At 59.0% G+C, this 230,686-nt stretch carries 188 protein-coding genes, 2 tRNA genes, 3 rRNA genes and 5 pseudogenes (2 of these 198 cut by a window edge); 99 read left to right on the top strand and 99 right to left on the bottom strand.

The annotated features are described in order from the left end of the window. Positions 1 to 90 carry the end of a SpvB/TcaC N-terminal domain-containing protein gene (locus ACYZTY_RS02255; RefSeq protein ID WP_461957135.1) on the top strand. Its footprint begins 4,428 nt before the window's first position, so only the last 90 of its 4,518 coding nucleotides appear in the window; the start codon falls outside the window, past its left edge; its stop codon occupies positions 88 to 90. Next, positions 87 to 2,873 (top strand): RHS repeat-associated core domain-containing protein, encoded by a 2,787-nt coding sequence (locus tag ACYZTY_RS02250; protein ID WP_461957134.1) that lies wholly within the window; start codon positions 87 to 89, stop codon positions 2,871 to 2,873. Before ACYZTY_RS02255 ends, ACYZTY_RS02250 begins: the two co-directional genes overlap by 4 nt. A 12-nt stretch (positions 2,874 to 2,885) precedes the next feature. On the opposite strand, the gene ACYZTY_RS02245 is transcribed toward ACYZTY_RS02250, so the two are convergent. The 8 genes from ACYZTY_RS02245 to ACYZTY_RS02210 form a co-directional block, all read right to left on the bottom strand. Then, a complete protein-coding gene (locus tag ACYZTY_RS02245; RefSeq protein WP_461957133.1) occupies positions 2,886 to 3,254 on the bottom strand; it encodes a glyoxalase superfamily protein in 369 nt (122 codons plus the stop codon). Between the two features lie 158 nt (positions 3,255 to 3,412). After that, a complete protein-coding gene (locus tag ACYZTY_RS02240; protein ID WP_461957132.1) occupies positions 3,413 to 4,888 on the bottom strand; it encodes an N-acyl-D-amino-acid deacylase family protein in 1,476 nt (491 codons plus the stop codon). Between the two features lies 1 nt (position 4,889). Continuing rightward, the gene (locus tag ACYZTY_RS02235) at positions 4,890 to 5,750 is read right to left on the bottom strand and encodes a MurR/RpiR family transcriptional regulator (protein ID WP_461957131.1); all 861 of its coding nucleotides are present in this window, start codon (positions 5,748 to 5,750) and stop codon (positions 4,890 to 4,892) included. Between the two features lie 15 nt (positions 5,751 to 5,765). Next, a complete protein-coding gene (locus tag ACYZTY_RS02230) occupies positions 5,766 to 7,115 on the bottom strand; it encodes a GntT/GntP/DsdX family permease (protein ID WP_461957130.1) in 1,350 nt (449 codons plus the stop codon). A 183-nt stretch (positions 7,116 to 7,298) separates the two neighbouring features. Beyond that, positions 7,299 to 8,744 carry a SulP family inorganic anion transporter gene (locus ACYZTY_RS02225; protein WP_461957129.1) on the bottom strand — a complete coding sequence of 482 codons (1,446 nt, stop codon included), beginning with the start codon at positions 8,742 to 8,744 and terminating at the stop codon, positions 7,299 to 7,301. A gap of 203 nt (positions 8,745 to 8,947) precedes the next feature. Next, a complete protein-coding gene (locus ACYZTY_RS02220; RefSeq protein ID WP_461957128.1) occupies positions 8,948 to 9,841 on the bottom strand; it encodes an NAD-dependent epimerase/dehydratase family protein in 894 nt (297 codons plus the stop codon). A gap of 103 nt (positions 9,842 to 9,944) precedes the next feature. Beyond that, complete coding sequence (locus tag ACYZTY_RS02215; RefSeq protein ID WP_461957127.1) at positions 9,945 to 10,856, bottom strand: LysR substrate-binding domain-containing protein; 912 nt, start codon at positions 10,854 to 10,856, stop codon at positions 9,945 to 9,947. 136 nt (positions 10,857 to 10,992) lie between these two features. Further along, positions 10,993 to 11,583: an NADPH:quinone oxidoreductase MdaB gene (locus tag ACYZTY_RS02210; RefSeq protein ID WP_131060844.1), complete on the bottom strand. Its 591-nt coding sequence runs from the start codon at positions 11,581 to 11,583 to the stop codon at positions 10,993 to 10,995. 160 nt (positions 11,584 to 11,743) lie between these two features. On the opposite strand from ACYZTY_RS02210, the gene ACYZTY_RS02205 reads away from it, so the two are divergent. Continuing rightward, positions 11,744 to 12,058 carry a putative quinol monooxygenase gene (locus ACYZTY_RS02205; RefSeq protein WP_461957126.1) on the top strand — a complete coding sequence of 105 codons (315 nt, stop codon included), beginning with the start codon at positions 11,744 to 11,746 and terminating at the stop codon, positions 12,056 to 12,058. Here the strand turns inward: ACYZTY_RS02205 and ACYZTY_RS02200 are convergent. Then, entirely contained in the window at positions 12,048 to 12,812 is a 765-nt protein-coding gene (locus ACYZTY_RS02200) for a sulfite exporter TauE/SafE family protein (RefSeq protein WP_461957125.1), read from the bottom strand. The genes ACYZTY_RS02205 and ACYZTY_RS02200 overlap by 11 nt on opposite strands. A gap of 226 nt (positions 12,813 to 13,038) precedes the next feature. Between ACYZTY_RS02200 and ACYZTY_RS02195 the strand changes: the two genes are divergently transcribed. The 3 genes from ACYZTY_RS02195 (at position 13,039) to ACYZTY_RS02185 (ending at position 15,167) form a co-directional block, all read left to right on the top strand. Continuing rightward, complete coding sequence (locus tag ACYZTY_RS02195) at positions 13,039 to 13,929, top strand: LysR family transcriptional regulator (protein WP_461957124.1); 891 nt, start codon at positions 13,039 to 13,041, stop codon at positions 13,927 to 13,929. Positions 13,930 to 13,984: 55 nt separating this feature from the next. Continuing rightward, on the top strand, positions 13,985 to 14,560 hold the full coding sequence (locus ACYZTY_RS02190) for an NAD(P)H-dependent oxidoreductase (protein WP_461957123.1): 576 nt from the start codon (positions 13,985 to 13,987) through the stop codon (positions 14,558 to 14,560). Positions 14,561 to 14,756: 196 nt separating this feature from the next. Beyond that, a complete protein-coding gene (locus ACYZTY_RS02185; RefSeq protein WP_461957122.1) occupies positions 14,757 to 15,167 on the top strand; it encodes a MerR family transcriptional regulator in 411 nt (136 codons plus the stop codon). 66 nt (positions 15,168 to 15,233) lie between these two features. Here the strand turns inward: ACYZTY_RS02185 and ACYZTY_RS02180 are convergent, their stop codons facing one another. The 11 genes from ACYZTY_RS02180 to ACYZTY_RS02130 form a co-directional block, all read right to left on the bottom strand. Further along, positions 15,234 to 17,849 carry an efflux RND transporter permease subunit gene (locus ACYZTY_RS02180; protein ID WP_461957121.1) on the bottom strand — a complete coding sequence of 872 codons (2,616 nt, stop codon included), beginning with the start codon at positions 17,847 to 17,849 and terminating at the stop codon, positions 15,234 to 15,236. Between the two features lie 33 nt (positions 17,850 to 17,882). Further along, complete coding sequence (locus ACYZTY_RS02175) at positions 17,883 to 18,719, bottom strand: outer membrane lipoprotein-sorting protein (protein ID WP_461957120.1); 837 nt, start codon at positions 18,717 to 18,719, stop codon at positions 17,883 to 17,885. Positions 18,720 to 18,788: 69 nt separating this feature from the next. Further along, on the bottom strand, positions 18,789 to 20,087 hold the full coding sequence (locus ACYZTY_RS02170; protein WP_461957119.1) for a DUF1302 domain-containing protein: 1,299 nt from the start codon (positions 20,085 to 20,087) through the stop codon (positions 18,789 to 18,791). Positions 20,088 to 20,089: 2 nt separating this feature from the next. Next, positions 20,090 to 20,854 (bottom strand): SDR family NAD(P)-dependent oxidoreductase, encoded by a 765-nt coding sequence (locus tag ACYZTY_RS02165; RefSeq protein ID WP_461957118.1) that lies wholly within the window; start codon positions 20,852 to 20,854, stop codon positions 20,090 to 20,092. After that, a complete protein-coding gene (locus tag ACYZTY_RS02160) occupies positions 20,851 to 21,588 on the bottom strand; it encodes a 3-oxoacyl-ACP reductase family protein (RefSeq protein WP_461957117.1) in 738 nt (245 codons plus the stop codon). Before ACYZTY_RS02160 ends, ACYZTY_RS02165 begins: the two co-directional genes overlap by 4 nt. Before the next feature lie 9 nt (positions 21,589 to 21,597). After that, on the bottom strand, positions 21,598 to 24,468 hold the full coding sequence (locus tag ACYZTY_RS02155; RefSeq protein WP_461959236.1) for an aminotransferase class III-fold pyridoxal phosphate-dependent enzyme: 2,871 nt from the start codon (positions 24,466 to 24,468) through the stop codon (positions 21,598 to 21,600). Positions 24,469 to 24,514: 46 nt separating this feature from the next. After that, positions 24,515 to 25,732 carry a beta-ketoacyl synthase N-terminal-like domain-containing protein gene (locus tag ACYZTY_RS02150; protein ID WP_461957116.1) on the bottom strand — a complete coding sequence of 406 codons (1,218 nt, stop codon included), beginning with the start codon at positions 25,730 to 25,732 and terminating at the stop codon, positions 24,515 to 24,517. Further along, positions 25,729 to 27,024 carry a beta-ketoacyl-[acyl-carrier-protein] synthase family protein gene (locus ACYZTY_RS02145; RefSeq protein ID WP_461957115.1) on the bottom strand — a complete coding sequence of 432 codons (1,296 nt, stop codon included), beginning with the start codon at positions 27,022 to 27,024 and terminating at the stop codon, positions 25,729 to 25,731. Before ACYZTY_RS02145 ends, ACYZTY_RS02150 begins: the two co-directional genes overlap by 4 nt. After that, on the bottom strand, positions 27,021 to 28,079 hold the full coding sequence (locus ACYZTY_RS02140; RefSeq protein WP_461957114.1) for a beta-ketoacyl synthase: 1,059 nt from the start codon (positions 28,077 to 28,079) through the stop codon (positions 27,021 to 27,023). Before ACYZTY_RS02140 ends, ACYZTY_RS02145 begins: the two co-directional genes overlap by 4 nt. A gap of 1 nt (position 28,080) precedes the next feature. Next, positions 28,081 to 29,355, bottom strand: coding sequence for a beta-ketoacyl-[acyl-carrier-protein] synthase family protein (locus ACYZTY_RS02135; protein WP_461957113.1), 1,275 nt, complete (start codon positions 29,353 to 29,355; stop codon positions 28,081 to 28,083). A gap of 8 nt (positions 29,356 to 29,363) precedes the next feature. Beyond that, on the bottom strand, positions 29,364 to 29,933 hold the full coding sequence (locus ACYZTY_RS02130; protein ID WP_461957112.1) for an acyl carrier protein: 570 nt from the start codon (positions 29,931 to 29,933) through the stop codon (positions 29,364 to 29,366). Between the two features lie 530 nt (positions 29,934 to 30,463). Here ACYZTY_RS02130 and ACYZTY_RS02125 point away from each other — a divergent pair. Beyond that, on the top strand, positions 30,464 to 30,808 hold the full coding sequence (locus tag ACYZTY_RS02125; RefSeq protein WP_007946320.1) for a cupin domain-containing protein: 345 nt from the start codon (positions 30,464 to 30,466) through the stop codon (positions 30,806 to 30,808). Positions 30,809 to 30,855: 47 nt separating this feature from the next. Here ACYZTY_RS02125 and mmsB read toward each other — a convergent pair whose 3' ends face one another. Then, on the bottom strand, positions 30,856 to 31,743 hold the full coding sequence (mmsB, locus tag ACYZTY_RS02120) for a 3-hydroxyisobutyrate dehydrogenase (protein ID WP_461957111.1): 888 nt from the start codon (positions 31,741 to 31,743) through the stop codon (positions 30,856 to 30,858). A gap of 10 nt (positions 31,744 to 31,753) precedes the next feature. Next, the gene (locus ACYZTY_RS02115) at positions 31,754 to 33,280 is read right to left on the bottom strand and encodes a CoA-acylating methylmalonate-semialdehyde dehydrogenase (protein WP_461957110.1); all 1,527 of its coding nucleotides are present in this window, start codon (positions 33,278 to 33,280) and stop codon (positions 31,754 to 31,756) included. A 149-nt stretch (positions 33,281 to 33,429) separates the two neighbouring features. Between ACYZTY_RS02115 and ACYZTY_RS02110 the strand changes: the two genes are divergently transcribed. Continuing rightward, positions 33,430 to 34,377 (top strand): LysR family transcriptional regulator, encoded by a 948-nt coding sequence (locus ACYZTY_RS02110; protein WP_461957109.1) that lies wholly within the window; start codon positions 33,430 to 33,432, stop codon positions 34,375 to 34,377. A 254-nt stretch (positions 34,378 to 34,631) separates the two neighbouring features. On the opposite strand, the gene ACYZTY_RS02105 is transcribed toward ACYZTY_RS02110, so the two are convergent. The 7 genes from ACYZTY_RS02105 to ACYZTY_RS02075 form a co-directional block, all read right to left on the bottom strand. Beyond that, positions 34,632 to 34,793, bottom strand: coding sequence for a hypothetical protein (locus ACYZTY_RS02105; RefSeq protein WP_461957108.1), 162 nt, complete (start codon positions 34,791 to 34,793; stop codon positions 34,632 to 34,634). 166 nt (positions 34,794 to 34,959) lie between these two features. Next, positions 34,960 to 35,982 carry a hypothetical protein gene (locus ACYZTY_RS02100; protein ID WP_461957107.1) on the bottom strand — a complete coding sequence of 341 codons (1,023 nt, stop codon included), beginning with the start codon at positions 35,980 to 35,982 and terminating at the stop codon, positions 34,960 to 34,962. Between the two features lie 60 nt (positions 35,983 to 36,042). Continuing rightward, positions 36,043 to 36,465 carry a hypothetical protein gene (locus tag ACYZTY_RS02095; protein WP_461957106.1) on the bottom strand — a complete coding sequence of 141 codons (423 nt, stop codon included), beginning with the start codon at positions 36,463 to 36,465 and terminating at the stop codon, positions 36,043 to 36,045. A gap of 260 nt (positions 36,466 to 36,725) precedes the next feature. Further along, complete coding sequence (locus ACYZTY_RS02090; protein WP_461957105.1) at positions 36,726 to 37,010, bottom strand: hypothetical protein; 285 nt, start codon at positions 37,008 to 37,010, stop codon at positions 36,726 to 36,728. A gap of 50 nt (positions 37,011 to 37,060) precedes the next feature. Continuing rightward, positions 37,061 to 37,840, bottom strand: coding sequence for a Rha family transcriptional regulator (locus ACYZTY_RS02085; RefSeq protein WP_461957104.1), 780 nt, complete (start codon positions 37,838 to 37,840; stop codon positions 37,061 to 37,063). Between the two features lie 1,144 nt (positions 37,841 to 38,984). Then, positions 38,985 to 39,272 (bottom strand): hypothetical protein, encoded by a 288-nt coding sequence (locus tag ACYZTY_RS02080; protein WP_461957103.1) that lies wholly within the window; start codon positions 39,270 to 39,272, stop codon positions 38,985 to 38,987. Between the two features lie 57 nt (positions 39,273 to 39,329). Beyond that, complete coding sequence (locus ACYZTY_RS02075; protein WP_461957102.1) at positions 39,330 to 40,829, bottom strand: tyrosine-type recombinase/integrase; 1,500 nt, start codon at positions 40,827 to 40,829, stop codon at positions 39,330 to 39,332. Between the two features lie 47 nt (positions 40,830 to 40,876). Between ACYZTY_RS02075 and ACYZTY_RS02070 the strand changes: the two are divergent. After that, positions 40,877 to 41,011, top strand: a pseudogene (locus ACYZTY_RS02070) (LysR family transcriptional regulator); the annotation flags it as partial. On the opposite strand, the gene ACYZTY_RS02065 reads toward ACYZTY_RS02070, so the two are convergent. From ACYZTY_RS02065 to aptA, 13 genes are all read right to left on the bottom strand, one after another. After that, positions 41,008 to 41,511: an OmpA family protein gene (locus tag ACYZTY_RS02065; RefSeq protein WP_461957101.1), complete on the bottom strand. Its 504-nt coding sequence runs from the start codon at positions 41,509 to 41,511 to the stop codon at positions 41,008 to 41,010. The pseudogene ACYZTY_RS02070 and the gene ACYZTY_RS02065 sit on opposite strands and share 4 nt — an antisense overlap. Positions 41,512 to 41,516: 5 nt before the next feature. Further along, positions 41,517 to 42,785 carry a diguanylate cyclase domain-containing protein gene (locus ACYZTY_RS02060; RefSeq protein ID WP_461957100.1) on the bottom strand — a complete coding sequence of 423 codons (1,269 nt, stop codon included), beginning with the start codon at positions 42,783 to 42,785 and terminating at the stop codon, positions 41,517 to 41,519. Beyond that, a complete protein-coding gene (locus ACYZTY_RS02055; RefSeq protein WP_461957099.1) occupies positions 42,782 to 43,357 on the bottom strand; it encodes a YfiR family protein in 576 nt (191 codons plus the stop codon). The genes ACYZTY_RS02060 and ACYZTY_RS02055 overlap by 4 nt, the downstream gene beginning before the upstream one ends. A 117-nt stretch (positions 43,358 to 43,474) precedes the next feature. Beyond that, positions 43,475 to 45,583, bottom strand: a complete 2,109-nt coding sequence (recD, locus tag ACYZTY_RS02050) for an exodeoxyribonuclease V subunit alpha (protein WP_461957098.1) — start codon at positions 45,581 to 45,583, stop codon at positions 43,475 to 43,477. Continuing rightward, positions 45,580 to 49,269 carry an exodeoxyribonuclease V subunit beta gene (recB, locus tag ACYZTY_RS02045; protein ID WP_461957097.1) on the bottom strand — a complete coding sequence of 1,230 codons (3,690 nt, stop codon included), beginning with the start codon at positions 49,267 to 49,269 and terminating at the stop codon, positions 45,580 to 45,582. The genes recD and recB overlap by 4 nt, the downstream gene beginning before the upstream one ends. Next, entirely contained in the window at positions 49,266 to 52,718 is a 3,453-nt protein-coding gene (gene recC / locus ACYZTY_RS02040; RefSeq protein ID WP_461957096.1) for an exodeoxyribonuclease V subunit gamma, read from the bottom strand. The genes recB and recC overlap by 4 nt, the downstream gene beginning before the upstream one ends. A gap of 154 nt (positions 52,719 to 52,872) precedes the next feature. Further along, positions 52,873 to 52,988: ribosomal RNA gene (gene rrf, locus ACYZTY_RS02035) — 5S ribosomal RNA — on the bottom strand. Between the two features lie 154 nt (positions 52,989 to 53,142). Then, positions 53,143 to 56,034: ribosomal RNA gene (locus ACYZTY_RS02030) — 23S ribosomal RNA — on the bottom strand. Between the two features lie 239 nt (positions 56,035 to 56,273). Then, positions 56,274 to 56,349: transfer RNA gene (locus ACYZTY_RS02025), tRNA-Ala, on the bottom strand. A 9-nt stretch (positions 56,350 to 56,358) separates the two neighbouring features. After that, positions 56,359 to 56,435, bottom strand: a tRNA-Ile gene (locus tag ACYZTY_RS02020). Between the two features lie 123 nt (positions 56,436 to 56,558). Next, positions 56,559 to 58,097 (bottom strand): 16S ribosomal RNA (locus ACYZTY_RS02015). The 16S, 23S and 5S rRNA genes sit together here with 2 tRNA genes alongside, the layout of an rRNA operon. Before the next feature lie 627 nt (positions 58,098 to 58,724). Then, positions 58,725 to 60,218 carry a CoA-acylating methylmalonate-semialdehyde dehydrogenase gene (locus tag ACYZTY_RS02010; protein WP_461957095.1) on the bottom strand — a complete coding sequence of 498 codons (1,494 nt, stop codon included), beginning with the start codon at positions 60,216 to 60,218 and terminating at the stop codon, positions 58,725 to 58,727. 66 nt (positions 60,219 to 60,284) lie between these two features. Further along, complete coding sequence (aptA, locus tag ACYZTY_RS02005) at positions 60,285 to 61,634, bottom strand: omega-aminotransferase AptA (RefSeq protein WP_461957094.1); 1,350 nt, start codon at positions 61,632 to 61,634, stop codon at positions 60,285 to 60,287. A 124-nt stretch (positions 61,635 to 61,758) separates the two neighbouring features. Here aptA and ACYZTY_RS02000 point away from each other — a divergent pair, with 124 nt between their 5' ends. The 6 genes from ACYZTY_RS02000 (at position 61,759) to ACYZTY_RS01975 (ending at position 68,298) form a co-directional block, all read left to right on the top strand. Next, a complete protein-coding gene (locus ACYZTY_RS02000; RefSeq protein WP_008006295.1) occupies positions 61,759 to 62,679 on the top strand; it encodes a LysR family transcriptional regulator in 921 nt (306 codons plus the stop codon). A 239-nt stretch (positions 62,680 to 62,918) separates the two neighbouring features. Further along, positions 62,919 to 63,569: a TetR/AcrR family transcriptional regulator gene (locus tag ACYZTY_RS01995; protein ID WP_461957093.1), complete on the top strand. Its 651-nt coding sequence runs from the start codon at positions 62,919 to 62,921 to the stop codon at positions 63,567 to 63,569. A gap of 7 nt (positions 63,570 to 63,576) precedes the next feature. Then, positions 63,577 to 64,158 (top strand): IMPACT family protein, encoded by a 582-nt coding sequence (locus tag ACYZTY_RS01990; RefSeq protein ID WP_461957092.1) that lies wholly within the window; start codon positions 63,577 to 63,579, stop codon positions 64,156 to 64,158. Between the two features lie 530 nt (positions 64,159 to 64,688). After that, positions 64,689 to 66,254, top strand: coding sequence for an ABC transporter ATP-binding protein (locus tag ACYZTY_RS01985; RefSeq protein ID WP_461957091.1), 1,566 nt, complete (start codon positions 64,689 to 64,691; stop codon positions 66,252 to 66,254). Between the two features lie 11 nt (positions 66,255 to 66,265). Next, positions 66,266 to 67,372: an ABC transporter permease gene (locus tag ACYZTY_RS01980; RefSeq protein ID WP_461957090.1), complete on the top strand. Its 1,107-nt coding sequence runs from the start codon at positions 66,266 to 66,268 to the stop codon at positions 67,370 to 67,372. Further along, the gene (locus tag ACYZTY_RS01975) at positions 67,372 to 68,298 is read left to right on the top strand and encodes an ABC transporter permease (RefSeq protein WP_461957089.1); all 927 of its coding nucleotides are present in this window, start codon (positions 67,372 to 67,374) and stop codon (positions 68,296 to 68,298) included. The genes ACYZTY_RS01980 and ACYZTY_RS01975 overlap by 1 nt, the downstream gene beginning before the upstream one ends. A 39-nt stretch (positions 68,299 to 68,337) precedes the next feature. Here the strand turns inward: ACYZTY_RS01975 and ACYZTY_RS01970 are convergent, their stop codons facing one another. Further along, positions 68,338 to 68,778, bottom strand: coding sequence for a hypothetical protein (locus ACYZTY_RS01970; protein WP_461957088.1), 441 nt, complete (start codon positions 68,776 to 68,778; stop codon positions 68,338 to 68,340). Positions 68,779 to 68,861: 83 nt separating this feature from the next. Between ACYZTY_RS01970 and ACYZTY_RS01965 the strand changes: the two genes are divergently transcribed. The 3 genes from ACYZTY_RS01965 (at position 68,862) to ACYZTY_RS01955 (ending at position 71,554) form a co-directional block, all read left to right on the top strand. Next, positions 68,862 to 69,212 carry a MerR family transcriptional regulator gene (locus ACYZTY_RS01965; protein WP_438659797.1) on the top strand — a complete coding sequence of 117 codons (351 nt, stop codon included), beginning with the start codon at positions 68,862 to 68,864 and terminating at the stop codon, positions 69,210 to 69,212. A 25-nt stretch (positions 69,213 to 69,237) separates the two neighbouring features. Next, complete coding sequence (locus ACYZTY_RS01960; protein ID WP_461957087.1) at positions 69,238 to 69,924, top strand: SDR family oxidoreductase; 687 nt, start codon at positions 69,238 to 69,240, stop codon at positions 69,922 to 69,924. A gap of 271 nt (positions 69,925 to 70,195) precedes the next feature. Beyond that, positions 70,196 to 71,554 (top strand): 8-oxoguanine deaminase, encoded by a 1,359-nt coding sequence (locus ACYZTY_RS01955; RefSeq protein ID WP_461957086.1) that lies wholly within the window; start codon positions 70,196 to 70,198, stop codon positions 71,552 to 71,554. Positions 71,555 to 71,683: 129 nt separating this feature from the next. On the opposite strand, the gene ACYZTY_RS01950 is transcribed toward ACYZTY_RS01955, so the two are convergent. Further along, a complete protein-coding gene (locus ACYZTY_RS01950) occupies positions 71,684 to 72,772 on the bottom strand; it encodes a calcium:cation antiporter (RefSeq protein WP_461957085.1) in 1,089 nt (362 codons plus the stop codon). A gap of 299 nt (positions 72,773 to 73,071) precedes the next feature. Here ACYZTY_RS01950 and ACYZTY_RS01945 point away from each other — a divergent pair, with 299 nt between their 5' ends. The 3 genes from ACYZTY_RS01945 (at position 73,072) to ACYZTY_RS01935 (ending at position 76,299) form a co-directional block, all read left to right on the top strand. Next, positions 73,072 to 74,154, top strand: coding sequence for a BMP family ABC transporter substrate-binding protein (locus ACYZTY_RS01945; protein WP_461957084.1), 1,083 nt, complete (start codon positions 73,072 to 73,074; stop codon positions 74,152 to 74,154). A gap of 143 nt (positions 74,155 to 74,297) precedes the next feature. Next, a complete protein-coding gene (locus tag ACYZTY_RS01940; protein ID WP_461957083.1) occupies positions 74,298 to 75,263 on the top strand; it encodes an isopenicillin N synthase family dioxygenase in 966 nt (321 codons plus the stop codon). A gap of 82 nt (positions 75,264 to 75,345) precedes the next feature. Further along, on the top strand, positions 75,346 to 76,299 hold the full coding sequence (locus ACYZTY_RS01935) for an adenosine deaminase (RefSeq protein WP_461957082.1): 954 nt from the start codon (positions 75,346 to 75,348) through the stop codon (positions 76,297 to 76,299). Positions 76,300 to 76,537: 238 nt separating this feature from the next. On the opposite strand, the gene ACYZTY_RS01930 is transcribed toward ACYZTY_RS01935, so the two are convergent. Beyond that, complete coding sequence (locus tag ACYZTY_RS01930) at positions 76,538 to 77,272, bottom strand: ArsR/SmtB family transcription factor (protein WP_461957081.1); 735 nt, start codon at positions 77,270 to 77,272, stop codon at positions 76,538 to 76,540. Positions 77,273 to 77,589: 317 nt separating this feature from the next. Continuing rightward, positions 77,590 to 78,519, bottom strand: coding sequence for a LysR family transcriptional regulator (locus tag ACYZTY_RS01925; RefSeq protein ID WP_461957080.1), 930 nt, complete (start codon positions 78,517 to 78,519; stop codon positions 77,590 to 77,592). Between the two features lie 117 nt (positions 78,520 to 78,636). Here ACYZTY_RS01925 and ACYZTY_RS01920 point away from each other — a divergent pair, with 117 nt between their 5' ends. The 3 genes from ACYZTY_RS01920 to ACYZTY_RS01910 all read left to right on the top strand — a co-directional run bounded on the left by ACYZTY_RS01920 (position 78,637) and on the right by ACYZTY_RS01910 (position 80,298). Next, positions 78,637 to 78,930, top strand: coding sequence for a putative quinol monooxygenase (locus ACYZTY_RS01920; RefSeq protein WP_461957079.1), 294 nt, complete (start codon positions 78,637 to 78,639; stop codon positions 78,928 to 78,930). 32 nt (positions 78,931 to 78,962) lie between these two features. Continuing rightward, positions 78,963 to 79,976 (top strand): zinc-binding alcohol dehydrogenase family protein, encoded by a 1,014-nt coding sequence (locus ACYZTY_RS01915; RefSeq protein WP_461957078.1) that lies wholly within the window; start codon positions 78,963 to 78,965, stop codon positions 79,974 to 79,976. A gap of 151 nt (positions 79,977 to 80,127) precedes the next feature. Next, entirely contained in the window at positions 80,128 to 80,298 is a 171-nt protein-coding gene (locus tag ACYZTY_RS01910; protein ID WP_438659711.1) for a hypothetical protein, read from the top strand. A gap of 8 nt (positions 80,299 to 80,306) precedes the next feature. On the opposite strand, the gene ACYZTY_RS01905 is transcribed toward ACYZTY_RS01910, so the two are convergent. Together ACYZTY_RS01905 and ACYZTY_RS01900 are read right to left on the bottom strand one after the other, a co-directional pair. Then, on the bottom strand, positions 80,307 to 81,503 hold the full coding sequence (locus ACYZTY_RS01905; protein ID WP_461957077.1) for a multidrug effflux MFS transporter: 1,197 nt from the start codon (positions 81,501 to 81,503) through the stop codon (positions 80,307 to 80,309). A 215-nt stretch (positions 81,504 to 81,718) separates the two neighbouring features. Further along, on the bottom strand, positions 81,719 to 81,916 hold the full coding sequence (locus tag ACYZTY_RS01900; RefSeq protein ID WP_461957076.1) for a cation transporter: 198 nt from the start codon (positions 81,914 to 81,916) through the stop codon (positions 81,719 to 81,721). 148 nt (positions 81,917 to 82,064) lie between these two features. On the opposite strand from ACYZTY_RS01900, the gene ACYZTY_RS01895 reads away from it, so the two are divergent. The 3 genes from ACYZTY_RS01895 (at position 82,065) to cueR (ending at position 85,448) form a co-directional block, all read left to right on the top strand. Then, positions 82,065 to 82,448, top strand: a complete 384-nt coding sequence (locus ACYZTY_RS01895) for a hypothetical protein (RefSeq protein ID WP_131058927.1) — start codon at positions 82,065 to 82,067, stop codon at positions 82,446 to 82,448. A 196-nt stretch (positions 82,449 to 82,644) separates the two neighbouring features. Continuing rightward, on the top strand, positions 82,645 to 85,038 hold the full coding sequence (locus ACYZTY_RS01890; protein WP_461957075.1) for a heavy metal translocating P-type ATPase: 2,394 nt from the start codon (positions 82,645 to 82,647) through the stop codon (positions 85,036 to 85,038). Beyond that, the gene (gene cueR, locus ACYZTY_RS01885; RefSeq protein WP_461957074.1) at positions 85,035 to 85,448 is read left to right on the top strand and encodes a Cu(I)-responsive transcriptional regulator; all 414 of its coding nucleotides are present in this window, start codon (positions 85,035 to 85,037) and stop codon (positions 85,446 to 85,448) included. The genes ACYZTY_RS01890 and cueR overlap by 4 nt, the downstream gene beginning before the upstream one ends. On the opposite strand, the gene ACYZTY_RS01880 is transcribed toward cueR, so the two are convergent. Both ACYZTY_RS01880 and ACYZTY_RS01875 read right to left on the bottom strand, forming a co-directional pair. Beyond that, the gene (locus ACYZTY_RS01880; protein ID WP_461957073.1) at positions 85,402 to 86,619 is read right to left on the bottom strand and encodes an MFS transporter; all 1,218 of its coding nucleotides are present in this window, start codon (positions 86,617 to 86,619) and stop codon (positions 85,402 to 85,404) included. The two genes, cueR and ACYZTY_RS01880, sit on opposite strands and share 47 nt — an antisense overlap. 200 nt (positions 86,620 to 86,819) lie before the next feature. Then, the gene (locus tag ACYZTY_RS01875; protein WP_461957072.1) at positions 86,820 to 87,713 is read right to left on the bottom strand and encodes a PA4780 family RIO1-like protein kinase; all 894 of its coding nucleotides are present in this window, start codon (positions 87,711 to 87,713) and stop codon (positions 86,820 to 86,822) included. A gap of 447 nt (positions 87,714 to 88,160) precedes the next feature. Here ACYZTY_RS01875 and ACYZTY_RS01870 point away from each other — a divergent pair. Both ACYZTY_RS01870 and ACYZTY_RS01865 read left to right on the top strand, forming a co-directional pair. Beyond that, a pseudogene (locus ACYZTY_RS01870) lies at positions 88,161 to 89,201 on the top strand (cache domain-containing protein); the annotation flags it as partial. A gap of 48 nt (positions 89,202 to 89,249) precedes the next feature. Further along, positions 89,250 to 90,107: a methyl-accepting chemotaxis protein gene (locus ACYZTY_RS01865; RefSeq protein WP_461959235.1), complete on the top strand. Its 858-nt coding sequence runs from the start codon at positions 89,250 to 89,252 to the stop codon at positions 90,105 to 90,107. 142 nt (positions 90,108 to 90,249) lie between these two features. Here the strand turns inward: ACYZTY_RS01865 and ACYZTY_RS01860 are convergent, their stop codons facing one another. Beyond that, positions 90,250 to 91,041: an AraC family transcriptional regulator gene (locus ACYZTY_RS01860; protein ID WP_461957071.1), complete on the bottom strand. Its 792-nt coding sequence runs from the start codon at positions 91,039 to 91,041 to the stop codon at positions 90,250 to 90,252. Between the two features lie 84 nt (positions 91,042 to 91,125). On the opposite strand from ACYZTY_RS01860, the gene ACYZTY_RS01855 reads away from it, so the two are divergent. Continuing rightward, entirely contained in the window at positions 91,126 to 92,154 is a 1,029-nt protein-coding gene (locus tag ACYZTY_RS01855; RefSeq protein WP_461957070.1) for a bile acid:sodium symporter family protein, read from the top strand. Here the strand turns inward: ACYZTY_RS01855 and ACYZTY_RS01850 are convergent. Continuing rightward, on the bottom strand, positions 92,141 to 93,418 hold the full coding sequence (locus ACYZTY_RS01850; protein WP_461957069.1) for an acetyl-CoA C-acetyltransferase: 1,278 nt from the start codon (positions 93,416 to 93,418) through the stop codon (positions 92,141 to 92,143). The two genes, ACYZTY_RS01855 and ACYZTY_RS01850, sit on opposite strands and share 14 nt — an antisense overlap. Positions 93,419 to 93,662: 244 nt before the next feature. Here ACYZTY_RS01850 and ACYZTY_RS01845 point away from each other — a divergent pair, with 244 nt between their 5' ends. Beyond that, the gene (locus ACYZTY_RS01845; protein ID WP_461957068.1) at positions 93,663 to 95,015 is read left to right on the top strand and encodes a 3-oxoacyl-ACP reductase; all 1,353 of its coding nucleotides are present in this window, start codon (positions 93,663 to 93,665) and stop codon (positions 95,013 to 95,015) included. A gap of 2 nt (positions 95,016 to 95,017) precedes the next feature. Next, on the top strand, positions 95,018 to 95,872 hold the full coding sequence (locus ACYZTY_RS01840) for a MaoC family dehydratase (protein ID WP_461957067.1): 855 nt from the start codon (positions 95,018 to 95,020) through the stop codon (positions 95,870 to 95,872). Positions 95,873 to 96,091: 219 nt separating this feature from the next. Here ACYZTY_RS01840 and ACYZTY_RS01835 read toward each other — a convergent pair whose 3' ends face one another. The 4 genes from ACYZTY_RS01835 to ACYZTY_RS01820 are packed head-to-tail and all read right to left on the bottom strand — an operon-like array spanning position 96,092 to position 98,385. Continuing rightward, entirely contained in the window at positions 96,092 to 96,649 is a 558-nt protein-coding gene (locus tag ACYZTY_RS01835; protein WP_461957066.1) for a DUF4136 domain-containing protein, read from the bottom strand. Positions 96,650 to 96,703: 54 nt separating this feature from the next. After that, on the bottom strand, positions 96,704 to 97,321 hold the full coding sequence (locus tag ACYZTY_RS01830; protein WP_461957065.1) for a DUF4136 domain-containing protein: 618 nt from the start codon (positions 97,319 to 97,321) through the stop codon (positions 96,704 to 96,706). 12 nt (positions 97,322 to 97,333) lie between these two features. Further along, entirely contained in the window at positions 97,334 to 98,083 is a 750-nt protein-coding gene (locus ACYZTY_RS01825) for a methyltransferase domain-containing protein (RefSeq protein WP_461957064.1), read from the bottom strand. Further along, positions 98,083 to 98,385: a MazG-like family protein gene (locus ACYZTY_RS01820; protein ID WP_109627796.1), complete on the bottom strand. Its 303-nt coding sequence runs from the start codon at positions 98,383 to 98,385 to the stop codon at positions 98,083 to 98,085. Before ACYZTY_RS01820 ends, ACYZTY_RS01825 begins: the two co-directional genes overlap by 1 nt. A 258-nt stretch (positions 98,386 to 98,643) precedes the next feature. Here ACYZTY_RS01820 and ACYZTY_RS01815 point away from each other — a divergent pair, with 258 nt between their 5' ends. Together ACYZTY_RS01815 and ACYZTY_RS01810 are read left to right on the top strand one after the other, a co-directional pair. After that, positions 98,644 to 98,937 (top strand): hypothetical protein, encoded by a 294-nt coding sequence (locus ACYZTY_RS01815; RefSeq protein WP_109627794.1) that lies wholly within the window; start codon positions 98,644 to 98,646, stop codon positions 98,935 to 98,937. A gap of 179 nt (positions 98,938 to 99,116) precedes the next feature. After that, positions 99,117 to 100,466, top strand: a complete 1,350-nt coding sequence (locus ACYZTY_RS01810; protein ID WP_461957063.1) for an MATE family efflux transporter — start codon at positions 99,117 to 99,119, stop codon at positions 100,464 to 100,466. 38 nt (positions 100,467 to 100,504) lie between these two features. Here ACYZTY_RS01810 and ACYZTY_RS01805 read toward each other — a convergent pair whose 3' ends face one another. The 7 genes from ACYZTY_RS01805 to ACYZTY_RS01775 form a co-directional block, all read right to left on the bottom strand. Beyond that, entirely contained in the window at positions 100,505 to 101,302 is a 798-nt protein-coding gene (locus ACYZTY_RS01805) for a DUF4123 domain-containing protein (protein WP_461957062.1), read from the bottom strand. Then, the gene (locus tag ACYZTY_RS01800) at positions 101,299 to 102,621 is read right to left on the bottom strand and encodes a contractile injection system protein, VgrG/Pvc8 family (protein WP_461957061.1); all 1,323 of its coding nucleotides are present in this window, start codon (positions 102,619 to 102,621) and stop codon (positions 101,299 to 101,301) included. The genes ACYZTY_RS01805 and ACYZTY_RS01800 overlap by 4 nt, the downstream gene beginning before the upstream one ends. Before the next feature lie 233 nt (positions 102,622 to 102,854). Then, positions 102,855 to 104,768: an arginine decarboxylase gene (speA, locus tag ACYZTY_RS01795; protein ID WP_461957060.1), complete on the bottom strand. Its 1,914-nt coding sequence runs from the start codon at positions 104,766 to 104,768 to the stop codon at positions 102,855 to 102,857. Positions 104,769 to 104,991: 223 nt separating this feature from the next. Beyond that, positions 104,992 to 105,363, bottom strand: coding sequence for a translation initiation factor Sui1 (locus ACYZTY_RS01790; protein WP_131058909.1), 372 nt, complete (start codon positions 105,361 to 105,363; stop codon positions 104,992 to 104,994). Between the two features lie 292 nt (positions 105,364 to 105,655). Then, positions 105,656 to 106,213: an NUDIX hydrolase gene (locus tag ACYZTY_RS01785; RefSeq protein ID WP_461957059.1), complete on the bottom strand. Its 558-nt coding sequence runs from the start codon at positions 106,211 to 106,213 to the stop codon at positions 105,656 to 105,658. A 3-nt stretch (positions 106,214 to 106,216) separates the two neighbouring features. After that, positions 106,217 to 107,284, bottom strand: a complete 1,068-nt coding sequence (locus ACYZTY_RS01780; RefSeq protein WP_461957058.1) for a DUF2333 family protein — start codon at positions 107,282 to 107,284, stop codon at positions 106,217 to 106,219. Positions 107,285 to 107,785: 501 nt separating this feature from the next. Beyond that, positions 107,786 to 108,844 carry an IS110 family RNA-guided transposase gene (locus tag ACYZTY_RS01775; RefSeq protein WP_461959234.1) on the bottom strand — a complete coding sequence of 353 codons (1,059 nt, stop codon included), beginning with the start codon at positions 108,842 to 108,844 and terminating at the stop codon, positions 107,786 to 107,788. Between the two features lie 287 nt (positions 108,845 to 109,131). On the opposite strand from ACYZTY_RS01775, the gene gcbA reads away from it, so the two are divergent. The 13 genes from gcbA to ACYZTY_RS01710 all read left to right on the top strand — a co-directional run bounded on the left by gcbA (position 109,132) and on the right by ACYZTY_RS01710 (position 127,153). Beyond that, positions 109,132 to 110,802: a diguanylate cyclase GcbA gene (gene gcbA / locus ACYZTY_RS01770; RefSeq protein WP_461957057.1), complete on the top strand. Its 1,671-nt coding sequence runs from the start codon at positions 109,132 to 109,134 to the stop codon at positions 110,800 to 110,802. Between the two features lie 52 nt (positions 110,803 to 110,854). Next, positions 110,855 to 112,801 carry a methyl-accepting chemotaxis protein gene (locus ACYZTY_RS01765; protein WP_461957056.1) on the top strand — a complete coding sequence of 649 codons (1,947 nt, stop codon included), beginning with the start codon at positions 110,855 to 110,857 and terminating at the stop codon, positions 112,799 to 112,801. Between the two features lie 171 nt (positions 112,802 to 112,972). Further along, positions 112,973 to 114,724, top strand: a complete 1,752-nt coding sequence (locus tag ACYZTY_RS01760; protein WP_461957055.1) for a protein-disulfide reductase DsbD — start codon at positions 112,973 to 112,975, stop codon at positions 114,722 to 114,724. A gap of 131 nt (positions 114,725 to 114,855) precedes the next feature. Further along, positions 114,856 to 115,308 carry a type II 3-dehydroquinate dehydratase gene (gene aroQ / locus ACYZTY_RS01755; RefSeq protein ID WP_020797556.1) on the top strand — a complete coding sequence of 151 codons (453 nt, stop codon included), beginning with the start codon at positions 114,856 to 114,858 and terminating at the stop codon, positions 115,306 to 115,308. A 48-nt stretch (positions 115,309 to 115,356) separates the two neighbouring features. Further along, complete coding sequence (accB, locus tag ACYZTY_RS01750) at positions 115,357 to 115,818, top strand: acetyl-CoA carboxylase biotin carboxyl carrier protein (protein ID WP_054044024.1); 462 nt, start codon at positions 115,357 to 115,359, stop codon at positions 115,816 to 115,818. A 17-nt stretch (positions 115,819 to 115,835) separates the two neighbouring features. Beyond that, positions 115,836 to 117,194 (top strand): acetyl-CoA carboxylase biotin carboxylase subunit, encoded by a 1,359-nt coding sequence (accC, locus tag ACYZTY_RS01745; protein ID WP_008153754.1) that lies wholly within the window; start codon positions 115,836 to 115,838, stop codon positions 117,192 to 117,194. A 278-nt stretch (positions 117,195 to 117,472) separates the two neighbouring features. Further along, a complete protein-coding gene (prmA, locus tag ACYZTY_RS01740) occupies positions 117,473 to 118,351 on the top strand; it encodes a 50S ribosomal protein L11 methyltransferase (protein WP_461957054.1) in 879 nt (292 codons plus the stop codon). Between the two features lie 30 nt (positions 118,352 to 118,381). Then, positions 118,382 to 119,599 (top strand): DUF3426 domain-containing protein, encoded by a 1,218-nt coding sequence (locus ACYZTY_RS01735; RefSeq protein ID WP_461957053.1) that lies wholly within the window; start codon positions 118,382 to 118,384, stop codon positions 119,597 to 119,599. Positions 119,600 to 119,784: 185 nt separating this feature from the next. Then, positions 119,785 to 120,795, top strand: coding sequence for a tRNA dihydrouridine synthase DusB (gene dusB / locus ACYZTY_RS01730; protein WP_008153758.1), 1,011 nt, complete (start codon positions 119,785 to 119,787; stop codon positions 120,793 to 120,795). Then, the gene (fis, locus tag ACYZTY_RS01725) at positions 120,792 to 121,112 is read left to right on the top strand and encodes a DNA-binding transcriptional regulator Fis (RefSeq protein WP_007945216.1); all 321 of its coding nucleotides are present in this window, start codon (positions 120,792 to 120,794) and stop codon (positions 121,110 to 121,112) included. The genes dusB and fis overlap by 4 nt, the downstream gene beginning before the upstream one ends. A gap of 81 nt (positions 121,113 to 121,193) precedes the next feature. Beyond that, positions 121,194 to 122,801, top strand: a complete 1,608-nt coding sequence (gene purH, locus ACYZTY_RS01720; protein ID WP_461957052.1) for a bifunctional phosphoribosylaminoimidazolecarboxamide formyltransferase/IMP cyclohydrolase — start codon at positions 121,194 to 121,196, stop codon at positions 122,799 to 122,801. A gap of 185 nt (positions 122,802 to 122,986) precedes the next feature. Then, positions 122,987 to 124,282: a phosphoribosylamine--glycine ligase gene (purD, locus tag ACYZTY_RS01715; protein ID WP_083375139.1), complete on the top strand. Its 1,296-nt coding sequence runs from the start codon at positions 122,987 to 122,989 to the stop codon at positions 124,280 to 124,282. A gap of 99 nt (positions 124,283 to 124,381) precedes the next feature. Beyond that, positions 124,382 to 127,153: a hybrid sensor histidine kinase/response regulator gene (locus tag ACYZTY_RS01710; protein ID WP_461957051.1), complete on the top strand. Its 2,772-nt coding sequence runs from the start codon at positions 124,382 to 124,384 to the stop codon at positions 127,151 to 127,153. 23 nt (positions 127,154 to 127,176) lie between these two features. On the opposite strand, the gene ACYZTY_RS01705 is transcribed toward ACYZTY_RS01710, so the two are convergent. From ACYZTY_RS01705 to ACYZTY_RS01695, 3 genes are read right to left on the bottom strand one after another with little or no spacing between them, the layout of a single operon-like run. After that, positions 127,177 to 127,818, bottom strand: coding sequence for a hypothetical protein (locus tag ACYZTY_RS01705; RefSeq protein ID WP_461957050.1), 642 nt, complete (start codon positions 127,816 to 127,818; stop codon positions 127,177 to 127,179). Then, entirely contained in the window at positions 127,815 to 128,546 is a 732-nt protein-coding gene (locus ACYZTY_RS01700) for a hypothetical protein (protein WP_461957049.1), read from the bottom strand. The genes ACYZTY_RS01705 and ACYZTY_RS01700 overlap by 4 nt, the downstream gene beginning before the upstream one ends. Positions 128,547 to 128,605: 59 nt before the next feature. Then, complete coding sequence (locus ACYZTY_RS01695) at positions 128,606 to 129,460, bottom strand: hypothetical protein (protein ID WP_461957048.1); 855 nt, start codon at positions 129,458 to 129,460, stop codon at positions 128,606 to 128,608. 189 nt (positions 129,461 to 129,649) lie between these two features. Here ACYZTY_RS01695 and ACYZTY_RS01690 point away from each other — a divergent pair, with 189 nt between their 5' ends. Continuing rightward, the gene (locus tag ACYZTY_RS01690) at positions 129,650 to 130,246 is read left to right on the top strand and encodes a MarC family protein (RefSeq protein ID WP_007937197.1); all 597 of its coding nucleotides are present in this window, start codon (positions 129,650 to 129,652) and stop codon (positions 130,244 to 130,246) included. 20 nt (positions 130,247 to 130,266) lie between these two features. Here the strand turns inward: ACYZTY_RS01690 and ACYZTY_RS01685 are convergent, their stop codons facing one another. From ACYZTY_RS01685 to cobG, 5 genes are all read right to left on the bottom strand, one after another. Beyond that, a complete protein-coding gene (locus ACYZTY_RS01685) occupies positions 130,267 to 137,361 on the bottom strand; it encodes a TcdA/TcdB pore-forming domain-containing protein (RefSeq protein WP_461957047.1) in 7,095 nt (2,364 codons plus the stop codon). Positions 137,362 to 137,681: 320 nt separating this feature from the next. Further along, complete coding sequence (gene cobJ, locus ACYZTY_RS01680) at positions 137,682 to 139,385, bottom strand: precorrin-3B C(17)-methyltransferase (protein ID WP_461957046.1); 1,704 nt, start codon at positions 139,383 to 139,385, stop codon at positions 137,682 to 137,684. Continuing rightward, positions 139,385 to 140,116 carry a precorrin-2 C(20)-methyltransferase gene (locus ACYZTY_RS01675; RefSeq protein WP_461959233.1) on the bottom strand — a complete coding sequence of 244 codons (732 nt, stop codon included), beginning with the start codon at positions 140,114 to 140,116 and terminating at the stop codon, positions 139,385 to 139,387. Before ACYZTY_RS01675 ends, cobJ begins: the two co-directional genes overlap by 1 nt. Further along, positions 140,116 to 140,742: a precorrin-8X methylmutase gene (locus ACYZTY_RS01670; protein ID WP_461957045.1), complete on the bottom strand. Its 627-nt coding sequence runs from the start codon at positions 140,740 to 140,742 to the stop codon at positions 140,116 to 140,118. The genes ACYZTY_RS01675 and ACYZTY_RS01670 overlap by 1 nt, the downstream gene beginning before the upstream one ends. Then, on the bottom strand, positions 140,735 to 142,042 hold the full coding sequence (gene cobG, locus ACYZTY_RS01665; protein WP_461957044.1) for a precorrin-3B synthase: 1,308 nt from the start codon (positions 142,040 to 142,042) through the stop codon (positions 140,735 to 140,737). Before cobG ends, ACYZTY_RS01670 begins: the two co-directional genes overlap by 8 nt. 141 nt (positions 142,043 to 142,183) lie before the next feature. Here cobG and cbiE point away from each other — a divergent pair, with 141 nt between their 5' ends. The 13 genes from cbiE to ACYZTY_RS01600 all read left to right on the top strand — a co-directional run bounded on the left by cbiE (position 142,184) and on the right by ACYZTY_RS01600 (position 154,133). Further along, positions 142,184 to 143,395, top strand: coding sequence for a precorrin-6y C5,15-methyltransferase (decarboxylating) subunit CbiE (gene cbiE / locus ACYZTY_RS01660; protein ID WP_461957043.1), 1,212 nt, complete (start codon positions 142,184 to 142,186; stop codon positions 143,393 to 143,395). Then, positions 143,388 to 144,485: a cobalt-precorrin-5B (C(1))-methyltransferase gene (locus tag ACYZTY_RS01655; protein WP_461957042.1), complete on the top strand. Its 1,098-nt coding sequence runs from the start codon at positions 143,388 to 143,390 to the stop codon at positions 144,483 to 144,485. Before cbiE ends, ACYZTY_RS01655 begins: the two co-directional genes overlap by 8 nt. Next, positions 144,482 to 145,207 (top strand): cobalt-precorrin-6A reductase, encoded by a 726-nt coding sequence (locus ACYZTY_RS01650; protein ID WP_461957041.1) that lies wholly within the window; start codon positions 144,482 to 144,484, stop codon positions 145,205 to 145,207. The genes ACYZTY_RS01655 and ACYZTY_RS01650 overlap by 4 nt, the downstream gene beginning before the upstream one ends. Before the next feature lie 56 nt (positions 145,208 to 145,263). Further along, positions 145,264 to 145,599, top strand: a complete 336-nt coding sequence (locus ACYZTY_RS01645; protein WP_461957040.1) for a type II toxin-antitoxin system RelE/ParE family toxin — start codon at positions 145,264 to 145,266, stop codon at positions 145,597 to 145,599. A 4-nt stretch (positions 145,600 to 145,603) separates the two neighbouring features. Then, positions 145,604 to 145,927: a helix-turn-helix domain-containing transcriptional regulator gene (locus ACYZTY_RS01640; protein ID WP_131058881.1), complete on the top strand. Its 324-nt coding sequence runs from the start codon at positions 145,604 to 145,606 to the stop codon at positions 145,925 to 145,927. Between the two features lie 118 nt (positions 145,928 to 146,045). Next, positions 146,046 to 146,444 carry a DUF2946 domain-containing protein gene (locus ACYZTY_RS01635; RefSeq protein WP_461957039.1) on the top strand — a complete coding sequence of 133 codons (399 nt, stop codon included), beginning with the start codon at positions 146,046 to 146,048 and terminating at the stop codon, positions 146,442 to 146,444. 48 nt (positions 146,445 to 146,492) lie between these two features. Continuing rightward, positions 146,493 to 146,972, top strand: a complete 480-nt coding sequence (locus ACYZTY_RS01630; protein ID WP_461957038.1) for a copper chaperone PCu(A)C — start codon at positions 146,493 to 146,495, stop codon at positions 146,970 to 146,972. A gap of 20 nt (positions 146,973 to 146,992) precedes the next feature. Next, a complete protein-coding gene (locus tag ACYZTY_RS01625) occupies positions 146,993 to 147,442 on the top strand; it encodes a DUF2946 domain-containing protein (RefSeq protein WP_461957037.1) in 450 nt (149 codons plus the stop codon). A gap of 84 nt (positions 147,443 to 147,526) precedes the next feature. Beyond that, positions 147,527 to 149,644, top strand: a complete 2,118-nt coding sequence (locus ACYZTY_RS01620) for a TonB-dependent copper receptor (RefSeq protein WP_461957036.1) — start codon at positions 147,527 to 147,529, stop codon at positions 149,642 to 149,644. A 156-nt stretch (positions 149,645 to 149,800) separates the two neighbouring features. Continuing rightward, positions 149,801 to 151,180 carry a PepSY-associated TM helix domain-containing protein gene (locus ACYZTY_RS01615; RefSeq protein ID WP_461957035.1) on the top strand — a complete coding sequence of 460 codons (1,380 nt, stop codon included), beginning with the start codon at positions 149,801 to 149,803 and terminating at the stop codon, positions 151,178 to 151,180. A 213-nt stretch (positions 151,181 to 151,393) separates the two neighbouring features. Further along, positions 151,394 to 152,182 (top strand): ABC transporter ATP-binding protein, encoded by a 789-nt coding sequence (locus tag ACYZTY_RS01610; RefSeq protein WP_461957034.1) that lies wholly within the window; start codon positions 151,394 to 151,396, stop codon positions 152,180 to 152,182. Then, positions 152,179 to 153,126 carry an ABC transporter substrate-binding protein gene (locus ACYZTY_RS01605; RefSeq protein ID WP_461957033.1) on the top strand — a complete coding sequence of 316 codons (948 nt, stop codon included), beginning with the start codon at positions 152,179 to 152,181 and terminating at the stop codon, positions 153,124 to 153,126. Before ACYZTY_RS01610 ends, ACYZTY_RS01605 begins: the two co-directional genes overlap by 4 nt. Next, positions 153,123 to 154,133, top strand: coding sequence for a FecCD family ABC transporter permease (locus tag ACYZTY_RS01600; RefSeq protein WP_461957032.1), 1,011 nt, complete (start codon positions 153,123 to 153,125; stop codon positions 154,131 to 154,133). The genes ACYZTY_RS01605 and ACYZTY_RS01600 overlap by 4 nt, the downstream gene beginning before the upstream one ends. 57 nt (positions 154,134 to 154,190) lie before the next feature. On the opposite strand, the gene ACYZTY_RS01595 is transcribed toward ACYZTY_RS01600, so the two are convergent. Further along, positions 154,191 to 158,810 carry a hypothetical protein gene (locus ACYZTY_RS01595; RefSeq protein WP_461957031.1) on the bottom strand — a complete coding sequence of 1,540 codons (4,620 nt, stop codon included), beginning with the start codon at positions 158,808 to 158,810 and terminating at the stop codon, positions 154,191 to 154,193. Between the two features lie 230 nt (positions 158,811 to 159,040). Between ACYZTY_RS01595 and urtA the strand changes: the two genes are divergently transcribed. From urtA to ureC, 11 genes are all read left to right on the top strand, one after another. Further along, positions 159,041 to 160,306, top strand: coding sequence for an urea ABC transporter substrate-binding protein (gene urtA, locus ACYZTY_RS01590; RefSeq protein WP_461957030.1), 1,266 nt, complete (start codon positions 159,041 to 159,043; stop codon positions 160,304 to 160,306). A 165-nt stretch (positions 160,307 to 160,471) separates the two neighbouring features. Then, a complete protein-coding gene (gene urtB / locus ACYZTY_RS01585; RefSeq protein ID WP_461957029.1) occupies positions 160,472 to 161,974 on the top strand; it encodes an urea ABC transporter permease subunit UrtB in 1,503 nt (500 codons plus the stop codon). After that, positions 161,974 to 163,053 carry an urea ABC transporter permease subunit UrtC gene (urtC, locus tag ACYZTY_RS01580; RefSeq protein ID WP_461957028.1) on the top strand — a complete coding sequence of 360 codons (1,080 nt, stop codon included), beginning with the start codon at positions 161,974 to 161,976 and terminating at the stop codon, positions 163,051 to 163,053. The genes urtB and urtC overlap by 1 nt, the downstream gene beginning before the upstream one ends. Further along, positions 163,050 to 163,919 carry an urea ABC transporter ATP-binding protein UrtD gene (gene urtD, locus ACYZTY_RS01575; RefSeq protein WP_461957027.1) on the top strand — a complete coding sequence of 290 codons (870 nt, stop codon included), beginning with the start codon at positions 163,050 to 163,052 and terminating at the stop codon, positions 163,917 to 163,919. Before urtC ends, urtD begins: the two co-directional genes overlap by 4 nt. A gap of 106 nt (positions 163,920 to 164,025) precedes the next feature. Further along, a complete protein-coding gene (gene urtE, locus ACYZTY_RS01570) occupies positions 164,026 to 164,724 on the top strand; it encodes an urea ABC transporter ATP-binding subunit UrtE (RefSeq protein ID WP_461957026.1) in 699 nt (232 codons plus the stop codon). Between the two features lie 30 nt (positions 164,725 to 164,754). Beyond that, the gene (locus tag ACYZTY_RS01565) at positions 164,755 to 165,594 is read left to right on the top strand and encodes an urease accessory protein UreD (protein WP_461957025.1); all 840 of its coding nucleotides are present in this window, start codon (positions 164,755 to 164,757) and stop codon (positions 165,592 to 165,594) included. A 139-nt stretch (positions 165,595 to 165,733) separates the two neighbouring features. Continuing rightward, a complete protein-coding gene (ureA, locus tag ACYZTY_RS01560; RefSeq protein ID WP_033055605.1) occupies positions 165,734 to 166,036 on the top strand; it encodes an urease subunit gamma in 303 nt (100 codons plus the stop codon). Between the two features lie 9 nt (positions 166,037 to 166,045). Next, positions 166,046 to 166,579, top strand: a complete 534-nt coding sequence (locus tag ACYZTY_RS01555) for a GNAT family N-acetyltransferase (protein WP_461957024.1) — start codon at positions 166,046 to 166,048, stop codon at positions 166,577 to 166,579. Positions 166,580 to 166,585: 6 nt separating this feature from the next. Continuing rightward, positions 166,586 to 167,119, top strand: a complete 534-nt coding sequence (locus ACYZTY_RS01550) for a GNAT family N-acetyltransferase (protein ID WP_461957023.1) — start codon at positions 166,586 to 166,588, stop codon at positions 167,117 to 167,119. Continuing rightward, positions 167,119 to 167,424 (top strand): urease subunit beta, encoded by a 306-nt coding sequence (locus tag ACYZTY_RS01545; protein WP_461957022.1) that lies wholly within the window; start codon positions 167,119 to 167,121, stop codon positions 167,422 to 167,424. Before ACYZTY_RS01550 ends, ACYZTY_RS01545 begins: the two co-directional genes overlap by 1 nt. 150 nt (positions 167,425 to 167,574) lie before the next feature. Further along, positions 167,575 to 169,275 (top strand): urease subunit alpha, encoded by a 1,701-nt coding sequence (gene ureC, locus ACYZTY_RS01540; RefSeq protein ID WP_461957021.1) that lies wholly within the window; start codon positions 167,575 to 167,577, stop codon positions 169,273 to 169,275. Positions 169,276 to 169,323: 48 nt separating this feature from the next. On the opposite strand, the gene ACYZTY_RS01535 is transcribed toward ureC, so the two are convergent. Continuing rightward, positions 169,324 to 174,612, bottom strand: coding sequence for an NEL-type E3 ubiquitin ligase domain-containing protein (locus ACYZTY_RS01535; protein WP_461957020.1), 5,289 nt, complete (start codon positions 174,610 to 174,612; stop codon positions 169,324 to 169,326). Positions 174,613 to 174,849: 237 nt separating this feature from the next. Here ACYZTY_RS01535 and ACYZTY_RS01530 point away from each other — a divergent pair, with 237 nt between their 5' ends. Continuing rightward, positions 174,850 to 175,977: a sensor histidine kinase gene (locus ACYZTY_RS01530; protein ID WP_461957019.1), complete on the top strand. Its 1,128-nt coding sequence runs from the start codon at positions 174,850 to 174,852 to the stop codon at positions 175,975 to 175,977. 157 nt (positions 175,978 to 176,134) lie between these two features. Here the strand turns inward: ACYZTY_RS01530 and ACYZTY_RS01525 are convergent, their stop codons facing one another. Together ACYZTY_RS01525 and ACYZTY_RS01520 are read right to left on the bottom strand one after the other, a co-directional pair. Continuing rightward, on the bottom strand, positions 176,135 to 176,440 hold the full coding sequence (locus ACYZTY_RS01525; protein WP_461957018.1) for a chaperone modulator CbpM: 306 nt from the start codon (positions 176,438 to 176,440) through the stop codon (positions 176,135 to 176,137). A 23-nt stretch (positions 176,441 to 176,463) separates the two neighbouring features. Continuing rightward, positions 176,464 to 177,414, bottom strand: coding sequence for a DnaJ C-terminal domain-containing protein (locus tag ACYZTY_RS01520; protein WP_461957017.1), 951 nt, complete (start codon positions 177,412 to 177,414; stop codon positions 176,464 to 176,466). Positions 177,415 to 177,711: 297 nt separating this feature from the next. On the opposite strand from ACYZTY_RS01520, the gene ACYZTY_RS01515 reads away from it, so the two are divergent. Then, positions 177,712 to 178,986 carry an Hsp70 family protein gene (locus ACYZTY_RS01515; RefSeq protein WP_033055595.1) on the top strand — a complete coding sequence of 425 codons (1,275 nt, stop codon included), beginning with the start codon at positions 177,712 to 177,714 and terminating at the stop codon, positions 178,984 to 178,986. Positions 178,987 to 179,129: 143 nt separating this feature from the next. On the opposite strand, the gene ACYZTY_RS01510 is transcribed toward ACYZTY_RS01515, so the two are convergent. The 4 genes from ACYZTY_RS01510 to ACYZTY_RS01495 form a co-directional block, all read right to left on the bottom strand. Next, a complete protein-coding gene (locus ACYZTY_RS01510) occupies positions 179,130 to 180,143 on the bottom strand; it encodes an AI-2E family transporter (RefSeq protein ID WP_282376737.1) in 1,014 nt (337 codons plus the stop codon). A gap of 261 nt (positions 180,144 to 180,404) precedes the next feature. Beyond that, complete coding sequence (locus ACYZTY_RS01505) at positions 180,405 to 180,710, bottom strand: PsiF family protein (protein WP_461957016.1); 306 nt, start codon at positions 180,708 to 180,710, stop codon at positions 180,405 to 180,407. Positions 180,711 to 180,808: 98 nt separating this feature from the next. Next, positions 180,809 to 185,221, bottom strand: coding sequence for a dermonecrotic toxin domain-containing protein (locus ACYZTY_RS01500; RefSeq protein WP_461957015.1), 4,413 nt, complete (start codon positions 185,219 to 185,221; stop codon positions 180,809 to 180,811). 152 nt (positions 185,222 to 185,373) lie between these two features. Continuing rightward, positions 185,374 to 186,156, bottom strand: coding sequence for an AraC family transcriptional regulator (locus ACYZTY_RS01495; protein ID WP_461957014.1), 783 nt, complete (start codon positions 186,154 to 186,156; stop codon positions 185,374 to 185,376). A 98-nt stretch (positions 186,157 to 186,254) separates the two neighbouring features. Between ACYZTY_RS01495 and ACYZTY_RS01490 the strand changes: the two genes are divergently transcribed. After that, the gene (locus ACYZTY_RS01490) at positions 186,255 to 187,142 is read left to right on the top strand and encodes a DMT family transporter (protein WP_461957013.1); all 888 of its coding nucleotides are present in this window, start codon (positions 186,255 to 186,257) and stop codon (positions 187,140 to 187,142) included. 126 nt (positions 187,143 to 187,268) lie between these two features. On the opposite strand, the gene ACYZTY_RS01485 is transcribed toward ACYZTY_RS01490, so the two are convergent. The 3 genes from ACYZTY_RS01485 to ACYZTY_RS01475 all read right to left on the bottom strand — a co-directional run bounded on the left by ACYZTY_RS01485 (position 187,269) and on the right by ACYZTY_RS01475 (position 189,212). Further along, positions 187,269 to 188,159 carry an alpha/beta fold hydrolase gene (locus tag ACYZTY_RS01485; protein ID WP_461957012.1) on the bottom strand — a complete coding sequence of 297 codons (891 nt, stop codon included), beginning with the start codon at positions 188,157 to 188,159 and terminating at the stop codon, positions 187,269 to 187,271. 108 nt (positions 188,160 to 188,267) lie between these two features. Next, complete coding sequence (locus ACYZTY_RS01480) at positions 188,268 to 188,573, bottom strand: DMT family transporter (RefSeq protein WP_007947555.1); 306 nt, start codon at positions 188,571 to 188,573, stop codon at positions 188,268 to 188,270. Then, complete coding sequence (locus ACYZTY_RS01475) at positions 188,574 to 189,212, bottom strand: FMN-dependent NADH-azoreductase (protein ID WP_461957011.1); 639 nt, start codon at positions 189,210 to 189,212, stop codon at positions 188,574 to 188,576. It lies immediately after the preceding gene. 124 nt (positions 189,213 to 189,336) lie between these two features. On the opposite strand from ACYZTY_RS01475, the gene ACYZTY_RS01470 reads away from it, so the two are divergent. Together ACYZTY_RS01470 and ACYZTY_RS01465 are read left to right on the top strand one after the other, a co-directional pair. Then, positions 189,337 to 190,239: a LysR substrate-binding domain-containing protein gene (locus tag ACYZTY_RS01470; RefSeq protein ID WP_461957010.1), complete on the top strand. Its 903-nt coding sequence runs from the start codon at positions 189,337 to 189,339 to the stop codon at positions 190,237 to 190,239. Positions 190,240 to 190,256: 17 nt separating this feature from the next. After that, positions 190,257 to 190,643 (top strand): annotated as a pseudogene (locus ACYZTY_RS01465) (ferritin-like domain-containing protein); the annotation flags it as partial. A gap of 103 nt (positions 190,644 to 190,746) precedes the next feature. Here the strand turns inward: ACYZTY_RS01465 and ACYZTY_RS01460 are convergent. After that, on the bottom strand, positions 190,747 to 192,822 hold the full coding sequence (locus ACYZTY_RS01460) for an AsmA family protein (protein WP_461957009.1): 2,076 nt from the start codon (positions 192,820 to 192,822) through the stop codon (positions 190,747 to 190,749). Positions 192,823 to 193,208: 386 nt separating this feature from the next. Here ACYZTY_RS01460 and ACYZTY_RS01455 point away from each other — a divergent pair, with 386 nt between their 5' ends. From ACYZTY_RS01455 to ACYZTY_RS01425, 7 genes are all read left to right on the top strand, one after another. Then, entirely contained in the window at positions 193,209 to 193,679 is a 471-nt protein-coding gene (locus tag ACYZTY_RS01455) for a hypothetical protein (protein ID WP_461957008.1), read from the top strand. A 174-nt stretch (positions 193,680 to 193,853) separates the two neighbouring features. After that, a complete protein-coding gene (locus ACYZTY_RS01450; RefSeq protein ID WP_010464134.1) occupies positions 193,854 to 194,486 on the top strand; it encodes a TetR family transcriptional regulator in 633 nt (210 codons plus the stop codon). A 267-nt stretch (positions 194,487 to 194,753) separates the two neighbouring features. After that, a complete protein-coding gene (gene ureE / locus ACYZTY_RS01445; protein ID WP_461957007.1) occupies positions 194,754 to 195,254 on the top strand; it encodes an urease accessory protein UreE in 501 nt (166 codons plus the stop codon). Next, positions 195,251 to 195,925: an urease accessory protein UreF gene (locus tag ACYZTY_RS01440; RefSeq protein ID WP_461957006.1), complete on the top strand. Its 675-nt coding sequence runs from the start codon at positions 195,251 to 195,253 to the stop codon at positions 195,923 to 195,925. The genes ureE and ACYZTY_RS01440 overlap by 4 nt, the downstream gene beginning before the upstream one ends. 23 nt (positions 195,926 to 195,948) lie before the next feature. Further along, a complete protein-coding gene (gene ureG / locus ACYZTY_RS01435) occupies positions 195,949 to 196,563 on the top strand; it encodes an urease accessory protein UreG (protein ID WP_046054909.1) in 615 nt (204 codons plus the stop codon). 29 nt (positions 196,564 to 196,592) lie between these two features. Next, on the top strand, positions 196,593 to 197,165 hold the full coding sequence (locus tag ACYZTY_RS01430; protein ID WP_461957005.1) for a HupE/UreJ family protein: 573 nt from the start codon (positions 196,593 to 196,595) through the stop codon (positions 197,163 to 197,165). A gap of 183 nt (positions 197,166 to 197,348) precedes the next feature. Further along, positions 197,349 to 198,476, top strand: a complete 1,128-nt coding sequence (locus ACYZTY_RS01425) for an AGE family epimerase/isomerase (protein ID WP_461957004.1) — start codon at positions 197,349 to 197,351, stop codon at positions 198,474 to 198,476. A gap of 136 nt (positions 198,477 to 198,612) precedes the next feature. Here ACYZTY_RS01425 and ACYZTY_RS01420 read toward each other — a convergent pair whose 3' ends face one another. From ACYZTY_RS01420 to amaB, 8 genes are all read right to left on the bottom strand, one after another. Further along, positions 198,613 to 199,380, bottom strand: a complete 768-nt coding sequence (locus ACYZTY_RS01420; protein ID WP_090176198.1) for an SDR family oxidoreductase — start codon at positions 199,378 to 199,380, stop codon at positions 198,613 to 198,615. Positions 199,381 to 200,221: 841 nt separating this feature from the next. Next, positions 200,222 to 200,938, bottom strand: coding sequence for an ABC transporter ATP-binding protein (locus ACYZTY_RS01415; RefSeq protein ID WP_131058841.1), 717 nt, complete (start codon positions 200,936 to 200,938; stop codon positions 200,222 to 200,224). Further along, positions 200,935 to 201,810, bottom strand: coding sequence for an ABC transporter ATP-binding protein (locus tag ACYZTY_RS01410; protein WP_461957003.1), 876 nt, complete (start codon positions 201,808 to 201,810; stop codon positions 200,935 to 200,937). The genes ACYZTY_RS01415 and ACYZTY_RS01410 overlap by 4 nt, the downstream gene beginning before the upstream one ends. After that, positions 201,807 to 203,090 (bottom strand): high-affinity branched-chain amino acid ABC transporter permease LivM, encoded by a 1,284-nt coding sequence (livM, locus tag ACYZTY_RS01405; protein WP_461957002.1) that lies wholly within the window; start codon positions 203,088 to 203,090, stop codon positions 201,807 to 201,809. The genes ACYZTY_RS01410 and livM overlap by 4 nt, the downstream gene beginning before the upstream one ends. A 3-nt stretch (positions 203,091 to 203,093) precedes the next feature. Then, on the bottom strand, positions 203,094 to 204,008 hold the full coding sequence (locus ACYZTY_RS01400) for an ABC transporter permease subunit (protein WP_010464150.1): 915 nt from the start codon (positions 204,006 to 204,008) through the stop codon (positions 203,094 to 203,096). Between the two features lie 171 nt (positions 204,009 to 204,179). Next, positions 204,180 to 205,313: an ABC transporter substrate-binding protein gene (locus tag ACYZTY_RS01395; protein WP_461957001.1), complete on the bottom strand. Its 1,134-nt coding sequence runs from the start codon at positions 205,311 to 205,313 to the stop codon at positions 204,180 to 204,182. A 365-nt stretch (positions 205,314 to 205,678) separates the two neighbouring features. Beyond that, positions 205,679 to 206,962, bottom strand: coding sequence for an L-pipecolate oxidase (gene amaA / locus ACYZTY_RS01390; RefSeq protein ID WP_461957000.1), 1,284 nt, complete (start codon positions 206,960 to 206,962; stop codon positions 205,679 to 205,681). 155 nt (positions 206,963 to 207,117) lie between these two features. Continuing rightward, positions 207,118 to 208,608, bottom strand: coding sequence for an L-piperidine-6-carboxylate dehydrogenase (gene amaB / locus ACYZTY_RS01385; RefSeq protein WP_461956999.1), 1,491 nt, complete (start codon positions 208,606 to 208,608; stop codon positions 207,118 to 207,120). A gap of 175 nt (positions 208,609 to 208,783) precedes the next feature. Between amaB and ACYZTY_RS01380 the strand changes: the two genes are divergently transcribed. Continuing rightward, complete coding sequence (locus tag ACYZTY_RS01380) at positions 208,784 to 209,695, top strand: LysR family transcriptional regulator (RefSeq protein WP_461956998.1); 912 nt, start codon at positions 208,784 to 208,786, stop codon at positions 209,693 to 209,695. A gap of 135 nt (positions 209,696 to 209,830) precedes the next feature. On the opposite strand, the gene ACYZTY_RS01375 is transcribed toward ACYZTY_RS01380, so the two are convergent. Beyond that, entirely contained in the window at positions 209,831 to 210,640 is an 810-nt protein-coding gene (locus ACYZTY_RS01375; protein WP_461956997.1) for a helix-turn-helix domain-containing protein, read from the bottom strand. A 175-nt stretch (positions 210,641 to 210,815) separates the two neighbouring features. Here ACYZTY_RS01375 and ACYZTY_RS01370 point away from each other — a divergent pair, with 175 nt between their 5' ends. From ACYZTY_RS01370 to ACYZTY_RS01330, 9 genes and pseudogenes are all read left to right on the top strand, one after another. Beyond that, entirely contained in the window at positions 210,816 to 212,276 is a 1,461-nt protein-coding gene (locus ACYZTY_RS01370; protein ID WP_461956996.1) for an alanine/glycine:cation symporter family protein, read from the top strand. A gap of 131 nt (positions 212,277 to 212,407) precedes the next feature. Beyond that, positions 212,408 to 212,677 carry a hypothetical protein gene (locus tag ACYZTY_RS01365; protein ID WP_461956995.1) on the top strand — a complete coding sequence of 90 codons (270 nt, stop codon included), beginning with the start codon at positions 212,408 to 212,410 and terminating at the stop codon, positions 212,675 to 212,677. Further along, the gene (locus ACYZTY_RS01360) at positions 212,670 to 212,855 is read left to right on the top strand and encodes a hypothetical protein (protein WP_461956994.1); all 186 of its coding nucleotides are present in this window, start codon (positions 212,670 to 212,672) and stop codon (positions 212,853 to 212,855) included. Before ACYZTY_RS01365 ends, ACYZTY_RS01360 begins: the two co-directional genes overlap by 8 nt. A 123-nt stretch (positions 212,856 to 212,978) precedes the next feature. Next, on the top strand, positions 212,979 to 214,214 hold the full coding sequence (gene pncB / locus ACYZTY_RS01355; RefSeq protein ID WP_461956993.1) for a nicotinate phosphoribosyltransferase: 1,236 nt from the start codon (positions 212,979 to 212,981) through the stop codon (positions 214,212 to 214,214). Between the two features lie 4 nt (positions 214,215 to 214,218). Beyond that, positions 214,219 to 214,743: pseudogene (gene nadE, locus ACYZTY_RS01350) on the top strand (NAD(+) synthase); the annotation flags it as partial. A 121-nt stretch (positions 214,744 to 214,864) separates the two neighbouring features. Next, on the top strand, positions 214,865 to 216,127 hold the full coding sequence (locus tag ACYZTY_RS01345; protein WP_461956992.1) for a tyrosine-type recombinase/integrase: 1,263 nt from the start codon (positions 214,865 to 214,867) through the stop codon (positions 216,125 to 216,127). A gap of 378 nt (positions 216,128 to 216,505) precedes the next feature. Continuing rightward, entirely contained in the window at positions 216,506 to 218,947 is a 2,442-nt protein-coding gene (locus ACYZTY_RS01340; protein ID WP_461956991.1) for a tyrosine-type recombinase/integrase, read from the top strand. Positions 218,948 to 219,054: 107 nt separating this feature from the next. Continuing rightward, entirely contained in the window at positions 219,055 to 221,067 is a 2,013-nt protein-coding gene (locus tag ACYZTY_RS01335; RefSeq protein WP_461956990.1) for a site-specific integrase, read from the top strand. Between the two features lie 2 nt (positions 221,068 to 221,069). Continuing rightward, positions 221,070 to 221,579 (top strand): hypothetical protein, encoded by a 510-nt coding sequence (locus ACYZTY_RS01330; RefSeq protein WP_461956989.1) that lies wholly within the window; start codon positions 221,070 to 221,072, stop codon positions 221,577 to 221,579. Between the two features lie 433 nt (positions 221,580 to 222,012). Here ACYZTY_RS01330 and ACYZTY_RS01325 read toward each other — a convergent pair whose 3' ends face one another. Next, positions 222,013 to 222,423: a hypothetical protein gene (locus tag ACYZTY_RS01325; protein WP_461956988.1), complete on the bottom strand. Its 411-nt coding sequence runs from the start codon at positions 222,421 to 222,423 to the stop codon at positions 222,013 to 222,015. Positions 222,424 to 222,678: 255 nt separating this feature from the next. Between ACYZTY_RS01325 and ACYZTY_RS01320 the strand changes: the two genes are divergently transcribed. The 4 genes from ACYZTY_RS01320 to ACYZTY_RS01305 all read left to right on the top strand — a co-directional run bounded on the left by ACYZTY_RS01320 (position 222,679) and on the right by ACYZTY_RS01305 (position 226,141). Beyond that, positions 222,679 to 223,041, top strand: a complete 363-nt coding sequence (locus tag ACYZTY_RS01320; RefSeq protein WP_461956987.1) for an MbcA/ParS/Xre antitoxin family protein — start codon at positions 222,679 to 222,681, stop codon at positions 223,039 to 223,041. Positions 223,042 to 223,914: 873 nt separating this feature from the next. After that, positions 223,915 to 224,211 carry a DUF7693 family protein gene (locus tag ACYZTY_RS01315; RefSeq protein ID WP_461956986.1) on the top strand — a complete coding sequence of 99 codons (297 nt, stop codon included), beginning with the start codon at positions 223,915 to 223,917 and terminating at the stop codon, positions 224,209 to 224,211. A gap of 45 nt (positions 224,212 to 224,256) precedes the next feature. Next, the gene (locus tag ACYZTY_RS01310; RefSeq protein WP_461956985.1) at positions 224,257 to 224,946 is read left to right on the top strand and encodes a hypothetical protein; all 690 of its coding nucleotides are present in this window, start codon (positions 224,257 to 224,259) and stop codon (positions 224,944 to 224,946) included. Positions 224,947 to 225,538: 592 nt separating this feature from the next. Continuing rightward, on the top strand, positions 225,539 to 226,141 hold the full coding sequence (locus ACYZTY_RS01305) for a DUF262 domain-containing protein (RefSeq protein ID WP_461956984.1): 603 nt from the start codon (positions 225,539 to 225,541) through the stop codon (positions 226,139 to 226,141). 40 nt (positions 226,142 to 226,181) lie between these two features. On the opposite strand, the pseudogene ACYZTY_RS01300 reads toward ACYZTY_RS01305, so the two are convergent. The 4 genes and pseudogenes from ACYZTY_RS01300 to ACYZTY_RS01285 all read right to left on the bottom strand — a co-directional run. Then, positions 226,182 to 226,415, bottom strand: a pseudogene (locus tag ACYZTY_RS01300) (hypothetical protein); the annotation flags it as partial. 53 nt (positions 226,416 to 226,468) lie between these two features. Further along, on the bottom strand, positions 226,469 to 226,687 hold the full coding sequence (locus ACYZTY_RS01295; protein WP_461956983.1) for a hypothetical protein: 219 nt from the start codon (positions 226,685 to 226,687) through the stop codon (positions 226,469 to 226,471). A 140-nt stretch (positions 226,688 to 226,827) separates the two neighbouring features. After that, complete coding sequence (locus tag ACYZTY_RS01290) at positions 226,828 to 227,427, bottom strand: hypothetical protein (RefSeq protein WP_461956982.1); 600 nt, start codon at positions 227,425 to 227,427, stop codon at positions 226,828 to 226,830. Positions 227,428 to 227,510: 83 nt separating this feature from the next. Beyond that, positions 227,511 to 228,263 (bottom strand): hypothetical protein, encoded by a 753-nt coding sequence (locus ACYZTY_RS01285; protein WP_461956981.1) that lies wholly within the window; start codon positions 228,261 to 228,263, stop codon positions 227,511 to 227,513. Positions 228,264 to 228,471: 208 nt separating this feature from the next. Here ACYZTY_RS01285 and ACYZTY_RS01280 point away from each other — a divergent pair, with 208 nt between their 5' ends. Continuing rightward, the gene (locus ACYZTY_RS01280; RefSeq protein ID WP_461956980.1) at positions 228,472 to 229,170 is read left to right on the top strand and encodes a helix-turn-helix domain-containing protein; all 699 of its coding nucleotides are present in this window, start codon (positions 228,472 to 228,474) and stop codon (positions 229,168 to 229,170) included. A gap of 381 nt (positions 229,171 to 229,551) precedes the next feature. Here ACYZTY_RS01280 and ACYZTY_RS01275 read toward each other — a convergent pair whose 3' ends face one another. Continuing rightward, positions 229,552 to 229,902: a copper-binding protein gene (locus ACYZTY_RS01275; protein WP_461956979.1), complete on the bottom strand. Its 351-nt coding sequence runs from the start codon at positions 229,900 to 229,902 to the stop codon at positions 229,552 to 229,554. Beyond that, positions 229,899 to 230,686, bottom strand: partial view of an efflux RND transporter permease subunit gene (locus tag ACYZTY_RS01270; RefSeq protein WP_461956978.1) — the 3' end only. Its footprint extends 2,371 nt past the window's final position; the window shows 788 of its 3,159 coding nt (coding positions 2,372–3,159); the start codon falls outside the window, past its right edge; the stop codon is at positions 229,899 to 229,901. The genes ACYZTY_RS01275 and ACYZTY_RS01270 overlap by 4 nt, the downstream gene beginning before the upstream one ends.

Raw genomic sequence — 230,686 nt, 5'->3', positions numbered from 1 at the left:
CGTCATCACACCTTGCACCCCTGGTATTCCATTACCGAAGACGAGAACGACACCCAGCCCGAACTGCCGACTCAAGGAGGTGCGCAATGAGCGTCAATGTCCATCGCCACACCCCGACCCTGAACGTCGTCGACGGCCGTGGACTTGCGCTTCGTGAAGTCCGCTACTTGTGCAATGAATCCATCACGACGCCAGAAGCCCGTATCACGCGTAACCGGCATGACATCAGCGGACAGGTCGTTGAGCATTACTCACCCGCTACCCGAGTTGGCTTGAACACCGCGGACTCAAGGCAAGTCAGCAGCCTGTCGGGGGGCCTGCTCCTGATCGACAGCATCGATGCCGGCTGGCGCCTGACGCTTTTTGGCGAGGCCGGCCAGGCCCTGGACACCTGGGACTCGCGCGGTAGCCATTGGCAAACCGACTATGACAACCAGCTGCGACCACTGGCGATCCACGAAGAATCCACACAACAATCCCGCCAGGTCATCGAGCGCTTCACCTACGCAGCCAGCTCAAATGACGATGTGAAAACCAACCGGTGTGGACGCTTGATTCGCCATGACGATCCGGCAGGCTGCGTGATTTTTTCCGAGTATGACCTGACTGGAAAACCGCTCAGCCAAACGCGCCATCTGATGAAAGATCAGCACGCCGCCCACTGGCCGGAAGATCTCGACGAGCGCACGGGTTTGCTCGAAAGCGGTACCGGCCATACCACCACCTGGCGCTACGCTGCGACCGGCGAAGTCATCGAGCAAAAAGACGCCAAAGGGCACACACAACGCTTCTGGTTGGATGTCGCCGGCCAGTTGCAGAAAATCACCCTGCAACTCCGTGGTGCTGCCCAACAGAGGCAGGTTCTCGATCAAGTCAGCTATAACGCGCAGGGTCAGATCGAGTCGCAGGTGCTGGGCGGCAAGATCACCAACGCGGCGATGTATGCGCCTGAAAACGGCCGCATGATCCAGCGAAGCCTTTCGCGTACAACCACCCACGTGCTTCAGAAACTGCTTTATGCCTACGACGCTGTCGGCAACGTAATGAGTGTCGAAGATCACAGCAAACCCGAGCAGCACAATGCCAATCAGCGCGTAAGGCCGGGCAGCACCTATGGCTACGACAGCCTGTATCAATTGGTCAAGGCGACGGGCCGGGAAGAGCAGGCAGCGAGCATCCGCGCGGCGCTTCCTGCCTGGCTATCCAGCCCGCCGGACCGCAGCCGACGGCTCAATTTCACCCAGCATTACACCTACGATGAACGCGCCAACCTGACCAAACTGCAGCATCAGCGCGATGGCAATAACTACACCCGCGAGATGCGCATCGCCCCCGACAGCCATCGTGGGCTGTCATGGAAAACAGGTGATCCGCCACCCGACTTTGCAACCGGCTTCGATGCCAACGGCAATCTGCAAGCCCTGCACACCGGGCAATCGCTGCTGTGGAACGCGCGCAACCAATTGCAAAGCGTGACCCTGGTTGAGCGCGCAGAGCAGCAAGCGGATACAGAAAGTTACCTCTACGACGGCAGCGGCCAGCGCATTCGCAAACGGCAAACCCAAAAGGCCCACGCCCTCGCCCACTGCCGCGACGTCCTGTATCTGCCCGGCCTGGAAATCCGGGAAAGCACGTCGGAAAATCTCGAGGTCATCACAGTTCAAGCGGGAACCTGCAACGTTCGGTGCCTGCACTGGAGCCTGGGAACACCTTCAGGCATCACCAATGACGCGTTGCGCTTCAGTTTCGACGATCACTTGGGCTCCAACACAATGGAGCTGGATGGCGAAGGCAACCTGATCAGCGAGGAAGGTTACTACCCCTTTGGCGGCACGGCGTGGAGAGAAGCGCGCAACGTGCTGGAAGCGAAATACAGAACCCTTCGTTACTCGGGCAAGGAGCGTGATGCCAGCGGTTTGTATTACTACGGCCAGCGGTATTACGCGCCCTGGTTGCAACGATGGATCAGCCCGGACCCGGCGGGCACGGCTGACGGGTTGAACCTGTATTGCATGGTGGGGAACAACCCGGTGCGATTTGCCGATTCGCAGGGACTGGTGCGCGATGATCTGGTCAACGTTCCCATCGTGCTCGATTACTACGACCGGTTTTCCCAGAAAACCGTTTCGATGACAGACGCCCCACGGCTGTTTGCAGAAGCAAAGGACGGGAAACTCGGCGCGCTGAAAGCTCAATTCCCCAATCGGACGAGTCCTCTGACCCCCAAGGAAATCGCCGGGGTCGAAGCTACCCATCCAGCATTCAACGCCTATACAAAAAAGAAACTGAATGAGTACACCGCACACGCAGCGGTCACTACGGCGGACGGAAGCTTTTCGTCCTGGGAGCATTTCAACTTCCCTGAGCAACTGGGAGACAGGCCTTATCCCGGGGTCACCCTTTATCGAAACCTTCTGCCCTCATCAAACGGGGACTTGGGGATCTTTGAAGTCACCCAACCAGAGGTATACATGGCTCAAGTTGAACGCGATTACGCCAATCAGAAAGACGTATCCCTGCACCCGGCACTGGCCAGGGACATCCGCGACCATTCAGGTAACTCCGGACATTTGTTCCCCCTCCAGTCCGGCACCCCTGGGCGTCATGCGGAAGTGCGGAGCAGGAACGCGTTGCTCAATCACTCGTTGAATGCAAGCGTCCCGCCGGAAAACATCTTTGTGATGACTCAACGGCTGAAGGGCGTTTCCGATTCCCGGCAAGCAACCGATTTCCCCACCTGCATGAACTGCAATGCCTTGATCCCGAGGGACATCAACATCCCCACCGGCCGATTGGAGCCCATTGACTACGCCGCGCATGTGCAATCGATGCGGTCATCCAGAACCCATTACCTGCGCGCCGCCAATCCGTAAACCGGTGTTGCTTTACATGCAGATCGCGTTGGTAAACACCAACCGGTTACCGAACGGATCACTGATGGTCATGTCCTGGCTTCCCCAGGGCATGGCCTGTATCTGTGGGTGGGAAAACGGATATTCCTTGGCCAGCAGTTGCTGCTGGAACGCCTCAAGTTCATCGGTCTCAATCCGCAAGGCCGAACCCGGCGTGCTGTCACCATGGTGTTCGGACAGGTGCAGCACGCATTCGCCCCGGGAGACTTGCAGGTACAGCGGGAAATTCGGTTCGAAGCGATGTTGCCAGTCGACGGTGAACCCCAGGAAGTCGACGTAGAACTCCAATGCCTTGGTCTCGTCGAAAATCCGCAGGATCGGGGTAGTTTTGCCGAAGCTCATTGGGTTGCTCCCTGACTGAAAAGACACCCATTGTAGTTGGGCTGGACGTCAGCGCTTCGGCTTGGCGATGGCTTTCTTTAATTGCAATGTGCTACTACGCGAAGCAGTTCAAAAAGATTTGTCGACTGGCTGATCGCTTTCGCCGGCAAGCCTGGCTCCTACAGGGGAATGTGTGTGCTCTGAAAACCCGCGCGCAGATCCCCTTCCCGCGCCAGAAACCGCCCTTCCCGTTTGCCGTTCGCCTGGCCTTCGCTGTAACTCAATACCCCATTGATCCACACTCCCTCAATCCCCTCCGCCGCTCGTTGCGGGTCATTGAAGTCCGCCACGTCGCGAATGGTCAGCGGATCGAACAGCACCAGATCCGCCCAATGTCCTTCACGAATTTCGCCCCGCTCCTTCAAGCCAAAGCGCGCTGCCGACAACCCCGTCATTTTGTGTACGGCGGTGTACAGCGGAAACAGCCCGACGTCGCGACTGAAATGCCCGAGCACCCGTGGGAAGGCACCCCACAGGCGCGGATGCGGGAACGGGTCTTCCGGCAATCCGTCAGACCCCACCATCGACAACGGATGGGCGAGGATTCTTCGTACATCGGCCTCGTCCATTCCGTAGTACACCGCGCCGGCCGGCTGCAGTCGGCGGGCGGCCTCGAGTAATGGCACGTTCCATTCGGCGGCGATGTCCATCAGGTCGCGACCGCCCAGCTCCGGGTGCGGCGTGGACCAGGTGATGGTGATGCGATGGGCGTCGGTGACCTGCTTGAGGTCCAGCGTCGAAGAACTCGCCGCGTAGGGATAACAATCGCAGCCCACCGGATGAGTTTTCGCAGCCTCCTCAAGCGAGGCCAGCAGTTGCGGACTACGCCCCCAGTTGCCAGCCCCTGCACATTTGAGGTGGGAAATGATCACCGGTGATTTCGCATGCCGGCCGATCTGGAAGGCCTCGTCCATGGCCTCCAGCACCGGTTCGAATTCGCTGCGCAAATGGGTGGTGTACACCGCGCCGAATGCCGTTAGCTCTTCGGTCAGTTGCATCACTTCATCGGTGGACGCCGAGAACGCGCTGGCGTAGGCCAGACCGGTGGATAAGCCCAAGGCGCCGGCCTCGAGACTTTCGCGCAGTTGCTCGCGCATCGCGCTGATTTCATCCGCCGTGGCGGTGCGAAACAGGTCGTCGAGGTGGTTGCTGCGCAACGCGGTGTGGCCCACCAGTGCGGCAACGTTCAGCGTGGTGTTCGCGGCTTCGACCGCTGCGCGGTAATCGCTGAATGTCGGATAAACAAAGGCTGCCGAGGTGCCGAGCAGGTTCATCGGGTCCGGCGGATCGCCGCGCAAACTCACCGGCGAGGCGCTGATCCCGCAGTTGCCAACGATCACCGTGGTCACGCCCTGGCTGAGCTTGGGCAGCATCTGCGGCTGGCGGATCACCACCGTGTCGTCGTGGGTGTGCACGTCGATAAAACCAGGCGCCAACACGCGGCCGGCAGCGTCTATTTCTTCGCGGGCAGTGGCATCGTGCAAGTCGCCGATGCGCTCGATGCGGCCGTTCAAAATCGCCACATCGGCGGGATAACCCGGGCTGTTGCTGCCGTCGATGACCAGGGCGTTGCGAATCAGCGTGTCGTACATCATGTCAGTCTCCCAGCGGCAAGTGATCGTCGCCACCGCGGTAATCGTCGAGGGCGAGTTTGATCCGCCGCAGACGTTCTTGATTGTCTTCAGGATTGGCCAGCGCCAGCTCGGTGGCAAGCACGTCGATGGCCAGCAGCATGCCGTAGCGCGCCGCCGTGGGTTTGTAGATGAACGAGGTCTCGACGCCTTGCAGCGGCAGCAGCACATCCGCCAATTGCGCCAGCGGCGAATCGGCCTTGGTGATGGCGATAATCCGTGCACCGTAATTGCGGGCCAGTTCGACGGCTTCGATGAGTTCGGGGGTGATGCCGGTCAGCGAGCAGGCAATCACGGCGCGTTCGGCATCGAGGCTGGCGGCGGTGACGCGCATCATCACCGGGTCGTGGCATGCCGCAATCGGGTAGCCGAAGCGCACCAGCCGCACTTGCAGTTCATCGCTGCACAAGGTCGAGCAACCGCCCATGCCGAATGCATGAATCATCCGCGCCTTGCCCAGCAGTTTCACCGCATCGGTGAAACGCGACTCGTCGAACGCCGAGAGGTGCTGACGCAAGGTCGACTCGATATCGCCGACGATCTGCCCGTAAAACGCCGACTGGTCAGGCGTGCCCGCCGGGTCAAGGAAACGGCTGCCGACACCGCTGGCCTGGGCCAGTTGCAGGCGCAGATCGCGCAAGTCGCGACAACCCACCGTGCGGGCAAACCGCGACAGCGTGGCGGTGCTGACTTCCGCTCGCTGCGCCAGCTCATCGAGGCTGGCGGCGGAGGCAAAGCCTACGTCGTCGAGCATCAGCCGCGCGATGCGTCCTTCACCGGCGCTGAAGGAATCCTGGCGGGCGCGGATCTGATAGAGGATGTCCATGGCAGGCGGCTCCGGTTAAATCAGGTAGGAAAGACCCACGGTCAGCGCGAAAGCCACCACCGAAATAATGGTCTCGAGCACGGTCCAGGTCTTGAAGGTCTGGGCAACGGTCATGTTGAAGTATTCCTTGATCAACCAGAAGCCGCCGTCGTTGACGTGGGAAAAGATAACCGACCCCGCGCCCGTCGCCAGCACCAGCAGCTCCGGATGCGGATAACCCAGACCAATGGCCACCGGGGCGACGATGCCCGACGCGGTGGTCATCGCCACCGTCGCCGAACCCGTGGCGATGCGCATCAACGCGGCGAACAGCCAGCCCATGAGCAGCGGCGACAGGTGAAATTCGTGGGCCAGACTGACGATCTGATCGGTGACCCCGGCGTCCACCAGGATCCGGTTCAAACCACCGCCGGCGCCGACCAGCAAGGTGATGCTGGCGGTTGGTGCCAGGCATTCGTTGGTGAACTTGAGGATCGATTCGCGGTTGAAGCCCTGGGCAATACCGAGGGTCCAGAAACTCAGCAAGGTCGCCAACAGCAAGGCGATCACCGAGTTGCCGATGAACAACAAGAACTGGTTGAAACCGCTGCCCGGCGTGGAGATCAGGTTGGCCCAGCCGCCGATCAGCATCAGCACCACCGGCAACAGAATGGTCGCCATGGTGATGCCGAACCCCGGCAGGCTGTCACGCGGTTCGCGGTCGAGGAACTGCCGCTCCAGCGGGTTTTCCGCCGGCAGTTGAATGCGCGGCACGATGAACTTGGCGTACAAGGGACCTGAGATGATCGCGGTCGGAATGCCGATCAGAATTGCATAAAGCAAGGTCTGCCCCACCGACGCCTGATACACCTGCACCGCCAGCATCGCCGCCGGGTGCGGCGGCACCAGGGCATGCACCACCGAGAGCCCGGCCACCATCGGCAAGCCGACCATCAGGATCGACACGCCAACGCGGCGCGCCACGGTAAAGGCGATCGGCACCAGCAATACAAAACCGACCTCGAAGAACAGCGGCAGCCCGACCAGAAACGCGATGCACACCATGGCCCAGTGCGCGTTCTTCTCGCCGAACCGGTCGATCAAGGTCCGCGCCACCTGCTCGGCACCGCCAGACTCGGCCATCATCTTGCCGAGCATCGTGCCCAGCGCCACCACCAGCGCGATGTGCCCCAGGGTTTTGCCGACCCCCGCCTCGTACGCGCCGACCACACCGGACGGCGGCATGCCGGCGAGCAGCGCCAGGCCGATGGACACCAGGGTGATCACGATGAAGGGATTGAGTCGGTAACGGGCGATCAGAACGATCAGCGCAATGATGGCGATGGCGGCATATACCAGCAGCCAATAGCCGAAGGACAGGGACATGCGGTACTCCTCGAAAGGGTCACGTCGAAAGTTTTGTGAAACTCTTAAAACATTTCGAGAGGTGAAACTCAAACGAGGTGAAAGTAATTTTCGTAGAGGGATAAGGAATGTCGCACAGGGGTATGCGAGGTCGGTGGATATGAAAATCAGGCAGGCGGATTTACATCGCGCCTGCGTTAATCATCAGTCGTGATTCACACATGCACGCTTGAGCAATTTCTTGCAACGCTCGGACAAGTGCAGCACGCGCAAATGCTTGCCGGCCTTGGCGTAGCGCTCACGCAGCGTCTTGAGCGCGGCGATGGCCGAATAGTCGACGAAGCTCAAATGGCGGCAGTCGATGGTCACGACAGGCGGGTCGCTGGCAGGATCGAACTGATTGAGAAAAGGCGTGGTCGAGGCAAAGAACAGCGTGCCATGCAGGTGATAGAGCTTGCTGCCATCGGCCTCGATATGAGCGTCGGCGTACAGCTCGCGGGCCTGCTGCCAGGCGAAGTTGAGCGCCGCAATGATGATCCCGCACAGCACGGCGGTGGCCAGATCGGTGAACACCGTGATGACCGTGACCGCAACGATCACTAATACATCGTTCAGCGGCACCTTGTTCACCACCCGTAACGAAGCCCAAGCGAACGTCTGCTGCGACACCACGAACATCACGCCGACCAGTGCGGCCAACGGGATGCGCTCGATCAGCGGCGACAAAAACAGGATGAACAGCAGAATCAGCACCCCGGCCACCACACCGGACAACCGCCCACGACCACCGGAACTGAGGTTGATAACCGTCTGGCCGATCATCGCGCAGCCACCCATGCCACCAAACACGCCGGAGACCATGTTGGCCGCGCCCAACGCCACACACTCGCGATCCGGGAAGCCACGGCTCTCGGTGATCTCGTCGGTGAGGTTCAGGGTCAGCAGGGTTTCCAGCAGTCCAACGAGCGCCATCAATATCGCGTAGGGGGCAATGATGTGCAGGGTGTCCAGACTCCACGGAATGTCTGGCAGCGCAAACGTCGGCAAGCCGCCGGCGATGTGCGCCATGTCGCCCAAGGTGCGCGTCGGCAGACCGAGCAGGAAAACCGCCAGCCCGACACTCAGGATCGCCACTAGCGCCGGCGGCACGGCACGCGTCAGGCGCGGTAGCAGATAAACGATCGCCATCGTCAGCACCACCAACCCGGTCATCATGTACAACAGCGTGCCGCTGAGCCAGGTTTCGCCATCCTTGAAGTGTTCGAGTTGGGCCAGCGCAATGATGATCGCCAGGCCGTTGACGAAGCCGAGCATCACCGGGTGCGGCACCATCCGCACCAGTTTGCCCAGCCTCAGCAACCCGAACGCCAGCATGATCAAACCACCGAGCAGCACGGTCGCGAGCAGATACTGAACACCGTGCTGCACCACCAGCGCGACGATCACCACCGCCATCGAACCGGCCGCACCGGACACCATGCCCGGTCGCCCGCCGAACAGCGCGGTCAGTGTGCAAATGATGAAAGCGCCGTAAAGCCCCATCAGCGGATTGAGGTGAGCCACCAGCGCGAAGGCAATGCATTCGGGAAGCAGGGCGAAAGACGTGGTGAGTCCGGCCAGGACATCGGCGCGCAGACGTTTTGGTTTCATGGAGGATCGGACACAACAGGGGAGAGGGAGCGGATGTTACGGAATTGAGGGCAGCCCGGCCAGTTGTTGGGACTTCGCAAATGCATTCGCGGGCAAGCCTCGCTCCTACAGATTTTGCGTCGCTCGCTAATCCCGTGAACGACTCAAAAAACTGTAGGAGCGAGGCTTGCCCGCGAAGAACGATGACGCGGTTTAAGGCGAACTCAAACCATCTCGTCACGAATCCATTCAACCACCGACGTCCGCTTCGGCGCCCAGCCCAGCAACTCACGCGCATGCTTGCCGCGAACCCGGCTGTTGGAGCCCAGGCCATAGTTGGCCATTTCATAACCCCATTCGGCTTCTGCGTCCTTCAACGGCCAGTCTTGCGCCTGGCCGAGTTTCAGGGCTTCAGCCATGGCAGTGGTCATGTCGATGAACGACGCCTCACCGCTTTCGACGAAGTAGAACGTGCCCGGTACGTTTTTGGTCAGCGCCAGCAGATACAGGGACACCACGTCTTCGATGTGTACGTTGGACCAGATGTTCTGCCCCGTACCGACATGGCGCACCACGCCGCTTTTACGCGCCTGTTTCAGCAAGCGCGGCAGCTGCACGCTGTCGCGATTGACGCCCAGGCTGTGGCCGTAAATCAGGGTGTTGCAGATGACGGCTGAGTTCACGCCGTCCTTCGCCGCTGCGAGGATCAGGTTGTCGATGGCCACGCGGGCAGCCTTGTCGACGGTCGGCTCCGGCAGGTTGTCTTCAAAGTAGATAACGTCGCTGGATTTGCCGCCCGACGCATCGCCGACGATGCTCGAACCGCTGGTGTGCAGGAAGACTTTGTTGGCGCCGCGCAAGGCATTGAGCAAAGCTTCCACCGCGCCGCGATGGTCGCTGCTGGCGGCGTTGATCACGGCATCGGCAGCGTGGGCCTGTTCGGCCAATAGTGCGCTGTCGTCAAGAGTGCCGATCACCGGAGTGATGCCCAGTGCACTCAGTTCAGTGGCTTGATCGGCGTTGCGCACCAGGCCGGTAACCTGGTGGCCCGCACGGACGAGACCGGTGGCGATGGAGCCGCCGATGAAACCAGCGGCGCCGGTAATGAATACGTTCATGGAGAAACTCCCTGCGTGAATAAGTGATGCATTGAGTATCGAGGACCGTCCCGTGGCGAAACAGACCCGCAGACCCAAATCACTCTTGCGCAGGAGTCACGAATCAGCCTTTGAAGTCCGCATTCGCATAAGCCGCCAATTTGCCTTGGATAAAGTCCAGGAAGCACTGAATCCGTAGGGCAAGTTGCGAGTTGCGGTAGTACACCGCGTTGATCGGCTGGCGATAACCGCTATTGAATTCCGCCAGCAGTACCTTCAATCGCCCGGCACGAATGTCGTCGATCGTCATGAAGTGCGACAGACAGGCAATGCCCTGGCCTTCCAGCGCCAGATGCCGGATCGTCTCGCCGCTGGAAGCGCTGATCGACGCCTGAATCGGCCAACGATCACCGTGAACGTAACGCAGCGGCCATTGGTTGAGGCCTTCGTTCTGGGTAAAACCCAGCAACGCATGCCCGGTCAGGTCCGCAACCGCCGTCGGCGTGCCGTGTTGCTCAAGGTACGCCGGGCTGGCGACGATGTGCAGCGGGCTGCAACCCAGCGAGCGTGCGTGCAGGGTCGAGTCGGCCAGTGTGCCGATGCGGATGGCGATGTCGGTGCTTTGTTCGAGCAGGTCGATGATCAGGTCGTTGCTGTTGAGTTCGAGCTGGATGTCCGGGTAGAGGCGGCGGAACTCGTCGATGTACGGCACGATGGCATGCAGCATGAACGGCGAGGCGGCGTTGATCCGCAGGCGCCCGGACGGGGTTTGCTGACGTGAGGTCAGGCGTTCTTCGAGCTCGTCCATCTGATCGAGAATCAGCTTGGCGTGTTCGAAGAAGTACTTGCCCTCCTCCGTCAGGTCCATGCGCCGCGTGGTGCGGTTGATCAGCGTGGTATCGAGCTTGGCCTCCAGCCGAGACAGCGTGCGGCTGACCGCCGAAGGCGTCTGCCCGACCTGTTCGGCCGCAGCGGAGATCGACCCGCACTCAATCACGCAGACGAAAATCTGCAACTCATCGGATCTGGCTTTCACAGGCGTCCCTTATCGATAATTCAGCGCCGGCCTCTGTAGGAGCCAGGCTTGCCGGCGAAGGCGTCCACTAAAACGCCTTCGCCGGCAAGTCTTGGCTCCTACAGGTTCTGGCTTCAGGTATCGATAGTAACCGAGCTCACGCCTTGAGGCCGAACACCTCGGTCAGGTGCTGTTCATAACGCGCCACATCACCCTCGATATTCGGACGCTTCATCACATCGACCGCCAGGAAAGTTGGCAAACCGGTCATGCCGAGGAATTCATTGGCCTTGTGAAACGGGAAATACACCGCGTCCACGCCCTTGCCTTCGAAGAAGTCGGTCGGGTCGTCGAAGGCTTGCTGCGGCGCGTTCCAGGTCAACGACAACATGTATTGCTTGCCGTGCACCAATCCACCGCTGCCGTACTTTTGCGAGGCGTCGGAACGGGTGCGGCCATCACTGGCGTAGAGGCTGCCGTGACCTTCGGTGAACACTTCGTCGATGTACTTCTTCACGGTCCACGGCGCCCCCATCCACCAGCCGGGCATCTGATAGATGATCACGTCGGCCCAGAGGAATTTGGCGACTTCTTCAGCAACGTCGTAACCCTCGTCGATAAAAGTGGCTTTCACATCCACGCCGCCACGATCCAGCACGCTCAGCGCGGCTTCATGCAGGGTGGTGTTGTAGCGGCCATCGGAGTGGGCGAACTTTTTGCCGCCATTGAGCAACAGGACTTTTTTCATGGGAGATCTCGGAAAGTTGGAATTCGATGGCGGCAGAGTAACGACCTGCCTCGCGCGGAATAAGCGTTGAATTCGCAAAATTCATTTGACCAATACGCACGAATCGACACGCGATTGTTGCAATAGACTTGCGCCGATTCTGAACTTGAGGAGATTTCTGATGAGTGAAATGCAAGGCTTCATCCTGCACGCCAAGACCCGCCCGGAAAAATCTGACGCCTTCGAAGCGTTTTTCAGCGGCTATGTAGAAGCGAGTCGCGCCGAGCCCGGCTGCATCGAGTACCACATGCTGCGGGACAAACAGGACCCGACGCTGTTTATCTTCTACGAGATCTGGCAGTCCCAGGAACATCTCGACGTGCACTCGAACCTGCCGCACATGCAGCAGTTCCGTGACATGCGTATGGAATACCTGGAGCAGGATTTTGATATCCGCGCCATCGAGATGCTGAGCCCGTCTTCCGCTACCCGCTGATCAGCAAGTGGCCGCCAAGCACGCCGAGTCCGATGAAGAACACGCGCTTGAACAGCACGGCGCTGATCCGCTGACGAAGCCATTGCCCCAGCAGCATGCCAAGCACTGCCGGGATCAACGCCAGTAACGACGCACTTAACTCACCACCGCCGAGGGCGCCGCGCCACAACAGGCCGGCGGCCAGGGCGAGGGTCGAGACGGTGAATGACAGGCCCAGCGCCTGTACCAGTTCATCTTTGCTCAAGCCCAATGCTTGCAGGTACGGCACCGCCGGAATCACGAAGACGCCGGTGGCTGATGTGATAACGCCTGTCAGCACACCGCACAGCGGACCGAGCCAGCGCTCGGTTCGACCTTTGACGCGCAAGGTCGGCAGGAATAAACCGCTCAGTGCGTAAAGCAACAGCGCCCCTCCCAACGCCCGCACCACCCAATGCCCTCCGGCCATGCCGACCCACAGCGTGCCCGCCCCGGTGCCGATGAAGATCGCCAGGAGCATCGGCCACAACCGCTTGATCAAGTTGAGCAAATGCCCACCGAATGCCAATTGCCAGACATTGGTAAGGGTTGCCGGAATGATCAACAGCGCCGCTGCCTGCGACGGCGCCATAGCCAGACCGAGCAGGCCCATGGCGATGGTGGGTAGTCCGAGGCCGATGACGCCTTTGATCATGCCGGCCAGCAGGAATGTGGCGATCACCAGCAAGGAAAGGGTGAGACCGAGGTTTTGATAGAACGCGGCGAGAGTATTCATGGGGCTATCGTGAGCCTGGATCGGCCGATTGAAAATCTGCCATATACTGAGATTGCCTCTTGTTTTGGCGGAGGCTGAAGAATGTATCGATGCGACTGGCGCCTTCGCGGGCAAGCCTCGCTCCTACGGGTTTACGGTACTCATCCGGATGTCATCAAAACCCGTAGGAGCGAGGCTTGCCCGCGAAGGCGTCCGCCCAGACAACACACCTCCTGAGGCTGTACCGATGCACTTCGACCTGACGGACCTGCGCCTCTACCTGAACATCCTCGACACCGGCAACATCACCGCCGGCGCCGCCCGCAGCCATTTATCCCTGGCAGCCGCGAGTGCACGAATCCGCGCCATGGAAGCCTCGCTAGGCATCGACTTCCTGGACCGCGGTCGTCGCGGTGTCACGCCGACACCGGCAGGCAAAGCCCTGGCGAAACACGCCCGGGCCCTGCTACAACAAGCCGAGCGCATGCAACAGGACCTGGCCGAATACGCCAAGGGCGTCAAAGGTCAGGTGCGGTTGCTGTGCAACACCACCGCGATCACCGAATACTTGCCAGAGTTGCTCGCCGATTTTTTATGCGAGCATCCGAATCTCGACATCGACCTGCAAGAGTTTCCAAGCGCGCGCATCACTCATGCATTGCGTCAGGGGGCGGCAGACCTCGGGATCGTCTCCGACGCGGTGGACACCGATGACCTGCAAACCCGGCCGTTTCGCGATGACCCGCTGGTGCTGATCCTGCCTTCTGACCATCCCTTGGCCGAACAGCCGTCACTGACCTTCGCCGACACCTTGAGCCATGACTATGTGGCGCTGGGCGCCAGCAGTGCATTGGCGATCCACTTGGAAGAACAGGCCTTGCACATTGGCCAGCGCATGCCGATCCGCATTCGCGCCGACGGCTTCGACGGGGTCATTCGCATGGTCGCTCGCGGCGCAGGGCTGGCCATCGTGCCGCGGATGGCCATCGAGCGCTGGCCGCAGGTGCAAGTGGTCACGACCCGCTCCCTTCCCGAAGACTGGGCCAACCGCACACTGAAAATCTGTGCTCGGGACTTCGACAGCCTGCCCGGCTACGCCCGGGCCTTGCTGGAGGCGCTGACGCCGAGAACGCCTTGACTCTACCGTTAGGGGCAGACTCTATGCTGCGGGCTTCATTTCAGGAGTACACGCGATGAGCAAACGAATGCTCGTGATTCTGGGTCACCCCTCCACCGACAGCTTCTGCGGGGCGCTGAGCGAAACATACGTCCAGGCCGCCAAAGATGCCGGTCATGACGTGCGTCTGCTGCGTCTGGATGCGCTGGACTTCGATCCGATCTTGCATGAGGGCTATCACACGATTCAGCCGCTGGAGCCGGACCTGTTGCAAGCCCAGGCCGATATCACCTGGGCCGAACACCTGACGTTCGTTTATCCGATCTGGTGGGGCGGGATACCGGCCTTGATGAAAGGCTTTCTCGACCGCATTTTCCTGCCCGGTTTTGCCTTCAAATACCGGGAGGGCAAGGCCTTCCCCGACAAACTGCTCAAGGGTCGGACCGCGCATCTGCTAGTGACCATGGACACGCCGCCCTGGTATTACAAATGGGTTTATCGCATGCCCGGCCTGCACCAGATGCGCAAGACGACCCTGGAGTTCTGCGGCATCAAGCCGTTGAAGACCCTGACTTTCGGGCCGATCCTGGGTTCCAAGTCGACCCAGCGCGACGCCTGGCTGGAACAGGCCCGGGTCACCGCCGGCAGCTGACGTACCCCTCGTTGTTTGCTGGCGACGCGCTCGACGTCGTCAGCCTCCCCACGGCCCCTTCAACGGTCGTTCGTCGGTTGTGCGCGTCATTTACGCACAGCTGCAACCTTTGAATGTTATTCACTATATTATTCCCCCCGATCAGGCTTGAGGCCTGGTCGCGCTACGCCCTGTTTGATCATCGAGACGGATCTTTATGTATATTGGCAAAGCCGCCCAGCTGTCGGGCACCACAGTCAAAAGCATTCGCCATTACGAAGAAATCGGCCTGTTGCCCGAGCCCAAGCGTGAAGGCAAATACCGTATCTACAGCCAGCAGAGTGTCGAGGTATTGACGTTCATCAAGTGCGCCCAGCAACTGGGTTTCAAGCTCAAAGAGCTGCAGGTGATGTTGAACAACTACCACGGTGATGAATTCCCGTGGGACATGGCGCAAAAAGCGATCGCCGAAAAAAAGGCCGAGCTGGTCTCCCAGATCGGCGCTCTCAAGCAATTGCACGACGGCCTCGAAGAATTCGAAAACAACCTCAACGATGCCCGAGAGGAATGTCAGTTCGAGCGCATCGCCCGCTATGGCGAAAAAAACCCAAGCAATACGCTGAACTGAAGACCCTGCTGCGCTGGATAAACCGGCTCGCAGGCCACCTGGGCGCCTGCGGTGCCGGTCGTCAGGTCAGCTCAAGGCGGGTTTTCCCACGGATCGATCTTGTCCCGGCACCGGCGCGACCGGAACAATCGCCGCGAAGAACCACGGCGACACCAGCGTCACCAGCAGAATGGTCATGACACCGCTGGAAAACAGCGCCATCGCCACCAGCGCACCCAGATCGACAATCGGCTTGAAGTCGGAAAACAGCAGCGCCATGAAGCCCACGGAGAAAATCACCACGTTGACCACAGTCGAACGGCCGACGCTGTGCATCGCCTGCAAAATGGCTGCATCGATATGAATCCCTTGCTCCACCAGCAGTTTGATCCGTGATAGCAGGTGCACCGCATAATCGACCACGCCGACCACCAGGAACGTCACCAGCGTCGTGCCGATGTTCAGTTCGATGCCGAACAGGAACATAAAGCCATAGACCGTCACCGAAGTGGTCAACAAGGTGAGCATGCCGAGAACGCCGAGCCGTACCGACTTGAGCCAATACATCATCATCAGCGTGACCACCACCAATGCCAGTGAAAAACTCAGGACCTGACCCTGGGTGATTTCCTGCAACACACCGGTCCAGATCAACGGCGTGCCGGCGTGCGTCACTTCGAGGTTGGCCGGTTTGTTCACCAGCAACCAGGCATCGAGCCGATCCAGCATGCCCTGGTAGTCGCTGGCCACCGACGACGTCATGGTGTACAGCGTCAGCGCCTTGGAATAGTCGGCATTGAGCACGTTATTGAGGTCCGAGCCGCCGCCGTTCTCGAACAGCATCACGTGTTGCTCGATCAGCGAATTACCCGCCACTTCAAACCGCTCGACCTGTCCCTCGTCATTGACCGACGTCACCTGCTCCAGCGCCTGGGGCACGCGCAAGTAGTCGGGGTTCATGTCGTTGAGCACCAGGTTCATGCGCTTGACGTAGGTGGCCAGGGAGTAGCCGTAACTGACGTGCGGCTGCTGCTTGATGAAGTGGTCAAGCTTGTCGATGAACTGCACCACCTCCGTGGTCAGCACGCCGCGTGGCTCTTTGCTGTCGATGGCGATCCAGCCCGGTGCAGTGCCCGCGACCTTGGCCTGGTTGATGAATTGGTCCGATACGCGGATATGACTCTCGGGTTTGAAGTAGGCAATGCCCGAGTCTTCGATATCGACACGGAAGGTGAACACCGTCATCAGGGCCAGCAACGGCAGGGTCACGATCAGGATCGGCTTGCGCCACTGAATCAGTCGCGCACAAAACGCTACCAGATAGCGCGAGATGATCGATTCCTTGTGCACCGCCGCCAGGGTTTTCGGGGTTTGATCCTTACCCCAGATCGAGATCCAGGCCGGAATCAGCAACAGTGAAATAATCAGCGCCGCCGTCAAGCCGATGGACATGAAGACGCCGAAATTGCGGATGCTGACAATGTTGTTGGTGGTGGAAATCATGAAGGTGGCAATGGTGGTCACCGTCGTCAACACCACCGGCACCACCATCAGCCGTTGCGTCTCGCGATTAGCCTCGCGGTTACTTTTACCGGCGTTTTTCTGTTCGTAATACTCGGCCATCACATGGATCGCATCCGAGCAGCAAATGGTGAACAGAAACACCGGCAGTACGCTGGTCAGCAAGTCGAAGGGCACTCGCAACAAGGCCATCAGGCCCAGCGTCCAGATGGTACAGAACAGAATGTTGAACAGCGGCAACAGCACGCCCAGCGGTTTGCGGAAAAAGAAAATCAACAGCAGGGTGATCAGCAGAAAGACAATCGGAAACAGCACCGCCAAGTCATGGTCGATGATCTCCTGCTGGGCCGCGATGAAGATCGGCATACCGGCAATGAAAATCTCGTCCTTGAACTCGGGGTGCGCCGCCTGATAGTCCGCGACGATGCCACGCACGATCTGGTAGGCGCGCAGTTGCGCCTGGGCATCGTCTTGCTTGGTACCCAGTTCGGCCACCAGCATCGCGACTTTCTTGTCCTTGGAAACCACCCCGTCGACCATCAGCTCGTTGCCCATGATCTGCGACTCGACCAGCGCCGGGTCCATGTCGTAGGCGTTGAGGGTCTTGTGGATCAGCAACTCGCCATCGCCGGTCAGCACGATGTTTTCCAGGTCGCCCATGGACGCCATCTCGCGGATCGGGTTTATTCGCTCGGCGAGAAAGCTCAGGAACAGCTGATCATGGGCATCCCAGTTCTGGCTCTGGGCGTAATCACGCAGGGCCTTGGCCTGACCGTAGTCGTTCTGGGAAAAACCGTTCTCCAGAATGTCCCGCGCCAACAACTGCGCACGACTGTCGTCCGGATACCTGGCGACGATTTGCGCCAACTGTTCCTTGTCGGCGTCGTTGGCCAGGATCATCTTGCGCACCGATTGCGACATCGAAAACAGTGCGTTGAGGGTCGGCTTGTTGAACACCGTCTGCGGGTGGTTGATGGCCACCATCACCGAGTCAAACGTGCCGGTGAACTCGCTTTGCAGGTCGATGATGGTCTTGCGCGCCGGATGGGTTTCCTTGAGCAGATAAGGGTTGGTGTCGGAGATCAGCGCGCCCAGCGTATAGGTGAAATACGCCGTGACCGCCACCAGCAGGAAAACGATCGCCCGCGCATAGCGCTCGACGAAGTTCAGGTATCTTTCCATGAGCATGCGTTCCAGAGTCGTCAGGGTCGGCGCTTAGCGGGCAGACACGGCAAAGTCCGGCACGTCGCCGGTTTTCAGCCCGCGCTTGATCGCGGTCTGGGTGAACAAACGGTCTTCCAGTTGCACGTTGTATTGCAGGTGGTTGAAGCGCATCTCTGAGCGTGTGCCGTCGATGAAGTGTTCGGTTTCGCTCAGCACGATGCTGTCGATCGAGTCGATGGTGTCGACCTTCTGAGTACGCATCTGCTTGACCAGCACGCCTTTGACGTCGAAGAAGTCCTGGCGCATGACCAGGAAATTCTGCTTGTCGATCCACACTTTCAGTTTGTTGTAGCCGGTCTTGGCCAGCACCTCGGGCGACGCCGGTTCACGCTCGATCACGTAGCAGTCGCGGCCCTTGATCTGCTCTTCGCCGACCAGCGTCTGGGAGTAATCCTTGACCCGGATCTTGTCCAGGTCGGCGTAGGAGTACTCGCTGCCCATGAACGAGCCGCGCTTGTCGGTGGTGGAGATCCGCCGCGTCTGGCGGCTGACCGGCAAGTACATCCACTGGCTGTCCTCCAGGCCCAGGGTTTCGTGGGGGTTTTCGATATGAAAGGCCACGTCGCGCACGTCGGTGGGGGCGGAAAAATACATGCTGAATTTGTCGCTGTCCGGGTAATCCTTTTGCAAGTAGGTGAACTCACGAACCCGGGTATTGCCCTTCTTGTCGTGGAGGATCAACGACACCTGGGACATGAAGCTTTTACCGTCATTGCGATCACGCACCTGGCGGATGATTTCGTCGGCATTCTTGCCGTCGGCGGCGGTGGCGCAAGCGCCGCTCAGGATCAGCGCGGCAGCGGTCAGCGTTTTGAATAGCGGCAACATGGGAACTTCCCTTTTCGTCAGATAAGTACAGTCGAGCCAATGCGCCAGGGGCACGCAGGCGTCATGGGGTTAAAACAGGTAACCGGCGGACAGCCGCACTTGATCGCGGTTGTCGTACTCGCCGAAGGGTTTGTCGGGCTTGCCGAAGAACACATCCACTTCCAGCCCGAGCTTGATCCAGTCCACCGGTTTGTAGGTGAAGATGCCTTGCAACAGCGCATCGTCGTTAAACGGTGGCGAAGCGGCGACCACCAGCCGGCTCTTGAGTCGGTCCTGCCAATGGGTGCCTTCGGCCGACAGGGTGAACAGGTGCTCGCGCTTTTCTTGCAGCATGCCCTCCTGCCAATCGAGCAATTGCTGCTCCTGCCATTGCAGGGAAATCAGCCAGTCGCGCAGCAGGTAGTCGACGCCCAGCAACGACTTGACCATCGAGGTGCTGTCGGCGCCGTAGGCACGGGTCGGATTGGTCACCCGCCAATTGTCGAACCAGGCAATTTCGCTGCGCACCACGATGCTGTGACCAGCGTCAATCGCCAGCCCTGCGCCGCCCATGGTGTAACGGGGAAACTGACGCTCCAGCCGAGTGCGACCGTCATCGGCCAGGCCTTCGACGGCGTACACCGGGTCTTTCTGGCGGGCGTTCAGTGCGACGAAACTGGTGTCCACCGAACCGATCCGGCCGTTGGCGCTCAAGCCATACGAGTAGCCCTTGTCACCGTCGTAACCGGGCTTGGAATCCAGCAAAAAGTACTGCGGGTCCGGCACGGCAAACAGCGGCGCGTCGAACTCGCTGCCCGCCACCGGCGGCTGGTTTTTCACAAAGTCGGTGACCCACAGTGCCTCCAGTTCCCACTCGCCCACCGGTTGCGCAAATCGCACCATGGGCACCGCGATCCGGCTGTCTTCCAGCAGCGGAGTCAGGCCATCGCGATAGTCCACCGGGTTGACCTGATCGAGCACCCGCAACTCATCGGCACGGCCCCAGACCACTTGCTGCCAGCCGATGGTCACCTCGCCGTCGCCCACCGACTGGCCCCAGTACAAATGCCGCCAGTCGGCGTCGAAGCGGTATTTGTCCCGCGCCCGTTCGCTGTACGGATTGTTGCCGTCGTAGCGGGCGTCGTAACGCACCCGGCCCTTGGCCTTGTAGTAGCCGCCGTCCCAGTTGTCTTCCAGATTGGCTTTGAAATACACGGCCTTCTGGGTGACCTGGTCGTCACCGTGCAAGCGCAACGCGGTGGCCACGCCGACTTCGGCGTCGGCGTAATCCGGCTTGAAGTCCTCGACCGTCAATTCAGCCAACACCGGCGGCGCGGCCATGCACGCCAGTACCGCCCACGCGGCGCGGTTGATGTGTGATCCCGGCATGGCTACATTCCCAACCCGACACCGCCGTCGATCACCAGGCTCTGGGCGGTTACCCCGCCCGCTTCGGGGCTGGCCAGGTAACGCACCATCGCCGCGACTTCTTCGCTTTGAATGAAACGGCGCATCGGCAGCTTCTTCTTGGCGTTGCGCAGGATCTGTTCCTGGGTCAGCCCGGCAATCGCCGCTTGCGCTGCCAGTTCACCTTGCAGCATGGGCGTATCGATCCACGCGGGCAGAATCGCGTTGACGGTGATCAGCCGTGGCGCCAGGTCCATCGCCAAGGCCTTGGTCATACCGACGATGCCGTGTTTGGAAGCGCAGTACGCGGTGTTGCGGACCTTGCCGGCGCGGCCGAGAATCGACGACATGTTGATGATCCGTCCGCGATCCGGCATCAACGGCAAGCACAACGAAGTGACGTAGAACGTACCGTTGAGGTTGACCGAAATCACCTTGTGCCAGTTGTGTAAATCTTCCGGCTCATTCTCGTTGCAGATACCGGCGCTGTTGACCAGCACATCGACGTAATCCACTTGTTTGGCCAGCATCTTGAAGAACGCTTCCATGCCTGGCAGGTCGGCAATGTTGGCCGCATGGGTTTCGACCCGGGCCTTGATCTGCCCGTGTTGCTCGTCGACCCAGCGTTGCAGTTCCGGCAAATCCAGGTCCAGCAGGATCAAGCGGTTCCCGGCGTCGGCGGCAAAATTCTCTGCCACCGCGCGGCCGATACCCTTGGCGGCACCGGTAATCAGAATGGTCCGGCTCATGGCATTTTCAACCCGCCGTTGACCGGCAGGACCTCACCCGTCAGGTACAAACCGCGATCGGCGATGTACAGCACCGCCTCGGCAATTTCATGGGGTTCGGCGTAACGCTTGATCAGTAACCGCGACTGGATTTCCTGTTCCTGTGTGCCGATCAGCGCCGTGCTCATTTCCGTGTTGACGATGCCCGGGGCCACCGCATTCACCCGAATGTTGCGCGGCGCCAGCTCCACCGCCAGAGCACGGGTCAGCGCTTCGACGCCGCCCTTTGCCGCGGCGTAGTTGCTTTGACCTTTGCCGGGCTTCTGCGCGGCCACCGAACTGATGTTGACGATGCACCCGCTGCGCTGGCGCATCATGGACGGCACCACCTGCTGACAGCAGAGCAAGGTGCCGATCAGGTTGGTCTGGATCACCTCGATGATGTCGCGGCTCGGCATCGTCGCCAGCAACCCGTCACGGGTGATGCCGGCGTTGTTGACCAGCAGATCGACGCGCTGGAAATGCTGGTCGACGCGTTCGAAAAAGCCCTTGATGCTGTCGCCGCTGCTGACATCGCATTGCAGCGCCAGGCACTCAAGGCCCAATGCCTGCACCTCATCACGCAACGACATAGCGGCAACTTCGTCGCGCACATAACTGAATGCAATTTGATAACCCGCGCCGGCCAGGGCCAGGACGATCGCCCGGCCGATGCCACGACTGCCACCGGTCACCACTGCTACTTTATTCGGCATGACCGTTCCTTAGAGTGAGTTGTCAGTTTTGAACTGCGCGAGGCTGAAGCCGTGGGTCGCGGCCAGGGCACGAATCTGCTGCACCTGCTCGCGGCTGATATCGCCGTAGGAGTAGTGCTGTTTCATTCCGGACAAACCCATCAACACCGACTCCGCCATGCAGGCATACAACTGACCTTGCTTGAGGTAGGCGCGCACGTTGCGGACCAGGCCATCGCCCAGCGGGGTCTGGACAATTCCGCCATGCATGTACAGCACGTCGGGCCGTTGGCTGGAGAGGTTCTGATCGACGTTAAGCGGCACCGCGATGTCGCAGATCACGCTGTTTTCGGCGAAATGTTCGGCACCGAGAAACGGCTGGGGCGCGTTCGCTGCACAGAGCACGATGCGCGCCTGTTTCAGCACATCGAGGTCATTGCTGACAGTGATGAATGCATTCGCACCCAAGTGCTCTTCGACCAGGCGCTGCACCCGCTGACCGAGGTCGGCGCCGGCACCGTGGGCCTGCAACAACGCGTCGATGCCGTCGAGTTTCTGCAAGCGGCTGGCGAGGCGATCGTGCTCGGCGACACCTTTGAGAATCGCGCGGGCGGCCTCGGCATAAATCAGCTGGGCGGTCTTCTCCAGACGCCGCAGGGAGCCGTCGCGACCGCTGCCGATAAGGATCAGGTGTTCGACACTGGTGGACAGCAGCGAGGCGTAAGTCGAGGCAATGTTGCCCGCCGCACCAACCACCGCAGCGGTCTGTTGGCTCAGTTCCAGGCCTTGCTGCTTGCAGCCCTGCTCGATCGCTTCCAGGCCCATGCCGATGGTCAGCGCGTTGCCCGAGGTCAGCGCCATGTCGGGAATCTTCAGCGCCTGACAGTTGTTGGTGACGATCGAGGTGTACATGCCCAGGCCGGCCACGCTGTAGCCATCGGCCCGGGCATCACGGATGCGATTGCCGACTTCGTCGCGGATGGTGTCCAGGTCACCACTGGCGATGTACGCGGCCATGGCATCGGAGTCCATGCACAACGGGTACAGGGTGAACTCCACGGCGGTGCCGAGTTTCGAGCGAATCAGCACTGGGCCGATCGGCGCGGCACGCCGCTCCGGGGCCATGCGTTTGATGAACTCGCGTTTCTGTTCGGCGCTGAGGGTGGACAGCGACGGGTCGACATCACTGAGCATGTCCGAATCGATCAGGTGATTGATGAACGCCACGCGCGCCACCACGCGAACGCTCTCATCAGGCTTTGGGAGGTTTTCAGGCTCCTTGAAGCTCACCTCGCGTGCCGGCACTTCGCGGATGCTGTCGGCGCACACCCCGGCCGCCAGCGGGAAGGCATCGCGGCGACGCAGCATGTCGCAGACCTTTTGCAACGAGCCGATCAAGCCGTCGATTTCCTCGAAGGTGATGCACACCGGCGGCTCCAGGCGAATCACGTTGGCGTTGCTGCCCGACGGCGCGACCCGCAGCGACTCGAATTGCAGCAGGTAGCCGGCGATGATGTAACCCAGCGCATCGTTGTACTGCGCCGACGCCTGGACCAGCGAACTGGTGCCGGTCAGGTCGTGCAGTTCGAACCCCAGCAACAACCCGCGACCGCGCACATCGGCGATCACGTCCGGGTACGCGGCTTTGAGTTCAAGCAACGAGGACTTGAGGTATTCGCCTTTTTTGTTCACGTCCTTGAGCATCGCGCTGTCGTTCTCGAACAAGCGGCGCAACGCCGACAGGGCGATATGGCACGAGGCATCGTCTTCGGCGAAGGTCGAGCTGTGGATGTAGCTGAAATCTGTTTCGTAGTGGCTGGCGCGGATGACCGTCGCGGCAATTTTCATCAGGCCACCACCCAGCGCTTTGGACAGGCAGTAGTAATCGCCCTGCAAGTTGAAATGGCTGGCGCCGAGCAAAGTGCCGGTGCGACCGAAACCCGATTGCACTTCGTCGATGATCAGCGGGCATTGCTGCTCGTTGCACAGGCGACGCAGGCCCAGGTAGAACTCGCTGGCGAACTCGTTGATGCCGCCCTCGCCCTGGATCGGCTCCATCAGCACCGCAGTGATCGCACTGAACGCTTCACGACGCACCTGCAAGGTTTCGCCGCTCCACTCCAGGCTCAGCCAATGCCGTGTGTGACGGGCCGGCAAATCCTGGAGTTGTTGGGGTTGTTGCGGGTCGATGAACTCGACGTTGAGACCAAATCGGGCGAACGGCTGGCGGTACTGTTTGCCGTAAGTCAGCTGGACGGTGTTCACCAACTTGCCGTGGAAGCTGCCGCGCAGGGCGACGAATACCGGCTCGACATGCAACTGCGCAAGGTTGTGTTGACGCACCGCTTCCACCACTTGGCGAACGGTCACGTAAGACAGATTGTCCGGCAACAACCCGGCGGGCAGATCGAGGTCGTCGACGTCCAGTTCAACATAGGCCTTGTCGCTGGCGGTCAAATTGGCCAGGGCGAAATCCCGTTCGTCGAACTGCTTCTGCAAGGTTTTCTGGCGGCGGTATTCGGCATGCTTGACGGCGATTTCCACCGACTCGGCGCCACTGTTGGAGAAGGTCGAAATGTAACGCTCGCTGTTGTTCAGCTCACGGTTGAACGCCTCGCTGAGTTCGCGCCCCAGCAGACCGGCCGCGCCACGCACGGACATCTGCGCATTGAACGGCACATCGGCGCGCAACAGGCCGCAGAGTTGATCGACGAACTGCGGGTCATTGTGGCCAAACAACGCAGCGCCATAACCGCCGAGAAAGTCGGTGACGGTGACCTCGGCGCCCTGTTTGTCGCGGTAAAACAGCTTGCTGCCCAGCGCCCGGTGGAACTGGCACTCCAGGCCCAGAGCCTGCATCAGTTCAACGAATTTCGGTCGTACGTAATCGCGGTAATCCATGACAGTCATATCCCATGATCAGAAAAATAGAAGCGATTCATTGCGTTCAAAACGGCTGGCCGGTCGCTTGATAATCGAGTTGGTAACAAGCGCTGAAACCGTTGTCGTCGCGGTTGATGATGAGGCAGTCATGCAGCACCGCGTCCCGTCCCTTGCCGCCCACAAACGGCAGGTACGGATCCACCGACTGCTGCAGTCCGATGATCGGTGGCACGCGCTGGGCATGCAGTGCGTTGCGGGCCAGGATCAAGTCGACCAGGCTCGGCGCGCCGCTGAGAATGCCGGTCACCGGTACGCCACTGGTGATGTGGGTGGCACCGGCACGGGCCAGCGTGCGGGCCAGGTCGGCGTCCTTGTGCGGATCGCCGCTGGCGCTGCTGACCAGCAGATCGACCTGCTTGTCTGGCAGGTTCAACGATCCCAGGCGCGGATGGGCGGAGAGTCCAGCCAGGCAGGTCTGCGGCCCGCTTGGTAGATCGTCGGCCCGGCGCAAAATCAACGCCGCCGCCCCTTCGCCGGCAATCCCGCCCGTGCCTTGGCGATCGAATGCACGCAAGGTTTGAGAGCCGTCGGTGCTGATCACGCCAGCCTCGGCCAGTGCGGCCAGTGCTAACGGATCGAGTTCACTGCCGGCGCCGACCACAATCGCCGCATCGATGCGACCGCTTTGCAACGCCGCGCACGCCTCGCGCAATGCCGCCAGATTGCCGGCCACGCCTTGCATGTAAGCGTTGCATTCGCACTCCAGTTTCAGCGCCAGGCTGACAATCCCGAGCAAGCCGTTGCTCAGACTTTTGAGCACCAGGAACGGGTCGAGCGCGCGCTCCTGCAACACTCGTTGAGCGAGGCGCCGCATGTCGGCGCCGGACTCATCGCGACACTCGTGGAGCAACTCGCCATAGGCCGCCAACGACGGATGGGTATAACCGCCCTGGCAGCAATAGAGGCCGTAGCGCAGCCCGTCGTTACCCGGTTCAAGCCCGGCTTCGGCCAGGGCCTGGCGCACCGCGCTGACACCCCAGATCACGGCCGGCGGGCAGTAGCGCTGGAGGTTCTGGGCGACGTCCTGGCGACTGGTTTGATGGTCTTCATCACTGACATGCCCGAAGGCCGTCACGCGCTCACTGTGGAACAGTTTCGACTGCAGCAAAGCGATGCCGCTGCGGGCTTCACTGGCCGCTGACCAGAAGCGCTGCACGCCCCAGCCGCTGGGTAATACGCAACCGCTGCCAGCGATCGCAACACGCAAGGTTGCGCCAGTCATTGTGAGTGCTCCCGATATTTGCCAAGGGCCAGCGAGGTGTTGAGCCCGCCAAAACCGAAGGAGTTGCTCAGGGCAAAATCCACTCGGCGATTGACCGCTTGCCCGGCGCAATAGTCCAGGTCGCACTGCTCATCGACGTCATGCAGGTTCACGGTCGGCGTGACCAGATCGTTCAGGCAGGCCAGCGCCGTGACCATGCATTCGGGCGCGCCAGCGGCCGCAATCAGGTGCCCGAACTGCGACTTGTTGGCGCTGACGGCCAGGGACCGATAGTGCTTGTGCTCGGCAAACACACTTTTGATCGCCAGGGTTTCCGCGACGTCATTAAGCGGCGTCGAAGTGCCGTGGGCGTTGATCAGATCGATTTGTTGCGCACGCAGGCCGGCGTCGTCCAGCGCAGCTTGCATCGCCAGCGCCGCGCCCCGGCCTTCGGGTTGCGGGGCGGTGACTTTGTAGGCGTCCAGGCTGCTGCCAAAGCCGAGCACTTCGGCATAGGGTGTCGCCCCTCGCGCCAGCGCGTGTTCAAGGCTTTCCAGCACCACGAAACCACCGCCCTCGCCGGCAATCAGGCCACTGCGATCACGGTCGAACGGCCGGCACACATCGACACCCCAGCGCTGTTCGCTCGATGCCGCTCCGAGCAGGTACAGCGCAGCCATGGTGTCGAGGTTCAGCACCGAATCGGCGCCACCGGCAATCGCCACGTTCACTTCACCGCGACGAATCATCTGGAAGGCGTTGCCGATGGCCTGGGAGGCTCCGGCGCACGCGCTGCTGATATTGATCACAGGCCCTTCGCAGCTCAATCCGTCGGCAATCACCCGCGCCAGTCGATCATTGCTCTGGCGCAGCGAGCCCTCGGCATTGACCTGACCGGCACGGGGCATCAGGTGTTGCCAGCCCGGGGCGTGGCCATCCGGTGCCTGGGTCAGCAGCATGTCGGCCAGCATGTGTTGGGGCGCGCCCGAGGCGCAGAGCACGGCGGCTTCACGCAGCTGCTCAGGCGCGAGTCCGCTGTCTTTCACCGCTTGGGTGGCGGCCACCCAGCCAAAGCGGCTGCGTTTTTCCAGGTCAACGGTCCAGGCCGGATGGTCTTTCAAGGCCTCGGGCAACAGGGTCATATCCACGGCCGCGGCGTAGCGCACCGGGAACGTGCCGTCGTCCACCCCGTCGGGCTGCCATGGACGTACACAATGTTCGGCGCCGAGCATTTTTTCCCAGAGGGTCTGCCATTCGAAACCAAACCCGGTAACGGCGCCCATGCCGGTAATCACAATCCGTGTCGCACTCATGCGTGCTTCTCCATGGTTTCACTGGCCAGCAGCAAGGCGCCCCAATGACCGGCGCGGCTATGGCTGACAAACAGCATGTAGCCTGGTGTCGCTGAGGCGTTTTGAGAGTGGTGCAAGATCAGCGCGATCTCGGTCAGCAAGGCGCTGGCGCCAAGATCGCCGGTCATGGCCCGGGCGCTGCGAACGTCCCGTGGGTGTTCGGCGAACAGGCTCATCAATTGCGCATCCTCGGGATTGGCCACGATCTGCTCGACGTCACCGAGGCACAGTTTTTCCAGGCTCAACGCCTGGTCGATGACCCGCCGGGCAACCGCTGCGCCACGTAGTGGATCAGCGCTGTAACCCCGGGCGAAACCGGCGATGCGCAAGGCGTGCGGGGTGTTGGGCGATGGCGCCAAGCCGAGCAGCAGCGCGGCGGCACCCTCGCCATACATCGCCTCGCCTGCCTGATGGGGCTCACGCAGATACAGGGCCGGCGTCAGGTTCGGACTGCTGCTGACCACCAACGCGGCGTCGGCGCGTTGCTCGACAATTTGCTGGCAGGCTTCAATCAGGGCATCGAGCCCGGCGTTGTCCTGGGAACAGAACCCGCCCATCGGTCCGTGGCATTGCAACGCTTCGGCCACGTAGGCCATTACGCTGCTGTTGAGCAGCGTCAACGCATGCAGCGGCGGGGTGTTGGCCAACAGTTGCGCCAAAGGCTTTTGCGGTTGCTCGCCGATCGCTTGCACCGCATCCCAGCATGGGCTTGGCGCGTCGACCTCAGGAATGGCCGACGTCAGGGCAATCCGTGCCGGTGGTAGTTGCAGGGCCGCCAGCGCGGGGGCCAGGCGTGCCACGCAATGCAACAGGCGCAAGCCTTGTGGTTCAACGCTGCGCTGGATCTTGCGGTCGAACAGATCGCTGGCCAGGCGCGGTGTCGGCAGCGCATACGCCCGTCGCGTCGCGTCGAATGCCAACGGTTGCGGCGAGGGCGGCGACCCAAGCAGGTCGGCACATTCGCTGCCGGCGGCGTTCAATACGGCCGCCGAATGGATGTAAACGGCAATGCTCATGTCATGCCCTCCCCAGGACCAGCGAGCTGTTGACGCCGCCGAAACCGAACGAGTTGGACATCACCACGTTGATCGACTGGCGCATCGGCTCGCTGAGAAATTTCAGTGAGGGGTATTCGGCGCGGTCGTGATCGTAGTTCAGGGTCGGCAACAGCACGCCATCCCTCAGGCTGATCAGCGACAGCACCGCTTCAATCGCGCCACTGCCCGCCAGGGAATGACCGATGGCCGATTTGTTGGCGGTGAACGTCACGTGTTCCTGGCACTCGCCGAACACCCGCTGCAAGGCCAAAGCCTCGCAGCTGTCGTTGGCCTGGGTGGACGTGCCGTGGGTGTTGACGTGTTGCACGGCGCTGCTGAGCAGCCCGGCGTCTTCGATTGCAGCTTCCATGCATTCCTCGTATTTGCTGCCATCCCTGCTGCTGGAGGTCATTTTTTGTGCCTCACACACATTCGCGTAGCCCAGCACTCGCCCCAACGGGGTGGCTTTGCGACGTTGGGCATGCTCGGCAGATTCGAGAATGACCATGGCCGAGCCCTCGCTGATCACGAAACCGCAGCGGTCCGGCATGAACGGTCGACTCTGCTCGCTGGCCGGCAGGTCGGCCTGGCACAGCGCGCCGAGGCTGTTGAACATGTAATACGGCAACTCGTTGGCCATCAGTTCGACGGCGCCGCAAATGGCCAGGTCGATTTCGCCACGCTCGATCGCCCGGTAGGCGCTGCCGATTGCCATGGTGCCGGCGGCGCAGGCATCGGAATGAGTCGAAATGTGATCGCGGATACCGAGCGTCTCGGCCAGGTGCAAAGTCTGCTGATCGACCCGGCGCCCGAAGACCGCGCTCGATGGCGCCGGGTTATCCAGCAGTTGATCCAGATCGACACGCCCGGCTTCATCCATGCAGCGACTGGCCCGATGCAGATCGTGACTGTCCGCGCAGTACTTGTTGGCCCCCAGAAACAATCCGCTGCGGCTGTGAGCAAAGGCTGTCGGGGTAAGACCTGCGTGCTGCAAGGCTTGTCGGGCGACAAATTCGGCCAGCACGCTCTGCCGCGGATGCAGCGCGGCATTGCCGCCGAAACCGGCGGCGATCTGCTGCCACTGGCCGTCGTCGATAAACCCGGCCGCGCTGTTATTGAAACCCAGCGCCTTGAACCGTGGATGTTCGCGAACACAGGACTGCTTCTGGCAGATCCGCTCGAACAACGTGGCGGCGTCCAGCGCCATGGGCGCCACCAGACCGAACCCGGTCACATAGACTTCTCGTGTCCGCATGAGAACTCCTACACCGTCTCTTGGGCGTGAGTGGCCACAAATTGCTCCACCAGGCGGCGCGAGACCTCGTCGCCATCGGCCGGCACCAGCCGTGCACTGCAAGCGCCGCAGACCACTTGCTGACGTTCGTTAAGCACGGCTTGATGAGCGCCGCAATCGGGGCAGCTTTGCGGCAGATAATTGAAGAGATTGCGGCACTGTTGCGCCCAGTTGCGTACGGTGGTGGCGGCAAATACCAGCGCCGGTTGCATACCGGCCTTGAGTTGATCCGGGGAGTAGGCGCTCAGGCTCTGTTCAAGCAGGGCCTTGCCGTTCTCGGTAATGCGACCGTTGGCCAGGAACTCGCTGGCGTCGCCGCAGACCGCAACGGCGTGATCCAGCACGCTGGTTTTGGGCAAAGTGCAGCCATATTGACGACCGAGTTGAAAGCTCAGGTCGACGATGTCCAGCGAATCGGCGCCGAGGTCCTCGACGATGCTGCTGTTCTCATCGATATCATCAGCGCTCATCACCAACAGTTGCGCGAGGATCTCGCGGGTGCTGGCAATGACGTTTTCCAACTCCAATGGATTGTTCATCTCTATCTCCCTATATCGTGAATGCTTCATGAATTCCGTATGTGAGAAGTAACTATTCCCACAGCAACTTCTCACGCGGCGGAAATTTAAACTCTGCCCTTAAGGGGAGAGTCAACGAACTCTTTAAAGTTTTTTAACAACTTGAGACGGCCGTCCGAATGGGCCGGCGCACCGCACTCGATTGGTGCGAAGCCTCGCGCCAGTCGACTTATTTACTTAACAAAGGCTGCGTATGGTGGAGCACGCACTGTATCGCTGGCTAAACAGAGAGGGGCCCGAAAGTATTAACTTCTGGCTTACAGCACAGACTTACAAATAATAGAAACCTGACAAGTAAAATAGTTATAACTTCATAACCATTGTTCTATATCAGCGCAGCCGTTGAATAATGCGTCTTAAGGTTTGCGAGCCGATCCGGACAGACCGGCACAGCGCTTCTGGGTAACTGAGTGTCGAGCACAGACAACTGACCGGGTGCGGGCCGCTATAGGGTGCGACTTCAGTTCTTGAGCCCACTGCCCGGAGTCCACATGACCGCACCTATTACCGTTCTACGCGACACCCACCCGCTGCCGGTACTCGACGCCTGCAAATGGGAAAAACTCGAAGGCGACCCGCACACTGTCAACCTCAACGCCTACACCAGCGAAGACGGCAGCAAGATCATGGGCACCTGGATCTGCACGCCAGGCAAGTGGTATGTGGAATACGTGAAGTGGGAATACTGCGATTTCCGCGAGGGCTACTGCATCATCACCCCGGAAGGCAAAGAGCCGATCCATCTGCGTGCCGGTGATATTTTCGTGATTGAGCCGGGGATGAAAGGCACCTGGGAAGTGGTTGAAACCGTGCGCAAGTATTTCGTGTTTGCCTGATGCAAAAAACCGGGAACCCGCCCGACGCGGGTTCCCGGAAAAACCCCTTACTGGGGTTTGCGATAGCTGTTGATGATCGCCGAGAAGTCTTTACCACCCTCCCCACGCTGACTCATCGCCTGATACAACTGCTGGGCCACCGCGCCGAGCACCACCGGTTGGTGCGCCTGACGTGCCGCCTCAGTGGCCAGCCCCAGATCCTTGAGCATCAGTTCGGCACCGAAACCGCCGGTATAACCACGCGAGGCCGGTGCTGTTTCAACAATGCCCGGCCACGGGTTGTACATCTCCGAACTCCAGCAACGTCCGGTGGAACTGTTGATGATCCCGGCCAGCACGGTGGTGTCGATGCCGAGCGCATCACCCAGCGCCATGGCTTCACTCACGCCGACCATGGAAATCGCCAGCAGCAGGTTGTTGCAGATCTTGGCAATTTGCCCGGTGCCGACTTCGCCGCAATGAACGATGTTACGACCCATCTGCGCCAGCACCGGTTGCAGGGTGACGAACAGTTCAGGGGTGGCGCCGACCATGAAGGTCAGCGTCCCGGCCGTCGCACCGCCAGTACCGCCAGACACCGGCGCATCGGCCATGGCCACGCCTTGCTTGGCAGCGGCTGCTGCCACATCTCGCGCAGTCTGCGGATCGATGGTGCTGCAATCCACCGCTGGCACGCCTTTGCCGATACCGGCGAGCACGCCATCTTCACCCAGCCAGACGCTGCGCACATGCACCGCGGCGGGCAGCATGGTGATCACCAGTTCTGCACCTTGTGCCGCTTCACGGGCCGAAGCGCTGATGCTGCCGCCCAGTTGTTCCAGCTCGGCCAGAACGGTTTTGTTCAGGTCGACCAGGCTCAGCGCATGGCCGGCCTTGATCAGGTTGCGCGCCATCGGCGCGCCCATATTGCCGAGACCGATAAAAGCGATTTTCATGCCTGGCTCCTTAACGCAAGTTGATAGTGGTGTTCACACCGTCGTTGACGCTGTCGTCATCGAACCAGCGACTGGTGACCGTCTTGGTCTGAGTGTAGAACTGCACCACTTGCTTGCCATACGGACCGAGGTCGCCGAGTTTGGAGCCGCGCGAACCGGTGAAGCTGAAGAACGGAACCGGCACCGGAATCGGAATGTTGATGCCGACCTGGCCGACGTCGATTTCGGTCTGGAACTTACGCGCCGCCGCACCACTTTGAGTGAACAGGCCCGTGCCGTTGCCGAACGGGTTGGCGTTGACCAGGGCGATGGCCTCATCGAGGGTATCGACTTCCAGCACGACCAGCACTGGACCGAAGATTTCCTGGGTGTAGATCTGCATCTCGGGCGTCACGCCGGAGAACAGGGTCGGGCCGACAAAGTTGCCCTTCTCGAAGCCTGGAACGGTGACGTCGCGACCATCCAGCTCAAGCTTGGCGCCTTCCTTGATGCCGCTTTCGATCAGATCGAGAATCCGTGCCTTGGCTTTTTTGGAAATCACCGGGCCCACATCCGTGCCCGGCTCGCTGCCGGCATTCACTGTGAGTTTCTGCGCCAGTGCTTTCAGGTCTGGCAGCCATTGTTTGGCCGCGCCCACCAGCACCACCACGGACGTGGCCATGCAGCGTTGCCCGGCGGCACCGAAACCGGCACCGACCAGCGCATTGAGCGCTTGTACGCGATTGGCGTCCGGCAGTACCACGGCGTGGTTTTTCGCGCCCATCATCGATTGCACGCGTTTGCCGTGTTTACCGGCCAAGTCGTATACGTGAGTGCCGACCGCGGTCGAACCGACGAAGGAAACAGCCTTGATGTCCTTGTGGGTGCAGAGCGCGTCCACCACATCCTTGCCACCGTGAACCACGTTGAGCACGCCCGCCGGAACGCCGGCTTCGATCGCCAGTTCCACCAGCAGCATGGTCGACATCGGATCCTGTTCGGACGGTTTGAGCACGAAGGTGTTGCCGCAGGCGATGGCCATCGGGAACATCCACAGCGGAATCATCGCCGGGAAGTTGAACGGGGTGATGCCAGCGCAGACGCCGATGGGTTGACGCAGGGTGTAGGTATCGACGCCGCCAGCGACGTTCTCGGCAAACTCGCCCATTTGCAGGCTGCCGATGGAGCAGGCGTGTTCGACCACTTCCAGGCCGCGGAAGATGTCGCCTTCAGCGTCGGCGATGGTTTTGCCCTGCTCGTTGCTGAGCACCACGGCGATGCGCTTGGAGTGTTCGCGGATCAACGCCTGGAGCTTGAGCATGATGCGCATCCGCGCGCCGATCGGCGTCAGCTTCCAGGTCTGGAAGGCGCGGTGGGCGGCGCTGATTGCAGCATCAACTTCCTGCGCGGTGGCGAACGGAACCTTGGCCAGCACTTGCTGGGTCGCCGGGTTGACGATGTCGTGCCACTCGGTGGTCTGGGACTCGACCCACTCGCCGTCGATCAACAGTTTGACGTTCTGGACAGTGGTTTCGTTGGGCGTGAGCGATGCGTTCATGCTGGTCTCCTGGACTTGTTGTTATGCAGGGAGCCAAGGCGGATAAGTCGCCTTGAGATGAGGCGTGTGTCGCGAATTGGTTGTCGGACTGTTTTTGGAGTATAGATGTGCAAACTTCTAATAAGAACGCACATAAAAGCCGGTCCATCATGCAAAAAAACATCACGTCCTTAGGCTCGTTGAACTGGGATGACCTCAAGTTTTTCCTCGAAGTCGCCCGCACCCGCAAGGCCAGCACTGCGGCCAAGCGCCTGGCGGTGGACTACACCACCGTGTCGCGGCGCATCAGCTCGCTGGAAGCGGCATTGGGCACTTTGCTGTTCGAGAAGTCCCGGACCAGCGGTTTCGTCCTGACCGCCGAAGGTCAGCGGTTGCTGGGTTACGCCGAATCGATTGAAAGCACGCTGCACATGGCCTGCGAACAGGTTTCCGGCTCCGGTGTGGCGCTGTCCGGGCATGTGCGCATGGGTTGCACCGAAGGCTTCGGCAGCTTTTTCATCACCCCGCAGCTGAGCCATTTCGTCGATGCCTACCCGGCGATTTCGGTAGACATCCTGCCGCTGCCGCACTTCATCAGCCTGTCCAAGCGCGAGGCAGACATCGTGATCGCCCTGGAACGTCCGGAGCATGGCCCGTACGTCTGCTGCAAACTCTGCGACTACAAATTGCAGCTCTATGCGACTCAGGACTATCTGGACAAGCACCCACCGATACGCCGCCCGGCCGACTTGGGCAAGCATTCGTTCATCAGTTATGTCGACGATCTGGCGTTCAGCTCGGAGCTGTTGTACCTGGCGAACGTGTTGCCCGGCGCCAGCGCCAACTTGCGCAGCACCAGTGTGATCGCGCAATTCGTGGCGGCGCAACAAGGACGGTCGCTGGCGATTCTGCCGTGCTTCCTGGCGGCTCAGGACCCACGCTTGCTGCCGGTGTTGCCAGAAGAGATCAACATTACCCGGCAATTCTGGATGTACTGCCGCGAGGACCTGCGCAAGTTGAAGCGGATTACCCTGTTGTGGGATTACATCCGCGCTGTCACTGAGCTTAACCGCCCGTTATTGCTGGGCGAAACGCATGTCCTTCGGTTCGCAGACTGAGAATCTACAAGGCGTAAGGGAGACCCATCGTAACGACCTCAGCAGGCTCTTGGCAACGACTTGTGACAGGGGTTGTGACACCACTTGTGACAGTCGAAAGGGTTCTTACAGTGGCGCACGTGGGCGCGATAAGGACCCCATGAGCAGGCGTTGGGGCTCAGGCGCGAGGGCCTACGGGGGTATTCGCAGGTCAATTAATACTGAGGTGGTCTTAGAGAAATTTTCTCTATTTTCCCATCAGTCTCTAAGGTCCCTCAAGCGACCGCATAGACCTCAGCGATCAGCTCACCAAGGACCTCAGAGACGGCTTCGGCGTTAGCAATCCCGAAGGTCGCCCCAAGGATGCCGACAAGCTTCCAGAATGCTCTGGACAACAGGACAGCCTTCACGACTGCCCACAGTTTCATATGGACCATCGCTAAGGCTCCTCTTGATGTGATGCGTATTTGGGTAGGTGTCGTGGTGAAGCCTCAAGCGCCCGGATTGCAGCGGATGACCTCAAACCTGAATGGGCTTGAGGCTTCCCACGAGACCCACGCGATCCCCGTGAAGGGACCACAATGGTTCTTGATGGTGGTGTTGTTACTCAGCAGCGAAGACCACACGAGTGATTAACGGGAAGCTCACCGTCTCGGTCTGGAACTTCTCAGTGGGGTCGGCAGGGTTGGCCAGCTTCAGACGGACTTTACCCTGAGCGATAACGTCAGCCACACCAGTGACCTCAAGGTCCCAGCCTTGAATGCCCGGATTACGAGTGGTGGTTACTTTCCAGATGTCACCGTTGGTCCCTTCACGGAAGGACAACGAGGAGAAACCCAAAGGCAGCATGAACACGCCATGGTCTTCACCCGAGTAGAACTGAGTGCGGGTCCCCAAGTAGTCCTCAAGGTCATCGTGACCAGCACGCTGAGCGGCACGGTTCAGGACAGCCGATAAGGCCACAGGCATCAGCAGCACGAAGGACTCAAGGTCACGACCCACTGCAAGGTTCAGGCTCATGGTCAGGGCGTCAACGATGTCTTCTGCACGCTCACGCGGAGTGGCACTCAAGGCACCCGTAGAGGTCTTGGTCTCGGTGGACTGTGCGTCCTTCAAGATACCCGCAATGACACCGCCACACGTCAGCTCAAAGTCATCCAGCAGCTTCTTGCCAGTCTGTTGCAAACCTTCACCCGACCACCCTGCAATGAGGTGAGCGTCCAAGAAGGTGGTACGGAAGGAGAACAATGCGGCTGTGTCGCAGGGCTCAGTGAAGATCACGTCACCGACGATGGCTTGGCCATTGGTGAACTCTGATTTGTCACCGTAGATGCTGGTACGAGGGTCGAAGGTAACAGAACGGTTCTGCATCACGACCAGTTGTTGAGCAGTCGGCTCAGTCTTGGCCGGACGGAACTCACAAGGGATCGCGTTGATGGCCTCAGCTTTCCAATCACCCTCATTGAAGTACTCATCAAGGGCCTGAGAGAAAGCCTCGACGTAGATGCTGGTGTCCGCCGCCATGCCTTCCTTGATTTTGTCGGCACGGGTGAACTGAATACGGGTCGAGCCTTCGGTCTGGGACACGGTATAGGCGTTGGGTGCTTCGTATTGATCGCGTTTCATGATGGATATTTACTCCTGAATTAGTTGTCTTGAAGGGTTCGTAGAGAGGAAGCTGAAGGATCAGTCGAAGTCTTCAAATGAGGACCAAGCACCGCCACCTCGGGCCGCTCGGGTCTGTCGGCCCATATCGCGAATTCGCGTGTCACGGGCGTCGATCTCGGCACGCTTACGAGCAGCCTCAAGGGGAGTCGGTGGGACCTGTTCCTTAGCACGTTCAGCGAACCATGCAGCCTCAACGGTACGTGTGGCCTCCAGTTGGTCCTCCTTAGCGAAGATCATGGAGGCCCGACGGGTCTCTACGGGAAACGCGGCGGTACTTAGGCCAGCATCACGGTACTGACGGACGATCTCGGTGACCTTGGTGTCGTTCTTGCCAGCCATAGCGAACAGACCCGCGAGCATTACGCCTTCGGCATATTCTCGGGATACGGCTTGGCCTTGAACTTCAAGACGATCAGGGGTGTTAACGATGTTCAATTTCATGGTTTGTGTCTCCTAATAGACACATAGATCAAGCCGTGCCGCATGGGCGACGAAGACCAGAGGCCAAGGAGTTAGCCACTCCGGCGCCTTCACGGCTTGTCTATATGTTCTGGGTTTGAGGGATTGATTCGACGACTGGGGTGAAGCTTTGCGGGTCGTAAAGAAACCTTCGGGCAGCATGGCGGACTGACCTAATGGACACTTTGGGGAGGGTCTTGCGGGTGTTACTGGTGGATTCAACCGGCTCAGATTTGAGCCCGTTAAACTATTTGAGCGGACTCAGGAGAGAGGTCCAGGACTCGGCTGTACGTAATTGGTTGTCGGTTCAACGGCACGGTCAAAGGGACCATCAAGAGAGCGTCAAGATGGACACCAGCGGCAATAAGGCTGTGCATGAAGGTCACCAAGTAAGCGCCTTGCTTCACTTTAAGGCGAGCCTCAAGGGCCGCTTGATCGACCACACGACCACCTTTAGGGTGAATCATTGAGATCCCCTTGCGGTTGTATCGGTCAGTCCATTGATTGCGGATCGTGATGAGCTTCATGCGTGACGCTGGGGTCGGGCATAGACTGTTGATTCGGTCGAGGTAGCTCATCATTGGGCCACCTTGGGAAGGTCCTGAACCTTAAGCCCCTTCGAGCCTTCACCCACGATGTCAAGAACATAGCCCTCAGCATCTACCACTGCGCGCACCTTAAGATGCTCTGCAAGTGCCTGAGCGATATCTTCAGCGTTCGGCTGGAGCCATTCCTCGACACCTTTGAGGGTGATCCTAAAGAGGTGACCGGTCAGACTTATGGCCTTGTTATTCTTGTTCACTGTTCGGGCATGGCCACGACTAACATACTTAACATGAAGCTCTGTCAGCCCCTTCGAGACCCGTGCGAGACCCTTCGAGACCAGCATTGCGAGAACTTTATCAGGGTTCTCTACGCCAGCCAGTCGGCAAGCTTCGCGCCACGTATAGCCCACCGTGGAGCCCTTACGGGTGTGTTCGGTGAACACTGGAGCCATCATGTCAACGCGCTTTTGGAGGTCGTTGAGCGACTCCGTAATGCTCTGAGCAAGGAAACCCGGATTAGCCTGAGCCTCAAGCTCAATCCAGCGACCGACAACTACGTGACGTAGTGCCGTGTCGTAACCAGTGATGACGGTGAACGTCAGATGCTTATCGAGGACCATCATCGGGCGGGTTTCGCCTTTCTTGTCAACGAAAGTGGATTCAACCGCCCCAGATTTGGGGGCGTTAACGTCTTCAGATTTAAGTGCCTCGTTGATGGACTCCAGCGCTCGACGAACATCACGTAATACATGGTCGTGTCGCTTGCCCGTAAGCTCTGCGATCTCAAGGGTGGTCATGATTACCGCATTCATGTTGTGTTTTTCCTTTTAGAAGCGTCCTCAGGTCGCACCCACAGTCAGCCACTCAGACCCCACAACGGGAACTGACTACGGCATGAAGGCGCTTTTAGAAAGACTGAGTTAATGACAGACCATGCGACTGGCCTTAGAGATGGACGGTGGGCCCGGTGTATGTGAGGGTTTTTAACTGGAAGCTCAGATTTGAGGAGACCATACAACGAGCCTCAGTGAGAGACCCTATGGTGCTTTGCTTGTAATCATGGTCTGAGAAGACCTGAGCCCTTGGACATAAAGGACTTATAAAGTCTTTAAACTTAGAGAGAGAATACAAAGATTACTATCTGATAGTCCTCTTAGAGTTTCACAGAGGATCTTTAAGTTAAAAGGCCCCTGTAATCACACGATCAGTAATAGGAGGCCCAAACCTATTAAGGGTCCATCAAGCCATTCAGAGGCTCGACAGACAGTATCGTTGTGATGGTCCCCGTAACTGGACCTCAGAGGACCCCGTAGGGTTCTGACTTGGTGGTCTCATGTGTCTGGTGGAGTGAACCACGCTGTCACGTTGAGCCTTGCCCACTGGCATCACCTTCAGGGTGACTTAGCGGTTACGGTGGAGGGACCCTGTGAGTCCTCTCCCTGTAGGTGAGGGTTTTTAATCCCTGTATCCATATCGTCGAGTCTTACTCCCAATTTTAAGATAACGTCCAATTGACACCAAAAAATCACTATGTTGTGATCGTGCATTCAATAACAAGGAGTGTACGCATGTCGAACATTGTAGATGGTTCTGTTCTTAAGAATGTCGAGGCATCCCAGCCGTGGTGGAAGGAGACTTATGGTCCGGGCAATACCGTACCAGTTTCAGGCATTTACCGCTGCCTAAATTGCAACAAAGAAGTTACAAGCAATGAAGGGGACCCCTTCCCACCGCAGAATCATGCACAACACCCATGCGGATCCGCGATTAGATGGAAACTAAACGTGAGAGCGAATACCTCGGGTTCCCTGTAGCAGAGCATTGATAAGGCGGACCTCTGTTTTATTACAGCAGAGGCCTACCTTTAATTGTCCTGTTTGGCGGAGGACTGTAACAAACAACATGTCGTGTTCAGTGTGAACGACGATGACGCCAAGTTCGAGGCCATAGCGCCACTTAGGAGAAGTCCTGACGAATCCTGAAAGTGATGGTTCGAGGTGTCTCCTTGGGCGGATGATCCCTGAGGACAGCGCATACACCAATTCGATACTTTATTTTCGTAACGTCCTTCCACTCTCGGTATTGCGCGCTGTTGATCTTGAATGTACCGAGCTTGAAGATTTTTCCGCCACCACCGATGTGTAGCTTTGCAGAGAGCGTTAGGTGATAGCTGGTAACTTGCACCTTGATGCGTTTGCCGCCCTCCAAGTCGAGTTCGAGCGTTAGATTCTGTGTGTTGTCCATGTGGCTGGTTCTCAAATATTTCGGTGAGTGGACTTCGTTAATAAGCCCAAGATGGATTCAACAGCCTTCAACGGGCTCACCAAGCAATCCGCAAAGCATCTCAGCGATAACCTCAACGGGAACGCCTGAGCCGTATGTATCAAACGTAATGGTGCCTGACGCGTGTCCCATGACAGCCTGAGCGTGGACTACAGGGACCCCTTTGACCTGCATAAGGGAAGCCAACGAGTGTCGTAATGAATGGAACACCAAGCCCCTGACATAGGACTCCCCAAGCGCTTGAGGAATTGCCTGTTGGTTGACCCACTCGCCTGCTGGTCTGTAGCCGATCTGTGCCAACGAATCGCTCCCGCTCTGTTTGCAGGTCTCGACATACCCCAAGAATGCTTGAAGGTCGAACCCATAGGCGCCATCGGTCAACGGCACTTGTCGCTCACTGCGCTTGTTCTTGATTGACTTACCTTCACCAATCTCATTGATGTGGATAACGACAATGCCTGACTCAAGGGTCTGAATGTCGCTGACGCTCAACTGAGAGATTTCATTGAGTCGACCACCTGTGATGATGCCAAGGCTCAGCAACCAACGCTTCCATGAAGATCCTGGGAGAGTATTAGCGTAGGCCATAAGCTTGCCTATCTGGTCCTGAGTGAACGCCTTACGGGTGGACTCAATGCCTTTGGTGAACTTGAGTTTCTTATCGTATGACTTTTCGAGATGACCATTCTCAACTGACCAATTCAGGACAGCAGAGAGCTTCATCAGCATCTGATTTACCGTTGCTGGCTTACGTGTCGTCGCAAGCCTATCCCTCAAGGCAACAAGATCTGCCCTCGTGTGCATCCTCAGGTCCAAAGCTCCTAATTCAGTGCTTAAGACACCATGAGTGAACTTGGTGGAACTGAGTGTGCTGGCCTTCTGTTCCCCTGCCCGGTCCGACATGTAGAGGCCTGAGAGAATCTCAAAGGTCAGCGCGGGAACCTTTACAGATAAGGACAGAGACACGTCACTCACGTGCTTCAGAATTGGCTCAGGGCTACCCTCAAGGTCCCTAATGATCTTCACCAGCGGGACTGAGTCGCCCTGTAGTCGAACCTGAGCAGCAGCCATCACGTCTCTCGCCTTGGTCACATGCTCATGCTGATCGACGTTGAGGGACATCGTTGCAGCAATCTCCGTCAGGTTCGTCCTAACGTCCTCGTACAGGTCGCCCCAGTCACGCAGCGAGTGGACTTCATGGGAACACGACAAGAGCCCTTCAGCGACCCACAGCAAATGCTCACGAAGCTCTTTCCAAGTGGCCTCAGGGTGATCCAAGTGGAATGACCTAATGGTCTCGGCAAGTCGTCGTGAAGCGTCCATAGCGGCCTTTCTATCGGAGGTCTTGAGGGATACTGAGGTGGCCTGCGTGGTGCTGCCTGTCTCTCTGAGGCGCAGATAGTAGATGCCATTGCGCCTGAAGTGATAGAGCTTAGCGAGCCTTGTGGTCGGACTGAGAGATACAGCGGAGTTTGTGACAGGACTTGTAACAGGATAGAGCTTGGAAGTGGTCATCATGGCGTTAGGGCCCCGTAATCATTGGGTGGAACCCTTACTTCTTGTAGTTCTGGATGTACTGCCGCGAGGACCTGCGCAAGTTGAAGCGGATTACCCTGTTGTGGGATTACATCCGCGCCGTCACTGAGCAGAATCAGGCTCTGTTGATGGGTGAAAGCCGGGAGATGCTGTTCGCCGACTAGTCGGCGCTCACCACGATCGATACTCGGCGGTTTTCGGTGCGACCCGCCGCCGTGGTGTTCGACGTCACCGGCTGACTGCTGCCGAGACCGCGCAGCTGAATGTTTTCTTCTTTCATGCCGACCGTGGTCAGGACCTTGCCGACGCTTTTCGCGCGACGCAGGGAGAGTTGTTCGTTGTAGGACTCTTTACCCGAGGCATCGGTGTGACCGTCGACCCGCACTCGCTCGATGCCTACACCGAGCAATGCTTTGCCGATCTTTTGGACGATCTCGGTACTGGCAACGTTCAGGCTGTCGTCGTCGCTGCCAAACAGCACTTTGCCGGATAATCCAAACGCCCAACCCTCATCGGTCAGTTCAAATCCTTGCTGTTTCAGCACAGCGATTTGCGCCGGGGTCAGACCCTTTTGCGGTGCGGTCTGGCACCCGGTCAATGCCAGCACGGCCATGAACAAGGTGATCGCAAAAAATCGCAGGGAACGCGGGGTGATTGAGAACACGACAATTAGCTCCTGGTCTGTACGTGGGCGACCGGGGGCTCCGCCCCGGACGTGTGCTGCGCACCTCGGGAGAGGCGCTTGGCCTGGTACATGGCTGCGTCGGCGGCATTGAGCAACGCGCCCGGTGTGGCGCCATGATCCGGGTACACGGCAATACCGATACTGAGTGAAGTCGAGACCTGTGTATTACCCGGCAGCGGGATCGGCAGTTCCATGCTGGCGAGGATCTTGTCAGCAATCCGCTCGGCGTCCTCGGTTTTGTGCAGTGGCGTCAGCAGCACCGCAAATTCATCGCCGCCCAGGCGTGCCACCAGATCCTCTTCGCGCAACTGCGCCCGAACCCTGCTGGCCACTGCAACCAGCACGGCGTCGCCGGCGGCATGACCGTAGCTGTCATTGATTTCCTTGAACCGGTCGCTGTCGAGAAACAGCACGGCCACGCGCTCATTGAGCTTGTGGGCATTGCGCAGCGCACGAATCAGACGGCCTTCGAAAAATGCCCGATTCGGCAACCCGGTGAGGCTGTCGTGGCTGGCCTGGTGCGCCAGGGTTTCGTTTTCGCTTTGCAGGTGGGTCTGCCAGGACTCGAGCTCATCGAGCAAGGCATTGAAGTCGTTGCCAAAATTGTCGAGTTCGGCAATGTCGGCAGGGGGCACTCGCCGGTCGAAGGCTCGATCGCTGCGAGCGGCGTGGGCTACGGCGGCCAGACTGCGCAGAGGCCCCGTGATCCCACGAAGTTGTCGGCGCGCCAGATAGAGGGCGACCCAGGCGCTGATGGCCGTGCACAGAATAATGCCCATCAGGCCACTGAGCAGAAAGCGCATCAAGCTGCCACCGTGACCGGTGAGCTGGATGCTGCCGATTTCCCGCCCTTGATGGATGATCGACATGTCGATGGGCTTTTCGAGAAAGGCCTTGGCAATCTGCACTTCAAGATCGGAGAACAGCCCGGTTTCCGGTCGCTGCCAACGCGCGAGCAACGTGCCTTTTTGGTCCAGCACCTGGGCGTCGGCGACTTCTTCGGTGGAGGCGATCAATGCCAAGGCCTCGGTGGCCGCGGCTTTGTCGTTGAACACCACCGCCGCTTCCACCGTGTAATTGATCGAACGCGCAATCAAGTGCAGGTTGTGGTCGGCATACACCCGCAACGCCAATACACCCAGCAGTGTCAGCGAGATGCTGGCCATGGCCACACCTACCAGGGCAACGATCAAGTGCCCGCGGCCGATGACCGAGCGCAAGGTTGGGCGACTACCTGGTTTGAACAGACTCATGGCGCCGCCGACTTGCGGCGGGACAACTGCAGCACGCTGGGGTGAATGCGAACACCGCTACGGGCGACGGAGTCGAGGTTGACCTCGAAAGACACCTGATCATCAGTGACCCTGAGGCAAAACAGGCTGCCGACGGTGCATTGATCATCGCTTTCGCTGATGCTCAGGACCGGACGCCCTGTCAGCGACGCAAAGAGTTGGCTGCGCTCGTCGCCAGTCAATGTGCCGATGTACACCGCATCGCATTCACCGACAATCGAAGGGTTGTCGGCCAGCAGCCGCCGCACGGTGACAGGCCGGCCGGTGGCTTGAGTCGTGCCTTTGACCAGGTCGTCGGTGTATTCGGTGGGGCCGACCACACACAAACGCAGTTGTGTAGGCTCAACAGGCCATCGCGCGTAACTGAGAATCCCGAGAACGACCTGAGTAACCGATTTGGCTCGTTGGTCGGCCATGCTCACCGGGGTTTCCGATTGAGCGAACACAACACCGGTCAGCAAGCAGAGAAGTCCCGCGAGCAGCACCTGCTTGCGGCCAACGACACGCCCTGTCGTCCAGACAGCCACCTTCATGCAGGGATTCTCTTCGATGTTACGAAATGATGCCGCAACGATAACATAGCGTTTAAACCCCAGCGAGGCTGCGCACTACGGCACTTCGGACAGTTTCCGTCGTCCAGCGCCACCCGTTCAATGATTCGGTTCGATCCCATCGTCCAACTCCAGCATCAACCCGCTCAAGCGCTTGACCTTGCGCCGCACCGCCTCCTCAAACACCCCGGCACGAGGTTCGATCAGGGTGAACCAGTTCTTGGCCCGGGTGATCCCGGTGTAGATCAGCTCCTTGGTGAGCACAGGGTTGAGGGCATCCGGCAGAATCAACGCCGTGTGGGCAAACTCCGAGCCTTGGGATTTGTGTACGGTCATGGCGTAAACCGTTTCGACATCGTTCAGTCGACTGGGTAGAACGAATCGCACGCCACCCTGGCCATCGTTGCGCGGGAACGCGACACGCAGCACGTGCTTCCCTGCTAGAGACCCGTCACGTTCCGGCAGTTTGAGAGCAATGCCGATGTCGCCGTTCATCAAACCGAGTCCATAGTCATTACGCGTCATCAATACCGGTCGACCTTCGTACCACTGCTGGTCGCTGTCAATCAGTTGAGCCTTGAGCAGAGCGGCGGTCACACGTTGATTCAACCCCTCCACGCCCCACGGCCCTTTGCGAACGGCGCATAACAATTGGAAGGCGTCGAAGGCTTGCAACACCTGACGCGCCCAATCGGTCCAGCGTGGATCATCGAGCAGACTGTCGAGCGGTGGCCGTTGGCTGCGAAGAAGATCTAAGTAGTGGCGATAACCTTGCGGTCCATCGCCATGGCCTTCGAGCAGCAAGCGTTCCAGCGCCCGGTCTTGCTCACCTTTGAGGGGCAAAGAAAATACGTCGTCGTGACTTCGAGCAGCCAGCAACGTGCGGGCTTCCTCCGGTTGTTGCTGGTTAACCCAACGCGCCAACTGGCCAATGCCGCTGCCCTCACCGAAACGACGTGAGTGACGGAGCATCACGACTTGCTGGGCCAAGGGGTGAGCTCCGTCAACGTCCTCCTGCAAATCGCTGGCCGCCAGGCTTTCACCACTGACCGACTCCAGCCATTGGCGGGTCTGCGGACTGTACCAACCAGCCTCGGCGTCGCGGCACAGATCACCCAGCACGGCGCCGGCCTCCACCGATGCCAACTGGTCCTTGTCACCGAGCAACACCAGCCGGGCATGGGCCGGCATCGCGTCGAGCAGATTGGCCATCATTTCCAGGTCGATCATCGAGGCTTCGTCTATCACCAGCACATCCAGTGGCAAGCGATTACCGGCATGGTGACGGAAGTGCCGGGTACCGGGGCGACTGCCAAGCAACCGGTGAACGGTGGTGACGTCAGACGGGATTTTTTCTCTTACGGTTTCTGCGACTTCCAGCGTCCGAACTTGCTGGCTGATGGACTCTGTCAGCCGCGCAGCTGCTTTACCGGTGGGAGCGGCAAGACGGATGCGCAGCGGTTTGCCAGCTTCCACCGCTGGGGCCTGGAGCAATGCCAGCAACCGCACGACCGTGGTGGTCTTGCCGGTCCCTGGGCCGCCGGTGACGATACTGAATGCACTACGGGTAGCCAGGGCACAAGCGAGCTTTTGCCAGTCGATCACCTCGCCGGATTGGGCTGGACCGAACAAACCTGTCAGGCGTTGGAGTAAATCATTCGGCGTTGTTTCGTGTTCAGCCAGACGCAGTCGCAGGGCATTGTCGATGCGTCGTTCGTAAACCCAGTAGCGGCGCAGGTACAGGCGCTTGCCTGATAAAACCAAGGGTCGGGATTGCGCAGCCTCACGACCATCGACGGCCAACGCTACTAGACGGCTGGACGCCAGGACCTTGCACCAATGGGCGCCGTCCAGTGCTTCAAGCAACTGCGACGGCAACAACATCGCGCCACTTTGCAGATCGCCTTCCGGTGGCAGCGACAGGGCGAAATCCGGCGCTTTGAGCGTCTCGAACAGATCCAGGCAGACATGGCCGTGCCCCAGTTGGTGACTGGTCAATGCGGCGGCGAGCAACACCAAGGGATCATCGTCGGGGGCCAGTTCATGGAGGAAGGCAACGAAAGCCTTGTCCAGTGCTCGCAGCCAGCCGCGCTCCACCCAGCGCGTCAGCAACAGCAACAAATCATCGGCGCGACTCAGGGGCGCCAGATCCGCCAGGCTTTCGGCTGCCAATGGCGTGGGCAGCAAATCGGCGAAGGTGCGACTCATAGCAGTACTCCCTGTTCCCAGGCGGGTTCGGCCTTCGGTTCTGCTTTGCCCTGAAATAGACGATCCAGATGCTCGATCAGCTCTCTGGGTGGACGGGCGAAATACACGCCTTGAGTGGATGCCCGGGTACCGCGCAAGAACAGGTACAGCGCCCCCCCGACATGCCGGTCGTAATCGTAGTCGGCAAGCCGCGCCTTGAGTTGGCGATGCAGGGCCAACAGGTACAGCACGTATTGCAGGTCGTAACGATTGTCGAGAATCGACTGCTCCATGGCCGCTTCGGTGTAAGCCGCATCATCGGGCCCCAGCCAGTTGGATTTGTAATCGGCGACGTAATATCGGCCGTTGTGCTCGAACGTCAGGTCGATGAAGCCCTTGAACATGCCGTTGAGCAATACCGGTTCAGCGGCCACCCGGGCGACGCCGTTGTGGGTATGTTTACGCACCAGCTCATCAAGCTTGAGCACGTCGACTTTATGACTGGCGAACCAGAATTCCATCTCGACGCGGTATTGGGTGAGCTGCTCGAACACCACCGGGGCCTGCCCCCCGCCGAGGTGCAGAGAAGACTTGAGCAAGTGTTGCAGCCAGTCGCTCAGCGTGGTGATCCAGCCTTCCCAGCCACGGCGATTGCAGCGACGGGCAATGGCGTCTTCGATGACTTGCGGAGCAGCAGAAAAACCTTCATCACCGGCCCATTCCAGCAAACCATGGAGAAAGGTGCCGGGGTTCGGGCCACGGGGGAATCGATGGATATCGGCACCACCGGCGGCCACTTCTCGTGGCGCCTCCGGATCGAGACGTTCGTCGTCAAAGAGCTTTTGCGCTTGCGGGTTCTCCGGGGCTTCGTCACTGCCCACGCTCAGACTTTCACCGATGCGCAAGGCACTGTAGGAGGCGATCCACCAGTTTTCGCTTGCCTTGCGCTTGGGTGTCAGCGGCGCAAGCAACCTCGCGTCATTGCGTGGGGGGTGGTAATGCTCGGCCGTTGTTTGCGGCATATCACCGCAAAGAAGTGCCGGGCAATCCTGCTGGAGGTCTTCGAGCCAGCGTTTAAGTCCTGCGGACTCGGCCAGGGGGGCACCGCCGCCCAGCAAGTAACCCAACGCAGAAAGGTGCAGCACCGAGCTGTTGTTATTGCCGCGCTTGAGATCGGTCACACCGAGCCAACAGGCATGTTGCGCACGGGTCAGGGCGACATAGAGCAAACGCAGATCCTCGGCCAGACGTTCATCATCGGCCTGGGCGATCAACTCGGCAGTCGGCTTCAAGGTCACCTGCGCCTTGCCGTTTGTATCGTGATAATGCAGCGGCAAACGGCTGCCATCCACGGGTTTTGCCGAGCAAATGAACGGCAGAAACACCAAGGGATACTCAAGCCCCTTGGACTTGTGAATGGTCACGACCTTGACCAGTTGCTCGTCGCTTTCCAGACGCAGGATCTGTTCTTCGCCGGCCTGACCGGACAACGCCAGATGCTCGGACAAATGACGAATCAGCGCTTGCTCGCCATCGAGTTCGGCAGCGGCCTGTTGTAGCAACTCGGACAGGTGCAGCAAGTTGGTCAGTACACGTTCGCCGTCGCTGCGCGCGATCAGTGACCGAGGTAACTGGAAGTCATGCAGCAAGCGCCGCAGCATTGGCAGCACGCCTTGCTTGCGCCACAGCTCGCGATAACCGCGGAACTGCATGACCCGCGCCTCCCAAGCCAGCTCGTCCTGGTTCAGCCGCTCCAGCTCCGCCAGGGACAGGTTCAGCGTGATGCAGGCCAGCGCGGCTCGCAGCGGCCGCTCGACATCCGGCTCGGCGCAAGCTTTGAGCCAGGTCAGCAGGTCGTGGGCTTCTTGAGCGGCGAACACCGAATCCTTGTCCGACAGATAAACACTGCGCACACCGCGTGCAGACAGTTCACCGCGCACGGCCTGGGCTTCTTTGCCGTCGCGGACCAGGATCGCGATGTCCGCTGGCAGCAGGCCTCTGAAGTCTTTGTCCTTATCTGTGAAACCCGCCCGACCTTCCTGGCCGCCATTGAGTAATGCAGTGATTTCACTGGCGCAAGCAGCGGCTAGTTTTTGTCGGTACTCCGCGCCGGACAGTGGCTGATCGGCAGACAGGTGCCAGATGTTCAGGGCGGGCACGACCTGGCCATTGATGTGCAGCACTTCTTTGCGCCCTTGGGATTCGACGGGCAGAAACGGCACCGGGTTCTCACCGTTCTTTTCACGGAAGAGGAACGCACCTCGTCCCTGCTCACGAGACTCTGCGCGCTCGAACACATGGTTAACCGCACTGACCATGCCATGGCTGGAGCGGAAATTCGTACCCAGGGTATGCAGACGGCCAGTGGTGGCCTGACGGGCGCGCAAATAGGTGTAGATGTCGGCGCCGCGGAACGCGTAGATCGCTTGCTTGGGGTCGCCGATCAGAAACAGCCCGCATTCGGGATTGTTGTCTTCGATGCGATAAATGCTTTCGAAAATCCGGTACTGCACCGGATCGGTGTCCTGAAACTCATCGATCAGCGCCACCGGAAACTGCTCGCGAATCAGGGTCGCCAGACGTTCACCGCCATCGGATTGCAACGCCGCATCAAGGCGCAGCAGCATGTCATCGAAGCCCATCTCCGCACGGCGACGCTTTTCTTCCTCGAACCGTGCACCGACCCACTGCGCGGCATGTTGCAGAACGGCAGCGTCCGGGGTTGGCAATCCGTCGAGGCTGGCCTTGAGCCCAGGCATGGCGTCCAGCCCCGGATGACTGGGGGCTTCGCCTTTCCAGGCTTCGGCCATACCGTCAGGCGTCAGGCGAGTGAAGCCCGTGCCAATATCCAGTTGCTCGAGGGACTCATCTTCGGCCCAGGCTTTCAGTTTTTCGAACCAGGGTTCGAAATAACGAGCCTGCATTTTTCGGCCGTCGACGCTTTTGCTCGCAACACCTTGGTGACAGATGGCAAGCAGTTCATCCGCCCATTGGCGCCAAGGCATCTTGAGTTCAAGCAAGGCTAATCGTCGCTCCTGCAAACACGCGGTGATCAGCTCTGCAGGTTCTTTACCTTCAACGCTATCACGCTCGCTGGCGAACAAACTGCGTACACGCGGCAATAGCGCCGCCGGCCCCCCCCAATTACCCCGCACCCAGTTCAGCGCATCACCTTGCATCGGGTAGCAGAATAGCCGCCAGTAATCACGCAGAACTTCGCCGAGCAAATCGCTGTGATCGGTTTCCAGTGTCTGGGTAAACAGGCTGCCACTGTCAAACGCGTGCTCGCGCAACATGCGCTGGCACCAACTGTGGATGGTCGAGACGGCGGCTTCATCCATCCACTGCGCGGCAATGTCCAGACGGTTTGCACAGCCGGACCACTGTTCGGGAAGGTACTGATCACGCAAATCAGCGATGAGGCTATCGGGTGCCCCGGTCTCATCACGAAAGTATCGCGCCGCTTCGGCAAGACGGGTACGGATACGTTCGCGCAGTTCTTTGGTCGCTGCATCGGTGAACGTTACAACGAGGATTTGCGGCGGCAACAGTTCACGCCCGAATCCACTCGATTCGCCGCCGTGACCGAGGACCAGTCGCAGGTACAGCGCGGAAATGGTGAAGGTCTTGCCGGTACCGGCGCTCGCTTCGATCAGTTGGCTGCCGCTCAGGGGGAATGCCAGGGCCAACGGAGTTTTCGTGGTCATGAGCGCGCCTCCTCGCTGGTCGATGAACGCCAAGGAGCTTCAAGCATCGGTTTGTACAATGCATTACACCAATCGGGGAAGGTTTCGTCAGCGGTCAAAGCGTCGTAATCGGCGAACTGCCGGGTAAGTGCCGGGCTTTCGCGGCGCTCGCCGTCGGTGGTTTGACCGTCGCCTTCATAGGCCTTGCGAGCGGCAGCGTCGGCTTTGGCCGGGTCAGTTTGAGAGAGCCACGCGAAGGCGGTTTTCACAGCAATCGGAAGGGGTTGGCGCATGCCCGTCTGCCAGGCTTGCAACAGGTTACTCAGGACCTGACGTGCAGCGCCCTCCTCCAACGGGGCCAGTAGCAGACTGTCGTCACTGGCCACTAACGCGGTGGTCATCGACATGCCGCTGGCACATGCGACCAAGTGATTGACCCAAGGTCGCGTAAGACGATGCCACTTGCGGGTCTTGATCGAACCGATGCTGTTGGGAATGGTGGTGATCGATAGCAAGCCGCCGTCCGCACGTTGATGCAGGCCACTGAGCCAGCCTTCCAGGCGCAGACCTTCCAGTTCCAGGTTGACTGGCAACGCGCTGGTGAGCGGTGTCGGCCACAACGCCAGAAGTTGTTGGTAGCGCTGCAACAGATCCGGCAATGGCTCGATCAACTCTCGCTGCAGGCATTCGCCGAAACCGGCCATGGGCAAGAGCCCACTGTTTTGCAGGCGCTTTGCCTGGGCCTCAAGCGCGTGATCGGCGTTATCCAGTTGCCCGAGCGCCGCTTCGAGCAAGCTGTCACTGAGGCTATAGCGCTGGAGCGCATCGAGTACAAATGGCTCTTCATCGACCAGGGGCGCTTCAGCCGCTTCGAAGAACACCTTGAGTCGCTGACTGAAAAAATGTCGCACGGGATTGCGCAGGAAATCCTGTAATTGACCGAGGCTCAGCGGCTCTTCCTGGACGTAAGCATCAAGGGTCTGGAAATCAGCCGATTGTTCACTGCCTTGATGAAGCACCTGCCACTCGCTTGCGAAGCTGAACAGGTCGTCACCTTCATGAAAGTAGCGGGCGCTGAAGGGTTGTAGCGGGTGTTCCTGAGTCATCGCCTCAAGCAGCTTTTCACTGTTGGCTTTTAATCGCCAGCCGCCTGCGAGGTGATCGCGAAGTTGGCCAATCAGTACAGAAGCCGGACGCTCGCTATTGTCCCGAATGCTGCGGCCGACCCAGCTTATATAGAGTTGGTCACGTGCCGACAACAGGGCTTCCAACAAGAGATAGCGGTCATCTTCGCGCCGGGAACGATCTCCCGGGCGGTAATCGCTGCCCATAAGATCGAAGTCCAGTGGCGGTTGCGCTCGCGGGTAATCTCCGTCGTTCATCCCGAGCAGGCACACCAGTTTGAACGGGATCGCTCGCATAGGCATCAAGGTGCAGAAGTTAACCGCTCCGGCCAGAAAACGCTGGGACAGGCGGCCCTGATCGAGGCCTGCCAGCCAGGCTTCACGGACAACGGTCAACGGCAGCTCATCAAGCAAGCCTACTGACTCGCAGGTCTCGAGCCAGGTTTCCCGCAGTTCTTCGAGTTGGGCCAGCAAGTAGTCGTCATGCTCATTACTGGCCTGGAAGAACAGCTGCACCAACGCTTGCAACCGGATGCCCCATTGCTTGGGCGATGCAGGTTGAGTCAGTTCCTGGTGGGCAATCTCCAATGCATCCAGCAGAGCGACCAACGGACCGATGAGTGCAGCATCCAGACCGCCAATTTCGTCATAAGGCTCAATGCCTTCGCAGGCAGTCGCGCTGCCGACGGCATAACCGAGCAGCATCCGGCGCAGACCGAAACGCCAACTGTTTTGCTCCAGTTCCTCAGGCAAGCCCAAACCCGCGCGCTGCTCGGCATTCATCCCCCAGCGAATACCAGCGCCTTCGATCCAACGGTGCAGGGTTGGCAGGTCACGTTCCTCGACACCGAAGCGCGCGCGCAGTGCAGGAACGTCCAGCAAATCGAGGATCTCGCTGACGGGGAAGCGGCTGTCGGGCAGTTTGAGCAGATGCTCGACAGCAATCAGCAGCGGGTCACGACCGCGTTGGCCTTGGTCCGCGAGCGTGAAGGGAATGAAGCGCGGATCGAAGCGATCAAGTTGACCGAATACTGCACGGATATGCGGTGCGTAGCTGTCGATGTCCGGGACCATTACGATCACGTCGCGAGGCTTCAAGTCTGGATCAGCACTGAAGCGTGCGAGCAACTGATCGTGAAGGATCTCCACTTCGCGCTGGGCGCTATGGGCGATGTGGAAACGAATCGACTCGTCCTGTTGCAGATCGATAGCCGGCCAGCGCTCGCGAGTTTCGTTCAGGGGACGCAGTTCAAGGATGTCGTCCTGCAGCTGGTTGAGCATGTTCTGGGGCTGGCTATCGCTGAACAAGTCGATGCGCCCATCGCGAAATGCAGAGCGGTAGCTGTTTGGATCGTCGTAGCTGTCGAGCAGATTGATGTAGTCCCGCCCCTGCTTGCCCCATGCAGCCAATAACGGGTGAGCATGTTGGTGAAGGGTTTGCGGATCGAGCACAACTGGCATGCCGCTCTTGCGAGCCTGACGCTTGTATTGATGCCGCAACAGGTCTTTATCGGCGACGATGTCGGCCCAATGGTGACGACATGGATTGTGTACGCAAAGCAGAACCTGGCTGAATCGGGCCAGTCCGGCAAGTGCTTCCAGAGCTTGTGCCGGGAGAGAGGAAATCCCGAAAACAATCACCCTCGAAGGTAATCCACTGGGTGCCACGTCGAGGCTGTTGATACGCTCGATGAACCGTTGATGAACACCGGCACGACTTTGCGCCATGCCTTGCTCACCCACATCCAGCAACAGAGCACGCCATAACTCTGCCTGCCAGCAGTTGGCTGGGGTCAGGGGCTTGGATTCACCTCTGCCGTTTCGCAATTGATGACGACCTTCTGCCCAGTCTTCGAGCCAGTCGGCCCGGTATACCTGGTATTGGTCGAACAGATCCGCCAGCCGCTCAGACAACTGATAGCGCTTGCGTAGATCAGTGTCGTTGGTAAGGAAGCGTTGCAGCGGTTCGAAATGCGGTTGATTGATCAGCTGCGGAAGCAGGCGCATCAGGCGCCAGGTCAGAGGGGCCTTATCGAGCAGGGATTTGACCGGAATTTCATCACGCCCAAGAACCATCCGATAGAGCTGCCACATGAAGCTGCCCGGGAGTTGAACGTCGATGGCTGCCGCAATTCCGCAGCCGCCCATGTCGTCGTCTTCCGGGTCTTCGGCCAGAGCCAGCTTCAGCCACTGGGCGATGCCATTACTCTGTACCAGGGCGATTTCATTTTCCAAGGGAGCCAGCGGGTAGCGCCGCATCCAGCTGACCACCAGGCTGCGTAACTCGTCCAGGCGATTACCGTGAACCACCATAAAACCAGCACTGAGGGACGTCGCGTCCGGCATAAGGGCTTCCTTGGGAAAATACAAAAGCTAGGGCCGAACCTTAGCATTGTCGGGAGGCGGTGACAGCCAGGAGCCGTCCGATGTTGCTGTACGAACTTTCCTGCGGACAAAACAAAACCCCAACTGCTTGCGCAATTGGGGTTTCGGAATTTAATCTTGACGATGACCTACTCTCACATGGGGAAACCCCACACTACCATCGGCGATGCATCGTTTCACTGCTGAGTTCGGGATGGGATCAGGTGGTTCCAATGCTCTATGGTCGTCAAGAAATTCGGTAGCCGGGTCGTTCTCTCTTGCGAGGTCACGCTCCAGCGAATGGGTATGCGATAGTTTGGTGTTTTGCGAGTATCTCGAACTTTCGGTTCGTTTCGTCTTCACACACCGCAATCTGGCTTTTACGCACAAATTGCTTGGGTGTTATATGGTCAAGCCTCACGGGCAATTAGTATTGGTTAGCTCAACGCCTCACAGCGCTTACACACCCAACCTATCAACGTCGTAGTCTTCGACGGCCCTTCAGGGGACTCAAGGTCCCAGTGAGATCTCATCTTGAGGCTAGTTTCCCGCTTAGATGCTTTCAGCGGTTATCTATTCCGAACATAGCTACCCGGCAATGCCACTGGCGTGACAACCGGAACACCAGAGGTTCGTCCACTCCGGTCCTCTCGTACTAGGAGCAGCCCCTCTCAAATCTCAAACGTCCACGGCAGATAGGGACCGAACTGTCTCACGACGTTCTAAACCCAGCTCGCGTACCACTTTAAATGGCGAACAGCCATACCCTTGGGACCGGCTTCAGCCCCAGGATGTGATGAGCCGACATCGAGGTGCCAAACACCGCCGTCGATATGAACTCTTGGGCGGTATCAGCCTGTTATCCCCGGAGTACCTTTTATCCGTTGAGCGATGGCCCTTCCATACAGAACCACCGGATCACTAAGACCTACTTTCGTACCTGCTCGACGTGTCTGTCTCGCAGTCAAGCGCGCTTTTGCCTTTATACTCTACGACCGATTTCCGACCGGTCTGAGCGCACCTTCGTACTCCTCCGTTACTCTTTAGGAGGAGACCGCCCCAGTCAAACTACCCACCATACACTGTCCTCGATCCGGATAACGGACCTGAGTTAGAACCTCAAAGTTGCCAGGGTGGTATTTCAAGGTTGGCTCCACGCGAACTGGCGTCCACGCTTCAAAGCCTCCCACCTATCCTACACAAGCAAATTCAAAGTCCAGTGCAAAGCTATAGTAAAGGTTCACGGGGTCTTTCCGTCTAGCCGCGGATACACTGCATCTTCACAGCGATTTCAATTTCACTGAGTCTCGGGTGGAGACAGCGCCGCCATCGTTACGCCATTCGTGCAGGTCGGAACTTACCCGACAAGGAATTTCGCTACCTTAGGACCGTTATAGTTACGGCCGCCGTTTACCGGGGCTTCGATCAAGAGCTTCGCGTTAGCTAACCCCATCAATTAACCTTCCGGCACCGGGCAGGCGTCACACCCTATACGTCCACTTTCGTGTTTGCAGAGTGCTGTGTTTTTAATAAACAGTCGCAGCGGCCTGGTATCTTCGACCGGCATGGGCTTACGCAGTAAATGCTTCACCCTCACCGGCGCACCTTCTCCCGAAGTTACGGTGCCATTTTGCCTAGTTCCTTCACCCGAGTTCTCTCAAGCGCCTTGGTATTCTCTACCCAACCACCTGTGTCGGTTTGGGGTACGGTTCCTGGTTACCTGAAGCTTAGAAGCTTTTCTTGGAAGCATGGCATCAACCACTTCGTGTTCTAAAAGAACACTCGTCATCAGCTCTCGGCCTTAGAATCCCGGATTTACCTAAGATTCCAGCCTACCACCTTAAACTTGGACAACCAACGCCAAGCTGGCCTAGCCTTCTCCGTCCCTCCATCGCAATAACCAGAAGTACAGGAATATTAACCTGTTTTCCATCGACTACGCTTTTCAGCCTCGCCTTAGGGACCGACTAACCCTGCGTCGATTAACGTTGCGCAGGAAACCTTGGTCTTTCGGCGTGGGTGTTTTTCACACCCATTGTCGTTACTCATGTCAGCATTCGCACTTCTGATACCTCCAGCAAGCTTCTCAACTCACCTTCACAGGCTTACAGAACGCTCCTCTACCGCATCACCTAAGTGATACCCGTAGCTTCGGTGTATGGTTTGAGCCCCGTTACATCTTCCGCGCAGGCCGACTCGACTAGTGAGCTATTACGCTTTCTTTAAAGGGTGGCTGCTTCTAAGCCAACCTCCTAGCTGTCTAAGCCTTCCCACATCGTTTCCCACTTAACCATAACTTTGGGACCTTAGCTGACGGTCTGGGTTGTTTCCCTTTTCACGACGGACGTTAGCACCCGCCGTGTGTCTCCCATGCTCGGCACTTGTAGGTATTCGGAGTTTGCATCGGTTTGGTAAGTCGGGATGACCCCCTAGCCGAAACAGTGCTCTACCCCCTACAGTGATACATGAGGCGCTACCTAAATAGCTTTCGAGGAGAACCAGCTATCTCCGAGCTTGATTAGCCTTTCACTCCGATCCACAGGTCATCCGCTAACTTTTCAACGGTAGTCGGTTCGGTCCTCCAGTTAGTGTTACCCAACCTTCAACCTGCCCATGGATAGATCGCCCGGTTTCGGGTCTATTCCCAGCGACTAGACGCCCTATTAAGACTCGCTTTCGCTACGCCTCCCCTATTCGGTTAAGCTCGCCACTGAAAATAAGTCGCTGACCCATTATACAAAAGGTACGCAGTCACCCAACAAAGTGGGCTCCCACTGCTTGTACGCATACGGTTTCAGGATCTATTTCACTCCCCTCTCCGGGGTTCTTTTCGCCTTTCCCTCACGGTACTAGTTCACTATCGGTCAGTCAGTAGTATTTAGCCTTGGAGGATGGTCCCCCCATATTCAGACAAAGTTTCTCGTGCTCCGTCCTACTCGATTTCATGACTAAGAGATTTTCGCGTACAGGGCTATCACCCACTATGGCCGCACTTTCCAGAGCGTTCCGCTAATCTCAAAGCCACTTAAGGGCTAGTCCCCGTTCGCTCGCCACTACTAAGGGAATCTCGGTTGATTTCTTTTCCTCAGGGTACTTAGATGTTTCAGTTCCCCTGGTTCGCCTCTTAAGCCTATGTATTCAGCTTAAGATAACCATCTTATGATGGCTGGGTTCCCCCATTCAGACATCTCCGGATCAAAGTCTGTTTGCCGACTCCCCGAAGCTTTTCGCAGGCTACCACGTCTTTCATCGCCTCTGACTGCCAAGGCATCCACCGTATGCGCTTCTTCACTTGACCATATAACCCCAAGCAATCTGGTTATACTGTGAAGACGACATTCGCCGAAAATTCGATAATACTCAATTAAGAGCAACTCACAAATTTTACCTTAGCCTGATCCGTTACCAGTGAAAGTAACGTCCAGTCTATCTTTCTATCACATACCCAAATTTTTAAAGAACGATCTAATCAAAGACTAGAAATCAATATTCACTTCAGAATATTCATTTCTAAACTCTAACAGCAGAAGCAGTTAATGGTGGAGCCAAACGGGATCGAACCGTTGACCTCCTGCGTGCAAGGCAGGCGCTCTCCCAGCTGAGCTATGGCCCCATACAAAATTGGTGGGTCTGGGCAGATTCGAACTGCCGACCTCACCCTTATCAGGGGTGCGCTCTAACCAACTGAGCTACAGACCCAATTTCGAGCGCGTAACTGTTAGCTGTGAGCTATCAGCTTGGAGCTTAAAGCTGCTTCTATCGTCTTCTTCAATGAATCAAGCAATTCGTGTGGGAACTTATGGAGCAGCTGATGTCGTCGATTAAGGAGGTGATCCAGCCGCAGGTTCCCCTACGGCTACCTTGTTACGACTTCACCCCAGTCATGAATCACACCGTGGTAACCGTCCTCCCGAAGGTTAGACTAGCTACTTCTGGTGCAACCCACTCCCATGGTGTGACGGGCGGTGTGTACAAGGCCCGGGAACGTATTCACCGCGACATTCTGATTCGCGATTACTAGCGATTCCGACTTCACGCAGTCGAGTTGCAGACTGCGATCCGGACTACGATCGGTTTTCTGGGATTAGCTCCACCTCGCGGCTTGGCAACCCTCTGTACCGACCATTGTAGCACGTGTGTAGCCCAGGCCGTAAGGGCCATGATGACTTGACGTCATCCCCACCTTCCTCCGGTTTGTCACCGGCAGTCTCCTTAGAGTGCCCACCATTACGTGCTGGTAACTAAGGACAAGGGTTGCGCTCGTTACGGGACTTAACCCAACATCTCACGACACGAGCTGACGACAGCCATGCAGCACCTGTCTCAATGTTCCCGAAGGCACCAATCCATCTCTGGAAAGTTCATTGGATGTCAAGGCCTGGTAAGGTTCTTCGCGTTGCTTCGAATTAAACCACATGCTCCACCGCTTGTGCGGGCCCCCGTCAATTCATTTGAGTTTTAACCTTGCGGCCGTACTCCCCAGGCGGTCAACTTAATGCGTTAGCTGCGCCACTAAGAGCTCAAGGCTCCCAACGGCTAGTTGACATCGTTTACGGCGTGGACTACCAGGGTATCTAATCCTGTTTGCTCCCCACGCTTTCGCACCTCAGTGTCAGTATCAGTCCAGGTGGTCGCCTTCGCCACTGGTGTTCCTTCCTATATCTACGCATTTCACCGCTACACAGGAAATTCCACCACCCTCTACCATACTCTAGCTTGTCAGTTTTGAATGCAGTTCCCAGGTTGAGCCCGGGGATTTCACATCCAACTTAACAAACCACCTACGCGCGCTTTACGCCCAGTAATTCCGATTAACGCTTGCACCCTCTGTATTACCGCGGCTGCTGGCACAGAGTTAGCCGGTGCTTATTCTGTCGGTAACGTCAAAACAGCAAAGTATTAATTTACTGCCCTTCCTCCCAACTTAAAGTGCTTTACAATCCGAAGACCTTCTTCACACACGCGGCATGGCTGGATCAGGCTTTCGCCCATTGTCCAATATTCCCCACTGCTGCCTCCCGTAGGAGTCTGGACCGTGTCTCAGTTCCAGTGTGACTGATCATCCTCTCAGACCAGTTACGGATCGTCGCCTTGGTGAGCCATTACCTCACCAACTAGCTAATCCGACCTAGGCTCATCTGATAGCGCAAGGCCCGAAGGTCCCCTGCTTTCTCCCGTAGGACGTATGCGGTATTAGCGTCCGTTTCCGAGCGTTATCCCCCACTACCAGGCAGATTCCTAGGCATTACTCACCCGTCCGCCGCTCGCCACCAGGTACAAGTACCCGTGCTGCCGCTCGACTTGCATGTGTTAGGCCTGCCGCCAGCGTTCAATCTGAGCCATGATCAAACTCTTCAGTTCAAACATCTTTGGGTTTTTAAGAAACCCTAAACTTGGCTCAGCAATCGTTGGTTACATCTTTGATTTCTCGCGGAGTAACTTGTGATGCTGATAATCTTGTTGACTATCAGTCTGACTCCACAAGCACCCACACGAATTGCTTGATTCAGTTGTTAAAGAGCGGTTGGTTAAGATCTTTCGTCTCAACCGAGGCGCGCATTCTACAGCAGCCTCTGTTGCTGTCAAGCGGTTATTTTCAGAAGCTTTCAAAGTTTCCTTTGCAACTTCAACCACTTGCGCTTCCGATCTCTCGTTAGCGGGAGGCGAATTCTACAGCGTTACTCGCTGCTGTCAACACCTCTTTTTCTCCGCTTTCGACCGAGAAGATCGAACCGTCAATCAAGCCCTACAACCTTGCCTGATCAACTCCTTCTGGGCTTCGATGACCTGAAGCAACTCGCTGTCGAAAACTGCGCAACTCATTGTTTACCAAGGAGTTTTCCGTTTCGACTGCGCCGGAAGTGGGGCGAATTATAGACTTCCAGAATCTGCCGTCAACACCTATTTTCACATTTCTGTCATATAGGTCAGAAAAGCCCGGAAACACGAAGGCCGAGCCCCAAGGGGCTCGGCCTTCTTCCCTTCTACTTACAAGCTAGGGAACGCGAATTGCGACGCTTCATGGCTCGCACGCTGCGGCCAGCGCTGGGTAATGGCCTTGCGACGGGTGTAGAAACGCACACCATCCGGGCCATACGCATGCAGATCGCCGAACAGCGACCGCTTCCAGCCGCCGAAGCTGTGATAAGCCACCGGTACCGGCAATGGCACGTTGACGCCGACCATACCGACTTCGATCTCGTCACAGAACAACCGCGCCGCTTCCCCGTCACGGGTGAAGATGCAGGTGCCGTTGCCATACTCGTGATCGTTGATCAGTTGCATCGCCTCTTCCAAGCTGTTGACGCGGACGACACACAGCACCGGCCCAAAGATCTCTTCCTTATAGATGCGCATCTCTGGCGTGACGTTATCGAACAGGCAGCCACCCAGGAAGAAGCCTTCCTCATGACCGGCAACGCTCAGACCACGACCATCCACAACCAGGGACGCCCCAGAAGAAACGCCGTCTTCTATATAGCCACTGACTTTGTCGCGAGCCTGACCGGAAACCAGTGGCCCCATGTCCAGACCGCAGGTCGTCCCGGCACCGATTTTCAGTGCCTTGATTTGCGGTACCAACTTGGCCACCAACGCATCCGCCACCTGGTCGCCCACACACACCGCCACCGAGATCGCCATGCAACGCTCACCGCAAGAACCGTACGCCGCACCCATCAGTGCGCTGACCGCGTTATCCAGATCCGCATCCGGCATCAACACCGCATGGTTCTTCGCCCCGCCCAGTGCCTGGACGCGTTTGCCGCGTTTGGTGCCTTCGGCATAGATGTATTCGGCAATCGGCGTCGACCCCACGAAACTCAGCGCTTTGACTTCCGGCGCCTCGATCAGCGCATCCACCGCTGCCTTGTCGCCATGCACGACGCTCAGCACGCCTTTAGGCAAACCGGCTTCCAGTAACAGCTGGGCAATCAGCAACGTCGAGCTTGGATCACGCTCGGACGGTTTGAGGATGAAGCAGTTGCCGCAGACGATCGCCAGCGGATACATCCACAGCGGTACCATCGCCGGGAAGTTGAACGGCGTGATACCGGCAACTACGCCCAGTGGTTGGAAGTCCGACCAGGCATCAATGTTCGGGCCGACGTTACGGCTGTACTCGCCCTTGAGGATTTCCGGTGCGGCGCAAGCGAACTCGACGTTCTCGATCCCGCGTTTCAGTTCACCGGCAGCATCTTCCAGCGTCTTGCCATGTTCTTCGCTGATCAGCTGGGCGATACGCGCTTCGTTCTGCTCCAGCAGTTGCTTAAAGCGGAACATCACCTGCGCACGTTTTGCCGGCGGCGTGTTGCGCCAGGCCGGGAACGCAGCCTTGGCCGAGTCGATGGCTTTCTGAATGGTTTCACGGCTGGCCAATGGCAGCTTGTGGATGGCTTGGCCGGTGGACGGGTTGTACACGTCAGCTGTGCGACCGTCTTCGGTCACCAGTTCACCATTGATCAAATGCGGGATAAGGCTCATGCGGGGCTCCAGAAAAGTTGTCCACAGGCGCCCATTAACGGACGCCTCTATATAGAAGGGAAAAAATCAGTCGATTTTGTTCAGCACTTCGCCGACCGCGTCGAACAGGCGATCAAGGTCTTGCGGCTTGCTGTTGAAGGTTGGGCCGAACTGCAGGGTGTCGCCGCCAAAGCGCACGTAGAACCCGGCTTTCCACAACGCCATGCCCGCTTCGAACGGACGCACGATGGCGTCGCCGTCACGTGGTGCGATCTGGATCGCGCCAGCCAGGCCGTAGTTACGAATGTCGATAATGTTTTTCGAGCCTTTCAGGCCGTGCAGCGCATTTTCGAAATGCGGCGCGACTTCAGCCACGCTCTGCACCAGGTTTTCCTTTTGCAGCAGATCGAGTGCGGCCAGGCCTGCGGCGCAAGCCACAGGGTGCGCGGAGTAGGTGTAGCCGTGTGGGAACTCGACCGCGTACTCCGGCGTCGCCTGGTTCATGAAGGTTTGATAGATCTCGGAACTCGCAATCACCGCGCCCATCGGGATCGCGCCGTTGGTGACTTGCTTGGCGATGCACATCAGGTCTGGGGTCACGCCGAAGCTGTCAGCACCGAACATTGAGCCGGTACGGCCGAAACCGGTGATCACTTCGTCGAACACCAGCAGGATGTTGTGCTGATCGCAGATTTCGCGCAGACGCTTCAGATACCCCTGCGGCGGAACCAGCACGCCAGCGGAACCGGCCATTGGCTCGACGAACACCGCTGCGATGTTCGAAGCGTCATGCAACTCGATCAGCTTGAGCAGTTCATCGGCCAGCGCGATTCCGCCCTCTGCCGGCATGCCACGGGAGTAGGCATTGCTCGCCAGCAACGTGTGCGGCAAGTGATCGACGTCCATCATCGCCTGACCGAACATTTTACGGTTGCCGTTCACACCGCCGAGGCTGGTGCCCGCGATGTTCACACCGTGGTAGCCGCGGGCGCGACCGATCATTTTGGTCTTGGTGGCCTGGCCTTTCAGGCGCCAGTAAGCACGCACCATTTTCACTGCCGTGTCGGCGCACTCGGAACCCGAGTCAGTAAAGAACACGTGGTTCAGATTGCCCGGGGTCAGGTCAGTGATTTTCTCGGCCAGTTGAAACGACAACGGATGGCCGTACTGGAAACCTGGCGAGTAATCGAGGGTGCCGAGTTGCTTGGCAACCGCTTCCTGGATTTCCTTGCGAGTGTGCCCGGCGCCACAGGTCCACAGACCCGACAACGAATCGTAGACCTTGCGCCCCTTGTCGTCCGTCAGCCAACTCCCTTCCGCTGCAACGATCAGTCGCGGATCGCGCTGGAAATTGCGGTTGGCGGTGTAGGGCATCCAGTGCGCATCGAGCTTGAGCTGGCTGGCCAGGGAAGTCGGGGCGTTTTCGGGCAAGTTCATGGGCAAAACCTCGCAGGGCAATAAGCAGCATAGAGATCAAAAGCGTTCTTGCAGCTAAATTGCCACGGGGATAAAGTCGGTGAAATCCAACTTTTCTAACGTTCAGTCAGGCCATTACTAAACTATGAGCAGCCGCCGCCCCGATCCACTCGCACAAGTCAGCGACTTTGATATCCGCTTATTGCGGATCTTTCGCAGCGTGGTGGAATGCGGCGGCTTCTCCGCGGCGGAATCGGTACTGGGGATCGGTCGCTCGGCCATCAGCCAGCAAATGAGCGATCTGGAACAGCGTCTCGGCCTGCGGTTATGCCAACGTGGTCGCGCCGGGTTTTCCCTGACCGAAGAAGGTCGCGAGGTTTACCAATCGGCGTTGCAGCTATTAAGTGCGCTGGAAAGTTTCCGCACCGAGGTCAACGGTCTGCACCAGCATCTGCGCGGCGAATTGACCATCGGCCTGACTGACAACCTGGTCACCCTGCCCCACATGCGCATCACCCATGCCCTCGCGCAGTTGAAGGAACGCGGGCCGGACGTGCAGATTCAGATCCGCATGATCGCGCCCAATGAAGTCGAGCAAGGCGTGCTCGACGGTCGCCTGCATGTCGGCGTGGTGCCGCAGGCCAGCGCGCTGTCCGGGCTGGAATATCAGCCGCTCTACAGCGAACGCTCGCTGCTGTATTGCGCGGTCGGCCATCCGTTGTTCTACGTCGACGACAAACAACTGGACGACGAGCGCCTCAACAGTCAGGACGCCATCGCGCCGACCTTCCGTTTGCCGGCAGAAATCCAGGCGCACTACCAGGCGCTCAATTGCACCGCCAGTGCCTCGGACCGCGAAGGCATGGCGTTCCTGATCCTTACCGGGCGATACATCGGCTACCTGCCGGACCACTACGCCAGCCTTTGGGTGCAGCAAGGTCGATTGCGCGCGCTGAAACCCAAGGCGCGCTTTTATGACCTGAGCCTCGCGTCGGTCACACGCAAGGGCCGTCGCCCGCATTTGGTGCTGGAAAGCTTTTTGGAGAGCCTTGCCGCAACGCGCTAAGAACCAACATGCACTGTAGGAGCGAAGCTTGCTCCGGGCGGCGTTCCGACGAAGACGTCGGCTCAATCAACATCAATGCTGAATGTTAAGACGCCTTCGTCGGAACGCCGCCCGGAGCAAGCTTCGCTCCTACAGGGATCTGTGGTGTTCAGGTTTTATCGCGTCGGGACTTGTCTGGAGCCTGTGGGTGCGCTATCAACGCATTTGGTTGCACCCACCCATCCTGTTCGGAAGTGCCTATGACCTTTGAAGTCCCCGCTCACGGCGGCAAACCTGCCAGCCGCATTCGTCAGAAGAACGAAGAGACCATCATCAAAGCCGCCGAAGACGAATTTGCCCGTCACGGATTCAAAGGCACCAGCATGAACACCATCGCTCTGAATGCCGGGTTGCCCAAAGCAAACCTGCATTACTACTTCACCAACAAACTCGGTTTGTACGTGGCGGTGCTGAGCAACATCATCGAGTTATGGGACAGCACCTTCAACACCCTGACCGCCGAGGATGATCCGGCCGAAGCACTGACGCGTTACATCCGCGCCAAAATGGAATTCTCCCGTCGCCAGCCGCAAGCCTCGCGGATCTTCGCCATGGAAGTGATCAGTGGCGGCGAATGCCTGACCGAGTATTTCAACCAGGACTATCGCACCTGGTTCCAGGGTCGGGCGGCGGTGTTCCAGGCTTGGATCGACGCCGGCAAGATGGACCCGGTCGACCCGGTGAACCTGATCTTCCTGTTGTGGGGCAGCACCCAGCATTACGCCGACTTCGCCACACAGATCTGCCGTGTCAGCGGCCGCACCAAGCTGACCAAACAAGACATGGAAGACGCCGGCAACAACTTGATCCGCATCATTCTCAAAGGCTGCGGCCTCACGCCAGCTATCTAAGACACCTATGCCTTTTACCCTCAGCGGTTTTTGCGAATACCGCGAAGAGATTCGCAAAAGCCGTTTCATCACCTTCGCCGCGCCGATCTCCAGCCCCGCTGAAGCCCAGGCGTTCATTGATCAGCACAGCGACTTGAACGCCTCGCACAACTGCTGGGCGTGGAAGCTCGGCGATCAATACCGTAGCAACGACGATGGCGAACCGGGCGGCACCGCAGGACGACCGATTCTGGCGGCCATCGAAGCGCAGGATTGCGATCAGGTCGCGGTACTGGTGATTCGTTGGTATGGCGGCATCCAACTGGGCACTGGTGGCCTCGCCCGGGCCTATGGCGGCGGCGCGAACAAGTGCCTGCAAGCCGCGGCAAAAGTCGAGCTGATCAGTCGGGTGCCGGTGAACTGCGCTTGTGCATTCGGCGAGTTGGCGCTGGTGAAACTGCGCGTTGCGGAATTGGGCGGTTTGGTAGTGGAAGAAACCTTCACCGCCAATGGCGTGGAACTGCAACTGGCGATCGGTATAGAGCAAATCGCTGCCTTGCAAACGCAGCTCGCAGACTTGAGTCGCGGGCGCATTGTGTTGCAGCACTGATCGCACCAACAACGTTCAATGCCCTTTCGTAGAGCCTGTTCACTTGCCCACATCTGCTGTGCACCCGGCTGTGGATAACCTGCGCATATCCTGCTGTAACCCTTTTGTCATGCGGCTTTGCGGGCTTTGTTCATTTTTCGTCCAATTTTCCATACCAACGACTAATTCCACGGGAAAACAAACAGTTAGCGTCGGTTATCACCTTTAGAAGATAGCCGTACAGTGCTTATGCCCGTGCTTTCGGCTTGCGCACAAATACTGTGGAACAACCTGTGGATAACCCGTTCATGGCTGGCGCATCCCTATACCCGGCATAGGTCGCCGCGCATTGCTCGTTTTTTGACCAATTGCCAGCGAGCAAAATCAGAGCCTGATCAAAGACTTTGCCCCCAATTAGTGCCTGATCGCGATTCGAAAATGCCGAGGCCCTGCCCTCAATGCCTTTGCCACCAAGGATTTTCGGTTTTCCTGACTCAATGGCCAGGAAATTGCTTTATCCACAGGCATAACTCTGTCGACCCGAGCCAGTCATGCCCAACCCCGTGCCGATCCCCGATCAAACGCCCCGCCTGCAATTGCGCAGCATCAGCAAACGTTACCCCGGTTGCCTGGCCAACGACGCCATCGACCTGAACATTGCTCCCGGTGAAATCCACGCCCTGCTCGGCGAAAACGGCGCGGGCAAAAGTACGTTGATGAAAATCATCTACGGCGTCACCCACGCCGACTCAGGCGAACTGATCTGGCAAGGCCAGCGCGTGAACATGCGCAACCCGGCGCAAGCTCGCGGACTGGGAATCGGCATGGTGTTCCAGCATTTTTCGCTGTTCGAAACCCTCAGCGTGGCGCAGAACATTGCCCTCGCGATGGGGGCGGCGGCCGGCACGCCGAAACAGCTAGAGCCAAAGATTCGTGAAGTCTCCCGGCGCTACGGCATGGCGCTGGAACCGGAGCGACTTGTCCACAGCCTGTCGATCGGCGAGCGGCAACGGGTGGAAATCATTCGCTGCCTGATGCAGGACATTAGTCTGTTGATTCTCGATGAGCCGACCTCGGTGCTCACACCCCAGGAGGCCGACGAACTCTTCATCACCCTGCGCCGACTCGCGGCCGAGGGCTGCAGCATTCTGTTTATCAGCCACAAGCTCGGTGAAGTGCGCGCGTTGTGCCACAGCGCCACGGTGCTGCGCGGCGGTCGAGTGGCCGGGCATTGCGTGCCAGCCGAGTGTTCGGATCAGCAACTGGCAACGCTGATGGTGGGAGAGGCGGCTGAACTGATGACCGATTATCCAAAGGTGATCGGCGGTGATGGATTTTTGAACGTAAGCGGCTTGTCGTGGCACAACCCGGACCCGTTCGGCTGTTCCCTGACGGGCATTGACCTCGAAGTGCGCAGCGGCGAAATCGTCGGTATCGCCGGCGTCGCGGGCAATGGTCAGGATGAGTTGCTGGCCTTGCTCAGCGGCGAAGAACGGCTGAGCCGAAACGACAACGGGACGATCCGTTTCGGCGGGCAAGCGGTCGCCGATTTACGGCCCGATGCAAGGCGCAAACTCGGCCTCGCGTTCGTTCCAGCCGAGCGCCTGGGCCACGGTGCGGTGCCCGAATTGAGCCTCGCCGACAACGCCCTGCTCACCGCGTTTCAACAAGGGCTGGTCAGCAATGGGCTGATCCAGCGCGCCAAGGTCGAAGCGTTGGCGCAAGAAATCATCAGCCGCTTCGGCGTGAAGACACCCGATACCCAGGCGCCAGCCCGCAGCTTGTCCGGCGGCAACCTGCAGAAATTCATCCTCGGCCGCGAGATCCTTCAGCAGCCGAAGTTGCTGGTGGCCGCGCACCCGACCTGGGGCGTGGACGTCGGCGCTGCCGCCACCATTCACCGTGCGCTGATTGCCCTGCGCGATGCCGGCGCGGCGATCCTGGTGATCAGCGAAGACCTCGACGAATTGTTCCAGATCAGCGACCGCCTCGGCGCCTTGTGCAGCGGACGTCTGTCGCCACTCAGGGCCACGGTCGACACGCGCCTGATCGATGTCGGGGGCTGGATGGCCGGCCAGTTCGACGTCCCTCAATCACTCGCATCCGCAACGGTTTAACGGAGTTTTCCATGCTGCTTTCTCTCGAACCCCGTGGCCAGCAATCGCGCCTGATGTTGTGGTGCTCGCCGTTGCTGGCCGCCGTCCTGACATTGGGTTGCGGCTCGCTGCTGTTTATTGCGCTGGGCCACGATCCGCTGCTCACGCTGCACACCCTGCTGATCGCGCCGGTCAGCGACTTGTACGGGGTCTCCGAACTGTTGGTCAAAGCCTTGCCGATTCTGCTTTGCGCACTGGGCCTGGCCGTGGCGTATCAGGCGCGGATCTGGAACATCGGCGCCGAAGGCCAATTGCTGCTCGGTGCCCTGGCTGGCAGTGCACTGGCGGTGAACATTATCGACATGCAAAGTCGCTGGGCGCTGGTGCTGATCCTGCTCGTTGGTACCCTGGCCGGTGCCGCGTGGGCCGGGCTGACGGCGTGGTTGCGCACGCACTTCAACGCTAACGAAATCCTCACCAGCATCATGCTCAATTACATCGCGCTGAACCTGCTGCTGTTCTGCGTGCATGGGCCGTTGAAGGACCCGGCCGGGTTCAACTTTCCGGAATCGGCGATGTTCGGCGATGCCAGCCGCTTGCCGCTGTTGATGGAAGACGGCCGGGTTCACGCCGGGGTGTATTTCGCCCTGCTCGCGTTGGTGGCGGTCTGGGTTTTATTGCAGAAAAGCTTTGTCGGCTTCCAGATCAAAGTGCTCGGGCTGGACAAGCGTGCGGCGGGTTTCGTCGGGTTTCGCGAGAAGCGGCTGATCTGGCTGGCGCTGCTGATCAGCGGCGGATTGGCGGGGCTGGCCGGGGTGTGTGAAGTCACCGGGCCGATCGGCCAACTGGTGCCGCAAGTCTCGCCGGGTTATGGCTATGCCGCGATCACCGTAGCGTTTCTTGGGCGACTCAACCCCATCGGCATTCTGTTTTCCAGCCTGCTGATGGCGCTGCTGTATATCGGTGGCGAGAGCGCGCAAATGAGCATGAATCTGCCGCAAGCGATCACCCAACTGTTCCAGGGAATGATGCTGTTTTTCCTGCTGGCCAGTGACGTGCTGATTCTCTACCGACCGCGGTTGAACCTGCGCTGGACTCGCCGCGCGCAAGCCACCGCTGTACACGCAGGAGCGCTGTGATGGATATCGATCTGCTGAGCAATATTTTCTACGCCATGGTCCGTTGCGGCACGCCGTTGCTGTTGGTGGCGCTGGGCGAATTGATCTGTGAGAAAAGCGGCGTCCTGAATCTGGGCCAGGAAGGCATGATGCTGTTTGGCGCGGTGATCGGTTTTATCGTCGCGCTGAACAGCGGCAACCTGTGGCTCGGCGTGTTGCTGGCGATGCTCGCCGGTATGCTCTTGTCGTCGTTGTTTGCGCTGGTGGCCCTGGTGTTCAACGCCAATCAGGTGGCCACCGGATTGGCACTGACGATTTTCGGCGTGGGCCTGTCGACGTTTGTCGGCGCGGCGTGGGTCGGTAAACCGCTGGCGGGTTTTGAGCCGGTGGCGATTCCGTGGTTGAGTGAGATTCCGCTGATCGGGCGGATGCTGTTTGCGCAGGATCTGCTGGTGTACCTGTCGTTCGCACTGTTTGCGCTGGTGGCGTGGGTGATCCTGAAAAGTCGTGTCGGGCTGATCCTTCAGGCCGTCGGGGAAAGCCCGGATGCGGCCAGCGCCATGGGCTTGCCGGTGTTGGGCGTGCGCGCGCTGGCGGTGCTGTTCGGGGGCGCCATGGCGGGGTTGGCCGGGGCTTATTTGTCCTTGGCCTACACGCCGATGTGGGCGGAAAACATGAGCGCCGGGCGTGGCTGGATTGCCTTGGCCCTGGTGGTATTTGCCAGTTGGCGCGTGTGGCGCTTGCTGTTGGGGGCGTACCTGTTCGGGCTCGCCAGCATCCTGCACCTGGTGGCGCAGGGGTTGGGGCTGGCGATTCCGTCGAGTCTGCTGGCGATGCTGCCGTATGTCGCGACGATTGTGGTGTTGGTGCTGTTGTCGCGGGATGCGGTGCGCACGCGGTTGTATGCGCCGGTGTCGTTGGGGCAGCCATGGCAGGGCGGGCATTAAGGTTGACCCGGCCGGCCTCTTCGCGGACAAGCCTCGCTCCTACGGGTTTTGCGCTGCTCTTGTAGGAGCGAGGCTTGCCCGCGAAGAGGCCCTGACCGGCAACATCTGAACAACGCCCCACGCCAACTCAAAGACCAGGAAAATCACCAACAATGAACTGGCCCCGTGGAGCAAGGCATAGAGCTGCCAAGCAGAGAACAGGAATCTGCCGGCCGCGTCATACCGCCCAAACACCTGCTGCGGATCCCGAATCCGCAGCACCGCCCAGACACACACAATCGACCCCAGCAGATTCGCCATCAGCATGTGCATTGGCTCAAACGCCGGCAGCTCTCCAGGCAAATCGAAAGCCTGACTCACACTCAACAACACCCCATGCAACGCCGCAAAACTCCACGGCGTAATAAATGCCGCCGTCACGATCAAGTCATACCAGGCGCTGCCCCGCACCAACCGGCGATATTGCGTTGAAGTCCACATCGGCCTTGCTCCATAAATTCAGGGAGCAACAAGGCTAAAGCCTGGAGTATGCTCCAGGGTCAAGCCCCTCTCGAGACGTCATGATGCGCATCGGTGAATTAGCCCAGGCGAGCGCCGTCAGCCGAGACACACTGCGCTTTTACGAGCAGCGCGGTCTGATCGCGGCGCAACGCAGTGCCAACGGCTATCGCGACTATCCGCCAGACATGGTGCAACTGGTGCTGTACATCAAGACGGCTCAGCGGCTGGGCTTTACGCTGGGCGAGATCGGCAACAGCGTCGCCGCGATATGGCAATCGCCCGACCCTGACACCGCCGTCACGCAATTGCTGCAAGACAAGCTCAAGCTGATTGAAACCCGTATGGACGAACTCGGTGCATTGCGCCACGAGTTGCAACAACGGCTCGGGCAACGCTGTCCACTGAGACCATGATCCTCATTTATCAAGGAAGCCACTCATGTCCAAGGCAAAAACCGCACTCATCATCGGTGCCTCCCGGGGCCTGGGCCTCGGCCTGGTGAAAACTCTGCTGGCCGACGGCTGGCAAGTCACCGCCACCGTGCGTAACCCGCAGAACGCCGACGCGCTTCAAGCGTTGGGCAAGGTACGCATCGAAAAACTCGACATGGACGATCAGCAGGCCGTCATCGCCCTCAACCAACAGCTCAAGGGTGAAGTGTTCGACCTGCTGTTCGTGAATGCCGGGGTCAAGGGGCCGGAGGTGCAGACGCCGGGCGGCGCGACGCTGGCCGAGGTCGGTCAATTGTTTTTCACCAACGCCGTGGCGCCGATCAACCTGGCACAACGTTTTGCCGGGCAGATTCGCCCGGATACCGGCGTGCTGGCGTTCATGAGTTCGGTACTCGGAAGCGTGACCATGCCGGACGCGCCGGAGCTGGCGTTGTACAAGGCCAGTAAAGCGGCGCTGAACTCCATGACCAACAGCTTCGTCACTCAATTGGGCGAGCAGAAACTTACCGTGTTGTCGTTGCATCCGGGCTGGGTGAAGACCGACATGGGCGGTGAAGGCGCTGATATCGATGTGGAAACCAGCACGCGCGGGTTGGTTGATCAGGTGAATGCTTATGTCGGCAAGGGTGGGCATCACTTCGTCAATTACAAAGGCGAGACCATTCCCTGGTAAACACCGCCGCCCCCTGTGGGAGTGAGCCTGCTCGCGATAGCGTAGAGTCAGACACCACTGATGTTGACTGACACGCCGTCATCGCGAGCAGGCTCACTCCTACAGGGTTTCATTCCACATAAGTTTTGCGTCGTCTGGTCGGGCCGGGCTTGCCGGCAAAGCCGTTTTGTTTGAAACTCCGCACCTCGCCCTAGCGGCGACCCTGGATCAGCAGACAGGGTAATCACTGAGCTGGCTAACCTGAACCCAACTTTCAGAGGAGCCGGCCAACATGCCTGCGACCCGTACCTGGTTAAAAAATCCCCTCGCCATCTTTACTGCCAATGGCCTCGATGCCCGTGGCGGTCTGGTTGTGCAAGACGGTGTGATCGTCGAAGTGCTCGCCGCTGGCCAGCAACCGTCCGCGCCCTGTGGACACGTCTTCGATGCCCGCGAGCACGTGATCCTGCCGGGGCTGATCAACACCCATCACCACTTCTATCAAACCCTGACCCGCGCCTGGGCGCCGGTGGTCAATCAGCCGTTGTTCCCCTGGCTGAAAACCCTGTACCCGGTCTGGGCCCGCCTCACCCCTGAAAAACTCGCCCTCGCCACCAAAGTCGCATTGGCTGAGTTGCTGCTGTCCGGCTGCACCACCGCCGCCGATCACCATTACCTGTTTCCGGAAGGTCTGGAAAACGCGATCGACGTGCAAGTCGAGAGCGTCCGCGAACTGGGCATGCGCGCCATGCTGACGCGCGGTTCCATGAGCCTTGGCGAAAAAGACGGCGGCCTGCCACCGCAACAGACCGTCCAGGAAGGCGAAGTGATCCTCGACGACAGTCAGCGTTTGATTGCCGAATACCACGAGCGTGGCGAGGGTGCGCAAATCCAGATCGCTCTGGCACCGTGCTCGCCATTTTCGGTGACGCCGGAAATCATGTCCGCCAGCGCCGAAATGGCGAACAAACTCGACGTGCGCCTGCACACGCACCTGGCCGAAACCCTCGACGAAGAAGATTTCTGCCTGCAACGCTTCGGCTTGCGCACCGTGGATTATCTGGACAGCGTCGGCTGGCTGGGCCCGCGGACCTGGCTGGCCCACGGCATCCACTTCAACCCGGACGAAATCGCCCGCCTCGGCGCCGCAGGCACCGGGATTTGTCATTGCCCGAGTTCGAACATGCGCCTGGCTTCCGGCATTTGCCCGACGCTGGACCTGACCGCTGCGGGCGCGTTGCTGGGTCTGGGCGTGGATGGATCGGCGTCCAACGATGCGTCGAACATGATGCTCGAAACCCGTCAGGCGCTTTACATTCAGCGCCTGCGTTATGGCGCGGAAAAGATCACGCCGGAATTGGTTTTGGGCTGGGCGACCAAGGGCTCGGCGAGTTTGTTGGGCCGTACCGACATCGGCGAGTTATCGGTGGGCAAGCAGGCGGATCTGGCACTGTTCAAGCTGGATGAGCTGCGTTTCTCCGGCAGCCATGATCCTGTGTCGGCGTTGCTGCTGTGCGGGGCGGACCAGGCGGATCGGGTGATGATTGGTGGCAAGTGGCGAGTGGTTGACGGGCAGGTTGAAGGGCTGGATCTGAAAGGTTTGATCGCCGATCACAGCCAGGCGGCCAGGCAGTTGATCGCCGGCGTCTGACACAACACAAATCAAACTGTAGGAGTGAGCCTGCTCGCGATAGCGGTGTGTCAGACACCCTCAATGTCGACTGACACACCGCTATCGCCGGCAAGCCGGTCTCACTCCTACAGGGGATTTGTGGTGTGTTCAGAGGCCCAGCAGCGACAACATGATAAACGTCGCAAACAACACGAAATGCGTCATGCCTTCGATGGCATTGGTTTCGCCGTCGTTGAGGTTGATCGCGCTGACGATCAGGGTGAGGAAGATCATCACCGTCTGCACCGGGGTCATTGCCATCTGGAACGGCTGGCCGGTGTAGAGCGCCATCGCTTCCATCACCGGCACCGTCAGGATCACCGTCGACAATGACGCGCCCATGGCGATGTTGACCACCGACTGCATGCGATTGGCCAAGGCCGCGCGCAACGCGGTCAGAATCTCCGGCGCTGCGGAAATGGCCGCTACCAGGATCGCCGTGATCACCGGCGGTGCGCCCGTGCCTTCCAGGCCCAGATCAAGGGTCTTGGACATCACTTCGGCCAAGGCGCCGATGACCACCACGCCAAACACCAACGTGCCAATACTCAGCGCCAGATTGACCGGCTCAGGTTCCTCTTCCGGTACTTTCTTGCGACGTTTTTCCGGGTAGCTGTAACTGAAGAAATAACTGTGCGGCCCGACCTGCATACGCAGGAACAGGGTGTAGAGCACGACCATCGCGCCAATCGTGAACGCCGAATAAATCTTCCAGTTGGCCTCGGGAATGAACTCCGGCACCACCATGGAAACGCCCATGGCGGTGAGGATCATCACGCTGTAACTGCGGGCCGAGTCATCGTTGTACGACTGTTCGCCATGCTTGATCCCACCCATCAACGCGGCCAGGCCGAGGATGCCGTTGATGTCGAGCATCACCGCCGAATAAATCGTGTCGCGCACCAGCGTGGGTGATGCCTCGTTGCTCATCATGATCGCCAGGATCACCACTTCCACCAGCACCGCGGCCAGGGTCAGGATCATCGTGCCGTAAGGGTCGCCGACTTTTTCAGCGAGCAGTTCGGCGTGATGGGCAACGCGCATGGAGGCGACGACGATAAACGCGATCAGCACCAGGCCGGCGGTCAACGCGATGGGTTGGCCGCTGTGCAGCATCCAGTGTTCCAGCGGGTAGGCGATGAAGGCGGCAATCAGGGCCAGCAGCAGAAACTTTTCTTGCTTGAGGAGTGTGAGCATTGCGGGCCTTTTTTTGCCGAATGAAGCAAACAGAGTGATGAGCTACTGACTGCGGGGCGGCGCTAACGTTTCGTTACACCTTAGCGCACCAGTGGATGGCGGCTGTGCATGGCCATGCACTTTTATCGGCCTTACCGACCCCTTCGCGGGCAAGCCTCGCTCCTACGGGTTCACGTCGCTCTTGTAGGAGCGAGGCTTGCCCGCGAAGGCCGTTACACGGTTCCGGCTTGTTTGTTGTCCTGTTGGTCAGCAATTTGCATTGCCCCTGCCAACCTCACAACAACATGGAGTTCGAATTCATGCACAAACGTCCGTTGAAGAAGCTGCTTTGCGCCGTTGCCGCGGCCATCGGTCTGAGCGCGAGCCTGACCGCCAGTGCCGCCGACCCGCTGAAAGTCGGCTTCGTCTATATCGGTCCGATCGGTGACCACGGCTGGACGTATCAGCATGAACAGGGGCGCAAGGCGCTGGCCGAACAGTTCGGCAATCAGATCACCACCAACTACGTGGAGAACGTCGCCGAAGGGGCCGACGCCGAGCGGGTGATCCGCAACATGGCCAAGGACAACTACGACCTGATCTTCACCACGTCCTTCGGCTACATGAACCCGACCCTGAAAGTCGCCAAGCAATTTCCCAAGGTGACCTTCGAACACGCCACCGGCTACAAGCAGGACAAGAACCTCGGCACCTACCTCGCTCGCACCTATGAAGGTCGCTACGTCGGCGGTTTCCTCGCGGCGAAGATGACCAGGACCAAGAAGATCGGCTATGTCGCATCCTTTCCGATCCCGGAAGTGATCCGCGACATCAACGCCATTCAACTGGCCCTGAACAAGTACAACCCCGGCACCGAGATCAAGGTGGTGTGGGTCAATTCCTGGTTCGACCCGGGCAAGGAAGCCGATGCCGCCAATGCGCTGATCGACCAGGGCGTGGACGTGGTGTTCCAGCACACCGACAGCCCTGCGCCGATTCAGGCTGCTGAACGTCGCGGCGTGTACGCCGTGGGCTACGCTTCGGACATGGCGCACTTCGGGCCGAAAGCCGTTCTGACTTCGATCGTCAACGACTGGGGCCCGCATTACATTCAGGCGACCCAAAGCGTGCTCGATCACACGTGGAAGTCGCAGGACTACTGGGGCGGGTTGAAAGAAGGCACGGTTGAACTGCCAATCAGTGACCTGGTGCCTGCGGCAGTGAAAACCGAGGCCGAGCAGATCATTGCGGACATCAAGAGCGGCGCCTTCCACCCGTTCACCGGGCCGATCAAAGATCAGGCCGGCACCGAGAAAATCGCGGCGGGCGCGACAGCGAGCAATGCGGAACTGGCGTCGATGAACTACTACGTTGAGGGCATGAAGGCCGACATCCCGAAGTAACTCCCAAGGCGAACACAAATCCCTGTGGGAGTGAGCCTGCTCGCGATAGCTGACTATCAGTCAACATGGATGTTGAATTTGAAGGCCTCATCGCGAGCAGGCTCACTCCCACAATGAATTTTCAGCGTTCTTGAGAATTGTGTATGAACAGTCTTCCTATCATCGACATCACCCCGCTCTACAGCGCTGACCAAACCGCCTGGCAATCCATCGCCACGCAAATCGACCACGCCTGCCGCGAATGGGGCTTTTTTTACATCAAGGGTCACCCGATCAGCCCTTCGCGCATCGATGCCGTACTCGACCATGCTCAACGCTTCTTCGCCCTGCCCGTCGCCGAAAAGCTCAAGATCGACATCACCCAGACCCGACACCATCGCGGCTACGGCGCCATCGCGACCGAGCAACTTGACCCGAGCAAACCCAGCGACCTGAAAGAAACCTTCGACATGGGCCTGCACCTGCCGGCCGATCATCCGCAAGTGCTGGCGGAAAAACCGTTGCGCGGCCCCAACCGTCATCCAGCGATGCCCGGCTGGGAAGCCTTGATGGAGCAACACTACGTCGACATGCAGGCGCTCGCCCAAACCCTGTTGCGAGCCATGACGATGGCGCTGGACACTGAGCGCGACTTCTTCGACACACGTTTCGTTGACCCGGTCAGCGTACTGCGGATGATTCACTACCCGCCGCGCCACACCGCCAGTTCCATCGATCAGCAAGGCGCCGGCGCCCACACCGATTACGGCTGCATCACCCTGTTGTATCAGGACGCTGCCGGCGGCCTGCAAGTGCGCAACGTAAAAGGCGAGTGGATCGACGCGCCGCCAATCGAAGGCACGTTCGTGGTCAACCTCGGCGACATGATGGCGCGCTGGAGCAACGACCGTTACGTGTCGACGCCGCACCGGGTGATCAGCCCGCTGGGCGTCGATCGATATTCGATGCCGTTTTTCGCCGAACCCCACCCCGACACTCCGATTGAATGCCTGCCCGGTTGCCAGGACGAGTTGCACCCGGCGAAATACCCGGCCACCACCTGCGCCGAATTCCTGCTCTCGCGCTTCGCCGAGACCTACGCCTATCGACGGGAGCAGCCAGCGGTGTGATGAACCGGCTGGTCAGGTTTTGCTAATTGTTTCCACAGGCATCTGTAGAATGCTCGCCATCTGCACCTGATGAGAAAAGACTATGTACGACTGGCTGAACGCCCTGCCCAAGGCAGAACTGCACCTGCACCTCGAGGGTTCGCTGGAGCCTGAGTTGCTGTTCGCCCTGGCCGAACGCAACAAGATCGCCCTGCCGTGGAGCGATGTCGAAACCCTGCGCAAGGCGTACGCCTTCAACAACCTGCAAGAGTTTCTCGACCTGTACTACAAGGGCGCTGACGTGTTGCGCACCTCGCAGGATTTCTACGACCTGACCTGGGCCTACCTGTTGCGTTGCAAGGCGCAGAACGTGATTCACACCGAACCGTTCTTCGACCCGCAGACCCACACCGACCGTGGCGTGCCGTTCGAAGTGGTGCTCAACGGCATCGCGGCGGCGCTGAAGGATGGCGAGCAGCAACTGGGCATCACCAGCGGTTTGATCCTGAGCTTCCTGCGTCACTTGAGCGAAGAAGAAGCCCAGAAAACCCTCGAGCAGGCACTGCCGTTTCGCGAGGCGTTTGTGGCTGTCGGCCTGGACAGTTCGGAAATGGGTCACCCGCCGAGCAAGTTCCAGCGCGTGTTCGATCGTGCCCGCCACGAAGGCTTCCTGACCGTCGCCCACGCCGGTGAAGAAGGCCCGCCCGAGTACATCTGGGAAGCCCTCGACCTGCTGAAAATCCAGCGCATCGACCATGGCGTGCGCGCCATCGAAGACGAGCGTCTGATGCAGCGGATCATCGACGAGCAGATCCCGCTGACCGTGTGCCCGCTGTCCAACACCAAGCTCTGCGTGTTCGACCACATGTCCCAGCACAACATCCTCGACATGCTTGAGCGTGGCGTGAAAGTGACCGTGAACTCGGATGACCCGGCGTACTTTGGCGGGTATGTGACAGAGAACTTCCATGCGCTGTACACCGATCTGGGCATGACCCAGGATCAGGCCAAACGACTGGCGCAGAACAGCCTGGATGCCCGTTTGGTAAAACCATAAGCCCCACCGCACAACCCCTATGGGAGCGGGCCTTTGTGGTGAGGGGATTTAGCGAAACGTCGCACCGCCCCGTTGGGTCGCGCAGCGGCCCCAAACCTGCAATAACGGAGTATCAGATACACCGTATGCAATGGTTTTGCGACTGCTTCGCAGCCGAACGGGGATAAATCCCCTCACCACAGGGCTCACTCCCACAGGTTCGGTGTTCTGCCCTACCGGCTTAGTCCATCAAACGGTTCTAAAGCGCCATTTCCAACTCGGTTTCCTTGGCGAAACGATGGATCTCCCGCTGCCCCGCGGCCGTGATCTGCAAGGCTCGCGAATCGCTGGGCAGGCTCAACCAGCCAGACTGCATGAACAGCTGCAACAACGCCGCGCCCAGTGAACCGCCCATGTGCGGGCGTCTTTCGCTCCAGTCGGGACACGCGCACGCGACTCTGCTGTTGCGATGGGCCAGGGCCTGGATGAACACCCCGCGCGAGGCCAACTGAGTGGAACCTTTGTGAGTAATCATGACGCGCTGTTCGAACTGCTCGATCCAGCCGGCATCCAGCAGCCGCTGGTAAAGATCGGCGGCCAGGGTGCCTCCCAAATGGTCATCGCAAAGCCTGGCCCGCAACAACGACGAAGGCGCCGCCTGAGGTTTGGCAATGGGGCTGGTGCGTTTGAAAACGTCCGGGACTTCCTGCGGTGTACTCGCCAGCGTCGCACTGGCCAACGCCTCGATTGCCGCGCCGACCTCAGGCGCAGCCAGGCGGAAAAAGCGTTTGCGCCCACGGATTTCGACTTTCAACAGACCTCCGGCGGACAAACGCCCCAGGTGTGCACTGGCCGAAGACGGTGACAGGCCGGCCAATAGCGCCAGCTCTTCGGTCTGCCGCGCCGAGCCGTCCATCAAGGCCCACATCATTGCGCTGCGCTTGGGGTCAGCCAGCAACGTGGCGATCTGGCTGATGCAAGGTGCATGTTCCATGTATTCACTCCCTGTTGAATCGTTTCGTCTGCTGCTCAGAGACATCTTGACCAGTAATGTGTCGTCGGCCAAGACGCGGAAACCGCCATAAGCCGGGCAAAGTCCCTCACTCACCTGTGCCATTGCCTCGCAGGTATCGCGAAGGTCTGGTAGCTGGCCGAGGGACCGTGCCGACTGGAACGCGGACTCGCCATCGCGAGATCGACGGTGCGTACATGAGGCGGGCGCTAGTATAAGCGGGTTAACCGCCGGTTCCTGCCCTTGGGAAAGCGCGGGTGGTGATAGTTCCTGACAGAAATTTCGCTATTTGCCTGCGACTAATGATCGATGCCCGATATCGTCGGAAATTGGCTGCTTAAATGAGCGCATCGGCTGGCAAGCATTTCCCTCAGAAGGTTCACCGGCTTACTCAATTGTGCGCGATGGGCGCACAACAAATTCAGCGGTGCGCGCTCACAGAGCAACTCTGGCATCAGTACTTTCAATCGGCCGGCGAGCACATCGGCGGCGACATCGAGCCAGGACTTATAAGCAATCCCCGCCCCCGCCACTGCCCACAGACGGACAACATCGGCATCGTCACTGAAACGATCACCACTGACGGTCAGGCCGACTTCGCGTTTGCCGTCGTGGAAGCTCCAGTGGTCATGGACCCGGCTGCCGAGCATGAACAGTAAACAATTGTGCTGAGCCAGTTGTTCCAGATGCCGCGGCTCGCCATGCCTGGCCAGATAGCTCGGTGCCGCGCAGAGCACACGGCGGTTCTGCGCCGCGATGGGCAGTGCCACCAGGCTTGAGTCTTCCGGCTCGCCGTAACGCAGGGCAATGTCCACCGGTTGGCGGAACAGGTCGGCGATGCGGTCGCCCAACAACAGGCGCACCGTCAGTTTGGGATGCTCACGCTGGAACTCGTCGAGCCATGGCAGCAACAGGTTGCGGCCAAAGTCCGACGGTGCCGACAACTGCAAAACCCCGCTGACCTGATCCTGACCGCTGGCCAGTAAACGGCGACCCTCATCTAGATTGCTCAGGGCGGCCCGGGCGTACTCCAGAAAGCCCTCACCTTCGGCGGTCAGGCGCAAACTGCGGGTGGAACGCGCCAACAAACGCGCGCCGAGTTGCTGTTCGATGCGCTTCAACGCCGCACTGGCCACCGCCGCCGACATGTCCATCACCCGCGCCGCCGCCGACAAACTACCCAGGTCCGCAGCCCGGACGAATAACTGCAAGTCATCGAAACGCAGCATTACAGCCCCTATTATCAAAAAAATATTGAAAGAGACTGCTCTTTTAGCGGGTTTTATCTTGCAGAGAAATAGCCAATCATCCGCCCATCGAAATCAATCCCTTCTCTGGAGTCGAGCATGTCCCAGCCTTTCACTGCCATTGCCACCCTCATTGCCAAAGCCGGCCAGCAAGACGTCCTCGAACAGCACCTGCGTGCGCTGCTGGAACCGACCCGGACCGAAGCCGGTTGCAGCCAATACGACCTGCACCAGGACCTGGCCAATCCGCTGGCTTTTTACATGATTGAACACTGGAGCAGCGACGAGGCCCTGCAAGCCCATGACGCCAGCGCCCATGTCCAGAACTTTCGCGCCAAGGCCGGCGATTTTCTCGAGCACTTCGAACTCAAGCGCCTGCGCACTGTGGCTTGATCCCTTCTTCTATTACTGTTCTGGAGCCCTACATGAAAGCCATCGCCTACTACGCCGCTTTGCCGATCAGCGACGCCAATTCCCTGCAAGACATTGAACTGCCAGAACCGGTTGCCGGTCCGCGGGATCTGTTGGTGGAAGTCAAAGCCATCTCGGTCAACCCGGTCGACACCAAGGTCCGTCAGAACGTCCAGCCTGAAGGCGGCGCGGCGAAAGTGCTGGGTTGGGACGTGGCCGGTGTGGTCAAGGCTGTCGGCAGCGAAGTCACGCTGTTCAAGGCGGGTGACAAGGTGTTTTACGCGGGGTCCATCGCCCGTGCCGGGGGCAATAGCGAATTGCACGTGGTGGACGAACGCATCGTCGGCCATATGCCGAAAACACTCGGTTTCGCCGAAGCCGCCGCGTTGCCGCTGACCGCCATCACCGCCTGGGAATTGCTCTTCGAGCGCCTGCAAGTGCGCGAAGGTCAAGACGATGAAGGCCAGAGCCTGCTGATCGTCGGCGCAGCTGGCGGAGTAGGGTCGATCCTCACGCAACTGGCCAGCCAGCTCACCGGGCTGAACGTCATCGGCACCGCGTCCCGTGCGCAAACCCAGAGCTGGGTGCGTGAACTGGGTGCCGATCTGGTGATCGATCACAGCCAGCCATTGAGCGAAGAACTCAAGCGTGCCGGCGTGGACCATGTGACCCACGTCGCCAGCCTGACCCAGACCGATCATCACCTGGATCAACTGGTCGAGGCGTTGGCACCGCAAGGCAAACTGGCGCTGATCGATGATCCGAAAGCACTGGACGTGACCAAACTCAAACGCAAGAGCCTGTCGCTGCACTGGGAGTTCATGTACACCCGCTCGCTGTTCGAAACGGCGGACATGATCGAGCAGCACAAACTGCTCAACCGTGTGGCCGGGCTGATCGACGCCGGTACGCTGAAGACCACGGTCGGCGAGCACTTCGGGACCATCAACGCAGCCAATCTGCGTCGCGCCCATGAGCTGCTGGAAAGCGGCAAGTCCAAGGGCAAGATCGTCCTCGAAGGCTTCTGAAACAAAATGAAACAGGTGTCGTCCCTCTGGACGACACCGTCAGTCCGAGAATTGACCCTTGTCACAATTGCGATCGTATTCGGGTCTACAATCGAAATCTCTGCGACACAATCTTTTTACGTGACATCTTTTACTAGAGGAGAGATCAGCAATGAAGATCCTGATAAAAGAAGTGGCTAAATCCCAGTGGCAGGTCCGCCTGGACCAACACGCCGTCACCTTCCGCAGCGAAGCCGAAGCTCGCGCCTTCACTCGAACCCTTGAAGCACGCTTGCTTGCGCCTCATCAATTTCCCGACCAGCAGCAACGCGCCGCTGGCTGAGTCCGTCCTCAGACCTGGGCTTGCGCCAACGCCCGGGCATTTTGCAAACGTAGGGTGAGCATCGCGGCGCTCACCACCAGAACTCCGCACAAGCTGATGACCATGGCCATCGGCATGGCGCTGCCATCGTGTAAAACACCGACCAACGCCGCAGCACCGGCGGCGACGCTGAATTGCAGGCAACCGAGCATCGCCGACGCACTGCCGGCGCGGGCGCCCTGCCCGTTCATGGCGCAGGCCGAGGCGTTAGGGAGGATACAACCGAGGCTGGCGATGCAGATAAATAGTGGAATCAGCAGCGGCCATAACTGCTCGGTGTGCAGCGCACTGACGGCGAGCAGCGCCAGGCCCGCACCCAGGTAAATCCACACGGTACGCACCAGCAGGAACGCCGGGCCACGCTTGGCCAGCAATCGCGCGTTGACCTGCGCCACCAGAATGAAACCCGCCGCGTTGGTGCCGAACAACCAGCCGAAGTGCTCGGCCGGTACGCCGTAGAGTTTGATGAAGACGAACGGTGAACCGGCGATGTAGGCAAACATCCCGGCAATGGCGATACCGCCGGTCAAGGCGTGGCCGAGATAGACCGGGTCCGACAACAGCCGACCGTACTGACGCAATGCCCCTGACAGCGGTTGACGCGGTACATGGGCCGGCAGGCTTTCCGGCAACCCGATCGCCACGGCCAAACCCGCCAGTGCACTGAAACCGGTCAGCACCAAGAAGATTGACTGCCAGCCCGTGGTGTTGACCAGCAGCCCGCCCAGCATGGGCGCAAGAATCGGCGCCAGGCCCATCACCAGCATCAGTTGCGAAAAGACTTTCGCCGAGCCCACCGCATCGCATTTGTCACTGACCACCGCCCGGGCGATCACCATCCCTGCGCAACCTCCAAGGGCCTGAATGAACCGTGCACCGATCAACCATTCCAGACTCGGCGCAAACGCACAGGCCAGGGAGGCGGCGGTGAACAATCCGACGCCCGTCAGCAATGGAATCCGCCGCCCGAAGCGATCCGCGACCGGTCCGTACGCCAGTTGACCGAGGGAAAGGCCCAGGAAGTACGCGGCCAGTGTCAGCTGAACATGCTTCTCATCGGTGCCGAACGCGAGCGCCATCGCCGGGAACGCCGGCAGGTAGAAATCGATCGCCAGCGGACCGAAAGCGCTGAGGGCGCCAAGAATCAAAATGGTACGGAAGTTCATCAGGCATCCAGTTGGGCACAAGTCAGCAGCCCGACAGTCTAGCCGCGCATCGACGCCTTGAACATTCCGTTAGGTCGCTAACTATTAAATATCACTGGATAAACATAAAAACTGTAGGAGCGAGCCTGCTCGCGATAGCGGAGTGTCAGTTAACATCAACGCTGAATGACACACCGCTATCGCGAGGCTCACTCCTACAGGGATCGTGCTTGGGCTTAAGCGAGTTTGGCGTCGTAGCCTTCTTCGGTAATCGCAGCGATCACCTGATCGACCGTCAGCGCGCTTTCAACGCCAACCTCTTTCGCCGCCAGATCGACCCGCACGCTGGCCGCAGGATCCTTGGCTTGCAGTGCCTGGGTAATGGCTTTGACGCAGTGACCGCAGGACATGCCTTGAACGTTGAACACTTGCATGGTGTGGCTCCTTTCATGAGGGTTGCGGGCAGTCTCGAGCTTGCCACCATGGCAAGGTCAAGTTCTGGAGAGAGCTGCCGGGCTGGCAATCGGCGTCGTGCTCGGCCAAGCTGCGTGCATCAATGACTCGACTTCAGGAGATTCAGCCATGCGCTGGTCAGCTCTCAGCCTGTTTGGCTTCCTCAGCCTATTTGCCGCGACACCTTCGGTTCAAGCCGCCGGGGAGGACTATGGCGTATTGATCATTTCCCGCGAGCGCCTGGAAGTCGCGACCTCCTGCGAGATCGGCGTGTACATCCAGGATCAACTGTCGGCGCGACTGTTCCAGGAACAAAGCACCTCGTTCAACCTGCCACCGGGCAATGTGTCCCTGCGCCTCAAACTATTGCCGGGCCAGGCACCGGGTTGCAACCCGGGCATGCTCGCACCGGGTTCGCAGAACATCACGCTCAAGGCCGGGGATGTGTTGAAGTTCCGGATTGCGATGACGCAGGAAGGGATGTACCTCAAGCCCACTGTCCTGGACTACTGACCACCATCGCCCCCTGTAGGAGCGAGGCTTGCCCGCGAAAGGGCCGTTGCATTCAGTATCAATGTTGAATGTTACGGCCCCTTCGCGGGCAAGCCTCGCTCCTACAGGGCGGGTTTGAGCACCTCGATCTTTGCGCTTGACCTTGCCAGCATGGCAAGGTTGATCCTGTAGGCATCTTCTACAGGGAGCGCGACCGATGTCCGAATCCACCACTTTCGATCTGCCGATTGCCGGCATGACCTGCGCCAGTTGCGCCGGGCGTGTCGAGCGTGCCTTGAGCAAAGTCATCGGCGCCTCTGCCGTCAGCGTCAACCTCGCCACCGAGCAGGCCCGGGTCCAGGCGCCCAGCGACAGCCTGCCGGCGTTGATGGATGCCGTGCAGCAGGCCGGTTACAGCGTGCCGCAACAAAGCCTGGAATTGAGCATCGACGGCATGACTTGCGCTTCCTGCGTCGGCCGCGTCGAACGCGCACTGGCCAAGGTGCCCGGGGTGAAAAGCGTCAGCGTCAACCTGGCGAACGAACGGGCACACCTGGAACTGCTCGGACAAATCGATCAGCAAGCCTTGATCGCCGCTGTGACCAAGGCCGGTTACAGCGCCAGCGTCTGGGAAGTCGAACACCCGCAAACCGATCAGCAACAACAGCGCCTGCACCGTGAGCGTTGGGCGTTGATCATGGCGATCGCCCTCGCCTTGCCGCTGGTATTGCCGATGCTGCTGCAGCCGTTTGGCGTGCACTGGATGCTCCCGGCCTGGGCGCAATTCGCGCTGGCCACGCCGGTGCAGTTCATTTTCGGCGCACGTTTTTATGTGGCCGCCTGGAAAGCAGTGCGCGCCGGGGCCGGCAACATGGATTTGCTGGTCGCCCTGGGCACCAGCGCCGGCTATGGCTTAAGTCTCTATGAATGGGCCACGGCGGCCGGGCGCATGCCGCACTTGTATTTCGAAGCCTCGGCGGTGGTGATCGCCTTGGTGTTGCTGGGCAAATACCTGGAAAGTCGCGCCAAACGCCAGACCGCCAGCGCCATCCGCGCCCTCGAAGCCTTGCGCCCGGAGCGCGCGATTCAGGTGATCGATGGCCGCGAGCAAGATGTCGCCATCAGCGCCTTGCGCCTCAACGACCTGGTCATGGTCAAACCTGGCGAACGCTTCCCGGTGGACGGTGAAGTGATTGAAGGCCAGAGCCACGCCGACGAAGCGCTGATCAGCGGCGAAAGCCTGCCGGTGCCCAAACAACCCGGTGACAAAGTCACTGGCGGCGCGATCAATGGTGAAGGCCGGTTGCTGGTTCGCACCCAGGCCCTGGGCGCCGAAACCGTGCTGGCGCGGATCATCCGTCTGGTCGAAGACGCCCAGGCCGCCAAGGCACCAATCCAGAAACTGGTGGATAAAGTCAGTCAGGTGTTTGTGCCGACCGTTCTGTTGATCGCATTGGCGACTTTGATTGGCTGGTGGTTGTACGGCGCGCCAATGGAAACCGCGTTGATCAATGCCGTCGCCGTGCTGGTCATCGCTTGCCCTTGTGCATTGGGCCTGGCCACGCCGACTGCGATCATGGCCGGCACCGGCGTCGCCGCCCGCTACGGAATTCTGATCAAGGACGCCGAAGCACTGGAACGGGCGCATGAAGTCAGCGCCGTGGTGTTCGACAAGACCGGCACGCTGACCTCGGGCGCACCGCGAATCGCTCATTTGAGTGCCATCAACGGTGACGAAGCCGCCCTGCTGCAAATGGCCGGCGCGCTGCAACGCGGCAGTGAACACCCGCTGGCCAACGCCGTTCTGGACGCTTGCGCCGAACGCGGTTTGACCGTGGCCGATGTCAGCGACAGTCAATCGCTGACCGGTCGTGGCATCGCCGGCACCCTCGACGGTCGTCGTTTGGCGCTGGGTAATCGCAGGCTGCTGGAAGAAAGCGGTTTGAGCGCAGGGCCATTGGCTGACTCCGCATCCGCGTGGGAAACCGAAGGCCGCACCCTCTCCTGGCTGATAGAACAAAGCCCCGAGCCAAACATTCTGGGCCTGTTCGCCTTCGGTGACACGCTCAAACCCGGCGCTTTGCATGCGGTGCAACAGCTCAGCGCACGCAACATCAGCAGCCACCTGCTGACCGGCGATAACCGCGGCAGTGCCAAAGTGGTTGCGCAAGCCCTGGGCATTACCGATGTCCACGCCGAAGTCTTGCCGGCAGACAAAGCCGCCACCGTCGCCGAACTGAAGAAAACCGGTGTGGTGGCGATGGTCGGTGACGGCATCAACGACGCCCCGGCCCTGGCGGCCGCCGACATCGGCATCGCCATGGGCGGTGGCACCGACGTTGCCATGCACGCAGCCGGGATCACCCTGATGCGCGGCGATCCACGGCTGGTGCCCGCCGCGCTGGAAATCAGCCGCAAGACCTACGCGAAAATTCGGCAAAACCTGTTCTGGGCATTCGTCTATAACCTGATCGGCATTCCGCTGGCAGCCTTCGGCTTCCTCAACCCGGTGCTGGCCGGCGCGGCGATGGCGTTGTCGAGCGTCAGCGTGGTGAGCAATGCGCTACTGTTGAAAACCTGGAAACCCAAGGATCTGGAGGACAACCGATGAACATCGGCCAAGCAGCCCGCCATAGCGGCCTGAGCGCGAAGATGATTCGTTATTACGAGTCCATCGGTTTGCTCAAGGCCGCCCATCGCACCGACAGCGGCTACCGCGTGTATGGCGACGACGACCTGCATACGCTGGCGTTCATCAAGCGCTCCCGGGACCTGGGTTTCTCACTCGAAGAGGTCGGCAAACTGCTGACCCTCTGGCAGGATCGCCAGCGGGCCAGTGCCGATGTGAAGGCCCTGGCCCGCCAACACATCGACGAACTGAACCAGAAAATCCGCGAACTCGGTCAGTTGCGCGACACCCTTCAGGACCTGGTCGAGCACTGTCAGGGCGACCATCGCCCCGACTGCCCGATCCTCAAGAACCTTGAGTCGGGCTGCTGCGCGCAACCCGTTCGCCCCTGATCGCGAGTGCCTTCACCACCAGCAACGTGGTCAGGGGAATGCCGTGGAACAGCAGCACCACGGCCCCCGGCGTCCACCACGAGTAAAACGGCGCGGCGATCAACATGCCGACGCCGAACCCGGTCATCTGCAGCAGCGTCAGCAAGCTGAAGATCGGCAGGCGCAGGCTGTCCGGTTCACGTTGCAGGCGCGACATCAGGCCGACCTCGGAGAAGCCGTCACCCAATCCCGCCGGTAACGAGAACAACAGCAAACCGTAGAGGGTCTGCTGCTGAAACATCAGGATGAAGCCGCAGGACATCAGCAACACCCCGAAGAAAAATCGGCGCTCCAGGTGTGCATTGTCCGAACCTTTCAGGCGACTGGCGATGCGCGCGCCGATCAGTTTTCCGCAGGCCCAGACCGCCAGCATCAAACCGAGCGTGGTGCTGGCCGACTCCGGAGTCAGCAGCCTGGAAATGATCGGAAAACCAACGTTGTGCGCGGCGCTGCCCAGGGTGTCAGCCATGGTGACGGCTAGCATCGCGGCCACCACGGGCGTACTGCGCAGACCTTGGCGCAGGGCCGACCACTCACCCTTGGGGTGACTTGGCTCAGTACTGGACGCAGGTCGGGAAAACCGCAACGGCAGGATGAACAACGCGGCCAGCAGATAAGTGACCACGTTCAACGCAAACACCGTTTCAAAGCCAAACGCCGCCACCAACAGCCCCGCCACCAGGCTTCCGCCGACCATGGCAGCGGACGATGCCGAAGTGATCCAGGCATTGGTCTTGAGCAGGTATTCGCCTCCGACCAGATGCGGTAACTGGCTGTTGAGGCCGATGGCGAACATTGAGTTGCCGAACCCCAGGCCGAATGCGATCAAGGGTAAAAGCAGTGCTTGCTGGGCGACCGGCAGCACCAGCAGCAGGCCCAACAACCCTGCGCGCAGCAGATCAAAGGCAATCAGCGGCATGCGCCCGGCCCAGCGACGATAGAACGAAGTGCCGATCAGGCTGGCAAAAATCCCTCCGCCGACACGGCTGGCGAGGAAAATGCCGACGCTCATGGCGCTGTTGCTGAGCAGGTAAACGTAGGTGGCCAGGGCGACCATGTTGAGAAAGGCACCGAAGTCCGAGACCAGACGGGCAGCGATGATCAGCTGGGCGTTGCGGGTGGAGGTGTTCACATTCAGTCCTTGAGTGTGGGGGGTATGAAAATTCCGGGGTGCACAGACTGACGCCTTCGCGGGCAAGCCTCGCTCCTACAAAATATTGCTGCCACACAAATCCCTGTAGGAGCGAGGCTTGCCCGCGAACCAGGCGACTCGGTCTTTTACCAGGTCATGAACCAAAAAACCCGGCCGAAGCCGGGTTTCTCGTTAACCGATCACTGCATCCATGGTGGAGGCGGTTCTTCGGTTTTGCCCGGTGGCGCGTCATCTGCCGCGCGCACCGCTTGTTTGCGCTCTTCATCCAGGCGTGCCGCCTCGATCTCACGCATGATCCCGCCCACGTCAGCCAACTCTTCCGGCTCGTCAAACTCGCCGGTCAAGACGCTGGCCGGGTGCAAGGTGCCGGCTTCGTACAACGCCCACATTTCCTTGGCGTATTTGGTCTTTTTCAACTCCGGCGCAAACCGGCCGAAGTAAGACGCCATGTTGCCCACGTCCCGTTCCAGCATGCTGAACGCGTGGTTGTTGCCCGCCGCGTCGACCGCTTGCGGCAAGTCGATGATCACCGGGCCCGTTGGGGTCAACAGCACGTTGAACTCGGACAGGTCACCGTGCACCAGACCGGTACAGAGCATCAGCACGATCTGCGAAATCAGGAACGCGTGATATTCGCGCGCCTGGTCCGGTTCCAGCACCACGTCGTTCAGACGCGGCGCGGCATCACCGTACTCGTCGGCCACCAGTTCCATCAGCAGCACGCCTTCAAGGAAGTCGTACGGCTTTGGAACCCGAACACCAGCACCGGCCAGACGGAACAACGCCGCCACTTCGGCGTTCTGCCAGGCGTCTTCGGTTTCTTTCTTGCCGAATTTCGAGCCTTTGGCCATGGCTCGAGCCTGACGGCTGTTGCGCACCTTGCGGCCTTCCTGATACTCGGCCGCCTGACGGAAACTGCGTTTATTCGCCTCCTTGTAGACCTTCGCGCAACGTAGCTCGTTACCGCAGCGCACCACATAAACAGCTGCTTCTTTACCACTCATGAGTGGGCGCAGCACCTCGTCGACCAGACCGTCCTCGATCAGGGGTTCAATGCGTTTTGGAGTCTTCATCAGCTTTTATTGTGGGTCCTTTATTACCAAACACGCGAAAGTCATTCGTTATACGGCAATCCACTCGTTCGGGGGAGGGGTTGCCGACCTATGAACGTCGTGATGCACACAATGTGCCGAATAAATCGGTCAACCGCCGCCGGTCGTCATCGGCCGCCCGAGATCATAGCTGAGCCGGCGCCACTTGGTGACGATGGGGTGTGAGGGCATTTGCGACAGAAGCTGACACCCGAACTCCTACCCTTCGTAGGATTTTTCTCAGCAGGCCTCAATTTCCCCTTCATTCAGCCGAAGTCCTCAGTGACAGAGTGATTTGTCCGACAATCGTTCCGACAATAATAACGATGGCGCCCCCAGGGATACGGGTGGATCAACACCGTTTTCGCCTGCCAATAATCCGCGAGTCATCTGCACTGCGTGGGCCTACAAGAACAATCTGGAGCGCGGATGAACATCAAACAGAAGTTGACCTGGGCGTTTGCAATCATCGCCTGCTTGCCCGTGGTGCTGGTCGCCACCCTCGTTGTGCTGAATTTGCGCAGTGACGCCAAGGAAAATTTCGTCGACGGCAGCGGTCGCGAGATTCGTCAGGTCAGCAACGCCATGCAACTGTTTTTCGACGGCATCAGCCAGAACGTCGATTACCTGGCCAAGCAACCCCTGATCAAGAACTCCGACGACAGCCTCAAGACCTACATGGGCGCCAACGCCGAGAGCATTCCGCAAGGCGAGATGGACAAAAAAGTCTTCAGCCTCCTGCAGGACCTGGGTAACAGCCATCCGTCCTACGCCTATGCCATCCTCGGCACCGCAGCGGGCGGTTACGTGTCCTGGCCGGACGATGCAAAACTTAGCAATTACGACCCGCGCCAGCGCCCCTGGTACAAGGCGGCCCAAGCCAAACCGGGCAAACCGTTTCGCACCGAGGCCTATTACTGGGCCCAGGATGATGCGACCTACGTGAGCACCGTGCGCACCATCGACAACAAACTGGGCAGCAACGGCGGCGTGGTCAGTATCGACGTGACGCTCAAGCAGCTCACCGAAATCGTCAAACAGATCAAGCTCGGTGAAACCGGCTACCTGATGTTGCTGGAAAATACCGGCACCGTGCTGGTCGATCCGAAGCAACCGGAACACAACTTCAAGGCATTAAGCAGCCTGGGCGAGGGTTACGCGCAACTGGCCAAGGCCGGCAAAGGCCTGGTGGAAGTCGAGTTGAACGGCGAACGCTACATGGCCAACGTCTGGCCGTCGGAGCAACTGGGCTGGACGTTTATCGGCCTGATCAAGCAAAACGACGTGATGAGTTCGGCGACCCAATTGACCTGGCTGATCGCAATCATCGCCGCCGTACTGGCGGTGGTCTTCGCCATCCTCGGCGCCAGTTTTGCCAGTGTCATCGTTCGGCCGATCCGCAGCGTGGCCAGCGGCCTGGAAGGCATCGCCCAAGGTGAAGGCGACCTGACCAAGAACCTGGAAATCCGTGGCAGCGACGAAACCGCGCAGTTGGCCAACTGGTTCAATCAGTTTTTGATGGCGATTCGCAACCTGATCCAAAGCATCGGCGGCGCCGCGACCAAAATCCTCGCCACCTCCAAGAGCTCGACCCAGGTCTCCAGCGACATGGCTGAAGCCGCCGGGCGCCAGCGTGAAGCGGTGGACATGGTGTCCACGGCGTTCCACGAAATGGTCGCCACCGCCAACGAAGTTGCGCGCTCTTGCAGCCAAGCGGCGGAATCCGCCGACAGTGGGCAGCGCCAGGCGCGTCAAGGTCAGCAGCAGATTGATGCGGCAGTGACCAGCGTTGATCGCTTGAGCCAGGAAATCGAACAGTCGGCGCAATCGATGCAACAGCTTGAACGCGACAGCAACGACATTCAGTCGATCCTGGGGACCATTCGCTCGATTGCCGAACAAACCAACCTGTTGGCCCTGAACGCGGCCATTGAAGCGGCTAGGGCTGGTGAGCAAGGTCGCGGGTTTGCGGTGGTGGCGGATGAAGTCCGGGCGCTGGCCAAACGCACGGCGGATTCCACGGCGGAAATCGATGGCTTGCTGGGCAACCTGGCCAAGCGCACCAGCCAAGTGACTCAGCAGATGCACGCGAGCCTGGAAGTGTCGCAACAATCGGTGACCCGCATTGGCGAAGCGCGCAGCAGTTTCGGGCTGATTCGTGAGTCAGTGGATGTGATTCGCGACATGAACACGCAGATCGCCACGGCGGCGGAAGAACAGCATCAGGTGGCGGAAGACATCAATCGGCACATCAGCCAGATCCATGGCGATGCGCAGTTGGTGGCGGAACTGGCGAACTCGGCGCGACTGGACTCCCAGAGCCTGGCGGGATTGTCGAATGAGCTGGATGGGTTGGTTCGCCGCTTCAGAACCTGATCCAAAAATTCCGGTGGCCGCTCGCGGCCATTCGCGGGCAAGCCTCGCTCCTACAAGGATAGCGTCAGTACCAAAATCAGGTACGACACAAGAACTGTAGGAGCGAGCGGTGCGGCGATCCGACTTGCCCGCGATGAGGGCGTCACTGCCGAAACAACTCTCCAGGCGTAAACCCGAATAACCCCTTGAACGCCGCAATAAACGCCGACGTCGAGTCATACCCGCAAGACAGCGCGGCATTGGTCACGCTGTCGCCCTCCTCCAGCAAACTCAACGACGACAGCAACCGCATCCGCTGCCGCCACCCTCGAAAACTCAACCCGGTCTCGCGCTGGAACAAGCGCATCAGCGTCTTCTCCGAGGTCCCCAGGCGCTGCGCCCATTCCTGCAACGTCACGTTGCGCTCCGGGCTTTCGATCAGCTCATTGCACAACCCGAGCAACCGCTCATGCCGCGGCAACGGCAGGGAAAATCCCACCTCAGGCAGATTCGCCAACTGATCCAGCAGCACATTCACCAGCCGAGCTTCCTGGCTGTCGCCCTGTGGATATTCCACCGGCAGCAGACAAAAACTCTTGATCAGCTCCCGGGCCAGCGGCGTGACTTCCAGCACCCGGCAACGCCCGTCTGCCCATTCGCAATCCTCACGGCGCACGTAAAGGCTGCGCATCTCGGCGCGCATCGAGGTCACCACCTGGTGCTCAAGATCCGCCGGAATCCAGATCCCCCACTGCGGCGGCGCAAAGAAGCTGCCCTCAGCGGTGTGCACACCGAGAACGCCGCTGATGGCGTAGGAAAACTGCACCCAGTCGTGGCGATGAGGTGGCGTCCACGACCCGGCATTCAGACTTTCCGCCCGCGCAAACAGCGGACGCGGCAACGCCTTGAGCGTCGGAATCGTTCGTTCGAGGGAAAGTTGTCCGTTAGTCGGCATTGATTGGCCTTATGTCGCAAGACGGCAGACAGGGGCGACGTTAGGCTAATTCATCAATTCTTACAAATGTATCCGGTGCCTGTTATGCATGCCTTCAAACACCTCAAACGTGTGGTCACCGACTGGTTCTTGTGCGGCATGCTGATCGCCACGCTGCTGTCGTATTTCTTCCCGGTCTTCGGCGCCACGGGCGGCGGGATGCACGCCGAGTACGTGATCAACATCGGCGTGTTCCTGGTGTTCTTCCTGCACGGGGTCAACCTGTCCAGCGAGCAGATCAGCCATGGCCTGAAGAACTGGAAGCTGCATGTGATGATCCAGGGCTTCACCTTCGCGGTGTTCCCGCTGATCTGGTTACTGAGCGACAAGCTGTTGGGTTCGCACATTCCGTCGCTGCTGATGCTCGGCTTCTTCTACCTGTGCGCCCTGCCGTCGACCATTTCTTCTTCCGTGGCCCTGACCGGCAGCGCAGGCGGCAACGTGCCGGCGGCGATTCTCAACGCGAGCCTGTCCAGCGTGCTGGGGATTTTTCTGACGCCGTTGCTGGTGAGTCTGGTGGTCGGCAGCGGTGCCGGCGGCATCGATCTGGGCTCGACCCTGCTCGACCTCTGCGCCATGTTGCTGTTGCCGCTGATGCTCGGCCAATTGGTGCGACCGCTGCTCGGCAAATTCTTTGCCCGCCACAAGCGCTACACCAATATCGTCGACAAGCTGGTGATCCTGCTGCTGGTGTACTCGGCGTTCTGCAATTCGATGGTCTCGGGGATGTGGCAAAAACAGGGCAACAGCGTGATTCTCACGGCACTGATCGGCAGTGCAATCCTGCTGGCGATCATCCTGTGGATGACCACCCGCACCGCCCGCGCCCTGAAATTCAGCCCGGCCGATGAGATCGCGGCGGTGTTCTGCGCCAGCAAAAAATCCCTGGCGGCGGGTGCGCCGATGGCCGCGTTGATCTTCGGCGCCAACCCGGGCCTCGGCTTGATCCTGCTGCCGATCATGATTTATCACCCGTTGCAGCTGATCGTCTGCTCGGTAATGGCCGAGAACTACGCCAACCGCAACCGCGAACGCGTCGCGCAGCAGAAAGCCGAACTGATCAGCGCTCGATAATCGCCGTCACGCCCTGACCACCGGCGGCGCAGATCGAGATCAGGCCTCGACCCTTGCCCGCCGCGTCGAGCAACTTTGCGAGGTTGGCGACGATGCGCCCGCCGGTCGCGGCAAACGGATGCCCGGCCGCCAATGAACTGCCTTTGACGTTGAGGCGGCTGCGGTCGATGGAGCCCAACGGCGCGTCGAGGCCGAGACGGGTTTTGCAATACTCCGGGTCTTCCCAGGCCTTTAGTGTGCAGAGCACCTGCGCGGCGAAGGCTTCGTGGATTTCGTAGTAGTCGAAGTCCTGCAAGGTCAGGCCGTTGCGCGCCAGCAAACGCGGCACCGCATACACCGGGGCCATCAACAGCCCTTCGGCGCCGTTGACGAAATCCACCGCCGCGGCCTCGCCGTCACGCCAATACGCGAGGATCGGCAAGCCACGTTCCTTCGCCCACTCTTCGCTGCCCAGCAGCACCAGCGACGCACCGTCGGTGAGCGGCGTGGAGTTGCCCGCCGTCATCGTGCCCTTGGCGCTTTTCTCGAAGGCTGGTTTCAGCGACGCGAGTTTTTCCAGGGTCAGGTCCGGGCGCAGGTTGTTGTCGCGGGTCAGGCCGAGGAACGGCGTCATCAGATCGTTGTGCCAGCCTTCGGTGTACGAGGCCGCCAGATTCCGATGGCTCTCCAGCGCCAGTTGATCCTGTTCTTCGCGGGGAATGTTCCAGGTCTGGGCCATCAATTCGCAGTGTTGGCCCATGGACAAACCTGTGCGCGGCTCGCCGTTGCGCGGGAACTCCGGGATCAAGTCCCGGGGACGCAGTTGCAGAAACGTTTTCAGTTTGTCGCCGGTGGTCTTGGCGCGACTGGCTTGCAGCAGCACCCTGCGCAAACCTTCACTGACGCTGATCGGCGCGTCCGACGTGGTATCGACGCCACCGGCAATGCCGCAATCGATCTGTCCCAGGGCAATCTTGTTCGCGACCAGCAACGCCGCTTCAAGCCCCGTGCCGCAAGCCTGCTGGATGTCATAGGCCGGGGTGCCGGGGGACAACCGTGAACCGAGCACACACTCGCGCGTCAGGTTCATGTCTCGGGATAGCTTGAGGACCGCTCCCGCGACCACTTCGCCGATACGCAGGCCATGCAGGTTGAAGCGTTCGATCAGGCCTTCGAGCGCTGCGGTGAGCATCGCCTGGTTACTGGCGGTGGCGTACGGCCCGTTGGAGCGGGCGAAGGGGATACGGTTACCGCCAATAATCGCGACGCGGCGCAGCTGAGTCATGAAAAGCTCCTGTCAAAAAAAATCAAATGTAAACACCATCCCCTGTAGGAGCGAAGCTTGCTCGCGAAGGCGCCAGCACATTCAACATCTACTCTGAACGAAACACCGCCTTCGTCGGATCGCCGCCCGGAGCAAGCTTCGCTCCTACACTATTGAGTTCAAGCGTAGGCCTTATCTCGTGGATCGAACGACTGATTGCCATTCGTGGTCCACACTTTGAACCCCAGCCGCCGGAGTGCGTTCCATGTCTGACCGTTATATCGACTTCGCCAATTCGTCCATCGGCCATCGTCTGGTCGGGGCCTTGGGACTGCCGTCTCCGGTACGCCTGGAGCGTTGGCAAGCAGGCCGGCTGCGGCCTGTCGAAGGGGCACTGTTGATCGGTGGCGGCCCGCTGGCGGAGAAAGTCAACGCCTTCGCCAACCGCCTGACCGACGCGATCTACAGCTACGGCGCCGAGCCATCCCTGGCCACCGCGTGGATTCCCGGCCACGGCCCCAAGCTCAAAGCGGTGGTGTTCGACGCCAGCGAGCTGGTGCAGACCGACCAGCTCAAACAGCTGCGCGAGTTCTTCCAGCCGCTGATGAAAAACCTCGATCACAGCGCGCACCTGGTCATTCTGGGGCGTGCGCCAGAGACATTGACCGACCCGTTCGCCGCCAGTGCTCAGCGTGCGATAGAGGGTTTCAGCCGTTCGCTGGCCAAGGAACTGCGCAGCGGCGGCACCCTGCAACTGATCTATGTCGGTGAAGGCGCCGAGGATCAACTCGAAGGGCCGCTGCGGTTTTTCCTCTCGCCCAAAAGCGCGTTCGTGTCCGGGCAGGTCGTCCGCTTGAACGCCTGCGATACGCAGGTGACGGACTGGACTCGCCCACTGGCCGGCCGCAAGGCGTTGGTCACGGGTGCCGCGCGCGGCATTGGCGCCTCGATCGCCGAAACCCTGGCCCGAGACGGCGCCGAGGTGATTCTGCTCGACGTGCCGCCGGCCAAAACTGACCTCGATGCACTCGCGGCACGCCTTGGCGGGCGCAGCATCACCCTGGATATTTGCGCCGAAGATGCCGCCGCGCAGTTGATCGAGCTGCTGCCCGACGGCGTCGACATCGTGGTCCACAACGCTGGCATCACCCGCGATAAAACCCTGGCTAACATGACCCCGGAATTCTGGGACGCGGTGCTCGCGGTCAACCTCAACGCGCCGCAAGTGCTGACCAAGGCACTGCTCGACAGCGGTGCCTTGCACGACAACGCTCGTGTGATTTTGCTGGCGTCCATCAGCGGCATCGCCGGCAATCGCGGGCAGACCAATTACGCGGCGAGCAAGGCCGGGCTGATCGGTCTGGCCCAGGCCTGGGCACCGCTGCTGGATCAGCGCGGTATCAGCATCAACGCGGTGGCGCCGGGATTCATCGAAACCCAGATGACCGCGCACCTGCCGTTTGGCATCCGCGAGGCCGGGCGACGCATGAGTTCACTGGGCCAGGGCGGCCTGCCACAAGACGTTGCCGAAGCGGTCGCGTGGCTCGCTCAACCGGGGACCGGCGCGTTCACCGGGCAAGCGTTGCGGGTCTGCGGACAAAGTGTCTTGGGGGCATAAAGATGATCACCGATTGGCACACTCTCAACCGCGAACCGAGCCTGACGGGTCTGTACGTGCAGGCGGCAACGCGACGTAAAATCACCGGCACCACGTTGCCCGACACGGGTTTGCGCTGCTGGGTCGAGGTCGATCTGAAACGCCTGACGGCGTATCGCAACGTCTGCGGTTTTGCCGACAACGGTTTGCTGCCGCCGACCTATCCACACATCCTGGCGTTTGCCTTGCAGATGCAATTGCTCACGGCCAAGGCATTTCCGTTCCCGCTGCTGGGGCTGATTCACCTGAGCAATCGTATTCGCGTATTGCGCCCCATGGGCGGGGTGAACCGCGTGCGGGTCAGCGTGCAGGTGCAGAACCTGCAACCCCACGCCAAGGGTGCAACGTTCGATCTGGTGACGTCGCTCGACGATCAGCTGGGGCCGCTGTGGGAGGCTGAAAGTCAGATGCTGTGTCGCGGGGTCAAGCTGGAAGGCGAACCCGTCGAGGAAGTCCTGGCATCCCCCCTGGAAATGCTGGAAGTGGCTCGCTGGAAAGCGCCGGCGGACATTGGCCGGCAGTACGCCAAGGTATCCGGTGACTACAACCCGATTCACCTGAGTGCCGTCAGCGCCAAATTGTTCGGGTTCCCGACAGCCATCGCTCATGGGCTGTGGAACAAGGCCCGGACATTGGCGGCGTTGAGTGAGCATCTGCCCACGGCGAATGTCGAGATCGCGGTGCAGTTCAGGAAACCGGTGCGGTTGCCGAGCGAGGTGACGTTGCTGGCCAGCGCGGCAGGGTCCAGTGGGGACTTTCGACTGGTGGGTGCGGGGGATCTTGAGCACATGGTGGGGCATTGGCGGCCGATTGCCTGATTGATCACTGGTGTCTGTCAGATCGCCTTCGCGAGCAAGTCGAATCGTCGCACCGCCGCTCCCACATTTGATCTCCAGTGTTCAGAGCATTTGGGGACGACAAAGATCAAATGTGGGAGCGAGCCTGCTCGCGATACCGGTGTATCAGGCGACATCTGTATCGACTGAACGACCGTCATCGCGAGCAGGCTCGCTCCCACAGGGGGTGTGGTTGGGTGCTTAGTGCGGTGGATAGTTCGCGAGGATCCGCCCCACGGTTTCGCGTATCGCCGTGCTGCGATCCGACGGATTTGTCGTGCGGCTGAGCATTTGCTCATCGCTGCCACGCCACACCAGTTTGCCGTCCTTGCCATCGAGCAAATCAATCTGGATGGTCGCCACCTTGTAGGTCACGTTCCGGGTTTCGTTGTACATCGGACCGCCCCAGTAACCGTTCCAAGGATTACCCCAACCACCGCCATAGTTGGTAGTCACCTGTTGTTGGCGTTCTTCGATGATCAGGTAGGTCTGAACATTCAAATTACCATTGCTACCGGCTGCGGCCGGACGCAGGCCTCGCTGATCCAGTTGATCGGCAACCGATTGGCGGATGCGCTGTTCGGTCAGGTCGCTCTTGATTCGAGGGTCATCGGGGCGATATTGCAGGGCGGGTTCCTTCCAGGTCCAGCTGCGATAGGCGGCGAAGTCGCGGCTGGCATCGAAGTCATTATTGACCCGGTTGGCGGCGCAGGCACTGAGCAACGCGGCCACAACCAGTAAAGCGAAACGGCGGATCATGATGGTTCTCCGGTTGAAGACATGAACCTGTGAAAGGCCTCTAAACAACAGAAGCTAACTAGGAGGATACGCCGACATGGCCTTTTCTACAGCCTCCCGTATTGCATCGGCACGCTCGCTCTGGCTGCCCTGATTACCGGTTTCGGCGCTGGCACTCCACACCGGCTGACCGCTTTGAGCGTCGAACAAATCGACCCGCACAACCACGACCTGTTCCTGATAAGTCCGCACTATCGGCACCGTGTTGTACATGCCGTAACCATTTCCATAGCGGTTGTAGCCACCATAACCGCCGCCGTAATAACCGTAGTCGTCCTGAACCTGGCGCAAACGGGTTTCCAGATGCAGATCGGCGCTGACAAACAGGTCGGCCGGGCGGGCGTTATCGTGCAATGGGCGCAAGCCGCGCTGATCGAGGGCGTTGCTGACCGCTTCGGCGACCTGCGCCGAGTCCGCCCAGGCGCTGCCCGGTGGTAACTGACCGTTGAGCCAGGCCCAACTGCGATAGCGCCCATAATCCCGCGGCGGTGCCGGGTAGGCGCTGCGGTCGAAGGTGTTGGCCGCCTGAGGCGGTGCGGGCGGCAAGGGGTTGGATGTCGCCACATAAGGGTTGCTGCCCTGGCAGGCCGCCAACCCGAGACAGATCACGAGTAACCCTGAACGACTTTTCATGTTGCGCTCCGATCAGACCGGCCGACAGATCCAGTGCAAATAGCGCCCGAGCCCGGCAAAGCTTGGGTGACGACGGTGGGCCAGCTCCATTTCGAGCAAGTCCACGAGTTCGGCGCGGGCCTGGAATTCCACCGGCATGTAGTCGTGAAAAACCCGCACCCCGCTCTGGGTTTCGACCTGCCACAGGCCCTCAAGTTGCGCCGCCAATTCACGCGGATCAAGCGGCTGCTGTGGGGTCAGGCTCTGCTTCTCGCCGGCCATGTCGTTCTTGCGCATCTTGCGGAAATGACCTTTGAGCAAGTTGCGATAAATCAGTGCATCGCGGTTGTAGAAGGCCAGTGATAGCCACCCGTCCTGCTTGGTCAGCTGATGCAGCACCGGCAGGATCGCGTGGGGTTCGGCCAGCCATTCCAGTACGGCATGGCACAGCACCAGGTCGTAAGGTTCCGTGAGCTGACCGAGCAATTCCTGCCACGGCGCCTGAATGAAAGTAGCGGTCTGCCCGGCGTCGGCGAAACGCTGGCGGGCGCCTTCGAGCATCGGTTCGGCGGGTTCGGCCAGTGTGACGTCATGGCCGCGCTGGGCCAGCCACAACGACATGTGACCCAGCCCCGCGCCAATGTCCAGCACGCGCAGCGGCCGGTCTGGCAAGGTTTCGGCCAGGTCGGCCTGAAGCACCGCCAGACGGATCGCGCCTTTGGCTCCACCGTAGATTTTCTCGGCAAACCGGGTCGCCAGTTGATCAAAATGACGATCGCTCATCAGCTGAACCTCTTTTCGCTGTCCGCGAGTTTGCTGCGCACCACTTCATTCATGTCCAACCCCAACTCGCCGCACAGCAGCAGTAGATAGAGCACGATGTCGCCGATTTCCTGCCCGGCGTGGGCCAGTTTGTCCGCCGGCAACTGGCGCGACTGGTCTTCAGTCAGCCACTGGAAAATCTCCACCAGCTCGGACATTTCCACGCTCGCGGCCATGGCCAGGTTTTTCGGGCTGTGAAATTGCCGCCAGTCATTGCGGTCGCGGATGGCGTGCAGGCGTTCGGTCAGTTCAACAAGGTTCATCGGGCTCTCCTGAAGGCGTATAGCTTCGGGGGGATGGCCGGGGATGGCAAGGGTGCTTTTCCTGTAGGAGTGAGCCTGCTCGCGATTGCGGACTTAAATCCAGCATGGATGCTGACTGACAGACCGCCATCGCGAGCAAGCTCGCTCCCACAGGTGCAATGCAACCCTCTATGCTTGTGGGGAACTCGGCACCGTGATCCATGGCCCAAGGCTCAAGTCCGGCAAGCACGCCACCACTTACATCAGGACGTTCACGACATGCAGGTAGAAAGTTTTTTCGAATGGCTCGGCCAGGCACTCGGTTCGGTCATCCGCTTTATCGTTGATGGCCTAAGTGGCTTGTTCAACCTGTTGAGCCATGCCGGCAGTAACTTTGTCGAAGGTTTGTCCCGTGCGTTGGGGATGGATACTTCGATCATCAGCATCATTGCGCTGATTCTGGGGTTGATGCTGTTGTGGTCGGCGATCCGGGCATTCATGAATGCGTCGATCATCATGGGGATCATCTGGTTGTTGTTGGGGCTTTGGTTGCTGAGCTGGATTATCCACTAACACCACCAATCCCCCTGTGGGAGTGAGTCTGCTCGCGATGAGGCCAGCACATTCAACATCCATGTTGAGCGTAAGACCGCCATCGCGAGCAGCTCGAATCGTCGCACCGTCGCTCCCACAATGGATCGCTGCAGATATCAGATGTGTCGCTACAATGCCCGCTCCCCCAAGGAGCCTGCATGTCCAACCTGATTGCCGACTGGCGCGACCGCCCTACCCATCGTCGGGTCTGGGCGCTGGCCGCTCCGATGATTCTTTCGAACATTTCCGTTCCGCTGGTGGCGCTGGTCGACAGCACCGTCATCGGCCACCTGCCCCACGCCCATCAGTTGGGCGCCGTCGCGGTCGGGGCCAGCCTCTATACCTTTCTGGCCTGGGGCATGGGTTTTCTGCGCATGGGCACGACCGGTTTCGCTGCCCAGGCGGCCGGCCGTGGGGATGGCGGGGCGTTGCGGCAGATTTTGTTGCAGGGCTTGTTGCTGGCGATGGGGCTAGCCATTGTCCTGGGCGCATTGGGCGTGCCGTTGAGCGGCGTCGCGCTGCACTTCATGCAACCCTCCGCCGAGCTCGACCAACTCACCCGCGATTTTTTCCACACACGGCTATTCGGCTTGCCCGCAGCGCTGGCCAGCTATGCGCTGGTCGGCTGGTTCCTTGGCACCCAGAACGCCCGGGCACCGCTGGCGATTCTGCTGAGCACCAACCTGGTGAACATCGCGCTGAACCTGTGGTTCGTGCTCGGACTGGACTGGGGCGTGGTCGGCTCGGCCAGGGCGTCGGTGATTGCCGAATGGACCGGCGCCATAATCGGTCTGCTGATGACTCGCAAAGCCCTGCGCGCCTATCCCGGCCACATCGCCTGGGCCGCATTGGCGTTGTGGCAAAGCTGGCGGCCACTGCTGGCCGTCAACCGCGACATTTTTATCCGCAGCCTGGCGCTGCAATCGGTGTTTTTCCTGATCACCGTACAGGGCGCACGGCTGGGTGATGCCACCGTCGCCGCCAACGCCTTGCTGCTCAATGGCTTGCTGCTGACCGCCCACGCGCTGGATGGTTTGGCCCATGCCGTGGAAGCCCTGTGCGGGCATGCCATCGGCGCACGCGATCGAGAGGCGCTGCGTCGCTCATTGGTGGTTGCCTGCGGCTGGTCGTTGCTGGCGAGTCTGGGCTTCGCCGTGCTGTTCGCCGTCGCCGGGCACTTGTTCATCGAGATGCAGACCGACATCCAGAGCGTGCGCGACACCGCGTTTATCTACCTGCCCTACCTCGCCGCGCTGCCGCTGATTGCCGTGTGGAGCTACCTGCTCGACGGGCTGTTCATCGGCGCCACGCGCGCCCGGGAAATGCGCAACGGCATGCTGTTGACGGTCATTGTGCTGCTGCCGTTCGCCTGGGCACTGCAAGGCCTGGGCAACCATGGACTGTGGATAACGTTCCTGTTGTTCATGGCGCTGCGCAGCCTTACCCTCGGCGCGCTTGCCTGGTTGCTGCGCAAGAACGACGGCTGGTTCACAGGTCAGGTTGGCTGAGTCGGCGTGCGCTGGATAGGAACTGTCGAACCCTGTGTTCAGGTTTGATCGTTCTGCCACAGGTTGCGCAGACTATCGAGACGTTCCTGCTGGGTCATTCCCGACAGTGGCTGCACAGGCGTAGCGCCAGGGTACTGCAAGCGCAGCCATAACCAGCCATCGAGCACCGGGCGTTCGCTGAAGCCCAGCGCCAGCCCTTCCTGCACGAAGGCCCACAGGCTGTGGTAATCGGTCCCGGTGGACCGGCTCCAATGCCAGGCATGCTGCTCAAGCAAGCAGGTTTGCAAGGAGTCCCGCTGACGAGGCGTCAGATTTTCCTCGATGGCCAACGGGCTGACGGCAAGCCCCGGATTGAACAACTGCTGCCAGCCCAGACTGCCAATTGCCCGGTCGGCCCAGGTTCCGCCAAACCAGCGCAGCTGACTGATCGGCCCCAGCCAGCGACTCAGTTCCAGGGCATCGCAGGCGTCGAAAAAGTAGCTAGCGGTGTGTGGGTTGTAGTAACTCAACAACGCGCGGTGATGCAGGCCAAAGGTGACTGTGAGCATGCGGCGCAAATGCTCGAGCAGCTGCGCCGAAGAGGCCTCACTGACTAGTAATAAACCACTCCAGATGTGCGGTTCGCGCAGGCACAACTCGGCCAGCGCCGGGCAGCCCTTGAGGTCAACCAAGACTGGCCCGTGTTCGCGTAACGGCTGAAATTCGGTGCCATCGAACAGTTGGAACCGTCGAGCCTGCGCAAACTGCTGGCGCAGTACCGACCCGCCCCCGGGCTCGCCCGGAACGTCGAGCAACAGCCATTGCGCGATGGAGTCGGGCGCCTGGGCGACGATCATGCCGCACCGCTCTGGCCAAGCTGCGTCGCGGCCCGGCAAGTGCAGAAGGCTTGCGCGCAATGGCTGAAACTGCCCCCGCCGGGCAACAGACACAGCAGCACGATCGGTTCGCTGGATTGCAACAAATGCAACAATCCGTCGACAACAACGTGGTCATCTGTCGCTGCGGCGGGTGGAAGTTCGGGCGAGCCTGACGCTTGGGTGAAAGGTGGGCCGGGAAGGAATCCGGTGATTAAGGGTTGATCCGGATCGCCTTCGATAAAGCTCACCAGCACCTGCGCACCTTCACTCAACGGCATGACGTGTTCGCCATCCAATTCTGGCGCCAACGGTAGCCAGCAATGACTGGGCGCAGCGCCTTCGCCCTGATAGACCCAGTCAAATTGCACGGCAACCGGCCTGGATGAATCGGGTTGCGGCTCATCGACATCGACCACCCAGGCCTGCTGCAGGCTGTGCATCCGGGGTTTTATGGCCGAATGAGGCGCCGCAAAAGGAAACGCCCCGGCAACAGCGCGAATCTGGTTGCCGTAAGCAAACCCCGGCGTCTGCCCCCCCTGATGCTCGACATGGGTCAGCAACCAGAGACGATTCCAGTCGGCGCACGGATGGCCGCATAACGGAGCATGCTGGCCACTGCGCAGCGTCATCAGGTTCGTCTGACCTTCGCCAGCCTGCGCGTTGCCTTGAACCTTGAACTGCTGCACGCCGGGCAGTTCGGTGTCGGGCTCAAAGACCATCTCGGCGCCCCGCTGAAATTGTCCCGGCCCATCACCAAAAACCAGACAGTGCCCGCGCCGGCGATGCTCGAAGTGGTAGTGAAGCCGTTCCTGAGCACACAAACGCTGGAGAAACTGCAGATCCGATTCCCGGTACTGTGTGCAGAAATCACGCGACGGGTAATCACCGCTCAAGTCAAAGCGCCGGTCCTTGCCGACAATGCCATGCTCCTTGAGCACCAGGGCGAGGATCTCGGGCACAGAACGGTTGCTGAAAATGCGCTGGCTGAAACGCTGGGCCAGGCAGGCCAGTTTTGGCCTCAGACGCACACGACAAAGCCTCGGGGCAGCACCATGACCAGCCTGGACGAGCTCATGCAACTGTCCGTGAAAACCGGTCCCCGGCGGCCCGAGATGCAAAAAGGCCGGGCGGTACAGCAGGCTTGCAAGGTCCAATGTCGGGTCATCGATCAGCAGATCCACATCGAAGACGAAGGGTTCGCTGATCGCTTCACTGCCGGTAAAGGCCAAGACCTCAACGGGGTCGGGCAGACCCTCTACATCCAGACGAAATGACGGCTCGTTGACTGGATCGAACATCGGCGATTCTCTACAGGAGGGGCGGCCGGGGATTCTCTCTGAGAGAGTTGGCCGAGTAGAGTGCCGAAGTACAACTTAGGAAATGACCTACGCGAAAAGAGGACCACATCGCTTGGCTAGCCGCGGATGTGAGTCATTTCGCTTGAAATCAGGGAAGCGTCCCACCAGGTCATCTGAAATTTCCGCAGCGTGCGGAACATTTTCAGACAACCTGACGAGAGCAGTGCCTTACCTCAGGAAGACAGGTAAGACGAACGAGTCAGGCCCAGGCGCAGAGCGTCGAGGAACTGGGTGCGTTCGGCTGCGGTGATGCGGGCACTCGCGCACTTGTCGCGGTAGTGGGTCATCAGCTCTTCCGGCGACAAGTGCACATAACGCAGCATGTCTTCGATGGTGTCATGGGTTTCGATACCGGCGTGGTACACGCTGCCGTCGGCGTTCTGGTAGATGTTCACCGAGTCGGTGTCACCAAACAGGTTGTGCATGTCGCCGAGGATTTCCTGATAGGCACCGACCAGGAAGATGCCCAGCAGGTAGTCTTCCCCTTCGTTCAAACCGTGTACCGGCAGGCTGGTTTCGATGCTCTGCTCGTCGACGTATTGCTTGATCTTGCCGTCGGAGTCGCAGGTCAGATCCTGCAGCACGGCGCGGCGCAGAGGCTCTTCGTCGAGGCGGTGCAGCGGCAGGATCGGCAGCACCTGACCGATAGCCCAGGTGTCCGGCAGGCTCTGGAATACCGAGAAATTGCAGATGTACTTGTCGGCAAGCTTGTCGTTGAGTTCGTCGAGCACCTGACGGTGCGAACGCTGACGGGCCTTCAACGAGTTGTGCAGGCGACGGCACACGGCGAAGTAGCATTGCTCGGCCAGGGCTTTTTCCGCCAGGGTCAACTTGCCATCGGCGTACTGGGTGGCCACGTCGCTCATGTAGTGCGTAGCGCGCCAGTAAGTCTCGGTGACCATTTCGATGTCGGTCGGGCCCAGCAGGTCAACCAGCCACTGCACGGTTTCCGGCAGCGCTTCCTTGTTTTCGATCTGTGGCACGTCGTCGTTGTGTTTCTCGACGTCGGTCACCTGCACCACCAGCATGGCGTGGTGAGCGGTCAGCGAGCGGCCGCTTTCGGAGAAGATGTTCGGGTGCGGCAGGTTCTGCGCGTCGCAGAATTCCTTGAGCATCCCGACCACGACACCGGCGTAATCGTCCATGTCGTAGTTGATCGAACTGGCGTTGCGCGAGTGCGTACCGTCGTAGTCGACGCCCAGACCGCCACCGACGTCGATGTGGTCAACCGGCAAGCCGAGGTTGCGCAGTTCGCCGTAGTAACGAATCGCTTCCTTGAAGCCGTGCTGGTAGTCCGCCAGGTTGGCGATCTGCGAGCCCATGTGGAAGTGAAGCAGGCGGATGCCCTGATCCAGGCCGGCCGCGCGGAAACGCTCGACCACCGACAGCAGCTGCGCCGCCGACAGACCGAACTTGGATTTTTCGCCGCCGGTGTCCGCCCACTTCGACGAAGCCAGCGACGACAGACGCACGCGCAGGCCAACCTGTGGCTTGACCTTCAGCGAGGCCGCTTCTTCGATCACCAGGGCGACTTCGGATTCTTTCTCGATCACGATGAACACGTTGTGGCCAAGTTTCTGGCCCATCAGCGCCAGGCGGATGAACTCGCGGTCCTTGTAACCGTTGCACACGATGGTGCCGCCCTTCGGCGCCAGGGCCAATACGGCCAGCAGCTCAGGCTTGGAGCCGGCTTCCAGGCCGATGGAAACGTCTTGGGTGGCAATGATGTTTTCGATCACCGCTTCTTGCTGGTTCACCTTGATCGGGTACAGCGCGGTGTACTTGCTCTGGTATTCCAGGCGCTCGATGTTGGCGTCGAACGCACCGGTCAGCTGACGCACGCGGTCTTGCAGAATGTCCGGGAAGCGCACCAGCAATGGCAAGGACAGGCCGCTTTGGCGCAGCTGGTCGACTTGCTCGAAAAGGTCGATAGGCGAACTGGTCGGACCGTTCGGACGAACTTCGACGCGACCGGCGTCATTGATCGCGAAGTACCCGGCCCCCCAATGGCGAATCCCGTAAACGCTGCGGCTGTCCGCAACTGTCCATTGGCTGCCATCGTCTTTGCGTGTGCGTCGTACGGACATTGAAGTCCCCTATAAAGAAGTCATAGAGCGTCGCCTGGGTTCAGGCCGGCGCAGTCTAAAGAATGAAAATGACGATTAGCCTGCATGCAAGGGCCATAGACCTCACATTCAGCGCTGAGTTTAGAAACCGGTCAGAACAGGCTCTGTGAAAACCATGTAGACGACGCCAGGCCAGAGTTGAATCGGGACTGGATCAAGCCGAGGGTGGTTTTCACAGAGGCTGCTAGCCGCCGGATTTCTTCGCTTTGAAACCCAGCTTGATCAGTTCAGCCAAGAGTAGCTCGACATGATCGCCCTGGATTTCGATGATTGCGTCTTTCAACGCTCCCCCCGTCCCACAACGTTTCTTCAACGTGGTGGCCAGGTCCTTGAGCGCTTCTTCTGCCAACGGCACGCCGGTGATGGTGGTCACCGTCTTGCCGCCGCGCCCCTTGCTCTCGCGACGCACGCGAGCGATGCCGTCGCCGGCCGGGATAACGGTCTGTTTGCAGATACAGGCGTCCACCGGTTTACTGCAATCGGGGCAATGACGACCTGCGTCGGTGGAAAATACCAGGCCACCAAGGGCGGCGAAGGATGCGGCTTTTTTGGCCACCGGCAATCCTCTTGGGAGGACAAAGACTGGTCGCAGCAACTTGGGAAGCTGCCATCGACCGCGAAGCCCCACTCAGGCAGGGGCAGCGCTACTGAAACGGTACAACCCTGTAGGAGCGAAGCTTGCTCGCGAAGAACGCAAGGACGATGCGTACCATCTGGATGCTCGCGTTATCGTTAACGTCCATCGCGAGCAAGCTTCGCTCCTACAGAAAGCAATATTGGTTCAGTTTGAAAAGGTCGCGCAGTGTAACGGCAAAAAGCCGACTTGCTAAGAGCCAATCGACGCCAATTTATAGCTCTTTTGCGACGTCCTCGCCACGCGCGCGCAGATAGCGCTTCAACGCGGCCAAAGAGTCCGGGCAATAAGGCTTTTGCTGGATTTCCAGGAGGACCTGATCAATGGGGATAAAGCGCGCTTCCAGCACCTCTTCCGGCTGCAGGATCAACGGGCCGTCCCACACCGCCGAAAACGCCGAACACCAGAGGCGATTGCCAGTGTCCTCGAAGAAAAAGTGATCATGGGCGGTCAGATCCACACCGCTCACACCCAGCTCTTCTTCCAGTTCACGTGCAGCCGATTCGGCATACGTCTCGGTGGCGAGCACCATGCCGCCCGCTGCCACGTCCCAGTAACCGGGGTAAATGGCCTTGCTCAGGGTTCGACGGTGAACGCACAGTTCACCGGCCGAATTGAACAGCATGATGTAGGTGCCACGCCCGATCAGCCCGCGCTCGCGCAGGTCGGAACGGACCAGGGCACCGAGCAGGTTGTCCTGCTCGTCGACCCAGGCGATCTGTTCGGCATCCGAGGCCGCGCGGTGGGCAGCCTCTTTGGCGGTATCGACCATGACTCAGCCTTGATTGAGCAGTTGACGCAGATCGATCACTGCGGCGTTGGCCCGGGAGATGTAGTTGGCCATGACCAGCGAGTGGTTGGCCAGCACGCCAAAGCCGCTGCCGTTGAGGATCATCGGGCTCCAGACCGGCTCTTGCGAAGCTTCCAGCTCACGAATGATCTGACGCACGCTGACCGTGGCGTTCTTCTTCGCCAGCACATCGGCAAAGTCGACTTCGATGGCGCGCAGCAGATGGGACAAGGCCCAAGCCTGGCCGCGGGCTTCGTAGAACACGTTATCGATCTGCATCCACGGGGTTTCGACGATTTCTTCATCGACCTGCGGCACCTGACCCGGCGCCAGGACTTCGGTTTTCAGCGCGGTGTTGAGCTTGACCCGGCCGACGCTGGCCGACAGCCGCTGCGATAACGAGCCCAGACGAGTGCCGACATCGCCCAGCCAGTTGTTCAGGTTATCGGCGCGGGCATAAAACAACGCGCTTTTCTGACTTGGATCGGACAGGCGCGCCTGATAACGGCTCAGGGAATTGATGCCTTCCTGGTATTCGGACTCACTGGAGGGCAGCACCCAGCTCTTGTTGTCGAAGTTGAAACGCGGCTCGGCCTTGGCCAGGTCAGCGTCTTCGGTGGACTGCGATTGGGAACGCGCAAAGTCTTTACGCATGGCACGACTCAGGTCGCGGACCTGGACCAGCACGCCATATTCCCAGCTCGGCGTGTTGTCCATCCACAGGCCCGGCGGGAAACGGTCGTTGGAAATATAGCCACCTGGCTTGCTCAGCAACGTACCGGCGACGGTTTTGAGGGTTTCCACCGTGGTGTACCCGATGACCATCTGCTTGCCTTCTTTCTCGGCAGCCGCTTGAGCATTTTGCTGAACCGGGAACAGCGCAGGTTCCTGGCTCCAATACCAGCCCAGCGCAATCGCAACCAGCAAGTAAAGGCCAATCAGTGTGGCCAGCGCCCGGCTGAACAACAGCCCGCCAACGTAACTGCGGGCGGCCGATTTCGGTTCAGCGGCACGCTCAGGCGCGCTGCCCGCGCGATTCTTCCAGTCCAGCATGGCGATATCCTTTCAATCACTTGAGTTCATCGGTTCGACCACAACCCTACGCCATCGTGCCTCGTTTGCCACACAATCGCATCGTCGAGGCGCCACTATAAATGAAGCACACACCTTTGTAGCAGCTGGCGTAGCCTGCGTTCGGCTGCGAAGCAGTCGCTTTATCAGGCACCGCGTTGTTTCAGATAGACCTAGACCGCCGGATTTACGACTGCTGCGCAGCCGAACGCAGGCTACGCCAGCTGCTATGTATGGACTCGCCCCCACTGTCTACCCGCTTTTGAAAAACCGCCGCCCCGTTGCATCTATGTATTAGGCCTATTCGAGGAAGCCGTCTTCGGCTTCTGGCCAAAATTGGAAGAGCTCGTGGTATGCCGATTACAGTCAGGCCTCGAAGGCCAGTAGCAGCTAAGGCATCAATCCACGCCGGTCTTACCTGGGGTCAATTTTTTTTCAGCAAAGGGCCGGACAGTTAGTACCTCGGTGGCAGAACTCTGTCGCTCAGTGGCTCATCGTCGCTTGCTGGCCATCACCAGCCTGGCGACGATAAGTCTGGTCATTCTGTAGAAGCACCCAGACGATTCGCAGGTTGCGGTTGGCTAGCCTGATCGCAGCCTCCTTACGGCCCAGCCGGCTCATCCAGCGCAACAAGCGGCGGTCATCGGGTTGCTGGGAATCAGGTCGTAGTTGTTGCAGCACTGCATGGGCTCCTTGGATCATCAGGCTGCGTAAATAAACATCACCTCGCTTGGTCATGTCCCCCAGCCGGATCGTCTGCCCGCTGCTGTGCTGGTCAGGCACCATGCCAAAGTACGCGGCAAACTTGCGGGCGTTGGGAAATCGCTCAGGCTTGGTTTCCTTGGCCACCAGTGCCGTGGCAGTAACTGGGCCGATGCCGCGCACAGTCATCAGTCGCTTCGCCGTCATGTCGGCGTTGGCAGCCACTTCCAGGCGCCCCGTCAGCACGCTGATGCGCTCGCTCAAATGGCGCCACTCGGCCAACAGTTCGTCGATCAGTTCACGCAGCAGGCCCGGCACCGGCTGGGTGGCATCTTCCAGGACCCGCGGAATTTTCTGGCTGATCGCAACGTCACCTTGCGCCAAGGCCACGCCATGCTCGAGCAGCAGGCCGCGCATCTGATTGCTCACCGCCGTGCGTCGACGCACATAGCCTTGGCGGGCGCGATGCAACGCCTGCATTGCCAGCGCCGCAACGCTTTTGACCGGCACTGCGTAGATCTTTTCATCGCGACCAGCCCGCAGAATCGCCAGCGCATCGTTGCGATCATTTTTAGGCCCGCTACGATGTGTGGCCACCAAACGGGCTGGAAGAATCCGCGCCAGATTGCCTTGGTCTTGCAGCTGCCGGGCCCAGGCTTGAGCACCCGGACCGGTCTCCATCAGAACCACGACATGAGGCGGCAACTGGCGTAGAAACTCATAAAACGCCTCGCGCGACTTGATCCGTTGCTCGTAGTGCACCTGGCCGAGGACGTCTTCACCGGCGACCTGAAAGACCTGCTTGGCCAGATCGATCGCCACGGTTGTGCAGGCCGACAAATCGGAAGAAGACAGGGATTGATCAATCGAAGTATGCTTTTTCATGGACTCGCCCTCGCTGTCGTTGGCTGTTTAGACTGCCATCGTGGCGCATTGACGCCTCGGCTTGGGCGAGTCCATCCAATTACATGATTGCGCACAGCGGCGAGCCTATGCGACCAGCCAGTCAGAAACTGAATGATGCCGCTTTGCAGATTATTGACACACGACACTCATGGGATTGAAAAGAGGTGCTAGCATAGAGCCACCAGTCGATCTCAGCATGCACCCTAACTAGTAGTCAGGATATGACCGAGCCAGAAGACCCCAGCCGTGAGCGCCTCAAGCACCACTTTGCCCAGCGGGTAATTCATCAGGCACGTCAGATTCTTGAGATATGGCAGCGCCTGCAACGCAGCGAATGGTCCACCACCGATTTGTCCGAACTGAGCGAGGCCAACCTGCGCCTGCTGCGGTTTGCCGAGCGTTTCGAACAACCTGAACACACTCAACTGGCGCGCTACATCGGCCAGTCGCTTGAGGCTGTCGATGCCAATCGCGGACGCCTGAGTAGCGGACTGATCACCGACCTCAATCGCTTGATGCAGCGCCTGTCGCGTACCGGCCTGCGCCACGGCGATCAGCTCGATCAAACCTTTCTGCCGCCGCTGCGCAAGCCCATCTATGTGATGCTGCAGGATCACGACCGCGCCGAGCGCCTGGCCAAGCAGCTGGAATTTTTCGGGCTTAGCGCCCAGTCCCTGGACAGCGTGGCGGCGTTTCGCTCCTCGATGGTCGAGCGCCTGCCCGCGGCGATCGTCATGGACGTGGACTTCAGTGGCCCCGGCATCGGCCTGAAACTGGCCGCCGAGGCCCAGGAAGGTCTCGACCATCGACTGCCGCTTTTGTTCTTCAGTTTGCTTGAAACCGACACCCCCACCCGCCTCGCCGCCGTGCGTGCCGGTGGCCAGGAATTCCTCACCGGCACCCTCGAAGCCTCGAGCCTGCTGGAGAAGATCGAAGTCCTGACCTGTGTCGCGCAATACGAACCTTATAAAGTGCTGATCATCGACGACTCCCGCGCCCAGGCCTTGCACACCGAGCGCCTGCTGAACAGCGCCGGGATTGTCACGCGCACCTTGATCGATCCGATTCAGGCCATGGCCGAACTGGCGGACTTTCAGCCGGACCTGATCATTCTCGACATGTACATGCCGACCTGCACCGGCACGGAACTGGCCAAAGTGATCCGTCACAACGACCGTTACGTCAGCGTGCCGATCATTTACCTGTCGGCCGAAGACGATCTGGACAAGCAACTCGACGCCATGAGCGAAGGCGGCGACGACTTCCTGACCAAACCGATCAAGCCGCGGCACCTGATCACCACCGTGCGCAACCGCGCGGCGCGGGCGCGCAATCTGAAGGCGCGAATGGTCCGCGACAGCCTGACCGGCCTGTACAACCACACCCACATTCTGCAATTGCTCGAAGACTGCAGCTTCCGCGCCCGCCGCGAGAGCAAGCCGTTGAGTTTTGCGATGCTCGACATCGACCACTTCAAACGGGTCAACGACAGCCACGGCCACCCCATGGGCGACCGGGTCATCAAGAGCCTGGCCCTGTTCCTCAAGCAGCGGCTGCGCAAGACCGACTTCATCGGCCGCTACGGCGGGGAAGAATTTGCCATCGTCATGCCGGACACCGACCTCGAATCGGCGCACAAAGTGCTCGATGAAATCCGTCAGCGATTTGCCGAAATCCACTACCCGGCCCAGCCTCAGGATCTGTGGTGTACGTTCAGCGCCGGGGTGGTGGAGCTGTGCGAACACTCCGACAGCCTGATGATGGCCAGCCAGGCGGACGAAGCGCTGTACCGCGCCAAGGACGGTGGACGGAATCGTGTGCAGGCTGCGCGGACGTCAAAGCAAAGTGCCACTTTTTCATCGGAATGGACCCATTCCGTCATAACCCTGTAACAGAAACGCAATAACTTCAGGCGCTTACCATTCTGCCGTTGGTAGACCCGCAATGCGCCTGAAGCTGCTGACCAATCTCAACACCCTCCTTTTAGTCGCCGTGTGCGTGGCCCTTGGCGCGACGCTCTGGTGGTCGCAAAAAGCCCTCGAACGCCCTTATCTGTTGATGGAGCGTTACCTGGGTTTGTCCCAGCAATTTCAAAATGAAGTGGCGCGCAACGTCGACGACTACCTCGCCAGCGGCGATGCCCTGCGCCTGAGCAGCGCCAGCCAGGCCATTGACGGCCTGCAAAAGGAACTCGGTGAACTGCCGCCGGCCCTGGCCGACACGTTGCGTCCGAGCCTGTCGAACCTGAATGAATTCAGCAAAACCGACCTGCTGGCCGCCGGAAAACTCGCCGGTGACCCTCAGGCGCTGTTGCTGCAAGCCGAACGCGAACTGGGCGCCAGCCTCGACCAACTCAGCCAATACGCCAGCGGCAACGCGGCGTACCTCGCGCCCTTGCTCGCCGCGTCCCAGCACCTGGGCAAGCTGTCGTTGGCCCGGGACAAACTGGTCAGCAGCGGTCGCAGTGAACTGGCCGCCTATGTCGAGCGCGAAGTCGCCAGCATCCGAGCGCAGTCTGAGCTGATCGGCGCCTTGCCGCTGCTCGGCGTGACCGCCAGCAGCGAATCCGGCACGGATGATTTCGCGGCGATGATGGGCCTGGAGAACACCGAAAAAGCCGTTGCCGAAGATGCCGGTGTCGGCCTCAAGCGGGAACTCAACAGCCTGCTGACGCGCTATCCCGCCGAACTGGCGCGCACACGCGATCAGATCCAGAAGCGCACCGACCTCAGCACAGCGACGCACCTGAAAATCGCCGACGTGCAGCACGCTATCGCCGCACTGGAGCCGGTGGTCCGTGCCCAGCACGGGCAGATCCAGGGCGAAGTGCGCTTGATGCAAGGCGTGATGATCGGCCTGATTCTGCTGATCGCCTTGTTGATCGACACCTTGCAACGGAAACTGGCCCGGACGCTGACCAACCTCGCCCCCGCCCTTTCGACCTGGGCCGAAGGCGACTTCAGCCAGGACATTCAACTGGGCAAAACCAATCGCGAACTGCACGACATTGAAGCGTCGCTCAATCGCATGCGTGCGTACCTGGTGGACCTGGTGGGGACCATTCGCCTGAATGCCGAGCAGGTCGCCGGCAGCAGCCGCACCCTGGCCGAGTTGAGCAACGACTTGCACAGCGGCGCCGAACACCAGGCCGGCGACACCGCGCTGATTCGTGATTCTCTCGGCGAACTGGAGGCCACGATTCAACAAGTCGCCGGCGATGCCAGCCAGGCTGCCGACGCCAGTCGCCATGCCGGACTGGCAGTTGAGCATGGCCAGAAAGTCATCGGCCTGAGCCTCACCGGCTTGCACGCGCTGGTGGGTGAAGTGCAAGGCAATGCACAGATGATCGAGCACCTGGCTGAAGAATCGGCGACCATCGGCGGTGTGCTGACGGTGATCCGCTCGATTGCCGACCAGACCAACCTGCTGGCCTTGAACGCCGCCATCGAAGCCGCCCGCGCCGGGGAGATGGGTCGAGGGTTTGCGGTGGTGGCAGAAGAGGTTCGTTCACTGGCGCAACGCACGGCCGGAGCTACGGCCGAAATCCAGACCTTGATCGCCGGCCTGCAAACCGCCGCGCGGCAATCGGTGGAAGGCATGCGCGCCCAGGTCGAACACGCCGAAGCCACGGCCAATCAGGCCCAGGCTGCCGACGGTGCCCTGGATAAAATCGTTGGGGCGATCCAGACCATTTCCGACACCGCCGTGCGCATCGCCGATGTCACTGCGCAGCAGAGTGGGGCTGTCAGTGAGATCCGCGATCACAGCGAACGGATTCACCAATTGGGCGGGGATAACTTGCTGCGCATCGGTGAAGGTCGCGTGCAAGGGGAGAATCTGTTGGTGCTGGGCGGCCGCTTGCATACAGCCGTTCAGGCTTTCCGCGTCTGAAAAATCGCCACCTGCCCTGTAGGAGCGAGGCTTGCCCGCGAAGAACGATAACGCGACCTTTCTGAAAGACCGCGTCGCCTGGTTCGCGGGCAAGCCTCGCTCCTACAGGGGCGGGGGCAATCCGTGCGACTGTCCGCTATCATGCCTCCAATTCCGATACGCGAGATTGTCATGCGCCGTTTGCTCTGCCTGCTGCTTTTAGTGCTCGCCCTGCCGGCCACCGCCGCAGGTTTGCTGGAGAGTCGGCCCAGTTCCACCCTGGGCTCGATCAACAACAGCGCCGACTTCCTGCCGGTGCGCGAGGCGTTTCAGCTGAGCCTGGTAGAAAGCACGCCGCAATCGATCAAGCTGCGTTTTGTCGCGACCGAGGGTTATTACCTTTATCGGCATCGCTTTCAGTTTCGTGCCGAGCCAGCCGAAGTTGTCCTGGGTGCAGCGCAATTGCCCAAGGGCGAGCAAAAGCACGATGAGTACTTTGGCGATGTCGAGGTCTATCACGGCATTCTCGACGTCGTAGTGCCGCGCACCGACCCGCGCGCCTTCACGTTGGCGGTGACCTATCAGGGCTGCGCCGACAAAGGCCTGTGTTATCCGCCCGAAACCGAACGCCTGAACATTAATGGCATCGGTGCACTGACGCCCGCCACGGCACAGAGCTGGAGCTGGCGCGAGCTCGCCTTGTTCTTTCTCGCCGGTCTGGGCCTGACCTTCACCCCGTGCGTACTGCCGATGCTGCCGATCCTCTCCGGCGTAGTGTTGCGTGGTCAGGTCGGCGGTTTGCGCGGCTTCAATCTGTCGCTTGCTTACGTCTTGCCAATGGCCGCCTGCTTCGCCCTGCTAGGGGCGTTGATGGGGATGTTCGGCGCTCAGCTCAACCTTCAGGCGCGTCTGCAATCGGCGTGGGTGCTGGTGCCGTTCGCGATGTTTTTCGCGGTGTTTGCCCTCGCGATGTTTGGCGTGTTCGAACTCAAGTTGCCACAGGCCATCAGCAGTCGCCTGGACCGGATCGCCGGTCGCACCGAAGGCGGTTCGCTATGGGGCGCCGCGGTGCTGGGCGTGGTCTCCAGCCTGCTGGTGTCACCCTGCGTTTCGGCGCCACTTGCCGGTGCGCTGCTTTACATCAGCGCCAGCGGCGATGCGCTGGGGGGCGGATTGAAACTGTTCATGCTCGGCCTCGGCATGGGCGCACCGCTGTTGCTCGTGGCCACCGGTGGCGCGGCCTGGCTGCCGAAAAGCGGGCCGTGGCTGGTCTATGTGAAAAATGCGATTGGCGTGTTGTTGCTGGGATTGGCGATCGGGCTGGTCAGTCGCGTATTGCCGGGCCAGATCACCTTGCTGCTGATCGGTTTGCTGGCCGGCGGCGTCGGCTTGTTCATGGGCGCGCTGGAATTCGTCTACAAACCTCCTCGAAAACGCCTCGGCCAACTGCTTGGGATGTTCCTGCTGTTTTACGCACTGGCCTGTTGGTTCGGAGCATTCAGCGGCCAGACCGACCCGCTCAACCCGATTGGTCAGCCGCGCATTGTTGCCGGCAACGAACCACCGCAAAACACCAGCACGTGGCAAACCATCAGCACCCCAGCCGACCTCGATCGAGTCCTCGCCGATGCCAAGTCTTCAGGCACCCCGCTGCTGCTCGACTGGTACGCCGATTGGTGCATCAGCTGCAAAGTCATCGAGCGTGAAGTACTCAACAACGCCACCGTCGTCGAACGCCTGAAAGACTATCGCCTCGTGCGCTTCGACATCACCGCCAGCAATGCCGAGCAACGCGCACTGCTTGATCGCTACAAATTGTTCGGCCCTCCGGCCCTGATGTTTTTCGGCAAGGACGGTGTCGAACGCGCCGATGTGCGCGTGATTGGCGAGATCAGCGCGAAAGACTTCGCCGAACGTGTTACGAAAGCAAATGACCGGATTTAATCACCCGGTCACATATTTCGCGCAAACATCGGCCATCGTGCTGGCTATTGCATAGAACTGGACAGTCACAAAGGCTTTGCGGCATAGTCGCCGGGTTCTGACAACTGCACACAGATAACAAGGAACAGCAGATGGCGACGCTATTGGTTTTGCACGGTCCCAACCTGAACTTGCTCGGCACCCGCGAACCGGGCACCTATGGCGCTACGACACTGGCGCAGATCAACCAGGACCTGGAGCGCCGTGCCCGTGAAGCCGGCCACCATTTGCTGCACCTGCAAAGCAACGCCGAGTACGAATTGATTGACCGCATCCACGCTGCCCGCAGCGAGGGAGTGGACTTCATTCTGATCAATCCAGCAGCTTTTACGCACACAAGTGTCGCATTACGTGACGCGCTGCTGGCGGTGAGCATCCCATTCATCGAAGTGCATTTGTCTAACGTGCACAAACGCGAACCTTTCCGCCATCACTCTTACTTCTCCGACGTAGCGGTGGGAGTGATCTGCGGCCTTGGCGCCAGCGGTTATCGACTGGCCCTGGAGGCCGCACTAGAGCAGCTTGAAAGACCGGCAACGGCTTGAACAACAAGCGTTAAACGCCCCTGACCGACCCTTGGGAGTTGATGATTCATGGATATCCGTAAAGTTAAGAAACTGATCGAACTGCTGGAAGAGTCCGGCATCGACGAGCTCGAGATCAAGGAAGGCGAAGAGTCCGTACGCATCAGCCGTCACAGCAAGACCCCGGCTCAGCAGTACTACGCTCCTGCGCCAATGCATGCTCCGGCTCCAGCACCTGTTGCTGCCGCCCCGGTTGCCGCTGCAGCGCCTGCTGCTCCGGCCGCGCCAGTGCTGAACGGCACCGTTGCCCGTTCGCCGATGGTCGGCACCTTCTATCGCAAGTCTTCGCCAAGCTCGCCGTCCTTCGTTGAAGTCGGCCAGACCGTGAAGAAAGGCGACACTCTGTGCATCGTCGAAGCCATGAAGATGATGAACCACATCGAAGCTGAAACCAGCGGTGTGATCGAATCCATCCTCGTCGAAGACGGCCAGCCGGTTGAGTACGACCAACCGCTGTTCACCATCGTTTGAACCGCGGAGAAACTTTGATGACTGCGAAGTTGGAAAAAGTTCTGATCGCCAACCGCGGTGAGATCGCCCTGCGAATCCTGCGCGCCTGTAAAGAGATGGGCATCAAGACCGTCGCCGTGTACTCCAAGGCTGACAAAGAGCTGATGCACCTGGGCCTTGCAGACGAATCCGTCTGCATCGGTCCGGCCTCGGCCGCACACTCTTACCTGCACATTCCGGCAATCATCGCCGCCGCCGAAGTGACCGGCGCTACCGCCATTCACCCTGGCTACGGTTTCCTTGCGGAAAACGCTGATTTCGCTGAACAGGTCGAGAACTCCGGCTTCGCGTTCATTGGCCCGAAAGCCGACACCATTCGCCTGATGGGCGATAAGGTTTCGGCCAAGCACGCCATGATCGCTGCGGGCGTTCCAACCGTTCCGGGTTCCGACGGCCCACTGCCTGAAGACGAAGAAACCGCTCTGCGCATCGGTCGCGAAGTCGGTTACCCGGTGATCATCAAAGCTGCTGGCGGCGGTGGTGGTCGCGGCATGCGCGTTGTGCATAAAGAAGAAGACCTGATCTCCTTCGCAAAACTGACCCGTACCGAAGCGGGCGCAGCGTTCGGCAACCCGATGGTCTATCTGGAAAAATTCCTGACTAACCCACGCCACGTGGAAGTCCAGGTGCTTTCCGATGGTCAGGGCCACGCCATCCATCTGGGCGACCGCGATTGCTCGCTGCAACGTCGTCACCAGAAGGTTCTCGAAGAAGCGCCGGCACCGGGCATCGACGAGAAAGCTCGCGCTGAAGTCCTCGCTCGCTGCGTCAAGGCGTGCATCGACATCAACTACCGTGGCGCAGGCACTTTCGAGTTCCTGTACGAGAACGGCGCGTTCTATTTCATCGAAATGAACACCCGCGTTCAGGTTGAGCACCCGGTTTCGGAAATGGTCACCGGCATCGACATCGTCAAGGAGATGCTCAGCATCGCCGCTGGCAACAAGTTGTCGTACACCCAGGAAGACGTGGTTATCCGCGGTCATGCACTGGAATGCCGAATCAACGCCGAAGACCCGAAAACCTTCATGCCGAGCCCAGGCACGGTCAAGCATTTCCACGCTCCAGGCGGCAACGGCGTTCGCGTCGATTCGCACCTGTACAGTGGCTATGCCGTTCCGCCGAACTACGATTCGTTGATCGGCAAGCTGATCACCTACGGCGCAACCCGTGATGAAGCGTTGGCGCGCATGCGCAATGCGCTGGACGAAATCGTTGTCGACGGGATCAAGACCAACATCCCGCTGCACCGCGACCTGGTCCGCGACGAAGGCTTCTGCAAAGGTGGAATCAACATCCACTACCTGGAACACAAGCTGGCTGGCGAGAAGCACTAGTCTGTGATCCGAACCAACAAAGCCGCCTTCGGGCGGCTTTGTTGTTTCTAGACATTACCGCCCCCGTAGGAGCGAGGCTTGCCCGCGAAGAACGATGACGCGCTCTAACCGAAAGAACGTGTCGCCTCGTTCGCGGGCAAGTCGAATCGTCGCACCGCTCGCGCCTACGAAAAGCACACACATGTCGGTCTTGTCGTCTTCTGCCGCGCGCTCGCGTAAACTTGCGCGCTTCTCGCAGCCCGCTAGGCTGCAATCAATATTTTTCAAAGGTGCCCGCCATGCCTTGGCTGCAAGTCCGTCTCGCCATCAGCCCAGAACAAGCCGAAACCTACGAAGACGCTTTCCTTGAAGTGGGCGCCGTGTCGGTGACCTTCATGGACGCCGAAGACCAGCCGATCTTCGAGCCGGAACTCAACACCACGCCGCTGTGGTCGCACACGCACCTGCTGGCCCTGTTCGAAGGTGGCACTGAAGCCGCCAGCGTGCTGGCCCATCTTGAGTTGCTGACCGGCAGCCCGCTGCCCGAGCATCACAGCGAAGTCATCGAAGACCAGGACTGGGAACGGAGCTGGATGGACGATTTCCAGCCAATGCGCTTCGGTCAACGCCTGTGGATCGTTCCAAGCTGGCACGCTGCCCCTGAACCCGACGCCGTGAACATTCTGCTGGACCCGGGCCTCGCATTCGGCACCGGCACGCACCCGACCACCGCGCTGTGCCTGGAATGGCTCGACGGTCAGGACCTGAAAGATTGCAACGTCCTGGACTTCGGCTGTGGCTCGGGGATCCTGGCCATCGCCGCCCTGCTGCTGGGCGCCAAGGAAGCCGTCGGCACCGACATCGACGTGCAGGCGCTGGAAGCCTCGCGCGATAACGCCGGGCGCAACAACATTGCCGAAGCACTCTTCCCGCTGTACCTGCCGGAAGATCTGCCGCAGGTTCAGGCCGATGTGCTGGTGGCCAACATTCTTGCCGGTCCGCTGGTTTCCCTGGCGCCACAGTTGTCCAGCCTGGTCAAACCCGGTGGTCGTCTGGCGCTGTCGGGCATCCTCGCCGAGCAAGGTGAAGACGTCGCCAAAGCCTACGCTCAAGACTTCGATCTGGACCCGATCGCCAATCGCGATGGCTGGGTGCGTATCACTGGCCGTCGGCGCTAGAATGAGCGCCTGCATAAACCGGATCGCCGCATGACCGACAGTTTCGTCACCCAGTGCCCGCATTGCCAAACCAGCTTCCGTGTCAGCCATGCTCAATTGAGCGTGGCCCGCGGAGTGGTTCGTTGCGGCTCGTGCCTGCAGGTGTTCAACGCCGCCAAGCAGCTGCTTGAGCAACGGGCCGACAAGGACGCGGTCAAACCGGTCGCCCCGACCATTGTCGAACCGCCGGCACAGCGCGCCATCAGCCAAAAGCAATGGTCCGCCACCGAACTGGATCTGGACAGCCTGGACCTGGACGAAGAACTCGCCCGGCTCGAACAGCGGGAAATCCAGCCCACCACGGAATTCGGCCGGCATCGCGAAAACGGTCTCAGTGCTCGCCGCGACTCTGTCGAGCACGACGATGAACCCTGGTCCGACAGCCTCTTCAGCGAATCGGCGGCTGATCGCGCCCAGGCGGTCGAAGCCGACCCACCGGAAACGCAGACAGAACCGGGCAAGCACTCGCGCACTGAACCTTCGTTCTCGCTGGAGCCGGTTGATCTGGACGACGAGCCCCAGGCGCCGCAACTGCGCCTGAATGATCCGCTCGACATGCCCCTGCACCGTGATCGTCTGTCGGCAACCGACTCACCTGACGACGACCTGCCTCCGATTGTCCCCTTGCGCAAGCGACACGAACGCAGCGAGTCGACCGAACGTGCCGACGCCTTGCAGGACCTGACCGACGACCCGCTGCAACTGGATTGGCAGAAACGTCGCTCCCCTTGGGGCCGGCGGTTTTTCTGGCTGCTGCTGGTGCTGCTCGGTGCCGCCGCGCTCGCCGGTCAATACATCGCTTATCACTTCGACGAATTGGCGCGCCAGGACCAGTACCGCCCATGGTTCCAGCAACTGTGCCCGCAACTCGGTTGCACGGTGCCATCCAAAGTTGATATCGCGAAGATCAAAAGCAGCAACCTGGTGGTCCGCAGCCACCCGGAGTTCAACGGTGCCCTGGTCGTCGATGCGATCATCTACAACCGCGCGCCCTTCTCCCAGCCCTTCCCGCTGCTGGAACTGCGCTTCGCCGACCTCAACGGCCACCTGATCGCCAGCCGTCGCTTCAAGCCCGGCGAGTACCTCAACGGCGACCTCGAAGGCATGGCGGAGATGCCGCCGCAAACGCCGATCCACATCGCACTGGATATCCTCGATCCAGGCGCCAAAGCGGTGAATTACAGCCTGAGCTTCCATTCACCCGAGTGAAACGGTTCAGTGTTACGGCGTTGACGGCATATTTCTGACTTCGACCGCTCATACCAAACCGCTGGCGATAACAGAATTACTGTTCAGATTTTGTTCAATTCAGCCTTTATCCAGTCATCGAGAGCGGGTATCATGCCAACCCTTTTTCGAACTCTCATGATCCGGCCCCACAACAGGGAAGTCCTATGTCGGCGGTACGCATCGGTCCATATACATTGCACAACGGCTTGATTCTCGCCCCCATGGCGGGCGTCACCGACCAGCCCTTTCGTCAGCTGTGCAAGCGACTGGGCGCAGGGCTTGTAGTCTCGGAAATGGTCACCAGCGACATGAGCTTGTGGAACACCCGCAAATCGCGGATGCGCATGATCCACGAAGGTGATCCCGAGCCACGCTCGGTACAGATCGCCGGGGGTGATGCACAGATGCTGGCGGATGCGGCCCGGGCCAACGTCGAACTGGGCGCACAGATTATTGACATCAACATGGGCTGTCCGGCGAAGAAGGTCTGCAACAAGGCCGCCGGTTCCGCACTGTTGAAGGATGAAGCATTGGTGACCGAGATCCTGCAAGCCGTGGTGGCTGCGGTTGATGTGCCGGTTACCTTGAAGATCCGTACCGGCTGGGACCGGGACAACAAGAACGGCCTGACGGTGGCGAAGATCGCCGAGCAGGCAGGCATTACGGCGTTGGCGGTCCATGGCCGCACCCGTGCCGATCTGTACACCGGTGAAGCCGAGTACGACACCATCGCCGCGATCAAGCAGGCGGTGTCGATTCCGGTCTTCGCCAATGGCGATATCGATTCACCCGAGAAGGCCCGGTACGTGCTCGATGCGACCGGTGCCGATGGCCTGTTGGTAGGCCGGGCTGCCCAGGGGCGGCCATGGATTTTTCGCGAGATCGATCATTTCCTGCGCACCGGCGAGAAACTCCCGGCGCTGGAGTTGATCGAGGTGGAACGCATTCTGCTAGAGCATCTGGCTGCGCTGCACGTCTTCTATGGAGACGTCATGGGCGTCCGTATCGCTCGAAAGCATGTGGGCTGGTATCTCGCAACCTTGCCGGGCGCCAGGGAGTTTCGCGCCCACTTCAATCGTTTGGAAGATACGGAAGCACAATGCGCCAACGTTCAGGGCTTCTTCGCCGAACGTTATAAGAGCCTGACAGGGGACGGAGACGAGGTGGCCGCATGACGATGATGACCGAGACTTTAGTGAGTGGAACAGCACCCGTGAGCGACAACGTGAATTTGAAACAGCACCTCAATACGCCGAGCGAAGAAGGTCAGACCCTTCGCGGGAGTGTCGAGAAGGCGCTGCACAATTATTTCGCCCACCTTGAGGGCGCTGCCGTCACGGATGTGTACAACCTGGTGCTCTCCGAAGTCGAGGCGCCCCTGCTCGAGTGCGTGATGAACTACGTCAAGGGCAACCAGACCAAGGCCAGCGAGCTGCTCGGGCTGAACCGAGGCACGCTGCGCAAGAAACTCAAGCAGTACGATTTGCTGTAAGCATTCAATCAAACCAGAAAGGCGCCCGCGTAAAAACGGTCGCCTTTTTTGCTGACTCCTTTGCTTTTGATGGAAATTGAAATGACCGACCAGACTACCCGCCTGCCGATCCGCCGCGCCTTGATCAGCGTTTCCGACAAGACCGGGATCCTCGAATTCGCCAAAGAGCTTGAAGCCCTGGGCGTCGAGATCCTCTCCACCGGCGGAACGTTCAAGCTGCTGCGCGACAACGGTGTTGCCGCAGTGGAAGTCGCGGATTACACCGGTTTCGCAGAGATGATGGACGGTCGGGTCAAGACCCTGCACCCGAAAATCCACGGTGGGATCCTCGGTCGTCGCGGTATCGATGACGCCATCATGAACGAGCACGGCATCAAGCCGATCGACCTGGTCGCGGTCAACCTGTACCCGTTCGAAGCCACCATCAACAAGCCAGGCTGCGACCTGCCGACCGCCATCGAAAACATCGACATCGGCGGCCCGACCATGGTCCGTTCGGCAGCAAAAAACCATAAAGACGTGGCCATCGTGGTCAATGCCAGCGACTACGCCAGCGTCCTCGAAGGCCTGAAGGCCGGCGGCCTGACTTACGCTCAGCGTTTCGACCTGATGCTCAAAGCCTTCGAACACACCGCAGCCTATGACGGCATGATCGCCAACTACATGGGCACCGTGAACCAGGCCGCTGATACCCTCAGCACTGAAGGTCGCAGCGAGTTCCCGCGCACCTTCAACAGCCAGTTCGTCAAGGCGCAGGAAATGCGCTACGGCGAGAACCCGCACCAGAGCGCGGCGTTCTATGTGGAAGCCAAGCCAGCCGAAGTCGGCATCGCCACCGCGACCCAACTGCAAGGCAAAGAGCTGTCGTACAACAACGTGGCCGACACCGACGCCGCACTGGAATGCGTGAAGAGCTTCGTCAAGCCGGCCTGCGTGATCGTCAAGCACGCCAACCCGTGCGGCGTTGCGGTCAGCCCGGACGCTGAAGGCGGTATCCGCCAGGCCTACGAACTGGCCTACGCCACCGACACCGAGTCGGCGTTCGGCGGCATCATCGCGTTCAACCGTGAGCTGGATGCTGAAACCGCCAAGGCCATCGTCGAGCGTCAGTTCGTCGAAGTGATCATCGCCCCAAGCGTCAGCGAAGAAGCCCGCGCCATTGTGGCTGCCAAAGCCAACGTGCGCCTGCTGGCCTGCGGCGAGTGGTCGGCTGATCGCGCCGCTGCCTGGGACTACAAACGCGTCAACGGCGGTTTGCTGGTACAAAGCCGAGACATCGGCATGATCGGCAGCGAAGACCTGAAAGTCGTGACCAAACGTGCTCCGACCGAACAGGAAATCAACGACCTGATTTTCGCCTGGAAAGTCGCCAAGTACGTCAAGTCCAACGCCATTGTCTACGCCAAGAACCGTCAGACCATCGGCGTCGGCGCTGGCCAGATGAGCCGCGTGAACTCCGCGCGTATCGCAGCGATCAAGGCTGAACACGCCGGTTTGCAGGTGGCCGGTTCGGTCATGGCATCCGACGCTTTCTTCCCGTTCCGCGACGGCCTGGACAACGCGGCCAAGGTTGGCATCACCGCGGTGATCCAGCCGGGTGGTTCGATGCGTGATGCTGAAGTGATTGCAGCTGCCGACGAAGCCGGCATCGCCATGGTTTTCACCGGCATGCGCCACTTCCGTCACTGATTGTTGCTCTTGTAGGAGCGAGGCTTGCCCGCGAAGGCATCACCTCGGTCAGGCCGATGCACCGCGGCGATCCTTTCGCGGGCAAGCCTCGCTCCTACAGGTTCAGTGTTGTGGCAGATGCCGCGCACTGTTAGCCAGGCAGCCCAGGCTGCTCCACAGAATTAGCGTCATCCGAGGTTTTTGAAATGAATGTTTTGATCATTGGCAGCGGTGGCCGTGAACACGCCCTGGCCTGGAAAGTGGCTCAGGATCCGCGTGTGCAGAAAGTGTTCGTTGCCCCGGGCAACGCCGGCACCGCCATTGAAGCCAAGTGCGAGAACGTCGCTATCGACGTACTGGCCCTTGAGCAGCTGGCAGATTTTGCCGAGAAGAATGTGTCCCTGACCATCGTTGGCCCGGAAGTGCCACTGGTTGCCGGTGTTGTCGATCTGTTCCGCTCCCGTGGCCTGGATTGCTTCGGTCCGACGGCCGGCGCTGCCCAACTTGAAGGTTCGAAAGCCTTCACCAAGGATTTCCTGGCGCGCCACAAGATCCCGACGGCCGATTACCAGAACTTCACCGAGATCGAGCCAGCTTTGGCTTATCTGCGTGAAAAAGGCGCACCGATCGTGATCAAGGCCGATGGCTTGGCCGCCGGTAAAGGCGTGATCGTTGCCATGACCCTGGCCGAAGCCGAAGACGCCGTGCGCGACATGCTCGCGGGCAATGCGTTCGGCGACGCCGGTTCCCGTGTCGTGATCGAAGAATTCCTGGACGGCGAAGAAGCCAGCTTCATCGTCATGGTCGACGGCAAGAACGTGCTGCCGATGGCCACCAGTCAGGACCACAAACGCGTCGGCGACGGCGACACCGGTCCGAACACCGGCGGCATGGGCGCCTACTCCCCTGCCCCGGTCGTGACCGCTGAAGTACACAAGCGCGTCATGGACCTGGTGATCTGGCCCACCGTGCGTGGCATGGCTGATGAAGGCAACGTCTACACCGGTTTCCTGTATGCGGGCCTGATGATCGACAAGGCTGGTAACCCAAAAGTCATCGAGTTCAACTGCCGTTTCGGTGATCCTGAGACCCAACCGGTGATGCTGCGCTTGCAGTCAAGCCTGGTGTTGCTGGTCGAAGCGGCCCTTGCGCAAGCCCTGGACAAGGTCGAAGCGCAATGGGATCCACGTCCGAGCGTCGGTATCGTGCTGGCTGCGGGCGGCTATCCTGGCGACTATGCTAAAGGCGTTGCCATCAATGGTCTGGATGCAGCCGCCGCACTGGAAGGTAAAGTCTTCCACGCCGGTACTGCGCTCAAGGACGGTCAAGTGGTGACGGCCGGTGGTCGTGTGCTTTGCGCAACCGCCATGGGCGCCAGCGTTGATGCTGCCCAGCAGCAGGCTTACAAACTGGCGGCAAAGATTGACTGGGAAGGCTGTTTCTATCGCAAGGACATTGGCTACCGTGCCATTGCCCGCGAGCGTGGCGAAAATCAGGAATAAGCGATCCGTTCGGCAGGGCTTGGGCTTCAGGCCCTTGCCGGACTGTTCCGGCGCCGCGCATAGTTATAATCTGGCATCAACCTACGAAGGGATTTCGCCGTGCGCTGGCTCAGGATTGCCATAGGTTTAACCGTCACGTTGCTGACCTTGCTCTGCATGCTCCCGGCACAGGCCGCGCAAGGCAGTGGCTGGGCGGTATTGCTTGACGAACAGGGCGACCTGCAGCTGAGCGACATCCGTTCCGCTCGCTACACCAATCAATTCAGCCCCATCGAACTCGACCGTCTCACCGCGGCCGAGCCCGAAGGTGCGTTGTGGCTGCGTTTCAGGCTCGCGCCCGGCAAGCACGAACAATTGCTCCGAGTGTTCGCCCCTGACCTGTCGCACCTCAATCTGTATGTGCTCGACGGCGACACGCTGATCGATCAATTGAACACCGGCACCGGCCAGCCCCAGACTGACCGTCCCCTGCCCAGCAGCGATTTCATGTTGCCGCTGCCGCAAAGCGACAAACCCCTCGACGTCTACCTGCGACTGGTGTCCGAACACCAGTTGCGGCCGTACATCACCCTGCAATCGGCAGTCATGACCGCAGCCAATCAGAACCAGATGCTGATTTACGGCCTGCTGTTCGGTTGCATCGGCATGCTGATCCTGCACAACCTCGTCCGCTATGCCTATACCCGCTCGCGCAGCAGCGTCTGGCTGGCCGGATGCGAAGCCTTGTTGATGCTCAGCCTGGCGCTGTTGCTGAATCTGGCAGGGCCCTGGCTCCCCAACTGGCACGCGGTGCAGACCCCCGGCGCTTATCTCGCCTTGTTGCTGACGGCGCCCTGCGGCCTGATGTTCGCCTATCGCTTCTTCGCCCCGCTCGGGTCGCACCCGCTGAACAAGCTGTTGCTGGGAGACATTCTGTTCATCGTGGTCTGCGGCTTGCTGCTGTTGTTCGTCAACACGCTGCCGCTGAACATCATTACCTACGCCCTGGTCGCCCTGGCGGGCCTGAGCATGTTGTTCGTCGGTGCCTATCACTGGCAAAAGGGTTATCGCCCGGCGCGTCTGTTCGTGGCGGCGATGGTGGTGTTCAACATTGGTACGCTGATCATGTTGCCGGCTCTGTTGGGGCTGACCCTGGTCGCGCCTCAAGGCTTGATCATCACACTGCTGGTGTTCGTCTGCATCAGCGGCCTGTTAATGAGCATCGCACTGGGCGAACGTCAGCGCAGCATCACTGAAGATCGTTTCAGCGTCAGCCGCGACCTGGCGGCCAGCAACGCCGAGATCAACGCCAAGGCCGAGTTCCTGGCGAAGATCAGCCACGAAATCCGTACCCCGATGAACGGCGTGCTGGGCATGACCGAACTGCTGTTGGGCACACCGTTGTCAGTCAAGCAGCGTGACTATGTGCAGACCATCCACAGCGCCGGCAACGAACTGCTGACCTTGATCAACGAGATTCTCGACATCTCCAAGCTCGAGTCCGGGCAGATCGAACTGGACGACGTGCAATTCGATCTCAACGCTTTGATCGAAGACTGCCTGAGCATCTTCCGCGCCAAGGCCGAACAGCAGAACGTCGAACTGATCAGCTTCATCCAGCCTCAAGTGCCGCGCGTGATCAGCGGTGACCCGACACGTCTGCGCCAGACTTTGCTGAGCCTGCTGGAAAACGCCCTGAAGAAAACCGACGAGGGCGAGATCCTGATCGTCGTCGCCCTCGACGAACGCAGCGCCAAACCGCGCCTGCGTATTGCCGTACAGGACAGCGGTGTGCCGATGGAGGCTGAAGAGCGCGATGCATTGATGCACGCCGAACTGCACAGCAAACACTTCCTCTCCGCGACCAGCCTGGGCGGCAATCTGGGGCTGGTGATTGCCCGTCAGCTGATCCGCTTGATGCAAGGGGAATTCGGGATCAAGAGCGGTGCCAACCAGGGCAGCACCTTGTGGCTGACCTTGCCGCTGGACCCTGATCGTCTCGAGCACCCGACCTCCGACCTCGATGGGCCGCTGCAAGGTGCGCGCGTGCTGGTGGTGGACGATAACGACACCTGCCGCAAAGTGCTGGTGCAGCAATGCAGCGCCTGGGGCCTGAACGTCAGCGCCGTGCCATCCGGTAAAGAGGCGCTGGCGCTGCTGCGCACCAAGGCTCACCTGCGCGATTATTTCGACGTGGTCCTGCTGGACCAGAACATGCCCGGCATGACCGGCATGCAACTGGCGGCCAAGATCAAGGAAGACCCAAGCCTGAACCACGACATTCTGCTGATCATGCTCACCGGCATCAGCAACGCGCCGAGCAAGATCATTGCGCGCAACTCGGGGATCAAACGCATTCTCGCCAAACCGGTGGCCGGCTACACCCTCAAGACCACCCTGGCGGACGAACTGAACCAGCGCAACAAAGGCGCCGTCTCACAGCATCTGCCCACCGGCCCGACGTTGCCGGTCAAGGTCCCGAGTGATTTCCGTATCCTGGTGGCCGAAGACAACAACATCTCGACCAAGGTGATTCGCGGCATGCTCGGCAAGCTCAACCTGCAACCGGACACCGCCAGCAATGGCGAAGAAGCCTTGCAGGCAATGAAAGCCCAGCGTTATGACCTGGTCCTGATGGACTGTGAAATGCCGATCCTCGATGGTTTCTCTGCCACCCAGCAGTTGCGTGCCTGGGAAGTCGGCAACCAGCGGATCCGCACGCCAGTAGTGGCGCTGACCGCACACATCCTTGCCGAGCATAAAGAGCGTGCGCGCCAGGCCGGCATGGACGGGCACATGGCCAAACCGGTCGAACTGTCGCAGTTGCGCGACCTGATCGAGCATTGGGTTGCGCAACGGGATCAGCAGAACCGCACAGTGTCGACCATCTGAGATGGCCTCGGGCTGACGCTCGGTCAGATGTCCAGAGCTCTCAAGTATTTCAGGGACTGGGACAACACAGACTTCTTCACCTTCTCCCGAAACGCGGCGTAATGAAGCGTGTTGAACGTGATCGTGGTGATCTGTTCGGTGCTTTTTTGCTCAAGCGAATCATTTTTGCTGAACAGAAACGGAGAGATGTCTCGCACTATCGAAAACTTGCGGTGATAGACAGCCATATCCACCTTGTGCGCGCCGTTCATCACGCAAGGAATCATCTGAAAGTAGGCGATATCTCCCTTCAGGGTCGTGGACTCAAACATTTCGAGCGCCAGAGGATTGCGCTCCAACGCAATCAGGGCGCGGCTGATGGGTATTGAGAATCTATCGCCGATGGAATCCCGGATACGTTGTATCGCCTTGCTGCCCATCGGAGCGGCAGGCGCGGGCGAAAACGTTTGAGGTGCGGGCACATCCCATCCCAGAAATCGGAGTTGGTTGCAGTAGTAGTCGAACCAGTCGCCCGATAGTCCATCATTCATTGCGTCGCGTGTGGCTCTTTGCGCAAATGCCGTGCTCATGTAGACGTCTTCGCGGTGGGACGCTGGCAGATTGCTGGCGAACGACACGATACTGCCGCCCACCACCGCTGCCGGTGGTGCAATCAGATCCGTCATGACCGAACCTCCCCTGGCTGCGTGGTGCCGCAGGTATCGTCATGCAGGGTCAACAGAGCAACATTGGTCTCCATCCGGTCTTTGACCTTCAGAGCAATTTGATCTCCTACAGATGCATATCCCGCATCCGACAGATCCGCCCGGACGTATCGACGGCTAATGAGGCCTTGTACATCTTCGCCCCAATAGAGGTGTGCCAATGGGTTGGAACTCAGCAATTGATTAGTTTGGAGCTCGATACATACACTGCTGAACGAGTTCGGTGTTGGCGCCACGATCACCAGCAAACGAACATCCATCGCAGGCACCTGCACCTCGGTGGACTGATCAGCGGACACTTTTTGCATATGGCTGCGCAACAAGTTAGTTGCCGGGTTGTTGATGTCGGACTCGTTGACAATTCGTGACAACACATCGGCAGTCACATGACCTTCATCTGCCCCCAGTCTGGACATCGCTGCGGCCGCCCACTGAACCGCCGACTCAACACTCTCTGGAGGGAGGTTCAAATCATCGCGCACTTTAACCGGCAATAGCCAGGTACCACCCAAAACTTTTATGTAAGTGTCATACCAACTCACAAGCGGCTCTAGTTCTGTTTTTTTATTGGCTGCCAACTGTGCATACAACACCGTATTGACCACCCCATCATAGGGGGTCAGGTCATCTGATTCGGGCACTATCAAAACCGCAGCCCCGACCACCAGTACTGAATAATCACTCTTCATATCAATACCTCCATACAGAGAAGGGCAGTCGTTATTTCGACCGCCACTCCAAGCATCTATCAAATGTCGTAATCGAGTTTATCAGCCGAGTACTTCAAAATTTTCGAAGCGATAAAATCACGATTAGCCTCTGCCACAGCATCATTCTTTTCGAACGCTGTCTCACCGCGATACAGACCTACGTTACGAACATCCACATCGCTGAACAGTACTTTTGTCGATGAATTCCAGCGTGTAAAACGTACTGCGCCAATGGCAAAAACAGTCGTACCGTTAACATCGATACACGAGCCGGCCGCGACTCCACCCAAACCTTGTTTCAGTGTGTTGCGCTCAAAAATCGTCAATGCGGTATCGCGTTTTTGCAGGGCGGCAATAGCATCACCAGCGGTTTTCAGCATCAGTGCAGTAGCCGGGCCCGGTACGGCAAGGCCTGTGACTACCGAAGCAAGGATCTCCAGCACCAACTTGTCCATGCGGACACTGGTTCCCGACACCTCCAGATCGTTGTAGTACCTGCTGATGCCCGTCCAACCCGCATTTCTCATTACTTCACAGAACAGCGTGTACCATTCTTTGCCCTGGTACTCCTCTGGAAACTGTTTGTATGCCACAAGCGACGCATAGTGATAAGCATTCTGTGCGTCACTGCGATTAATACCAGAGAGGTTACCGCTAAAACTAATGATGCCATCGCCTACGATCGATGCTTTCGACGGCACTTCAACTTCTTCACCCGACACAAACAAACCACGAGGTTTAATAAGCATCGGCTCATCCAGCTCATAACTCTGAATCTTTGCTACACAGGCAGCAATATGACTTTCGCTAAACATATTATTCACAACAATCTTCCTTATCGACATTAACGCAAGTTCCTCATGAACTTGCTGGAAGAAACGATAAACAAACAAACCCTTCCTGACAAATCCAAACTTGTAACATCATTCGCAGAATCAACCACACACAACTAACCAATCAGACTCAACTCGACAGCTCTATAAGTTAAAAAATAACTTTCAGATCTTTTAAACTCGACACCCACAGACACTTGATCGACTGATAGACTCCGACTCACCCTTCTCTGGATGCGAGCCGAAACCATGCTCCATGTGTTGTTCAGCGTTTACCTGAAGATGCTGGTGCTCTACAGCCCGTTCTTCGTGTTGTCCTGCTTCATCAGCCTGACCCGCGGTTATTCACGCAAGGAACAGCGTCGGCTGGCCTGGAAAGTGGCAACCGCCACGCTGGTGTCCAGCGTCTTGCTGTACCTGTTCGGGCGGGTCATTTTCAGTGTCTTCGGCATCACCGTGGACGCATTCCGCATCGGTGCCGGCAGCGTGCTGTTTATCTCGGCACTGGGCATGGCCCAGGGAAAGTCGGCGGTGCAGACCGACAATGTGCAACAGGACGTGACCATCGTCCCGCTGACCATTCCATTGACGGTCGGCCCCGGCACCATCGGTGCCTTGCTGGTCATGGGTGTGAGCCAGCCGCACTGGGACGACAAACTCACAGCCATTCTCAGCATTGCCCTGGCCAGTTTTACGGTCGGCGTGGTTCTGTATCTGTCGAACCGAATCGAGCGAATTCTCGGTGACCAGGGCTTGCAGATTGTCAGCCGGTTGATGGGGCTGTTCGTGTGCGCGCTGGCGGCACAGATTATTTTCACGGGTGTGAAAGGTTATCTGGTGCCGTAGTCATCCAGGGAACGCACGTTCTAAATGGCCGGCTCTGCGATCACCCCGACCTGATAATTCGACATCAGCTCCGTCAACGTTGCGCTACCGGAAACGCCCTTTTGCTTCAGCAACTCGGTCACTAGTTCCGAAACCGCACGCGATCGATAGCCACTGAGCGAAAGGAATACATCACCCCGCAACGCCACATCCACTGAGTAAACGCCGCGAAAAATCAGGCTGTGCCCGCTATCCAGGCCATTCATTACCAAGTGTTCATCGACCAGGCTGACCCATAGCTGATCCATGATCGAGACGTCCAGAATCAGTTTCCCCGGAATCAAGGGTGGGCGCTCAAGTGGATAACGACAATCGACGATGACCGATTCAAGTTTCAACCAGGCCGCCCGGGTCAGCCGGCCAGTCGTTGCACCCTGGCCCATTTTTAGCACCAGGATGCTGACATCATCGGCAATCAATGGGAGAAGGTCATGGGCCGTCTGCGGCCCCTCGATCACCAGGACTTCGGCGTTTCGCTGGACATAGTCGAGCGGCCCGACCGTGCTGTTTCGCGGATAGGTGTGCAACAAACCATCCCCCCGCTCGTGCAGCATCACATTCGTTTGATCCCGCGTGCCCACCAGCGTGTATTGCGCAGTAATGACGGCTTTCGGAATCCGGATCAATCGTCCGGTCCGGACCACATACCATTGAAGGCTGTCAGAGTCTTTTACAGACAGAAAGTCGGCGCATCGATGTTCGTTCGCCAGCGCCGCCAAACCCTCGCTCAATGGGCCTTCCAGTGCCGTGACCCAGCGACTGTCCACACCCGTAATCCGTACCGGTTGGTTGTGCTGTAAATCCACCTCCAAGCCATCGAGCGTCGTTGCCCTCAGGCCTGCGCCCTCCACTTTCACGTCGGTAAAGATCCAGGGCGCCCATTCCTGCATCGGGGCGGGCAATGCCTCAGCTTGCAAAAGCCTGGTTCCCTGGCCGAATGCAGCGTCCAAGAGATTCGTATCGATAAAGCGCTGGCGGAAAATCCTGCCCGTTGAGAGATCGAACAACCAGGCGGCTTGACTGTCTGGAGCAATACTCAGCAACCGTACTTCTTTTCCATGACCAAGATCCGCAAGCAACAACCGATCGTCCAGGTACCAGGCGCACAAACCTGCATCCCCGGTAAAGTTGGTCAACCCAAGGAGGGCGAAACTCGACACCGGGTACCGCGTCGACACCGCTGGCAATGCGGACCACCACTGGGCTCGATCCTTGAACCATATTTCGGTCAGTCCGCCCAAGCGCAGATACCCGTCCGGCGTCATATTGAAGAACAGACCCGTGTCGGTCAGGGCGAGGTGGCCCTGCTCAACGGCGACAACATTTTTCAGTCCGGGCGGGGCAATTTCTCTGGATGACCATTGCGCACGCCCCTCCACCATCGACCTTTGCTGTCGCACGAGGCTTCCAACAGGCTTGTCGTAATTGACGAACACCTCACCCTCTGCACCGGCGGGAGCGATAAGTAAAAGGGTATCCAAGGCCTTGATCGAATCCTCCCATCCCCGCGCATGGTGACGCCGGGCAGCCGCACGGATGATCAACCCGTCAACATCGCGGACCCAGACCAGATCACGAGACGTGTCTTCGAACTGCCAACAAATCGAAACCAGCGCAGCGGGACGCCAGTTCACGGTATCGATGGACTCTGTCGGCAACACATAATCGCCCAGTACCTGCTTCCAGTCCGTCAGCGTGTCGACCTGTAAAACGGCCTGCAATGCTGGATCGTGACCGCGGGTGATTGAGCTAAGCAGCACTGCGCCGTCATGGATCATATAGGTCAGCTCATCGTGCGGGCCTTCCTTGGGAATGGACCGCTGAACGATCTGAATGCCGCCGTTGGCCACGACCTCGCAGCGGGCAATCGTCAAGCCATCCCTTAGCAGCAAGCGATAGCGCTGAACCAGCGTGCCGGTGATCGCGTTGACCTGCCAGACATCGAAACTCTCGGAGTGATAGAAATAGGCCGAGCCCTCGACCACCGCTCCCAGCACAGCCTCATCGGCCAACAAGACATTCGGGTCGCGGATGTACAGAAAACGATCCTGAGCCGAGTCGTAATACGCGGCCACCGTTCTCGGCTCGTCCGGCTTTTCAAACGGCACCACAAAGTTGTGAACGGGGGTGTAAGGCATGGCCAGTCGATGTTCACGCGCCAGTGCCTTGAAGTGGTCCAGCAACGCTTGCTCCCCGAGCGCCGGATCGGCCTCTTCTTCGACCACCTCCAGCGTCAGGGCAACAAGATCAACGCGCATGATTTTGTTACCCGCAAGCTTGAGCAACACATCGTGAACGCCGCCGCCACTGAACTTCACACCCAACGTATCCGCAACGAGGCTACCCGCAGCGGCTATGCGGATGTCTGCTTCGGCCAGCCAGGGAGCCTGCAGCACCCAGCGCATGGCCGCGTGACCGGGCGCGTTGAGTTCAAGGTTGACCCCGGGATTGAGCAGTACGGAACAGCGGGCGCCTGCGCCTTCTATCCGATACGAGACCAGGCCGTGCCACGCCTTCGGCAGAGCAGGCACCACCAGCGAGCGCTCGATGTTGTCGAGACGAACGTTGAACACCGTTGGTTTGTAGACCGGGTTCAGCCGGTTGACCACGTACTCGCCGGGAAACGAATAGAACGAAAACAGAAATTGCCATTGCCCCTGTTCATTCTTTTTCTCCAGTCGACGGGCCGTATCGAATCCGCCGGCATGACGAAACGAGACAAACGGCAGCAACTTGTACTCATAGCCGTACCAGGTTTTGGGTGTGCATGGCAAAACGATCGCCTGCCCGGGCTGCGGCGAAAAAGACGCCGAGTCGGGCAACCCTAGGCCCACACGGATATCGGTGGCGCGGTTGTAATCCACATCGAAATCCGGAACCCCGAAATGGTCCCGAAGCGGGAACAGCCTGGGGCTGTCGAAACGGACGCTGGAGGCACGCAAATCAAGATCGGCGAACACCAGCAAAGGTTGCGCAATCCAGGCATTCGATGCCTTGTCCAGATGATAGCCGCCCTGTCGATAAGCCTTTTCCAGCCCTTCAAAAAACCGGCCAACCTCTTTGGCTTCCTCGGCGATGGTGGCAAACCCTTCCGCCAGCGCCGACACGCCCACCGCCAGCCCGCCCAGAATCACCCCGACGCCGCCGAGCACCGCAGCCACGGTACCCGCGCCAGCCAATGCAGCACCCAGTCCGGCAGCGCCTAACACGGCGCTCGCGGAGTCGAATGCCAGCTGCGTCCCGAACTGCGCCTTTTCAATGTCATTGGTAGCATGGCTCAACTGGTAAACATCAAACCCGACATTGACCATTCCCAACACCGTACCGACGCCTTCATTGGTCACATGACCCAATGCCTTTTGCACCAACGGCGCGCTGGTGCGGGCGATCAGCTTTTCATCGTCCAGCGCCTGACGCACCAGTGCCACAACGCCAATCACATCCACCACGTTGCCGTGGACCAGCTGGGCGTAGTTGACGTAGGCATGCAAACGAATGGCAGTGGTCAGTGCCTTGTCACCACCGCTGACCTCGCCTTCGTGATGGCGCAACGCGTTCATCAAGGCCTGTACGGTAAAACCGGCATTGAGCGTATGAACACTGCCGGCGTCAGTCGGGTCAGCCGAGCCGGCCGGTTCATGCGGTTGCGCTGCCAACGTATGGAAGGTTTCCGAGAGGTAGTTCTTGATCCTCAGGAATCGATGGTCCCCGGTGGTGACGCGCACAACGGTCCGTGCTGGATCGGTATCGACCAGACTGATTTTGTACTCGCCTGCCGGGGTGATTTCCAGCGTCTCGAACAACGCAACGGTGCCCGACGACAGTCCGTGTTGCTCCTGCAACTGCCGTGTCGCCTGCGCGATCTGACCGCCCCACCAGTGGGCGTCCAGTTCCAGTAAAGAACTGCCCAGCACCCCATTGCTGACCAGCGACAGCCCGCGCGCGCTGGCCAGCCGCTGCCTGACCCGAGGCGCCTGTTCAGGCAGGCTGCCCGAATCGGAAAGACTGGATACCCGGACACCCGACGACAGCACCGTTGCATTGAGTCGACCCGCGTCGAGTTCAATCAAATCAAAGGTCGGACGAGCAGGTACGCCATAAGCGGCGTAGGGCCTGGCCATCTCCTGGCGAACGAAAAAATGGGTCAGCGCAGTGCTGAGCGTCGCAGCAGTATCGAACTCGAAAACGCCAAAGTTCGGATCGTAGAAATGGTAGGTACTGCCCTCGCCAACGACACTTTTGGCCACCAGCATCGAGTGGTTATCCGAGTTGAGCATCAACGTGCTGCTGGCGGTTTTCTCTTCAAGTGCCGCAATCACCTGCGCCAGATCGGAGCGCACCACCGGCCCACCCAAGTCATGGACGTCGACATCGCGTAGTTCTTCAAGAATGCTCACGAATGCAGTCGAATCGCGGGTACCGGGTTCAATGACCGCCAGGTAAAACCGCTCGCGAAGGGTGTTGCCCGCTTCGTTCCCCTTGCTGATCGCAGCCGCCATGGCCAATGCCAATGGGTAGCATCGCCCGGCGATGCGGTCACCGCCCCCCTGAAGCAACAAATCCTGTGGCACCAGTTTGAAGCTGCCTTGATCGAAGCTTTCCAGTACATCGGTCATGCGCTCGCCAATCCGATCACGGAACTCGAGTTTTGCGACCTGCTGAATACGGGCGACCTGGCGCCCCCATTGCAGCAAGGTCAGAGACTGCTCCAGCGCCTGCTTCTTCAACTCAATGCTGGTCTCGGACAACGCTACGAAAGGTGTCGGGGCACTGGCCAAACCGTCAACGAACGCGGGGTGATTTTCTTTGAACAACTCCCGCTCAATGGCCCCGTAGCGGTGTGACACACCCAGTTCAGACACGTTGTTGGCAAGGTTTTCCAACCGCGCACTGACCTGATCAAAGTTGCGTTTATCCATTGCCCGCGCCCCCAGCAACGAGCCGATCAACAACCGCTGCAGAGGGTCGAGCTGCTCAACCTGCAAAGTGCCCCGACCAATTCGGTGAAGCAATTCGTCCAGAGGCAAACTCCCGCTTGCCGGATCACCGACCAACGACGGCGGCAGCGCTATCTCCTGCGCGATGATGGATTGACGCTCATCAAAGTTCAGCTGCAGCGGCTTTTCGAAAGTCACCTCACCGGTGGTCCGTTGACTCATCGCTCGCAAAAAGGGTTCGCCAAGGTGTTGCGCCAGGGATTGCAGCAATTCAGTCGACAACACATGCCGACCTTCAATGACGGGCCAGCCATGGTCGAAATGGATCGCCTGGCTCTTGAGCAACTGATCCACTTTTCCCACGTAACGCGCTTTGAATTGTCCGGTTTCCCAACGTTGTTTTTCGTTCTTGAGCCATTTGGCAGTGTCACTTTCGTTTTCTTTCCAGGAGTGGTCCAGCTCCTCCTCGGTGTCCCGGTTCACCGTTGCGGAGGGTTCAATAGCCACATCCTTTCGCCAGACAGCCGCTGCACGAGGGGTGAAGTGCATTTTTGCGTAATCGGCCAGCGCATCGCGCATCGCAGCGGGCCCGGTCAGATAGATGGTCACTTCGCTTTGGGGACGAATGCCGTCGCTGTAGTAAAAAATTGCTGCCTTGGCCAGAAAGTACAGCGCGAGCTCTACATCCGCCGGCAGTGCGTCCAAACGGCCGAACCTTTCTTCGACGACCTCTAACGCAATGCGACTGGTGGCCTCAGCGTCGATAGCGGCGACCTGGCTCTCCATGGCCAAGCGGGCCGTGGCATCAACGATCTCATAGTTGAGTTTGAAACGATCGATCACGGCGCTCAACATCGCCGATCCGGGATGAGCCATTAGAAACGCATTACTCAGGCTGCTCCGTTCGGTTACCGCTCGCAGTCCGTTCGGACGAACGAGACGTTCTGCGGGCGCGCGAAAAACACTGTTCAACTGCGGGCGACTTTTAGCGAAACGTTCCAGTGCCGGGCGATGCTCCTCAGGGATGCGCTCAAAGTAGTTTGTGTACTGACTTCTTGATGCCTCACGGCCGGGCATCCACTCCGGGTTTCGATCCAGCAACAACTGCAATACGCCTATGCGCGCATCGTTGGTGAACTGACTGATGTCCAAATCGCCCAGCCTCTCCAGAAGAGGTGGCAGGTTATCGACATCCGCATAAATCCCGCCTTCGGCCATCAAGGCCTCAATGCGTATTACATCGGAGGCCGCGGCAAAATTGCCTCGAAGACTGATTTCCCGTTGGTAAATGTCCTGCAAGTGAAGCGGTGTTACATTCGCCGCAAGATCACGAAGTTCCACACCGCCCTCGCCCAATGCCGAGATACTCTGGCCATTCTTGTCCCGCAAGGCTTTCAAGCGTGCTTCATTCTGGCCATATCCACGCACCAGCAGATCAATTCGTGCGTCATCCGCGTTGACACCGCGCTCTACTGCTTTGTTGATATGGGCAAACATCTGTTGTTTGAGAACAATGGCCCGCTCCTCATATTTATCACTAAGATCAATATCCGACTCGGTGCTATGTCCGCCATTAACCATCGCATCGGCCTTCGCGGCCTCGACAACAATCCGGTTGGTTTCATAGGCCAGTAGCGCATCGCTGTCGTACCAGAGTTTCACGGCATAACCCTGCCCGGCCAATACCTTGTTCCAGATATTGATGTAGTCGCGCTGGATTGTTCCTAGGCCACCTCCAAGCCAGACAAAGTGCAGATTTTTCGGCACTTCGATGGCCGCGGCACTCAGCTGTTCAATGCTGTTGGACAGGCGCCCGTGGAAATCTTCGACCCTGGTGCGGATCTCCGTCAGACCCGGAGCGGCAGCGCCCGGCTGTGCAGTTGGCGTTTCCATTCCCGCCGCACGTCGACGACGATGGCTGGGTTCAACAAAGGACCTGAGCGCCTCGCGCAGCAACCCCAGCGGGGCAAGCATTCTCGGGCAATCAAGCACAGCGATACAAGCGAAGTAATATCGAAATACCGCGTCGTATTCGTCTGTCCCTTTATGTTCCTGTAACGCCTGTTCAAGATCGGACAATTTAAATAGATCAATAAAATCGACATAGCCGTTTACACGACGAGCAGCGTGCTCACCCATAAAGATTACTTCCCTGTAAAAATAAAAGCGGGTCACCCATCAAGGCGACCTTCTCAAAAAAACACTAACCGAACAAACTTCCAGCCTCAAAGAAGAAAACAAACAATTGATGACCAAACGTACATCCAGAAACTTTAAACCCATCAAACACCACAAATAAAAAACAAACAAAAAGACAACCACCAACGAATGCGGCAGTTCTCTTTGCGTCAAAGCAAACATCAACTTACATCAAGGCATCGAACCGTCTGCCGCAAAGACTTCCTGCTCATTCACGACAGACAGTTATAAAAGCGACCTCAGGACGAGGCCGCCGACATTTACGAAGTTGGCTTGTCGCCGTACCAACGAGGCGTATACACCCACTCACCACCCTCGGCACGCGGGAATACGCAGGTGGTGGAAGAGCCGATCAACACCATGGTGCGCATGTCGACCTGATCGGGGGTCAGTTCACCGAGTGTGGTGACACGCAACGTCTGGCCTGGACGACCAATATCGCGCCCCAACACCACCGGCGTTTCAGCCGTGCGGTGCTGCCCGACAATCTCCAGTGCCCGGCCCAGTTGCCAAGGACGGGAGCGAGAGATCGGGTTGTAGAACGCCAACGCCAGGTCGGCCTGAGACGCCAGGTCCAGCCGCTTCTCGATGATCGACCATGGTTTGAGGTTGTCCGACAGCGACATCACGCAGAAGTCATGGCCCAGTGGCGCGCCGGCCTGAGCCGCCGTTGCCAGGGACGCAGAGACGCCCGGTAAAATCTCCAGATCAACGCTGTGCCAGCTTGGATCGCTCGACTCGTGCAACGCTTCGAGCACCGCCGCCGCCATGGCGAATACGCCCGGATCCCCCGACGAAACCACCACCACCGACCGCCCTTGAGCCGCCAGTTCGAAGGCGTGACGAGCGCGCTGCATTTCCTCGCGGTTGTCGCTGCAATGCAGCACTTGATCATCGCGGAACGGCCCGGCCATGCGCACGTAGGTTTCATAACCGAGCACATCATTGGCGCCTACCAGTTCGGCCTTGACCGCCGGCACCATCAGTTCGGCGGCACCAGGGCCCAGGCCGATCACGGCCAAACGACCGCGCGCGCGACCGATCTGTGCAAGCTCCAATGGCTGACTGGCCACCGCGATGGCGATGCCGGCATCCGCCGACACGACGGTAGCGTTCGGCAAGGTGTGGCGGACGAGCTCGCTGACGCCACCGCTGACCGAAGCGAACCGCAGCGGCACGCCCAGCTCAAGTGCCGCTTCGCGCAACGCAGGACTGGCCATGAGCAGATCGCTGGCCAGCAGACACGCCAGCGATTGCACGGCGATGTTCGCCTGATGCAACGCCGCGCGAATCGCATTCGGCAAATCCGCCACATCGACGTTTACCGCCACCAGCACGTTGCGCGGGTAGATCAACAATTCATTGGCCGCCGGCGTGCGTTCGGCACTGCCGACGTGGATCGACAACTGCGCCTGCGGGTCTTCCGGCAGCTGCGCTTGCGCCAGCCATGGCGCGACGCCTTCGATGCGCACGCTTTGGCCGGCGAGCAAATCCGAGACGAAGCGCTTGCCCAGTTCCAGGTCGCCGAGGGCATAACCGCTGGGTGGATTGAGCAGGCAGGTGCCGAAGCGCAATTCACCGCTGGTGGTGATCGCCGCAGCAACCTCGAGGCCGGTAGCAATCTCCCGCGCCATGACGTTCACGCCACCGAGTCCACCCAGCAGCGGCACCACGGCGCTGCCGTCTTCGGCCACAGCCAGGACCGGTGGTTCGGCGCCCTTTTCCAGCAGCAGCGGCGCCAAAGTGCGGATCACGATGCCCGCCGCACACAGGGCAATGATCGGCGTGTCTTGCTGATAGAACTCGCGCAGGGTCGCGCCGAACTCGTGATAGACACGGTCCGCACCCTCAACCCGTTCGGCGAGGCCATGGATCAAGGCGCCGGGGTAGACCTGCTGGATCTTGCGCGCGGTCGCGAGGCTGCCATTGCCAAGAATGACAATCGCCGGAACTGGACGGGCCATCAGCCTTGCCACCGTTCGCCGGGCACGATGATCAACGAGAAGTACGGCGAGGACATCGGTTCGACCTGATCCAGCGGGACGATTTTCTGATTGGCCATGGTCGCGCGCTCGACGTACAGCGCTCGCTCAGCCAGACCAAGTTCTTCGAGCACCTGACGGACCTTGGGGAAGTTACGCCCCAGCTTCATGATCACCGCCGCATCGGCATCGGCCAGCCGACGTTTGAGGTCTTCGTGAGGCAGCACGCCGGAGAGCACCGACAGGCTCTGATTGCGATACACCAATGGCGCGCCCAGTACCGAAGCGCCGCCGAGCATCGAGCACACGCCCGGCACGACTTCGGCTTCGTAGCGTTCGGCCAGGCGGTCGTGCAAGTACATGTAGGAGCCGTAGAAGAACGGGTCGCCTTCGCAGATCACGGCCACGTCACGACCGGCATCCAGATGCGAGGCGAGTTCTTCACCCGCCGCATCGTAGAAATCGCTGATCACTTGCTCGTATGACAGCGGTGCCGGCAGCGCTTCGGTGGTCACCGGATACACCAGCGGCAGCAGCGTTTGCGCGTCCTGCAAATGCGCTTCGATGATGCCGAAGGCGTTGCCCTTTTTACCCTTGGCGACGAAGTACGCCACCACGGGCGATTCGCGCAGCAGGCGCAGGGCTTTGACGGTAATCAGTTCCGGATCACCGGGGCCCACGCCCAGGCCAATCAAGCGTCCAGGTGACTGCATCATTCGATCTCCGTGGCGAGGGCGTTGACGGCGGCGGCGGCCATGGCACTACCGCCCAACCGGCCTTGCATGATCACAAACGGCACGCCACGACTGTCTGCCGCCAGCGCTGCCTTGGATTCGGCGGCACCGACGAAGCCGACCGGGAAGCCGAGGATCAACGCCGGTTTCGGTGCGCCGGCATCGAGCATTTCCAAAAGATAAAACAAAGCGGTCGGCGCGTTGCCGATCACCACCACGCTGCCTTCCAGGTGCGGACGCCACAATTCCAGCGCGGCGGCGGAACGGGTGTTGCCCAGCTCACGTGCCAGTTCCGGAACGCTTTCATCGCGCAGGGTGCAGATCACCTGGTTGTTGGCCGGCAAACGCGTGCGAGTCACGCCTTCGCTGACCATCCGCGCGTCGCACAGAATCGGCGCGCCGGCGGCCAGCGCCTCACGCCCGGCCTTGCCCGCGCCGACGGAAAATTGCAGCCCGTCGATGGCATCGACCATGCCGCAGGCGTGGATTACCCGCACCGCGAGTTTTTCCAGGTCGGAGGGGATTCGCTCGAGGTTGGCCTCGGCACGAATGATCGCGAAGGAGTTGCGATAGATCTCCTGACCGTCGCGGATGTAATCAAGCATCAAGGGGGCTCCGTGAGCGGGCGTCGAGCAAGGCCGCGACCGCTTCAATAGTAAGGTTGCGTGCGTGCAACGCGCCAAAACCCGGCTGCGCTGCATCGCGAAAATAGAGATCGTAGTGACCGGGAGAAACCGCCAGTAAAGTGACCGGCGCGATGTGCGCGGCCGCGCAGGAACGCTGGCAGCCGGACAGGTGCACGTTCAGGGTCTGGCCGTGGCGTTGCAGCAGCGCCGCCAGTTGTCGGGCATCGCCCTTGGTGTCGGCCAGGCCTTTGCCACAGCCCGTCGAGCCGGTGCAGGCGATGAGGTGCGCCAGGGCATCGTCGGCCGAGCAACGCAGGCCGAGGTGTTCAAGGCTGTGGATAACGTGAGGCGCATCGTCGCCAAAGACACCGGGCAATAACAGGCTTTGCCAAGGCGTGAACCGCAGAGTGCCGTCGCCCTGTTCGCGGGCCAGTTGCGCGGCGCCCCTGAGCATCGCCGGATTCAGGCGGCCCAGCGGCGGCACTGCGCCGATGTACATACGGCCGGTGTCACGTTGTGGATAGGCGCCGATGTGCAGCACATTTGGATTTGCGTTGCGCTGCCAAGCCTCAATAGACATCAACGGCACACGCTCGGCGAGGCGCGCAAGAAACGCGTCGAGCGAACACTCGGCGAGCAGGTGCCGCATGCGGGTCTGCTCGGGGCGCGCCAATTCCAGGAACAACTCCAGCACCGCGACCACCAATGCATGGCCCTGCTCCAGCAACACCGCACCGACGGGCGGGTCGACAAGGCAACCCGCCAGACCGAAGGCAAACACCTGCTCTCCGTCTCGTTCAGCAGCGGACAACCAAAGGTCATGAGGGTGTTCGAGCATTGCCAGACCTTCACCGCCATCCAGTTGCACGGCGAACTTGGCGCTGAGGTCGTGAAAGCGTTCGTCGCTTTGCAGCGTGGTGAGAATCTGTTCGGCCAGTGGGCGCGTATCGATCAGCATCTGCTGATCAATGCCGGCGCCGGGGCTGAGCATCAGATTGCGCACATCGTCGCCCGCCGCGCTGGTCGGGCCGAGACCCGCCGCCATCAGGCTGTCGATCAACGCGCCGTGCTCACTGCCGATCCCGCGAATTTGCAGGTTGGCACGGTTGGTTGCCTCGATCACCCCGCCAGCGAAACGCCCGGCGGCATTGGCCACTGCTTCGGCCTGAGCCGCGCTGATCGAACCGCCATTGAGCTTGATTCGGCAGATGCCGCCATCCAGCGCCTGGACAATACGCAGCAACCCCGGGCAGGCCGAGGGGCGTAAGGCTGAGGACATCGGGCGTTCGTTCAAGGGGGCGACCGGCTATGGGGAAAGACGCTTCGCGGGCGAAGGCGCGGTATTATGCCTGCTTTGTTCGACGGCATGAAAAGCCTGCCCGTCGGAACAGCTCGTTTGAAGACTATTTGAGGGCTACAGATGTCACCCTGGCTGACAGTAGTGGGAATCGGCGAAGACGGCTTCAAGGGCCTGGGCAAAAACGCCCGGCACGCCCTGTTGCGTGCTTCGCGGATCGTTGGCGGTCAGCGACAACTGGATTTGCTGCCGGCCTGCATCCATGGCGAGCGGCAGTTGTGGCCCAGTCCGTTTTCCCTCGAACCTTTGCTCGCGCTGCGTGGCGAACCGGTCTGCGTGCTGGCCAGCGGTGATCCGATGTTCTTTGGCGTCGGTGCCAGCCTTGCCCGGCAAGTGCCCAGTGATGAAATGCTGGTCCTGCCGGCGCCCTCCTCTTGTTCGCTTGCTGCGGCGCGAATGGGTTGGCCGTTGCAGGAGGTGGTGACGCTTTCGGTGGTTGCCCGACCCATCGCCGCACTCAACGCGCAGTTGTTCAGCGGCGTGCGTTTACTGGTCCTGAGCAACGATGGCCAAAGCCCGGCCGCCATTGCGGCACTGCTGCGTGAGCGCGGTTTCGGTCTGAGCCGTCTCAGCGTGCTGGAGCATCTGGGCGGCACAGCCGAACGACGCATCGATGGTGTGGCTAATGACTGGAACACGCCAGCGGGCGCCGATCTGAACCTGATCGCCATCGAGTGCATTGCCGAGCCGAACACGCCACGTCTCTCGCGACTGGCCGGCCTGCCGGACTCGGCCTTTAAGCACGACGGTCAACTGACCAAACGCGACGTCCGTGCGATCACCCTTGCGCGCCTCGCCCCGGTCCCCGGCGAACTGCTGTGGGATGTCGGCGCCGGCAGCGGCTCGATCGGCATCGAATGGATGCGCACTCACCCCGGTTGCCGCGCGCTGGCGATCGAAGCCGATGAAGGTCGACAACAGCTGATCGAACACAACCGCGATACCCTCGGCGTGCCCGGTTTACAGCTGATTCGCGGCAGTGCGCCGCAGGCCCTGGCCGGGCTTGAACGTCCGGACGCGATCTTTATCGGCGGCGGGGTCACCCGCGACGGCGTGCTGGACACCTGCTGGGCGCAACTCAACCCCGGCGGCCGACTGATCGCCAACGCAGTCACATTGCAAAGCGAAGTAACCCTGATGGCCTGGCGCGAACGCCACGGTGGTGAGCTGACCCGCATTCACGTCGCTCAGGCCCAGCCGCTGGGGGAGTTCGACACCTGGCGTCAGGCGTTGCCGATTACTTTGCTGGACGTGACGAAGCCCTTCGATGCGTGACGAAACCGCCGAACAACCCGCCCCGCTGCGCAGCGGCCTGACCACGGGCAGCTGCGCCACCGCGACCAGTCTGGCGGCGGCCCGTTTGTTGTTGAGCGGAATGAGCGCAGACGCCGTGGAAATCGTTCTGCCCAAGGGCAAGCAGGTGCAGATGCGCCTGGAGTTCTGCCGACTGATCGACGACGGCGCCGAAGCCGGGACGATCAAAGATGCCGGGGATGACCCGGACGTGACCCATGGCGCGCTGCTGTATTCCCAAGTGCGATTGAGTGACGCGCCGGGCGTTCGCTTCAGTGCCGGTCGCGGCGTCGGCACGGTCACCCGGCCGGGGCTGGTGCTGGGTGTTGGCGAGCCGGCGATCAACCCGGTGCCGCGCAAAATGATCACCGAACACCTGACATTGCTGGCCGAAGAACTCGGCTACGGCGGCGGCTTCGAGGTCACGGTCAATGTCGAGGACGGCGAAGCACTGGCGCTGAAAACCATGAACCCGCGACTGGGCATTCTTGGCGGTCTGTCGATCCTCGGCACCAGCGGCATCGTCCGGCCGTTTTCCTGCGCGGCGTACATCGCCTCGATCCACCAGGGCATCGACGTCGCCAAAACCAACGGTTACCTGCACATCGCCGCATGTACCGGCAACGCCAGCGAAGACACCATGCGCCGCGTCTACGACCTGCCGGAAATCGCCCTGATCGAAATGGGCGACTTCGTCGGTGCTGTCCTCAAACACTTGCGCAAAGTGCCCGTGGAAAAACTCAGCCTCTGCGGTGGCTTCGGCAAGATCAGCAAACTGGCTGCCGGGCACATGGATTTACACAGTCGGCATTCCAGCATCGACCTGCCGCAACTGGCTGAATGGGCCGCTGCGATTGGCGCCGATGAGGCGTTGCAGCTAGGCATTCGCGAGGCCAATACCAGCCAGCAAGCCTTGGCGATGGCCAGCGCGGCGGGCATCGCCCTCGGTGATGCGGTGTGTCAGCACGCGTTGGACTTCGCCCGCAGCGTGGTGCCGGCGCAGGTTCAGGTTGAAGTGTTTGCCATCGATCGCCAGGGCGGGATTGTCGGCCATGCAGGAGCTTTTCAATGAAGCGCATTTTGCTGCTGGGCGGCGTGACGGAAGCCTTGGCCATCGCCCGCACGCTGGGGCCGGAACACATCTACAGCCTGGCCGGTGTCGGCCGAGTGCCGACGGACCTGAACTGCCAGGTGCGCGTCGGCGGTTACGGCGGTGCCGAAGGCCTGGCGCAGTTCATTCGCGATGAAGGTATCGACCTGCTGCTGGACGCGACCCATCCCTACGCCGCACAAATCAGTCACAACGCCACGACCGCCGCGCAGCTGAGTGGCATCGCCTGTTGGGCGTTGCGCCGCCCTGCCTGGCAGCCACAAGCCGGGGACGACTGGCGGGAGGTCAGCGGTTGGGCCGAACTGATCGAAGCCCTGAAACCCTTCCGCCGCCCGCTGTTCACCCTCGGCCGCGAACCGTTGCAGCACCTGCATGAAATCCCGCCGGAGCAATTCTGGACGTTGCGCGCACTGGACGTTTACCCCGGCAACGAACGCAGCGAAGTCATCGGCGCACGAGGGCCGTTTTTGATTGAGGATGAACGTGAGCTGTTTGAGCGTCGGCAGATTGATGTGCTGATCAGCAAGAACAGCGGCAGTACGGCGACCGAACCGAAGCTTGAAGTGGCGCGGGAATGCGGGGTGCCGGTGATTGTGTTGCAGCGGCCGGCGTTGCCGGGGGTGGATCGGGAGCTACTGACGCTTCAAGAAACACTTGATGCGTTGGCCACCTTTGTTCAATAAGGCAGGATCGCTGGCTTGCATGATAAGTAACCTATTTGTTACCTTCAGGGCCGTCTGTGATCACACTCGAAGAATATTTGCAGGAAAACGAAACAAGCCCCTTTGGACGTTGGTTTTCCACCTTAAATAAGCAGGCAGCGTTTAAGGTATCTACTGCCTTGGTCCGACTGGAGCTGGGCAATACTTCCAATATCAAGTGGCTTGAAGGCCTTGGCGAATACCGAATAAATTGGGGCCCAGGCTACAGAATCTATCTTATACAAGAGGGAAAACGCCTGATCATCCTTTTTGGTGGAGGCGATAAGTCCACCCAAAAGGCGGACATCAAACAGGCAAAAGCACTGATAGCTGAATTTAGAACCCGCAAGAAAGCTGAACGAACCCGGAGATAAAGTCATGGCGCTCACCCGAAGCTACAAACACACCATCGCCGAGCGTGCCCAGCGAGACCCCGAGTTCGCTCAGGCATTGTTGGATGAGGCTGCTACTCTGTTTCTTAATGGTGAACCTGAAATGGCCAGGATCATTTTGCGCGATCTCGTCAACGCCACCGTTGGTTTTGAAGAGCTGGCGAAGGAAACAGCAAAACCAAGCAAAAGTCTCCATCGAATGTTGTCTGCCAAAGGCAACCCGAGCATGGATAACCTGGCTGCGATATTTGCCGTAATTCGCGCTACGCTTGGGGTAGATATGCAAGTGCATGCGGTACGTGCGCACTGATGGAACGAAAAACAAATTGTTTTTCCTGCGACACCACACCGCACACCGCTTTTTTACTTATCGGCCCTGATCAGGCTAAATAGCCGCGCCTGATCGCCCACCCAACGGATTTTTCCCCATGTCCCGACAACGGCTCGCAATTGCCTGGATCGCCTGCTTCGCAGTGCTGTTCAACATGCTCGCCATGCCGATGACCGGAGCCATGGCGCAGTCGGCGAAATCACCCGCCGAGCAATTGTTGTGGGGCAGTTTCTGTACGTCCAGCGGCACGAAGATGGTGGCGATTTCCCTGGGCGACCTCGAGCAGAAAGCCCCGCAGAGCGACGATCATTCCAACATGCAGCATTGCTGGTGCTGCTCTGGCTCCGCACCGCTGGTGGCGTTGCCCGGGCATGTGCCGCAGCTGTATTTCGCCCGTTTCGAGGCCAATCGAAGCGTGCCTGCCGCCTCTCTCGATATGCCCACCCCGCGCCAGCAATGGCCGAGCCTCAACCCCCGAGCTTCCCCTCTGGTGTGATTCCTTCTCGCAATTGACCTGCGTCTTGAATCGCTCTGGAGAACCGCCATGTTGAACAAACTCATCGTTCTGGCTGCGTTGCTGCTGCCTGCCTGCTTTGCCAATGCCCACGAATACAAGGCGGGCGAACTGGAAATCGCTCACCCGTGGTCGCAGGAGTTGCCGCCGAACGCGCCAACCGTAGCGGCCTATTTTGTCATTCAGAACCCAGGCAAAACCGCTGACCGCCTGCTCAGCGTCGACTCGCCGATTGCAGGTATTGCTCAATTGCATGAGCACGTCATGCAAAACGATCTGATGAAAATGCAGCAAGTGCCGAACGTCGATGTTCCTGCCGGTGGCAATGTCACGTTTGCGCCGATGGCCTATCACGTGATGCTGCTGGAGTTGAAAGACCGCAGCCTGCTGAGCGACGGCAAGCGCTTCCCGCTGACCCTGCACTTCGAAAAGTCCGGAGATTTGACGGTCGAAGTCTCGGTGCAGAAGAAGCCGCCGGAAGACTCGCAGATGCACGCCCACGCCCAGTAATCGACTGAGCAGAAAACGCCATGCGCCCGCTTAGCGCCAGGTCATCCGCACACCGTCGTCAGTCGTCGAGTCTGACGCACGGCAGCTGGATCAGCCTGTTCGCCATGCTGATGATCTTTATCGGCCCGCTGATTTCTCAGTCGATGCCGATGGATCAACGCGCCTCGTCGATGTCGATGAACATGTCGATGGACATGAGCATGGACATGTCGGCCATGGAGCACGCCGACCACGGCGCGCAACCCGCCGCCGAGCACTGCCCGCCCAAAGCCTCGCACCATGCGCTCTGGGAGAAATGCGGTTATTGCAGCCTGTTGTTCAATTGCCCGGCACTGACCGGCGGCCAGTCCTTCGCCGCATTTGACACGCCGACAGCCACCACCTTCACCACACCCTCCCCTCGCCTGGGCCATGCCCGGCAAACCTTTTTTCCCGGCGCCCGAACCCGCGCGCCCCCCATCGTCGCGTAAACACGCACCTCTGAGTTCACACGGTTTCGAAGACAGCCACAGGCTGCCGGCCGTGTCGTTTACGACTGTTCGATGGAAATTGTCATGTCCAGGTTTGCTGCTGACACACGCTTGAGCGCTGCCCAAGCTTTTTTTGCCCCGAACGAATCGAGTATTCGTTTCAGGCACGCCACCGCCGTCCTTTGCGGCGCATTGCTGACACCCCAGGTGTTGGCCAACGAACACGCGGGCCACAGTGAAGAACTGAGCCCGACGGTGATCACCGCCATCGCGCCGAGTTCGCCGCTGACCATCGTCACCACCCCCAAGGACCCGCGCCAACCGGTTCCGGCCAGCGACGGTGGTGACTACCTGAAAACCATCCCCGGCTTTGCCCTGGTACGCAACGGCGGTACCAACGGTGATCCGGTGCTGCGCGGCATGTTCGGTTCACGACTGAACATCCTCACCAACGGCGGCCAGTTGCTCGGCGCCTGCCCTGGCCGGATGGACGCACCCACCTCCTACATATCGCCGGAAACCTACGACAAACTCACCGTCATCAAAGGTCCGCAAACCGTGCTGTGGGGACCGGGAGCATCGGCGGGCACCATCCTTTTCGACCGTGAGCCGGAAAGCTTCGGCGAACTCGGTACGCGCGTGAACGCCAGTGTACTGGCCGGCTCCAACGGCCGTTTTGACAAAGTGGTGGACGCCGCGGCTGGCGGACCGTTGGGTTACGTGCGCGTAATCGGCAACACCGCGCACGCCGATGACTACAAGGACGGCAACAACGACACCGTGCCGTCGCGCTACGACAAATGGAACGGCGACGTGGTGCTCGGCTGGACGCCCGACGCCGACACTTTGCTGGAACTGACCGCCGGCAAGGGCGATGGCGAAGCGCGTTACGCCGGGCGCGGCATGGACGGCTCGCAGTTCAAGCGTGAAAGCCTGGGCCTGCGGTTCGAGAAGTCCAATATCGGCGACGTGCTGGACAAGGTCGAAGCGCAGATCTACTACAACTACGCCGACCACGTGATGGACAACTACACCCTGCGCACGCCGTCCGGCACCGGGATGATGGCCGGCCCGATGGCCTCCAATGTCGACCGGCGGACTCTAGGCGCGCGGATCAAAGCGACCTGGCGCTGGGCCGATGTGCAGCTGATCAGCGGCATCGACGCGCAGACCAACGAACATCGCCAACGCGGCAGCATGGGCATCGATACCTACAAGGACCTGCCGTACACCAAGGATGCCGACTTCCATAACTACGGTGTGTTCAGCGAATTGACCTGGTACGCCGCCGAACGTGACCGGCTGATTACCGGCGCACGCCTGGACCGCGCCTCGGCCAAGGATTATCGGCAGACCACCGGTTCCGGGATGATGACCCGCTCCAATCCGACCGCCGACGACACCCGCGCCGACACGTTGCCGAGCGGCTTCGTCCGCTACGAGCATGACCTGGCCGACAGCCCGACCACGTTGTATGCGGGCCTCGGGCACACCCAGCGTTTCCCGGATTACTGGGAGCTGTTTTCACCCAAGTCCGGCCCTGCCGGATCGGTGAATGCCTTCGATTCGATCAAGCCTGAAAAAACCACCCAGCTCGATTTCGGCCTGCAATACAAGACTGAAGACCTCGAAGCCTGGGCCTCGGGCTATGTCGGCCAGGTGCGCGATTACATCTTGTTCAACTACACCCCGACGATGATGGGCACCACCTCCCAGGCTCAGAACATCGACGCGCGAATCATGGGCGGCGAACTCGGCGCGGCTTACCAATTGACCTCCAACTGGAAAACCGACGCGACCCTGGCCTACGCCTGGGGCAAGAACAGCAGCGACGGCAACGCATTGCCGCAAATGCCGCCGCTGGACGCGCGCTTCGGCCTGACCTACAGCGAAGACAACTGGAGCGCCGGGGCCTTGTGGCGCGTGGTCGCGGCGCAAAACCGCATCGACCAGAACAAGGGCAACGTGGTCGGCAAGGACTTCGACAAGACCTCAGGTTTTGGCGTGTTCTCGCTCAATGGTGCCTATCGGATCAACAAAAACTGGAAGGTCAGCAGTGGCGTCGACAACCTGTTCGGCAAGGCGTACGCCGAGCATTTGAACCTGGCCGGCAACGCCGGTTTTGGCTACCCGGCCAATGACCCGCAGGCCATAAAAGAACCGGGGCGAACGCTCTGGACCAAGGTGGATATGAGCTTCTAAAAGCATCGCGAGCAAGCATCGCTCCTACATTATTCGCGTCGATCACAAACGATGCGAACGACACAACTCCTGTAGGAGCGAGGCTTGCCCGCGAATGACTGCGCAGCAGTCCCACAGACAACAACAAAAGAACCAAGCCAAAGCGGAGCACACGTGATGAAACAGCCCAAAGTGAATTTCTACAACCTGGCCTGGCGCTGGCATTTCTATGCCGGTCTGTTCGTCGCGCCATTCATGGTGATGCTGGCCCTGACCGGCGTCATTTACCTGTTCAAGCCGCAACTCGATCCGTTGATGTACGGCAGCTTGATGAACGTCCCGGCCGGGCATCACAGCGTCCCGGCCGACGACCTGCTCAAGCGGGTGAAACAGGCGTATCCACAAGCCACGATCAAACAGTACCTGCCGCCGGTCAACGCCGAGCGCAGTGCTCAGTTTGTGGTGATCAATGGCGGTAACGAGCTTAACGTGTTCGTCGACCCCTACCAGGGCGACATCCTCGGCGAGCAAGACGCCAAGAAGAATCTGCAAGCGGTGGCGCGAGCGATTCACGGCGAATTGATGATCGGCACCGTCGGTGATCGACTGGTCGAGCTGGCCGCTGGCTGGGGCGTGGTGCTGGTGGTTTCCGGCGTGTTCCTGTGGTGGCCGCGTGGCCAGGCCGCGGGTATTTTGTGGCCGCGCCTGACCAGTCGCGGTCGGGTGTTATGGCGCGATTTGCATGCCGTCACTGGCTTCTGGGGCGCATCGTTGCTGCTGGTGATGCTGCTCAGCGGCATGACCTGGACGGGGTTCTGGGGCCAGAAATACGCGCAGGTGTGGAACGTGTTCCCGGCGGCGATGTGGGACAACGTGCCCAAGTCCGACGTCGAGGCCCGCAGCCTCAACACCGCCACCCGCCAGACCGTGCCCTGGGCCATGGAAAACACGCCGATGCCGATGTCCGGCGACCACGCCGAACACATGGCTCACAACGGCGCACAAGCTGGCCCCGCCGCACCGACCATCAGCCTGCAAGACGTGCAGAACATCGCCGTGCAACGCAAGGTCGAACCGGGTTACAGCATCACCTTGCCGACCACCGAGACGGGCGTGTTCACCATCGCCGTGTTTGCCGACGACCCGCGTAACGACGCCACGTTGCATGTCGATCAGTACACCGGCGATGTGCTTGCCGATGTGCGCTGGGAGCAATACGGCACCGTGGCCCGCGCCACGGAAACCGGCGTGATGTTGCACGAAGGCAAGATGTTCGGCGTGTTCAACCAGATCATCGTGCTGCTGATCTGCCTGATGATTCTGTTCAGCGCGGTCAGCGGCGTGGTGATCTGGTGGAAGCGTCGTCCGCAAGGCAAGTTCGGTGTTCCGCCGCTGCGCCACGACTTGCCGAAATGGAAAACCGCGATGGTCATCATGTTCGCCCTGGCCGTGGCGTTTCCGTTGGTGGGTGCTTCGTTGGTGGTGGTTTGGGTGCTGGATCGCGTGCTGTTTTCGCGACTCACCCGGCAAACTGAATCGACCTCATCTTCATCGTGAAACAGGCGAGATGCGCGAATCAGAGAGCCCTGTAGACTTCCCGCGCTTATCTCACGGTCATTTTTAGTGTTACTGTATAACCATAAAATACCCTTCTGATTCAAAGGCCCCATCGCGAGCAGGCTCGCTCCCACAGGTCTTGCGCATTTCCTGTGGGAGCGGGCTTGCCCGCGATAGGGCCCTCAGCAACACAAAAAATTTCAGAGCAAATGCATGACCTCGCTGAACCTCACAAACCTCGCCTGGACTCCCCTGGGCCACGGCCATTGTCATCACCAGTTCCAGCTGCGTGATGCCTCCTTGCACGTGGCCGCTGGCGAGTTCGTCGGGTTGATCGGCCCCAACGGCAGCGGCAAGACCAGCCTGCTGCGTTGCGCTTATCGATTCAGTAAACCGGAGAGCGGCGAGGTCCGGCTCGACCACCACAACGTCTGGAAGCAATCCTCGCGCTGGTGCGCCCAACGCATCGCCGTGGTGTTGCAGGAATTCCCCGACGCCTTCGGCCTGACCGTCGACGAGGTGGTCGCCATGGGCCGCACGCCGCACAAAGGCCTGTTCGACGGCGACACCCTGGAAGACCGCAATCTCGCGACTCAGGCCCTCGAATCCGTCGGCCTCAAAGGCTTCGAAGACCACGCCTTCGCCACCCTCTCCGGCGGAGAAAAACAACGTGTGATTCTCGCCCGCGCCTTGGCGCAACAACCGCACTTGCTGATCCTCGACGAACCGACCAACCACCTCGACCCGCGCTTTCAGCTTGAGCTTCTACAGCTGGTCAAACGCCTGAAGATCGGCACCCTGGCCAGCATCCACGACCTCAATCTCGCGGCTGCCTTTTGCGATCGACTCTACGTGATCAATCACGGCCGCATCGTCGCCAGCGGCACACCAAAAGAAGTCCTCACTGCTCCGCTGCTGCGCGACGTGTTCGGCGTCGAAGCGCTGATCGATGAACACCCCTTGCACGGCTACCCACGAATCACCTGGATAACCCAACCATGACTTTGCGTTCCCTGCTTTGCGTCACGCTGTTGCTGGGCAGTGCCCAAGCGTTGGCCGAGGCCACGAAATATCCGCTGACGATCCACAGCTGCAACCGCGAAGTGACGTTCAAGCAAGCGCCGAAACACGCGGTCAGCCACGACATCAACATGACCCAGATGATGCTCGCCCTCGGCCTCAAACCGAACATGGCCGGCTACAGTGGCGTAACGGGCTGGAAGTCGGTCACGCCCGACATGCAGACTATCCTCGATGGTTTGCCGGAGCTGGCAGCCAAATACCCGTCGGTGGAAACCCTGCTCAACGCCAACGTCGATTTCTTCTTCGCCGGCTGGGATTACGGCATGCGCGTGGGCGGCGACCTCACGCCGCAGACGCTGCAGCCATTGGGCATCAATGTCTACGAGCTGACCGAGTCCTGCGCCTTCGTCATGAAGCGTCCACCGGCCAGCCTGGAAGACACCTACAACGACCTGCGCAACCTCGGCAAAATCTTCGACGTGCAGGACCGAGCCAATGCCTTGATCGCCGACATGCAGGCGCAAGTCGCCGAGGTGCGCAAGGAGCTGCCCGCCGATAAACCGCGCGTGTTCCTCTACGACAGCGGCGAAGACCGCGCCATGACCTCCGGCCGCCTCGGCATGCCGCAGGCACTGATCGACGCAGCGGGCGGGCGCAACATTCTGGACGACGTCGAGGCGAGCTGGACCCGTGTGAATTGGGAAAACGTGGTCGAGCGCAATCCGCAGGTGATCGTGATCGTCGACTACGGCGAAGTCACCGCCGAGCAGAAAGAGCAATTTCTGCTCAATAACAAAGCGCTGCAATCGGTGGACGCGATCAAGAACCAGCGTTTCATCGTGATTCCGTATGTGCAGGCCACGCCGGGCATCGACAACGTGCTGGCGGTTGAAACCCTGGCCAAAGGTTTCCACGGCGAATGATGGATCGTCGCTATGCCTTGCTGCTGGTGATGCTCGGTGCACTGTTGCTGGTGTCGTGCGTGGTGTCGCTAGGCTTTGGTCCGGCGCGGGTTCCGGTGGACGTGGTGTGGCGGATCTTGCTGCACAAGGCATTCGGTATCGGCGAAGTAAGCTGGACGGCCGGGCAGGAACATATCGTCTGGTTGATTCGTGTGCCGCGCATGCTCTTGGGCGCGCTGGTGGGTGCCGGGTTGGCGCTGATCGGCGCAGTGTTGCAAGCGGTGACGCGCAATCCGTTGGCCGATCCGCATCTGCTCGGCGTCACTTCCGGCGCCACCCTTGGCGCAGTGATCGTGGTGCTGCACGTCGGTGAAATCGTCGGCCTGCTGACCTTGCCGATAGCGGCGTTTATCGGCGCGCTTCTGAGCATGTTGATCGTATTGATGATCGCCAATCGCAACGGTCGGCTGGACAGTGACCGGCTTCTGTTGTGCGGTGTGGCGGTGTCGTTCGTGATGATGGCGATTGCCAATTTGCTGCTGTTCCTCGGCGATCACCGGGCGAGCTCTGCGGTGATGTTCTGGATGCTGGGCGGGCTCGGGTTGGCGCGTTGGGAGTTGCTTGCGGTGCCGGCCGCCAGTGTGTTGCTGGGACTGGTTTTGCTGCTGGGCATGGCCCGACCACTGAACGCTTTGATGGCGGGTGAACAAACGGCAGTGACCCTCGGGCTCAACGCCCGCACCGTACGCCTGCGCGTATTTTTGATTGCGTCGTTGATGACGGGAGTGCTGGTGTCGATCAGTGGCTCCATCGGGTTTGTCGGGCTGATGGTGCCGCACATTGCCCGTCGACTGGTCGGGGCCGAACACCGGCGATTGTTGCCGGTGTGTGTATTGCTGGGCAGTGTGTTTCTGGTGTGGGTCGATGTTGCTGCACGCACGCTGATCGCTCCCGAGGACTTGCCGATTGGCGTGGCCACGGCGGCGATTGGCGGGTTGTTTTTCATCGGCCTTATGCGACGCCGCTGAGCCGTACCAGCGTGGAGGCACGGCTCACCAGGCGTTCAGATCAATGAACGCTGCGCTTCACAGTTCGTCACGATCCGGCGTCGCCGCCGGTTGCACAGGTGGCTTCCAGGTCGCATTCAGTCGCCCGCGACGGTGCCAGTAATCATCGGTGTCCAGTACTTCAAGCCGGCCGACGCTTGCGAGTCTGGCGAGGTATGCCGCGACGCCATCCTTTGCCTCCTCGCTTAGAAATGCCGTTTCCTGCAACGAAAATGCGGGGGTGAACTTGAACAGTGATCCACCGCGACCGGTGAAATAGCAACTACCTCCGGAGATCCCACTCTTTTTCACAACGTCTCTGCTGAACCACAGGTCGGCCAGAGCCAGGTTATCCAAAAGCAATTGGTCAGAAGCACTGGGGGCCTTCACGAACAGATTGAAGCGTTTGTAGAACTGGTGCACAGCCACCCATTTGTAATCCTGCGGAAATACCGGCAATGGCAAGGGTTGCGCATCCGGCACGGCTACCGGTGCAATGGGCCCGCCCGGCCCTGAGAAAAACAGCGCGCTGGCAGCGCCGCTGTTGGCGCCGTCCTCAAGCGGCTCGACGGCAACGAACGAACCCGTCGCCTCGTGCATCAAAACACCCCCCAGATACTGCTTGCCGACGTACTCGCCAATCTGTCCTTGGGCAGAGCGAGCCGCATCATCGGCATGTGCAAATACCGGCCCGAGGGCAAAGCGGTAATCCGGCGCCCATCTCACCAACCCGATGCCGGTTTTGACACCCCGGGCATCAACCCTGAACGGCGACCAGAAAGTGCTGCGCACCACGGCCTGCAACTCACCGTTGGCGATCACTTTGCGCAGATACTCGATCAGCGATTCATGCCCTGATTGCAGTACTTTCTCGTAGGCGACGGCGGCATTTAACCGGGTCCACTCCGGTGCGCTGGTCTTGGGCTTGTATCGCAACAAGGCGCCATCAGCACAGGAAACGTAAACGTTGAGGTAAGTCGTCACTGCGCCCGTGCGCACACGGATAGCGTCCAATCCGTATGTCAGATCCCGAGGCGAGATGAAACTCTGATTCAACTCATGCGGCAGTCGTCCCGCCCCGGTCAACGGACACAGATAGATTCCCTCAACGCGATACCCCAGGGGTAATAACCCATCGGGAAATACCCGCTCGACGGCGAGACTTCCTTGCCTCCCGTCGATCGGCAACGTCGTCACATACTGCTCAGCCTTAAGCGACTTGAGCACGAACCCGAACATCAATCGGGTTCGAGTTCCAGCCGCTCGATGGACATGCCGTAAGGCGTCGTCCATTTGCGTGAAGACCGGACTGAGCGCCGGATCAGCGATGGCCGACCGATGCACCTGCGATAGGGCTTCCCTGGAATAAGCACTCCATTGTGACAACTGCCTGGCCTTGCCCCACAGCCGACTACCCTCGATCACTTGCAACCTGCCGGCTCTTGCAACCTGATTGACGTATCCACTCGGGGTTAGCGTGCCGTTGCGCATTTGCAGTTCTATCGGGGTATGCCTGCGCTGCAATTGGCTGGGTGGCGCCAAAGCCCCGGCAAGTTGTTTTTCGACAGCACTTGCGCTGACGGTGTAGCTGATCAGGCTGCCATCGAGCCCCAGCAGATATTCCTTGCCGGGTGACAGAGAGGTTGAAAGCCCGGAGCCGGTCAGGATATCCCCAAGAAAATCGGTGGAGAACATGTTGAGGTAAACGTCCCGTTCGCGGTTCGACAGCGCGAAAATCGGCTCGACCTGCATTCGGGAGTGGTAACGGGCAACCACCGTACTCCCGGCCAGAAACAACCCTTCGTCAGTCAATTCATCCAGACGAATCCAGCTGGCCGGGAAGTTCTCGACCTCGACGGCCACCGGCAACGTCGCGACAAACAAACCATCGACGCGACGCAGCACCAAGCCACCGTAGATCCGCTCACGCCGAGAGCCCAACTGCGCCAGCGCATAGCGTGCGGCATCATCCGGCGACAGAAAGACCGGGCTGAGGGCTCGCCGCTGAATCTGTACGAAAGGTTTCCAGTCAGTGCCGACAACGCCCGCCTCGTCCCATAGCTCACTGGTGCGCAGCACCCTCAGTTCTCCGGCCTTGGCGATCAATTGAATGACGTTGGCATAGGGTGGCGTGCCGTTGAGCAACACCGACCTCAGTTGCTGCAAACCTTTAGTGTCGAACTGTGTTGAGGTGGTCGAGAATTGATACCGCAACAAGGCCCCATCCAGGGTCGCGACGAAAACGCTCAGGTCCTCGAAATGCGTAAGACGTTGCGTGCCCTCGTCGTCATAGATGGCCGCCGCCAGATCGGTTATGGAAGCAAAATGTCGGGCGAACCAGGCATCCGCTGTCGATAACCCGTCATGGATCCAGCATGCCGAGTAATACAGCGCGAGAGTGCGAAACTCGTCGATCAACACCGGCGCGCCAAAGTCGCTCGCCTGATTCAATGCACCCAGGCGTCCGACAGGCACCGTCTCGGTCGCCACGTACTCATCGCGGTCCTTGTGTTTAAGAATGAATCCCCAACCCGCCGCAGCCGTGCGGTAGTCGAGCCTGGCGCGATGACGGGCGTTCAGCACGGCTTCTTCGGCGCTGGTAAAAATCGCCCTGAGTACCGGAGTGGAAACGTTTGTGCGGGTTGCCTGATTATTTGTCTCATCACCCAGCACGGCTCCTCGAGGGCCCCACACGTCGTTGCCGACCACCACACGCAATTTGCCAGTGCCGGCCAGTTCGTCGACCACTGCATCGGGCTCAAGTGTGCCGGCCGCCAGCTCCCGATCAATCAGTGTTTTGTCGTCAGCGAGCAAGGCAACCCGCCCTTGCAGTTTGTTGCGAGCCGCCACTTTCGAGACGTCGGGGCTGTAGACCAACAGGCAGTCAGCCGAGCCGGACAGGTAAAAATCGATAACATGCGCGCTCTTGTCGAACACCGACCGAATGTCTTCGGCGGTGAACATTTGCGCCTCCGTCAGTTGCTCTTGAGCGTCGTCACGTGCGATGGACACGGAGTCGGTTTGCCAACGCGAGGCATACAGCCCATGAAACGAGAACCCCTCGACCAACATGATCGGCGCGTCGGATGCATCGAGGGGGCAGAGCCTGTCCAGCGCAAACCGTGGTTTTGCGCAAACCATCGGTTCTGTGGCGACAAAGCGTTTGTTTTGATCCTGCAAAATCATCCCGGCGAAGCCTTGCTCTCGACGGCTGCCGATGTACTCGTGCGCGAAACGTGCGGCATCGTCCGCCATAAGGAAAGCAGGACTCAAACGCCGCGACCTGGCATAGGGTTGCCAGTCGACGCCAACGATCCCGACAACATCCCACAACGCACTGTCCTTCAGCACGGTCAGCTCGCCGGCGGCTGCCACCTGCCTGATGTAATCCGCAGGCTTGAGCGTGCCAGCCTTCAGCTTAGCGTTGAGATCCGCGCTGTCCTTCAGCGGATCTTCACGCAGGTGCGCTGAAGGTCGGTACTGCAAAACAGCACCATCGCGGGTCCGGGCGTACACATTCAGATAATCGGGATACTCCTGCCGATAAACATCCCATAGCGAAAACTTGATGCCCGCCGCCAATTCCTCCGGTGAAAAAAATCGCTCATAAAGCCATGGCTCGCTGGCGCTCAGCGCGCCATCACTGTGCGAGAGGAAATAAACGCCGTGCAGGTCGAAATCGAGCAACCTCACCAGCTTGTGGTCTGCTCTCCTCGCAAAGGTGTTGAACAGTTCTATCGCCACCTCCAGCTGACTGGAGAGAACCGGATAGGTCGCCATGCACTCCGAACTGCCGGCAGATGTCACTACAAAACCCAGATACACGCTGCCGGAGGTTGTGGATACGCTCGTTGCTGCGACTTCGATGGCCTTGTCCACTTGATCGGACACGGCACAAAAAAAAGGCTGTGAAACGGGTCGGTTGTGCCCCAAGGCGGTACCGAGGGTCCAACTCGCCGACACGTTTCCACGTACACCGCCCCACTGATCATTGGGCACCAGTACGCTCAGCGTGCCGGTCGTGGCCACCTTCTGAATCAAAAGCTCGACGTCGGTGAATGGCCCGAACGACTTGAATCCCTGCTCAAAGAGCTTCTTCTCCTCAGCCGGCTGAGTCGACTCGTACTTGATCAGTGAACCATCCGGCCCCGACAGATAGTGACGCTGTCCATAGGCGCCCGGGTCCTGCATGTGGCTCAGAATGTGGTGTCTCGGAAAAAAACCGAGGCTCAACTTGATCTGCTCGGCCGTCCAGCCTGGGTGAACACGCAGGACTTCAGCGTGATTTGCCGAAAGAGACAGGTAATACGCGGCGCCACTGTAGCCCTGGGGGACGAATAGTTCCCCGGGGTTATCGGTAGACAGCAGGGTGTCGAAATCGAAACGCCCTTTCATGCCTGCTACAGGTAACGTGGGCTGAAATTTTCCGTCACCACGCTGCACGATCACGCCGCCGTAGGCCCTGTCACGGCGTGCGCCGATCTGCCGGTGTACCCAATAGGCCGCATCATCTGCACTGATGAATGTCGGTCCCAGGGCAGGAAACCCGTCCGTCCCTCGAAGTGTTGGAGGTGTGCTGATAGAGGTGCTGTCCATGCGCGGCTCACTTGATTGAGAAGCCACGATGATCAAGATTCTGGAGCGCCGCAGGTGGTACATATTTATCGCCCGCAGGGTTTCGGCTTTTGGTGCACCCGGCACCAATGCTGCGCACGACGATGCACCCGCGCCTTGATCAAGCCCCAGTCTGGTGCGCCTCCGTGTTTACGGAAGGCTCTATTACGCTATTTCCCTGCCTCTGCCGAACAGGCACAGCCCTTGCTAAAGACCCTTTAGTAGTCCGCATCTGCCAACCCAGAAAAATTACTAACGTTCATGGAGATCGCACAATGAAGCGTCGCAGCTTGATCAAGGCTTTCACACTCACGGCAAGCATTGCCGCGATGGGCATGACCTGGACCGTCCAGGCCGCCGAGACCATCAAGGTCGGTATTCTGCATTCGTTGTCCGGGACCATGGCGATCTCCGAAACCTCGCTCAAAGACATGGCGTTGATGACCATCGACGAGATCAATACCAAGGGCGGCGTGAACGGCAAAATGCTGGAACCGGTGGTCGTGGACCCCGCGTCGAACTGGCCGCTGTTCGCGGAAAAGGGTCGTCAGTTGCTGACTCAAGACAAGGTTGCCGTCGTGTTCGGTTGCTGGACGTCGGTATCGCGTAAATCGGTGTTGCCGGTGTTCGAAGAGCTCAATGGCTTGCTGTTCTACCCGGTGCAATACGAAGGCGAAGAGATGTCGCCTAACGTGTTCTACACCGGCGCCGCGCCGAACCAGCAAGCGATCCCGGCGGTGGAATACCTGATGAGCGAAGAAGGCGGCAGCGCCAAGCGCTACTTCCTGCTGGGCACCGACTACGTCTACCCGCGCACCACCAACAAGATCCTGCGCTCGTTCCTGCATTCCAAAGGTGTGGCGGACAAGGACATCGAAGAGGTCTACACCCCGTTCGGCCACAGCGATTACCAAACCATCGTGGCCAACATCAAGAAATTCTCGGCCGGCGGCAAGACAGCGGTCATCTCCACCGTCAACGGCGACTCCAACGTGCCGTTCTATAAAGAGCTGGCCAACCAGGGCTTGAAAGCCACCGACGTCCCGGTCGTGGCGTTCTCGGTCGGTGAAGAGGAACTGCGCGGCATCGACACCAAACCGCTGGTGGGCAACCTCGCGGCATGGAACTACTTCGAGTCGGTCGAGAACCCGGCGAACAAGAAATTCGTCGCCGACTGGAAAGCCTATGCCAAGAAACACAACCTGCCGGGCGCCGACAAAGCGGTGACCAACGACCCGATGGAAGCCACGTACGTAGGCATCCACATGTGGGCGCAAGCGGCTGAAAAAGCCAAGTCCACCGATGTCGACAAAGTCCGCGAAGCCCTCGCAGGCCAGACCTTTGCCGCACCGTCCGGTTACACGCTGACCATGGACAAGACCAATCACCACTTGCACAAGCCGGTGATGATCGGCGAGATCCAGGCCGACGGTCAGTTCAACGTCGTGTGGCAGACCGAAGGGCCGATCCGTGCCCAGCCGTGGAGCCCGTTTATTTCGGGTAACGACAAACGGCCGGATTATGCGGTGAAGAGCAACTAAAGCCACTGGATGTCGGGACCGGGCACTTCACTCGGGACCGACACATATCCCTGTAGGAGTGAGCCTGCTCGCGATAGCGGTGGGACAGACAACATACCTGTTGATTGATAGACCGCTATCGCGAGCAGGCTCACTCCTACATTTAGCCCGCGCAAGGCCTTACATATGCCCACCGCCATCTACCGTTTCATCTTCGCCCTCGCGCTGCTGTTGCCGATGACCACTTATGCAGGCGACGCCGAAGACTTCGTCGCCGCCAATCCCACGCAGCAAGCCAAGCTTCTCGAATCCTGGGCCGCGCAGCCCGACCCGGCCCGAGTCGAATTGATCAACGCCCTGCAACAAGGCGAGTTGACCGTCGACGGCCAACCGAAATCCCTGCGCCTGAACAATCGCCTGCGGGGTCTGATCGACACCGCGCTGGCCAGCCACCAATTGCTCGCCGCCGACGCCAAAATCCGTCTGGCCGCCGCGCAGCAATTGCAGAAAAGCGCCAAACCCGCGCAGCTGAAATTCCTCGACCATCAATTGGCGGGCGAACAAGACGAAACCGTTCACGCCGCCCTGAGCCTGGCCCTGGCCAACCTGCAACTGGTCGACACCGACCCCGCCGTGCGCCTCGCAGCAGTGCGTCTGCTTGGCGAAACCGGCGATCCACTGGCACGCACCCGCCTCGAAAGCCTGCTGGAACCAGGCATCGAAGCCGACGCCAACGTGCGCACTGCCGCCGAAACCAGCCTGGCCCAAGTCAAACGCAAACTGCTGATCGGCGAGATCCTCGGCCAGGCGTTCAGCGGCATGTCGCTGGGTTCGATTTTGCTGCTCGCGGCATTGGGTCTGGCGATCACCTTCGGCCTGCTCGGCGTGATCAACATGGCCCACGGCGAGATGCTGATGCTCGGCGCCTACTCGACCTACGTGGTGCAGCTGATGTTCCAGCGCTTCGCCCCGCAGGCCATCGAGTTTTATCCGCTGATCGCGTTGCCGGTGGCATTTTTCGTCACCGCCGCGATCGGCATGGCGCTGGAACGGACGGTGATTCGTCACCTCTACGGCCGCCCGCTGGAAACCCTGCTGGCGACCTGGGGCATCAGTTTGATGCTGATTCAGGTTGTCCGGTTGCTGTTCGGCGCGCAGAACGTTGAAGTGGCCAACCCGGCGTGGCTGTCGGGCGGGATTCAAGTGCTGCCCAACCTCGTGCTGCCGTACAACCGCATCGTGATCATCGCCTTCGCCCTGTTTGTAGTGGTGCTGACCTGGCTGCTGCTGAACAAGACACGCCTCGGTTTGAACGTGCGCGCCGTCACCCAGAACCGCAACATGGCCGCCTGCTGCGGCGTGCCGACCGGACGGGTCGACATGCTCGCTTTCGGCCTCGGCTCAGGCATTGCCGGCCTTGGCGGCGTGGCGCTCAGCCAGATCGGCAACGTCGGCCCGGACCTCGGCCAGAGCTACATCATCGACTCGTTCCTGGTGGTGGTGCTCGGGGGTGTCGGTCAGTTGGCCGGTAGCGTGCTGGCCGCGTTCGGCTTAGGGATCGCCAACAAAATTCTCGAACCGCAGATCGGCGCCGTACTCGGCAAGATCCTGATCCTCGCGCTGATCATTCTGTTCATCCAGAAGCGTCCGCAAGGCCTCTTCGCACTGAAAGGACGGGTGATCGACTGATGAACCAGCCCCTGATGCTCACGGCCACGCAAAAGGCCGGCCCCAAAGTCACCATCGCCGTTGGCGCGGTGATCCTCGTTTTGCTGCTGGCATTGCCGTTGCTCTCGCTGTTATCGCCCGTCAGCGTTTTTCACGTCTCGGCCTATACCCTGACGCTGGTGGGCAAGATTCTTTGCTACGCAATTGTCGCCTTGGCCCTCGATCTGGTTTGGGGTTACGCCGGTCTGTTGTCCCTCGGCCACGGCCTGTTCTTCGCACTCGGCGGTTACGCGATGGGCATGTACCTGATGCGCCAGGCGTCGGGCGATGGCTTGCCGGCGTTCATGACCTTCCTGTCGTGGACCGAATTGCCGTGGTACTGGACCGGCACCAGCAGCTTTCTCTGGTCGATGTGCCTGGTGGTGTTGGCGCCGGGTTTGCTGGCGCTGGTGTTCGGTTTTTTTGCCTTCCGTTCGCGGATCAAGGGCGTGTATTTCTCGATCATGACCCAGGCGCTGACCTTCGCCGGGATGCTGCTGTTCTTCCGCAACGAAACCGGGTTTGGCGGCAACAACGGCTTCACCAATTTCCGCACGATTCTCGGGTTCGGCATCACCGAGCCGGGCACCCGTGCGGTGTTGTTTTTCGCCACGGTGGTGTTGCTGGTGGCGAGCCTGTTTATCGGCTGGCGTCTGGCGCAGAGTAAATTCGGACGCGTGCTGACGGCCCTAAGGGATGCGGAAAACCGCCTGATGTTCTGCGGCTACGACCCGCGGGGTTTCAAGCTGTTTGTCTGGGTGTTGAGCGCGGTGCTGTGTGGCTTGGCCGGTGCGTTGTACGTGCCGCAGGTCGGGATCATCAACCCGAGTGAAATGTCGCCGACCAACTCCATTGAGGCCGCCGTCTGGGTGGCGCTGGGCGGTCGCGGCACGCTGATCGGTCCGCTGCTCGGCGCGGGGGTGGTCAACGGGATGAAGAGCTGGTTCACCGTGGCGTTCCCCGAATACTGGCTGTTCTTCCTCGGCGCGCTGTTCATTGTCGTGACCTTGTATTTGCCCAAAGGCGTGATCGGTCTGCTGAAAAAGAGAGGTGAATCATGAGAGTCACTGCGACAGCTGAATTCATGCTCGAACCGGCGTTTTTCCCAGTGGAGCCCAACAAGGACGCCGGCAGCAGCCGCGATGCCATCGGCCTCGGGCAACGTGTCGGCCCCGGCCTGAATACGCGTCACGGAACGATCCTGACGCTTGAAGACATCAGCGTCAGCTTCGATGGCTTCAAGGCCCTCAACGATCTGAACCTGTACATCGGCGTCGGCGAACTGCGCTGCATCATCGGTCCCAATGGCGCGGGCAAGACCACGTTGATGGACGTGATCAGCGGCAAGACCCGCCCCAGTCACGGCAAAGCCTGGTTCGGTGAAACCCTGGACCTGACGTCGATGAGCGAAGTGCAAATCGCCCAGGCCGGCATCGGTCGCAAGTTCCAGAAGCCGACGGTGTTCGAAGCCTTGAGCGTGTTCGAGAACCTGGAACTGGCACAGAAAACCGACAAGTCGGTGTGGGCCAGCCTGCGGGCTCGCCTCAGTGGCGAACAGAAAGACCGCATCAGCGAGGTGCTGGAAACCATTCGCCTGACGGCCTCGGTCAATCGCCCGGCGGGGTTGTTGTCTCACGGTCAAAAGCAGTTTCTGGAAATCGGCATGCTGCTCATGCAAGACCCGCAACTGCTGCTGCTCGACGAGCCAGTGGCGGGCATGACTGACGCCGAAACCGAGTTCACCGCCGAGCTGTTCAAAAGCCTGGCCGGCAAGCATTCGTTGATGGTGGTGGAGCACGACATGGGCTTCGTCGGCTCCATCGCCGACCACGTCACCGTGCTGCACCAGGGCAGCGTGCTGGCCGAAGGGTCGCTGGAGCAGGTCCAGGAAAACGAGCGCGTGATCGAGGTTTATCTCGGTCGATGATTTTGCTCCCGTAGGAGCGAGGCTTGCCCGCGAAGGGGACCTCAAGGCTGCCAAAAGCTTCGCGGGCAAGCCTCGCTCCTACGGGGGATTTGAGAGGAATTTGAACATGCTGCAAGTCGACAAGCTGCACCAGTATTACGGCGGTAGCCACATCCTGCGGGGCCTGACGTTTGAGGTGAAGGTCGGTGAAGTCACCTGCCTGCTCGGGCGCAATGGGGTGGGCAAGACCACGCTGCTCAAATGCCTGATGGGTTTGCTGCCTGCCAAAGAAGGCGCGGTGAATTGGGAAGGCAAACCGATCACCACGTTCAAGCCGCACCAGCGGGTGCATGCCGGGATCGCCTATGTACCTCAGGGACGCGAGATTTTTGGCCGGCTGACCGTGGAAGAAAACCTGCTGATGGGCCTGTCGCGATTTCCTGGTTCTGAAGCCAAGGAAGTTCCGGCATTCATCTACGAGCTGTTTCCGGTGCTGCTGCAAATGAAGCAACGGCGCGGCGGTGACTTGTCCGGTGGCCAACAGCAGCAATTGGCGATCGGTCGTGCGCTGGCGAGCCGTCCACGGCTGTTGATTCTCGATGAGCCCACCGAAGGCATCCAGCCGTCGGTGATCAAGGAGATCGGTGTGGTGATCAAGAAGCTTGCGGCCCGGGGTGACATGGCGATTCTGTTGGTCGAGCAATTCTACGATTTCGCCGCCGAACTGGCCGACCAGTACCTGGTGATGTCCCGGGGCGAGATCGTGCAACAAGGTCGCGGTGAAAACATGGAAACCGAGGGTGTACGCGGTCTGGTTACGATCTAGTCTGTAGCGTCCTGACGATAATTAGAAAATATGAATCTACCTGCCCCCATTGTCCTGTTCACCCCCAGCTGGCACGCCGAGCTGGAACTGGGCTACGCCCGTTTCGGCGACAGCACACGCCCGGTCCTGCGCCGACACAAAGGCCCGCTGCGCGTACAGAAGCACCTGTACGCCGAAGGGCCGCACGTGTGCCAACACATCATCGTTCATCCGCCCGGAGGCATTGCCGGTGGGGATCGACTGGATATCTCGGCCAGCGTCGGCACGCACGCCTGGGCGCAAATCACCAGCCCGGGTGCCGCGAAGTGGTATCGCGCGGCGGGGCCCGCCTATCAGCGGCTGACATTGAAAGTGGCGCCCGGTGCGACACTGGAATGGCTGCCACAAGAGACGATTATCTTCAGCGACGCTCAGGCCGAGCTCAGCACCTCCATCGATCTGGAGGGCGACGCACGGTTGTTTTACTGGGACGTTGTGGCACTGGGCCGCCCGGCCAGTGGCGAACGCTTCGACCTCGGCCATTTTCAGGCGCAACTGGATATCCGCCGCGACGGCCAGTTGCTCTGGCACGAACGCCAGCGCATTGTCGGGGATGATGGTCTGCTCGACTCGCCGATTGGCCTGGATGGGCAACCGGTGTTTGCGACGTTGCTGGTGACCGGGGAGATTGATAGCGAGCTGCTGGAAACCTGTCGCTCGCTACCCAATCAAGTGCGCGGGGATTTGACGCAATTGCCGGGGCTTCTGGTTGCCCGGTGTCTGGCCAGTGAAGCGCTGTTGGCGCGGGGCTGGCTGATTGATTTGTGGCGGTTGCTCAGGCCTGCGTTGCTCGGCCGTGAAGCCTTGCCCCCAAGAATATGGAGCACCTGAACACCTACCCCCTGTAGGAGCGAGGCTTGCCCGCGAAGAACGATAACGCGGTCTCCCTGTTAAACCGAGGCGCGCCCTTCGCGGGCAAGCCTCGCTCCTACAGAAAGCTTTTTTAACTGCCGATTATGGATTCCAAACGATGGACCTGACCCCACGCGAAAAAGACAAGCTGCTGATCTTCACCGCCGGCCTCGTGGCCGAGCGGCGTTTGGCGCGCGGCGTGAAACTCAATTACCCGGAAGCCATGGCCTACATCTCCGCTGCGCTGCTCGAAGGCGCGCGTGACGGCCGGACCGTGGCCGAACTGATGCACTTCGGCACCACCCTGCTCAGCCGCGAACAAGTGATGGAAGGCATCCCGGAAATGATTCCGGAGATCCAGGTCGAAGCGACCTTTCCCGACGGCACCAAACTGGTCACCGTCCACCAACCCATCGCCTGAGGACGCGTCATGAGCTATCAAATCCGCGATGCGCTGCACGCCGACCTGCCGGCGATCCGGGACATCTACAACGACGCCGTGCTCAACACCACGGCGATCTGGAACGAACAGGCCGTGGACCTGGGCAACCGTCAGGCCTGGTTCAGCGCCCGGCAAGCCCAGGGTTATCCGATCCTGGTGATTGTCGACGGCGATAACAGCGTGCTGGGCTACGCTTCATTTGGTGACTGGCGGCCGTTCGACGGTTTCCGTCATACCGTCGAGCACTCGGTCTATGTGCGCAGCGACCAGCGTGGCAACGGTCTGGGCCCGCAATTGATGACGGCGCTGATCGAGCGCGCCAGAGGCTGCGACAAGCATGTGATGGTCGCGGCCATCGAAAGCGGCAACGCCGCTTCCATTCGTTTGCATGAGCGCGCCGGTTTCGTGATCACCGGTGAGATGCCCCAGGTGGGCACCAAATTCGGCCGCTGGCTGGACCTGACCTTCATGCAACTGACCCTCAATCCTGGCGCGGAGCCGCCACCCGCCAACAAGGAGTAACTCACGATGAACGCCGCTCAACTGCGCCGCGTCAATGTTGAAAGCTTTGCGCACTATCGTCAGGGGTTGATTGATCTGCTGCTGGACGCTGTCGGCTATGGCGCCAGTGTCGGGTTCATGGCCAATCTGGACGCCGCTCAAGCCCGCGCCTATTTCGATGACGTTCAGGACAACCTGAACCAAGGCAACGTGCTGCTGTGGGTGGTGGTCAAGGACGAGCAAGTGCAGGCCAGTGTGCAATTGACCCTGTGCCAGAAGGCCAATGGCCTGAACCGTGCCGAAGTGCAGAAGCTGCTGGTGCGCGAGCATGCGCGCCGTCGGGGTCTGGGCCAACAATTGATGAGCGCGCTGGAACAGGCCGCGCTCCAGCACAAGCGCGGCATGCTCTACCTCGATACCGAGGCCGGCTCCCCCGCCGAAGACTTCTACAAAGCCCTGGGTTACACCAAAGCCGGTGAAATCCCCGACTACGCCTGCGACCCGACCGGCCAGTACAAACCGACCGCCCTCTACTACAAGATTCTCCAGGGAGCCCACTGATGATTCCCGGTGAATACCAGATCCAGTCCGGCGACATCGAACTCAATGTGGGCCGCCGCACTGTCAGCCTGAAAGTGGCCAACAGCGGCGACCGGCCGATCCAGGTCGGCTCGCATTACCACTTCTTCGAAACCAACGACGCCCTGACCTTCGACCGCGCGGCCAGTCGCGGCATGCGCCTGAATATCCCCTCCGGCACCGCCGTGCGCTTCGAGCCGGGGCAGAGCCGTGAGGTTGAGTTGGTGGACCTGGCCGGGCATCGCCGGGTGTTCGGGTTTGCCGGCAGGATCATGGGTGACCTGTAACAAATGCGGTGTCTGTTCTGGCCCCTTCGCGGGCAAGCCTCGCTCCTACAGTTTGTGTCGGTCGCCAATAATACTTACGACGCGGACCTGTAGGAGCGAGGCTTGCCCGCGAATGCGATCTCCCATTCAATTAATTCCCAAGGCATGCGCATGAAAATCTCTAGACAAGCCTACGCCGACATGTTCGGCCCCACCGTCGGTGACAAGGTCCGCCTGGCCGATACCGAGCTGTGGATCGAGGTGGAAAAAGACTTCACCACTTACGGCGAAGAAGTGAAATTCGGCGGCGGCAAAGTCATCCGCGACGGCCAGGGCCAGAGCCAGCTGCTGGCCGCCGAAGTCGTCGACACCCTGATCACCAACGCGCTGATCATCGACCACTGGGGCATCGTCAAAGCCGACGTCGGACTCAAGGACGGACGCATCGCCGGCATCGGCAAGGCCGGCAACCCGGACATCCAGCCGAACGTGACCATCGCGGTCGGCGCGAGCACCGAAGTCATCGCCGGCGAAGGCATGATCCTCACTGCGGGCGGCATCGACACCCACATCCATTTCATCTGCCCACAGCAGATCGAAGAAGCGCTGATGAGCGGCGTCACCACCATGATCGGCGGCGGCACCGGGCCGGCCACCGGCACCAACGCCACCACCTGCACCTCCGGGCCGTGGCACCTGGCGCGCATGCTTCAGGCCGCCGATGCGTTCCCGATGAACATCGGCCTCACTGGCAAGGGCAATGCCAGCCTGCCGGAGCCGTTGATCGAACAGGTCAAGGCCGGCGCCATCGGCCTCAAGCTTCATGAAGACTGGGGCACCACCCCGGCGAGTATCGACAACTGCCTGACCGTTGCCGATCAATACGACGTGCAGGTCGCCATCCACACCGACACCCTCAACGAATCGGGCTTCGTCGAAACCACCCTCGCCGCCTTCAAGGGCCGCACCATCCACACCTATCACACCGAAGGCGCGGGCGGCGGTCATGCCCCGGACATCATCAAGGCCTGCGGTTTCGCCAACGTGCTGCCGAGCTCGACCAACCCGACCCGGCCGTTCACCCGCAACACCATCGACGAACACCTCGACATGCTGATGGTCTGCCACCACCTGGACCCGAGCATTGCCGAAGACGTGGCCTTCGCCGAAAGCCGCATCCGCCGCGAAACGATTGCCGCCGAAGACATCCTGCACGACCTCGGCGCGTTCTCGATGATCAGCTCCGACAGCCAGGCCATGGGCCGCGTCGGTGAAGTGATCACGCGCACCTGGCAAACCGCCGACAAGATGAAAAAACAGCGCGGCGCGCTACCCGGTGATGGCGAAGGCAATGACAACTTCCGCGCCAAACGCTACATCGCCAAGTACACGATCAACCCGGCGATCACCCATGGCATCAGTCATGAAGTGGGCTCGGTTGAAGTGGGCAAATGGGCGGACCTGGTGCTTTGGCGTCCGGCGTTTTTCGGCGTCAAACCGACCTTGATCCTCAAGGGCGGCGCCATCGCGGCCAGCCTGATGGGCGATGCCAATGCTTCAATTCCAACACCGCAACCGGTGCATTACCGTCCGATGTTTGCCAGCTACGGCGGCTCGTTGCACGCCACCAGCCTGACCTTCATCAGCCAGGCCGCGCAGGAGGCCGGGTTGCCCGAAGCCTTGGGTTTGAAGAAGAAAATCGCCGTGGTCAAAGGTTGCCGCGACGTGCAGAAAACCGACTTGATCCACAACGACTATCTGCCGAACATTGATGTCGACCCGCAGACGTATCAGGTCAAGGCTGATGGGGTTTTGTTGTGGTGTGAGCCAGCGGATGTACTGCCGATGGCCCAGCGTTACTTCCTGTTTTGATCGTTCGAGGGGCCTGACACGCCAGGCCCCTGCGAAAAGCAACTGCGATCAGGCGTTCGGTTGTACGGCTAAGGGGATTTCTACCCTTTGCAGTTTTGCCCGGTCGATCGCCTGCTGTGTGAGGGTTTTGACCAACGCGTTTTTGTCTTCATCGATGACATTCAACTCAGCGGCATATTCCGCTTCGGTCATGACCCGTCCCGGCGCAAAGTCGCTTTCCGGTTTGTTCAGTTCCGCGCCAAGCACCCTGAGTTCTTCCTTCAACCGAGTCTTTTGCTCAAGGGAAAGCGTGGTGTCGGTCGCGCGCTCGTCCAACGCCATGTAGAACTCTGTGGTGGCATCGATCCGGCGCCTGAAGCCTTTGAAAGCACTTCGGTTGGAGCCCTCGACGTAGGATGACCAGAATGGCTGATCGATCAGCAGATCACCGAGCAGCTCCCCCTCTTCAAGGTCAAGCACACGGCGGTACGCAGACTCGATCATCGCGGGCGTGACGCCGGCGATCTTCCTGAACTGCATTTTCCGAGACTGCCAGGGCAGATCCAGCCGGTCGGCAAGGTCCGTCATGAATGCCAGGTGAACTTCAACCTCATCAATCGTGCCCGTCACCTCGCCCGTCGCATCAAGGCGCCTGAACTGCTCGCCCAGTACCTCGCGCTCGGCAATCGTTTTGCGGGCGATCCTGCTCAATTCATCCAGACGTGACTTGCCCCGCGCCAGCGACACCAGCTCACCCTCGACCAACGCGGGATTTGCCAGTTCATAGGCCTCATGAATCAGCACCTCCATCCCCATGGCGTTGAACAGCTGCGCGCCCGCATCGACGCACGCCGTGGGCACGGTGGACATCGTGAAGAGTTTTTGCCGTAACCCGGTATTTTTCGCCATGGCCTCGAGCATTCGCCAGACCTTGGCGGTTACATCGACCCGGAACCCAGGGTCGCGCTTGAAATGCCCCGACTCGGTGAGTTTACGAATCTCATTGAAAAACCCGACCGAACCGATCTCATCCTCGACGCTGTTCCAGACCTCTTGTTTCGCCACCCACTCCGGACGCGTCATGCCGGCTTCCCAGTCGAGACTGTCGCGCACACCACGCGGCGGATACGGTCGATCAGGGTCCATGCCGACAGACTCGATGTAGTCCCTGAGCGTCTGCAGATTGGCCTCCGCCAACCACGGCGGCTCCCTGTTCAACATCGTGCGCGCCAGCAGTTCCGCCTGGACGGAACCACGGGGCACCGTTGGAATTTGCGTGATCTCGTTACTCTGTATATCCAGGTAAAAATGCCGGAACCGCGGTTGTGCGAACAACCCGTCGGGCCAGGTATGAACGCCGGTATCGGCCAGGATCAGCGTATGTAACATCCTCATGCTGCCAATATCCGGGACTCGCCCCAACGGATTACCGAGCAGGTCCAGGATATGAAGTCGAGTCAGGTTGCGCAGGTCTGCGATCGCCGGCGCATCCAGCACAATCCGGTTTCCTCGCATGTTCAGTTCCGTCAACGTGCGCATTCGGCCTATAGCCCGAGGAAACCGCGTGAGCGAATTGCCGTTGACGTTGAGCGAACGCAAGCGTGGGAAATGATCCAGGAAGGAAATATGCGCGTCGGTCAGTTGGGTCCGGTTCAGATTGAGGCGAGTGACATGATCGAAATTACCCTCCAGTGAGGGCAGGGTGCCCAGATGACGCCCCAGCGGAAAGTTTTCCAGGTCGAGTACAACGCCGTGCAAATCGCCGAACGCATCCACATCGCGCAACCCGGTTTGCTGCCAGCACTCCCTGACCGCTTTGTATAACGCATTTCTGGACTGCCATTCGGCGATGCCGGCAGGCGTGAAGCGAAACGCGTTGGTCGGCGAGTTCAGCCAGCGTTGAAAGTTGGCGTTGAGCCGATCGAACTCCGCTTCGAGTGCGCTCGCCCTCTGCTCCAGACTGACTTCGCTGCCACCCGCCTCCAGATACGCCAAGGCTTCGGCCTCCGTCCATCCGGGGCGGACGACACGGATCCGCTCTTGCGGTGTGATGAGTCCGGTGACTTGACGCACCCCCTGCGAAACCCCGCGCATGCCGCCACGCAGTCGCATCGTGGCGGGGTCGAACATCGGTTTGCGCACAGGGTTATCCGCGAGAAGGGCACTGAACGTGTCGCGTGGCAACGGCGCTTTTTGAATGGCGTGCTTGAGTGTGGAGCCTTGATTGACGTGATACCCCAGCGCGTTTCGTTCGGCATCAGGCAGGGCATGCAACACCGAGGCGTAAAGATTATCGGCGCCGTGCAAATGAAGATCATCGGCATCGCGTGCCTGGTACTGACCGTCCTCGCTGACCAGGATTCTGGGGTGGGCGGCATCTGCCGGGCCGACGCTGTCGCGCAACGGTCCGTCGAATGAATATTCACGGATTTCGATCCGGACGTTGTCGGGCCAGTTGGGCAATGCTTGCAACGAGTGCAACGCCAGCCGCTCGGTGTCGACACCGTATGGCGAGTCGAGGAAGAGCCCTTCATAAGCGCGCGCGGTTCGTATCGCCTGCAAGGTGACTCTCACACGCTCCCTGAGCTGCAAGGGAATGCGCGACGGCTCGGTGATCTTGAGCAGGTCTTGCGGTTCGATGTCGGCCAGCAACTCCCGGGCTATCGCCGTGGGGAGTCCGTTGAACGCATCCTGAAGCACCAGCACTTGCGGGTCGTTGGTCTGTTGCAGACGACGATCAAGCGCCTCAAACAGAGGGCCGCGCCGATTACCTGCCCGCTCGGCAAGCTGGTTTTTCAAGGCATCGATGCGGACTTGCTCGTCAGTAGAAATGCCCTGCCCGAGCATCGCGTGGATGTCGGCCTCGTTCGCAAACTTCACGGCGAGCTCCGGCAGTTTCCCTGCACGGACTTCGGCACGGCTTACCTTCAGCGTGTTGGCCGGCAACGCATCGATGTTGCCAAACGTTATCGAGCTTCCCCCGTGCCCGGCGCCATCAACGAGCTCAATACTTTTTTGCTCGGGCCATCTCGGCAGTTCAACCAGCAACTTGGGCACCTGCTCGACGAACGCTTGCGGAACCTCATTGAGCCTTATCTGCCCGGGCAGCTTCTGCACATCAGCCCAGGCCTTGAAGCGCTCGATGGTGTTGGTCAGCAACGCTGGCGGAGGATCGCTGACGACATGCAACCTGCGCAATTCGTCCTCTTCTATTCCACTGACAAGACGAATCTGCTCCAGCGTGTTGTCAGAGAAACCCTCGACCGTCGGCCCCATGCGCCGCATGAGTGTGGTTTTGTCCCACTCGAGGGGGCGATCGAGTTCTGTTTTCCAGATGCCGGCACCGTTGTGCTCCAGCTTCGGTTGATAAGCCTGCGGCCGACTCGGATGACGCAAGCGCGGCTGGCCGGTGTGTGGATCGTTGATAACTTCGAAGTGTTGGTTTTCATGCTTGAGGATGTCTTTTCCGCTGTACCGATACAGACCCTGCTCGTTTGGCTTCACCTCATTGGGCAATGCCAGGTCATGGGCGTAGGGCGAAAGGTCCGGGTTCCAGAGGCGCGTCTTGCCGTCAGGCCGCTCGACCTTTTTCAACTGGTCGATGAAAGCCGAAGGTTTGACAGACGCAGCCGCACCGGAGGGCAAGACATGCCCGGCCGCCATGATTGCCAACTGCGCGAAATTGATCATGACACCCGTGAGATGGGCCGCCGCTTCTTCCTTGTCTCCCTTGCTCCAGTCTTCGATGCCTTCCATGGTTTCGAAGAGCATCTGCCCGACCATGATGGCCAGCATCGCTTCGCCCAGGTAGGGAACCAGCATGGCGCCAAAGTTGAACACGTTCCAACCGATGTTCAGATAACTGCTCAGGCGATTCCAGCGGGTGGTGGCGTCTTCATCGCCGGTTGGTACGGCGATTTGCCGCGCATCTGCAATCGTTTTCCCCCTGCGCCATAAGCCCATTTGCGGCCAGAGATCGCCGGGGATGATATTGGTGACAGGCTCCGCATCGGCATTCTCGACCGCGGTCTCTCGCCACCACGGCCCCATGTCCAGGGGTTCACGCTGTTGCCAGGTGAACGTCGAGAGGCGCTCGCGAACCCGGGCAAAAAACTTGCCCTTGTCTTTTTGCGCCACGAAACGGCTGAAAAACTCTTGATAGCTCGGCGAGCGCAGCTGGCTCGTCAGTTCCTTCATGAAATCAGTGAAGGACCCGTATTCTTTGAAGGGGTGCTCCGGATCATCCGGTACAAACGCAATCAACGTCCCGTCGAGACGGCTTTGTTGATAAACATCATTCCTTTGCAACATGGCATCGACCAGGCCACTGGGGCCATTGGCGAAAAACGCCTCGAGCAACTTGAACTGCTCAAACTCCTGTCCCGGGAGCAGTGTCAGACGGCGTGACCACTCCAACATCGTTCGTTGATGCTGCGGAATCAGCGCGTCGTAAGTTCTTTTGATTTTTGAAGGGTCCGCCACTGCACTAAACAACACAACACCGGACAGCGTGAAACCCATGATCGAAAGCCGATGGCAGTGCAAGGGACGACGCCCCATCAAAATGCCTTGTTCATTGTCACGAATCTGCCGAAGTTTCCCGTAGCCATGGGAAGTGATGTCTTTTTTCAGATAAGCGATAAGCGCCGATTCGTTGAAAGCCGCTTTTTCACTGGCCGTACATTGCCGCTCAACGGTCGCTTTGGCCGCGACCGCATCGGGTGTCAGTAACGCCTTGATGTGCTGCTGATATTGCGCACCGATATCGAGCCCCCGACACAGGGCAGCAAATCTCTCGACTGTCAGCGCCTGCCGCTGAAGTTGGTTTTCTTCGTCCCGGATGAAGATGCCTGAACCCTCGCGAAACGCCCCCTGCTGCGTTTCGGGCTCTTCAAAATTGTGCAACGCAGCTTCCAGCAATGAGGACTCTCTTAGCCGACTGGCATTGGTATCGATGCCAATGCCCAGTTTGGCCGGGATATACAGTCGAATCAGCGTTGTGTTGACGTCCAGTTCAAGATTCAACTGCTCTTTCAATGCTTGAACAAGCAAGGGCTCGGCAAAGACGTGAATGTCCTTCTGCACATTCTCCAGCGTATCGTCCAATGGACCCTGGACGCGCCAGTGCTCGTCGATCAACGCCTTGAGGTACTGGCGATCCATGGCCCTCGAATTCAAATACCACTCAGGAAACTCCGGCTTCGAATCGGCAATTGAAACAAGGCGTGAGGCAGGGGCGTCTTTTATCGGCGAGGGCAGTTTGCTCAGAAGATAATCACGATAAACATCGCGTTCACCCTCTTCTCCTACATATCCGGTGATTATTTGTAACGCCGAAGTACCCGAAAGCTCGTTCATTTCGCAAATCCTTATGCGATGAAAGGAGCGACCAGATTATTGATTGGCTGCAAAAACAAAAGATCAAAAAACAGTGATGAAATCAGTAATACATCGAGATCGCATTCGATTTAAGAATCAAAAAAACAGGTAATTACCACCCAAACACCGCCGAAAAGAGCCCCACCGCGTAACGGTAGTTTTTAGCGGGCAACAAAGGGGCTAAGATGCGCCAGACTTCCCACCAGGAAACCGCACATGCGCCTACCCGAATTCATCAGGCAACACGTGGACCGTATCGTCGATGAATGGGAGCAGTTCGCCAGCACCATCACTCCGGCGGCCGAGCACATGGACAGGGTCGCCTTGCGTGATCACGCCAAGGCCATTTTGTTGGCCGCGGCACGAGACATGACCACCGCGCAAACCTCCAGCGAACAGATGGCCAAAGCCAAGGGCGAAGGCCCGGAAAAAACCCCGAGCCTGGACGAGGCCGCCGCCAGTCATGGCGAACTGCGGCATACCGTGGGGTTTGATCTGGTGCAGATGACGTCGGAGTTCCGTCATTTGCGCGCGTGTGTCATCCGTTTGTGGGTCAACAGTCTGGAGTCGCCGGACCTGGCCTATTTCCAGGACATGATCCGTTTCAACGAAGCCATTGACGAAGCACTCGCCGAGTCCACTGCGGCCTACGCCGAGCAGGTCAATCGTTCGCGGGATATCTTTTTGGCGATACTCGGGCATGACCTGCGGGCACCGTTGCAAGCGGTGAGCATGTCCACTGAAATGCTGATGCGCAAAGTAACGCTTGAAGGCGATGCACTGGCCTGCGCGGTCAACATCAAGCATGGCGCGCGGCACATGGCGGTGATGGTCAGCGATTTGCTGGAGCTAGTGCGCAGTCGCCTGGGTAAAAGCCTGCCGATCGAACCGGCGCCCATGGACCTGGCCGATGCCGCCCATGCGGCGATTGCCGAAGCCTGCGCCGGTAACCCGGAATGCGATCCCATCGTCAACGTAGCGGGAGACACCCGAGGTGTCTGGGATGCCGGACGGGTTCGCCAACTGTTGCAGAACCTGATCGGCAACGCGTTGCAGCATGGTTTGAACAAGCGTGACGTAACGGTGACCCTCACAGGCGAACCAGACACGGTTCGCCTCACGGTGCATAACCACGGCGTTCCAATTTCGGAGGAGGCGATCGGCACGATTTTCGATCCGTTGGTGCGCAGCGCCGACGAAGAGCTCGGCCAGCCATCCACCAGCCTTGGCCTGGGGTTGTTTATCGTCAAGGAAGTGGTCGATGCGCACGGTGGGACGATTGAGGTCAGCTCCAGCGAAGCTGATGGCACGATGTTTACCGTGGTGTTGCCGCGCAAGGTGTAATTCCGACAGACCGCGTTATCGTTCTTCGTCGGAACGCCGCCCGGAGCCGGCTCACTCCCACATTCGACCGTATTCCGTCTGAAAGAACTCGGTCAACTGTGGGAGTGAGCCTGCTCGCGATAGCGCCCGAACAGGCAACGCAAAAACATCAGAACACCTACTCAACCACCAACCGCCCCAACCGCTGCTTGAGCATGCGATTCTCGGCTCGCAGTTGCTGGACCTCTTCAAGCAGGTCCAGCGCCAGGGCGACGCCTTCCCACTCCAGTTCCAGATCGCGCCGCAGCTTGGCGGCACGCTTGGCCAGTGCCAATTCGTAATCGTTGAAACGCCAATCCTTGGGCTGCGTGCCCTGAGGTTCGAGGATGCCGTGCTCGACGATTTCGATCACGTAGACGTCCGACAGGTCGGTCGCCTCACAGAATTCTGCCATGTCCAGTTGAACGATCAGGGGGTTGCTCATGATGGGCTACTCCGTCTCTTGGATCAGAAATGTTCTCTCGGGTCGAAAGCGGCTTTTTTCGCCAGTTCCTGCCACAGCGCCTTGACCTCATCGCTTGAGGTCTTGGGCATGACCGCCTTCAATTGCACGAACAGGTAGCCACGCTCGCCCGCCTTGTTCAGCAGACCGTGCCCCTTGGCGCGCATGCGCTGGCCATTCTGGCTGCCGGCCGGCACCTTGAGGTTGATCTTGCCTGTCAGTGTAGGCACTGCCACTTCGGTACCCAGCGCCAACTCCCATGGAGCCAGCGGCAAGGTAATGATCAGGTTCTCGCCTTCGACGTCAAACTTGGGGTGCGGCGCAAAGCGAATGATCAGGAACAAGTCACCATTAGCGCCGCCACCGACACCCGGCGCACCCTGGCCCTTGAGGCGGATGCGCTCGCCGTCGGTCACACCGGCGGGGATTTTCACATTCAGGCTTTTGCTGGTATTGCTGACGTGCTGGCCGGCAGCGTTGTACTGCGGCACCTGGAAGGTGACCTTCTTCGATTCGTTCGAGAGGGTTTCTTCCAGGAAAATCCCAAGTTCCATTTCCACGTCTTGCCCTCGACGCCCGGCGCTGCGGCCCGACTGTCCACCACCAAAGCCCGGGCCACGGTTGCCGAAAATCGAACTGAAAAAGTCCGAAAAATCGCCAGTGTCCTGACCGCCACCACCAAAACCACCGCCACCACGACCCTGCCAACCCGGCGGCCCCTGGAACGGCTGGCCGTGCTGGCCATATTTGCGCAAGTCGTCATATTCGGCGCGCTTGTCGGCACTTTTCAGCGCTTCATAGGCTTCCGAGGCGTCCTTGAACTTGGACTCGGCGTCCTTTTCCTTGCTGACGTCCGGGTGGTATTTGCGCGCCAGCTTGCGATAGGCGGCCTTGATCGCCTTATCGTCAGCCGTCGGCTCCACACCGAGAATCTTGTAATAGTCTTTGAAGTCCATCGAGGGAATCACCATCCGTTATCGATATCGCGCCGCCACCGGCAGTCTGCGCTCATTGCCAGCCGCCAGGTTGACCGATCTCAAGTTGTTGACCGGGCAGCGCATCAGAAGTTTATCGGCAGCGGCGGGCGGTTCTTGCGACCGTCCTGTGGCTGCCAGGCCCAATGCAGACAAGTTTGGGGCAAAGGATAGTCTTTCAAGGCGCTAATAGCTGAGATTTAGCGGATAGTCGGCCTTCGAATATTCGCCGCACTGACATACACTGCGCGGCCGTTTTTTAACCGGAACTCGAAAGACATGAAAAACGCATCTCCAGCCCGTGCCTGTGGTATCGACTTTGGCACGTCCAACTCCACCGTCGGCTGGCTGCGCCCCGGCATGGAAACGCTGATCGCGCTGGAGGACGACAAGATCACCCTGCCGTCGGTGGTCTTCTTCAATATGGAAGAACGCCGCCCGGTGTACGGCCGGCTGGCGCTGCACGAGTACCTGGAAGGCTATGAAGGCCGGTTGATGCGCTCGCTCAAGAGCCTGCTGGGTTCCAAGCTGATCAAGCACGACACCAGCGTCCTCGGCACGGCGATGCCGTTCAAGGACCTGCTCGGTCTGTTTATCGGTCAATTGAAGAAGCGCGCTGAAACCGCCGCCGGTCGGGAGTTCGATGAAGTGGTACTCGGCCGTCCGGTGTTCTTCGTCGACGACGATGAAATGGCCGACCAGGAAGCCGAGAACACCCTGGTGGACGTGGCGCGCGCCATTGGCTTCAAGGATGTGTCGTTCCAGTACGAACCGATTGCGGCGGCATTCGACTACGAGTCGACCATCGAGAAGGAAGAGCTGGTACTGATTGTCGACATCGGCGGTGGTACGTCCGACTTCTCGCTGGTGCGCCTGTCCCCGGAGCGTCGCACCCACGACAACCGTCACGATGACATCCTCGCCACCGGCGGCGTGCACATCGGCGGGACCGACTTTGACAAGCAGCTGAGCCTGCAAGGCCTGATGCCGCTGTTCGGCTACGGAAGTCGCATGAAGAGCGGCGCCTACATGCCAACCAGCCACCACATGAACCTGGCGACCTGGCACACCATCAACTCGGTGTACTCGCAGAAGTCGACCCTGGCGCTGGGCAGCATGCGTTACGACATCGAAGACACGGGCGGCATCGATCGTCTGTTCAAGCTGATCGACCAGCGCGCCGGCCACTGGCTGGCCATGGAAGTGGAAGAAACCAAGATCCAGCTGACCCACGCCGACAGCCGTCATGTGCCGCTGGACCGCATCGAGCCGGGTTTGAGCGTGGAGCTGAGCCGGGCGCTGTTCGAATCGGCCATCGACAACTTGCTGGAGCGCGTGCGCAACAGCGTCACGCAATTGCTGAACGATGCCAACGTGCGCGTCGATCAGGTCGACACGGTGTTCTTCACCGGCGGTTCGAGCGGGATTCCGGCGCTGCGCAACAGCGTGTCGGCGATGTTGCCGAACGCGCGGCATGTGGAAGGGAACATCTTTGGCAGCATCGGCAGCGGGTTGGCGATTGAGGCGATGAAGCGTTACGGCACGATGGACTGATCCAAAACCGAGTTGGGCCCTTCGCGGGCAAGCCACGCTCCCACAGGTTTTGTGTCGTAACCATTTTCGGCGAACGACACAAAACCCGTGGGAGCGTGGCTTGCCCGCGAAAGCGTCAGATCAGGCAACACACATCTACCTGATCAAACCATCCCCACCTGCTTCAACTCGCTCTTCAGGTACGCATAATAAATCGGCCCCGCCACCACCCCCGGCAGGCCGAACGCGGCCTCGAACACCAGCATCGCCAGCAGCAACTCCCACGACTTGGCACTGATCTGCCCGCCGACAATGCGCGCGTTGAGGAAGTATTCGAGCTTGTGGATAACAATCAGGTAACCCAGCGCCGCCACGGCCACCCAGATCGACAGCGACAGGCCGACGATGGTGATCAGGGTGTTCGATATCAGGTTGCCGATCACCGGCAGCAGCCCTAGCAGGAACGTCAGCACGATCAGGGTTTTGGTCAGCGGCAGCTTGATCCCGAACATCGGCAGGACCACCGCCAGGAAAATCCCGGTGAAGAAGGTGTTGAGCAGGGAAATCTTGATCTGGGCGAACACGATGTTGCGAAACGCCTGGACCAGCAGGTGCAAGCGGTCGAACAGCGCGGCGGCCAATGGCTTGCGCTTGGTCAAGTCCGGCACGCGCTGCAAGGCAATGATCGCCCCCAGCACCATGCCGATCAGCAGCGTCACAAACATGTGCGCCGCGTCCTTGCCCACCAGTTGCAAGTCGCTGAGGTGCTTGCTCATCCACTCGCCAATCGCCACGCGGAACTCGGCGGCACTGGCCGGCAGATAGACGTCGATGAACGGCGGCAATTGCCCGCGCGCACGGTCGACCACAACCATGAATTTGTCGAGAGATGCGCCGGGGTTTTCCGCTTCGTGCAGCAGAAAACTGATGGCGCCGGCAAAGATCAGCGTCAACACACTGACCACTAGCGTCCCCAATAACGCCACCGCCAGCCAGCGCGCCCGCCGGCCTTCGATCAGCCGCTGCAATTGCGGGGTGAGCATGTTGACCAGTTCGAACACCAGCAACCCGGCCAGCAGGCTGGGCAGCAGTCGCAGCGGGATCACCAGCAGCAAACCACCAAAGATGATGACCCAACTGATCAGCAGCAGAACTTGACGTTGAGAAAACGTTGGCATACAGCCTCAAAACGAACGACGTAAAAGGATTGGCAGTCTGCCAGCGTTCGGAGGCCAGCACTAGGGATTGTGTAGGTCGACCTTAGTGGGGCATTGGCGGTTTTTTTGCAGCGTCCATGCCGGCCTCTTCGCGAGCAAGCCCGCTCTCACACTCGATCGCATTCCATCTGGAAGAACTCGGTCGAAGGTGGGAGCGGGCTTGCTCGCGAAGAGGCCTTCACAATCGCCACAAATTTCCCGGCCCAACAAAGACCGCTCGGTTTATTTTTTCTTCAGGCAATCACTCATGAACGCTTTACGCGCATCGCCTTTCAAAGCCTGGGTAGCCGCGGTGGCGTTGCAGGTTTTCATCTTTTCTTGCTGAGGTGTCAGCGCTTTCGCGTCATTGGCGGCCGGCGCCGCTTTGAGGCAGGTACTCATGAAAGTTTTGCGCTCATCGCCCTTGAGGCTTTTTGCGGTAGCGTCAGCGTTGCAAGTGGTCATCTTGTTCTGTTGCTCAGTGGCGGCGAAGCCCTGGGCGCAAAACAGCAAACCGATCATCAACAAAGGGACACGCAACATCTTCATGGAGTTTTCTCCTTGTTGCCGCACCGAGGGGTGCGGCCTCATTCTGGAGTGTAGACAACCCCTGTTACACCTTCATCCACCGAAGCATCAGATTGCCCTCAATCGGCATCCGCCTGAGCGTCCAGGATGTCCTTGAAAGCGTCCAGGTATCGATTGTAAGCATCAACCCGGTCTTCAATGACCGACGCGGGTATCCGTTCGAACGAAACCGGCGTGCCACCCTCGACAGCGTAGGTTTGCCCAAGCTCTCCCAATGATGTCCATTGGGCGTAAGCGCCGCTCTCATACAGCTTGTTAAGCTTTATCTGCCGGAACGTGTTCGCCTCGGAAACCGCAGGCAATGTCGCCGGACCTGGCAGCGCTTCATTGATAAAGTTGTACTCGGCGACGGCGGGCCCAGGTGGCAGCGTCGTCACCGGCGGCATCTCAAAATCGAAGTGTCCATTGCTGGCCAGGTGCGCCGCGGGAAACTCCGGCCAGGAGTCAGCGACGACCAGTCCATCGAGATTGCTCAGATCATCACCCATCACCACATATTGATGGTCAAAACGGGTGGCCCTGACAATGTGAATGCTGGACGTACGGGGCTGGCTGGCGAGGATCGAAAACGTAACTTTCGAGTTCTCCGAGCAATTGCCACCCTTGATTTCGATGGCTTTGCGAGCAGCTTCGGCGGTGGTCAATTTTGCGGTGAACCCGCCGTCCTCCAGGTCCAGCCCTCTGAGACCTTTTATCTTCGCGATTGCCGAACCGCCGTTTTCCCAGATGCTTGGCAACTGATTGCCCGACAAGGGCAGGAGCTCCTTGGCTCGATAGATCGCCTCCTGTGCCGTTTTCAAGTTGGCCATGGTTTGAGCCGAAACCTGAATCGGTTCCTCGGTCGTGGCGACGGACTGGGAGAGCAACTCTGCGTAATGACTGAAATCGGCCAGCTCCGGACTTGGCGTTACAGCATTCTCCCGGACTGAACGTGATAGCGCCTGGTATTCATTTGCGCGCCCGGTCTGTTCCAGATTCCGCGCATTCATACCCAGGTTTCGTTCCGACTCCGTGAGCGGCACCAGGCCTTCTTCGGTAAACAGACGGCCGATTAATGAGTCGAATTGCTCAGGCAGCATCAGCTTCTGCAGATCAGGCAATGCCTCAATACTTTGAACGATTTCCAGGCCAGGCCCGGCCTCGCCGGTAGCATTGGCTGCGTTCAGTGCATCCCCCAGATCGTAGAAGTAATCCTGCGCAAAGCTGTCGTGCATCAGTTTAAGGCCACGCAGATAATCGAATCTTTTGAACTCGGAAACGGATGGATGGAACGCCCCTGTCACCAGATCCCCATAGAGTTCGCCGATTTCTTCCAAGGCAGCACGCTCGCCGTCAGCGTTAGGCGCACCACCACGCAGGCGCATGAATCGAGGATCGTAAGTGACGCGATCAAGAACCGGGTGATCGTCCAGCACCTTCAACAACTGATAGGGCTTCAACGCGTTGTCCCGCAGAGCCAGCTTCAATTTTGGCCCTTGGCCAATATGGATGTTCAGCGCATTACGCTCGGCATCCGGCAACGCCTGCAAAATAGAGGAAAACAAATCCATGCCCGAATGCAGGGCGTTACCGTCTTCGTCATACGCAACGAACGTCGAGTCCTGAAGCTCGACGAGCGTGCGCCGAATCCCCGCGTCGTCCTTGCCGATACTGTCGAGTAGGCGACCACCGTACTCGAACCGACGGACTTCAATGCGTACATCGGGATTCCAGCCTCGGAGATTCTCAAGTGAGTGCAGCGCCAGTCTGTCCATATCGGAACTGTCGACCGAGTCCAGGTAAAAACCCTCATAAGCGCGACTGATCCGCACGTCTCGAAGGCCCCAGCGCGCGAGGTTTTCCAGCCGCGCGGGTAACTGCCCGCGCTCAAGCGCCTGAACTTCTGAACGTGTGGCGATTGACAGCAAATCGCGGGCGACAGTGCCAGGCAGGCCCGGTACTTTGGCCTGGATCGTTTTTGCGTTGCCACTCGTGGCGGCCTCGATACGGCGATAGCGTGCGTCGAACAGCGACATGCGCTTGCTCCTGGCCAATTTCGCCAACTCTGCCCGCAGATTTTTAGCGTTCATTTCAGGCGCGCGGGGCTCAATGCCAAACTCGACGTTCAACAAGGTGTTCAGTTGTGCATCATCAAGGTGCGACAACAGCGTCTTGACCAGATCGACGCCGGTCAGACGATTAGTGTTTATCCGGACACGCGGTCCGCCCGCGCGACCAATGACTCGAAGGACTTCACCACTGGCGTCTACCAGTTCAATCGCCTTGCCGGGCCACACGCCGTCGAGCAGCTGAAATTGCATGTCGGCATCGGCGCTTGAATAGTCTTGCGCCTGTTCACTGCCCAACTGCTCGATGAAGGTCTGAACGTCGCGGTCGATACGGAACCGGGTCACGGTATCGCTGAGTAAAGGCAGGGGCCGTTCATTGTCGACATACATTCGGCGGATCGCGTTGGCATCGGTCTGACTGACCGTGCGGATGTCCCCGTAGGATTCGGCCAGCTCACCCATGTCTGGTGCGAGTCGCGCCAGCAAGGTCGTGTCATCCCATGTATGAGGCTGCTCGCCTTCAATCACGAATGCACCTTCACCGTTGCTGTTCAACTCGGGTTGATAGGCATCGGGCCGGGTCGGATGCTTGACCCTGTGTTTGCCGGTCTGCCGATCTTTCGTGAGTTCGAAGTGCCTGGTGTCCAGTTTGAGAATCGGCTTGCCCTCATGCTGGTGCAGCCAGGTTTCATCAGGCTTTGAATCCGCAGCCAGGGTCAGGTTCTGTTTCTGATAGGGTTCAAGGTCCTGGCTCCACAGGCGTTTGGCGCCGTTGGGAAGCGTGACCGGTTTTGTCGACTCGATGAACGAGGACAGTTTGGGCAGTACCACCTCCCCGCCGATTTTCATGCCGCCGGCGAATGCCACTAACTGGATGACGCTTTCGACAAAACCGATGATGTGCTCGGCCCCTTCCAGATACAGACCTTCAGCCAGATCCACGATGCCTTCGACGATCTCACTGACCAACTGATAAACCATGTAGCCCATCATCATCTCACCCACAAAGGGTATGAACGGCCCCACAACCATCAACGCGACATTGAAGATATCGGAAAGCATTTTTTCCAGATTGTCGAACCACGCCCAGCGCTCCATGCGGTCTGCATCTTGCGTCGAGATGACCATTTCCCGGGCATCGTTGAGGATTTTGTTTTGCTGTTGCTGATAGAGATATAGCCAAGGGTCGCCAGTAAATATTGTATCGATGTCGTACTCGAACCGAACGTGGTCGAAGTACAGGCGCGGATTCTCCACGGGTGTTTCGCGCCATACTGGCTGATCGACGCCCGGGACTTTGTCGTGCTGGGTTATTTCTACCAGCGCGGCGTTGAGTGCTGCAAAAAAGTGGCCCCGTTGCTGATGGTCGACAAAACGGCTGAAGAACTGCTGATAGCGGGTAGTGGAATCTGCTGGGGCCTTTGCTGTGTCACGTAACTGGCGAGTGAGCTCGCGGGCGAATTCGGCTTTTGAAGCGTACTCTTTCAGTGGATGTTCCGGATCGTGCGGCACATAGGCAATGACTCGCCGGGCAGCGTCGTCGTTGATATAAAGATCGGGCGCGATCAGCACGATCCCTCTTAACTGAACATCAAGTATTTTCAGCTGATAGTAACGAACGGGAAGCCCCCCCAACGTCGACTCTTTAATATCCTTGAGCAGGCTTTTTACAGCCAGACAGCCCTCAAACGAGATATCTTTTTTCAGCATGGCCAGATACAGGGCTGCGTTCAGGGCAGCTTTTTGGCTTCTGATAACTTTGCGCTGCAACACGCCACGCGCCACCCCATCGGCGGGACGCACATAGCTTTCAAGATAAGCCTTATATTGAGCACCGATGTCCAAGCTGCGACAAAGCGCCTTGAACTGTTCAATACTCATTTTGTTGCGGACATCGGTTATCTCGAATCGATTTGACTTATCAGGCCGAGTAATGAATTGCGAATCGGACGTTAATACTTCCTTGCTGGAAAAATTATGCAATGCCGCATCAAGTAGCGACACCACACGGGAGGCCATCCCGTTATTGAAATTCATGGCCCATGGGGATAAATGGACAGGGGAAAACAACTGCAAAAAAGTTTCTTTGACGTCGACATCAACACCATATTGATTCTTCAGCGCCTGACGGAGCAGAGGCTCGGCAAAGGCGTGCACATCTTGTGCTTCGCGCAGTATGCGGTCGACATCGTTTTGCGCGCGCCAACTTTCCTCGATAGCACTTTTGAGAAGTCCATGCTCGATCGACGAGGCCGTTTTAGTCCATTCCGGAAGTGGGACAATGGCGCCTTTTAATGCGCTTATTCTGTGTGGCGAAGCCTGGCTGATCCAGTCTGGAATAGCGCTTTTTATAAAATCGTGGTGAACGCTTTTTTCTTGCGCTGCGGATATCAGCACTTCACGGATCGGAATGATAGTGACCACATTTACACTCTGCATAAGTAAGTTAAACAGGAACAGCTTATGCAACCAGCGTACAACGTTAACCCTGCGGCCAAATGAAGTGCATTTCTGATTAATCTGTAAGAAACGTCTCCCACAACTTCCGAAACTTACAACGACTCTCTATAAAAAATTCAGACAACTCGCTCTCGCCGATACTGCTCTGGCGTACATCCAGCCTGGCGTTGAAACATCGCGATAAATGCCGAGCCCGTGCTGTACCCCATGTCGAAGGCAATGTTCTGAATACTGCGCTGACTGTCCAGCGCTTCGATTGCCGCGAGAAAGCGCAAGCGTTGCCGCCACTCGCCGAAACTCATGCCAAGTTCGCGGACAAACTGCCGGGCCAATGTGCGTTCGCTGACATGGATCTGCGCGGCCCAATGTGCCAATGGCCGATTGTCCCCAGGCTCGGCTTGCAGGGCCTCGAGTATCCCGAGCAATCCCGAACTGCTGGCGTAAGGCAAATAACACTCGTGGATGGGCGCCTGTTGCAGTTGGTCCACCAGCACTTGCGCCAGACGTGTGTCCGCTTCCTGCTCGGGAATTTTCACGTCACGGGCGGCGAAGTCCTTGAGGATCGCCTTGAGGATGTCGCTGATCGCCAGCGTGCAGGCTTCCCGGGGCAACGCGTGGCACAACATCGGCGCCAGGCAGACCGCGCGATAGTTGATCGGTTGATTGCTGTAGAAACTGTGCTCGGTCTCAGGCGGCACCCACACGGCGTATTGCGGCGGCGACATGAAGCGGCTGCTGCCGATTTCCATGTGCAACACACCACTGGCCGAATACTCGAGGGTGCCCCACGGGTGGCGATGGGTCGAAGCGTATTCGTGGGTATCGAAGTCGGCATAACGGAAATATACGGGGGACGGCAGTTCCGCGAAGTCGAGCAGGTCGATGTGTTTACTGTTCATGCTGTCCGTCATCGGGGGCAGGTTGTCTGGATCGAAGTATAGGCTTGTATCCAGACAGGCGGATAATTGCCCCTCACTTACGTTTCTGGTTTTTTCTGATGCAATACGCTTATCCCCTGCTGGCCATTTTCATTTGGGCCGGCAACACCGTGATCAACAAACTGGCAGTCGGCGCAATCTTCCCCGCGGAAATCGGCTTCTACCGCTGGCTGCTGGCCGGGATTCTGTTCACGCCGTTCATGCTCAAACCGGTAATCGCCCATTGGCCACTGATTCGCCCGAACCTGGGCAAGATTTTCATCCTTGGCGTGCTCGGCATGGCGGTCTATCAGAGCCTGGCGTACTTCGCCGCGACGCTGACGTCGGCTACCAACATGGGGATCATTTTGTCGCTGATGCCATTGATGTCGCTGGCCATGGCGATCGTCAGCCTCGGCCAGCGTTTGACGGCAGGCGCACTGGCCGGCGCGGTGCTGTCGTTTGCCGGGGTTTTGGTGGTGGTGTCGTCCGGCAGCCTGGGCGCGCTGCTGGAGCATGGCGTGAACCTGGGTGACGCGATGATGTTGATCGCCACACTGGCCTATGCGATTTACAGCACGCTGTTGAAGAAATGGCAGCTGCGTCTGCCGCCGCTGGTGTTGTTGTATTTGCAGGTGCTGGTGGCGGTGGTGGTGCTGTTTCCGTTGTTTGTCGCTTCACCGAAGGTTGGCCCGACCTTGCAGAATATTCCGCTGGTGCTTTATGCCTGCTTGCTGGCTTCGATGCTGGCGCCGTTGGCGTGGATGCAGGCCGTGGTGCGTCTGGGGCCGAGCCGGACCACGCTGTTTTTCAATTTGCTGCCGTTGATTACCGCGCTGATTGCGGCGGTGGTGCTGCATGAACAGCTGGCGATGTACCACTTGGTGGGCGGGGTGTTGACGTTGGGTGGGGTGGTGCTTTCGGAGCGTTGGACTACGGTGCTTGGCCGTAAGGTCAGTGTTGCCTGACCCGAAGTCTTCGCGGGCAAGCCTCGCTCCTACAGGGTTGGCGTCGTGCCGATTACCGGCGACCGACACAAAACCTGTAGGAGCGAGGCTTGCCCGCGAAGAACGATGATTCGGTCTACCTGACGTTTACACGCCTGCCGCTTTCAACCGGGCTGCATGCTCGACAAACAACCGCACCGGATCAGCCCCCTTCCCCACCAGCCCCAGCGACTGATTGACGATGTCGAAGTGATCCATCGGATACTCATCGCCAATCACCGTCCCGAGGTGCGAGCTGTATCGCCCGACCATCCCGTCGCAATGCCCGGTTTCGCGCACGAAGGTTCTGGCAAACAACCGGCAACTGCGATTCGTCCCGTCGAACAGGTTGCCCCCGCGATCCGTCTTTCCCGGCTGCAACGTCCCGGACCAGGAGTAATAGCGCACGCCGTTGACCTCTTCCGGCCCGTGACCGCCCCAGATTTCAGGCAGGCCCTGTGGATAACGCTGATTGAACAGCGCCACCCCGGCAGTCGTCAGGGACTCATGGGAAGCATGGATATCCACAGGGAATTTCGGCCCGCGATAACCGGTTTCCAGCAGGCTCATCAACCCGCCGATCACCCGCAGTAAAAATGCCAACAGCCGGCCCTTTACGCTGTCGGCCGGGTAATGTTTTTGCAGATAATCTGCCAGCTCCGAGCCATGATTGGGCCCCGCCACCGAAGTGACAGAAGCCACGCGATCCGGGCGTTTGGCGGCTGCGTAACGGGCCGTGAGCGACCCCTGGCTGTGGCCGATCAGGTTGACCTTCTCCGCTCCGGTTTCCCGCAGGATTTCTTCGATCCGCGCCAGCAACTGTTCGCCGCGCACTTCGCTGGAATTGAGCGGCGAGACCTGCACCGCAATCACTGTCGCCCCGCCCCGGCGCAACGCTGAAATGATCCCGTACCAGTACGGATACAACACCAGACGGATAAACCCGAGCATTCCCGGGACCAGCACCAACGGGTAACGCGTAGCGGAACCTTGCGACATGGGCGAACATCCTTGTGATCGGTGAGATGAAGCAAGGCGCGATGCAAGACATCAGCCAAGCATCGTCACCCAAGATGACAACTCGACGACCAGTCTATGACATCCGCCCTACTTCAACCCCACCACGCCCGCCACGATCAGCCCCACCGACACCAGCTTGATCGCTGTCAGGCTTTCGCCCAGCAACGCAAAGCCGAGAAACACCGTGCCCAATGAACCGATGGCAGTCCAGATCGGGTAGGCGATGCTCACCGGCAACTCGCGCATGGCCAGGGTCAGGAAGTAAATCCCGCCGACAGCGGCCACCACTGTGATCAGCGATGGCCAAAGCCGGGTGAAGCCTTCGGCGTACTTCATGCCCATGGCGAAGGTGACTTCGAACCCGGCGGCGATCAGCAGAAACAGCCAGGCCATCTAGAACTCCCGGGACAACGTCAGCAAACGCTGTTCAGCCTCGGCCAGCGAGACCTCAAAGGTGCGCTCGGCCGACTCCTCGCCTTCGGCGGCGACTACGGAGATGTCGGTGATGCCGATGAATCCCAGCGCGGTACGCAGCAATGGATCGGCATGGTTCATGGCCTCCAGTTCGCCGCCCGGTCCGAAACCGAAGCCGCCGCGACTGGTGACGATCAGGGCTTTTTTGCCTCGCACCAACGGCTCGTACTGGGCCACTCCATTATCCAGCGTGTGATTGAACGTCAGCCCCAGCCGCACAATCTGATCGATCCAGGCCTTGAGGCCGCTGGGCACGCTGAAGTTGTGCATCGGCGTGGAGATCACCAGTAAATCATTACCCAGCAACTCGCCGACCAGTTCATCGCTGAACGCCAGGTCGGCCTGCATCGACAGCGGTCGTGCATTAGGCTCGGGGTAAAACGCCGCGACTACAAAGGCTTCGTTGACCGGCGGTATCAATGCCCGACCGACTTCCCGTCGAGTCAGGTGAGACTGGGGATGTCGCGCCTGCCAGGCAGACAGAAACACTTCGGCCAAACGCCGGGAGTGAGAACGTTCGCCGCGCGGGCTGGCGTGAACGGCAAGAATCTTACTCATCTGAATCTCCTTTATGGCTAAACTCAAAACTGCTTGTGGCTTGCAGCTTGGAGCGCGCAGCCTCCCTTCTTCAAATGAGTAGAAATCAGTCTGGATGAATTCATTTCATCCATGGAGTGTTTGAATGTTCGCCTCGCTGCCGCTGACCGCCCTGCGCGCCTTTGAATCCGCTTCACGCCTGCTGAGCTTCAAGGCTGCCGCCGAAGAACTCTCGGTGACGCCGACGGCGGTGTCCCATCAGATTCGTTCGCTGGAGAGCTGGCTCGGCGTGCCTCTTTTCGAGCGGCTGCCACGGCAAGTTCGCCTGACCGACTGCGGCGAACGGCTGTTCCGCAGCCTGCACGGTGCGTTGCTGGAAGTGGCGCAAAGCGTCGACACCCTGCGCCCGCAACGCAGCGGTGCGAGCCTGACGATTTCCACCACGGCCGCCTTCGCGGCGCTGTGGCTGGTGCCGCGGCTGGGTCGGTTCTACGCCCGTCATCCGAACATCAGCCTGCGGCTGGATACCCATTGCGAGGTCATCGATCTGCATCAGGACGCCAGCGTCGATCTGGTGGTGCGCTACAGCCTGGGTGACTACCCGAACCTTTATGGCCTGTGCCTGTTCGACGAATCGTTCGGCGTCTATGGCTCACCCGAGCAGGTCTCCCTGGCGGCTGACCGGGCGCCCACGCTGATTAGCGTGCGTTGGCATAACTCCAAACTGTACGCCCACGGCTGGGCGGCCTGGTGCGCGCAGTCCGGCGAGACCTGGCTGACGGGAGAACCGGCGGTCCGTGAGTACGACGAAGAGCATTACGCCCTGCAAGCGGCGATCGCCGGACAAGGGCTGGTGCTGGCGAGCAACATTCTGGTGTCGGAAAGCGTGGCCAGCGGTTTGCTGGTGGCTTATCGGGGCGAGATTCAGGTGGATGGCGCCGGCTACAGCGCGCTTTGCGTGCCTGGACGCGAGCGACATCCACCGGTTCGGGCTTTCTTTGCGTGGTTGCGCGAGGAGGCGTTGCTGTCCGGGCATGCGCTGGCGTGATCGTCTCGGCCACTGTGGTCTGCGTGTTGCGCTACAAGCGTCACTACTTCATGGCCAGCGGCTTGAAAGCCAACGTCGCGGCCGATGAATTCCTCGATCACGCGACTCAAGAAGCCGAGCACGCTGACCGTCTGGCCGAACGTATCGTGCAACTGGGCGGTGAACCGGAGTTCAACCCTGACCTGCTGTCGAAAAACTCCCATGCGCAATACGTGGCCGGGAATTCACTCAAGGAAATGGTCTACGAAGACCTGGTTGCCGAACGGATCGCCATCGACAGCTACCGCGAGATCATTCAGTACATTGGCGAAAAAGACCCGACGACCCGACGCATCTTCGAAGACATCCTGGCTCAGGAAGAAGAGCATGCGGATGACATGGCCGACATTCTGAAAGATCTGTAGCGCCTATTAATCAGCCTTCGCGGGCAAGCCTCGCTCCTACGGACTACATCGTCCCTGTAGGAGCGAGGCTTGCCCGCGAAGGCGTCTTCACAGACGCTGCAAATCACTTCGTGGGTTTGACGGTCACCGGCGCCTTGCCCGCCTTCATCTGTTCCAGTAACGGCGCGCACTGATTCGGCTCACCCCCACTCGGCGCCACCAACGCCAGCAACCCCGCCGCTGGCGCCGCGATCAGACCCAACGCAACCATTCCCGCCCCACGCAAAATCAGCGGCACCGCCTTCACACCCGCGTCCGGCTTGATGAACTTGCCCCGCACATACAGCGGCGACCGCAACGAAATCAACCGCCAGCCCTTGGATTCCGGGGTAATCGTCAGGTCCAGCTGCTCCGTCGCCATGTTCGCGGTGCCATCGATGTAGATGATCGCGTTCTCGGTATCGAACACAAACAGTCGCGTGGTGGCCAAACCGGTCTTGATGTCGAAGTCGGCCGCCGCGCAATTGATCTTCACTTCCTTGTCGCCAAAGATCTTGCCCACCACGTAGTTGCCGACGTTCAGCCCGGCCAGTTCCATCAACTCACGGCTGATGGCACCGTCGTTGATCAGCATTTTCAGATTGCCATTGGCGCTGCCCAACAGCTTGGCCACCGAGTTGCCACGGCCGGTGATATCGGCATCGCCATTGAGCTCGCCGAAACTGGTTTTCATCGGCTCAAAGGTCGGGAACAGCTGCTTGAGCTTGAACTGGCGCGCGGTCAGTCTGGCCCGGCCTTCCAAGGGTTCGGTCCGGCCATTGAGGCGAATCTGTGCATCCAAAGTGCCGCCCGCCACGCCGAAACGCAGGGGTTCGAGACTTAGAACGCCATCGGTCAGCACAAGGTGAGTGTAGAGATCCTTGAACGGCAGTTTTTCGCTGTGGACGATGCGCTTGCCGGTGAATTCGACATCGGCGTCCATGTCGCCCCAGCGCTCGGTCTTGAACTCCTCGACCGGCAACACCTTGTCCGTCGGCTGCTTGCTTTCGCCACCACGGGCCTTTTGCTTGGCATTGGAATCGGCGCCGATCAGCGGGGCAAGGTCGGTGAACAGCAGTTGATTGGAAACCAGCGACCCGCTGAGTTTTGGCCGCGGCTGGCTGGCGACATAAGCCAGGCTGCCGTGAATGTCGCTCTCGCCGATCTTGCCGTTGAACGCTTCATAGCGGAACACCGCGCCGCCCGGCTCATGCAGCTTGGCGATCAAATGCCCATCGGTCGCATACGGCGGTGTATCCGGCAGTGTCACACCGGTCAGCGGATAGAGATTGCCCAGGCTGGTGCCGGCCAGTTTCAGGCGCAAGTCCAAGGCGCCGAGGTTCAGTGGATCGGTCAGCGTGCCGGCGAGTTCTACGCGGGTGTCGGCGATTGTCACTTGCGCTTGAAGCGGGAACGGCCTGGCCGCGTCCTGCAATGCCAGCAACCCGCCGATCTTGCCTTCGCCCGCGAGCTTCTGATCGTGGTATTGGCCTTTGACCTTAAGCGCGAACGCGTAATCCTGCGGGGCTGCGCCTTTCTCCTGCGCGTTTTTCGCTGCTTTGTCGCCGACGATATCGCTGAACGGAATCGGTTTGCCCAACGGATCAATCAGCACATCGAGCTGAGTCTTGAGGTTCTGGTCGTCGAGGATGACGTGGCCCTTGTCGAAGCCGATGGCACCGATGTCCACCACCCAGCTCGAAGGCTCGGCGTCCGGGTCTTTGGGGTCGAATTTGAATGTCCAGTTGGCACGGCCGTCGGCCAAGCGCTGCAGATCTGCATTCGGCTCAGTCAGATCAATGCGCGGGATGACCACCCGCTGCGCCAGCAAAGCCAAGGGTGAAATGCGCAGTTCGACGCGTTTGAGGGTGACCATTTGCGGTTTATTCGACCAGTCCGGGTTACCCAGGCTCAGGTCTTCGGCCACCACGTGCGGCCACGGCACCCAGGCCCGCCAACCGCCTTCGTCGGGCTCGCGCTGCCAGACCACCGCGAGGTTGCCATTGATGGCGAACGGACGATGCAGCTCTTCAGAGACTTTGGCGTTAAGGGGCGGTTTGATCCGGTTCCAATCGAAGAACACGATGATCAGAACCAATACCGCCAGCAAGACAATCAGGCTGGCGAAGGTCCAGGTAACAATTTTACGAGTGCGCGTCATTGCACAGGGCTCCTGATACGACTGAGCGCCCTGACTGCGACGCACGTGTGAAACGTTAGGCCAGAACCGGCCTGCCATGACATCTAGGACTGGGAAATGGCGCTCAGGTTTAACCGGATAGCCGCTTAACGTTCAAATAATCGGCCAGGGGCACATTGCCCCCGAATCCGGCGTTACCGGCCCCGCACTTTTGTGCGGCACGAGTGGGTTGAAAATACCCACCGCAGGGCAAAAACGTTCGCCGGAAACGCCCGTTCTAGAGCGCCGCGGCAGAACAATCAATTCCGTTGATTATTACCATTGCGTTTATGAACTTTTATATCGACTTATCGAGAGTAGCATTGCCCTCGTACCCACTTTATCGCCCCCCCAAGGAGCAACCCATCATGAAACGCCAAATACTGCTTAGCCTTACCCTCTCAATGCTGGCCAGCACCGCTTTCGCTCTGCCCGCTGCTGACCAAGCCACTCCGCAAGTCAAAGACAGCCACTCGGTGTTCAGCCAAACCGTTGCTGCCGATGGTTCCGACCGCACTCCACAAGGCCAGACCCTTGCCGAAGGCGGTAACGATCGCCTGAAAGAAAAAGGCCTGATCACCCAGGATGGCTCGGATCGTACCCCACAAGGCCAAACCCTTGCCGCTGATGGTTCCGATCGCACCCCACAAGGCCAAACCCTGGCTGCCGACGGTTCCGATCGCACTCCACAAGGCCAAACCCTGGCTGCCGACGGTTCCGATCGCACCCCACAAGGTCAAACTCTGGCTGCCGACGGTTCCGATCGCACCCCACAAGGTCAAACTCTGGCTGAAGGTGGTGGTGACCGTGTAATCGAACGCAACAGCGCTGTGAGCTGAGCCCATGGCGGCCCTGAAAAAAAGCCCAATCCCCGGATTGGGCTTTTGACTTTATAGGGTTTGACCCTACAGAAGCTGCACATCCCCCGCTTGATCCCCCGATAGTCGTTCGACGCCAGCGAAGCCGATTTGATAGAGTGCGCCGCTGTCCCTGTCCAGAAAAACACCCTTGCGATGCTGCCCCGCGCCGAACAGAAACAACAAACCCGCAACGCCCTGATGGACGCTGCCCGCCACCTGATGGAATGTGGTCGAGGATTCGGCAGCCTGAGCCTGCGCGAAGTCGCGAAAACCGCCGGGATCGTGCCCACCGGTTTCTATCGGCATTTCGCCGATATGGATGAACTGGGCCTGGTGCTGGTCAGCGAAGTCGGCCAGACCTTTCGCGAAACCATTCGCCTGGTGCGTCATAACGAATTTGTCATGGGCGGCATCATCGACGCCTCGGTACGGATCTTTCTCGACGTGGTCTCGGCCAATCGCTCGCAGTTCCTGTTCCTGGCCCGCGAGCAGTATGGCGGATCGCTGCCAGTGCGTCAGGCCATTGGCCGCCTGCGTGAAGACATCAGCTCGGACCTGGCAGCTGACTTGTCCTTGATGCCGAAGTTGCAGCATCTGGATATCGCCGGTTTGAGCGTGATGGCTGATTTGATCGTCAAAAGCGTGTTCGCGACCTTGCCGGACATCATCGATCCGCCAGCGGAGGCGCTGCCTGAACATTTGACGCCACAGGCGAAAATCACTCAGCAACTGCGCTTCATCTTCATCGGCCTGAAGCATTGGCAAGGCCTGGGCAGCACCGAATAACCCCTGTAGGAGCGAGCCTGCTCGCGATGCGGCGTGTCAGATAACTATGAGTTGGCTGACACTCCCTCATCGCGAGCAGGCTCACTCCTACAAAAACCAGTCCAGGCATCAATTTGGTGCCGCCTGAAAACCCTCGCACCATTCCGGCTCAAAATCCCGCAACATCCTGAAACACCCACTACGCTCCGACAGGTATTTCCTACTTATCGTCCGATTGGCAAGCACCTTGCTCTAGCCTGAGCATTGTCCATTGCTGGAAGCCTCCCGATGCTGGTGATTCATCGCAGAATCGACCCTCAACCCGTCTGGGCCGCCGAGTTGCACCTGATCTTCGAAGCACGGAGCAAAAGCCGTTTGCGCTGTTTCAGTGCCGAAGGCGAGGACGTCGGGTTGTTTTTGGAGCGTGGTCAGCCGCCGCTATATGACGGCGAATGCCTGCAAGCTGAAGACGGGCGCATCGTCCGTGTCTGTGCCCGCCCCGAACAACTGCTGCACGTCACGTGCGCCAACGCGTTCGAACTGACCCGCGCGGCCTATCACCTGGGCAACCGCCACGTCGCCCTGCAAGTCGGTGATGGCTGGTTGCGCCTGCTCGACGATTACGTGCTCAAGGCTATGCTCGAACAGTTGGATGCCAAGGTCGAAAACATCGAAGCCCCGTTCCAGCCGGAACACGGCGCCTATGGCGGCGGCCATCACCATTCCCGCCACGGTGATGAAGACTTCAACTACCCGCCGAAACTGCACCAGTTTGGCGTCCGTTTATGAACCCGGCCTGGGCGCTGCTGCGCCTGGCCAGCCCGCAACTGCCGATTGGTGGCTACAGCTATTCGCAAGGCCTGGAAATGGCGGTGGATAACGGGCGGGTTAATAACGCAGACAGCGCGCGACGCTGGATCAGCGATCAGTTGCTGCTGAACCTCGCACGTTTCGAAGCGCCGCTGTTGCTCGCCCATTGCGTGGCCGCAGCCGAAGAAAACTGGCCAGAGTTGCTGCAACGCTGCGAAGAACACCGCGCCAGCCGGGAAACTCGCGAGCTGCATCAGGAGAGCCGGCAGATGGGCTATTCATTGCAGCAACTGCTCAACGGCTTGCCGGAACTCGATGCGCCAGCCCGCGCCTTTCTTGAACAGCGCGCCGAACCGCACCTGGCCCTCGGCTGGGCGCTGGCCGCTCGCGCCTGGGCGATCAGCCCCCAAGATGCGCTGGCGGCGTGGCTCTGGAGCTGGCTGGAAAATCAATTGGCGGTGCTGATGAAAACCCTGCCGCTTGGCCAGCAAGCCGCTCAACGCCTGACCAGCGAATTGCTGCCGTTACTGCAACAAGCCCAGCAGAACGCCACCCGAATCCACCCCGAACACTATGGCAGCGCCGCGTTCGGCCTGTCCCTGACGAGCATGGCCCATGAACGTCAGTACAGCCGTCTGTTCCGTTCCTAGGGCCTTTAAATCTGGAGAGTCACATGAACACACAACCCCTGCGCGTCGGTATTGGCGGCCCGGTCGGCTCCGGTAAAACCGCCCTGACGCTGGCGCTTTGCCTGGCCCTGCGCGACCGCTACAACCTGGCCGTCGTCACCAACGACATCTACACCCGCGAAGACGCCGATTTCCTGGTGCGCAACGAAGCCCTGGCGCCTGAGCGCATCATCGGCGTGGAAACCGGCGGCTGCCCGCACACGGCGATTCGCGAAGACGCCTCGATCAACCTTGAAGCGGTGGATCAACTGAACCGCCGTTTCCCGGGCCTGGATCTGATTCTGGTGGAGTCCGGCGGCGATAACCTCTCGGCGACCTTCAGCCCGGAACTGTCCGACCTGACCATCTATGTGATCGATGTCTCGGCCGGCGACAAGCTGCCGCGCAAGGGCGGGCCGGGGATCTGCAAATCCGACTTGCTGGTGATCAACAAGGTCGACCTCGCGCCGCTGGTGGGCGCGTCGCTGGAGTTGATGGACAGCGACACCCAACGCATGCGCAACGGCAAGCCGTTTGTCTTCAGCAACCAGAAAACCGGTTTGGGCCTGGAAGAGATCATCGCCTTCATCGAACGCCAGGGTTTGCTGACCGCAGCCTGATCACGACTTATCAACAAGGAAGCTTATCCATGACACTTAAACGCATTCTGGGCGCCATCGCCCTGCTACTGACTCCGGCCATCGCTTTCGCCCACCCGGGCCATGGCGACAACGGTTTGATCGCCGGCATCAGCCACCCGATTGGCGGCCTCGATCACTTGCTGGCGATGGTTGCAGTCGGGCTGTGGGCAGCGCAGCAGAAAGGCGCCGCGCGCTGGGCGCTGCCGTGCACGTTCGTTGGCACCATGCTGATTGGCGGGCTGCTGGGGTTTGAAGGACTGAACCTGCCAGCGCTGGAAAGCGGAATTGCGGCCTCGGTGCTAGCGCTTGGCCTGGCGGTCGCCTTGGCGGTGCGTCCGCCGTTGAGCGTGGCGGTGGGGGCGACTGCTTTGTTCGCGCTGTTCCATGGTGTGGCACATGGGCTGGAGTTGCCTGATATGTCGAGCCCTTGGGCTTATGCGGCAGGGTTTGTGGCGGCAACTGCTGCGTTGCATGCGGCAGGTTATGGCGTGGTGCGCGTATTGCCGCAAGCGGCGGCGCCGTTGGTTCGATTGGCCGGTGCGGCTTCGGCGGCGACCGGGGTTTGGTTGTTGGCGGGCTGATTTCTTTATCGCCTGCGATGGCCTCTTCGCGGGCAAGTCGGAACGCCGAACCGCTCGCTCCTACAGGGTCACTTGTCCCTCTGTAGGAGCGAGGCTTGCCCGCGAAGGCGGCCTGACAGACACCGCCTCTCTCAGGCCTGCTAACATGTCGCGCAATCAACCCTGCCGTGACGACGCCAGCCAATGCCGCCTGTTTCCCGCTCCGCCTCCCAGCCTGAATTGACCGCCCTGTTCGCCTCGGTGCAACAGCATTTCCAGGACGTGATCGTGCCGCTCTGGCAAGGTCCCGGCTGGAATGCCGACATGGCGTTGCCTTATGAAGCGCTGGACGCCGGGCATCAGCCGCTGCCACCCCAGCGCTACCGGGCGATGGCTTGCGCGCGGCAGCTGTATCTGTTTTCCAGCCTGATTGGCCAGGTGCCGGCCGCCGAGGAGCACGCCGCGGCGCTGTTCCGTTCCTTGCAACAGCATTTCCACGACGCCGAACACGGCGGCTGGTTCTACAGCATCGACCCGCAAGGTGCGCCACTGGATCAGCGCAAAGACCTCTACACCCATGCCTTCATCCTGTTCGCGTGTGCCCATTACTGGGACAAGGTTCGCGAACCGCTGGTGGAATCGGTCCTCAATGCCACGCTGGAAGTGCTGGCTCGGCGCTTTGCCACGGGTGACGGCCTGTATGAAGCCTGCCTCGACCGTGACTGGTCCTCGCTCGACTCCGGCCCCCTGCAAAATCCTCTGATGCACCTGGCCGAAGCCTTCCTCGCAACCCTGTCGGTGCGCGAAGACATCGCCGTGCAGCGCGCGCTTGTCGAGTTATGCACAGCCATGCAGAAGCGTTTTATCGACCCGCAACACAGCGTGTTGATGGAGAAACCGCTGGGTGCTGTGGATAACTGGTTTGAGCCGGGGCATCAGTTTGAGTGGTATTTCCTGCTGGAGTCTTCGCCGTTGCTGCGCGGATCAAAACTGCATGCTTCGCTGGAGCGGGCATTTGCATTCACTGAGCAACTGGGTGTCGATCCGCAAACGGGAGCAGTCGCAGCGATGCTCGATCTGAATGGTTTTGCGAAAGATGCCACCCAACGAATCTGGGCGCAGGCTGAATACCTGCGCGCCCTGACCTTGCGTCCGGACAGCGAAGGTTCGGTGCAACGCCAATTGCAGGCGTTGCAGCAACGCTTTTTGCATGTTGATGGGTGGTATGAATGTCGCGATGAGCAGGGCGAAGTCAGCCGCAAGGACATGCCTTCGACGACGCCTTATCACTTGGCGACCTGCTATCGCGGGTTGGTCGATTATCTTCGCTGACTGATCGACCGCCATCGCGAGCAGGCTCGCTCCTACATTTGATCTCTGTTGCTCACAAATAGTGTGGCCAATAGAAATCCACTGTGGGAGCGAGCCGGCTGCGGGCGACGTTCCGACGATGGGCCGTTACGCGGTCTCAGGCCTTGGCATTACGCTCAATGGAAAACCCGGCCCAGGTCTGGCTCACCGGCATCAGCTCAAGGCTGTTGATGTTGATGTGCGCCGGCGCATTGAGCACCCAGAAAATGGTCTCGGCGATGTCCTGCGGCTGGATCGGCTCGGCACCGGCGTAGGTCGCGTTGTAACGCTCCTGGTCTCCCGCAAAACGCACCAGCGAGAACTCACTCTCGCACAGGCCCGGCTCGATGTTGCTGACGCGAACGCCAGTGCCTTGCAGGTCACAGCGCAGGTTCAGCGAGAACTGTTTAACGAACGCTTTGCTCGCGCCATACACGTGGCTGCCCGGGTACGGGTAGTTGCCGGCGATGGAGCCGAGGTTGACGATACCGGCACCGCGACCATGGGCGATCAGGCGTGGCAACAGCAGGCGAGTGCTGTACATCAGGCCTTTGATGTTGGTGTCGACCATGGTGTCCCAGTCGTCGAGGTCGCACTTCGGCGCCGGGTCAACGCCCAGCGCCAGACCGGCGTTGTTGATCAGCCCGCGCAACTTGGCAAAGGACGGCGGCAGGTTGGCGATCGCCTCCTCCATGGCCTTGCGATCTCGCACGTCGAGCACCAGGCCATGGACCTCGGTCTGCTTCGACAACTCGGCGCACAGGGCGTTGAGGCGTTCTTCACGACGGCCTGTCAGCACCAGTTTCCAACCGGCCTCGGCAAAACGACGGGCACAGGCTTCACCAAAACCGGAGGTCGCGCCGGTAATAAACAGGGTGTTGGACATCGTGTTCTCCTTGCTTCGGCTGATCGACAGCCATTGGAATAGAAAATCAGCTGGCAGCATGCCCGGCCTTGCCCATAGCGGCAACCACCGCAAAAACTGTACAAAAATCGATCAACAACCCGAACGTCATAGACACCGTGGCTTGTAGCCATGTACGCGCACCTTATCCACAGGCCGGTCCACAGTTTCCGGGGGCAAGTGGAAAAGCTGGAAGCCGCTATCCACAGGGCTTTGAGGGCAGATTACAAAGTTTTTTGCTTGACCCTCGAGCGCCAGCTGTGTAGCCCAAGGCATTTTGCACGATGGGATGATCAAACCGACGATGGCGCCAAGCCAGTAACCACGGCCCTCAGCCGAGTCTTTCCAGAGTTTAACCACAGACTTATCCACAGGCTTGCCCATCACCTTTCGAGCCAGGTTGGTCGCCAACAAAAAGGTTGACAAAGCCTGTTCAGGGTCCGGCAAAAATGCCTGATCAAAAAACAACCATATCGCTGCAAGCCACGGATTCAAAGGCTCTCAGACAGCTACTCCCACGTTATTCACAGCCAGCTCCACAGCAAACGGGGACAAGTCAAAAGCGTGGTAAAACAGCTATTTGCAGCGGCTTTATGTCGCGGTTTGAGAGCTTGTGAATATTGTTTTCCACAATTTCCGGAAAGCATATGCGGCCACTGTGGGAGTGAGCCTGCTCGCGATAGCGGTGGATCAGTAAAAAGCTTGTCGACTGATACTCCGCTATCGCGAGCAGGCTCACTCCCACAGGAGGTTAGCGGTGTATTGGAGGTGTAAAAAAGCCCCGGCGATTGCTCGTCGAGGCTGTGGATATTTCGGCAGAGCGTCAATGCCCGCCGAGATAAGCGTTACGCACTTCCTCGTTGACCAGCAACTCCTTGCCAGTGCCGGTGAGGCGGATCTCACCGTTGACCATCACGTACGCCCGGTCCGACAACTTGAGGGCGTGGTTGGCGTTCTGCTCGACCAGGAAGATGGTCATACCGGTACTTGCCAGTTCGCGCAGGGTCGCGAAGATCTGTTTCACCACGATCGGCGCCAGACCCAGGCTCGGTTCATCGAGCAACAACAGCTTGGGCCGACTCATCAACGCACGGGCGATGGCGAGCATCTGCTGCTCGCCGCCGGACATGGTCATGGCCCGCTGGGTACGCCGTTCTTCGAGCCGTGGAAACAGCTCGAACATACGTTGCATGTCTTCCTTGGCGTACTTGTCACCGATAGGGATGGTACCCATCAGCAAGTTTTCCTCGACGGTCATGTCGGGGAACACCCGCCGGCCTTCCGGCGACTGAGCGATACCGTTGGATGCAATGTAGTGCGACGACTTGTGCGTGATGTCCACGCCCTGATAGATGATCTGCCCGTCAGCCGCTCGCGGCTGGCCGAAGATCGACATCAGCAGGGTCGATTTACCCGCGCCGTTGGAACCGATCAGGCTGACGGTTTCACCTTCATTGATATGCAGCGAAACTTTTTTCAGGGCCTGAATCGGCCCGTAAAACACATCCAGATCCTTGAGTTCGAGGATGGGTTGGCTCATAGCACCACTTCCTCTTCATCCGCGCCCAGGTAGGCCGCAATCACTTTCGGGTCATTACGAATCGCATCAGGTCCGCCCTCGGCGATAACGATGCCGTGGTCCAGCACCACGATGTGGTCGGAAATGCTCATTACCATGCCCATGTCGTGTTCGATCAGCACCACGGTCAGATCGTGCTCGTCGCGCAGCAGACGGATCATCGCGCTCAGCGCTTCGGTCTCCTGAGGGTTGAGGCCGGCAGCCGGTTCGTCGAGGCAGATAATCTGCGGCCGGGTGCACATCGCCCGGGCGATTTCCAGACGGCGCTGTTGGCCGTAGGACAGTTCACCGGCCAGACGGTTGGCACAGTCCACCAGGTCCACGACTTCCAGCCAGTAGAAGGCGTGGTCCAGCGCATCGCTTTCGGCCTTGCGGTAGCCCTTGGTGTTGAGGATGCCGGCCAACATGTTGCGGTTGACCCACATGTGCTGGGCCACCAACAGGTTTTCCAGCACCGACATTTCCTTGAACAGACGAATGTTCTGGAACGTACGCGCCAGCCCGGCACGGTTCACCAGGTGGGTGCCGCCGAACATCTTGTAACGCATCCGGGTGATGAAGCTTTTCGGCGAAACGAAATCCGTAGCTTTGAACGATTCGCCCAGCAGCTGGATGACATCGGTGCGCTGGCCGCGTGTATTGAGTTCGATCTTGCCGCCGGAGGCCTTGTAGAAGCCGGTCAGGCAGTTGAACACGGTGGTCTTGCCAGCGCCGTTGGGGCCGATCAGGGCGAAGATCGAGTTGCGATGCACCTTGAGGCTGACATCACTCAATGCCTTGATGCCGCCGAAGTGCATCATCAGCTTCTCGACCGAGAGTACGACTTCGCTCATGGCGCTACTCCTTTACGCGGGGTCACACCGGTACGGCTGATCCGAATCAGGCCGCGCGGTCGCCAGATCATCATCAACACCATCAGGATGCCGAACAGCAGCACGCGGTATTCCGCGAAGCCACGCAGCAGCTCCGGGGCCACGGTCAGCACGAACGCTGCAATCACTACGCCGATGGTCGAGCCCATGCCGCCGAGTACCACGATGGCGAGGATCAGTGCCGATTCGAAGAATGTGAACGAGGTCGGGTTGACGAAGCCTTGATAGGTGGCGAAGAACACCCCGGCCAGGCCGGCAGTCGATGCACCGATGGTAAACGCCGAGAGCTTGACCAGTACGTGGTTCAGGCCCATGGAGCGGCAGGCGATTTCGTCTTCACGCAAGGCTTCCCAGGCGCGACCGACCGGCATGCGGGTCAAGCGGTGCTTGATGTACAGCACGGCCAGCACCACCAGGAACAACACCGCGTAGATGAAGTAGTACTTCACGTCGGGGTTGTAAGCGATGCCGAAGAACTCATGGAACGGAACACCGCCCTCCTTCGCGCGCTTGCCGAATTCGAGGCCGAAGAAAGTCGGCAACGGAGCCGCCATGCCATTCGGGCCACCGGTCAGGGACAGCCAGTTGTTAAGGATCAAGCGAATGATTTCGCCGAACCCCAGGGTCACGATCGCCAGGTAGTCACCGTGCAGCCGCAACACAGGAAATCCCAGGATGCAGCCGGCCAGGCCAGCGACGATTGCCGCCAACGGCAGCACCGTCCAGAAACCCAGTCCGAGGTATTGATACCCCAGCGCCAGTCCGTAGGCACCGATGGCGTAGAACGCTACATAACCCAGGTCGAGCAGGCCGGCCAGGCCAACCACGATATTCAGGCCCAGGCCCAGCAATACGTAGATCAGCCCCAGGATAACCACGCCCAGCAGGTAGGAGTTGGAGAAAAACGGGAACACCACGGCAACGACGATCACCAGCGGGATGATCCAGCGTAACCGGGATTTGTAATCTGGCGGCAGTACATGAACCCCGGAGCCGGTGCTTTCAAAGCCTTCAAGAATTTTCAGGCCCTTGGGCGTTTGCAGGAACAAGCTCAAGGCAAATCGGCCCGCCATGACGATGGCGACAATCCATGCCACCCGGGTCGTTTCCAGATTGAAGCCGTAGCCGTCGAGGACCACACCGACAATCGGGCCGAACACAATCAGGGCGACAAGGCCGGCAAGAATCGCGTCAACCAGGCTTCTTTTGAGATCAATGGTTTTTTTAGTGGTTGAAGACATCGCTTACACCTTCGACACAAGAGGACGGCCGAGCAGGCCTTGGGGCCGAAAGACCAGAACGAGAACGAGCAGCGAGAAGCTGAAAACGTCTTTGTAGTCCGAGTTGACCAAACCTGAGAACAGCGACTCGGAGATCCCGAGAATGATCCCGCCGAGCATCGCGCCAGGCAGCGAGCCAATACCGCCGAGCACCGCGGCGGTGAACGCCTTGATGCCGATGATGAAGCCGGCATAGAAGTCGAACGTGCCGTAGTTCATGGTGATCAGCACGCCGGCCAGGGCCGCCATCGCTGCACCGATGATGAACACGTAGGAAATAACGCGGTCGGTGTTGATCCCCAGGATCGAGGCCATCTTGCGGTCTTGCTGGGTGGCGCGGCACATGCGGCCGAGCTTGGTGTACTTGATGATGTAGGTCAGCAGGGCCATGCCGGCGAATGCGGCAATCAGGATAAACACCTTGGTGTAGGTCAACTGCACGAAGCCGGTGCCGATTTCGACGCGCCAGGCTCCCGTCAGCAAGGTCGGAACACCTTGTTGCTTGGCGCCTTGGGCGATCTGGGCATAGTTCTGCAGGATCAGCGAAATCCCGATGGCGCTGATCAGCGGTGCCAACCGGGTGGAGTTGCGCAGGGGCTTGTAGGCGACGCGCTCGATGACCCAGCCATACACCGCCGTTACCACGATGGTGAAGATCAGGGTGCCGAGCATCAGTAGCGGGAAGGATTCAATACCGAAGTATGCCAGCAGAGCCAGACTGATTGCCGCGAGGTAAGCGGAAATCATGTAAACCTCGCCGTGGGCGAAGTTGATCATGCCGATGATGCCATAGACCATTGTGTAGCCGATGGCGATCAGGCCATAGACCGACCCGAGGGTCAGGCCATTGACCAGTTGCTGCAGGAAAATACCATCCATAACGCAATCTCACGCATTTGAGAGACTGCACAGAAGCCGGGGGCGACGGACCGGGGTTCAGCCGCCGGCGCAACTCGGTTGTGTGCAGCTCTACGAGAAAAGACAGGTACTGCACGGACATGTTCTTTGATTGCCCGGCGCACAAGGCACCGGGCAGATCAGCAGGTCATATCACTTCTGTTTTTCCAGTTGGTGGTATTTGCCGTCCTTGTCCCACTGGTAAACCACGTAGTCGGAGACCTTCAGGTCGCCCTTGGCGTCCCAGGTCTTCTCGCCCATGACGGTTTTGACCGGGTTCTTCTTCAGCCACGCCGCTGCTTCTTCGCCTTTATTGGACTTGGCGCCATTGAAAGCAGCCGCCAGTGTCTGGACCGAAGCGTAAGCGTAGAGGGTGTAGCCTTCAGGCTCGGTACCGGCCTTGCGGAACGCGTCTACCACGGTTTTGCTGTCTGGCAGCATGCGTGGGTCGGCGCCGAAGGTCATCAGCACGCCGTCAACGAATTGCGGGCCACCAGCGGTGGTCACCAGTTCGTCGGTCACGATGCCGTCATCGGACATGAACTTGACGTCTTTGAGACCTTGTTCACGCAGTTGACGAACCAGGGGACCGGCTTCCGGGTGCAGACCGCCGAAGTAGACGACATCGGCGCCAGCGCCGCGGATTTTGGTAACGATGGTGCTGAAGTCTTTCTCACCACGGGTCAGGCCTTCATACAGCACCGGCTTCACGCCGCGTTTTTCCAGCTGGGCCTTGGTTGCATCCGCCAGGCCCTGACCGTAGGTGTCCTTGTCGTGCAGGACGACAACTTTCTTGCCCTTGAGCACGTCGACGATGTAGTCACCGGCCACGATGCCTTGCTGATCGTCACGCCCGCACATACGGAACATGGCGCTCAGGCCGCGTTCGGTAACTGCCGGGTTGGTGGAACCTGGGGTGATTGCAATGATGCCCGCTTCGTCGTAGATCTCGGAGGCCGGAATGGTCGACGAGGAGCAGAAGTGACCGACCACGCCGGCGACCTTCTGGTTGGTCAGGTCCTTGGCGACCGTCACAGCCTGTTTCGGTTCGCAGGCGTCATCGCCCTTCACCAGTACGATTTTTTCCCCGTTGACGCCGCCCGCCGCGTTGACCGCGTCGGCTGCAGCCTGTGCACCCTTCATGTACTGCTCGCCAAATGCCGCGTTGGCACCTGTCATCGGACCCGCCACACCGATTTTCACATCAGCCTGTGCAAACGCAGAAACACCCAAAGCAGTTGCCACTGCGAGGGCCAGAAAGCCTTTCTTGTAAAACGTCTGGGACATGAGGTGGTGCTCCAAGGTTTTTTTTTAGTTGGCACTGCGACTTCTCTGAATGCTCAGAGCAAGTGCCGTGCCATCGGTTTTTTATTCTGAAAAAAGTCGCTGCTTTATTGTTATTTCGACTGTTTCGATCCCATTTTCATTGGGCGTGCAACCGTCTAAACCGCGGAAGGTGAAACCATTTATTTTTAAAGGCGCAACCCGCACGCGCCATCATTGCAACCGCGGCGCCAAACGACGTGCAACCAGCCTGTAACAACGTGCGTCACCGAAGTGCACACTGCTGGTGCGGTACTGCTACAACCCGCACCTTTTACAGGCTAGTCGCTGCGCCGAAAAGCGCCGCTTCCAGCAACAAATTTCAACAATCAAATAACGATCCGCAAGCACTGGCCTGCGTGATACAGCGAGAACCCGGCCTCGTACAGACAACTGCGCAAACCCGCCCCCGCCAGTGGCTGCATGGGAGCGAAGGGGATCGGCAGCGCCTGAGGATTTCCGTCACACAGATAATCGGCAAAGGCTTTGCCGACCACCGTCCCCGTCGTCACGCCCCGGCCGTTATAACCGGTGACTGCCACTAAACCGGGCGCTGGCTCGAATAAACGCATCAAGTGATCGGGGGTAAACGCAATGCACCCGGTCCAGGTGCATTCCCATTCCACAGGTTTGAGATAGGGGAAATAGTGTTGCTGGACCCGATCAGCCCAGGCCTTGAGAAACCAGGCCGGTTTCTGATTGCCATTACCCAGACTGCCAAGTAACAGGCGACCGTCCTTATCGCGACGAATACTGCTGAGCACCTGGCGAGTGTCCCAGGAACCCTGGCCGCCGGGCAGGATTTGCTGCGCGGCGTCTTCAGTCAGCGGGACCGAAGCCACCTGATAGTAATAACCAGGGAAGAAATTGCGCCGCAGTTCCGTCCAGTCGCCTTCGGTGTAAGCGTTGGAGGCAATCACCACTTGTTCGGCGAGCACCGAACCCTGAGCGGTTTGCACCGACCAGCGTTGGCCCTGACGTTCGAGTCGGGTGACCGCAGAATGATCGAACAGCTGACCGCCGAGGCTGATGGCCGCTTGGGCGAGCCCCGTGGTGTAAGCCATCGGGTTGATCGTGCCGGCACGCTTATCGAGCAACGCGGCAGCGATCTTTTTGGTGCCCGTCGCTTGCTCGCAAGCTTGTCCGGTCAGCAGTTCGACCGGCGCCCCGCGACGTTTCCATTGTTCTTCACGACTGCGCAGATCGGCTTCGCCACGGGCGTTGTGCGCCATGTGCAGCGTGCCTTCGCGGCGCAACTGGCAATCGATGTTGTATTTATCCACAAGGCTGAACACCAGGGACGGCGCCGCACCCAGCATGCGATTGAGCTGACTGCCGACCGCTTCGCCGAACCCGGCTTCGATCTCGTCCGGTGGAATCCACATCCCGGCATTGACCAGCCCGACGTTGCGTCCCGAACCGCCATGACCGGCGCGATGGGCTTCCAGCACGCAGACCGTTTTACCTTTTTCCAGCAGATGCACCGCCGCCGACAGACCGGTGAAGCCGGCGCCGATGACGCAGACATCGACCAATACTTCGCCCTTGAGCGCGGCATTGTCAGGCCTTTGCGGCGTCAGTTTTTCCCACAGACACTCTTCGCGTAACGGCATTGCCAGACTCCAACAGAAACCTAACCAACACACAGTTCAAAATGTAGGAGTGAGCCTGCTCGCGATAGCACCAGCACATTCAGCAATGATGTGACTGACAAACCGCTATCGCGAGCAGGCTCACTCCTACAGGGGATCACTGTTCGACTAAAGGATCAGTCGAACGTGATGCCCTGAGCCAACGGCAACTCCAGCGAGTAATTCACGGTGTTGGTCTGACGGCGCATGTAGCCGCGCCATGCATCGGAACCGGACTCACGACCACCGCCCGTTTCTTTCTCACCCCCAAACGCGCCGCCGATTTCCGCGCCGCTCGGGCCGATGTTGACGTTGGCGATGCCGCAGTCACTGCCGACCGCCGACATGAACTGCTCGGCTTCACGCACGTCGGTGGTGAAGATGCACGAGGACAGACCTTGCGGCACCGAGTTGTTCAGGCGCAGCGCTTCGTCGAAGTCCTTGTAACCGACCACGTACAGGATCGGCGCGAAGGTTTCGTTGCAGACCACATCGCTCTGCTCCGGCATTTCGACGATGGCCGGCGAGACGTAGTAAGCATTCGGGAATTTGTCTTCCAGCTGACGCTTGCCGCCAAACACCCGGCCGCCTTCGCTCAAGGCTTGTTCCAGCGCGTCCTGCATGTTTTCGAAGCTGTGTTTGTCGATCAGCGGACCGATCAGGTTGCCCTCAAGTGGATTGCCGATGCGCACCTTGGAGTAGGCAGCCTTGAGGCGGGTGACGATTTCTTCCTTCACCGACTCATGGGCAATCAGACGACGCAGGGTGGTGCAACGCTGGCCGGCGGTGCCGACGGCGCTGAACAGGATGGCGCGAACGGCCATGTCCAGGTCGGCGCTTGGGGCGAGGATCATGGCGTTGTTACCGCCCAGTTCCAGAATGCTGCGGGCGAAACGTGCGGCGATTTTCGGCGCCACTTCACGGCCCATGCGGGTGCTGCCGGTGGCGCTGATCAGCGCGACACGCGGGTCATCGACCAGGGCTTCACCGGCATCGCGGCCGCCAATGATCACTTGGCTCAGGTGTGGAGGTGCGTCGCTGAAGTTCTTCAGTACGCGGTCAAACAGCGCCTGGCAGGCCAGTGCGGTCAGCGGGGTTTTCTCGGACGGTTTCCAGATCACCGGGTTGCCGCAGACCAGCGCCAGTGTGGTGTTCCAGGCCCAGACCGCGACCGGGAAGTTGAACGCACTGATCACACCGACGATGCCCAGCGGGTGCCAGGTTTCGCGCATGTGGTGGCCAGGACGCTCGGAAGCGATGGTCAAACCGTACAGCTGACGGGACAGACCGACGGCGAAATCGCAGATGTCGATCATTTCCTGAACTTCACCCAGGCCTTCCTGAGTGATCTTGCCGGCTTCCCAGGAAACCAGTTCGCCGAGATCAGCCTTGTATTCGCGCAGGATATCGCCCAGTTGACGCACCAGCTCGCCGCGGCGCGGGGCCGGAACCTTGCGCCACAATTCGAACGCATGATCTGCACGACTGATGTGCTGCTCGACTTCGGCAGCGCCTTCCCAGTTCACGGCGGCGATCTGGCTGCCATCGATTGGCGAATGCACCGGCACTTTGCCGTTCTGGTACAGGGCCGGGTTCACACCAAGACGATCAAGCAATGCGGCAACCATGGGTCACTCCTCAAGCAAAAAACAGAAAACGTGCAGCCGGATATTCACGGCTGATCAGACCTGTAGTTTTAGCTCCCCGGAGGTTACCCAACAAACGACCTTTAAGAGAGATATCATTCCGTTTATTCATGCTTTGAATTGCTGGCAGTAAAAGAAACAAGAAAAAGGACCGTCCATGCTGAATAAACGCTACTTGCCATCGATCACCGCACTGCAGTGTTTCGAGGCCGTCACCCGGCATTTGAGCTTCACCCGGGCCGCCGAAGAGCTGAACCTGACCCAGAGCGCCGTCAGCAAACAGGTCGCGCAACTTGAAGAGTTGCTGCAGCACCTGTTGTTTCGCCGGGTGCGCCGACGGCTGCAAATGACCCCGGCCGGGGATTTGTACCTGGTGGAGGTAAGAAAAATCCTCACGCAGGTCGAGATGTCGACCCATTACCTGCGTTCCTACGGCGGCGAGACCGAAGTCTTGCGGGTTTCAACGCCTCCGACCTTCGGCGCCCGCTGGCTGGTGCCACGCTTGAAAGGTTGGCGTCTACGCCATCCCTCAATCCATCTGGACCTGTGCAGCGAGCAGGAAGCCGATGACTTGCTGCAAGGTCGCAGCGACCTGGCGTTCTACTTCGGCCAGGGCTCGCGGCCCGGCACCGAATGCCTGAAGCTGTTTGGCGAGGAGCTGGTGCCGGTCTGCGCCCCCGGCAGTCTGCCGGACACGCCATTCACCGATCCTACGCAGCTCACCGACCTCGTCCTGCTGCAAAACGCCTCGCGGCCCCAGGCCTGGCACGATTGGTTCGACAGTCAGGGCTACCACACCGAACACAGCTACCACGGCCCGCGCTTCGAAACCTTCTACATGTGCATCCGCGCAGCCCAGGTCGGCTGCGGCGTGGCATTGTTGCCCCGTTTCCTGGTGGAAGAGGAATTGGCCGACGGCAAACTGGTCATACCCTGGCAGCACGCGATGCCCAGCACCGATGCCTATTACCTGGCGTATCCCGAGCATTCGGCGGAAGTGCCCAAGGTGCGGGATTTTGTGAAATGGATGCTGGAGCAGATTGATAGCCCGGACGCATCACCGATTTGAAGCTTCATACATTTCCCTGTGGAAGCGAGCTTGCTCCCACAGGGATCTGCTGCGGTCTAAAAAATCGCTGGCAATAACTCTACAGCTACAAAAAGCCGATTTTCAGGGATGCGCAGCGTTCCCAAACAACATCCGTCACGCAATAACAAACAGCCCATGGACAACCTTGGTTTGAGCGAGTCGCGCACGCAGGTCTTCATCGATAGCCGGATCATTAACGTCATACAGACGCACCCGGCGATAGGCATCGACCCGGTTGATTTCCTGCCCCAGATACTCCCAAACAACTCTCGAGCATGCGGGGGCTCGATTATCTGCGGCCGAAACGCCCATCTTCAGGCCATTAAGCCGTGTGATGCAGCTTTTGAAGCTCGGTATGAGAATAGTCTGGCTGATTTCGTTTGAGGTCAGTGACTCGTAATCGATGAGAAACAGGCGATCTCGCAGATAATAAGCAGTGCCGACGTATCGATACCGCTCAAATTCGCCTTCCTCCCCGGCAATCTGCAAGCGCTCGTCTCGCTCGTAGACCACGTCCGACCCGTCTACACGAACATGCACCAACGAGCACAAAATGGAGCCAGGTTCCGTCATCGCGTGATAGTACTCGTAGTAATAACCGATGTGGGCCTTGAGTTCTGGGGAAGATTGTCGACGCAGATGTTCAAGCATTTTCTGTGATTCCGCCCCCTCACCAGAGTGGCTGGTCTTCCTCGATTTCACACCAATCAACGTGATGAATTGCTCGGTTGGAAGCGTTATTTCGAACTCCTCAACTCCAAAAAAATCACAGATACGTTTCAGATTAAAAGGTGTAGGAACGCTATTCCCACAAAGGTACTTATTAAATTGCCCACGATTAATTCGAATCTTCCTACAGACTTCTGCGACAGATCTGTAGTGACTACACAGAAGCTTTAAGTTAATAGGAAGATACTCCCCCATAAATATCCTTGAAACAGTTGATAAGGCACAACCATAGCAGCAACTCGCATCACTTTTAAGCAACTAGCGAAATTGCGCTCAAGGAAATATGGCTGGATATTACGGGTCCTGAAAGGCATCAGGATTTGGCTATGCCAACAACTCGCCAGCACTCTTAAATAGCAAGGAGCTTTGAATGCTAGACGTCATCAACGACTTTCTCTCGGGAAAGGTTTTGATTCCTGTAGTCCTCGGACTGGGTAGCTACTTCACCATACGATCAAGATTCGTCCAGTTCAGATACTTCCTGCATGCGTTCTCTGTCCTGCAGGGCAGTTGGCGCACCGGTGGCCATCATTTGAGCGCGTTTCAGGCATTGACCCTCAGTCTTGCCGGGCGGGTGGGTACCGGCAATATCGTCGGGGTCGGGATTGCCGTGAGCATGGGCGGGCCCGGCGCGGTCTTCTGGATGTGGATGACAGCCTTGCTAGGCATGTCAAGCAGCTTCTTCGAATGTACGCTGGGCCAGCTCTACAAACGCAGCGATGGAAATGGCCTGTATCGAGGTGGACCCTCCTGGTACATCCAGCACGGGCTAAACAAACGCGGGCTCGGAATCATTGCAGCGCTTCTACTGTTGGTGACGTTTGGATTTGCAATCAATGGTCTCGAATCTCATGCAGTATCGCACTCCCTCAAAGACGCTTTCGGCTTGGCGCCCATGTGGTCGGGGCTCGCGTTGTCGTTGCTGCTCGGAGCAGTTTTTATTGGAGGGATAAAACGAATAGCTGCGGTGGCCGACTTGTTAGTCCCCCTGAAGGTTCTCGCTTACATCGGAGTGACGGGGTACGTGATCGTGCTGCAGTCTGATCAGGTTCCCGCAATGCTGATGACTATCATAAGAAGCGCATTCGGTCTGGATCAGGTTTTTGGTGGATTGCTCGGGAGCGCAATCATCATGGGTGTAAGGCGTGGTGTGTTTTCCAACGAGGCGGGGCTGGGTAGCGCTCCCAATGTTGCTTCGGTGGCGAAAATCGACCATCCGGCAGCACAAGGTGTGGTGCAAGCATTCAGCGTGTTCGTCGACACATTCGTGATTTGCACCTGCACTGCATTACTCATTTTGCTTTCAGGTTTCTACTCACCGGGATTTGAAGGCGACGGAGTCGCGCTGGCACAAAATTCGTTGGCAGCAGTGGTCGGTGAATGGGGGCGCATGTTCATCAGCGTGGTGCTGGCATTGTTCGTATTCACGGCAATGCTTTACAACTACTACCTGGGAGAGAACAGCCTCCGGTTTATGTTTGGCACCCCTCGCAAAACATTGTTGTTATATCGTTCGATGGTGTTGGTCTTGGTGTTCTGGGGGGCGGTCGAAGATCTTTCGACCGTACTCGCTTTCGCCGACATCACCATGACTTTGCTGGCGTTGGTCAATCTTGTAGCCATGGCGCTGCTGTTTAAAATTTGCATGCGGATCTTGCGAGATTACGACAAGCAGCGTCGCGCCGGGATAAAGACGCCCGTCTTCGATTCCAGCAATTTTCTTGATCTGGACCTCGATCCTCTAGCATGGCCCCCGCAGTCAGGAGCTCCACACATGGCAAATCGTAGTGCAACGCCGGTTTCCAGCGGAGCAAGCACGCAACCTGTTTAAGTTAGCCGACTGCTGAGCCATTCGTTTCAGTAATGGCTCAGCAACTTAGTAAACACCCCCTATCAACTCTTATTAAAGAACAAACAGTTCTTTGATTTATGACGTCAAAAAAATCTTGAGGATGTCTCGACATGAATCGCTATTTTCCACTTAAAACCAATGCGACCAATACACCCACTTACTTCATAGACTCACATGCCGCACCCAACCAGTTATTCGAAGATGCCTTTTTCAGAATTCGCGCGGCTGTCGGCCTTCTGGACACGTTGACTTCCGTAACCATCAAGCACACCAACGACTCAGATATGTATCGTCTGATACTTCCCGTTTATGTGTTACTTCAGGATGGAGTGGACGCAATGGAGCAAATTACCTTCAAGGGGAAGTTCACCCATGCGTGAAACAGCGACCTATGAAATGCTCAGGGCAGCAATGATCAAAGCGGTTGAAACAAACCTCGTTCCTCGGCATTCCCTGCTCGCAGAGTATTTGAACAGTTGGGAGCGTCTCGAGGCAGTCATTCAAGCCGCCCTTGATGGGTATACCGAAACGGACGAGGCTTCTGGCAGCAAAGCATAGAAGGCGTCAGAGGCAACGTCCGGTGCAAAACAAAAAATCGCTGGCAATCTTCACGCGGGATATGCGCCACTAGCGCCATTGATTGATACCGCGCAACACGCGGCCCGTCTGGAGACCCCCGTTATGAGCGAGAGCGTGTTTGGCGATCGCATCGTGCAGAACCTGCTCGACACCGACTTCTACAAACTGACGATGATGCAGGCAGTGCTGCACAACTACCCGAACGTGGAAGTCGAATGGGAGTTTCGTTGCCGTAACAGTGAGGACTTGCGCCCATACCTGGCGGAGATCCGCTTTCAGATCGAGCGTCTGGCCGAGTTGAGCCTCAGCGCCGACCAGTTGAGCTTTATGGAACGCATCAGCTTCATGAAGCCGGACTTCCTGCGTTTTCTCGGGCTGTTCCGCTTCAACTTGCGCTACGTTCACACCGGCATTGAAAACGGCGAACTGTTCATCCGTCTGCGCGGACCATGGTTGCATGTGATCCTGTTTGAAGTGCCGCTGCTGTCCATCGTCAGCGAAGTGCGCAACCGCTATCGCTACCGGGAAGTCGTGCTGGAACAGGCCCGCGAGCAGCTCTACCGCAAGTTCGATTGGCTCACCGCCAACGCCAGTGCAGACGAATTGTCCGAATTGCAGGTCGCCGATTTCGGTACCCGTCGGCGCTTTTCGTACCGCGTGCAGGAAGAAGTGGTGAACGTGCTCAAGCATGATTTCCCCGGGCGTTTCGTCGGCACCAGCAACGTGCATCTGTCACGGGAGCTGGACATGAAACCTTTGGGCACCATGGCCCACGAATGGATCATGGCGCACCAGCAACTCGGTCCACGGCTGATCGACAGCCAGATTGCCGCCCTCGATTGCTGGGTGCGCGAGTACCGCGGCCTGCTGGGGATCGCCTTGACTGACTGCATCACCATGGATGCCTTCCTCAACGACTTCGACCTGTTCTTTGCCAAACTCTTCGACGGTCTGCGCCATGACTCCGGGGATCCGGTGATCTGGGCAGAAAAGGCGATAGCCCACTATCAAAAGCTGGGCATCGACCCGATGAGCAAGACGCTGACGTTCTCCGACAGCCTGACACTGCCCAAAGCTCTGGAAATATTCCGGGCGTTGCGCGGTCGGATCAATGTCAGTTTCGGCATCGGGACTAACCTGACGTGCGATATTCCGGGTGTCGAACCGATGAGCATCGTGCTTAAAATGGCGGCCTGCAACGGCCAGCCCGTGGCAAAGATTTCCGATGAGCCTGGCAAGACTCACTGTAAAGACCCGAATTTCGTCGCCTATTTGCGACACGTTTTCAAAGTACCTGCCGCCCTTTCCAGCACATCTGGCACCACTAGCAAGGAGTGAATTCATGCAAGCCGTACAGCGTGAGATTGCTGAGCAGCTCAACGTTCAACCGCCGTTCGCCGACCATGCCGCCCTCGAGGCCGAAGTCGCCCGGCGCATCAGCTTCATTCAGGATTGCCTGGTCAATTCCGGGCTCAAGACCCTGGTGCTGGGCATCAGCGGCGGCGTCGACTCCCTGACAGCCGGCCTGCTGGCCCAACGTGCCATGCGTGAGCTGCGCGAGCAAACCAGCGACAAAAGCTACAAGTTCATCGCCGTGCGCCTGCCGTACGAAACCCAGTTCGATGAACACGACGCTCAGGCCTCGGTTGATTTCATCGCCCCGGACGAACGTCACACGGTGAACATCGGCCCGGCAGTGAAATCCCTGGCCAATGAAGTGGCGGCCTTCGAGGGCAAACACGCGGTCTCGGTGGATTTCGTGCTCGGCAACACCAAGGCACGGATGCGCATGGTGGCCCAGTACACCATCGCCGGCGCGGCGCAGGGTCTGGTGATCGGTACCGACCACGCGGCCGAAGCGGTGATTTCTACCCCCCTACACTGAAGTGCACAATCCCGAAGTGTACTTAGCTTGAACCCTCCAGAATCTGAGCCATGGGTCATACTCCACACTGACCATCCCGCGTCGATGAGTAGGGCGTCAGATAATGAAAGTGGTTGCTATACGGGATAGAGAGCTCGACCTAAGCAACTCCATCCTCGCCAATGGCCCATACCGTGAGCAGTTCTTAGCTCAGCCAGAAGGCAGTGAACCAAGCGTGAAGGTGACAGGGTGTGGGTTGATCGGTAACGATGAACGGCTTCTTCCCCTAGTGTCTTCCTATCTCTGCCGGAACTATAGAAACAGCTCACTCGCAGACAAGACCGTTCTGTCTTATGCGAGGCGTATCTCGTACCTGCTAGAAGACCAGAAGAGCAAGCCTGAGCACGAGACCTCCTTTAGAGACGATCTCCTGCTGAGTATCGGGTTAGGTGATCTCGAAGTGTATTTGGGTCGCCTGGATGCTGCGGGCCTCGCACCAAAGACGGTGCAGGGTCGAGATGCTGCATATCATCATTTCTTCCGCACCCATCTGTGCATCAGCCTTAATGACAAGCCACCTCTCCGGACTGACAATCCTTATGAGCACGGGCCAATTCGACCTGGCAAAGCCAATACCAGAGCAATCGTCCAACCGTGCAGCATGCTTGAGCTTGAACAGATGATCCTGCACGCACACTCAGAACGAGAGAGGTGCATGCTGCAGCTGATTTACGACTCTGGCATTCGAGAGTCTGAGCTGCCTCGCATAACGCTTCAGCACATCCGCGATGCACTTGAGTACCAGAGACTCCAATATGTTTCCGCTGACAGCAATATCCCGGTGAATGCGGATTACAGTCCCTTGCATGTCCAAGGAAGCAAAGGCAAAAAAAACCAAATCAAGCCCAGGGTAACGCTCGTCAGTAGGACAACCCTAGAGCGCATCGAGAACTATCACAGAACACCGCTGTACCACCGGCATAGCCAGCGTATTAGAGACCCAGAGAAGACGCCTGCGTTCTTCAATTCACATGGGAAGCCCTATACCACTAAGAGCGTTGAAAAGCTTTTTGAGCGTGTAAGCGAGCGGGCCCGGAAAGCTGGCAAGATCAAACGAAAGATATCAGCGCACAAATTCCGTCATGGCTCAGCGTACCTCCTCCTCACCAGCCCTGATCTTGGCAAGGATTTCTTTGAGCGCCTTGGAATGCTTTCAATAGGGCATGGCCACTCGCACTCCACAACGTCTGAGGGATACACCCAGATCCCTCATGACATCTACCAAAAGCTCTGCAAGCCTGACTCACTCGTCAAGACCAAGTGCGGAGAGATGCACGTCCTACGCGAGCGGACGACCAAGCGAATCAAAACCGGGGATAAGAAATGAGCCCCGACGAAGTGCCTGAGGTATGGCGCGTCCCCTTTACAAGCTGACGCGCCTTACCTGAGCAATCTGGAATACGCCGCCCCCTTCAAACATCGTGCTGATCTGTCGCAGAGACTTCAGCAAGGCATTATTTTTTTGAACCCTCACAAAGCCTTTTGACAATCTCGAGGCCACCAAAATAAACAAAAAAGCTAGATGCGACGGCGGTTTAGCACTTTAAGAGTATGCTGCCAGGATACTCTAAGTTATTGATTCATAAGAATTTTACTAAATTTTCTGCTTGACCAATACACCGCCCGTAGTGTTCATTTCCCGATAGCAACCGGGAGAAGCCACCATGTCGTTTCCAACCCTGCGTTATCCAGAGGGACGCCAAAAATGAGCACTACTCATCATTCGTCCGATGAGCTAGCAGAAGCTCATGCCCCCACGGAAGCCGAAGCCTCGAGCCAGGCCAGGCGCCCCAAACGACTGGAATCCGAAGTAACTGAGGCAATCCAGGCCTGGGCCACCAAGATCAAGAGCAGTCGCCAATCCCTCTTGAACGTGCAGCTTTCACAGAGGGGAAAGCTGAGTCCGGCTTACACGTACCTCGTGAAGGAACTGGAGACAAGCGGCAATACGTTCAACACGAGGGAAGACATCCTCGACTCAATCATCCAGCGGATGATCGAGGAACAGATCGTAATCCCCGACCAACCCTCAATCGCCAACGAGTGGCGCCGCAAGCTTCTCTGCTGGTACGAAAACCTGACTGAGACAGAGAAGCGAAGCATTCCAGTGTTCGGCAAAACCATCTCGTCGAAAGCCAGCTTGTTCCAGGTCGACGGGATAAAAAACCTGAAACAGGCCCGCGCCACTTACACCCTCGCTGAACAGACCTTCCAAGAGATCCTCGCCGACCTCACGAGACTCGGTGTCATCAACGCTGATTACAAAAACTGCAAGGAACGGGAAGTCGGGGCCGCGCAGAAAAAACAAGAGACAACGCCAAAAGACTCCCTGACCAAGGCGCTCTCTGAGCTCAGGCTGGCCGGGCTCTCGAAGTTCGAAGAACTTGTGGACGACCCTGGTCGCCCCTTCAACAAGCTCCTGCATATGTTCGCCGCCGCGTCGATGAAGTCGAAATCGTCATCCGGACAGCACAAATACAGCGATGGTTTCAGACAAATGACAATGCACCTGCGTGAGGTGAGTTTTACGGGCAGTGAGGATCCTCGTGAATACGTCACGCCTCACTATCTGACGCGATTCAGGAAGTACCTTATCGACCAAATGGAAGCGGACAACCTGACGTCACATTACGCTGATGGGGTCTTGTCTGCAGTCCGTTCAATGTTCAAGCGTGCGGTTAAGATTCGAGGTCTGGGCCTCACATCGTTTATCGATGTGGAAGGGTTCCCCAAAGGCCGGGAGACCGATGACTATCGCCCTTATCCCAAGCTTGTAAGAAGTGCGATCCAGCAAGCCTGTGACGTGGAGAGACCACAAACTAATGAGCTGGCGAAGGACTACGTCTCCTTCCATGGGGGGAGTGATCCGTTAGACGAGAAAGGGCACCTTCTCAAGGGCATGGCCACCTTAGAAAACGCTCGGTGGATCTTCGAGAACAAACTCAACTGCAGGACGATCAGCAGGTGGTCGGCGGATGCTGAGGACAAATACGAGCAGGGATTTGTACGATTACTGGACATCGGCGGGCTAGGGATTGCTGAAACATACGCGAGCTGGGGTGTTATCTACCAGGTAACTTCTAGGGCGATAGCCCCTTACATCACTCGCTTAGCACAAGTAACAGGATTCAACGCCGACTCCCTCAAAAGCCTGGATGTTGATGACTTCGTCGAGAGCCACGAGTTGACCCACCGCCCTTACCTTAGGTACTGGAAAGAGCGGTCAGGTGGAGGAAAAGTTCTTCATCTTGACCTCATGTACTCGGACTGGACATGGCTCACTCGAGCACAAAGCATCGAAGTCAAAAAGATCTTCAGCGAGGTCATCTATCTGACTCGTCACATCCGAGAGCGAGCCGAAGGCCCTGCCAAGGAAAGGCTGTTCATTTACGAGTCCCAGAAGAATACCGAATTCCGGAAGGTGAAGTCGTTCGAGAATTCTACCGTCATCAACATTGTGATGAACCAATTAGCCAGGGATCACGACCTCAAAACCGAAGACGGGAAGGATCTGAATATCTCTGCGTCCCGGCTCCGACCAAGCCTAGTGGCCGAGCTCATTGCGCAAGGCGTATCGATCAGGGAAATCCAAATTATTCTTGGTCACAGATCGTACAAAACCACCATGAATTATCTCGATAAGCTGGAGTTCAATAAAACGGCTCGAGAGGTCAACACTATAGCGCTGACCAAAATTCACAAAGGCACGATAATCCAGGACAGCCAACCGGTCAGCAAGCACAAGCCAAATACCCCGGGGACAAGTTCGTCGCCAGTGATCATTAGGACTGGCTTGGCCAGTTGCAGGGACGCGCTTGACCCACCTGAAGAAATCACAAAGTTACCAAGCTACAAAAAAGGTAGTAAGTGCTCGCTGCTAAACAAGTGCTTGTCCTGTAGCAACTCCATCATCACTGTCTCGAACCTTCCAGACCTCTTTGCCATGCAGTGGGACTACCTTTCAACAATGTCCACGAGCAACGTGGCGGAAACGCCTTATGGAGCTGTCATCCAAGAAAACCTCAAGGTACTGAACAGCATCCTGACTCCTTCTGACAATGGATTCACGGTGGAGCAACTTGACGAGGCCCGCCGGTTGGCAGAGCACATCATCACTAACCCAATGATTGAGACGGTGTCCCTGTGATCCACGGATTCGATAGCCTCATTTACAAAATCAAATTGGTGCGTAAGCAGTTCTTGGGCTACCTAGGCAACGAGCTTATTTTCGCTACGTCCCATTCCAGCGACGGAATGAACGCAGTTGAACTACTCGCCGCACTGATGAACCTGCCAGCCAGCAAATTGAGCCTTGTGAAGGATATGATTTGGGACTTCAACGGCGAGACTCATGTCTTGGCAAGGGACATACAAGGCGCCAAATCCCGGATCGACTTTGGAATCTATGAGAGCCTGAACAGCACGATCCTTTTCGAACTGAAAATCGCCATTCTGTGCGTATTGGAGATCCCTGGAGCTCTTCGCCATACCAAGAGACCTGTTAGCTACAAACCCCATACTGTGCTGGACACCTTCAAGTCTGTGATCCCGTTTATCAACAAGATGTGCGCACGAAAGCGAGCGGAGCACGGGGATCACTTCTTCGAAAGGTCGCATTACAGCCTCGCAGACTTTTCCGAGCAAGATTATCGGACTGAGGCCGAAACCTTCGACCGAGCATTCCGCACTACTACTCTTCAAGGCTTCAGGATTCTAAGGTCTCACTTTTTAGTCGAGAACCTCTTCGCCAAGCCGCTGGTCTACGTCGACTTGGAATCTCTGGGGTGGAAACAAAACAGCATCATCAATAAGCAAACCCGTACCAAAAAGAAATGGTTTTCCAACAAAATCTTTGAGAAGTGCTCCCGAGAGGGATCCTTCGCGATTGTTGATTTCCTGCAAGCGTTGAAAGAAGACATTTCGGATCAGGATACGCTGAGTCGACTCGATCTGATGGGCTATAACAAGGCCAGGAGCGCCAAGATCACGCGGAAGAATTACGACATCTATGTGACGATCCGCCTAACCTCGCGTGGCTACACAGGACTCGAAGTGAAACCCTTCTTGTACAAACTAGAGCCCGATTATTGGTCGCCACAAAACCTTGGAATGCTGAAGGATAAAGAGGCGCTGTGTAAGCTGACACGCGCCCCGATGGACAACGACCTGTATGAGTACCTGACCCACATTAGCAACAGCGCAAACTACATCATTGGTCAGTACACCGGTATGAGGCCGTCCGAGCTTTCTGGATGCTTGACTGATGACTGTCTGACGGTTGACGAGTTTGGGCACGACCTCATCATCAGTAGCGTCATCAAAAATCGAGAAGTCATTAGGAAACTATTCGACGATACGTGGGTTGCAATCCCAATCGTCAAGGACGCAGTTAAAGCACTGCGGATACTAAATCGGTTCAAGCAGAACCCGTATCTGTTCTCGAACATGAATACCATAAAGCCCGGCATGCAGCATGAGGCTAACTCGCTGAGCGGGTCTGGGTTAGATCATCAGCTTTGCACATTCTTGGCTAACACCTTGACCTTCGAGGAGTTTGACGCGCTGGAGGTATCCCCATACACGCTTAGGCATTCCTTGGCGAACCAGATGCTCCGGGCCGCCGTGGGCTTACCGTTCATGTCCTATCAGCTTAAACACTTTGGTCACCATGCCAGTACCATCGGCCAAGATATGCGTGGAAATCGGGTAGGCACTGTTACGATTGACTATGGCGGTATTGGTGAGGCCCTTACCTCAGGTGGCGGCCCTGACGCCCCCGCTCGCATAGATGCCGAAAAGGAGTTCATCATGAACTCTTTGAACCCCGCTGGGGGTTATGCAGGCGACAACGCATCATCGCATCGCGCTCGGCTCACGAAATATTTCAAGGGTTATCTTGAGGCCGGTTATTCGACCGACGAGATCTTTGAGCGCATGGCTGAGCTAAATTTCGCGGTCATTAATGTGGGCCAGGGATATTGCTACGGCAACGCAACAGAACTGGATGATCCCTCGATACCTTGCATCGGTTCGTTGCGCTGCAACCCTAACCGCTGCAAGAACGCCGTGGTAACGGAAGCGAATGCGCCTAAGTGGCAAGAGGTCTATGTTCAAAACACCTTGGCACTCGGGAGGCTGGAGGCGGATCCTAAAGCGGCCTTTGCCAAGCTGCGTGAGTCTGATGAGGTTTCCTTGTCCATCGAACAGATGAAACTCGCGATTTCAGAGGCCAAGGGGGTGCTAATGCAACTTGGCATGGCGGTGTAGGTGTGAGCACCGCAGGCTATGACTCCAAGAATGAGGAAAACTTTGAGGCTGTCACTCGGGCACTTGATGCGGCTCTGAACAAAATAGAAAAGGATGCGTCCCTGTCGGCCAGCGCAACCCAGTTGGCCAAGCTAGCTGGCGTGCACCGGAACACTCTCTACTTCCGCCAATGGCCGATAGAGCGGATTGAAGAGATCAAGGCGAAGCGTGCCCAGCAAAAGAAAGAGCAGGCAGCAGCGAAAGTAGAGTCTCGCTCCCCCGAAGAGCTGCTGGAGCGAAGCAGGCTTGAGATCATTTATTGGTTTACTCAGCTTCAAGATGCAAGGGCTGCCAACACCTCGCAGGTGGCGACGATCAAGCAGACTGCAGCGGCTCGTGATCACTACATGCGAGAGCATCAGGAACTGCTTCAAATAATCAATGAACTGCGCCATGAAAATCAGCAGCTACATAACATGGTCAGTGTATTGGAGCAGGAAATTGCGAGAGGAAAAAGACAGACTGATGACTAACCGCAGGAGAACGAATCATTGAACAGTTGTATCGAGCTATCGGGGGAAGTGTGGGGCATTTGATAGCTTTGACACGGGACAACCTGCATGAGCTCGAAGCAATCGAAGGCCTCGCCTCTTCGCTAGGCGCCGACCGTTTCCGGGCTTTGGCTGTGCAGTTAGCTTACGAATATCCGGTCAAATTGGACGAGCCCTACCAATCTATACCCAAGCAGCAGCACAGCTCGGTCATAGGAATGAGTGACGCTCCCTTTGAAGCACTACGCGTCGCGTGCGAGGTCGTTATTAGCCGGGTTCCTGAGCTGCTGCGGGTACTCTCATATCGTCATCGACATGAGAGTCGCACGACCGTCCCCCATGGGCTTTGTGTAGCTCTACTTGGGCGGGCCCATGAGGATAATTTCCTAGTCGATCCTCACACGGCCTCCTTGTTTTAGCTAGAGCTATCCACGTCCGCCCTGAGCGCTCTATGCCTCTCAAGGTGGGCCATCTCGGATTCCCACCTGCGCAGAAACTTCTCCCAGTCGCCAGCATATGGTGCTTCGGGGAGTCGCGTTGATCCGATGCTCGCCTGAAGGAAGCGCTCTCTCCATGGCTGGGGAATATTCATTTCCAATACTATGTCGATGCCGCACTTGTGAGGCTGCACTGGGACAGAGTTACGAACGTCGTTGAGTTCAAGTGGCTTATCGGTAGAGGGCTTGCCGTTTCGCTCTTTGTCGTCGAGGTCATTAAGGATGGCCAAGGCATCAGCTGCCGTTGGGTCACCTGGAAGGAGTCTGGCAATCTCCCGAAGGGCTCTTCGCCTGGTGCTTTCAAGCTTTCGGAGTTCATCGTGGGTCATTTCAGCCTCTCTCAGGTTGGTTGAAGCTGGGCTTGGGTGTTAGCGTGCCGCCGTTGGCGGAGGGCTGTCGTGAACCGAGCCGTAGCAAGCCACGTCTCGGCCCTTCGGGCAGACATCCTGCACGCCTGCGCGCTCCGCTTGCCTTATGATTTTAATCACAGACTGTAACGTAACTTTTGACTTGTAACGTAAGCAGCGTTACAGAGCATAGAATTACGTTACAGACCAGTCATCACCGACCATAGGATGGAGTGAATGAAATCCACTTCGAGCGCAGAAAATGCTGTGCTTGGCACAGCCTTTATCCGCGCCGGCGAAGCGCTGGGGCTTGATGACGCTGAACTATCAGCTGTCTTAGACGAGGATGTTTCCTCGGTGCAGCTTTTACGCCATGGACATGAACTGCTTCAACCTAGCACTGAAGCGTGGAGCCGGGCTTTGCTCTTAGTTGAGCTGTATCGGTCATTGCTTGCAGTCGTAGGCAGCGAGCAAAATGCAAGAAACTGGCTAGGAAGCGAAAATCGTAGTCTGTGTAGTCGACCTCGTGGCCTCATCAAATGCAGAACGGGTCTCGAGCAAGTTGTCCAGTATCTCGCGGCTCATCGCTCACTCATTTAACACGCCCTGTTGAGTCCCAGGTGGTCGATGCAGAACGAATAACCGGAGCGCTTTGAGTTTTATGGCTCAGCACATCAGCGCCCGTCGTTGAGGGTAGGAGAACCCAGATATCATTTGCTGAAGCCCTGTGATGAGCAGGACGGAACGCCTCGACATTCCCCCCCATAAATGAAAATGCGGTACATCTTTCGACGTCAATGGAGAGCGGCATGAGTTTGTTTAGACGATGCATCGAATTCATTTGGCCTGACAAAAGATCTGGCTCAGAGCAAGCGAGAGATCGCGCGTTCATTGCTGCTCTCAACGATCTGAAATCTCTCCGCGTGACACCTGACGGCGGCATGTCCCTAGACCCTTACGAGATACGGGGGAGAGTGATAGCGAGCCGACGGTCACTCAAGCGATTCGTGCGATGATCATGTGCGGTCTTGCTGGCGTGCTGAGCCGAGCCGTCGGCTCGAAGGAGCGACGGTAGGACAGCATTGGATCGTGCTCGACTACCACCTTGTGAACTACACCAGCACCCATTTCTCCATTTCCAATCGGCTTTCTGAACAAAGCAGCCTTCTACTTGCCAGGAATCGGTATTTTCCGCTCTGCGTTTGGAGGCAGCAGCTTTTCGCACCAGGGAATCGTCTTTAGTCGCAGCGCTCCCCAGTAAGGGTATGCTCGTAACATACTGATTCTAAATGTAAAAACAAAAAAATATTTGCCTTTTCTCCTTGACCGACCCTATCTCATGGTCTTCATTCTAGGTACCACTTAGGAGAGATGCAGCCATGTCCTTTTCATCCGTGTTTCATTCTGAAAACGCTCCAGTGTCGCTCGGCGATAACCTCCACTACGTCGTGTTCAGCACTCTGCAGTGCACAAATGCTCTCAGCTCATGAGGTCTACCAGATACTGCGCGATGCCTTGAAAGGTATCCGCTCAATGCGGCGAATCGCCCAGCAAAGCTGGGATGAGATCTACTGCGGATTGATGACCATTGAGGTCGACGGCTGGCTGATCACATTCTTCATTGACTGCGGTGATCTGGATTACTGTGACAACTGTCTCGCTCCCGACGGTAGAAAGTATGAGTTCAGCTCAAGGCACGCATTTGATCCCGTCGGGCTTTTGTCCCCGGACGAACATAGGCAGCTTGAAGAGCTGCTTCGTCAAATCTGAACAATTTGCAATTGTTCGACCACACAGCGAAGCCGGGAGATCGGCATGAACAACAACTACGTTGACCAAGCTAAAGGTCTTCTGTCTGAGATTGGCGTCCATCAGCTTTCGGGAGGTGTATGGGCATTCACGAATGCTCACACTGCCAGCCAAGCCTACATCCACCACTCGCTACAACCAGTCGCCCTTGCTGCCTACGCAACGGTTAACGCCACGTTTGCTGCTGGCCGTTTTCCCGGTTGGGCGTTGGTCGATATGGTGGATAAAGTGCCTTGTATGGACGGTGCTGAGCTTACGGCGCTGTCGATGGTTTGCGGGGCTTCCATCCCTACGCTCCCCAGTGCATCAGCGCGCGGGAATATCTTTGGGCAAGCAGTGTGGGACATCGTAGAGGCTTACTCGCTTGAGGCTTGTTTTGAACATGTCGCACGCGCCTATGGAAGCCCAGGCAGGCATTACAACTTACGGCCTCGCGGCTTCGATTGGGCTGGCGAAGAAGGGCCTCTCCCCGAATCTCTGAAGGCAATGCGTAAAAATTATCGCGCAATGTCGCCGCTGCAACAGATCATGGTTTTAACGATCATGCACTTGTACTGCCCGGGTAAAGACAAGACATATCTGACTAGGGGCTGTCCGACCAAAATCCCTGCTGCCCAGGCAATGAACATCCTTCGCAGCAATGGGCCGGCGCTCTCGGCTTGGGGCCACATGGTTACTCATTACGCGGGCTGGTAGGTCGTGGTTTTTTGAGCCCCCTGGTGGCAGAGATGGTATGTCGTCGGACTTCCAAGAGTTGATCCCGCTGTAACACCCACCCGTTGTATGCCGAGAGCGACCCGCACCTGATTGGAAGCTGTGATTTGGCCTTTTGAAGTAGCGCTCGCGGCAATTACCCCAAGTGCCGTCGATTGTTTCACTTTTTTTGATCGCAAAATAGACATCCGTTAATGACCCCAAAATGGGTCATTAAATGGCAAAAGCTAGGTTAGTGTCCCTTTAGAGGGACATTAAGAGAGGTCGTGTCGGGCGGCTGAAGTAACCCTACCCCTGCCAACTCAAAATCAGCGCCTCGACGTGCTGGTTCTTCGTATGCTTCCCTATTTGCTCAAGAGCCGGAACAGCCTTACGGCAAAGAGAAATTTTGGCTCGACGACTAAGCTGGAGGTCAAGCGGCCACTGATAGATGCCATCAGCTCGGCACATTGCGATGCCCGAATCGAGCCACTGAAAAAATTTCCTCCATTTGCCTCAAGGTTTCGAAGAACCATCCGTTTTTTTCTTATATGACACTCCGGTCAGCCTCTCCAACTCATTTTCAAGGATATTCATGTCCTCCCCATTTCAGCGGTATGGCGATGAAGAAATTACGAACCCCACTATTCAAATGCCACAGCGAGTTCTGGCCACTTCGACATACCAATATCCGATAGATGTGTTGGCCGACCGTCTGGTGCAATACCTGGGAGATCCATCGTCCTTCCACGACAGGTTTCCATGGGCTGAGCGATTTGTAATGGGCATTCCCGTTCCGACCTGGACGCGTCCCTTGGTATGGAACGTCGGTCAGAAGGCTCGGTTTATTACTGCGATATGGTCGGGCGCAGACCTCGGGAGCTATCTCACGAATGGGTGGGGCGATACTGCCGGCATGGGAAGGGTAATGGCGGAGAACAGTGAAATCCTCCTCGATGGACAGCAACGCCTGCACAGCCTCGAAGAATATTTTCTGGATCGGCTTGCTGTCCCGGACATTCAAGGTCAGCCACGAGTATGGTCGGAGCTCGGAAATGTCGAACGCAAGCGTTTCCTGTCAACAATCTTCGCGTGTTCGAGTGTCAGCTCCGACGACGAGATAGTACTGCGTAGGACTTATGATCTTTGCGCGTTAGGTGTAACTCCACGTACGTACGATCAACGTGCTGTCAGGTAATGCGCTTAGAAATGACCGACTGCAATCGTCTCGAGGTAAGGGCTGGATCGATCAAGCGTGCGTTAGGTACGGCTCTACGCACGTCCTCCATGGCGCTCTCAATTGCGCGATTCGCAGAGGGGGCTTCACGTACGAATTCCAACGCCAAGCGACCTAGCTGTCCAACTCCGACCAATGCATCATCGCAGCCTTCTTCCGTCAAGCGATCTATTAACGCATCCACATCAATGTCGCCCGCCGGCAATTGGTATTTCAGGGTAAAAGTACACTCCATCTCTGGCCCTCCGTCTATGTGCTCTTGTGCTCCATCTTGCAGTGTGAGGATGCCTACAACTGGCGTAGTCGCATGATGGCGTCCGTGATGCCACGGGCATTTGTGTCCAGCGTTTCCATGGCAGCAACCGCGTTGTCGGCGACACTCCCCACTCCATTCTCTGAAAGCCACTTGCTAACTTCTTCTATGGCCGCAGCTAAGGCATGCTGATTGTGCAGGAGCAGTGTGAGGGCGTCCGCTGTGGCGATGTTGGCGTCAGAGTTATTTAGCATGGGTACAGTCCGTGAGTAACCGATGCGAGAAGCCTAGCTGAATTCGCCTTTCGCTGGATCCACCGCTCTCGATAAGCGTGGTTAGTTTGCAGAGGATCGACGGCTCTTCATGGCAGATAACTATCGAGCAGCAGCGGATATCATTGTGAGGTGGGCACTAAGCGAGGCCGGCCACTGCAATGTGACAAACCATCCAGAATCCCCAGAATCTGAGCGTCACTGAGAGCAAATTTGGGCACAAATTCCATGCCGACCGGCAAGCTATCGTGGGGACACATCAGTGCTCCCTTGCCCTCACCGAACTGCTCGCTGATGAAAGTTTTGAGGTTGCTTGGCGTTTTAGTGGCGTAGGCGCTTCGGAAGATCGACAGGTCGCAGAGCACACCTGCGAGCATTACCCAGGCGTGACCGTCCCACTTGGCTTCTACAACCTCTCCCTCATAGGTTGCCCCTGGAATGTTCCCCCGGCATTCGAAAGCATGGTGGCCGTTAATCAGTAGGTCTCCGAGGACGACAACTGCGGGTATCCCTTGAGATTTGAGAATGGCAGTGAAGCCTGCACTGACCATGACGCAAGAACCAAATGACGGAGGGATCAAATCGAGCGTTTGCCTAGCGGCGCTAACGATTACATCGGGATCGGTAATTTGAAACTCCGCGTAATCGGAATAGGCCTCCGCGCCACGGTCGCGGATAATAATGTCTACTAGAGTTGAAGGCACAAAGGATCCCTTGGGCATTTATTCGACCTTGCCGGTCATTTGCATTCGTTCCGACCAACCATTGCTTCAAATTATATGGGGAAAGAAGCCTCTGGCGGGGGCTAGAACGGATTGGAGCCAGCGTCTATCTCGCGTTGACGTTTTCGCTCAAGATAACGCTTATGCATCATGGTCTCCCCTTGATCCTCCAGCCACTTCACGAATGCAGATACCTGAGAAACAGCATGCAGAAATTTCTCGGTAGTGATGTGGATATGGGGGCGATAGAGCCATTGCCGGCTCTCTCCATCGGCCTCCTCAATCAAACTTTTCTCTCTATCACTTACAAAAAAAGGGCTTGGCAGCTTGTGGAGCGCATCGTCAGAGTATCGAGATGTCTCGAAGATAAGTGAGTCGGGATGTTGGATGCTATTCCTCGCCAGCACGAGTTCTTCAATCAAAGCGAAATCGAATGGGCCATCCTCAAACCGGTCTGAACCATGGGCCAGGTAGAATGCCCTGTAGCCATTTGGCCATCCGCCATTTTTGAATGTTGATTTGAGTGAAGGCCCAGGAGCAGACCCAAGCAGACGCTCCCATTCTTTGAAGTATAAGTGTAGCGACGCAGCAATCATTGATAAGCATGCGCTACCCAGCACCTGCACTGACGAATCAGCTTCTAGCCATTCATTCAAATATGCAGGCTCCCCATCTTCGCTATAGGGCGGGATGAAGGGGGCTTCCTCGTTCTCAATTTTCCTTTTGCGATCTTCAAACGGGCTGGCCCCATTTAGATAGAGCTGCTTGATAAAAGCCAGCCGCTGTTCAAGGAAGTACCGAATGTCCATTTCGTTGTCCTGGTAGGTGATTGTCATTCCCCGGCCCGCACTAGGATCACGGGCTCGGACGACGTTATCACGACTACGCTGAGCGGAGAGGTGCAAGTGTCTGCAGCCAGCTTCAATTCCTCGTAACCTCAGCAGAGCCTCAGGCCTTGTCGGTTCTCTGTCGGGTTCCTGTCGTGTTGTGTCATCAGCAGCTTCTTCATCATGAGCCGCACCAACCATCTCATGGAGCTTAAAAATGAATACGAATACCTCGTCCGGCCAACCTCGCGTGTTGAGTCTCGAAGAATTCGCCGCTCTCATCCGCAAAATGCGGGAGGTGTTTCAGTGGTCACAGGAGACTCTGGCCGAGCTTGCAGGCTTGAACGTACGGACTGTACAACGCGTTGAGAATGCCAAGTCAGCAAGCACTCATACTCGACGTGCGCTCGCAGCTGCTTTCGAGATCGAAGACATCGACGCCTTCAACAAGCCCTTCGACATCCCCACGGAAGAGGAATTGAGAGTAGAGAAAGCCCGTATTGAGCGCGACTACATCACCTTACCGGCACTGCCTCTGTCGACTGGACACCAGCTCGCTAAGCTTGCAGAAAGCTCCACAGTGGATATTTCCCAACCCGGATTTGAAATGCAGCGTGATGCCCACGAGGTCTTTGCGTCGCTCGTGGACTATTTTCGCGACTATAGGGACTGCGCCAGCGATTACTCAGAAAGCGCCAAATTTGCTGTGTACGACGAGATGCAGGAGCTGATCGATGAACTACAAGGGCTTGAGGTATCGATTCAATATGCTACTCGCAAGGTACATCTGAAGGTGTCTGGCGAGCAGTCAGAAGCGAAGCCCTTGACTGTCCAGATGTCGTATTTAATTGCTTTCGAACGAGGTAAAGCACCAGGCGAATTTGCGGTGCAGAAAAAACTGGATTTTCCATTCTGACCGGAACTGCGATGAGAGAGGACGTTTAATCGACGCCATGCGACAGTTCGAACGAGATGATGTCCTGCGAGCTGCCGAAGGGGACACCGATGCGTTGTTAAGAGTGCAAAGGCGCAAGGACATTCTTAAGTGGAATGCTCTGAAGCAAAGGATAGCGTTGCAGAACGCCACGCCGTCTTGGGCTGACCATGAGGCAATTGACGCCTTTTACACTGAGGCCAAGCGTCTTTCAGCCGTGACAGGTACTAAACATGACGTTGATCACATCATTCCTCTTCAAGGTAGACCAAGGGAGTCGGGAACGCGGAGGTCAAAGCCAGCAATGAATAGATTTCCAACCGGCACGGCAGAGCGTGCCGGTAATTCTTGGTCGTTACGGTCTTATTTTTTAATGGAAACGATTGTGGCTTTTCCACCCTCTTGCCTAAAGGAAAACGATACGCGGTCTCCGACTATCAGCCCTGCCAGCTGTTTCTCCGTTACGGAAAAAGCCATGGTCATTGGCGGCCACTGTACGGCTGGAACAGCTCCGTGCGAGATGGTCACCGTATGCTTCGTAGTATCTATAGCCTTGATCGTTCCCTCAGCATTGGCAACTTGAGCCTGTTTTGAATCTTGCTCCATCTGCATGTCTTTCATACCGTCCATTTTCATGCCCGGCATGTCCTCAGCGTGGACAGAAAGTGAAAGCGCAAATACGGTGCTTGCAACTGCAATCATGGTCAGTTTCATACGACTTTTCCTTGAGGGTTGATGGGTTCAACTATGAGGTGCCGGCGACGCATCAGGCGATAGGCTGCCGGAATGACAAACAGGGAAAGCAAGGGGGCCGTGATCATGCCGCCGACCATAGGCGCGGCGATGCGGCTCATCACTTCGCTACCAGTACCGCTGCCCAACAAAATGGGTAAAAGGCCGGCAATGATCACGGCAACGGTCATGGCCTTGGGTCGAACGCGCTGCACAGCGCCTTCGCGAATGGCCGCAACCAGCCCACGCTCAGTGTTGTCACCGAGGTCTTCACGCTCGGCCCAGGCGTTCTTCAGGTAGAGCAGCATGATTACGCCGAACTCGGCAGACACCCCGGCCAAGGCGATAAAGCCGACTCCGGTGGCGACCGACAGGTTGTATCCCAGCAGATAGAGAAACCATGCTCCGCCAGTCAGTGCGAATGGCAGAGTGGCCATGATCAGCAACGCCTCATCGAAGCGGGCGAAAGTCAGGTAGAGCAGCACAAAGATGATCAACAGCGTGGCAGGCACCACCAGTTTGAGGCGTGCGTTGGCTCTTTCTAGAAACTCGAACTGTCCTGAGTAACTCAGGCTCATGCCGGGCTGCAACTTGACCTGCTCATTGACGACCTGGCGTAGATCGGCGACCACCGAGGCAATGTCTCGCCCCCGCACGTCGATGTATACCCAGCCAGAAGGCCGTGCGTTCTCGCTCTTGAGCATTGGCGGCCCGTCGCTGACCTTGACCTTCGCCACAGTGCCGAGGGTGATCTGGCTGCCTAACG

The sequence above is a fragment of the Pseudomonas sp. LB1P83 genome, from assembly GCF_054897885.1.
Note: the sequence above shows the minus strand (reverse complement) of the source record. Positions and strands in the feature narration are given on the sequence as shown.

Bases quoted from the DNA above. Each gene is read 5' to 3' on its own strand.
- recB (WP_461957097.1), bottom strand. From the start codon at position 49,269: ATGACCACGAAAACTCCGTTGGCCCTGGCATTCCCCCTGAGCGGCAGC.
- ACYZTY_RS01495 (WP_461957014.1), bottom strand. From the start codon at position 186,156: ATGAACAGTAAACACATCGACCTGCTCGACTTCGCGGAACTGCCGTCC.
- ACYZTY_RS01805 (WP_461957062.1), bottom strand. From the start codon at position 101,302: ATGATCGTCGCCCAGGCGCCCGACTCCATCGCGCAATGGCTGTTGCTC.
- prmA (WP_461957054.1), top strand. From the start codon at position 117,473: ATGCCTTGGCTGCAAGTCCGTCTCGCCATCAGCCCAGAACAAGCCGAA.
- ACYZTY_RS02145 (WP_461957115.1), bottom strand. From the start codon at position 27,024: ATGAGTGCGACACGGATTGTGATTACCGGCATGGGCGCCGTTACCGGG.
- ACYZTY_RS01670 (WP_461957045.1), bottom strand. From the start codon at position 140,742: ATGCTTGATTACATCCGCGACGGTCAGGAGATCTATCGCAACTCCTTC.
- ACYZTY_RS01920 (WP_461957079.1), top strand. From the start codon at position 78,637: ATGTCCCAGCCTTTCACTGCCATTGCCACCCTCATTGCCAAAGCCGGC.
- ACYZTY_RS01565 (WP_461957025.1), top strand. From the start codon at position 164,755: ATGAATCTACCTGCCCCCATTGTCCTGTTCACCCCCAGCTGGCACGCC.
- ACYZTY_RS01860 (WP_461957071.1), bottom strand. From the start codon at position 91,041: ATGCCGACTAACGGACAACTTTCCCTCGAACGAACGATTCCGACGCTC.
- ACYZTY_RS02080 (WP_461957103.1), bottom strand. From the start codon at position 39,272: ATGGACAACACACAGAATCTAACGCTCGAACTCGACTTGGAGGGCGGC.
- cobJ (WP_461957046.1), bottom strand. From the start codon at position 139,385: ATGGCCCGTCCAGTTCCGGCGATTGTCATTCTTGGCAATGGCAGCCTC.
- ACYZTY_RS02185 (WP_461957122.1), top strand. From the start codon at position 14,757: ATGTATATTGGCAAAGCCGCCCAGCTGTCGGGCACCACAGTCAAAAGC.
- ACYZTY_RS01375 (WP_461956997.1), bottom strand. From the start codon at position 210,640: ATGGGGGAGTATCTTCCTATTAACTTAAAGCTTCTGTGTAGTCACTAC.
- ureE (WP_461957007.1), top strand. From the start codon at position 194,754: ATGCTGGTGATTCATCGCAGAATCGACCCTCAACCCGTCTGGGCCGCC.
- ACYZTY_RS01485 (WP_461957012.1), bottom strand. From the start codon at position 188,159: ATGTCGCAAGGTTCCGCTACGCGTTACCCGTTGGTGCTGGTCCCGGGA.
- mmsB (WP_461957111.1), bottom strand. From the start codon at position 31,743: ATGAAAATCGCTTTTATCGGTCTCGGCAATATGGGCGCGCCGATGGCG.
- amaB (WP_461956999.1), bottom strand. From the start codon at position 208,608: ATGGTTGCCGCATTGCTTGATCGTCTTGGTGTGAACCCGGCCCTGTAC.
- ACYZTY_RS01990 (WP_461957092.1), top strand. From the start codon at position 63,577: ATGCCTTTTACCCTCAGCGGTTTTTGCGAATACCGCGAAGAGATTCGC.
- ACYZTY_RS02085 (WP_461957104.1), bottom strand. From the start codon at position 37,840: ATGAATGCGGTAATCATGACCACCCTTGAGATCGCAGAGCTTACGGGC.
- ACYZTY_RS02125 (WP_007946320.1), top strand. From the start codon at position 30,464: ATGACCGCACCTATTACCGTTCTACGCGACACCCACCCGCTGCCGGTA.
- ACYZTY_RS02195 (WP_461957124.1), top strand. From the start codon at position 13,039: ATGCACTTCGACCTGACGGACCTGCGCCTCTACCTGAACATCCTCGAC.
- ACYZTY_RS01910 (WP_438659711.1), top strand. From the start codon at position 80,128: ATGAAGATCCTGATAAAAGAAGTGGCTAAATCCCAGTGGCAGGTCCGC.
- ACYZTY_RS02170 (WP_461957119.1), bottom strand. From the start codon at position 20,087: ATGCCGGGATCACACATCAACCGCGCCGCGTGGGCGGTACTGGCGTGC.
- ACYZTY_RS01960 (WP_461957087.1), top strand. From the start codon at position 69,238: ATGTCCAAGGCAAAAACCGCACTCATCATCGGTGCCTCCCGGGGCCTG.
- ACYZTY_RS01285 (WP_461956981.1), bottom strand. From the start codon at position 228,263: ATGACAATCACCTACCAGGACAACGAAATGGACATTCGGTACTTCCTT.
- ACYZTY_RS02225 (WP_461957129.1), bottom strand. From the start codon at position 8,744: ATGAAACCAAAACGTCTGCGCGCCGATGTCCTGGCCGGACTCACCACG.
- ACYZTY_RS01815 (WP_109627794.1), top strand. From the start codon at position 98,644: ATGCAGGTAGAAAGTTTTTTCGAATGGCTCGGCCAGGCACTCGGTTCG.
- ACYZTY_RS02155 (WP_461959236.1), bottom strand. From the start codon at position 24,468: ATGGATTACCGCGATTACGTACGACCGAAATTCGTTGAACTGATGCAG.
- ACYZTY_RS01460 (WP_461957009.1), bottom strand. From the start codon at position 192,822: ATGACGCGCACTCGTAAAATTGTTACCTGGACCTTCGCCAGCCTGATT.
- ACYZTY_RS02110 (WP_461957109.1), top strand. From the start codon at position 33,430: ATGCAAAAAAACATCACGTCCTTAGGCTCGTTGAACTGGGATGACCTC.
- ACYZTY_RS01400 (WP_010464150.1), bottom strand. From the start codon at position 204,008: ATGGATGGTATTTTCCTGCAGCAACTGGTCAATGGCCTGACCCTCGGG.
- ACYZTY_RS02135 (WP_461957113.1), bottom strand. From the start codon at position 29,355: ATGCGGACACGAGAAGTCTATGTGACCGGGTTCGGTCTGGTGGCGCCC.
- ACYZTY_RS01610 (WP_461957034.1), top strand. From the start codon at position 151,394: ATGACCTCGCTGAACCTCACAAACCTCGCCTGGACTCCCCTGGGCCAC.
- ACYZTY_RS01475 (WP_461957011.1), bottom strand. From the start codon at position 189,212: ATGAGTAAGATTCTTGCCGTTCACGCCAGCCCGCGCGGCGAACGTTCT.
- ACYZTY_RS02010 (WP_461957095.1), bottom strand. From the start codon at position 60,218: ATGAGCCTTATCCCGCATTTGATCAATGGTGAACTGGTGACCGAAGAC.
- ACYZTY_RS01765 (WP_461957056.1), top strand. From the start codon at position 110,855: ATGCGCCTGAAGCTGCTGACCAATCTCAACACCCTCCTTTTAGTCGCC.
- pncB (WP_461956993.1), top strand. From the start codon at position 212,979: ATGAGCGAGAGCGTGTTTGGCGATCGCATCGTGCAGAACCTGCTCGAC.
- ACYZTY_RS01675 (WP_461959233.1), bottom strand. From the start codon at position 140,116: ATGCAGTCACCTGGACGCTTGATTGGCCTGGGCGTGGGCCCCGGTGAT.
- ACYZTY_RS01850 (WP_461957069.1), bottom strand. From the start codon at position 93,418: ATGACTCAGCTGCGCCGCGTCGCGATTATTGGCGGTAACCGTATCCCC.
- ACYZTY_RS01955 (WP_461957086.1), top strand. From the start codon at position 70,196: ATGCCTGCGACCCGTACCTGGTTAAAAAATCCCCTCGCCATCTTTACT.
- ACYZTY_RS01825 (WP_461957064.1), bottom strand. From the start codon at position 98,083: ATGAGCGATCGTCATTTTGATCAACTGGCGACCCGGTTTGCCGAGAAA.
- ACYZTY_RS01705 (WP_461957050.1), bottom strand. From the start codon at position 127,818: ATGACGGATCTGATTGCACCACCGGCAGCGGTGGTGGGCGGCAGTATC.
- ACYZTY_RS01735 (WP_461957053.1), top strand. From the start codon at position 118,382: ATGACCGACAGTTTCGTCACCCAGTGCCCGCATTGCCAAACCAGCTTC.
- ACYZTY_RS01410 (WP_461957003.1), bottom strand. From the start codon at position 201,810: ATGAGCGAAGTCGTACTCTCGGTCGAGAAGCTGATGATGCACTTCGGC.
- ACYZTY_RS01545 (WP_461957022.1), top strand. From the start codon at position 167,119: ATGATTCCCGGTGAATACCAGATCCAGTCCGGCGACATCGAACTCAAT.
- ACYZTY_RS01455 (WP_461957008.1), top strand. From the start codon at position 193,209: ATGAAACGCCAAATACTGCTTAGCCTTACCCTCTCAATGCTGGCCAGC.
- recC (WP_461957096.1), bottom strand. From the start codon at position 52,718: ATGCCGGACGCGACGTCCCTCAGTGCTGGTTTTATGGTGGTTCACGGT.
- urtE (WP_461957026.1), top strand. From the start codon at position 164,026: ATGCTGCAAGTCGACAAGCTGCACCAGTATTACGGCGGTAGCCACATC.
- ACYZTY_RS02190 (WP_461957123.1), top strand. From the start codon at position 13,985: ATGAGCAAACGAATGCTCGTGATTCTGGGTCACCCCTCCACCGACAGC.
- ACYZTY_RS02060 (WP_461957100.1), bottom strand. From the start codon at position 42,785: ATGAGTCTGTTCAAACCAGGTAGTCGCCCAACCTTGCGCTCGGTCATC.
- ACYZTY_RS02205 (WP_461957126.1), top strand. From the start codon at position 11,744: ATGAGTGAAATGCAAGGCTTCATCCTGCACGCCAAGACCCGCCCGGAA.
- ACYZTY_RS01615 (WP_461957035.1), top strand. From the start codon at position 149,801: ATGAAACAGCCCAAAGTGAATTTCTACAACCTGGCCTGGCGCTGGCAT.
- ACYZTY_RS02240 (WP_461957132.1), bottom strand. From the start codon at position 4,888: ATGATGTACGACACGCTGATTCGCAACGCCCTGGTCATCGACGGCAGC.
- ACYZTY_RS01800 (WP_461957061.1), bottom strand. From the start codon at position 102,621: ATGTTCGATCCAGTCAACGAGCCGTCATTTCGTCTGGATGTAGAGGGT.
- ACYZTY_RS01275 (WP_461956979.1), bottom strand. From the start codon at position 229,902: ATGAAACTGACCATGATTGCAGTTGCAAGCACCGTATTTGCGCTTTCA.
- ACYZTY_RS01450 (WP_010464134.1), top strand. From the start codon at position 193,854: ATGCTGCCCCGCGCCGAACAGAAACAACAAACCCGCAACGCCCTGATG.
- ACYZTY_RS01395 (WP_461957001.1), bottom strand. From the start codon at position 205,313: ATGTCCCAGACGTTTTACAAGAAAGGCTTTCTGGCCCTCGCAGTGGCA.
- ACYZTY_RS01370 (WP_461956996.1), top strand. From the start codon at position 210,816: ATGCTAGACGTCATCAACGACTTTCTCTCGGGAAAGGTTTTGATTCCT.
- ureG (WP_046054909.1), top strand. From the start codon at position 195,949: ATGAACACACAACCCCTGCGCGTCGGTATTGGCGGCCCGGTCGGCTCC.
- ACYZTY_RS01950 (WP_461957085.1), bottom strand. From the start codon at position 72,772: ATGCTCACACTCCTCAAGCAAGAAAAGTTTCTGCTGCTGGCCCTGATT.
- ACYZTY_RS02150 (WP_461957116.1), bottom strand. From the start codon at position 25,732: ATGACTGGCGCAACCTTGCGTGTTGCGATCGCTGGCAGCGGTTGCGTA.
- urtA (WP_461957030.1), top strand. From the start codon at position 159,041: ATGAAGCGTCGCAGCTTGATCAAGGCTTTCACACTCACGGCAAGCATT.
- ACYZTY_RS01440 (WP_461957006.1), top strand. From the start codon at position 195,251: ATGAACCCGGCCTGGGCGCTGCTGCGCCTGGCCAGCCCGCAACTGCCG.
- ACYZTY_RS01510 (WP_282376737.1), bottom strand. From the start codon at position 180,143: ATGCCAACGTTTTCTCAACGTCAAGTTCTGCTGCTGATCAGTTGGGTC.
- urtC (WP_461957028.1), top strand. From the start codon at position 161,974: ATGAACCAGCCCCTGATGCTCACGGCCACGCAAAAGGCCGGCCCCAAA.
- ACYZTY_RS01820 (WP_109627796.1), bottom strand. From the start codon at position 98,385: ATGAACCTTGTTGAACTGACCGAACGCCTGCACGCCATCCGCGACCGC.
- ACYZTY_RS01655 (WP_461957042.1), top strand. From the start codon at position 143,388: ATGCGTGACGAAACCGCCGAACAACCCGCCCCGCTGCGCAGCGGCCTG.
- ACYZTY_RS01515 (WP_033055595.1), top strand. From the start codon at position 177,712: ATGAAAAACGCATCTCCAGCCCGTGCCTGTGGTATCGACTTTGGCACG.
- cbiE (WP_461957043.1), top strand. From the start codon at position 142,184: ATGTCACCCTGGCTGACAGTAGTGGGAATCGGCGAAGACGGCTTCAAG.
- ACYZTY_RS01945 (WP_461957084.1), top strand. From the start codon at position 73,072: ATGCACAAACGTCCGTTGAAGAAGCTGCTTTGCGCCGTTGCCGCGGCC.
- ACYZTY_RS01595 (WP_461957031.1), bottom strand. From the start codon at position 158,810: ATGTACCACCTGCGGCGCTCCAGAATCTTGATCATCGTGGCTTCTCAA.
- ACYZTY_RS01310 (WP_461956985.1), top strand. From the start codon at position 224,257: ATGAACAACAACTACGTTGACCAAGCTAAAGGTCTTCTGTCTGAGATT.
- ACYZTY_RS01905 (WP_461957077.1), bottom strand. From the start codon at position 81,503: ATGAACTTCCGTACCATTTTGATTCTTGGCGCCCTCAGCGCTTTCGGT.
- ACYZTY_RS02180 (WP_461957121.1), bottom strand. From the start codon at position 17,849: ATGGAAAGATACCTGAACTTCGTCGAGCGCTATGCGCGGGCGATCGTT.
- ACYZTY_RS02000 (WP_008006295.1), top strand. From the start codon at position 61,759: ATGAGCAGCCGCCGCCCCGATCCACTCGCACAAGTCAGCGACTTTGAT.
- ACYZTY_RS02230 (WP_461957130.1), bottom strand. From the start codon at position 7,115: ATGTCCCTGTCCTTCGGCTATTGGCTGCTGGTATATGCCGCCATCGCC.
- ACYZTY_RS01930 (WP_461957081.1), bottom strand. From the start codon at position 77,272: ATGGAACATGCACCTTGCATCAGCCAGATCGCCACGTTGCTGGCTGAC.
- ACYZTY_RS01315 (WP_461956986.1), top strand. From the start codon at position 223,915: ATGCTCTCAGCTCATGAGGTCTACCAGATACTGCGCGATGCCTTGAAA.
- ACYZTY_RS01785 (WP_461957059.1), bottom strand. From the start codon at position 106,213: ATGGTCGATACCGCCAAAGAGGCTGCCCACCGCGCGGCCTCGGATGCC.
- ACYZTY_RS01295 (WP_461956983.1), bottom strand. From the start codon at position 226,687: ATGCTAAATAACTCTGACGCCAACATCGCCACAGCGGACGCCCTCACA.
- cueR (WP_461957074.1), top strand. From the start codon at position 85,035: ATGAACATCGGCCAAGCAGCCCGCCATAGCGGCCTGAGCGCGAAGATG.
- ACYZTY_RS02160 (WP_461957117.1), bottom strand. From the start codon at position 21,588: ATGCCGAATAAAGTAGCAGTGGTGACCGGTGGCAGTCGTGGCATCGGC.
- ACYZTY_RS01470 (WP_461957010.1), top strand. From the start codon at position 189,337: ATGTTCGCCTCGCTGCCGCTGACCGCCCTGCGCGCCTTTGAATCCGCT.
- ACYZTY_RS01895 (WP_131058927.1), top strand. From the start codon at position 82,065: ATGCGCTGGTCAGCTCTCAGCCTGTTTGGCTTCCTCAGCCTATTTGCC.
- ACYZTY_RS01305 (WP_461956984.1), top strand. From the start codon at position 225,539: ATGTCCTCCCCATTTCAGCGGTATGGCGATGAAGAAATTACGAACCCC.
- ACYZTY_RS01555 (WP_461957024.1), top strand. From the start codon at position 166,046: ATGAGCTATCAAATCCGCGATGCGCTGCACGCCGACCTGCCGGCGATC.
- ACYZTY_RS02245 (WP_461957133.1), bottom strand. From the start codon at position 3,254: ATGAGCTTCGGCAAAACTACCCCGATCCTGCGGATTTTCGACGAGACC.
- ACYZTY_RS01985 (WP_461957091.1), top strand. From the start codon at position 64,689: ATGCCCAACCCCGTGCCGATCCCCGATCAAACGCCCCGCCTGCAATTG.
- ACYZTY_RS02220 (WP_461957128.1), bottom strand. From the start codon at position 9,841: ATGAACGTATTCATTACCGGCGCCGCTGGTTTCATCGGCGGCTCCATC.
- ACYZTY_RS01505 (WP_461957016.1), bottom strand. From the start codon at position 180,710: ATGAAGATGTTGCGTGTCCCTTTGTTGATGATCGGTTTGCTGTTTTGC.
- ACYZTY_RS01535 (WP_461957020.1), bottom strand. From the start codon at position 174,612: ATGAACGAGCTTTCGGGTACTTCGGCGTTACAAATAATCACCGGATAT.
- ACYZTY_RS02100 (WP_461957107.1), bottom strand. From the start codon at position 35,982: ATGAAACGCGATCAATACGAAGCACCCAACGCCTATACCGTGTCCCAG.
- ACYZTY_RS01965 (WP_438659797.1), top strand. From the start codon at position 68,862: ATGCGCATCGGTGAATTAGCCCAGGCGAGCGCCGTCAGCCGAGACACA.
- ACYZTY_RS01760 (WP_461957055.1), top strand. From the start codon at position 112,973: ATGCGCCGTTTGCTCTGCCTGCTGCTTTTAGTGCTCGCCCTGCCGGCC.
- urtD (WP_461957027.1), top strand. From the start codon at position 163,050: ATGAGAGTCACTGCGACAGCTGAATTCATGCTCGAACCGGCGTTTTTC.
- ACYZTY_RS01430 (WP_461957005.1), top strand. From the start codon at position 196,593: ATGACACTTAAACGCATTCTGGGCGCCATCGCCCTGCTACTGACTCCG.
- ACYZTY_RS01335 (WP_461956990.1), top strand. From the start codon at position 219,055: ATGAACGCAGTTGAACTACTCGCCGCACTGATGAACCTGCCAGCCAGC.
- ACYZTY_RS01620 (WP_461957036.1), top strand. From the start codon at position 147,527: ATGTCCAGGTTTGCTGCTGACACACGCTTGAGCGCTGCCCAAGCTTTT.
- ACYZTY_RS01480 (WP_007947555.1), bottom strand. From the start codon at position 188,573: ATGGCCTGGCTGTTTCTGCTGATCGCCGCCGGGTTCGAAGTCACCTTC.
- ACYZTY_RS01420 (WP_090176198.1), bottom strand. From the start codon at position 199,380: ATGTCCAACACCCTGTTTATTACCGGCGCGACCTCCGGTTTTGGTGAA.
- ACYZTY_RS01685 (WP_461957047.1), bottom strand. From the start codon at position 137,361: ATGGGTGAGCACGCTGCTCGTCGTGTAAACGGCTATGTCGATTTTATT.
- dusB (WP_008153758.1), top strand. From the start codon at position 119,785: ATGTCGGCGGTACGCATCGGTCCATATACATTGCACAACGGCTTGATT.
- ureA (WP_033055605.1), top strand. From the start codon at position 165,734: ATGGACCTGACCCCACGCGAAAAAGACAAGCTGCTGATCTTCACCGCC.
- ACYZTY_RS01490 (WP_461957013.1), top strand. From the start codon at position 186,255: ATGCAATACGCTTATCCCCTGCTGGCCATTTTCATTTGGGCCGGCAAC.
- ACYZTY_RS01925 (WP_461957080.1), bottom strand. From the start codon at position 78,519: ATGCTGCGTTTCGATGACTTGCAGTTATTCGTCCGGGCTGCGGACCTG.
- ACYZTY_RS01940 (WP_461957083.1), top strand. From the start codon at position 74,298: ATGAACAGTCTTCCTATCATCGACATCACCCCGCTCTACAGCGCTGAC.
- ACYZTY_RS02235 (WP_461957131.1), bottom strand. From the start codon at position 5,750: ATGGACATCCTCTATCAGATCCGCGCCCGCCAGGATTCCTTCAGCGCC.
- purD (WP_083375139.1), top strand. From the start codon at position 122,987: ATGAATGTTTTGATCATTGGCAGCGGTGGCCGTGAACACGCCCTGGCC.
- aptA (WP_461957094.1), bottom strand. From the start codon at position 61,634: ATGAACTTGCCCGAAAACGCCCCGACTTCCCTGGCCAGCCAGCTCAAG.
- livM (WP_461957002.1), bottom strand. From the start codon at position 203,090: ATGTCTTCAACCACTAAAAAAACCATTGATCTCAAAAGAAGCCTGGTT.
- ACYZTY_RS01630 (WP_461957038.1), top strand. From the start codon at position 146,493: ATGTTGAACAAACTCATCGTTCTGGCTGCGTTGCTGCTGCCTGCCTGC.
- ACYZTY_RS01640 (WP_131058881.1), top strand. From the start codon at position 145,604: ATGGCGCTCACCCGAAGCTACAAACACACCATCGCCGAGCGTGCCCAG.
- ACYZTY_RS01340 (WP_461956991.1), top strand. From the start codon at position 216,506: ATGAGCACTACTCATCATTCGTCCGATGAGCTAGCAGAAGCTCATGCC.
- ACYZTY_RS01830 (WP_461957065.1), bottom strand. From the start codon at position 97,321: ATGAAAAGTCGTTCAGGGTTACTCGTGATCTGTCTCGGGTTGGCGGCC.
- ACYZTY_RS01550 (WP_461957023.1), top strand. From the start codon at position 166,586: ATGAACGCCGCTCAACTGCGCCGCGTCAATGTTGAAAGCTTTGCGCAC.
- ACYZTY_RS02090 (WP_461957105.1), bottom strand. From the start codon at position 37,010: ATGAAGCTCATCACGATCCGCAATCAATGGACTGACCGATACAACCGC.
- ACYZTY_RS01650 (WP_461957041.1), top strand. From the start codon at position 144,482: ATGAAGCGCATTTTGCTGCTGGGCGGCGTGACGGAAGCCTTGGCCATC.
- ACYZTY_RS02075 (WP_461957102.1), bottom strand. From the start codon at position 40,829: ATGATGACCACTTCCAAGCTCTATCCTGTTACAAGTCCTGTCACAAAC.
- ACYZTY_RS01900 (WP_461957076.1), bottom strand. From the start codon at position 81,916: ATGCAAGTGTTCAACGTTCAAGGCATGTCCTGCGGTCACTGCGTCAAA.
- ACYZTY_RS01890 (WP_461957075.1), top strand. From the start codon at position 82,645: ATGTCCGAATCCACCACTTTCGATCTGCCGATTGCCGGCATGACCTGC.
- ACYZTY_RS01980 (WP_461957090.1), top strand. From the start codon at position 66,266: ATGCTGCTTTCTCTCGAACCCCGTGGCCAGCAATCGCGCCTGATGTTG.
- recD (WP_461957098.1), bottom strand. From the start codon at position 45,583: ATGAGTCGCACCTTCGCCGATTTGCTGCCCACGCCATTGGCAGCCGAA.
- ACYZTY_RS01320 (WP_461956987.1), top strand. From the start codon at position 222,679: ATGAAATCCACTTCGAGCGCAGAAAATGCTGTGCTTGGCACAGCCTTT.
- ACYZTY_RS01700 (WP_461957049.1), bottom strand. From the start codon at position 128,546: ATGAAGAGTGATTATTCAGTACTGGTGGTCGGGGCTGCGGTTTTGATA.
- ACYZTY_RS01360 (WP_461956994.1), top strand. From the start codon at position 212,670: ATGCGTGAAACAGCGACCTATGAAATGCTCAGGGCAGCAATGATCAAA.
- ACYZTY_RS01995 (WP_461957093.1), top strand. From the start codon at position 62,919: ATGACCTTTGAAGTCCCCGCTCACGGCGGCAAACCTGCCAGCCGCATT.
- ACYZTY_RS01280 (WP_461956980.1), top strand. From the start codon at position 228,472: ATGAATACGAATACCTCGTCCGGCCAACCTCGCGTGTTGAGTCTCGAA.
- ACYZTY_RS01365 (WP_461956995.1), top strand. From the start codon at position 212,408: ATGAATCGCTATTTTCCACTTAAAACCAATGCGACCAATACACCCACT.
- ACYZTY_RS01845 (WP_461957068.1), top strand. From the start codon at position 93,663: ATGTCTGACCGTTATATCGACTTCGCCAATTCGTCCATCGGCCATCGT.
- ACYZTY_RS02200 (WP_461957125.1), bottom strand. From the start codon at position 12,812: ATGAATACTCTCGCCGCGTTCTATCAAAACCTCGGTCTCACCCTTTCC.
- ACYZTY_RS02140 (WP_461957114.1), bottom strand. From the start codon at position 28,079: ATGAGCATTGCCGTTTACATCCATTCGGCGGCCGTATTGAACGCCGCC.
- ACYZTY_RS01970 (WP_461957088.1), bottom strand. From the start codon at position 68,778: ATGTGGACTTCAACGCAATATCGCCGGTTGGTGCGGGGCAGCGCCTGG.
- ACYZTY_RS01625 (WP_461957037.1), top strand. From the start codon at position 146,993: ATGCGCCCGCTTAGCGCCAGGTCATCCGCACACCGTCGTCAGTCGTCG.
- ACYZTY_RS01875 (WP_461957072.1), bottom strand. From the start codon at position 87,713: ATGAAGACTCCAAAACGCATTGAACCCCTGATCGAGGACGGTCTGGTC.
- ACYZTY_RS01325 (WP_461956988.1), bottom strand. From the start codon at position 222,423: ATGACCCACGATGAACTCCGAAAGCTTGAAAGCACCAGGCGAAGAGCC.
- ACYZTY_RS01520 (WP_461957017.1), bottom strand. From the start codon at position 177,414: ATGGACTTCAAAGACTATTACAAGATTCTCGGTGTGGAGCCGACGGCT.
- urtB (WP_461957029.1), top strand. From the start codon at position 160,472: ATGCCCACCGCCATCTACCGTTTCATCTTCGCCCTCGCGCTGCTGTTG.
- ACYZTY_RS01525 (WP_461957018.1), bottom strand. From the start codon at position 176,440: ATGAGCAACCCCCTGATCGTTCAACTGGACATGGCAGAATTCTGTGAG.
- ureC (WP_461957021.1), top strand. From the start codon at position 167,575: ATGAAAATCTCTAGACAAGCCTACGCCGACATGTTCGGCCCCACCGTC.
- ACYZTY_RS02105 (WP_461957108.1), bottom strand. From the start codon at position 34,793: ATGGTCCATATGAAACTGTGGGCAGTCGTGAAGGCTGTCCTGTTGTCC.
- accC (WP_008153754.1), top strand. From the start codon at position 115,836: ATGACTGCGAAGTTGGAAAAAGTTCTGATCGCCAACCGCGGTGAGATC.
- purH (WP_461957052.1), top strand. From the start codon at position 121,194: ATGACCGACCAGACTACCCGCCTGCCGATCCGCCGCGCCTTGATCAGC.
- ACYZTY_RS01975 (WP_461957089.1), top strand. From the start codon at position 67,372: ATGGATATCGATCTGCTGAGCAATATTTTCTACGCCATGGTCCGTTGC.
- ACYZTY_RS01600 (WP_461957032.1), top strand. From the start codon at position 153,123: ATGATGGATCGTCGCTATGCCTTGCTGCTGGTGATGCTCGGTGCACTG.
- ACYZTY_RS01935 (WP_461957082.1), top strand. From the start codon at position 75,346: ATGTACGACTGGCTGAACGCCCTGCCCAAGGCAGAACTGCACCTGCAC.
- ACYZTY_RS02095 (WP_461957106.1), bottom strand. From the start codon at position 36,465: ATGAAATTGAACATCGTTAACACCCCTGATCGTCTTGAAGTTCAAGGC.
- ACYZTY_RS01415 (WP_131058841.1), bottom strand. From the start codon at position 200,938: ATGAGCCAACCCATCCTCGAACTCAAGGATCTGGATGTGTTTTACGGG.
- ACYZTY_RS01865 (WP_461959235.1), top strand. From the start codon at position 89,250: ATGGCGATTCGCAACCTGATCCAAAGCATCGGCGGCGCCGCGACCAAA.
- cobG (WP_461957044.1), bottom strand. From the start codon at position 142,042: ATGTCCTCAGCCTTACGCCCCTCGGCCTGCCCGGGGTTGCTGCGTATT.
- ACYZTY_RS02130 (WP_461957112.1), bottom strand. From the start codon at position 29,933: ATGAACAATCCATTGGAGTTGGAAAACGTCATTGCCAGCACCCGCGAG.
- ACYZTY_RS02165 (WP_461957118.1), bottom strand. From the start codon at position 20,854: ATGAGCCGGACCATTCTGATTACCGGTGCCGCCAAGGGTATCGGCCGC.
- ACYZTY_RS01915 (WP_461957078.1), top strand. From the start codon at position 78,963: ATGAAAGCCATCGCCTACTACGCCGCTTTGCCGATCAGCGACGCCAAT.
- ACYZTY_RS01425 (WP_461957004.1), top strand. From the start codon at position 197,349: ATGCCGCCTGTTTCCCGCTCCGCCTCCCAGCCTGAATTGACCGCCCTG.
- ACYZTY_RS02175 (WP_461957120.1), bottom strand. From the start codon at position 18,719: ATGTTGCCGCTATTCAAAACGCTGACCGCTGCCGCGCTGATCCTGAGC.
- ACYZTY_RS02250 (WP_461957134.1), top strand. From the start codon at position 87: ATGAGCGTCAATGTCCATCGCCACACCCCGACCCTGAACGTCGTCGAC.
- ACYZTY_RS01345 (WP_461956992.1), top strand. From the start codon at position 214,865: ATGAAAGTGGTTGCTATACGGGATAGAGAGCTCGACCTAAGCAACTCC.
- ACYZTY_RS01635 (WP_461957039.1), top strand. From the start codon at position 146,046: ATGTCCCGACAACGGCTCGCAATTGCCTGGATCGCCTGCTTCGCAGTG.
- ACYZTY_RS01855 (WP_461957070.1), top strand. From the start codon at position 91,126: ATGCATGCCTTCAAACACCTCAAACGTGTGGTCACCGACTGGTTCTTG.
- ACYZTY_RS01810 (WP_461957063.1), top strand. From the start codon at position 99,117: ATGTCCAACCTGATTGCCGACTGGCGCGACCGCCCTACCCATCGTCGG.
- ACYZTY_RS02055 (WP_461957099.1), bottom strand. From the start codon at position 43,357: ATGAAGGTGGCTGTCTGGACGACAGGGCGTGTCGTTGGCCGCAAGCAG.
- ACYZTY_RS01780 (WP_461957058.1), bottom strand. From the start codon at position 107,284: ATGCTGGACTGGAAGAATCGCGCGGGCAGCGCGCCTGAGCGTGCCGCT.
- aroQ (WP_020797556.1), top strand. From the start codon at position 114,856: ATGGCGACGCTATTGGTTTTGCACGGTCCCAACCTGAACTTGCTCGGC.
- speA (WP_461957060.1), bottom strand. From the start codon at position 104,768: ATGTCCGTACGACGCACACGCAAAGACGATGGCAGCCAATGGACAGTT.
- ACYZTY_RS01840 (WP_461957067.1), top strand. From the start codon at position 95,018: ATGATCACCGATTGGCACACTCTCAACCGCGAACCGAGCCTGACGGGT.
- ACYZTY_RS01835 (WP_461957066.1), bottom strand. From the start codon at position 96,649: ATGATCCGCCGTTTCGCTTTACTGGTTGTGGCCGCGTTGCTCAGTGCC.
- ACYZTY_RS01380 (WP_461956998.1), top strand. From the start codon at position 208,784: ATGCTGAATAAACGCTACTTGCCATCGATCACCGCACTGCAGTGTTTC.
- ACYZTY_RS01530 (WP_461957019.1), top strand. From the start codon at position 174,850: ATGCGCCTACCCGAATTCATCAGGCAACACGTGGACCGTATCGTCGAT.
- ACYZTY_RS02210 (WP_131060844.1), bottom strand. From the start codon at position 11,583: ATGAAAAAAGTCCTGTTGCTCAATGGCGGCAAAAAGTTCGCCCACTCC.
- ACYZTY_RS01605 (WP_461957033.1), top strand. From the start codon at position 152,179: ATGACTTTGCGTTCCCTGCTTTGCGTCACGCTGTTGCTGGGCAGTGCC.
- ACYZTY_RS01690 (WP_007937197.1), top strand. From the start codon at position 129,650: ATGCTCCATGTGTTGTTCAGCGTTTACCTGAAGATGCTGGTGCTCTAC.
- gcbA (WP_461957057.1), top strand. From the start codon at position 109,132: ATGACCGAGCCAGAAGACCCCAGCCGTGAGCGCCTCAAGCACCACTTT.
- ACYZTY_RS02115 (WP_461957110.1), bottom strand. From the start codon at position 33,280: ATGAACGCATCGCTCACGCCCAACGAAACCACTGTCCAGAACGTCAAA.
- amaA (WP_461957000.1), bottom strand. From the start codon at position 206,962: ATGCCGTTACGCGAAGAGTGTCTGTGGGAAAAACTGACGCCGCAAAGG.
- fis (WP_007945216.1), top strand. From the start codon at position 120,792: ATGACGATGATGACCGAGACTTTAGTGAGTGGAACAGCACCCGTGAGC.
- accB (WP_054044024.1), top strand. From the start codon at position 115,357: ATGGATATCCGTAAAGTTAAGAAACTGATCGAACTGCTGGAAGAGTCC.
- ACYZTY_RS01290 (WP_461956982.1), bottom strand. From the start codon at position 227,427: ATGCCCAAGGGATCCTTTGTGCCTTCAACTCTAGTAGACATTATTATC.